Source organism: Rhodococcus sp. NPDC003322 (assembly GCF_053589555.1).
Genome location: NZ_JBSFSC010000006.1, coordinates 343,201 through 527,978, shown reverse-complemented (window position 1 = coordinate 527,978; position 184,778 = coordinate 343,201). Strand labels below are relative to the sequence as shown.

Annotated in this window: 169 protein-coding genes and 4 tRNA genes (1 of these 173 running past the window's edge); 49 read left to right on the top strand and 124 right to left on the bottom strand. The window is 68.8% G+C overall.

The window, feature by feature from the left end; genetic code table 11:
* The 4 genes from ACWDUM_RS24905 to ACWDUM_RS24890 all read right to left on the bottom strand — a co-directional run.
* Nucleotides 1-7,925, bottom strand: a 7,925-nt coding sequence (locus ACWDUM_RS24905; RefSeq protein ID WP_450136020.1) for an amino acid adenylation domain-containing protein, incomplete at its 3' end; no start/stop codon positions are given.
* Between the two features lie 713 nt (nucleotides 7,926-8,638).
* Nucleotides 8,639-9,379: an SDR family NAD(P)-dependent oxidoreductase gene (locus ACWDUM_RS24900; protein WP_450136019.1), complete on the bottom strand. Its 741-nt coding sequence runs from the start codon at nucleotides 9,377-9,379 to the stop codon at nucleotides 8,639-8,641.
* Nucleotides 9,376-10,383, bottom strand: coding sequence for a phosphotransferase family protein (locus tag ACWDUM_RS24895; protein WP_450136044.1), 1,008 nt, complete (start codon nucleotides 10,381-10,383; stop codon nucleotides 9,376-9,378). Before ACWDUM_RS24895 ends, ACWDUM_RS24900 begins: the two co-directional genes overlap by 4 nt.
* Before the next feature lie 14 nt (nucleotides 10,384-10,397).
* On the bottom strand, nucleotides 10,398-11,603 hold the full coding sequence (locus ACWDUM_RS24890) for an acyl-CoA dehydrogenase family protein (RefSeq protein WP_450136018.1): 1,206 nt from the start codon (nucleotides 11,601-11,603) through the stop codon (nucleotides 10,398-10,400).
* Nucleotides 11,604-11,785: 182 nt separating this feature from the next.
* Here ACWDUM_RS24890 and ACWDUM_RS24885 point away from each other — a divergent pair, with 182 nt between their 5' ends.
* A complete protein-coding gene (locus ACWDUM_RS24885) occupies nucleotides 11,786-12,667 on the top strand; it encodes a TetR family transcriptional regulator (protein ID WP_450136017.1) in 882 nt (293 codons plus the stop codon).
* Between the two features lie 79 nt (nucleotides 12,668-12,746).
* Here the strand turns inward: ACWDUM_RS24885 and ACWDUM_RS24880 are convergent, their stop codons facing one another.
* Entirely contained in the window at nucleotides 12,747-13,640 is an 894-nt protein-coding gene (locus tag ACWDUM_RS24880; protein WP_450114512.1) for an SDR family oxidoreductase, read from the bottom strand.
* A 196-nt stretch (nucleotides 13,641-13,836) separates the two neighbouring features.
* Between ACWDUM_RS24880 and ACWDUM_RS24875 the strand changes: the two genes are divergently transcribed.
* Nucleotides 13,837-14,121, top strand: a complete 285-nt coding sequence (locus ACWDUM_RS24875; protein ID WP_450136016.1) for a DUF1496 domain-containing protein — start codon at nucleotides 13,837-13,839, stop codon at nucleotides 14,119-14,121.
* Nucleotides 14,122-14,264: 143 nt separating this feature from the next.
* On the opposite strand, the gene ACWDUM_RS24870 is transcribed toward ACWDUM_RS24875, so the two are convergent.
* The gene (locus tag ACWDUM_RS24870) at nucleotides 14,265-14,735 is read right to left on the bottom strand and encodes a MarR family winged helix-turn-helix transcriptional regulator (RefSeq protein WP_450136015.1); all 471 of its coding nucleotides are present in this window, start codon (nucleotides 14,733-14,735) and stop codon (nucleotides 14,265-14,267) included.
* 72 nt (nucleotides 14,736-14,807) lie between these two features.
* Here ACWDUM_RS24870 and ACWDUM_RS24865 point away from each other — a divergent pair, with 72 nt between their 5' ends.
* Complete coding sequence (locus tag ACWDUM_RS24865) at nucleotides 14,808-16,310, top strand: MFS transporter (protein ID WP_450136014.1); 1,503 nt, start codon at nucleotides 14,808-14,810, stop codon at nucleotides 16,308-16,310.
* 29 nt (nucleotides 16,311-16,339) lie between these two features.
* Here the strand turns inward: ACWDUM_RS24865 and ACWDUM_RS24860 are convergent, their stop codons facing one another.
* Nucleotides 16,340-17,089: an enoyl-CoA hydratase-related protein gene (locus ACWDUM_RS24860; protein ID WP_450136043.1), complete on the bottom strand. Its 750-nt coding sequence runs from the start codon at nucleotides 17,087-17,089 to the stop codon at nucleotides 16,340-16,342.
* 156 nt (nucleotides 17,090-17,245) lie between these two features.
* Here ACWDUM_RS24860 and ACWDUM_RS24855 point away from each other — a divergent pair, with 156 nt between their 5' ends.
* A complete protein-coding gene (locus ACWDUM_RS24855) occupies nucleotides 17,246-18,298 on the top strand; it encodes a DUF6777 domain-containing protein (RefSeq protein WP_450136013.1) in 1,053 nt (350 codons plus the stop codon).
* Between the two features lie 4 nt (nucleotides 18,299-18,302).
* Here ACWDUM_RS24855 and ACWDUM_RS24850 read toward each other — a convergent pair whose 3' ends face one another.
* From ACWDUM_RS24850 to ACWDUM_RS24830, 5 genes are all read right to left on the bottom strand, one after another.
* Nucleotides 18,303-19,058, bottom strand: a complete 756-nt coding sequence (locus ACWDUM_RS24850; RefSeq protein ID WP_450136012.1) for a FadR/GntR family transcriptional regulator — start codon at nucleotides 19,056-19,058, stop codon at nucleotides 18,303-18,305.
* Between the two features lie 85 nt (nucleotides 19,059-19,143).
* Nucleotides 19,144-19,962 (bottom strand): ABC transporter ATP-binding protein, encoded by an 819-nt coding sequence (locus ACWDUM_RS24845; RefSeq protein ID WP_450136011.1) that lies wholly within the window; start codon nucleotides 19,960-19,962, stop codon nucleotides 19,144-19,146.
* Nucleotides 19,959-22,700: an ABC transporter permease subunit gene (locus tag ACWDUM_RS24840; RefSeq protein WP_450136010.1), complete on the bottom strand. Its 2,742-nt coding sequence runs from the start codon at nucleotides 22,698-22,700 to the stop codon at nucleotides 19,959-19,961. Before ACWDUM_RS24840 ends, ACWDUM_RS24845 begins: the two co-directional genes overlap by 4 nt.
* A gap of 48 nt (nucleotides 22,701-22,748) precedes the next feature.
* Nucleotides 22,749-23,978: an ABC transporter substrate-binding protein gene (locus tag ACWDUM_RS24835; protein ID WP_450114520.1), complete on the bottom strand. Its 1,230-nt coding sequence runs from the start codon at nucleotides 23,976-23,978 to the stop codon at nucleotides 22,749-22,751.
* 201 nt (nucleotides 23,979-24,179) lie between these two features.
* Entirely contained in the window at nucleotides 24,180-24,311 is a 132-nt protein-coding gene (locus tag ACWDUM_RS24830; RefSeq protein ID WP_450136009.1) for a hypothetical protein, read from the bottom strand.
* Nucleotides 24,312-24,696: 385 nt separating this feature from the next.
* Between ACWDUM_RS24830 and ACWDUM_RS24825 the strand changes: the two genes are divergently transcribed.
* Nucleotides 24,697-24,954 carry a hypothetical protein gene (locus tag ACWDUM_RS24825; RefSeq protein ID WP_450136008.1) on the top strand — a complete coding sequence of 86 codons (258 nt, stop codon included), beginning with the start codon at nucleotides 24,697-24,699 and terminating at the stop codon, nucleotides 24,952-24,954.
* 93 nt (nucleotides 24,955-25,047) lie between these two features.
* Here ACWDUM_RS24825 and ACWDUM_RS24820 read toward each other — a convergent pair whose 3' ends face one another.
* The 6 genes from ACWDUM_RS24820 to ACWDUM_RS24795 are packed head-to-tail and all read right to left on the bottom strand — an operon-like array spanning nucleotide 25,048 to nucleotide 33,156.
* Nucleotides 25,048-27,039, bottom strand: coding sequence for an acetoacetate--CoA ligase (locus tag ACWDUM_RS24820; RefSeq protein ID WP_450136007.1), 1,992 nt, complete (start codon nucleotides 27,037-27,039; stop codon nucleotides 25,048-25,050).
* 2 nt (nucleotides 27,040-27,041) lie between these two features.
* Nucleotides 27,042-27,905 (bottom strand): HpcH/HpaI aldolase/citrate lyase family protein, encoded by an 864-nt coding sequence (locus ACWDUM_RS24815; protein ID WP_450136006.1) that lies wholly within the window; start codon nucleotides 27,903-27,905, stop codon nucleotides 27,042-27,044.
* Nucleotides 27,880-28,407 (bottom strand): MaoC family dehydratase, encoded by a 528-nt coding sequence (locus ACWDUM_RS24810; RefSeq protein ID WP_450136005.1) that lies wholly within the window; start codon nucleotides 28,405-28,407, stop codon nucleotides 27,880-27,882. Before ACWDUM_RS24810 ends, ACWDUM_RS24815 begins: the two co-directional genes overlap by 26 nt.
* A complete protein-coding gene (locus ACWDUM_RS24805; protein ID WP_450114526.1) occupies nucleotides 28,404-29,567 on the bottom strand; it encodes an acyl-CoA dehydrogenase family protein in 1,164 nt (387 codons plus the stop codon). The genes ACWDUM_RS24810 and ACWDUM_RS24805 overlap by 4 nt, the downstream gene beginning before the upstream one ends.
* A complete protein-coding gene (locus tag ACWDUM_RS24800) occupies nucleotides 29,564-31,603 on the bottom strand; it encodes an acetyl/propionyl/methylcrotonyl-CoA carboxylase subunit alpha (RefSeq protein ID WP_450136004.1) in 2,040 nt (679 codons plus the stop codon). Before ACWDUM_RS24800 ends, ACWDUM_RS24805 begins: the two co-directional genes overlap by 4 nt.
* A 20-nt stretch (nucleotides 31,604-31,623) precedes the next feature.
* Nucleotides 31,624-33,156: a carboxyl transferase domain-containing protein gene (locus tag ACWDUM_RS24795; RefSeq protein ID WP_450136003.1), complete on the bottom strand. Its 1,533-nt coding sequence runs from the start codon at nucleotides 33,154-33,156 to the stop codon at nucleotides 31,624-31,626.
* Nucleotides 33,157-33,301: 145 nt separating this feature from the next.
* Here ACWDUM_RS24795 and ACWDUM_RS24790 point away from each other — a divergent pair, with 145 nt between their 5' ends.
* Both ACWDUM_RS24790 and ACWDUM_RS24785 read left to right on the top strand, forming a co-directional pair.
* A complete protein-coding gene (locus ACWDUM_RS24790; RefSeq protein ID WP_450114529.1) occupies nucleotides 33,302-33,913 on the top strand; it encodes an SACE_7040 family transcriptional regulator in 612 nt (203 codons plus the stop codon).
* A 117-nt stretch (nucleotides 33,914-34,030) separates the two neighbouring features.
* A complete protein-coding gene (locus ACWDUM_RS24785; RefSeq protein WP_450136002.1) occupies nucleotides 34,031-34,360 on the top strand; it encodes a YnfA family protein in 330 nt (109 codons plus the stop codon).
* Between the two features lie 27 nt (nucleotides 34,361-34,387).
* Here ACWDUM_RS24785 and ACWDUM_RS24780 read toward each other — a convergent pair whose 3' ends face one another.
* From ACWDUM_RS24780 to ACWDUM_RS24740, 9 genes are all read right to left on the bottom strand, one after another.
* Nucleotides 34,388-35,032, bottom strand: coding sequence for a YoaK family protein (locus tag ACWDUM_RS24780; protein WP_450136001.1), 645 nt, complete (start codon nucleotides 35,030-35,032; stop codon nucleotides 34,388-34,390).
* A gap of 81 nt (nucleotides 35,033-35,113) precedes the next feature.
* The gene (locus ACWDUM_RS24775; protein ID WP_450136000.1) at nucleotides 35,114-35,377 is read right to left on the bottom strand and encodes a GlsB/YeaQ/YmgE family stress response membrane protein; all 264 of its coding nucleotides are present in this window, start codon (nucleotides 35,375-35,377) and stop codon (nucleotides 35,114-35,116) included.
* A gap of 150 nt (nucleotides 35,378-35,527) precedes the next feature.
* Complete coding sequence (locus tag ACWDUM_RS24770; RefSeq protein ID WP_450135999.1) at nucleotides 35,528-36,640, bottom strand: NDMA-dependent alcohol dehydrogenase; 1,113 nt, start codon at nucleotides 36,638-36,640, stop codon at nucleotides 35,528-35,530.
* 55 nt (nucleotides 36,641-36,695) lie between these two features.
* Nucleotides 36,696-38,198, bottom strand: coding sequence for an aldehyde dehydrogenase family protein (locus tag ACWDUM_RS24765; protein WP_450135998.1), 1,503 nt, complete (start codon nucleotides 38,196-38,198; stop codon nucleotides 36,696-36,698).
* Between the two features lie 122 nt (nucleotides 38,199-38,320).
* The gene (locus ACWDUM_RS24760) at nucleotides 38,321-39,979 is read right to left on the bottom strand and encodes a sigma-54-dependent Fis family transcriptional regulator (protein ID WP_450135997.1); all 1,659 of its coding nucleotides are present in this window, start codon (nucleotides 39,977-39,979) and stop codon (nucleotides 38,321-38,323) included.
* A gap of 12 nt (nucleotides 39,980-39,991) precedes the next feature.
* Nucleotides 39,992-41,581, bottom strand: coding sequence for an AMP-binding protein (locus ACWDUM_RS24755; RefSeq protein WP_450114568.1), 1,590 nt, complete (start codon nucleotides 41,579-41,581; stop codon nucleotides 39,992-39,994).
* 203 nt (nucleotides 41,582-41,784) lie between these two features.
* Nucleotides 41,785-43,101: an MFS transporter gene (locus ACWDUM_RS24750; protein WP_450114535.1), complete on the bottom strand. Its 1,317-nt coding sequence runs from the start codon at nucleotides 43,099-43,101 to the stop codon at nucleotides 41,785-41,787.
* Nucleotides 43,102-43,237: 136 nt separating this feature from the next.
* Nucleotides 43,238-44,140: a biphenyl-2,3-diol 1,2-dioxygenase gene (gene bphC, locus ACWDUM_RS24745; RefSeq protein ID WP_450135996.1), complete on the bottom strand. Its 903-nt coding sequence runs from the start codon at nucleotides 44,138-44,140 to the stop codon at nucleotides 43,238-43,240.
* A 54-nt stretch (nucleotides 44,141-44,194) separates the two neighbouring features.
* Nucleotides 44,195-45,367: a hydroxylase gene (locus tag ACWDUM_RS24740; RefSeq protein WP_450135995.1), complete on the bottom strand. Its 1,173-nt coding sequence runs from the start codon at nucleotides 45,365-45,367 to the stop codon at nucleotides 44,195-44,197.
* Nucleotides 45,368-45,736: 369 nt separating this feature from the next.
* Between ACWDUM_RS24740 and ACWDUM_RS24735 the strand changes: the two genes are divergently transcribed.
* Together ACWDUM_RS24735 and ACWDUM_RS24730 are read left to right on the top strand one after the other, a co-directional pair.
* Entirely contained in the window at nucleotides 45,737-46,309 is a 573-nt protein-coding gene (locus ACWDUM_RS24735; RefSeq protein WP_450135994.1) for a nuclear transport factor 2 family protein, read from the top strand.
* Between the two features lie 116 nt (nucleotides 46,310-46,425).
* Nucleotides 46,426-47,190: an IclR family transcriptional regulator gene (locus ACWDUM_RS24730; protein ID WP_450114539.1), complete on the top strand. Its 765-nt coding sequence runs from the start codon at nucleotides 46,426-46,428 to the stop codon at nucleotides 47,188-47,190.
* A 115-nt stretch (nucleotides 47,191-47,305) separates the two neighbouring features.
* Here ACWDUM_RS24730 and ACWDUM_RS24725 read toward each other — a convergent pair whose 3' ends face one another.
* The 3 genes from ACWDUM_RS24725 to ACWDUM_RS24715 all read right to left on the bottom strand — a co-directional run bounded on the left by ACWDUM_RS24725 (nucleotide 47,306) and on the right by ACWDUM_RS24715 (nucleotide 49,888).
* Nucleotides 47,306-48,451, bottom strand: a complete 1,146-nt coding sequence (locus tag ACWDUM_RS24725) for a Rieske 2Fe-2S domain-containing protein (protein WP_450135993.1) — start codon at nucleotides 48,449-48,451, stop codon at nucleotides 47,306-47,308.
* 136 nt (nucleotides 48,452-48,587) lie between these two features.
* Nucleotides 48,588-48,842, bottom strand: a complete 255-nt coding sequence (locus ACWDUM_RS24720) for a hypothetical protein (RefSeq protein ID WP_450136042.1) — start codon at nucleotides 48,840-48,842, stop codon at nucleotides 48,588-48,590.
* A gap of 290 nt (nucleotides 48,843-49,132) precedes the next feature.
* On the bottom strand, nucleotides 49,133-49,888 hold the full coding sequence (locus ACWDUM_RS24715) for an SDR family NAD(P)-dependent oxidoreductase (RefSeq protein ID WP_450135992.1): 756 nt from the start codon (nucleotides 49,886-49,888) through the stop codon (nucleotides 49,133-49,135).
* Nucleotides 49,889-50,007: 119 nt separating this feature from the next.
* Here ACWDUM_RS24715 and ACWDUM_RS24710 point away from each other — a divergent pair, with 119 nt between their 5' ends.
* Nucleotides 50,008-50,592, top strand: a complete 585-nt coding sequence (locus ACWDUM_RS24710) for a TetR/AcrR family transcriptional regulator (protein ID WP_450114542.1) — start codon at nucleotides 50,008-50,010, stop codon at nucleotides 50,590-50,592.
* Between the two features lie 68 nt (nucleotides 50,593-50,660).
* On the opposite strand, the gene ACWDUM_RS24705 is transcribed toward ACWDUM_RS24710, so the two are convergent.
* The 3 genes from ACWDUM_RS24705 to ACWDUM_RS24695 all read right to left on the bottom strand — a co-directional run bounded on the left by ACWDUM_RS24705 (nucleotide 50,661) and on the right by ACWDUM_RS24695 (nucleotide 53,223).
* A complete protein-coding gene (locus ACWDUM_RS24705; protein WP_450135991.1) occupies nucleotides 50,661-51,155 on the bottom strand; it encodes a hypothetical protein in 495 nt (164 codons plus the stop codon).
* Nucleotides 51,156-51,244: 89 nt separating this feature from the next.
* Nucleotides 51,245-52,123, bottom strand: coding sequence for an alpha/beta fold hydrolase (locus ACWDUM_RS24700; protein WP_450135990.1), 879 nt, complete (start codon nucleotides 52,121-52,123; stop codon nucleotides 51,245-51,247).
* 41 nt (nucleotides 52,124-52,164) lie between these two features.
* Entirely contained in the window at nucleotides 52,165-53,223 is a 1,059-nt protein-coding gene (locus tag ACWDUM_RS24695) for a YeiH family protein (RefSeq protein ID WP_450135989.1), read from the bottom strand.
* Nucleotides 53,224-53,325: 102 nt separating this feature from the next.
* Here ACWDUM_RS24695 and ACWDUM_RS24690 point away from each other — a divergent pair, with 102 nt between their 5' ends.
* Nucleotides 53,326-54,225 carry a LysR family transcriptional regulator gene (locus ACWDUM_RS24690; protein ID WP_450114546.1) on the top strand — a complete coding sequence of 300 codons (900 nt, stop codon included), beginning with the start codon at nucleotides 53,326-53,328 and terminating at the stop codon, nucleotides 54,223-54,225.
* Here ACWDUM_RS24690 and ACWDUM_RS24685 read toward each other — a convergent pair.
* The 7 genes from ACWDUM_RS24685 to ACWDUM_RS24655 all read right to left on the bottom strand — a co-directional run bounded on the left by ACWDUM_RS24685 (nucleotide 54,197) and on the right by ACWDUM_RS24655 (nucleotide 60,969).
* Entirely contained in the window at nucleotides 54,197-55,801 is a 1,605-nt protein-coding gene (locus ACWDUM_RS24685) for a long-chain-fatty-acid--CoA ligase (RefSeq protein WP_450135988.1), read from the bottom strand. The two genes, ACWDUM_RS24690 and ACWDUM_RS24685, sit on opposite strands and share 29 nt — an antisense overlap.
* 7 nt (nucleotides 55,802-55,808) lie before the next feature.
* Nucleotides 55,809-56,498 carry a 3-oxoacid CoA-transferase subunit B gene (locus ACWDUM_RS24680; RefSeq protein ID WP_450135987.1) on the bottom strand — a complete coding sequence of 230 codons (690 nt, stop codon included), beginning with the start codon at nucleotides 56,496-56,498 and terminating at the stop codon, nucleotides 55,809-55,811.
* Nucleotides 56,495-57,256, bottom strand: a complete 762-nt coding sequence (locus tag ACWDUM_RS24675; protein WP_450135986.1) for a CoA transferase subunit A — start codon at nucleotides 57,254-57,256, stop codon at nucleotides 56,495-56,497. The genes ACWDUM_RS24680 and ACWDUM_RS24675 overlap by 4 nt, the downstream gene beginning before the upstream one ends.
* A complete protein-coding gene (locus ACWDUM_RS24670) occupies nucleotides 57,253-57,837 on the bottom strand; it encodes an RBBP9/YdeN family alpha/beta hydrolase (RefSeq protein ID WP_450135985.1) in 585 nt (194 codons plus the stop codon). Before ACWDUM_RS24670 ends, ACWDUM_RS24675 begins: the two co-directional genes overlap by 4 nt.
* A 131-nt stretch (nucleotides 57,838-57,968) precedes the next feature.
* Complete coding sequence (locus tag ACWDUM_RS24665; protein WP_450135984.1) at nucleotides 57,969-59,021, bottom strand: 3-keto-5-aminohexanoate cleavage protein; 1,053 nt, start codon at nucleotides 59,019-59,021, stop codon at nucleotides 57,969-57,971.
* 44 nt (nucleotides 59,022-59,065) lie between these two features.
* On the bottom strand, nucleotides 59,066-59,914 hold the full coding sequence (locus tag ACWDUM_RS24660) for a TauD/TfdA dioxygenase family protein (RefSeq protein WP_450136041.1): 849 nt from the start codon (nucleotides 59,912-59,914) through the stop codon (nucleotides 59,066-59,068).
* 80 nt (nucleotides 59,915-59,994) lie between these two features.
* The gene (locus ACWDUM_RS24655; RefSeq protein ID WP_450135983.1) at nucleotides 59,995-60,969 is read right to left on the bottom strand and encodes a quinone oxidoreductase family protein; all 975 of its coding nucleotides are present in this window, start codon (nucleotides 60,967-60,969) and stop codon (nucleotides 59,995-59,997) included.
* A gap of 193 nt (nucleotides 60,970-61,162) precedes the next feature.
* Between ACWDUM_RS24655 and ACWDUM_RS24650 the strand changes: the two genes are divergently transcribed.
* From ACWDUM_RS24650 to ACWDUM_RS24640, 3 genes are all read left to right on the top strand, one after another.
* Nucleotides 61,163-62,209 (top strand): AraC family transcriptional regulator ligand-binding domain-containing protein, encoded by a 1,047-nt coding sequence (locus tag ACWDUM_RS24650; protein ID WP_450135982.1) that lies wholly within the window; start codon nucleotides 61,163-61,165, stop codon nucleotides 62,207-62,209.
* A 98-nt stretch (nucleotides 62,210-62,307) separates the two neighbouring features.
* Nucleotides 62,308-62,700 (top strand): carboxymuconolactone decarboxylase family protein, encoded by a 393-nt coding sequence (locus ACWDUM_RS24645; RefSeq protein ID WP_450114554.1) that lies wholly within the window; start codon nucleotides 62,308-62,310, stop codon nucleotides 62,698-62,700.
* 59 nt (nucleotides 62,701-62,759) lie between these two features.
* Nucleotides 62,760-64,115 (top strand): MFS transporter, encoded by a 1,356-nt coding sequence (locus ACWDUM_RS24640; protein ID WP_450135981.1) that lies wholly within the window; start codon nucleotides 62,760-62,762, stop codon nucleotides 64,113-64,115.
* A 166-nt stretch (nucleotides 64,116-64,281) separates the two neighbouring features.
* Here ACWDUM_RS24640 and ACWDUM_RS24635 read toward each other — a convergent pair whose 3' ends face one another.
* The 10 genes from ACWDUM_RS24635 to ACWDUM_RS24590 all read right to left on the bottom strand — a co-directional run bounded on the left by ACWDUM_RS24635 (nucleotide 64,282) and on the right by ACWDUM_RS24590 (nucleotide 75,229).
* On the bottom strand, nucleotides 64,282-65,751 hold the full coding sequence (locus tag ACWDUM_RS24635; RefSeq protein WP_450135980.1) for a glycoside hydrolase family 5 protein: 1,470 nt from the start codon (nucleotides 65,749-65,751) through the stop codon (nucleotides 64,282-64,284).
* 149 nt (nucleotides 65,752-65,900) lie between these two features.
* Complete coding sequence (locus tag ACWDUM_RS24630; RefSeq protein ID WP_450135979.1) at nucleotides 65,901-66,440, bottom strand: DUF779 domain-containing protein; 540 nt, start codon at nucleotides 66,438-66,440, stop codon at nucleotides 65,901-65,903.
* Nucleotides 66,441-66,470: 30 nt separating this feature from the next.
* Entirely contained in the window at nucleotides 66,471-67,496 is a 1,026-nt protein-coding gene (gene adhP, locus ACWDUM_RS24625; RefSeq protein WP_450114558.1) for an alcohol dehydrogenase AdhP, read from the bottom strand.
* Nucleotides 67,497-67,632: 136 nt separating this feature from the next.
* Nucleotides 67,633-69,156 carry an aldehyde dehydrogenase gene (adh, locus tag ACWDUM_RS24620; protein ID WP_450114559.1) on the bottom strand — a complete coding sequence of 508 codons (1,524 nt, stop codon included), beginning with the start codon at nucleotides 69,154-69,156 and terminating at the stop codon, nucleotides 67,633-67,635.
* A gap of 98 nt (nucleotides 69,157-69,254) precedes the next feature.
* Nucleotides 69,255-70,562, bottom strand: a complete 1,308-nt coding sequence (locus ACWDUM_RS24615; protein ID WP_450135978.1) for a transcriptional regulator — start codon at nucleotides 70,560-70,562, stop codon at nucleotides 69,255-69,257.
* A 96-nt stretch (nucleotides 70,563-70,658) separates the two neighbouring features.
* A complete protein-coding gene (mftG, locus tag ACWDUM_RS24610; protein ID WP_450135977.1) occupies nucleotides 70,659-72,131 on the bottom strand; it encodes a mycofactocin dehydrogenase MftG in 1,473 nt (490 codons plus the stop codon).
* Nucleotides 72,128-73,522: a mycofactocin biosynthesis glycosyltransferase MftF gene (gene mftF / locus ACWDUM_RS24605; RefSeq protein ID WP_450114562.1), complete on the bottom strand. Its 1,395-nt coding sequence runs from the start codon at nucleotides 73,520-73,522 to the stop codon at nucleotides 72,128-72,130. Before mftF ends, mftG begins: the two co-directional genes overlap by 4 nt.
* 25 nt (nucleotides 73,523-73,547) lie before the next feature.
* Nucleotides 73,548-74,249, bottom strand: coding sequence for a mycofactocin biosynthesis peptidyl-dipeptidase MftE (mftE, locus tag ACWDUM_RS24600; protein ID WP_450135976.1), 702 nt, complete (start codon nucleotides 74,247-74,249; stop codon nucleotides 73,548-73,550).
* A 190-nt stretch (nucleotides 74,250-74,439) separates the two neighbouring features.
* Nucleotides 74,440-74,571 carry a hypothetical protein gene (locus ACWDUM_RS24595; RefSeq protein WP_450135975.1) on the bottom strand — a complete coding sequence of 44 codons (132 nt, stop codon included), beginning with the start codon at nucleotides 74,569-74,571 and terminating at the stop codon, nucleotides 74,440-74,442.
* Between the two features lie 280 nt (nucleotides 74,572-74,851).
* Nucleotides 74,852-75,229 carry a transposase gene (locus ACWDUM_RS24590; RefSeq protein WP_450136040.1) on the bottom strand — a complete coding sequence of 126 codons (378 nt, stop codon included), beginning with the start codon at nucleotides 75,227-75,229 and terminating at the stop codon, nucleotides 74,852-74,854.
* A gap of 576 nt (nucleotides 75,230-75,805) precedes the next feature.
* Between ACWDUM_RS24590 and ACWDUM_RS24585 the strand changes: the two genes are divergently transcribed.
* From ACWDUM_RS24585 to ACWDUM_RS24575, 3 genes are all read left to right on the top strand, one after another.
* Nucleotides 75,806-77,368 (top strand): DUF222 domain-containing protein, encoded by a 1,563-nt coding sequence (locus ACWDUM_RS24585; RefSeq protein ID WP_450135974.1) that lies wholly within the window; start codon nucleotides 75,806-75,808, stop codon nucleotides 77,366-77,368.
* A gap of 275 nt (nucleotides 77,369-77,643) precedes the next feature.
* Nucleotides 77,644-78,231: a hypothetical protein gene (locus ACWDUM_RS24580; protein ID WP_450135973.1), complete on the top strand. Its 588-nt coding sequence runs from the start codon at nucleotides 77,644-77,646 to the stop codon at nucleotides 78,229-78,231.
* 43 nt (nucleotides 78,232-78,274) lie between these two features.
* The gene (locus ACWDUM_RS24575; RefSeq protein WP_450135972.1) at nucleotides 78,275-78,841 is read left to right on the top strand and encodes a hypothetical protein; all 567 of its coding nucleotides are present in this window, start codon (nucleotides 78,275-78,277) and stop codon (nucleotides 78,839-78,841) included.
* 32 nt (nucleotides 78,842-78,873) lie between these two features.
* Here the strand turns inward: ACWDUM_RS24575 and ACWDUM_RS24570 are convergent, their stop codons facing one another.
* From ACWDUM_RS24570 to mftA, 6 genes are all read right to left on the bottom strand, one after another.
* A complete protein-coding gene (locus ACWDUM_RS24570) occupies nucleotides 78,874-80,823 on the bottom strand; it encodes a mycofactocin system FadH/OYE family oxidoreductase 2 (protein WP_450135971.1) in 1,950 nt (649 codons plus the stop codon).
* Nucleotides 80,820-82,802, bottom strand: a complete 1,983-nt coding sequence (locus ACWDUM_RS24565; protein WP_450136039.1) for a mycofactocin system FadH/OYE family oxidoreductase 1 — start codon at nucleotides 82,800-82,802, stop codon at nucleotides 80,820-80,822. The genes ACWDUM_RS24570 and ACWDUM_RS24565 overlap by 4 nt, the downstream gene beginning before the upstream one ends.
* Nucleotides 82,803-83,015: 213 nt before the next feature.
* A complete protein-coding gene (gene mftD / locus ACWDUM_RS24560; RefSeq protein ID WP_450114496.1) occupies nucleotides 83,016-84,194 on the bottom strand; it encodes a pre-mycofactocin synthase MftD in 1,179 nt (392 codons plus the stop codon).
* 34 nt (nucleotides 84,195-84,228) lie between these two features.
* Complete coding sequence (gene mftC, locus ACWDUM_RS24555) at nucleotides 84,229-85,506, bottom strand: mycofactocin radical SAM maturase (protein ID WP_450135970.1); 1,278 nt, start codon at nucleotides 85,504-85,506, stop codon at nucleotides 84,229-84,231.
* 82 nt (nucleotides 85,507-85,588) lie between these two features.
* Entirely contained in the window at nucleotides 85,589-85,846 is a 258-nt protein-coding gene (gene mftB, locus ACWDUM_RS24550) for a mycofactocin biosynthesis chaperone MftB (protein ID WP_450136038.1), read from the bottom strand.
* A gap of 23 nt (nucleotides 85,847-85,869) precedes the next feature.
* Nucleotides 85,870-85,968 carry a mycofactocin precursor MftA gene (mftA, locus tag ACWDUM_RS24545; protein ID WP_450114493.1) on the bottom strand — a complete coding sequence of 33 codons (99 nt, stop codon included), beginning with the start codon at nucleotides 85,966-85,968 and terminating at the stop codon, nucleotides 85,870-85,872.
* Between the two features lie 106 nt (nucleotides 85,969-86,074).
* Here mftA and mftR point away from each other — a divergent pair, with 106 nt between their 5' ends.
* The 3 genes from mftR to ACWDUM_RS24530 all read left to right on the top strand — a co-directional run bounded on the left by mftR (nucleotide 86,075) and on the right by ACWDUM_RS24530 (nucleotide 88,709).
* Nucleotides 86,075-86,731 carry a mycofactocin system transcriptional regulator gene (mftR, locus tag ACWDUM_RS24540; protein ID WP_450135969.1) on the top strand — a complete coding sequence of 219 codons (657 nt, stop codon included), beginning with the start codon at nucleotides 86,075-86,077 and terminating at the stop codon, nucleotides 86,729-86,731.
* Between the two features lie 52 nt (nucleotides 86,732-86,783).
* Nucleotides 86,784-87,461 carry a mycofactocin system transcriptional regulator MftR2 gene (mftR2, locus tag ACWDUM_RS24535; protein WP_450114491.1) on the top strand — a complete coding sequence of 226 codons (678 nt, stop codon included), beginning with the start codon at nucleotides 86,784-86,786 and terminating at the stop codon, nucleotides 87,459-87,461.
* A 192-nt stretch (nucleotides 87,462-87,653) separates the two neighbouring features.
* Nucleotides 87,654-88,709 (top strand): 2Fe-2S iron-sulfur cluster-binding protein, encoded by a 1,056-nt coding sequence (locus ACWDUM_RS24530; protein WP_450135968.1) that lies wholly within the window; start codon nucleotides 87,654-87,656, stop codon nucleotides 88,707-88,709.
* Here ACWDUM_RS24530 and ACWDUM_RS24525 read toward each other — a convergent pair.
* Nucleotides 88,681-89,427, bottom strand: coding sequence for a DNA alkylation repair protein (locus ACWDUM_RS24525; protein ID WP_450135967.1), 747 nt, complete (start codon nucleotides 89,425-89,427; stop codon nucleotides 88,681-88,683). The genes ACWDUM_RS24530 and ACWDUM_RS24525 overlap by 29 nt on opposite strands.
* A gap of 122 nt (nucleotides 89,428-89,549) precedes the next feature.
* Here ACWDUM_RS24525 and ACWDUM_RS24520 point away from each other — a divergent pair, with 122 nt between their 5' ends.
* Both ACWDUM_RS24520 and ACWDUM_RS24515 read left to right on the top strand, forming a co-directional pair.
* Nucleotides 89,550-89,921, top strand: coding sequence for an SPW repeat protein (locus ACWDUM_RS24520; protein ID WP_450114488.1), 372 nt, complete (start codon nucleotides 89,550-89,552; stop codon nucleotides 89,919-89,921).
* A gap of 48 nt (nucleotides 89,922-89,969) precedes the next feature.
* Complete coding sequence (locus tag ACWDUM_RS24515) at nucleotides 89,970-90,575, top strand: TetR/AcrR family transcriptional regulator (RefSeq protein WP_450135966.1); 606 nt, start codon at nucleotides 89,970-89,972, stop codon at nucleotides 90,573-90,575.
* On the opposite strand, the gene ACWDUM_RS24510 is transcribed toward ACWDUM_RS24515, so the two are convergent.
* The 6 genes from ACWDUM_RS24510 to ACWDUM_RS24485 form a co-directional block, all read right to left on the bottom strand.
* Entirely contained in the window at nucleotides 90,552-91,376 is an 825-nt protein-coding gene (locus ACWDUM_RS24510) for a glutamate racemase (protein WP_450135965.1), read from the bottom strand. The genes ACWDUM_RS24515 and ACWDUM_RS24510 overlap by 24 nt on opposite strands.
* A 62-nt stretch (nucleotides 91,377-91,438) precedes the next feature.
* Complete coding sequence (locus ACWDUM_RS24505) at nucleotides 91,439-92,545, bottom strand: thiolase family protein (RefSeq protein ID WP_450135964.1); 1,107 nt, start codon at nucleotides 92,543-92,545, stop codon at nucleotides 91,439-91,441.
* 52 nt (nucleotides 92,546-92,597) lie between these two features.
* Nucleotides 92,598-93,038, bottom strand: a complete 441-nt coding sequence (locus tag ACWDUM_RS24500) for a Zn-ribbon domain-containing OB-fold protein (protein WP_450114484.1) — start codon at nucleotides 93,036-93,038, stop codon at nucleotides 92,598-92,600.
* Between the two features lie 47 nt (nucleotides 93,039-93,085).
* A complete protein-coding gene (locus tag ACWDUM_RS24495; RefSeq protein ID WP_450135963.1) occupies nucleotides 93,086-94,288 on the bottom strand; it encodes an NAD(P)/FAD-dependent oxidoreductase in 1,203 nt (400 codons plus the stop codon).
* 93 nt (nucleotides 94,289-94,381) lie between these two features.
* Nucleotides 94,382-94,873: a twin-arginine translocation pathway signal gene (locus ACWDUM_RS24490; protein ID WP_450114482.1), complete on the bottom strand. Its 492-nt coding sequence runs from the start codon at nucleotides 94,871-94,873 to the stop codon at nucleotides 94,382-94,384.
* Nucleotides 94,870-95,391: a hypothetical protein gene (locus ACWDUM_RS24485; protein WP_450114481.1), complete on the bottom strand. Its 522-nt coding sequence runs from the start codon at nucleotides 95,389-95,391 to the stop codon at nucleotides 94,870-94,872. Before ACWDUM_RS24485 ends, ACWDUM_RS24490 begins: the two co-directional genes overlap by 4 nt.
* A 160-nt stretch (nucleotides 95,392-95,551) precedes the next feature.
* Between ACWDUM_RS24485 and ACWDUM_RS24480 the strand changes: the two genes are divergently transcribed.
* Genes ACWDUM_RS24480 through ACWDUM_RS24460 form a run of 5 tightly spaced genes read left to right on the top strand, consistent with a single transcriptional unit; the run spans nucleotide 95,552 to nucleotide 98,096 of the window.
* Entirely contained in the window at nucleotides 95,552-96,064 is a 513-nt protein-coding gene (locus ACWDUM_RS24480) for an Asp23/Gls24 family envelope stress response protein (RefSeq protein WP_450135962.1), read from the top strand.
* The gene (locus tag ACWDUM_RS24475) at nucleotides 96,061-96,399 is read left to right on the top strand and encodes a hypothetical protein (protein WP_450135961.1); all 339 of its coding nucleotides are present in this window, start codon (nucleotides 96,061-96,063) and stop codon (nucleotides 96,397-96,399) included. The genes ACWDUM_RS24480 and ACWDUM_RS24475 overlap by 4 nt, the downstream gene beginning before the upstream one ends.
* Complete coding sequence (locus tag ACWDUM_RS24470) at nucleotides 96,396-96,575, top strand: DUF2273 domain-containing protein (RefSeq protein ID WP_450135960.1); 180 nt, start codon at nucleotides 96,396-96,398, stop codon at nucleotides 96,573-96,575. The genes ACWDUM_RS24475 and ACWDUM_RS24470 overlap by 4 nt, the downstream gene beginning before the upstream one ends.
* Nucleotides 96,568-97,539: an Asp23/Gls24 family envelope stress response protein gene (locus tag ACWDUM_RS24465; protein ID WP_450135959.1), complete on the top strand. Its 972-nt coding sequence runs from the start codon at nucleotides 96,568-96,570 to the stop codon at nucleotides 97,537-97,539. The genes ACWDUM_RS24470 and ACWDUM_RS24465 overlap by 8 nt, the downstream gene beginning before the upstream one ends.
* A complete protein-coding gene (locus ACWDUM_RS24460; protein ID WP_450114476.1) occupies nucleotides 97,536-98,096 on the top strand; it encodes a hypothetical protein in 561 nt (186 codons plus the stop codon). The genes ACWDUM_RS24465 and ACWDUM_RS24460 overlap by 4 nt, the downstream gene beginning before the upstream one ends.
* A 153-nt stretch (nucleotides 98,097-98,249) precedes the next feature.
* Here ACWDUM_RS24460 and tuf read toward each other — a convergent pair whose 3' ends face one another.
* The 5 genes from tuf to ACWDUM_RS24435 all read right to left on the bottom strand — a co-directional run bounded on the left by tuf (nucleotide 98,250) and on the right by ACWDUM_RS24435 (nucleotide 104,317).
* A complete protein-coding gene (gene tuf, locus ACWDUM_RS24455) occupies nucleotides 98,250-99,440 on the bottom strand; it encodes an elongation factor Tu (protein WP_450114475.1) in 1,191 nt (396 codons plus the stop codon).
* An 88-nt stretch (nucleotides 99,441-99,528) separates the two neighbouring features.
* Complete coding sequence (gene fusA, locus ACWDUM_RS24450) at nucleotides 99,529-101,631, bottom strand: elongation factor G (RefSeq protein ID WP_450114474.1); 2,103 nt, start codon at nucleotides 101,629-101,631, stop codon at nucleotides 99,529-99,531.
* A 144-nt stretch (nucleotides 101,632-101,775) separates the two neighbouring features.
* Complete coding sequence (gene rpsG, locus ACWDUM_RS24445; protein WP_345349758.1) at nucleotides 101,776-102,246, bottom strand: 30S ribosomal protein S7; 471 nt, start codon at nucleotides 102,244-102,246, stop codon at nucleotides 101,776-101,778.
* On the bottom strand, nucleotides 102,246-102,620 hold the full coding sequence (gene rpsL / locus ACWDUM_RS24440) for a 30S ribosomal protein S12 (protein ID WP_345349761.1): 375 nt from the start codon (nucleotides 102,618-102,620) through the stop codon (nucleotides 102,246-102,248). The genes rpsG and rpsL overlap by 1 nt, the downstream gene beginning before the upstream one ends.
* Nucleotides 102,621-102,892: 272 nt before the next feature.
* Nucleotides 102,893-104,317 (bottom strand): wax ester/triacylglycerol synthase domain-containing protein, encoded by a 1,425-nt coding sequence (locus tag ACWDUM_RS24435; RefSeq protein WP_450135958.1) that lies wholly within the window; start codon nucleotides 104,315-104,317, stop codon nucleotides 102,893-102,895.
* A 268-nt stretch (nucleotides 104,318-104,585) separates the two neighbouring features.
* Here ACWDUM_RS24435 and ACWDUM_RS24430 point away from each other — a divergent pair, with 268 nt between their 5' ends.
* Nucleotides 104,586-104,843 (top strand): hypothetical protein, encoded by a 258-nt coding sequence (locus tag ACWDUM_RS24430; RefSeq protein ID WP_450114472.1) that lies wholly within the window; start codon nucleotides 104,586-104,588, stop codon nucleotides 104,841-104,843.
* A gap of 204 nt (nucleotides 104,844-105,047) precedes the next feature.
* Complete coding sequence (locus ACWDUM_RS24425) at nucleotides 105,048-106,751, top strand: DUF5615 family PIN-like protein (RefSeq protein ID WP_450135957.1); 1,704 nt, start codon at nucleotides 105,048-105,050, stop codon at nucleotides 106,749-106,751.
* Nucleotides 106,752-106,784: 33 nt separating this feature from the next.
* Here the strand turns inward: ACWDUM_RS24425 and ACWDUM_RS24420 are convergent, their stop codons facing one another.
* The gene (locus ACWDUM_RS24420) at nucleotides 106,785-107,444 is read right to left on the bottom strand and encodes a TetR/AcrR family transcriptional regulator (RefSeq protein WP_450135956.1); all 660 of its coding nucleotides are present in this window, start codon (nucleotides 107,442-107,444) and stop codon (nucleotides 106,785-106,787) included.
* 167 nt (nucleotides 107,445-107,611) lie between these two features.
* On the opposite strand from ACWDUM_RS24420, the gene ACWDUM_RS24415 reads away from it, so the two are divergent.
* Nucleotides 107,612-107,746, top strand: coding sequence for a hypothetical protein (locus ACWDUM_RS24415; protein WP_450135955.1), 135 nt, complete (start codon nucleotides 107,612-107,614; stop codon nucleotides 107,744-107,746).
* An 82-nt stretch (nucleotides 107,747-107,828) separates the two neighbouring features.
* On the opposite strand, the gene ACWDUM_RS24410 is transcribed toward ACWDUM_RS24415, so the two are convergent.
* The 7 genes from ACWDUM_RS24410 to ACWDUM_RS24380 are packed head-to-tail and all read right to left on the bottom strand — an operon-like array spanning nucleotide 107,829 to nucleotide 117,203.
* On the bottom strand, nucleotides 107,829-108,632 hold the full coding sequence (locus ACWDUM_RS24410; RefSeq protein WP_450135954.1) for an enoyl-CoA hydratase family protein: 804 nt from the start codon (nucleotides 108,630-108,632) through the stop codon (nucleotides 107,829-107,831).
* Nucleotides 108,633-108,634: 2 nt separating this feature from the next.
* Entirely contained in the window at nucleotides 108,635-109,795 is a 1,161-nt protein-coding gene (locus ACWDUM_RS24405) for an acyl-CoA dehydrogenase family protein (protein ID WP_450135953.1), read from the bottom strand.
* A gap of 4 nt (nucleotides 109,796-109,799) precedes the next feature.
* On the bottom strand, nucleotides 109,800-111,863 hold the full coding sequence (locus ACWDUM_RS24400) for an acetyl/propionyl/methylcrotonyl-CoA carboxylase subunit alpha (protein WP_450135952.1): 2,064 nt from the start codon (nucleotides 111,861-111,863) through the stop codon (nucleotides 109,800-109,802).
* A gap of 7 nt (nucleotides 111,864-111,870) precedes the next feature.
* The gene (locus ACWDUM_RS24395) at nucleotides 111,871-113,469 is read right to left on the bottom strand and encodes an acyl-CoA carboxylase subunit beta (RefSeq protein WP_450135951.1); all 1,599 of its coding nucleotides are present in this window, start codon (nucleotides 113,467-113,469) and stop codon (nucleotides 111,871-111,873) included.
* 34 nt (nucleotides 113,470-113,503) lie between these two features.
* On the bottom strand, nucleotides 113,504-114,655 hold the full coding sequence (locus ACWDUM_RS24390) for an acyl-CoA dehydrogenase family protein (protein ID WP_450135950.1): 1,152 nt from the start codon (nucleotides 114,653-114,655) through the stop codon (nucleotides 113,504-113,506).
* A complete protein-coding gene (locus ACWDUM_RS24385; RefSeq protein WP_450135949.1) occupies nucleotides 114,652-116,415 on the bottom strand; it encodes an acyclic terpene utilization AtuA family protein in 1,764 nt (587 codons plus the stop codon). Before ACWDUM_RS24385 ends, ACWDUM_RS24390 begins: the two co-directional genes overlap by 4 nt.
* Nucleotides 116,412-117,203: a TIGR03084 family metal-binding protein gene (locus ACWDUM_RS24380; RefSeq protein ID WP_450135948.1), complete on the bottom strand. Its 792-nt coding sequence runs from the start codon at nucleotides 117,201-117,203 to the stop codon at nucleotides 116,412-116,414. The genes ACWDUM_RS24385 and ACWDUM_RS24380 overlap by 4 nt, the downstream gene beginning before the upstream one ends.
* A gap of 417 nt (nucleotides 117,204-117,620) precedes the next feature.
* Between ACWDUM_RS24380 and ACWDUM_RS24375 the strand changes: the two genes are divergently transcribed.
* Both ACWDUM_RS24375 and ACWDUM_RS24370 read left to right on the top strand, forming a co-directional pair.
* Entirely contained in the window at nucleotides 117,621-117,758 is a 138-nt protein-coding gene (locus tag ACWDUM_RS24375) for a hypothetical protein (protein WP_450114461.1), read from the top strand.
* Nucleotides 117,759-118,262: 504 nt separating this feature from the next.
* Nucleotides 118,263-118,403, top strand: coding sequence for a hypothetical protein (locus ACWDUM_RS24370; protein ID WP_450114460.1), 141 nt, complete (start codon nucleotides 118,263-118,265; stop codon nucleotides 118,401-118,403).
* Between the two features lie 129 nt (nucleotides 118,404-118,532).
* Here the strand turns inward: ACWDUM_RS24370 and ACWDUM_RS24365 are convergent, their stop codons facing one another.
* Nucleotides 118,533-119,003 carry a DUF309 domain-containing protein gene (locus tag ACWDUM_RS24365; RefSeq protein WP_450135947.1) on the bottom strand — a complete coding sequence of 157 codons (471 nt, stop codon included), beginning with the start codon at nucleotides 119,001-119,003 and terminating at the stop codon, nucleotides 118,533-118,535.
* A gap of 108 nt (nucleotides 119,004-119,111) precedes the next feature.
* On the opposite strand from ACWDUM_RS24365, the gene ACWDUM_RS24360 reads away from it, so the two are divergent.
* Together ACWDUM_RS24360 and ACWDUM_RS24355 are read left to right on the top strand one after the other, a co-directional pair.
* Nucleotides 119,112-119,573: an SRPBCC family protein gene (locus ACWDUM_RS24360; RefSeq protein WP_450135946.1), complete on the top strand. Its 462-nt coding sequence runs from the start codon at nucleotides 119,112-119,114 to the stop codon at nucleotides 119,571-119,573.
* Between the two features lie 75 nt (nucleotides 119,574-119,648).
* Nucleotides 119,649-120,719 carry a methyltransferase domain-containing protein gene (locus tag ACWDUM_RS24355; protein ID WP_450135945.1) on the top strand — a complete coding sequence of 357 codons (1,071 nt, stop codon included), beginning with the start codon at nucleotides 119,649-119,651 and terminating at the stop codon, nucleotides 120,717-120,719.
* 22 nt (nucleotides 120,720-120,741) lie between these two features.
* Here ACWDUM_RS24355 and ACWDUM_RS24350 read toward each other — a convergent pair whose 3' ends face one another.
* Nucleotides 120,742-121,983 carry an acyl-CoA dehydrogenase family protein gene (locus tag ACWDUM_RS24350; RefSeq protein ID WP_450114456.1) on the bottom strand — a complete coding sequence of 414 codons (1,242 nt, stop codon included), beginning with the start codon at nucleotides 121,981-121,983 and terminating at the stop codon, nucleotides 120,742-120,744.
* A gap of 163 nt (nucleotides 121,984-122,146) precedes the next feature.
* On the opposite strand from ACWDUM_RS24350, the gene ACWDUM_RS24345 reads away from it, so the two are divergent.
* The gene (locus tag ACWDUM_RS24345) at nucleotides 122,147-122,752 is read left to right on the top strand and encodes a class I SAM-dependent methyltransferase (RefSeq protein WP_450135944.1); all 606 of its coding nucleotides are present in this window, start codon (nucleotides 122,147-122,149) and stop codon (nucleotides 122,750-122,752) included.
* 83 nt (nucleotides 122,753-122,835) lie between these two features.
* On the top strand, nucleotides 122,836-123,045 hold the full coding sequence (locus tag ACWDUM_RS24340; RefSeq protein WP_450135943.1) for a PLDc N-terminal domain-containing protein: 210 nt from the start codon (nucleotides 122,836-122,838) through the stop codon (nucleotides 123,043-123,045).
* Between the two features lie 11 nt (nucleotides 123,046-123,056).
* Here the strand turns inward: ACWDUM_RS24340 and ACWDUM_RS24335 are convergent, their stop codons facing one another.
* Nucleotides 123,057-123,431 (bottom strand): hypothetical protein, encoded by a 375-nt coding sequence (locus ACWDUM_RS24335; protein WP_450114453.1) that lies wholly within the window; start codon nucleotides 123,429-123,431, stop codon nucleotides 123,057-123,059.
* A gap of 125 nt (nucleotides 123,432-123,556) precedes the next feature.
* Here ACWDUM_RS24335 and ACWDUM_RS24330 point away from each other — a divergent pair, with 125 nt between their 5' ends.
* A complete protein-coding gene (locus ACWDUM_RS24330) occupies nucleotides 123,557-124,003 on the top strand; it encodes a PaaI family thioesterase (RefSeq protein ID WP_450135942.1) in 447 nt (148 codons plus the stop codon).
* 93 nt (nucleotides 124,004-124,096) lie between these two features.
* Here ACWDUM_RS24330 and ACWDUM_RS24325 read toward each other — a convergent pair whose 3' ends face one another.
* Nucleotides 124,097-125,629: a DHA2 family efflux MFS transporter permease subunit gene (locus tag ACWDUM_RS24325; RefSeq protein ID WP_450114451.1), complete on the bottom strand. Its 1,533-nt coding sequence runs from the start codon at nucleotides 125,627-125,629 to the stop codon at nucleotides 124,097-124,099.
* A 283-nt stretch (nucleotides 125,630-125,912) separates the two neighbouring features.
* Between ACWDUM_RS24325 and ACWDUM_RS24320 the strand changes: the two genes are divergently transcribed.
* Together ACWDUM_RS24320 and ACWDUM_RS24315 are read left to right on the top strand one after the other, a co-directional pair.
* Entirely contained in the window at nucleotides 125,913-126,407 is a 495-nt protein-coding gene (locus ACWDUM_RS24320; protein WP_450135941.1) for a SixA phosphatase family protein, read from the top strand.
* A 155-nt stretch (nucleotides 126,408-126,562) separates the two neighbouring features.
* The gene (locus ACWDUM_RS24315) at nucleotides 126,563-127,333 is read left to right on the top strand and encodes an acyl-[acyl-carrier-protein] thioesterase (protein WP_450135940.1); all 771 of its coding nucleotides are present in this window, start codon (nucleotides 126,563-126,565) and stop codon (nucleotides 127,331-127,333) included.
* A gap of 3 nt (nucleotides 127,334-127,336) precedes the next feature.
* Here the strand turns inward: ACWDUM_RS24315 and ACWDUM_RS24310 are convergent, their stop codons facing one another.
* Nucleotides 127,337-129,007: a 4Fe-4S binding protein gene (locus tag ACWDUM_RS24310; RefSeq protein WP_450135939.1), complete on the bottom strand. Its 1,671-nt coding sequence runs from the start codon at nucleotides 129,005-129,007 to the stop codon at nucleotides 127,337-127,339.
* A 329-nt stretch (nucleotides 129,008-129,336) separates the two neighbouring features.
* Here ACWDUM_RS24310 and ACWDUM_RS24305 point away from each other — a divergent pair, with 329 nt between their 5' ends.
* Nucleotides 129,337-130,500: a lipid II:glycine glycyltransferase FemX gene (locus ACWDUM_RS24305; protein ID WP_450135938.1), complete on the top strand. Its 1,164-nt coding sequence runs from the start codon at nucleotides 129,337-129,339 to the stop codon at nucleotides 130,498-130,500.
* A gap of 52 nt (nucleotides 130,501-130,552) precedes the next feature.
* Here the strand turns inward: ACWDUM_RS24305 and ACWDUM_RS24300 are convergent, their stop codons facing one another.
* Both ACWDUM_RS24300 and ACWDUM_RS24295 read right to left on the bottom strand, forming a co-directional pair.
* Nucleotides 130,553-130,756, bottom strand: coding sequence for a hypothetical protein (locus ACWDUM_RS24300; protein ID WP_450114446.1), 204 nt, complete (start codon nucleotides 130,754-130,756; stop codon nucleotides 130,553-130,555).
* 121 nt (nucleotides 130,757-130,877) lie between these two features.
* A complete protein-coding gene (locus ACWDUM_RS24295; RefSeq protein ID WP_450135937.1) occupies nucleotides 130,878-132,044 on the bottom strand; it encodes a helix-turn-helix transcriptional regulator in 1,167 nt (388 codons plus the stop codon).
* A 147-nt stretch (nucleotides 132,045-132,191) separates the two neighbouring features.
* Here ACWDUM_RS24295 and ACWDUM_RS24290 point away from each other — a divergent pair, with 147 nt between their 5' ends.
* Nucleotides 132,192-136,187, top strand: a complete 3,996-nt coding sequence (locus ACWDUM_RS24290) for a beta-propeller fold lactonase family protein (RefSeq protein ID WP_450135936.1) — start codon at nucleotides 132,192-132,194, stop codon at nucleotides 136,185-136,187.
* Nucleotides 136,188-136,246: 59 nt separating this feature from the next.
* Entirely contained in the window at nucleotides 136,247-136,465 is a 219-nt protein-coding gene (locus ACWDUM_RS24285) for a hypothetical protein (protein WP_450135935.1), read from the top strand.
* A 68-nt stretch (nucleotides 136,466-136,533) separates the two neighbouring features.
* On the opposite strand, the gene ACWDUM_RS24280 is transcribed toward ACWDUM_RS24285, so the two are convergent.
* From ACWDUM_RS24280 to ACWDUM_RS24155, 26 genes are all read right to left on the bottom strand, one after another.
* Nucleotides 136,534-140,496 (bottom strand): DNA-directed RNA polymerase subunit beta', encoded by a 3,963-nt coding sequence (locus ACWDUM_RS24280; protein ID WP_450135934.1) that lies wholly within the window; start codon nucleotides 140,494-140,496, stop codon nucleotides 136,534-136,536.
* A gap of 96 nt (nucleotides 140,497-140,592) precedes the next feature.
* Nucleotides 140,593-144,093 (bottom strand): DNA-directed RNA polymerase subunit beta, encoded by a 3,501-nt coding sequence (gene rpoB / locus ACWDUM_RS24275; protein ID WP_450114441.1) that lies wholly within the window; start codon nucleotides 144,091-144,093, stop codon nucleotides 140,593-140,595.
* A 458-nt stretch (nucleotides 144,094-144,551) separates the two neighbouring features.
* Nucleotides 144,552-145,352: a hypothetical protein gene (locus ACWDUM_RS24270; RefSeq protein WP_450135933.1), complete on the bottom strand. Its 801-nt coding sequence runs from the start codon at nucleotides 145,350-145,352 to the stop codon at nucleotides 144,552-144,554.
* A gap of 180 nt (nucleotides 145,353-145,532) precedes the next feature.
* Nucleotides 145,533-146,144 carry a hypothetical protein gene (locus tag ACWDUM_RS24265; RefSeq protein ID WP_450135932.1) on the bottom strand — a complete coding sequence of 204 codons (612 nt, stop codon included), beginning with the start codon at nucleotides 146,142-146,144 and terminating at the stop codon, nucleotides 145,533-145,535.
* A gap of 74 nt (nucleotides 146,145-146,218) precedes the next feature.
* Entirely contained in the window at nucleotides 146,219-147,466 is a 1,248-nt protein-coding gene (locus ACWDUM_RS24260) for an MCE family protein (RefSeq protein ID WP_450135931.1), read from the bottom strand.
* A complete protein-coding gene (locus tag ACWDUM_RS24255) occupies nucleotides 147,463-148,746 on the bottom strand; it encodes an MCE family protein (protein WP_450135930.1) in 1,284 nt (427 codons plus the stop codon). The genes ACWDUM_RS24260 and ACWDUM_RS24255 overlap by 4 nt, the downstream gene beginning before the upstream one ends.
* Before the next feature lie 53 nt (nucleotides 148,747-148,799).
* Nucleotides 148,800-150,086 (bottom strand): MCE family protein, encoded by a 1,287-nt coding sequence (locus ACWDUM_RS24250; RefSeq protein ID WP_450114436.1) that lies wholly within the window; start codon nucleotides 150,084-150,086, stop codon nucleotides 148,800-148,802.
* Nucleotides 150,086-151,084, bottom strand: a complete 999-nt coding sequence (locus ACWDUM_RS24245) for an MCE family protein (RefSeq protein WP_450135929.1) — start codon at nucleotides 151,082-151,084, stop codon at nucleotides 150,086-150,088. The genes ACWDUM_RS24250 and ACWDUM_RS24245 overlap by 1 nt, the downstream gene beginning before the upstream one ends.
* Nucleotides 151,081-152,148, bottom strand: a complete 1,068-nt coding sequence (locus tag ACWDUM_RS24240; protein WP_450136037.1) for an MCE family protein — start codon at nucleotides 152,146-152,148, stop codon at nucleotides 151,081-151,083. Before ACWDUM_RS24240 ends, ACWDUM_RS24245 begins: the two co-directional genes overlap by 4 nt.
* Nucleotides 152,149-152,156: 8 nt before the next feature.
* A complete protein-coding gene (locus ACWDUM_RS24235; RefSeq protein ID WP_450135928.1) occupies nucleotides 152,157-153,536 on the bottom strand; it encodes an MCE family protein in 1,380 nt (459 codons plus the stop codon).
* Nucleotides 153,533-154,393: an MlaE family ABC transporter permease gene (locus tag ACWDUM_RS24230; RefSeq protein ID WP_450114433.1), complete on the bottom strand. Its 861-nt coding sequence runs from the start codon at nucleotides 154,391-154,393 to the stop codon at nucleotides 153,533-153,535. The genes ACWDUM_RS24235 and ACWDUM_RS24230 overlap by 4 nt, the downstream gene beginning before the upstream one ends.
* 4 nt (nucleotides 154,394-154,397) lie before the next feature.
* The gene (locus ACWDUM_RS24225; RefSeq protein WP_450135927.1) at nucleotides 154,398-155,192 is read right to left on the bottom strand and encodes an MlaE family ABC transporter permease; all 795 of its coding nucleotides are present in this window, start codon (nucleotides 155,190-155,192) and stop codon (nucleotides 154,398-154,400) included.
* Nucleotides 155,193-155,199: 7 nt separating this feature from the next.
* Nucleotides 155,200-156,273 (bottom strand): ABC transporter ATP-binding protein, encoded by a 1,074-nt coding sequence (locus tag ACWDUM_RS24220; RefSeq protein WP_450114431.1) that lies wholly within the window; start codon nucleotides 156,271-156,273, stop codon nucleotides 155,200-155,202.
* 284 nt (nucleotides 156,274-156,557) lie between these two features.
* Nucleotides 156,558-156,944, bottom strand: coding sequence for a 50S ribosomal protein L7/L12 (gene rplL / locus ACWDUM_RS24215; RefSeq protein ID WP_450135926.1), 387 nt, complete (start codon nucleotides 156,942-156,944; stop codon nucleotides 156,558-156,560).
* Between the two features lie 123 nt (nucleotides 156,945-157,067).
* Nucleotides 157,068-157,604, bottom strand: coding sequence for a 50S ribosomal protein L10 (gene rplJ / locus ACWDUM_RS24210; RefSeq protein WP_450114429.1), 537 nt, complete (start codon nucleotides 157,602-157,604; stop codon nucleotides 157,068-157,070).
* 427 nt (nucleotides 157,605-158,031) lie between these two features.
* Entirely contained in the window at nucleotides 158,032-158,748 is a 717-nt protein-coding gene (gene rplA / locus ACWDUM_RS24205; protein ID WP_450114428.1) for a 50S ribosomal protein L1, read from the bottom strand.
* 126 nt (nucleotides 158,749-158,874) lie between these two features.
* Nucleotides 158,875-159,309, bottom strand: a complete 435-nt coding sequence (gene rplK, locus ACWDUM_RS24200; protein WP_450114427.1) for a 50S ribosomal protein L11 — start codon at nucleotides 159,307-159,309, stop codon at nucleotides 158,875-158,877.
* Between the two features lie 80 nt (nucleotides 159,310-159,389).
* A complete protein-coding gene (gene nusG / locus ACWDUM_RS24195; RefSeq protein WP_450135925.1) occupies nucleotides 159,390-160,193 on the bottom strand; it encodes a transcription termination/antitermination protein NusG in 804 nt (267 codons plus the stop codon).
* Between the two features lie 41 nt (nucleotides 160,194-160,234).
* Nucleotides 160,235-160,663: a preprotein translocase subunit SecE gene (secE, locus tag ACWDUM_RS24190; RefSeq protein ID WP_450114425.1), complete on the bottom strand. Its 429-nt coding sequence runs from the start codon at nucleotides 160,661-160,663 to the stop codon at nucleotides 160,235-160,237.
* A 31-nt stretch (nucleotides 160,664-160,694) separates the two neighbouring features.
* Nucleotides 160,695-160,767 (bottom strand) — tRNA-Trp (locus ACWDUM_RS24185).
* A gap of 199 nt (nucleotides 160,768-160,966) precedes the next feature.
* Nucleotides 160,967-161,395 (bottom strand): (3R)-hydroxyacyl-ACP dehydratase subunit HadB, encoded by a 429-nt coding sequence (hadB, locus tag ACWDUM_RS24180; protein ID WP_450135924.1) that lies wholly within the window; start codon nucleotides 161,393-161,395, stop codon nucleotides 160,967-160,969.
* Nucleotides 161,395-161,850 carry a (3R)-hydroxyacyl-ACP dehydratase subunit HadA gene (gene hadA, locus ACWDUM_RS24175; RefSeq protein ID WP_450114423.1) on the bottom strand — a complete coding sequence of 152 codons (456 nt, stop codon included), beginning with the start codon at nucleotides 161,848-161,850 and terminating at the stop codon, nucleotides 161,395-161,397. Before hadA ends, hadB begins: the two co-directional genes overlap by 1 nt.
* A gap of 141 nt (nucleotides 161,851-161,991) precedes the next feature.
* On the bottom strand, nucleotides 161,992-162,159 hold the full coding sequence (gene rpmG / locus ACWDUM_RS24170; RefSeq protein WP_031937658.1) for a 50S ribosomal protein L33: 168 nt from the start codon (nucleotides 162,157-162,159) through the stop codon (nucleotides 161,992-161,994).
* Between the two features lie 65 nt (nucleotides 162,160-162,224).
* Nucleotides 162,225-162,297, bottom strand: a tRNA-Met gene (locus ACWDUM_RS24165).
* Nucleotides 162,298-162,344: 47 nt separating this feature from the next.
* A tRNA-Thr gene (locus tag ACWDUM_RS24160) sits at nucleotides 162,345-162,417 on the bottom strand.
* Nucleotides 162,418-162,563: 146 nt separating this feature from the next.
* Nucleotides 162,564-162,646: transfer RNA gene (locus ACWDUM_RS24155), tRNA-Tyr, on the bottom strand.
* Nucleotides 162,647-162,812: 166 nt separating this feature from the next.
* Here ACWDUM_RS24155 and ACWDUM_RS24150 point away from each other — a divergent pair.
* A complete protein-coding gene (locus tag ACWDUM_RS24150) occupies nucleotides 162,813-163,304 on the top strand; it encodes a YajQ family cyclic di-GMP-binding protein (RefSeq protein ID WP_450114422.1) in 492 nt (163 codons plus the stop codon).
* A gap of 87 nt (nucleotides 163,305-163,391) precedes the next feature.
* Here the strand turns inward: ACWDUM_RS24150 and ACWDUM_RS24145 are convergent, their stop codons facing one another.
* On the bottom strand, nucleotides 163,392-164,867 hold the full coding sequence (locus tag ACWDUM_RS24145; protein ID WP_450135923.1) for an MDR family MFS transporter: 1,476 nt from the start codon (nucleotides 164,865-164,867) through the stop codon (nucleotides 163,392-163,394).
* A gap of 91 nt (nucleotides 164,868-164,958) precedes the next feature.
* Between ACWDUM_RS24145 and ACWDUM_RS24140 the strand changes: the two genes are divergently transcribed.
* Nucleotides 164,959-165,588 (top strand): TetR family transcriptional regulator, encoded by a 630-nt coding sequence (locus ACWDUM_RS24140; RefSeq protein WP_450114420.1) that lies wholly within the window; start codon nucleotides 164,959-164,961, stop codon nucleotides 165,586-165,588.
* 29 nt (nucleotides 165,589-165,617) lie between these two features.
* Here the strand turns inward: ACWDUM_RS24140 and htpX are convergent, their stop codons facing one another.
* A complete protein-coding gene (gene htpX / locus ACWDUM_RS24135) occupies nucleotides 165,618-166,490 on the bottom strand; it encodes a zinc metalloprotease HtpX (RefSeq protein WP_450114419.1) in 873 nt (290 codons plus the stop codon).
* Nucleotides 166,491-166,594: 104 nt separating this feature from the next.
* A complete protein-coding gene (locus ACWDUM_RS24130) occupies nucleotides 166,595-167,626 on the bottom strand; it encodes a polyprenyl synthetase family protein (RefSeq protein WP_450114418.1) in 1,032 nt (343 codons plus the stop codon).
* A gap of 195 nt (nucleotides 167,627-167,821) precedes the next feature.
* Between ACWDUM_RS24130 and ACWDUM_RS24125 the strand changes: the two genes are divergently transcribed.
* Complete coding sequence (locus ACWDUM_RS24125) at nucleotides 167,822-169,060, top strand: geranylgeranyl reductase family protein (protein ID WP_450136036.1); 1,239 nt, start codon at nucleotides 167,822-167,824, stop codon at nucleotides 169,058-169,060.
* Here ACWDUM_RS24125 and ACWDUM_RS24120 read toward each other — a convergent pair.
* From ACWDUM_RS24120 to ACWDUM_RS24075, 10 genes are all read right to left on the bottom strand, one after another.
* The gene (locus tag ACWDUM_RS24120) at nucleotides 169,053-169,439 is read right to left on the bottom strand and encodes a Zn-ribbon domain-containing OB-fold protein (RefSeq protein WP_450135922.1); all 387 of its coding nucleotides are present in this window, start codon (nucleotides 169,437-169,439) and stop codon (nucleotides 169,053-169,055) included. The genes ACWDUM_RS24125 and ACWDUM_RS24120 overlap by 8 nt on opposite strands.
* The gene (locus ACWDUM_RS24115; protein ID WP_450114416.1) at nucleotides 169,436-170,296 is read right to left on the bottom strand and encodes an alpha/beta fold hydrolase; all 861 of its coding nucleotides are present in this window, start codon (nucleotides 170,294-170,296) and stop codon (nucleotides 169,436-169,438) included. Before ACWDUM_RS24115 ends, ACWDUM_RS24120 begins: the two co-directional genes overlap by 4 nt.
* A gap of 160 nt (nucleotides 170,297-170,456) precedes the next feature.
* Nucleotides 170,457-172,805: an ATP-binding protein gene (locus ACWDUM_RS24110; RefSeq protein ID WP_450135921.1), complete on the bottom strand. Its 2,349-nt coding sequence runs from the start codon at nucleotides 172,803-172,805 to the stop codon at nucleotides 170,457-170,459.
* A gap of 52 nt (nucleotides 172,806-172,857) precedes the next feature.
* Entirely contained in the window at nucleotides 172,858-173,556 is a 699-nt protein-coding gene (locus ACWDUM_RS24105; protein ID WP_450135920.1) for a demethylmenaquinone methyltransferase, read from the bottom strand.
* Nucleotides 173,557-173,582: 26 nt separating this feature from the next.
* Nucleotides 173,583-173,993 carry a DUF3592 domain-containing protein gene (locus ACWDUM_RS24100; RefSeq protein ID WP_450114413.1) on the bottom strand — a complete coding sequence of 137 codons (411 nt, stop codon included), beginning with the start codon at nucleotides 173,991-173,993 and terminating at the stop codon, nucleotides 173,583-173,585.
* Complete coding sequence (gene menD, locus ACWDUM_RS24095; protein WP_450135919.1) at nucleotides 173,990-175,693, bottom strand: 2-succinyl-5-enolpyruvyl-6-hydroxy-3-cyclohexene-1-carboxylate synthase; 1,704 nt, start codon at nucleotides 175,691-175,693, stop codon at nucleotides 173,990-173,992. Before menD ends, ACWDUM_RS24100 begins: the two co-directional genes overlap by 4 nt.
* A 95-nt stretch (nucleotides 175,694-175,788) precedes the next feature.
* Nucleotides 175,789-176,235: a DUF6918 family protein gene (locus tag ACWDUM_RS24090; protein ID WP_450114411.1), complete on the bottom strand. Its 447-nt coding sequence runs from the start codon at nucleotides 176,233-176,235 to the stop codon at nucleotides 175,789-175,791.
* A 143-nt stretch (nucleotides 176,236-176,378) separates the two neighbouring features.
* A complete protein-coding gene (locus ACWDUM_RS24085; RefSeq protein WP_450136035.1) occupies nucleotides 176,379-177,359 on the bottom strand; it encodes an o-succinylbenzoate synthase in 981 nt (326 codons plus the stop codon).
* Nucleotides 177,360-177,427: 68 nt separating this feature from the next.
* Nucleotides 177,428-178,213 carry a 2-phosphosulfolactate phosphatase gene (locus ACWDUM_RS24080; protein WP_450136034.1) on the bottom strand — a complete coding sequence of 262 codons (786 nt, stop codon included), beginning with the start codon at nucleotides 178,211-178,213 and terminating at the stop codon, nucleotides 177,428-177,430.
* A 32-nt stretch (nucleotides 178,214-178,245) separates the two neighbouring features.
* The gene (locus ACWDUM_RS24075; RefSeq protein WP_450135918.1) at nucleotides 178,246-178,884 is read right to left on the bottom strand and encodes a PaaI family thioesterase; all 639 of its coding nucleotides are present in this window, start codon (nucleotides 178,882-178,884) and stop codon (nucleotides 178,246-178,248) included.
* A gap of 97 nt (nucleotides 178,885-178,981) precedes the next feature.
* Here ACWDUM_RS24075 and ACWDUM_RS24070 point away from each other — a divergent pair, with 97 nt between their 5' ends.
* Entirely contained in the window at nucleotides 178,982-179,875 is an 894-nt protein-coding gene (locus ACWDUM_RS24070) for a 1,4-dihydroxy-2-naphthoyl-CoA synthase (protein ID WP_450135917.1), read from the top strand.
* Between the two features lie 58 nt (nucleotides 179,876-179,933).
* Here ACWDUM_RS24070 and ACWDUM_RS24065 read toward each other — a convergent pair whose 3' ends face one another.
* A complete protein-coding gene (locus ACWDUM_RS24065; protein WP_450114408.1) occupies nucleotides 179,934-180,749 on the bottom strand; it encodes an IclR family transcriptional regulator in 816 nt (271 codons plus the stop codon).
* A 184-nt stretch (nucleotides 180,750-180,933) separates the two neighbouring features.
* Between ACWDUM_RS24065 and ACWDUM_RS24060 the strand changes: the two genes are divergently transcribed.
* Both ACWDUM_RS24060 and ACWDUM_RS24055 read left to right on the top strand, forming a co-directional pair.
* Nucleotides 180,934-181,407 carry a hypothetical protein gene (locus tag ACWDUM_RS24060; protein WP_450114407.1) on the top strand — a complete coding sequence of 158 codons (474 nt, stop codon included), beginning with the start codon at nucleotides 180,934-180,936 and terminating at the stop codon, nucleotides 181,405-181,407.
* Nucleotide 181,408: 1 nt separating this feature from the next.
* Nucleotides 181,409-181,789: a VOC family protein gene (locus ACWDUM_RS24055; RefSeq protein ID WP_450135916.1), complete on the top strand. Its 381-nt coding sequence runs from the start codon at nucleotides 181,409-181,411 to the stop codon at nucleotides 181,787-181,789.
* A gap of 46 nt (nucleotides 181,790-181,835) precedes the next feature.
* Here ACWDUM_RS24055 and ACWDUM_RS24050 read toward each other — a convergent pair whose 3' ends face one another.
* Entirely contained in the window at nucleotides 181,836-183,269 is a 1,434-nt protein-coding gene (locus ACWDUM_RS24050; RefSeq protein ID WP_450135915.1) for a hypothetical protein, read from the bottom strand.
* A 199-nt stretch (nucleotides 183,270-183,468) separates the two neighbouring features.
* Between ACWDUM_RS24050 and ACWDUM_RS24045 the strand changes: the two genes are divergently transcribed.
* Nucleotides 183,469-184,778, top strand: partial view of an MFS transporter gene (locus tag ACWDUM_RS24045; RefSeq protein ID WP_450135914.1) — the 5' portion only. The gene runs 301 nt beyond the window's last position; only the first 1,310 of its 1,611 coding nucleotides appear in the window; the start codon lies at nucleotides 183,469-183,471; the stop codon falls past the right edge of the window.

The window sequence follows — 184,778 nt, the reverse complement described above, 5'->3', positions numbered from 1 at the left end:
GCGAACTCCCCGTACGTCAACGACTCACCCTCGAACGACACCGCCACCGCATCCGGCGACGTCGCCGCCTGCTTCTCGAACAACGACACCAACGTCGCCTCCACGAACGGATGCGCTGTCGCGTTCCAGCCCTCGACCACCAACCCGCGCTCGTCATCGGTCATCAGATCGATGTCACCGACAGCCGTCGCCGGGGCGGCCACAACCGCACGAAGGACCCGCACGAACCGCTGCGCGATCTCCTCGACCGTGGACCGGTCGAACAGATCGGTGGCGTAGATGAGGTCGGCGTGGATTCCGGTGAGCTCTCCTCCCGGACCGACCTGGTCGTCGAGGTCCAGGTGCAGATCGAACTTCGACACCTTCTCGTCGTAGTCGAGCGCCCTGATGCTCAGGTTCGGGAGTTCCAGTTCGGCCTGCGCCTGGTTCTGCAGCGAGAGCATCACCTGGAACAGCGGATGCCGCGCCTGCGAGCGGGCGGGGCTCAGCACCTCCACGAGCCGCTCGAACGGCGCGTCCGCGTGTGCGAACGCGCCGAGGTCGACCTCACGGGCGTGCGAGAGGACGTCCGCGAAGGACTGCGCCGGATCCACCTGCATCCGCAACACCAGGGTGTTGACGAACATGCCCACCAGGTCGTCGAGCGCGGCCTCGCCACGACCGGCCACCGGCGCGCCCACAGCAATGTCGGTCGTGTCCGACAACCGCGCGAGCAACACCGCGAGCGCCGCGTGCAGCACCATGAACAGCGACGCACCCTGCTGTCGCGCCAGCGCGTTCAGCCCCTGATGGAGCTCGGCGTCCATCGAGAACGAGTACGTCGCACCATGATTCGACGCCACGACCGGACGCGGCTGATCGTGCGGCAGGTCCAACTGGTCGGGCAGCCCGGCGAGAGCCTGCTGCCAGTAGCCGAGCTGGGAGGAGATCACCGACTCCGGGTCGGCCTCCGAACCCAGCACCTCGCGCTGCCACAGCGCGTAGTCCGCGTACTGCACCGGCAACGGCGCCCACTCCGGCTCCGCACCCGCACATCGCGACACGTACGCGGTCATCACGTCGCGCACCAGCGGACCCGTCGAGAAGCCGTCTGCCGCGATGTGATGCACGACCATCACCAGCACGAAGTCACGCTCGGCCGTCTGGAGCAGTCGGACCCGCAGCGGTCGCTGGGTGGTGACGTCGAACCCGACGGTGAAGAATTCGACCAGTTCGGTCGGCAGCGCCGAGACGTCGACCGGCACGGGGGTCAGCGCCGGCGCGGATTCGTCGGCGGGCAGCACCAACTGGCATGCCTCACCGTCGATCTCGGGGTACACCGTCCGCAGCGCCTCGTGACGGCCGATCACGTCGGAAACCGCGCCCTCGAGCGCCGCGAGGTCGAGATCGCCGGTCAGTGCGATCGCGAGCGGCAGGTTGTAGATCACCGATTCCGGTTCGAACCGGTTGAGGAACCACATCCGCTGCTGTGCGACCGACAGCGGAATGCGGTCCGGACGGGTCCGCGCCACCAACGGCGGACGGGCGCCACTACCGGAGAGTCCCTCCACCGCCGACGCCAGCGCCACGACCGTCGACGCCTCGAACAGCAGGCGCACGGGCACGGTCGCGTCGAGCACAGCCCCGATCCGGGCGACGACCTGCGTCGCGATCAACGAGTTGCCACCCAGTTCGAAGAAGTCGTCGTCGGCACCGACCTGATCCACACCGAGTACCTCGGCGAACACACCGGCCACCGTCTCCTCGGTCGGTGTCGCCGGTGCCCGGAACGGCCGCGACTCGAACACCGGCTCCGGCAACGCCTTGCGGTCCAGCTTGCCGACCGGCGTCCGCGGGATCCGGTCGAGCAGCATGACCGCCGCGGGCACCATGTGCCCGGGCAGCGACTCCGCCAACGCCGCCTTCAACGTGGCCGGCTCGAGCACGACGCCGTCCGCGGCGAGCACGTACGACACCAGCGATGTGGTCCCCCCCGCGTCCTGGTGCCCGACCGTGACCGAGAACGCCACGCCGGGCTGGGCCGACAGCATCGTGTCGATCTCACCGAGCTCGACCCGGAAGCCCCGCACCTTCACCTGGAAGTCCCCGCGCCCCAGGTAGTCGAGCTCCCCGTCCGCGGTCCACCGCACCAGATCCCCCGTGCGGTACATCCGATCGCCGGGCTCGCCGAACGGGTCGGCGACGAACCGATCGGCCGTCAGGTCCGGACGCCCCCGGTAACCGCGCGCCAACGCCGGACCCGATAGGTACAACTCGCCGGTGACACCCACCGGAACCGCCCCGAGCCGGTTGTCGAGCACCATCGCCCGCACCCCGCACACCGGCGCGCCGACGGTGACCGGCCGCCCCGGCACCAACGGGTCGGTGGTCGTGACGACAATCGTGGTCTCGGTCGGCCCATAGGCGTTGACGAACACCCGGTCCCCGGCCCAGCGCGCCACCAGTTCCGGCGGGCACGCCTCGCCGCCGACGGCGACGACCCGCAGGTCCGGCAGGTCACTCGACTCCACCGACGCCAACGCGGCCGGAGTGATCAGGACATGAGTCACCCGCTGCCGACGCAACAGCTCGCCGAGTTCGACGCCACCGAAGACCGTGGCCGGAGCAACCACCATCGTCGCGCCGGCGGCCCCGGCCAGCAGCATCTCGTTGACGGAGATGTCGAAGCTCGGCGATGCGATGTGCAGGGTCCGGTCCGCAGCGGTGATCCGGTAGTCCGTCCGCTGGTAGTCGGCGAAGTTGGCCAGACCGGTGTGGGTGATCACGACGCCCTTCGGCACACCCGTCGAACCCGACGTGTAGATGACGTAGGCCGGATTCTCGAGCCGCACCGGACGGATCCGGTCGGCATCGGTGACGGGCGCAGACGACTCGGCCGCACAGCGGGATTCGACCTCGGCCGAGTCGAGCACGAGCCATGGCACCACCGACGGCAACCGGTCCACGTGCTCACCGACCGTGACACCGATCACCGCGCCGCAATCGGTCACCATGTGCGTGACGCGGTCCGCGGGATAGTTCGGGTCCACCGGAACGAACGCGGCACCGGACTTGGCGACTGCCCACACCGCGAGAACGGAATCGACCGATCGCGCGATCGCGACCGCCACCGCCGTCTCGGGCCCGGCGCCGGATCCGATCAGCGCCCGCGCGAGCCGAGAGGAACGCTCGTCGAGTTCCCGGTACGTCATTTCCGCCCCGTCGGCACCGACGACGGCGACCCGGTCCGGATCGGACCGGGAACCGACCTCGAGAAGCTCGGCGAGGGTCCGCGGCGCCGGCATCGCGGCCCGCACACCAGGAAGCCCCCGTCCCCACCGCTCGGTCAGGTCGGCACGCTCGGCCGGGTCGAGGATCTCGACGTCTCCGACTGCAACCCCCGGATTCTCGAGCACCGCGTCGAGGATGCGAAGGAATCTGGTCGCGAACCCGGCGACGGTGGTCTCGTCGAACAGGTCCCGTGCGTAGACGAACTCGGCAGCCACGTCCTCCGTCGCGGCGGCACCACGCGGCCGGTCCGCGACGGTCAGCTGCAGATCGAACTTCGACAGGTCGACACGAACCTCGTCCGCCGTGACGGTGAGCTCCGGCAGCTCGACGCGTGCCCGCTCCATGTTTTCGAAGGACAGGCCCACCTGGAACAGCGGATGCCGTGACGTGGACCGCGCCGGGCGCAGCACCTGCACCAACTGTTCGAACGGCACGTCGGCGTGCGCGAAGGCGGCGAGATCGCGATCACGTACCTGGGTCAACAGGTCGGCGAACGACCCGCCACCGTCCACCTCGGTCCGCAGCACCAGCGTGTTGACGAACATGCCGACCAGGTCGTCGAGGGCCGGCTCACCACGGCCCGCCACCACGGTGCCCACCGCGATGTCCGACGTCCCGCTCAGACGGGACAACAGCACCGCCAACGCGGCGTGGGTGACCATGAACGGTGTGACGCCCTGTGCGCGCGCGAAACTCACCAGCGACTGGTAGGTCTGCGCCGGGATCCCGAATCGCAACCGCCCGCCGTCGAAGGACTGGGCCAACGGCCGGGGGCGATCCGACGGGAGGTCCAACTGGTCGGGCACACCGGCCAGCTCCGCCCGCCAGAATTCGATCTGCTTGGCGGACAACGACTCCTGATCGTCCTCCACCCCGAGGCGCTCACGCTGCCAGAGCGTGTAGTCGCCGTACTGGATCGCCAACGGATTCCACGTCGGCGCCTCGCCGCTGTGCCGGGCGGTGTAGGCCGCCACCACGTCCCGGGCCAGTACCGCCAGTGAGACGCCGTCCGCCGCGATGTGATGAACGACGATGCCGACCGCGAACTCATCGCGTTCGGCAGCATCGGCGCCCGGTTCCGTGACCTCGAACAGCCGGATCCTGATGGGGATCTCCGTGGCGACGTCGAAACCACCGCTTGCGAACTCGGCGAGCCGTCCCGCGAGTTCCTCCTCGGTGACTCGCTCGACGGGACCGAGCAGTGCCACGTCACCGGCCGGGACGACGACCTGATGCGGCCCGCCCTGCGAGTCCGGAAACACCGTGCGCAGGGTCTCGTGCCGCTCCAGGACGTCGGTTAGGGCCGCCACCAGTGCAGCACCGTCCACGTGTCCCGACAGACGCACCACGAACGGCAGGTTGTACGCACCGACCGAGGGGTCGAACTGGTTGAGGAACCACATTCGCTGCTGGGCCGGCGACAGCGGAACGACCTCCGGACGCGTGCGCGCGACCAGTTCGAGCCGGTCCTCCGCGGTTCCGGACTGCCCATCGATTCGAGCTGCGAGACCGGACACCGTCGGGGCCTCGAACAGTGCCCGCACACCCAGCCGAATACCGAAAGCCACACCGATCCGGGACACGACCTGGTTGGCGACGAGCGAATCGCCGCCGAGGTCGAAGAAGCCTGCATCCGCACTCACCCGCTCGAGGCCGAGAACGTCGGCGAAGATGCCGGCGACCATCTCCTCGGACAGGGTTCGGGGACCCCGGTAGTCGGTGGCACCGGCGATCACCGGAACCGGCAGAGCCTTGCGATCGAGCTTGCCGGAAGCATTCAGCGGGAAGGCGTCGAGCACCGTCACCGCCGACGGCACCATGTAGGCCGGCAACACCGCACCCAGTGCGGACCGCAACGCCTCGCCTTCGACGACCACACCGGAAGCCGGCACCACGTACGCGACGAGATGGTCGCCTGCGCCCGCATCGGACCGCACCATCGCCGCCGACTGAACCACCCGCGCATCGGCGACCAGCGCCGCCTCGATCTCACCGAGCTCGATGCGCTGACCACGCAGCTTGACCTGGAAGTCCGTGCGCCCCAGATACTCCAACTCACCCGCGGCCGTCCACACCACCAGGTCGCCGGTCCGGTACATCCGCTCACCCGACCGGAACGGATTCGCTACGAACCGATCGGCCGTCAGATCGGTCCGCCCGTGGTATCCGCGCGCCAGCTGCACACCCGACAGGTACAACTCACCCGCGACACCCACCGGCACCGGACGCAGGCGTGCGTCGAGCACGAACGTCTGCGTGTTCCACACCGGCGCACCCATCGGCACACTCGCCACGTCCGCATCGGTGACCTCGTGGAAGGTCACCTCCACCGCCGCCTCCGTGGGTCCGTACAGGTTGTGCACCCGAACGCCGGGCCACAGCCGAGTCAACGCCAGTGCGGTCGACGCAGGCAGACCCTCACCCGAGCAGAACACCCGCGTCACGGTCGAGCACGATGCAGCGGACGGCTCGGTCACGAAAACCGACAGCATCGACGGCACGAAGTGCACCGACGTCACCGCCTCGTCGGCGATCACCCGCGCCAGGTACTGGGGGTCCCGATGCCCGTCCGGCGCCGCCACCACCAACCGTGCACCGACCTGCAAGGGAGCGAACAACTCCCACACCGACACGTCGAACGTGACCGGAGTCTTCTGCAGCACCACGTCCGCGGGCGTGAAGCCGTACTGCGCCTGTGCCCACAACAGGCGATTCACCACCGAACGATGCGACACCGACACGCCCTTCGGACGTCCCGTCGACCCCGACGTGAAGATCACGTACGCAGCATTCTCCGGACGCAGCGGACGGGTCCGCTCGCCGTCGGAAACCGGGGCATCCGAGCATCCCGCCAGGTCCAGCCCGTCCACGCACAGGACAGACCTCTCACCGGGCACCTCGACACCGTCACGCGCCGTGGTCAACACACAGACCGGATCCGCGGAATCCAGAATGTGCCCCACCCGCTCCACCGGCTGATCCGGATCCACCGGCACGTACGCACCACCGGCCGCCTGCACCGCGTAGATCCCGACCATCATCTCCAGCGACCGCCGCATCGCAACGGCAACCAGGGAGTCCGGCCCCACACCGATCGAAACCAGGTACCGGGCAAGGCGATTCACCCGAGAGGCGAACTCACCGTACGTCAGCGACTCGCCCTCGAACACCAAGGCCACCGCATCCGGTGTCCGCGCCGCCTGCTCCTCGAACAACGACACCAGCGTGCCTTCGGGCACCTCCTGCGCGGTGTCGTTCCAGGTGTCGACGACGAGTTCGCGCTCGGTGTCGGTGAGTAGCGCCAGGTCCCACACCGGAGTGTCCGGCTGCGCGGCGAGAAACGCGCCGAAGAATGCAAGGAACCTCGAATGGTGTTCGCGTGCTTCGGATTCGGTGTAGAGGTTGGGGTTCGTCTCGAAGTCGATGTGGGTCCGCGTACCGGCAACGCTCTGGTAGAAGTTGACCGCGAGATCCTCGACGACACCGGTCGACAGGATGTGGAACTCGCCGACCACCGGACCGAGTGCGACCTCCTCATGGAAGAGCATGATGTTGACGAGCGGACCGAGCAGGTCGCGCTGCATGTTCGCCGTCGAGGCGTCCCGGCGGATGTCCTCGTGGCGGTAGCGCTGGTGCCGCAGGGCGCCGGTGACCGCGGTCTGGACCTGGCCGAGGAGTCCGGACACCGTGGTGTCCGCGGCCACCCGCAATCGCAGCGGAACGACGTTCGACAGCATGCCACCGGAGTTGCGCATGATCGCGGTCGTCCTGGCGGTCACCGGGAGGCTGAGGACGACGTCCTCCCTGCCGCTCGCCTGCGCGAGATAGGCGGCAAACGCCGCGATCAACATGCCGGAAGGGGACGAGCCGTGACGGGCGACCGCGGCTGCGAGGGCGGCTTCCGAGTCGGACGACAATGCTGCAGTGGCGATGCCCCCGTTGAAGGCCGGCGCGGCGGTCCGCCCGACGAGGCTGGTCGCCTCGTCCATGCCGTCCATCTGACCCGACCAGTACTCGCGATCGGTCGCGAAGCGTGTGCTCTCGCGGTATGCCAGTTCGGATTCGTACAGGTTGCGCAGGGTCCACACCTTGCCCGGGCGGATGTCCTGGTCCTCGAGCAACGCGGTGTAGACCTCGGCGGTGCGGTTCATGTAGGTCATCGCGCCGTAGCCGTCGAGCGCGATGTGGTGCACGCGGGAGTACCAGAAGTACCGGTCGTCCTCGATCCGAATGGTGGCACCGGCGATGAGCCGATCGGTGAGCAGGTCCACGGGGGCGGCCAGATCGGCACGCATCCATGCCATCGCCGCCGCGACGGGGTCGGCTTCGCCGCGCAGATCGAGGATCTGCACGTGGTCGACGATGGTGCGGTCGACAACCTGATGTGGGACACCGTCGTGCTCGGTCAGCCGCAGGTATCCCGTCTCCATCTCCTGGGACGCGATGATGCAGGCCTGTTCGAGTACCGCAGTGTTGAGGGGACCACGGAGGTCGACGTACTGACCGATGTTGATCGGGATCTCGGGGTCGACGTGCTGGGCATACCACATGCCGAGCTGCGCGGGCGACAGCGGGAAGACGTCCACCTGCAGGGCGCCCTCTGCCTGGATCGTGCTGTCGAAATCCGTGCTGTCGAATCCGTCGATGGCAGTCAACTGATACCCCTGTTTCCGGAACACTTCAGAAGTTCCCACAGCCATCTCGGCAGGCGGCCCCGGTGCAGCAGGCATGGCGCGCTGAACGGCAGACATGGCTAGCCGAAATGGATTTCGTCAATGAGGAAGCCGATTAGCGGCTGAATGTGCGCGCGCCAAGGGCGCGAATAGCGGTCAGCTGACCTAACGCCCGCAAGTCCGGTGCGTCGGAGCCGACATCGATCTCAACGTCGACCGTCGACGAACACCGACTCCGGCCGCACCAGCGTGCTCCCGACGAAACAACGCGCGATGGTGGTGGAACACAGCACATGGTGTCCGACGCTCCGTTGTGTGCTCACAGATCGCCCTCCCGAAAGACAATCATCCCGCCGCATTCGGCGGCTCTACCGACCACGACGGGAGCGGTTGCCACCCTTCGCACGAGGCAACTTACCGCGTTCACCACGTCCGGCGAGGCGGTTTGGCGAGTTCTTCCGACAAGCGTCCAACTTCGAACGGCCCGAACGCTCGACAGGGGCCCGGAACGGCGTCCGAAAGCTGACCTCACCCCCGTTTCTGCTGGTCATGCCGTTAGCCAGAAGTACGCCCGGCATCCCAGAAGACGTCACATAACAGTTGTGGCCAGGTCACAGGTCGTGACCTGGCCACATCAGATGGATGTTGTCCAGATATTTGCTATCTGCTCGGCGCGCGACGGCGCACCACAGAACTCAGGCCCGGTGCCCGTCGGTGCCGGCGCGGGTCATCACCACGTTCGGCACCACCGCGCGCGACGACAGCCGCAGCAGGGAATCGACCATCTCCACGACGTCGTCGACCTCGAGCATCTCCTCGGCCGGAATCCGGTCCCGGATCCAGGCACTCATGTCGGTGTCCACATAGGCGGGCGAGATGGCAGTCGCACTGACCCCGTTTCCCGACTCCTCGGAGTTGAGCGTGGCCACCAGCGAGATCAGAGCCGCCTTGGTGGCGCCGTAGACGGCCAGGCCCGATTCGGCGTAGACCCCGGTGATGGAGGACAGCGCGATCACCTTCGCACCACGCCCGGGATCCGCGGCCGCTCCCGCCCGCAGCATCGGCAGGCACTGTTGCAAGAGCAGGAACGGCGCCCGGAGATTGACGTCGAGAGTCTTGTCGAACCGGCGCATCGGGAAGTCCGCGACGGTACCCGCCGTCCCCACGCCGGCGTTGACGATCAGCGCCTTCATCGGACCGAGGTCCTCGGCGTGCCGGGCGGTCAGCCGCTCGATCGCCTCGGGGTCGGCCAGGTCGCCGGCGACAGCGACGACGCGTGGCGCACCCGCTGCCCGAAGCGAGTCCGCGACCTCCGCCAGACGCTGCTCGTCCCGCGCGCTGATGGTGAGCGAATACCCCTGGGCGGCAAGCCGGTTCGCGATACCGAGACCGATCCCCCGGGATGCGCCCGTGACGAGCGCAGTCCGGCCGCTCACGCGGATGCTCCCGCGAGGGCACGCAGGCCGGCCGCCATGAACTCGCCGGTCGCCTCCGCGGCGCGGGCGGCACCGCTGCCGGCGTCCGAACCCTGCAACGCCCGGTGCGTGATGCCCTCCCCGATGATGCCGAGCTTGAAGTTGGCGAGGGCAAGGTAGAAGTTCCAGTCCCCGAGGTCGCGCCCCGATGCGGTCGCGTAGGTCTGCGCGAGGTCGTCCGCCGACGGCAGCCGTGGGCTCGTCCAGGCCGCCCGCGAGCCGAGCACCAGATCGAACACCGGCGCGCGGTACACACACATCAGGGCCGCGTCGGTCAGCGGGTCACCGAGGGTGGACATCTCCCAGTCCACGACGGCCCGGACCGTCGTCGGATCCTCCGCATCGAGGATGGTGTTGTCGATCCGGAAGTCGCCGTGCACGATCGACGCCTCCGAAGCCTGCGGGATCGCGTCGGCGAGCCTGCTGTGCAGCGTCGCGACGTCGGGCAGGTCGCGGGTCTTGACCCGCTCCCACTGCCCGGCCCAGAGCTTGACCTGCCTGGCCACGAACCCGTCGGGTCGGCCGAACTCACCGAGCCCGACGGCCCGATAGTCCACCGAGTGCAGGTCCGCGAGCACCCCCACGAGCGCGTGCGCGGAGTCGCGGACCTCGGCGTCGGTCAGCGCGGCGAGGTCGTCCTGGTCCCGGACCACGCGGCCGTCGACGAACTCGACGACCGTCATCTGGGCACCGAGCACGGTTCCCGCCTCGTCGAACGCGACCGTGCGCGCCACCGGCACCGGCGAGTCCTGCAGTGCGCTGGTCACCCGGAACTCGCGCGCCATGTCGTGCGCCGAGGGCGTCAGGCCGCTGATCGGGGGCCTGCGCACGATCCAGGTGCCGCGGCCGTCGGATGCCGTGAAGGTCAGGTTCGAGCGGCCACCGCTGAGCAGCTCGACGTCGAGGTTCCCTGCGACCTCGACGCCGCTGTCGATCAGAAACCGCCGCAGCGCGGCGACATCCATGCCGGGCAGGCTCATCAGGACTCCTTCAGGGCGCGCTTGGCGGCACCGACGACCCGCTTGGCCAGTGCCCACCGGTGCACCTCGGACGGGCCGTCGTACACGCGGAACGGACGTACCTCTCGGGAGAGTCGGGCAAGCGGAAGATCGCCGGAAACGCCCATGCCACCGCACATCTGGACGCTGCGGTCGACGATCCGGAAGATCGCCTCCGCCGCGTAGGTCTTGGCGATCGCGGTCGCGTCCGACGCCTTGTCACCCTGGTCGAGTTCCCAGCAGGCGCGGGTGAGCAGTGCGCGGGTGGCGGCGATGTCGATCTCGTTGTCCGCGACCATCTGCTGCACCATGCCGAGATCACCGAGTCTGGCGCCGAACGCTTCTCGCTTCGCCACGTACTCGACCGCGATGTCGTGGCCGCGCCGAGCGGCGCCGAGCCAGCGCATCACGTGCGTCATCCGCGCCGGGCCGAGCCGCACCTGCGCGTACTCGAAGCCGCGGTCCACCTCGCCGAGCACAGCGGAGTCGGGGACCAGCACGTCCTCGAAGAACACCTCGCAGTGTCCGCCGAGCATCGACTTGTCGAGGGTGTCGATGTGCCGACCGACCCGGATCCCCGGGGTGTCCGCGGGCGCGAGGAACATCGTGGCGCCACCGCGATCGCCGGGCTCGCCGGCGGTACGGGCGAAGATGATGAAGAAGCCGGCGCCGTCGGCTCCCGTGATGAACCACTTGTGCCCGTTGATTCGCCAGCCGCCGTCGGCCCTGACCGCCCGCGTGGTCAGCGCCGAGGGATCGGAACCCGCGCCGGGCGCGGGCTCGGTCATCGCGAAGGCGGATCGGACGTCACCCTGCGCGAGCGGCGCGAGGTACTGCTCGCGCTGTTCCGGATTGGCGATGTGGGCGAGCATGTGCACGTTGCCCTCGTCCGGCGCGGCGATGTTCAGTGCCGTGGGACCGAACAGCGAGTACCCGGCCTCCTCGAACACCGGCGCCCGATCGGACATGTTCAGGCCGTGGCCGCCGAACTCGACGGGTGCATGCGGGGCGAACACTCCGGCGTCCTTGGCGGCCTTCTGCAGCTGCACCCGCATCTCGTCACCCCCCGCGACCGCGATGTCCCCACCGTGTTCGTCCTCGATGGGCAGCACGTGGTCACGGGTGAAGGCGCGGGTGCGCTCGATCAGCGCCTCCACCTCGGACGAGTGGGTCAGGTCGATCGCCACGATCAGCTCTCCTCAGTCACACGATGCCGAGCGATCGCTCGGGATTCCCCCTCAGGGTGACATACCGACAAATCAGGGGTCAATACTGCTAATGCGCGACTTGCACCGATATTCGTGCGTTCAGCTCTGCTGATACCATTTCCCATGTTCAGTAATTCTGAACATCACTATCAGGGGGCCTCATGAGCGATCACACGACCACCACCGCGGCGGCCATCAGGTCCGTCCGGAACGAACGCGGAATGTCCGTGCGCGAGCTGGCGAGACGCCTCGACGTCAGCCCCGCGACGATCAGCGCCATCGAGAACGGCAGGACCGGCGTGAGCGTCGAGCGGATCCGCGACATCGCCGTCATCCTGGGCACCACCGTGGCGAGACTGGTCGGCGAGCGGACGGACTCCCCCGGCGTCCCCACACCACGTCCGCCTGTGCCCGAGCACCGGACGACAGCACGATCCGAATCCGATTGGCGCGCCTTCCCCCCGCTGCGGATCGATCCGGTGCTCGCCGCAGCCATCGAAGCGTTCGTCGAGACGGGATACCACGGCGCCACCGTGCGAGCCCTCGCGCAGCGCGCCGGAATGAGCGTGCCCGGCGTCTACCACCACTACAGGGACAAACAAGCCCTCCTGGTGCGTGCGCTCGACCTCACCATGGACGAACTGCACTGGCGGGTACGGGCGGCACGCGACGAGGGCGGAACGGCGGTCGAACGGGTCGCCCTGGTCGTGGAGGCCCTCGCGCTCTTCCACACCCACCGCCGGGCACTCGCCTTCATCGGAGCCAGCGAGATGCGCAGCCTCGAGGAGCCCGACCGATCACGGATCACCGACTCCCGCAACCAGATCCAGTACCTGCTCGACGAGCAGATCGATACGGCCGTCCGCGACGGCGCACTGACCACCACCCATCCGCGCGACGCGGGCCGGGCCATCGCGACGATGTGCACCTCGCTGCCGCAGTGGTTCCGCGCCGACGGGCCGTCGACGCCGGAGCAGATCGCCTCCGAGTACGCGGGGTTCGCACTCGGCCTGCTCGGCCGAGCAGACCCCCGGAATCACTGAACGGAGTACCGAAACACCGCACGGGAGTTCAGCGGCGGCTTCGGAGGAGCCCGCCACCGAACTCCCGTTCATTCGGCGGTCAGGAGCGGGGGTTGCCCGCCATGTTCGAGTTCGGCCGAGCCTGCGCGACGAGCGCCGGGATGACCTCGCCGAGTTCCGCCGGATCCCACCGCTCGTTCTTCGAGACACCGGGACCGGCCACCCAGGTCTCGGCGACGCTGATCGAGCCACCGTGCACGTTGAAGACCCGACCGGTGACACCGTCGGACTCGGGCGAACCGAGCCAGACCACGGTCGGGGAGATGTTCCCGGGCGCTGAGGCATCGAACCCGGTGCGCTCCTTCTCCGCCTCGGCGGCCGCAACGAAGCCCTCCAGACCCGCAGTCATCTGGGTGAGCGCGGTCGGGGCGATCGCATTGACCGTGACGCCGAGCCGTGCCAGCTCGTCGGCGAGGATCACCGTGAACGCCGCGATACCGGCCTTCGCCGCGCCGTAGTTCGTCTGACCGAGGTTGCCATACAGGCCCGACGGCGACGAGGTGTTGATGATCCGAGGGTGCGCGACCGGCGTCCCCGCCTTGCTCTGCTCCCGCCAGTACGAGGCGGCGTGCTGCGACGGGGCGAACGTACCGCGCAGGTGCACGCGCATGATGTCGTCCCACTGGTCGACGGTCATGTTGACGAACATCTTGTCGCGCAGGATGCCCGCGTTGTTCACGAGCACGTGCAGCGTGCCGAACTCCTCGATCGCGGTCCGCACCAGCCGGCCTGCGCCCTCGAAGTCGGAGATGTCGTCCTTGTTCGCGACGGCCTCGCCGCCGAGCGCCTTGATCTCCTCGACCACGGCCTCCGCGGGTCCGAGGTCGTTGACGACGACCTTGGCTCCCTGCCTGGCGAATTCGAGCGCATGCTCTCGGCCGATGCCGCCCGCAGCACCGGTCACGATGACCACGCGTCCGTCGTTGATGCCCATCCCTGCCACTCCCCTGCTCGCTCGTTCTGTGACCGAGGTCTCGGCCGGGAGCCACGGTACAAGAGCGCGACCGCGTGAACCGGAGTGCAGGGTGGAGCGGTTCGCCACCCAGGGTGTCTGTCAGCCCTGCCGCCGCGCCCGAATAGTTGGTGACACCCCGACCCCGGGGCAACACATCCACACAAGGAGGACAGACATGATCTCGCGCACCACCAAGACCCTCGCCGCGTCCGCACTCGTCGCCGTCGGCCTGATCGGCGCGTCGGCGGCGACCGCGGCCGCCGACACGGTCTTCGACCCCGACGACTCCACGACCACGGTGTGCGTCTACAACGGCCGGGACTACAGCGTCGGCGCGAGGATCTATTACGAGGACGGCACATATCAGCGCTGCCGGGCGGACGGTACGTGGCTGCGAACCACGTCGCAGAACGATGTGCGTCCCGAACCGGCTCCGATGATGCCGTTGTTCCAGAGCTGAAGACCCGTTGCGGTGTCGACGGCCTGATCCGGAGCCGACGAACCGGGGCGCGACCACGGCCGGCCCGCCGCGCACCGGCGGGCCACCGCCGTGTTCCGGTCCCGGGGTGGTTCGGTCCAGGGGTGGTTCGGTCCAGGGGTGGTTCAGTCTCGGGGCCAGTGCACGCCCTGACGGCGTTCGATCTCCTCGTTCAGTCGCCGCAGCAACGCGACCAGCGTGTGGCGGTCGTCGTCGGTCCAGGTTCCGGTCAGGTCGTCGATACCCGCGACGTTCCGGCCCCGGTCGCGCCGGAGGGCGGCGAGCCCCGTGTCGGTCGGCTGCAGCCTGCGCGCCGTGCCACCGCCCGGGTCGGCGATCTTCTCCGCGAGTCCGGCCCGGATCAGCGCGGCCGTCTGCCTGTTGACGGTGGAGATGTCGAGGCCGAACGAGTCGGCGAGTTCCTTCAGCGTCATCGGATCGCTGATCTCGAGCCGACTGAGCAGCAGGTAGGCCGAGCGATCGAGTTCCTGCGAGACGGTCCGAACCTTGGTCACCAGCGCGGTGTGCCGGGCCAGGAGTGCAATCTCGCGTTCGAGGTCCAGCCCTGCGCTGCGCCCGTTGTCGTCACTGTTCATCGCGGACATTGTGGCATCACGAAGCACCCAAGCCGCAGTGCACCATACACATTGTGTGTATGGTGCACATTCATGTGCCGCGACGCCCGTCCCCGGCCGGAGCAGGAGGCCACGTTGACCGCCGTCGATCATTCCGCCGGACGGAGCACCGGAGCCGCTGCTCTGATGCTGCCGACACTCGCGTTCGCGGGCATCGTGGTCTCGCTGATGCAGACCCTGGTGGTCCCCCTGATCCACGTGCTGCCCGACCTTCTCCACACGTCTCCGTCGACCGCCTCGTGGGCGGTGACCTCGACGCTGCTCGCCGCGGCGGTCGTCACACCCATCGCCGGACGCCTCGGCGACATGGTGGGCAAACGACGAATGATCCTGATCTCCATGGCATTTCTCGTGGCCGGCTCGGTCATCTGTGCGGTCAGCTCGAGCGTGGCACCGGTGATCATCGGCCGTGCCCTGCAGGGCGCGGCCACCGGCACCATCGCGCTCGGCATCAGCATCATGCGTGACGAGCTGCCCCGAGAGAAGATGGCCGCCGCGGTGTCGCTGATGAGCTCGACCATGGGGATCGGCGGCGCAATCGGGCTGCCGCTGGCCGCGTGGACCGCACAGAACTACAGCTGGCACGCCCTGTTCTGGGCCGCGGCGATCCTCGGCGTCGCAGTCGCGGCCGCGGTTGCGGCCTTCGTGCCCGAGTCCCCGATCCGCAAACCGGGCCGCTTCGACTACGTGGGTGCTGCCGGGCTCGCCGCCGGCCTGGTCACGCTGTTGCTGGCCCTGACGAAAGGCGGACAGTGGGGCTGGACCAGCCCGCTCACCCTCGGCCTGATCGCAGCCTCGGCAGTGGTCTTCCTGCTCTGGGGCGCGTTCGAACTCCGTACCGCCGAACCACTGGTCGACCTCCGGGTGTCCTCGTCCCGACCCGTGCTGCTGACGAACGTGGCGTCGGTGCTGGCGGGCTTCGCGATGTACGCGACGGCATTGACGGTGCCCCAACTTCTGCAGTCGCCGCCCGAGACCGGTTACGGGCTGGGGCAGTCGATGGTCGTGGCCGGCCTGTGCATGGCCCCGGGCGGCATCGTGATGATGCTGCTGTCCCCGGTCTCGGCGCGGATCACCGGCAGGCACGGGCCCCGGATCACGCTGATGGTCGGCACGGTCGTGATCGCGGCGGGCTATCTGATCGGCGCCGTGGCGATGAACGCGCTCTGGCAGATCGCGATGGTGAACATCGTGATCACGGCGGGCATCGCCATCGCCTACGCGGCGATGCCCGCCCTGATCATGGGCTCGGTCCCGCTGCACGAAACCGGCGCGGCGAACGGACTCAACTCCCTGATGCGACTGGTCGGCACGTCGTTCGCTGCCGCGGTGATGACGGCCGTGCTCGCCACCATGACGAAGCCGTTCGGATCAGCAGAGGTGCCCACCCACGAGGCCTTCGTGACGACCTTCCTGATCGGAGCCGGAGCCGCCCTGCTCGCCCTGTTGGTGGCCGCCTTCATCCCGCGCTCGTCCACCGCGCCGGAGCCCGTCACCGTCGACGAGACGGACCGGGAACCCACCGCGGCACACTGACCGGTCGGCACTTCACCGGTGCCGGCCCCTCAGCGCCCGGTCCAGCGGGGTTCGCGTCGCTCGAAGAACGCGCCGATGCCCTCGCGCATGTCGGCGGACGAGGTGACGACATCCTTGGCCCGCGACGTGACCTCCCAGCCCAGGGCGTCGTCGTCGGCCGTGAGTTCCCTTACCGCGCGCAGACTTTCGCGCACAGACGTCGGCGAGGAGGCACAGATCTTCGCCGCCGTCGCGAGTGCACCCTCGAGCGCGCCGCCCGTCGCGGTGACCTCGTTGACCACGCCGAGGTCGTAGGCGCGGCGGGCGGTGAGGGTGTTGCCCGTGATGAGCAGTTCGCGGGCGACGTTGACGGGCAGGGCCCGGGGCGCGCGGAACAGCGCGCCGGACGTGGCGACCAGTCCGCGTAGCGACTCCGGCAGCCCGAACACAGCCGACTCGGCGGCCACGATCAGGTCGCAGGCGAGGGCGATCTCGAAGCCACCACCGAGCGCCTGCCCCTCCACAGCCGCGATCAGCGGTGTCTCGCGCTGCCGCCGGATGATGCCGTACTCGCCGCCTCTCGGCGTGAGGTCACCCGAGCCCTCCTTGATGTCGGTGCCGGCGCAGAACACGACGGGCGTCCCGGTGAGCACCCCCACCCACAGGTCGGGGTCGTCGTCGAGCCGGTTGAGTGCGGCGTCGATACCCTGTGCCATCGCTCCGTTGATCGCGTTGCGCTTGTCCTCCCGCTCGAGGTGGATCACCAGCACCCTGTCCCGAATTTCCTGCCGTACCTGCACCACGTGATTCCCTTCCCTGCCAGGAACAACCCTGCCGACGGGTCACCATGGTGACACGGGCGGGTACGACCGCTCCGTCACCGCACCCCCGGCGAGCGCCGACCACCACGCCGCGATCACCGAGCACGGGGCGGGCGACGCGCTTACGATGGCCGGGTGGCCCCCGACAACGGCGGGCGGTCCGCACATCGGGACCGACGCCGCGCCGTCGCAACCACCGGCCCTCCCCACGGGTGGCCGGTCGGCTTGCTCGTGGTCACGTGCGTCGCGCTCGCGACGGTCTCGGCCGGATGCGCCCAGCGTGGACCGGCCACCCACCCGGTCGCCATGCTCGCGACGACGCAGGACGGCGATCAGCCCTGGACGGACCGGCTGCTGCCGCCGCAGACCCCGACCGTCGTTCCGCCCGGCCCGCCGGGCAGCGACCTGTCGGTCGAGGCGACACCGGTGGTCAACGGTGACCGTGGCGGCCTGTACGGCGGCAGCCCCAACCGTCCGCTGTGCGACAGCGCTCGCCTCGTCGACGAACTCGAACGTGATCCGACGAAACTGACCGCGTGGGCGAAGGTTCAGGGCGTGTCCGACGTCCGCGGCTTCGTGAGCACGCTGACCCCGGTGCTGCTCCGCGCGGACACCCGGGTCACGAACTACGGCTACGACGAGGGCCGCGCGGTCCCGCGGGAGTCGGTGCTCGAGTCGGGGACGATCGTCCTGATCGACGAGCACGGCGCGCCGAAGGTGCGGTGCGCACACGGTGCGCCGTTGGACACCCCGACGACGACCGTCGACCCCGATCCCCGTGCGGTGCCCTGGCCCGGATTCGACGCCGGTCGTGTCCTGACGATTCGGCCGGCCCTCGATGCGATGGGCGCCGTGTCGGTGGTGGACCTGGCAACCGGCACCCTGACCGCGGTTCCGGTCGGGTCGGGCCCGGCCGAGCCGGCGCCGACCACGACGAGAGTGACCACCCCGGCACCGGCTCCGGTGGTGTCCGCGCCGGCGGATCAGGCTCCGCGCCGCGCTCTGGCGGAGGCACCTGCGCCGCCGCCCGCACCGGAACCACCGCCCCCACCACCCGCACCGGAACCACCGCCCGCACCGGAGCCTGCCCCCGTGGTGGTCCCGCAGCCCCCACCCGTGGCACCGCCGCCGGAGATCCGGGTGGAGGTGCCCGGCTTGCCGCCGCTGGTGATCCCGATCCCGAGGTGACGGGTCAGGACAGCACCTCGACGAGGGTGGTCTCGGAGTTGTCGATCATGTACCGCTCGATCGCGTCGAGGTGTTTCCCCCAGAACTCCTGCGCCGCAAGGGAGTCGCCGTCCCGCATCAGTCCGAGCAGCCGCAGGTAGGACCGGTGCGCGGCGCGCGAGGCCGGCCGCTCGTTCTCCCCGCCGTGCGCGGCGATGAAGAGAGCGTGGTGCGCGTCGATGATGTGGACGATCATTCCCGCGAGCACCGCGACCGTCTGGTTGCCCGCCAGGTCGATGAGGGCCTGATGGACGTCCACGTCGTGCCGGGCGAACGCCTCCGCGTCGTCCAGGAGATCCGCGCCCGCCTCGAGCAGGGCTTCGAAGGTGTCCAGTTCGTCGCCGTGGGTACCGTCCGCGAGTTGCCCGACCGCCGCCACCTCGAACGAGGCCCGGGCCCGGTACACGTCGACGAGGGGGACGCCCTGGTACTGCAGGAGCAACCCGGTGTACCGCGCGGCCGCCGACGAATCGGGCGCGAGCACCCGCGCGCCGCCGTGCGCGCCGCGCAGCACGGTGATGATCGATTCGGATTCGAGGATGCGGAATGCCTCCCGCAGCGTCGGCCGGGACACCCCGAACTGCTCCATCAACGCCGCCTCGTTCGGCAGTGGGTCGCCGACCTTCAGTTCGCCGGTGATGATTCGCCGGCGGAGGCTGGCCGCGACCAGCTCACCCGCCTTCGGCACCCGGACGACAGGTGACTTCGCTCCCACTCCCACGACACCCCTCACTGATCCGCGGTCCGCACCCTCGCAGCAAAAAACGACGCCACAACCGTACAAGGGACCGACCGAGCGACCGTGATCAGCTCACCGGGGGTGTCTCGGCGACGGCCGGGGGTGTCTCGGCAACGGCCGGGGGTGTCTCGGCGACCGCCGGGGCTGTCTCCGCGACCTCGTCGACGGCCGAGGCGGACAGGTAGGCCCGCTGGACGGCGTCGAGGTCCGCGGCGATCTCCGCTGCGGTCCCCTCCACGATCACCCGGCCGCGCCGCATCACGTACACCCGGTCCGCGACGCGCAGCACCTGCTGCACGTGCTGCTCGACGAGGAGGACGCCGACCCCACGCTCGTCCGCGGCCGCCCGCACCACTGCGAGCAGCCGCGCGACGATCTGCGGTGCGAGCCCCAGGGACAGTTCGTCCGCCAACAGCAGCCGCGGGTTCCGGGCGAGCGCCCGCGCGAGGGTGAGCATCTGCTGTTCGCCACCCGAGAGCAGTCCGGCGGGCCGGCCGAGCAATGCCCGGAGTTCCGGAAAGATCGCGCAGGCGGCGTCGGCTCCGACCCCTGCCAGTTTGAGGTTCTCGGCCGCGGTCAGGCCCATGATCACGGACCGTTCCTCGGTGACGTAGCTCAAGCCGCGCCGAGCGCGGGTGGCCAGCGAGGCGCGGGCGTCGGATCCGAGCACGGTGACCTGTCCGCCGAGCGGTGCCAGCTCACCGGCGACGGTGAGCATCGTGGTGGACTTGCCCGCGCCGTTGGCACCGATCAGCGCGACGACCTCACCGGACCGGACCCGGATGTTCAGATCGCGGCACACCGTCGCGCCGCCGTACCCCGCAGCCAGTCCGGCGCAGTCGAGCACCATCTCCCCGGCGGACTGTTCGCGCTTCGTGGTGGTCATGACACGGCACCCGTCATTTCGTCGTCGGTTCCCAGATAGGCGGTGCGGACGCGGTCGTCGGACGCGATCTCCTCCGGCGTTCCCTCGGCGATCACCCGGCCCGCTTCCAACACGACGATCCGGTCGCAGGTGGACATCACCATTCCCATGTCGTGTTCGACGAGCAAGACCCCGGCGCCCCGTTCGTCGGCGAGGCGTCGGATGCAGTGTGCCAGTTCACGACTCTCGGCCTCGTCGAGACCGGCGGCGGGTTCGTCGAGCAGGATCACCGACGGCCCGGACGCCACCGCGCGGGCGATGCCGACGAGCCGGCGTCGCCCGTAGGGTAACTGGTCCGGCATGGCGGACAGGTCTGCTTCGAGCTCGAAGTCCCGGACCGCGGTGGACGCGGTCGGCGACAGCGGCCCGCGCACCGGCCAGAACAGGTCGGTGAGCCAACTGCCACGGGTCGCCTCGTCGGCACCCGCGTGAATGTTGTCGCACACGCTGATGTCCTCGAACAGTTCCAGCGACTGGAAGGACCTGCGCAGCCCGGCCCGGGATCGGCGTGCGGTGGACCAACCGGTGATGTCGTGGTCACCGAGATCGACCCGGCCCGCGCTGGGAGTGACGAATCCGGTGATCGCGTCGATCACCGTGGTCTTCCCGGCACCGTTGGGTCCGATCAGTCCGACGATCTGGCCGGGCAGCACGGTCAGGTCCACCGAGTCGACGGCGGTCACGCCTCCGAACCGCACCCCGAGCCCGCGCACTGCGAGCGGGGTGGCCGGCACCGTCGCATCGTCGGCTCCCGACGAGAGTTGTTGCGACGTGGAAGCTCTCGACCTGCCCGGCAGGGCGGTCCGCGCCGGTAGCCGGCGGAGGGCCGCCCTCACCCGGGCCAGCATGTCGGCGATGCCGTTCTGGTTGGTGAGCAGAATGACGATCAGGACGATGCCGCCGATCAGGCTGGCGACGGCGCCGCTGCTGGAGCCGTCGGACAGGGCGCGGCTGACGAGGGCACCCGGAGCGAGCAGGGCGCCGACGACGGCGCCGATCACGTAGCCGAGACCACCGGTGACCGACTGCACCACCGCGTTGATCGACGCGAAGGCATTGAACTCGACGTAGGTGACGGCGGAGTTGCGAAGTCCCAACAGGATTCCGGCGACCGCGGCGATTCCGGCAGCGACGGCGAACGCGTAGATCTTGACCGTGAAGACGCTGATACCGAGTGAGGCCGCGGCGCGTTCGTTGGTGCGGACCGCGATCAGGCGGCGGCCGGTCCGCGACCGCCGGAGGTTCGCGACCATGATTCCGGCGAGAGCGAGGACCGCGAGACACACCAGCGCCCAGCGCTCCGGATACTTCGAGGCGGTCACGTCGAGGCCGAACAGTGTCAGCTTCGGAATCCGCACCGAGTTGTCGAGCTTGTCACCGGTCAGTGCCGGGTTGCCGAAGATCATCTCCTGCACGGTGAATCCGAGGCCGAGGGTCACGACCGCGAGGTTGACACCACGGGTGCGCAGCGCCGGTAGTGCGAACAGCACACCGACGGCGATGACCGCCGCGACGGACACGATCGCGGCCGGGATCAGTGACCAACCGGCCTGGCCGACGAGACGCGCGGCGATCAACGCGCCGAGCCCGCCGACGGTGTACTGGGCCAGCGACAGCTGTCCCGCGTAGCCGGTGAGCACGACGATGGACAACAGGAACACCGCAGCGGCGAGGGTCAGGGTGAGCGCGCGGAGCCAGTCGTCGCTCATCGCGATCGCCACGATCGCGATCACGAGGGCGACGACGAGCCCCGGCCAGCTGACAGCGCCGGAGCCGAGGCGTGGGAGCCGTTCGGAGACGTGGCTGCGCAGCGGCAGGCCCTTACCCCGCACGACCAGCACCACGAGGATGACGAGGAACGGCACGGCCCGGTTGACGCCGGTGAGGGTCTCCATGTGCAGGAACTCGCGGATCGAGTCCTGGTACAGGGTGACGAGACTCTCGCCGACGCCGAGCACCAGGCCGCCGAGCAGGGTCAGCGGGAACGACTTGAAGCCACCGAGCAGTGCCGCGGCGAGCGCGGACACCGTGACGATGACGACGAACGCTGTGGGCGTCAGACCGGTGAGCGGGGCGACGAGGATGCCGGCGATGCCGGCGAGTGCGCCGCCGACCGTCCACGTCAGCGCGGCCAGCCGCTGCGGTGACCACCCGAGCGCGGCCGCGGCCCGCTCGTTCTCGGCGGCGGCGGTGATCGCGAGTCCGACCCGCGTGAACCGGGTCGCGGCCCACAGCACGACCGTCATTCCGATCGCGATCGCGAGCAGGATCAGCCGATCCTGCTGCACGACCACATCGCCCCAGTGATAGGCGTCGTTGGGCAGGAACGACCGAACCCGAATCGATTTCAGGCCGTAGAACTGCTGCACCGCCGACTGCAGGATCACCAGCAGACCCAGCGTGGCAGCCAACCGCACGATGGGGGCGGCGTTCGCGAGCCACCTGAGCACGGTCAGCTGAAACACCAGTCCGATCAGACCCGCGACCACGACTCCCGCGGAGAACGCGAGCCAAAGCGGCCAGTCATGTTCTCGCTGAAGGGTTTCCAGACACAGGTAGGCCGCAACCATCGCGATCGCACCCTGCGCGAAATTCACCACCCCGGATCCGCGGTAGACCAGCACCACGCCCTGCGCGAGCAGGGCGTAGGCCGATCCGGCCCCGAGCCCGAGGATGGCGAACTGCACGAACTCCGTCATTGCCGCTCCCCGATCGATAGTCCGGTGCTACTGCGTACGACGTCCGCGCTACTTCGTGCGCAGGTCGTACTGGTTGGGATCGGTGACGACGACGTCCCCGTCGAAGGACTGCTTGTACATCATCGAGTTCGACACCCGCTGGAAGATCCCGAAGAACGGCTCGGTGTCGTTCGGCGTCCAGGCCGGGACGAGTCCGGCCATGTCGAGGTCCTTGGCGTTCATGAAGCCCTGCGACACGGTGTTCGCGGAGATGTTGTCGAGCCCCTTCGCCACCTCACCGAATGCGCGCACCGAGAGCCAGGAGAAGATCTCCGTGCCGTTCATCTCCGAACGCTCGAGGTCACTGTCGCCGGACTTCTCCATGTCGGCCAGGAACTCCTCGAGGCCGGGGAAGTCCTCGGTGCTCGACGACGGCGCAGGCACCGGGCTGGTGTAGACGGAGCTGGTGGCGAAGCTGCCGAGGTGCTGCAGGTCGGTCTGGGTGAATCCGGTGGCGGCCAGCGCGAAGCTGAGCTTCGAGCCGAGCTGGTTGAACGCCTCCGCGATCTGGTTCGACTCGGTCGCGGTCAAGGCCATGATGACGCCCTGCGCGTCGTTGCGCTCGGCGGCGGCGACGAACTGGGTGTAGTCGGTGGCGCCGGCGCCGACCGCGACCTCGTTGACGATCTCGGCGCCCCGCGACTTCACGTACGGACCGAGGAACTGGTTGAGCATCGCGGCAACCGGCAGGTCGGGGCGCATCACCGTCAGCTTCGTCTTGCCGTTGGCGACCAGGGTGTCGACGGTGCCGAACAGCGTGAGCAGCGAACCCGCGAACGGGGTGTACACGTTGAGGGCCGCGAACTCCGCGTAGTTCATCGGGTTGATGCCGATTCGCGGGATCCCCGCGCTAGCGAGCTTCTCCGAGGTCGCCTCCGGGGAGGCCGGCGTGAAGTCGGCGAGCGTGGCGACGACGCCCTCGGAGATCATCTTGTCGGCGCAGTCGAGTTCCTTGTTGGGGTCGCCGAGCGAATCACACTGGATCAGTTCGAGCGGACGGCCGTTGACGCCACCCCGCTCGTTGAACACCTCGACCGACGCGGTCAGGCCCTTGGCCTGGCTGGCCAGCGAGATGCCCGGCGCCTCGACGGGAATGATCTGGCCGACCTTGATCGGCTCACCGGTGGCGGCGGAGGCGCCGGACTCGGCGTCGCTGCTGCCACATCCGCTGAGCACCAGGCCGGCGGCGACGAGCGAGGCCACGGCAGGAACCAGGCGCTTCGAAACAGTGCGTGTCAAGACGGACCATCCTTAGGACGACGGACGTGGGCGCCCACCTGGCCTCGATCACCCCGGGGCAGGTGACTCACTCCCCGTGGGCCCCGGGAACCCCGGCACTACGCCCAGCAATTCGCAGCATCGTATGAAGCCCCGACCGGCCGCGGAGGCGAATCGGCGAAATCCGTGTTTCCGTGCCACGAAATTGCCACCCGTGCGGCATCACGGCCGCGGGGTCGACTCCACCGCCGACGACTCAACCGCTCGCTGCATGTCCACGAGGAATTTGCCGACGGTGTCCAGCTCCGCCTCGGTGTACGCGTCGATGGCGGCGGTGGCGTTCGCGATGCCCACGCCATCGATCTCCGATTTCGCCGCCACCGAGGGGGGCTGCCTTCTACCGTGCGTACGACCGCGTCCTCGACAAGTGGCCGGTCGACGTCACCACCCGCGACCTGGAATCGGAGCACGGCACCACCCGGGTCAATTCGTGCGGACCGCCCGACGCCCCACCGGTGCTCCTGCTGCCCGGCGGCGGGGCAACCGCCACGGTGTGGTTCGCGAACGCTTCGCAGGCATGCGCGCCCGGTACCTACTTCACGCACTGCCGATTCTCTTGTTCCCCAACGAGAAACGCGAACGTGATTTCATCCGGTGGGAGACGGAGGGGCGAACCCTGGACGAGGACTGGATCGACCTCCTCGCTCGAGGTGCCGCGCACTTTCCGAGGACGAGAACGGTGGTCCCCAGGCGACCGAAACCCGACGCGCTGGCCCGTTTGAAGGCCGACGCGACCGTGATCCTCGCAGCGGGGAGCAAGGTGCACGACAGTCGTGGGATCGCGGCAACGCTCTCGACGTCGATGCCGGACGTGCGCGTGGCCGTGATCGAGGGGGCCACCCACCACACGCTGCCGCTGACACCAGCAGACGCCGTCAACGACTCGCTGCTGGCAGCACTCGACGGAACCGGCCGCGCCGACCGGACCTCACGCTGACGCCGATGGGCCCCGCACGCGGTTCGATCGGCGAGCGCCCCGCGCCCGAGGCGACTCCGAGCCCCGGCAACCCGCTCGTGGCACCCTTCCCGGTCAGCGCTTCTGCGCGGTGTACCAGTCGATCAGGTCCGGGGCGTCGACGGCGTTGCGGTCGACGATCCGGTCCGCGTCGGCGCCCTGCAGCAGCCGCTTGATCGGCACCTCGAGCTTCTTTCCGGTGCGGGTGTGCGGCACACCGGGTGCCACGATGATGTCGTCGGGGACGTGCCGCGGCGACACCTGCTCCCGGAGGGCGGACCTGATCCGCTCCTCGAGGGCGTCGTCGAGGTCCACTCCGTCCGCAAGCACGACGAACAGCGGCATCCAGTATCCGCCGTCGGCCTGCTCCACGCCGAGCACCAGAGCCTCCGCAACCTCGGGCAGCTCCTCGATCACCTGATAGATGTCTGCACTGCCCATCCGAATACCGTTGCGGTTCAATGTCGAGTCGGATCGTCCATGGACGACGACGCTGCCGTGGTCGGTGATCGTGACCCAGTCACCGTGCCGCCACACGCCGGGATACACCGCGAAGTACGAGTCCCGGTAACGCCTCCCCTCCGGGTCGTTCCAGAAGAACACCGGCATCGACGGCATCGGGCGGGTCACCACCAACTCCCCCACCTCGCCGCGCACGGACCGCCCGTCGGAATCGAACGCGTCCAGCGCGACTCCCAGATACGGCACCGACAGCTCTCCGGGCCACACCGGGACCGTCCGCGCCCCGCCGGCGAACGCCGTCACCACATCGGTGCCGCCGCTGATCGAGAACACCGGAACCTGCGAACCGACGTTCTCGGACAGCCACAGCGACGAGGAGGGCGGCAGCGAGGAGCCGGTGATCCCGACGGCCCGCAACGCGCCCAGATCGTGATTCTCGCGCGGCACCACACCGGCCTTCGCGCAGGCGAGCACGTACCCGGGGCTGGTGCCAAGCATCGTGGCCCGATGCCGGGACGTCAGCTCCCACAACGCGTCCGGCGCCGGGTACGACGGGCTGCCGTCGTAGCAGACGATCGTCGCGCCGACGAGCAGCGCGCCGACCTGGTAGTTCCACATCATCCAGCTCGGGCTGGTGTACCAGAACAGGGTGTCGGCAGGTCCGATGTCATTCTGCAGGGCAAGGGCTTTCAGGTGCTCGAGCATCACACCACCGTGCCCGTGCACGATGCCCTTCGGCAGACCGGTGGTGCCGCTGGAGAACACCACCCACAACGGATGGTCGAACGGGACGTCCACCGGGTCGAGGGGCGCATCACCGGCGGACGCCTCCGCCCAGCACATCACCGTGCCCGGCTCCGCGAGGCCGGTCGAGGGTTCCTCGGCGGGCACGTCGGGCAGATCGCCGAGATGTTCCACCCGCACCGTAAGGCGCAGGTTCGGCAACCCGGCCCGCAACCGCGCGACCTCGGCGTCCCGCCGATGGACCTTGCCCCCGAAGCGATACCCGTCGGCGGCGATCAGGACGGTCGGGTCGAGCTGACCGAGCCGGTTCAGTGCGGCGGGCGCGGAGTAGTCCTGCCCGCACGCCGCCCAGATCGCGCCGAGGCTCGCGGTCGCGAGGAACGCGATCACCGCCTCCGGAATGTTCGGCAGGTAGCCCACCACCCGGTCACCGGATCCGACTCCGTGCGCTTTCAACGTCGCGGCCAGCGCGCCGACCTGCCTGCGCAACTCCGCCCAGGACATCTCGACGTCGCCGGTGCCCTCACCGGAGTACCGGATCGCGGGACGGCGCCGGGTCTCGTGCCGCAGCGCCTGACGGACGTAGTTCGAGCGGACATCGGGGAACCAACGGGCGCCCGGCATCGACTCGTCCACCAGTGCCGCGCCGACGGGGGTCGACGACTGAACCTCGAAGTACTCCCACACCGCGAGCCAGAAGTCGTCCAGGTCGTCGACCGACCACTGCCACAGTGCCCGATAGTCGGGCAGGCTCACGCCGCAGCGGCCCTCCGCCCAGGACGCGAAATCGGTGATCCGCGCCCCCTCGACATCCTCGTCGGACGGAACCCACTGCGGCCCCTTCGACTGTGGCCCCGCCATCGTCAATCGACCTCCTGATCACCTGCCCTGCGCACGATCTGCTCCGCGTGCCGGAACACCGGGGCATCCACCATCTTGCCCTCGAAGGTGAACACTCCGCGCTCCTCGCCCGCAGCGGCGAGCAACCGCCGGGCCCAGTCGACGTCCTCGGCGGACGGCGCGTACGCCTCGCGCACGACCGTGACCTGGCTCGGGTGGATCGAGACCTTCGCATCGAAGCCGACCGCGACCGCGTCGTCCGCCTCCTCCCGCAGACCCGCCAGGTCCTTGATGTCGAGGTACACCGAGTCCAACGCGAGCCGCCCGTGCGCCTTCGCGGCGAGCAGCGATGCCGACCGCACGTGCCGGGCCACGTCCCGGTAGGTGCCGTCGGCACGGCGACTTCCGGTGCCGCCGAGCGAGGCGACGAGATCCTCGGCGCCCCACATCACCCCGACCGCGTTGGCGACCTGCGCGGACTCCGCGACGGTCAGCGCGCCGAGCGGCGACTCGATCAGTGCGATCACCTCCCGCGGCGCCAGGGAGCGCACCTGTTCGGCGGACTCGCACTTGGGCAACATCACCCGCGGATAGCCGGTTTCGAGCAACGCCTCCAGGTCGAGCCGCTGGTCCTCGGTGCCGTGCGCGTTGATGCGAACCACGGTGCGCTGCGGGTCGAGCGGGGTGTCGATCAGTGCGCGGCGGGCCGCCGGACGGTCCGCGGCCGCGACTCCGTCCTCGAGGTCGAGGATCACGACGTCCGCGGTGGCCGCGGCCTTGGCGAATCGTTCCGGCCGGTCCGCCGGGCAGAACAGCCACGAGGGGCCTGGAGGAGTCCAGGTTGCATCCGTCCCGGCCACGTCACTCACCGTCCGTTCGGGAATCATCGATTGGACGCTTCCGCACCATCGTCTTGCGGACGGCGGTCGCGACCACGTCACCGTGCTGGTTGCGCGCGGTGTGCGCGAAGGTGACGATGCCCTCGCCGGGCCGGCTCTTCGACTCCCGCTTCTCGACGATGACAGTCTCCGCGTACATCGTGTCGCCGTGGAACAGCGGCTTCGGGAACGCGATCTCGGAGAATCCGAGGTTTCCGACGATCGTGCCCTGCGTCAGCTGTGCCACCGACAGCCCGACCAGGGTGGACAGCGTGAACATCGAATTCACCAGCCGGGCGTTGAAGGGCGGCAACGCATCCGAGAACGCTGCGTCCAGGTGCAGCGCCTGCGTGTTCATCGTCAGCGTCGTGAACAGGACGTTGTCGGTCTCGGTGACCGTGCGACCGGGACGGTGCTCGTAGACGACACCGGTCTCGAACTCCTCGAACCACAGGCCGCGCTGCACGACCCTGCGCGGCTCGACCCCGGCACTCACTGAATCCTCGCTCACAGACCCGCCTCCCGCGCGATCAGCATCAACTGCACCTCGGTCGTGCCCTCACCGATCTCGAGGATCTTCGAGTCCCGGTAGTGCCGTGCGACGGCGTACTCGTTCATGAAGCCGTAGCCACCGAAGATCTGCGTGGCGTCACGGGCATTGTCCATCGCCGCCTCGCTGGCGACCAGCTTGGCGATCGACGCCTGCTTCTTGAACGGCTTGCCCGCCAGCATGAGCGCGGCGGCGTCGTAGTAGGCGGTGCGGGCGGTGTGTGCCCGCGCCTCCATCCGCGCGATCTTGAACGCGATCGCCTGGTTGGACCCGATCGTGCGCCCGAACGCCTCGCGTTCCTTGGCGTACTTGACCGACTCGTCGACGCAGCCCTGCGCGGCACCGACGGACAGCGCCGCGATCGCGATCCGACCCTCGTCCAGGATCCGCAGGAAGTTCGCGTACCCGCGGCCCCGCTCGCCGAGCAGGTTCTCCCGCGGCACCCGCACGTCCTGGAAGGTCAGCGGATGGGTGTCGGAGGCGTTCCAGCCGACCTTGTTGTACGCGGGCTCCGCGGTGAACCCGGGGGTCGAGGCAGGCACCAGGATCGTGGAGATCTCCTTCTTCCCGTTCGCCGCGGTCCCGGTGACCGCGGTGACGGTGACCAGCTTGGTGATGTCGGTGCCGGAGTTCGTGATGAACTGCTTGTTGCCGTTGATCACCCAGTCCTCGCCGTCCTCACGGGCGGTGGTCCGGGTGCCGCCGGCGTCACTGCCGGCTCCCGGCTCGGTCAGGCCGAAGGCGGCGAGGGACTTTCCGCTCGTCAGCTGCGGCAGCCACTCCTGCTTCTGGGCGTCGTTGCCGAACCGGTACACCGGCATTGCGCCGAGGGAGACACCGGCCTCGAGGGTGATGGCCACGGACTGGTCGACCTTGCCGAGCTCCTCGAGCGCGAGGCACAGGGCGAAGTAGTCGCCGCCCTGACCGCCGTACTCCTCGGGGAACGGCAGGCCGAACAGGCCGAGGTCGGCCATCCCGTCGATCACCTCGTACGGGAAGGTGTGGTTGGCGTCGTGCTCGGCAGCGACCGGTGCGACCACCGTCTGCGCGAAGTCTCGGACGGTCTTGGCCAGCTGCTCGTACTCGTCGGGCAGCGACCCGGTGGAAAGGTAGTCGGTCATGCCTGGTCACCCTTTTCGGTCTTGTCGTCAGTGCTGTCGGGAATCACGCGTGCGAGCAGTTGGTCGACCTTGACCTGGTCACCGGCGGCGACGAAGACCTCGACGGTGCCGTCGATCGGGGCGGTCAGCGCGTGCTCCATCTTCATCGCCTCCACCACCACGATCGTGGTGCCCGCGGTGACCGTGGCACCGGACTCGACGCCGACGGCGATCACCGCGCCCGGCATCGGGCTGGTCAGCTCCGCCTCGCCGGCGTGCGCGTCGCCGGTCCGGACGTTGACCTCCGCGACCTCCCGGACCAGCGCGATGCCCGACGGGGACGCCAGCCACAGGTGCCCGTCCTGTTCGGCGACCCGGTAGGTCTCGCTGCGCCCTTCCAACACGACCCGCAGCCGGTCGCCGTCCAACGAGGCTGCCAGGGAGCGGGATTCGCCGTCCTCCAGCTGGGCAGTCGCGGCGCCGGGGCGTCCGGTGATGCGGACGTGTTCGGCGCGGGTCGCGGTCGCGAGCCGGATGCCGGTCGGCGCCGGACCACCGACCCGCCAGCCGGTCGGGATGTCCCACGGGTCCGCCGAACCGGACGGCCAGCGGGCCAGCCACCGGTACACCCCGGCGGCGACGATCTGGTCGTCGCTCGGCTCGGCGGCGACGAAGTGCTCGAGCCTGCGGTCCAGCAGCCCGGTGTCCAGGTTGCCCGCCACCACGTCCGGGTCGGCGAGCAGGAACCGCGCGAAGTCGATGTTGGTGACCACACCGAGCACCGCCGTCTCGGCGAGCGCCCGGTCCAGGCCACGCAGGGCCGCCGCGCGGTCGGCGGCGTGCACGATCACCTTCGACAGCATCGGGTCGTAGTCACTGCCGACGACGGTGCCGACCCGCAACCCCGAATCCACCCGCACCCCAGGACCACTCGCCTCGGCGAGGTCCACGACGGTGCCACCGGTCGGCAGGAAGCCGCGCGCCGGATCCTCCGCGTAGACCCGGGCCTCGATCGCATGACCGGTGAGGGTGATGTCGTCCTGACTCAGGGCCAGCTTCTCCCCCGCCGCCACCCGCACCTGCCACTCGACCAGGTCCAGGCCCGTCACCATCTCGGTGACCGGGTGCTCGACCTGCAGCCGGGTGTTCATCTCCATGAAGAAGAACTCGTCGGGCCGATCCGCGGAGACGATGAACTCCACCGTCCCGGCGCCCGCGTAGTCCACGCTGCGGGCGGTGTTGCAGGCCGCCTCACCGATCCGCGCGCGGGTCGCCTCGTCCAGCAGCGGCGACGGCGCCTCCTCGATCACCTTCTGGTGCCGACGCTGCAGGCTGCACTCACGCTCCCCCAGATGGATCACGTTGCCGTGCGTGTCGGCGAGGATCTGCACCTCGATGTGCCGGGGCCGCAACACGAACCGCTCGATGAACAGAGTGTCGTCACCGAACGCCGACGCCGCCTCCCGACGGGCACTCGCCAACGCCGCAGGCAGCGCCGCCGGATCCTCGACCATCCGCATACCCTTGCCGCCGCCGCCCGCGGACGGCTTGACCAGCACCGGGTAACCGACCTCGTCGGCGGCGGCGATCAGTTCGGCGTCGGTCAGGCCCGGCTTCGCGATGCCCGGCACCACCGGCACGTCGAACGCGGCGACCGCGTTCTTCGCGGTGATCTTGTCGCCCATCACCTCGATGGCGCGCGCCGACGGGCCCAGGAACGCGATCCCCGCCGCCTCCAACGCGGCCGCGAAGGCCGCGTTCTCGGAAAGGAACCCGTACCCGGGATGCACGGCCTGCGCACCCGTGCGGCGGGCGGCCTCGACCACCCTGTCGATGTCGAGATAGCTCTCCCGCGCCGCGGCGGGGCCGAGACGCACCGCGGTGTCCGCCTCGTGGACGTGCCGGGCGTCCACGTCCGCGTCGCTGTAGACGGCGACGGACCGGATCCCCATCGCGCGCAGGGTGCGGATCACGCGGACTGCGATCTCACCCCGGTTCGCGACCAGCACGGTCCCGAACAATCCGGTGGTGTCGGAAGGTGTTGAGGTAGTCATCATCTCGCTCACAGTCATGTCACTCACATCCGGAAGACGCCGTAGGACACCGGCTCGATCGGCGCGTTCGCGCACACCGACAGGGCCAGTCCCAGAACATCTCTGGTGTCGGCCGGGTCGATGATGCCGTCGTCCCACAGCCGGGCGGTCGAGTAGTACGGGTTGCCCTGGGCCTCGTACTGGGCGCGGATCTCGTCGGGGTCGCTGCCCGAGCCGACGGTGCCGAGCACCGACGCGGCCTGCTCGCCGCCCATCACGGAGATCCGGGCGTTGGGCCACATCCACAGGAACCGCGGCGAGTACGCGCGCCCGCACATCGAGTAGTTGCCCGCACCGTAGGAGCCGCCGATAACGACGGTCAGCTTCGGCACCCGTGCACAAGCGACCGCGGTGACCATCTTGGCACCGTGCTTGGCGATGCCGCCTGCCTCGTAGTCGCGGCCGACCATGAACCCGGCGATGTTCTGCAGGAACAGCAGCGGGACCGACCGCTTGTCGCACAGTTCGATGAAGTGCGCGCCCTTCATCGCGGACTCGGCGAACAGCACACCGTTGTTGGCGACGATCCCGACCGGGTGCCCGTGGATCCGCGCGAAACCGGTGACCAGCGTCTTGCCGTACTCCGCCTTGAACTCCTGGAACTCCCCGCCGTCGACGACCCGGGTGATGACCTCGTGCACGTCGTACGGGGTGCGCGGGTCGGTCGGGACCACGTCGTAGAGCTCGGTCTGATCGGCGACCGCGTCGACGGTCTCGGCCACGTCCCACGGCCGCGGACTGCGCGGGCCCAGGGTGGAGACGATGTTCCGCACGATCCGCAGCGCGTCCTGATCGTCCGCGGCGAGATGGTCGGTGACACCGGAGACCTTCGAGTGCAGGTCACCGCCGCCGAGCTCCTCCGCCGTGACGACCTCACCGGTCGCGGCCTTCACCAGCGGCGGGCCGCCGAGGAAGATGGTGCCCTGGTTGCGGACGATGACGGCCTCGTCGCTCATCGCCGGCACGTACGCGCCACCGGCGGTGCACGAGCCCATCACCGACGCGATCTGCGCGATCCCCTTCGCGCTCATCGTCGCCTGGTTGAAGAAGATCCGGCCGAAGTGCTCGCGGTCCGGGAACACCTCGTCCTGCCGCGGCAGGAACGCGCCACCGGAGTCGACGAGGTAGATGCACGGCAGGTTGTTCTGCAGCGCGATCTCCTGCGCCCGCAGGTGCTTCTTCACCGTCATCGGGTAGTAGGTGCCGCCCTTGACCGTGGCGTCGTTTGCGACGATCACGCACTCGCGGCCGGAGACCCGGCCGATCCCGGCGATCATGCCCGCGCCGGGGCACTCGTCGCCGTAGAGGCCGTTCGCCGCCAACGGCGAGAACTCCAGGAACGGGCTGCCCGCGTCCAGCAGCGTGTTCACCCGGTCGCGCGGGAGCAGCTTGCCGCGGTCGACGTGCCGCTGCCGCGACTTCTCACTGCCGCCGAGGGCCGCGGTCGCGAGCCGCTCGCGCAGCTCCTTCACCAACCGCTCGTGATCGTCCCTGTTGCCTGCTCGGTCGAAGCCCATCTCGCCGCCTGTCCGGTCCGTGCCACTCGTGGCTCCGGCACCAACGTTGCCGTCGACACCATTTCGGTTAACTATCAATAACCGAATTTAAGATAACTGTGCTTAACTGAGTTGTCCAGACCCCCATCCGGAGAGGAGAACCCGCGTGTCGGACCCGAACACCGCGGAAGCTCCGGCACCCACCCGTCGCAGCCAGGCCAAGGCCGACCGGCGCCGTCAGCTGTTGCAGGCCGCCTCCCGGTTGATCGCCGAGCGCGGATACGCCGGGGTGCGCCTCGAGGACCTCGGCTCCGCGGTGGGCATCAGCGGCCCCGCCGTCTACCGGCACTTCTCCAACAAGGAGGCGTTGCTGGTCGAACTGCTGGTGGACATCAGTGCGCGCCTGTTCGACGGCGGCACCGACGTGGTCGAATCCGCACGGGACGCGCACTCCGCGCTCGCCGGTCTGATCGAGTTCCATCTGGACTTCGCACTCGGCGAGTCCGACCTGATCCGGGTCCAGGACCGCGATCTCGGGTCGCTGCCCGAGGCCGCGCGCCGGCAGGTGCGCCAGTTCCAGCGCCGGTACGTCGAGCTGTGGGTGCAGGTGCTGCGGGAAACGGACCCGGCACTGTCGGAGACCGAGGCCCGAACCAAGGCGCACGCAACCTTCGGCCTGATCAACTCGACACCGCACAGCGCGGCGCGGACCACCCCCACGCACACTCGCGACGTGCTGCGGCGAATGACCGTCGCGGCACTGGCGCCGGGAGTGTGACGCGAGGCGGTGGCCGTCGGCCGCTCGCCGCGCCTGCACACCGTCCACGGTAGGCCCACCGGCCTCGTTGCGAGGTCCGCCCCGACCCGAATCCGGGTCGCGGATATCGTCGCGCCCATGACCGTCGCGAAGTCCGTCGCCCTGTTCGCCGTCGCCGCCGTGTTCGAGATCGGCGGGGCCTGGCTGGTGTGGCAGGGCGTCCGCGAGCATCGCGGCTGGCTGTGGGCCGGGCTCGGCGTGCTCGCGCTCGGCGTCTACGGATTCGTCGCGACGCTGCAGCCGGACGCGAACTTCGGGCGCATCCTCGCCGCGTACGGCGGCGTGTTCGTCGCCGGCTCACTGGTGTGGGCGATGGCCCTCGACGGCTTCCGCCCCGACCGCTGGGACCTGATCGGCGCGTTGATCTGCCTGGCCGGGGTCGCCGTCATCATGTACCCGCCGCGGTGAGGCCGCGGCCGGATTCCCGAGCAGGGTTCAGGCCGAGCGGGACCGGTTCGCGAAGGCCACCGCGAGCGCCAGAGCCGTAACGACGGCGACCCACAGCCCCGCCAACCCGACACCGTGGTGGACGGCGGTCCCGGCGGCGACGCCCGTCAGCAGGCCACCCCAATGACCCGCGAACCGGGTCCACTCCCAGCGCGGACCACCCGTCATTGCGGCGGCGATGCTGCGCCCCAGTCTCACCAGCGTCCCGGTCATGTAGGTCAGGCTGATCGACGCCCCGTCACCGCGGTCGAACACCGTGTTCTCGGCACCCATCGCCAGTGCCAGTGCCGCGATGACAACCTGCTCCGGACCGAAGCCGGACACCACTGCCGCGATCGAGACCAGGACGGCCACCACGATCATGATCACCGAGCCGCGCCGGGTCCCGGCCCGTTCACCGACGAGCGCGCCGAGGACGACTCCGAGCACGAACAGGCCGATGACCCCTGCACCGACGAGCGCCGGGTGCCAGTTCCCGTCGACGGCGGCGACACCCATCCTGGTGGTGTTGCCGCTCATGAACGAGACGAAGAATCCGCCGAGCGTGATGAACCCCATCGCGTCGACGTAGCCGGCCAGGGCGGCGAGAACCACCGCGACCGCATAGGTCCTGCGACCGGCGTCCACCACCACGGCTGGTTCCCCTCTGATCGGCGCTCCGTTCCGGACAACACTGTCACAGAACACGCGGTCAGAGGAAAACGCGCTTGCCGACTAAGACTTTCGGGTCAGCGAGGTGTAGCCGAGGGTCAGCACCGCGGCCGCCGCGATACTGATGATCCACCGCCACCAGTCGATGCCCGCGGTGTCACCGGTGTCGCTGATCATCCCCCACACCCAGTAGCCGATCAGTGCGCCCGCGATGCCGAGCAGGACCGTCACGATCCACCCCATCGCCTGCTTTCCCGGGATCACCAGCCGGGCGAGCACCCCGATGACGGCACCGAAAATGATGGTTCCGATGATGTCTCCGACCATGGCGGACTCCTCTTCTGCCATTTCGGTCCCGGGATCACGTGGATCTCGGGCTCATCCGATCGTGGCACGGCGCGGCGCCGATGGGAACACCCCGGGAACGCGGACATCCCCCGGCCCGTCGTCCGGGCCGGGGGAGGTCCGCTGCGAGACCTACGATCCGTGCACGATCACGCCACGAATGTTCTTGCCGTCGCGCAGGTCCTGGTAGCCCTGGTTGACGTCTTCGAGGCGGTACTGCGTGGTGACCAACTCGTCGAGTTTCAGCTGGCCCGCATCGTATAGACGCAGCAGCTTGACGATGTCGTACTGCGGGTTCATCGACCCGAACAGCGACCCCTTGATGGTCTTCTGGTTCAGGGTCAGGTCGCAGCCCGAGACGTGCACGGTCAGCTTCGTGGGGTCGGCGAGTCCGGTGATGACGACGGTGCCGCCCTTGCCGATCACGGCGGTCGCGGCGGAGACGACCTCTTCGTCGACGGTGCCGACCAGGATGAGGGCCGCATCCGCGCCCTGTCCCCAGGTCAGCTCCGCCACCTTCTCGGCCGCGCTCGCCGCATCGGGGAAGGCGTGTGTGGCACCGAATTTCAGCGCGGTCTCCCGCTTGAGCGGAACCGGGTCCACCGCCACGACGTACTTGCAGCCCGCGCTCACCGCACCCTGGATCGCGTTGATGCCGAGCCCTCCGACGCCGTAGACGACGGCGGTGTCCCCGGCACGCAGATTGCCCGCGTTGACGGCGGTGCCCCACCCGGACGGCACGCCACACCCGACGAGAACCGCGGTCTCGAGCGGCAGCCAGTCGTCCACCTTGACGACCGAGTGCTGGGAGATGGTGGCCCGCTCGGCGAAGGTGCCGAGCATGCACATCGCACCGAAATCCGTTCCCTTGGAATGGAACCGGAACGTACCGTCCGGCATCGACCCCTCGAGGATGGTGGCGCCCATGTCGCACAGGTTCTGCCGACCCGTCGAGCAGTAGCGACAGGTGCCGCAGTTCGGGATGAAGCTGCACACGACGTGGTCGCCCGGCTTGACCTTGGTGACGCCGGGGCCGACCTCTTCGATGATCCCGGAGCCCTCGTGGCCGCCGACGATCGGGTACCGCGGCGGCAGGTCGCCGTCCGTCAGGTGCAGGTCCGAGTGGCACAGGCCGGCGGCGGTGTACTTGATCAGCACCTCGCCCGGGCCCGGCCCGTCCAGGTCGAGCTCCATGATCTCGAAGGGCTTGCCGGCCTCGAGCAGGACTGCTGCTGTGGTCTTCATGTGTTTCTCCTTCTTCGAACGAACCGGTCGGGGGTGGGAGGGTCGGGTCGTACTGTCACAGCGCGACGTTGACGGACTTGGTGATGGTGTAGGCGTCGAGGCCGGCGGCACCCAGTTCGCGACCCCAGCCGGACTGCTTGTAGCCGCCGAACGGCATCGCGGTGTCGAAGCCGTTGTACTGGTTGATCCACACCGACCCGGCCTTGATCTGCCGGGCGGTGCGGTGCGCCTTGGAGATGTCCTTGGTCCAGATTCCCGCGGCCAGGCCGTAGATCGAGTCGTTGGCCGCGGCGGCCACGCCGGCCTCCGCGTTGAACGGCAGCGCCGCGACGACGGGACCGAAGATCTCCTCGCGGACGATCGAGAATTCGGGCTTGACGTCGACGAACACGGTCGGTTCGACGAAGTAGCCGGTCTCGCCCCAGCGCTTGCCGCCCGTCAGCGCCCGCGCGCCGTCCGCGAGCCCGGCGGCGAGGTAACCGGTGACCTTGTCGAACTGTTCCTGCGACACGAGCGGCCCGAGCTGGGTGGCGGGATCGAGGCCGGGTCCGATCTTCACCTGACTGGCGGCGGTTGCGACGGCCTGAGTGAACTCGTCGAAGATCTTGTCCTCCACGAAAAGTCGAGTCCCCGCGACACAGCACTGCCCGTGGTTGAACAGCCAGGCGTTCAGCGACCCCTCCACGGCGGCGTCGAAGTCCGCGTCCGCGAACACGATGTTCGGGCTCTTGCCGCCGAGTTCGAGGGTGACCTTCTTCAGGTTGCCCTTCGCCGCGTCGACGATCTTCTTGCCCACCTCGGTCGATCCGGTGAACGCGATCTTGTCGACACTCTCGTGGGCCGAGAGCGCGGCGCCGGCGTCACCGAAGCCGCTGACGATGTTGACCACGCCGGGCGGGAATCCGGCTTCCTGGAACACCTCTCCGAGCAGCAGTGCCGTCAGGGGTGTCTGCTCGGCAGGCTTGAGGATGACGGTGTTGCCCGCGGCGAGGGCGGGAGCCAGCTTCCACGCCGCCATCAGCAGCGGGAAGTTCCACGGCACGATCAGCCCGCACACCCCGACCGGTTCGCGCAGCGTGTAGGCGTGGAACTGGGCGTCCGGAGCGAACGGCATCGACACGTTGACGGTGCTGCCCTCGATCTTGGTGGCCCAGCCCGCGTAGTAGCGGAACACGTCCGCGGCCCAGGCCACGTCGACGGCGGACGCGATGCCCGCGGACTTGCCGTTGTCGAGAGCCTCCAACTGTCCGAACTCCTCGGCTCGCTCACTGAGGATGTCCCCGACACGCCAGATCAGCCGTTCCCGCTGATTCGGCTTCATCGACGCCCACGACCCCTCGTCGAACGCCCGCCGTGCGGCCCGCACCGCCCGGTCGACGTCCTCGGCCTGGCCGTGCGCGACCTCGGTGAGCACGTTGCCGGTGGCCGGGTCGTACGTCGGGAAGGTGCGACCGGAGGCCGCCTCCACCCACTCGCCCCCGATCAAGAGCTTCTTCGGGCCTCCGGCCAGGAAACCCTGGACCCGGGCGGCCAGCGGGAAGTCGGCGATCGCTGTCATCGGAACTCCTTCGAACTGACGATGTGACGTACGCCATAGTTCTCGAAGTTCCGGGCTGCCAACTGTCCAAGGTTCGGACACCTGTGCATCTGCGCCGGCCGTGAGTGACCGGGGAAATCAACTCACGGACGCGAAGCGCTCACGTCGAGTGCGCGCATGCGGGTGTACAGGGTGCTGCGACTGATCCCCAGTTGCGCGGCCGCGTGCACCTTGTTCCCGGCGCAGTCCGCGAGCGCGTCGACGATCGCCTGACGCTCGGCCCGCTCACGGCCCCCGAGCCTGCTCACCCGATCGGAGGTCCGATACCGCGGTGGCAGGTCGTCGACCGTGATCACGGCGCGATGGGCGGCCGCCACCTGCGTCATCACCACTCTCAGCTCGGCGAGGTTCCCTGGCCACCGGGCCGCCGCCACGGCCTCGCGCGCCGAGCCAGTGAGGCGGGTTCCCGGCGCGCACTCGTCGAGCATCGCCTGGGCGAGGTCGGCCACCTCGTCGCGACGCTCGCGCAGCGCGGGCAGCGTCACCCGCTCGGGACACCGCGCCATCAGTGACGCGACCGGCCGGGGCAGGTCGACCTCGGGGCAAGCGGTGAGCACGATGCGCGGTTCCTCGCCGGCGAGCGCCGCGGCCAGCAGTGGTAGCACCGCCTCCGGCAGCAACTGCGCCTCCTCAACGACGACGACGCCACGTCCGACCAGACACGGAGCGAGATCGCCGATCCAGGAATCGAGACCACGCAGCACGATGTCCGACGCATCGAACCACCGCGCCGGATCGTCACCAGCGACATCCCGGGCGGCGACGGTGCGCCCCGACCCGGGTTCACCGAGCACCGCCACGGATCCGGACACGGTCCGAAGCCGCTCGAGTTCACGCCGGACCCGCTGCCCCGGTTCGACTCTCGCGCTCCCCCTCGGCACCGGGGTTGCCTGACGGTCGACGGGCTGCACGAGAAACAACGCCCCGCCGTCCGCACCCGCGACCCGGTCGGCCCGCACGGTGACCGCCTCCCCGGACGCGAGTTCGAGGTGCACGGTTCTGGACTGGTCGGGTTTCAGATCCGCGGCCAGTCCGCGCAGCACCGCGTGATCGGTGCCATCGAGCATCTCCTGGGCCGCGCGGTTGGACAGCAGGAGATCCTCCCCGATCGCGGCGACGGCGGTCTGCCGCTGGGGTGAGACCCGGTGGAACGCATCGACGAGTCGCTGCTCGGATGCGCGTGCCCCGGCCAGCAGCCGTCCCTCGATGTCGGCGGCGGCTCGCTGGAGGAACGGCGCGAACAGCGAGTTCACCTGCGGACCGATGCAGGTCATGTCGAGGATGCCTTCGACTCGGCGGGTCACCGGGTGGATGATCGGGTGCCCGTAGCAGCTCAGGTCCTTGAACTGCTCGAGGTAGTGCTCGGCACCGTTGACCACGACGCCGCGGCGCACCTCCAGCGGGGTCCCGAGCGCGTTGGTCCCAGCCCGGTCCTCCCCGAAACGTGATCCGACGACGACGCCGAGGCGTTCCATCCGCCGTTCCACCGCCGGGTTGTCGAACACCCGGGCCACGATGCGGCAATCCGGGTCGGCCAGCAGCAGACACAGTTCGGTGCCCGCGATCTGCAGGCCGACCTCGTCGAGCACCGGCCGGGCCGCGCGAAGCAGCCGGCTGGTGAAGTCCAGGTCGTCGGTCGGGGTGCCCTCGAACGCACGGCCCGGGTCGACCCCGCTGAGCGCGGATCGCTTCCAGGACAGCGCGATCTCGGGCCGGACCGTCAGTGCACCGTCCGCTGTCATGGGTCCGCTGCCCTAGCCCCGGCCGATCAGCTCGAGCGACTTCTCGCGCATCTCGATCTTGCGGACCTTGCCGGTGACCGTCATCGGGAACTCGTCGACGACGTGGACATAGCGGGGGATCTTGTAGTGGGCGAGTTTGCCGGCGCAGTAGTCGCGCAGCGCATCGGCGTCGAGCGGTGCGGCGCCCTCGCGCATCCGCACCCACACCATCAATTCCTCGCCGTACCTGTCGTCGGGCACACCGATCACCTGCGCGTCGAGAATGTCGGGGTGGGTGTAGAGGAACTCCTCGATCTCGCGCGGGTAGATGTTCTCGCCGCCGCGGATCACCATGTCCTTGATACGTCCGGTGATCGCGACGTACCCGTCCGCGTCCATCACCCCGATGTCGCCGGTGTGCATCCACCTCGCCGCATCGATGGCCTCGGCGGTCTTCTCCGGGTTGTTCCAGTAGCCGAGCATCACCGAGTAGCCGCGAGTGCACAACTCCCCCGGCTCACCGCGCGGCACAGTCAATCCCGTTGCCGGATCGACGATCTTGACCTCCAGGTGCGGGCCGACCCGGCCGACGGTGGACACGCGCTGGTCGATGGTGTCGTCGGAGCGGGTCTGCAGCGAGACCGGCGAGGTCTCGGTCATGCCGTAGCAGATGGAGACCTCGCTCATGCCCATCTGTTCGATGACCTGCTTCATCACCTCGACCGGGCAGGGCGATCCCGCCATGATGCCGGTCCGCAGGCTCGACAGGTCGTAGCTCGCGAAGTCCGGGTCGGCGAGCTCGGCGATGAACATCGTCGGCACCCCGTACAGGGAGGTGCAGCGCTCTGCCTGCACGGCAGCGAGGGTGGCCTTCGGGTCGAACGCCGGCGCCGGGATGATCATGGCGGCACCGTGGCTGGTGCAGGCGAGGTTCCCCATGACCATGCCGAAGCAGTGATAGAACGGCACCGGGATACACACGCGGTCGAGCTCGGTGTAGTGGCACAACTCGCCGACGAAGTAGCCGTTGTTGAGAATGTTGTGGTGACTGAGCGTGGCACCCTTCGGGAATCCCGTTGTGCCCGAGGTGTACTGGATGTTGATCGGATCGTCCGCGGACAGCGCGGCCTGGGCCTGCGCCACCGCGGTCGGGTCGGCGGTGTGCGCGGCGCGCCCGTCGGCGACGAGCCTATGCCACGCGTCACTTCCGAGCAGGATCACCGAGTCCAGGTCCGGACAGTTCGGCCGTACCAGCTCGATCATCGCGGCGTAGTCGGAGGTCTTGAAACTCGCCGCGGAGATCAGCATCGCGATGCCGGCCTGCTCGAGCACGTACTGCAGCTCGTGTGACCGGTAGGCGGGGTTGATGTTGACCAGGATGGCGCCGATCTTCGCGGTCGCGTACTGCACGATCGTCCATTCCGGGCAGTTCGGGGACCAGATGCCGACCCGGTCCCCCTTGCGCACTCCGCGCCCCAGGAGTCCGGCAGCGAGGGCGTCGACCTCGGCGCCGAACTCGGCATATGTCCAGCGCCTGCCACCGGCGTGGTCGACGAGGGCGTCACGGTCGCCGTACGCGGCCACCGTCCGGTCCAGGTTGCCGCCGATGGTGTCCCCCAGCATCGGGGCGTCCCACACACCCGACCCGTAGCTGGGCAGTGCACTCGGCGCGGCGGGCGCGGTCCCGGTCATCGTCAGTCCTCCCTCGCACCCGGCGGCCGGATGCCTCTGAAATCGAAGCTACTCACACAATTGTGACCCACGACATACTCCTGCGGGCGAGGTGCCGGTAACTGTCCGGGAACCGAACACCCCGCCCGTCCGAGCTAGAGCGACAGGTCCTTCGTCTCGACCAGGGCCCGGGTGCAGAAGAAGCTGAGCACTGCGAGCGCGGCCAGCATCACGCCGATGGCGATGCCCCCGAAGGAGGACGCGAGTGGCGCCGCGATCAGCGGCGGGATCGCGCCGCCGAGCACGCCGGCGAGGTTGTATCCGAGCCCGGCGCCGGTGTACCGGTAGCGGGTGTGGAACATCTCCGGCAGCAGTGCGCCGCAGGGGCCGTACGCGACGCCGAAGATCGTCAGCGTGCCGAACATGCCGATCGCGAACGCGGCCGGCGAACCGGTGTCGAGGAGCGGGAACAGTGCCAGCGCCCAGACCAGTGCCGCGACGCAGGACGCCATGATCACCTTGCGGCGACCGATCCGGTCCGAGTACAGCGCGGAGACGATGATCGCGGCCCCGAACACGAACGCGGAGGCGATGCCGACGGAGAGCACGAAGGGTCGCGAGAAGCCGAGCGTCTTGGTGCCGTAGCTGGTCAGGAACGCGGTGCCCATGTAGAAGAACGCGAACAGGGTGGCCAGGGCTCCGGCGGAGAGCATGATCTCCTTGCTCTGGTGACGCCAGGCGTCCGCGAAGGGCAGCCGCCGCACCTCCTGCGGCGCAGCCTGATTCGCCCGGAAGACGGGAGTCTCCTCGATCGCCAGGCGCATGTAGAGGCCGATCGCCACGAGCACGATGGAGAACAGGAACGGCACCCGCCAGCCCCAGGCGAGGAAGGTGTCGTTGGTGTCGCCGAGGATCGAACCGGTGACCAGGAAGGTTCCCGAGGAGAGGATGAAGGCGATGGCCGGACCGAGCTGCGGGAACATCGCGTAGAGGCCGCGTTTGCCGGGGGGTGCGTATTCGGCGGTGAGCAGAGTCGCGCCGGCCCATTCGCCGCCGACCGCGAAGCCCTGCGCGAACCGCAGCAGCACCAGGATCAGGGGGGCCGCGACGCCGATCGTGTCGGCGCTGGGCAGCAGGCCGATGAGCAGCGTCGAGATGCCCATCAGGAGCAGGGTGGAGACCAGGGTCTTCTTCCGCCCGATCCGGTCACCGTAGTGCCCGAAGAGCATCGCCCCGACCGGGCGGGCGATGAACGCGACCGCGAACGTGGCGAACGAGGCCACAGTGCCCGCGGTGGAACCGAGGGCGGGGAAGAACACGGTCGGGAAGACCAGCGCGGCGGCCGTCCCGTAGATGAAGAAGTCGTAGAACTCGATGGTGGTGCCGATGCAACTGGCGACGGCCACTCGGCGCACGCTCGTCCGAGTCGCGGGCGCTGCCGCGGTCTCCGACGCTGGCGACACTGTCGTCATGGGTCCCTCTTCTCAGAGCAGATGGGGCCCGGCGTGCTCGCCGGGACTGCGAGAAAAGGTAGTGACGCGGCTCACGTCCGAACCACCCCCGAAAGGGGGTGAGGTGACCTGAGTCACCCCACCCCGGGTCGGCGCGTCAGGGAATGAAGGCGGCGAGGGGCTCGGCCGCCGACTGGTCGTGACCCCAGTAGGCGTCGGCGGTGATCTCCTCCGACGTGTAGTGCCGCTCGTCGACGAGCATGCCCTCGGTACCGAACTCGAGATCCCACCCGCCGGGGGCGCGGACGTAGAACGAGATCATCTTGTCGTTGGTGTGCCGGCCCAACGTCGACGAGATCGAGAAGTCGTTGCGGTTGACCCGGTCCAGCGCCTGGCCGACCGCGTCGAGGGTGTCGACCTCGGTCATCAGGTGGACGAGGCCCGGCTCCTCGTTCGGCGGAGCGGGGCACAGCGCGAGGCTGTGGTGGCGCTCGTTGATGCCGAGGAAGCGCACCCGGGCCAGGCCTTCCTCGTCGAGCCGGATCGAGCCGCGCGGCAGGAAGCCGAGGACCTGGGTGTAGAACTCGTACGTCTCGTCGAAGTTCGCCGCCGGCAGCACCACGTGACCGAGACCGAGCCCGCCGGTCACCCAGCGTCCGGCGAAGGGCGTCACCACGGGGGTGTGGTCGAGAACCGGGCCGTGGAACACCTCGAGGCGGGTGCCCGCCGGGTCGTCGAACGCGATCGCCTGCTCGGCGTCGAGGTACGTGCTGTCCTTCCGCGACAACACCTCGACGGTCCTTCCGGACTTCTCGACGCCCTCACGCACCCGCTCGAGCGCGAACTCGTCACGCACCTCCCAGCCGACGGCCAGGGCCCGGTCGGAATCACCGGGAAGCACCGCGATGCGGGCGCGACGTTCGTCGACGCGGGCGTATAAGCCCTCGGGCTCGGGGCCGGAACCTTCGGCCATGCCGAGACCGTCCAGGAGCAGCTCGCGCCAGCGCGGCACGTCCCGCGTCTGGATGCGGAGGTACCCGAGAGCTTTCAGTTCTGTCATGTCTGTCGTCCTCGAACAGTGAAGGGGGATGGTCTCATTGCGCGGTACGCGCGGTCAGATCATTGCGCGGTACGCGCCCTGCGGGTCGCCACCGAGCTGGGTGAGGGCCGCGGAGTGGTAGATCATGCCGGGCACGTGAATGGCGTGGGTGAGACCGACGTGCGCGTCGCGCCAGAACCGCTGCATCGGCGTCTTCAGGTGCACCGCGCCGCCGCCGGCACGAGCGAAGACCTCGTCCATCGCCCGGACCGCACGCCACGCGGAGGAGATCTGGGTGCGCCGGCCGATCGCCCGCTCCTCGAAGCCGATCTCCTCGCCGCGATCGGTCTTGTCCCAGAAGCGGTCGACCGTCTCCAGCAACGTGATTCGCGCGGCGGAGATCTCCGATGCGGCCTCGCTGATCGCGAAGAGGACGTACGGGTCCTCCTTGATCGGGACACCGGTGACCTGGACGCGCTCCTTCTGCGCGGCGATGTAGCAGGCCAGCGCGCCCTCGGTCATGCCGATCAGCGACGAGGTGATGCCCAGCGGGAAGATGTACGAGAACGGGAACTTGTACAGCGTCTCGTCCCGCCCGGCGTGCTTGGCACCGTTGCCGCTGAGGACGATGTCGGCGTCGATCGTGCGATGGGCCGGGAGGAACGCATCCTTGACGATCAGGTCCTTCGAGCCGGTCCCGCGCAGGCCGATCACATTCCAACTGTCCTGGTCGATCTCGTAGTCGCTGCGCGGGAGCAGCACGTGCAGCACCTGGTCGGTTCGGTTGCCGTCCTTGTCGCCGACCGCGGCACCGATCATGACCCATCCGCAGTGGTCGGTGCCGGACGAGAACGACCATCGGCCGTTGAGAATGTAGCCGCCGTCCACGGGGACCGCGACGCCCATCGGCGCGTACGGCGAGGCCATCCACATGTCGTGGTCGGCGCCCCAGACCTCGTCCTGCGCCTTCGGGTCGAAGAAGGCGAGCTCCCACGGGTGGACACCGACGATGCCGGAGACCCATCCGGTGGCGCCGTCGATCGCGCCGATCGCCATCGCGGTCTCCGCGAACTCGCGCGGGTGCGCCTCGAAGCCGCCGTACTCCTTCGGCTGCAGCATCCGGATCACACCGGATTCCCGCAGTGTCTTGGCCGTGGTGTCCGGCAGGCGCATCAGCCTGTCCCCTTCGGGGGCCTGAGCACGAATCTCGTCCGCGTGCGCCATGATCCGGTCGAGCACCTGTCCCATTGCATCCTCACATTCGATGTAATTCAAACCGCGGTGGCCGGACGGTGTCCCCCCACCGAAGACCGGAACGGCCGGTACCACGAAGATCCGGGGCGGCCCGGTGGCCCCGCGAGGGCCCGGTCCGTCACCGGGATCACATTTCGCCCTGTCCGCGAACCGTAGTCAGCGCCGCTGCGAGCCGACAGCGGTGTTCCGATGAACGGAACGGTCTCGGTTCGCGCCGGGAGAAGCCACGAAAGCGCGCGAGCCCGAACCGAATCCGCATTCGGCTGGACGGAAACCCGGCGGCGGACCCGAACACCCTCGGCTAGGAAGGGCGACGGCTTCCCCGGTCCGCACCCCGCGCCCGGGCCCATCGAAAGGACCGCGATGACCACGAACGAAAACGTCGAGAACGTCGAAAGGGCGGACGCCGACGACACGGAGCGGCGCCTGCGGACGCTCGAGGAACGGGTCCGTCTCCTCCAGGACCATCTCGACATCACCACGCTCATCTACTCGTACGGCCCGGCCGTCGACACCCGCGCCGAGCGGGTCGTGGCGGAGATCTGGACCGAGGACGGGGTGTACGACGTCGACACCGGGCGCCTCGAGGGTCGCGCGGAGATCGCGGCAATGGTGTCCTCGGACATGCACGTGGGGTTCGTCGACGGCGGATGCGGGCACGTCGCAGGCCCCGCCCACGTCACCGTCACCGGCGACACCGCGGTGGCCACGCTCTACACGCAACTGGTCACCAAACACCCCACCGACGAGGGCTTCCGGGTCACCCGGCTGAGCGCGAACCGGTGGGAACTGGCCCGGACCGCCCACGGCTGGCGGGTGACGACGCGGACGAACCGTCTGCTGGACGGCGGCGACGAGGGCCGTGCCGTACTCGCCGCCGGGGTCACGAAGGCGCGCGACCCGCAGCGGGCGGGCCGGCCCAACCCGGCAACGTGACGGCCGTCACGACCGCTGCTATAGTCCCTCTCATATTGATTGATCGCTTGCTCAATGACGACCGTGGTGCGTCCCCGGCTCGTCGACGTATCGATTACGGAGGTCCGCGAAACACCATGTCGAGCGAAGAAAACTCCCCGGTCGCAGTGCTCGACCGCGTCTCGATCCTGCTCGATGCCTTCAACGACAGCGAGCGCCTCACCCTCTCGGAGCTGTCCCGGCGCACCGGCTTCCCGCGGTCGTCCACGCACCGAATGCTCGTGCAACTCCTTCGCCTGCAGTGGATCCGGCGCCGTGGACACGCCTACGAACTCGGCATGAAGATGTTCGAGCTCGGGTCGCTCGCCCGGCACCACGACAGCGTGCACCGCGCCGCGCTGCCGGTCATGCACCAACTGCACGCCACCACCGGCCTGACGATCCATCTCGCGGTGCTCGACGGACCCGATGTGCTCTACCTCGAGCGAATCGGCAACGGCTTCTCCATGACGCTTCCGTCCCGGGTCGGAGGGCGCCGGGCGGCGGTCCACACCGCCCTCGGCAAGGCGATGCTCGCGGCGACCGGTGCGGATCCGGAACTCGCGATGGCCGACCGGGCCGCCGCCACCCCGCACAGCATTGCGGACCCGTCGGAACTGCGCCGCGAGTTCGCAGGCATCCGTGAGCGGTCGGTCGCATTCGATCGGAACGAAGCGGTGGTCGGCGCGTCCTGCGTGGCCGCGGCGATCGGCGACGGACGGACCACGGTCGGCGCGATCTCCGCCTGCGGACCGAGCGACCGGATCAATGCCTGGGCCCTGGTCGCGCCGGTGCGCATGGCGGCGCTGACGGCATGGCGCCGGATCGACGAGCCACGCTCGATGCACGGTGTCCCCGCCTGAGGCTCGCCACCTCGGTCCGACGACACCGTTCGGAACCAACCGTCGCGTCCGATCGACGAAAACAGCTGTGCCCCCTGCGTGTTCACACAGGGGGCACAGTTCGCGATCGGACCGACTACTGCTCGACCGCCATCTTGGCGAGATTCTCCTTGACCTCGGTGGCCCAGTTCTGCCGGGCCCGGGTGGTGTCGACCTCGAACTCGAACCGCTTGGTCATGTCCTCGGTGACGTCTTCGACGTCCACGTAGAACTGCTGGTACCAGCGCCGCAGCTGGTACACCGGACCGTCCTCCTCGGTCAGCAGCGGGTTCTCGATCCGGGACTTGTGCTTCCAGATCTCGATGTCCTGCTTGAACTGGGTCTCGACACCCTCGGTGAACATCGTCGCCATCGCCGTGGCCTCCTCGTCGGAGACGCCCTCCATCCGCTTGACCGTGGTGCCGAACTGGAGCACGAACGAGTCCTGGGTGACCGGGTAGTGACAGTTGATCAGCTTGGTCTCGACCTTGTTCCCGCCCGCGATCGTGTAAACGGTGTCGAGCATGAAGGACGGACCGTAATACGACGCGTCCGACACCGTCTCGGCGTCGGGCATGTCCAACTGCACACCGGTCTGGATGTCGTCGCGCCCGTACGAGCGCATGTGCTGCGACGCGACGTGACCCTCGAAGACGTTCTTGAAGAACTCCGGCATCTGGAAGTGCACGTAGAAGAAGTGCGCCATGTCGACGACGTTGTCGACGATCTCACGGCAGTTCGAGCCCTCGACGAGGAAGGACGTGTAGGTCCATTCGCTCCACTCGTCGGTGCCCCACCCCTCGATCTCGGGGATGGTGACCTCGGGCGGGGGCGGGTTGCCCTGCGGATCGTTCCAGACGAAAAACAATCCGTTGCGCTCCAGGCTGATCCAGCTCCGCGTCTTCGCGAGCGGAGGTACCCGGCGCGCGTAGGGAATGGACGTGCAGCGACCCTTTCCGCCCCACCGCCAGTCGTGGAACGGGCAGGCGATGTCGTCGCCCTTGATCTCACCCATCGCCAGGTTGCCGCCCATGTGCCGGCAGAATGCGTCCAGCACGTTGAGCTTTCCGGCGGTGTCCGCCCACACCACCAGATCGGTGCCGAAGATCTTCACCTGATGTGGCTTGCCGTCGCGGAACGAGTCCGCCAGACCGATGCAGTGCCAGCCGCGTGCATAGCGGGTGGGGTTGCTCCCGGTCTCGATGTTCCTGACTTCGGGCTCGGTGGCCGAGTCGACGGTCATGTCTCCTCCAATTGATCCTGTGGTCACCGGTCGGGCGGGCTGTCCCGACCGGTCGAACGGTCGTCGTGCCGGAAGTCCCTGGTTGGTTGACGGCACCGGGGCACGACAGGGTCCTACGGCGCGAGATACAGCGCGTTCAACGCAGACGGCCGGGAACGGGGTAGGTGCGCCCCGACTCCACGAGGCGGCCGCTGCGGACCGCCTCGTCCACCGTGGCCTTGAGCGCGGTGCAGGAGGGCAGGCTCGCGGTGTTCACACCCTGCTGTGCGAGTGCGCGAAACTCGGTGCACCGCACCGACGCATCCTCGAGCCACTGGACGCTGGTGTGGGTGGGGCTGTACGTCTCCACCAGCACCGGATTCCCACATGTCCGGCAGTCGAGCTCCTGCATTGCCACGGTCCTTCCCTTCGGTGTATTCGAGGCGGCCCAGCCGCCGTGCAGTCGAGGCGGCCCAGCCGCCGTGTAGTCGAGGCGGCCCAGCCGCCGTGTAGTCGAGGCGGCCCAGCCGCCGTGTAGTCGAGGCGGCCCAGCCGCCGTGTCGCCGAACCGGGCCGGCCGTCCTGTCTCGAACGGCCCGCCGTTGCGTCGGTTTCGAGCGACACTACGAGGGATGCGGCGGCCGAAGAATCGTTGTTCCGTTGAGCTGTACTCTTTTCCGCCGGTTCGGTGAGTTCGCTGGTTCAGCGCATCAGCGCCTGTCCACCGTCGACCGTCAGCGAGTGCCCGGTCACGTATCGGGCGGCCGGACTGCACAGGAACACCACCGCGGGCCCGATGTCGTGTTCCGCGTCGCCCAACCGACCCAACGGCACCGTCTCGAGATACGCCCGGTACTCCTGCGGAGCCAGTTCACTCCACTCGCGCATCATCGGGGTGTCCGCGAGTGGCAGCACCGCATTGACCCGGATGTCGTCACCGCCCCATTCGCACGCCGCGGTGCGGGTGAAGACTCGGATCGACTCCTTGGCCGCCGCGTACCCACCGAATCCCGAAGGGTCCCATCGGACACCCGCCGACGACGCCAGGTTCACCACCGACCCTCCGCCGCGCAGGTGTGGATGACATTCGCGCATCAGCCGAAGCGTCGCCAACGGACCGGAGGCCGCCGCCTCGTCGTAGACCCCCTCGTCCAGATCCAGCAGCCGGCCGTGCGCCGCCGTCTGTGCGTTGTTGACCAGAATCGTCAGGCCGCCGAATCTGTCGACGACCCCGGCGACCGTGCGCCGGATGGCGTCCAGATCGGTGACATCACAACGGAAGACCTCCGCGTCGCCACCGCGCCGCCTGATCTCGGCGGCCGTGTCCTCCAGGCGCGCCGGGGTCCGCCCGACCACCGCGACCGCCGCACCCTCGGACGCCAGGGCCAGCGCGATCCCGCGCCCGATCCCCTGTCCGGCACCGGTCACCAGTGCCACCCGCCCCGTCAACACACCCATACATGCCTCCTCGTCCGCGGATCCGGTCGGTTCCGGATCGCGGCGGCAAGTGTGGGGCCGGTCACGAATGTTGATCAAGCGTTCGATCAGCTCAGCGGACACCCGATACTGTGCAGCTCATGGACCCGCAGGAACGCAAACGCCAGATACTCGACCGCGCGGCGGAGGTCTTCGCCGCGAAGGGCGTTGCCTCCACCACGGTCCGGCAGATCGCGGACGCGGTCGGCGTGTACTCGGGGACGCTCTATCACTACTTCCCGTCGAAGGAAGCGATCGTCGTCGAGATCATCCGCGAGTACTTCCAGGATCTCGAACAGCGCTTCGGCGCGGTCCAGGCGGGCGACCCGGATCCCCTGACCCGGCTGCGCATGCTGGTCCTCGCCGCGCTCGAGGCCGGCCGGAACCACCCGCACGCCACCCGGATCTGGCAGAACGAGCCGGACTACATGCAGGAGCGGATGGTCGAGTCCGGCCTTGGCGACGAGGGCGCCGAGATAGAGGGCATCTGGTCCGAGACGATCGTCGCCGGCGTGGAGGCGGGCACCTTCCGCGACGACATCGATCCCGAGGTCTTTCGGATGCTCATCCGCAACGCAGTGTGGATGACCTCGCAATGGTACGTCCCGTCCGACGCGGTGCCCCTGGAGAAGATGGCCGCGGACATCACGACCGTGTTCGTCGACGGGTTCCACCGGCCGGCCTGATCCCTCTCGGCACCGAACGGCCGCGGCCCCCACACCGGACGGTGCGGGGGCCGCGGCCGTCGCGTGGGTCAGCGACCGGCAGCGCTGAGGATCTCCTGCCGCAGCTCGGACCACACCACCGCGTAGGCGTCGGGGTCGGCGACGGTGTCGGCGAGCAGTTCCTGGTAGCGCGCGAGCCGGGGCACGTACGCCGAGACGTCGTCGAAGACATCGGCCGCGCGGCGGTCCAGATCGGCCAGCTTGTCCGCGTCCCCACCGACACCCGCGAACTCGGCGTCCAGGGGCTCGAACCGCTCGACGACCTCGGCGAAGAGAAACTCGTCGATGGAGACCCGCTCGGCGTCCAGCTGATCGTCGAGCTCGGCGATGCCCGCCGCGGTGAGCGAAACGGATCCGCTCTCGTCGGCGACGGCGCGGCCCATCTCCACCAGTGCGGTGAGCGCGGCCTGCGCGGAGGACTCCGCGACCCCCAGCTGCGGGGCGAGCACCGGGGGCGTCACCGCGCCCTTGAGCCGCACCGACTGCAGCAGAGCCAGCTCGTCCACATTGCCTGCGAAGGCCATCTGTGTTTCTCCTCTTCGTGTCCGTCGCGATCCGCGCTCGCGGCCGCATGGGTGTCCATCATCTCGCGGCGGGACGACGAGGGCAGCAGCTACCCGACGTGACGGTCCGCGTGGAGGGCGTCGAGGAAGCCGCCCGCCTCGGCGACGAACACGGCGTTGTCGTCACCGGCGACCATGTGCCCGGCCTCCGACACGTTGACCGCCGTCGCGTGCGGGATCAGTTCCAGCAGCTCGGCGACGCCGTCCTCGCTCACGATGTCGGACCGGCCGCCGTGCACGAGCAGGGTCGGCACCGTGACGGCCCGCGCCGCCGCGACCATGCGGGCGTGACTGCCGACCGGGGTCTCGCCGTCGGCGCGCTGGGCGGTGAACGCCGGGTCCCAGTGCCAGTGGAGCCGCCCGTCCTCACGTTCACGGAGGTTGCGGCGCAGCCCCTCGACGTTGGCCGGCCGGGTGCGGTGCGGCTGGTAGGCGGCGACGGCGTCGGCAACCTCGTCGAGGTCGGCGAAGCCGTCGGGACGGCTGGTCATGAAGGCGGTGATCCGCTTGACACCCTCCGGCTCGACCTTGGGGGTGATGTCGACGAGGACGAGCGCGCGGACGGTGCCCGGGTGCTCGCCCTCGGTGATCAGGCCGGTCATTCCGCCGAGGGACGCCCCGAACACGACGGGCCGCTCCCCCAGTTGATCGACCACTCCGCGCAGATCGGCGACCAGACCGCCGATCCGGTAGTCCCCGTCCGGTGCCCAGTCGCTCTCGCCGTGACCACGGGCGTCGAGGGTGTGGACGGTCCAGCCGTCGGCGGCGATCCCTGCCGCGGCCCGGTCCCACGAGTGCCGGGTCTGGCCGCCTCCGTGCAGCATCACCACCGCTCCCCGCTCGGTGGTTCCGGTGGCAGGGGTCCAGCGGTCGGCGGCGATCACGCCTGCGCCACCCCGCAGTTCGACGGTTTCGCGGTTCACGTTCACGCCCGTCACCCTAGATGCGGTTCCGGCGACCACGCCGGGATTCAGGCCACCAGCCAGGTACCCACCAGTGCGATGGCGGCCACCCACACCGTGGACAGGGCGGCCAGCACGAACGGCCGGGGGCCGACCGAACGGAGCAGGCTCACCCGGACACCGAGACCGAGGGCGAACATCGCGGTGGTCAGCAGCGCGGTCTGCGCCAGCTTGGCCTGGTCGACGAGAACCTGCGGCAACAGACCACTCGAGCGCAGTGCCACACATGCGAGGAAGCCGATGACGAAGACGGGGACCAGCGGGGGCTGCTTGCATTCCGCAACGCCATTCTTGGCCAGCCGCCTCTGCCGGGCGCCGAGGTAGGCCATCACGGGGGCCAGCATCAGCACCCGGGCGAGCTTGACCACCGTCGCCACCGCGAGCGCCCCTCCACCGATCACGCCACCGGCCGCCACCACCTGCGCGACCTCGTGGATCGAGCCGCCGGCCCACATGCCCGCCTGCCGGTCGGTCAGTCCGAGGATGTGGGCGAGGAGCGGGACGGCCGGGATCATCAACGTCCCGAAGACGACGACCAACGCCACAGCGGTGAGCAGCTCCTCCTCCTTGGCATCGACGACACCGTCTGCGGCGGCGACGGCGGCCGCCCCGCAGATCGAGAATCCGCACGCGATGAGGATGCGCTGCGTCCACGTCAGGCCGAGCAGCTTGCCCGCGTACATAGTTCCCACGATGCCGAGCACGACAATCGCCACCACGACGGCGATCACCCCCCAGCCGAGACCGACGACGTCGCTGAACATCAGCTGCAGTCCGAGCAGCGCGACGCCGACCCGCAGGAGCCGTTTGGCCGAGAAGTCCAGGCCCGGCCGGATCCAGCCGGGCACCGTGACGAGGTTCGCCACCATGGCGCCCGTCACGATCGCGATCAGCATCGGGTTGACCGCCGGGACCAGGCCGCCGATCCCCATCGCGAACGCGGCCCCCACCGCGCACAGCGCGACGCCCGCTGCGACGCCCGCCGCCCGCGTCCGGACCGGACCACCGGACGAATTCGACCGGGAATCGGCACTCGACTGCGCAACTTCTCGAACATCACTGGGCATACCGAAAACACTGCTGCACCACGCTCCTCCGCGGTAGCCGCCATCTTGCCATTGCCACATATCGAACTGATATGCCTGGACACGATGACATATGCTGTTCGCATGTTCAGTGGCTGGCCGGATCTCGGCGTCCTCGAATTGATCGTCGGCGTGGACGACCACGGAAGCCTCAGCGCCGCAGCCCGAATCGCCGGAATCGCCCAGCCGAACGCGAGCCGGTCGATCAAACGTCTCGAAGCACAGGTCGGAACACCGCTGTTGCAGCGAAAGCCCACGGGCTCGACGCTGACACCCGAGGGCACGGTGATCGCCCACTGGTCCAGAAAGGTGCTCGACGATGCCCGGCAACTGCTCGACGTCGCCGCGGGCATGCGGGAGAAGCGCGCCGCGGAACTGACCGTCAGCGCGAGCATGACGGTGGCCGAGCACCTGATGCCCGCCTGGCTCGGTCAGTTCCGGCGGATGGATCCGAACGTCACGATCCACCTGCAGGTGCGCAATTCGACGCAGGTCTTCGACGACGTCTCCACGGGCGCGTGCGATGTGGGGTTCGTCGAGTCCCCGACGGTACCCCGCGCACTGCACAGCGTGGCCGTCGCGCGCGACCGCCTGGTGGTCGTGGTCGACCCGCGTCACCCGTGGACCCGCCGCAGGCGCCCGCTGTCGGTTGCCGAGCTCGCGGCGACCCCACTCGTCGTCCGTGAGCCCGGATCCGGAACCCGAACCACCCTCGACCTCGCACTGCACGAATACGACAGGGCAGCACCGCTTCTCGAACTCGGAAGCGCCGCTGCCATCAGAACCAGTGTGCTCAGCGGGGTCGGGCCTGCGGTGATGAGCACCCTCGCGGTGTCCGCCCAGGTCGAGTCCGGCGAGCTGAAGGTGGTCGAGGTGGAGGACCTCCACCTCGACCGCACCCTCCGCGCCGTGTGGCGGCCACCGCGCCAACTCGAGGGCCCCGCGGGCGACCTGGTCAGACTTGTGCGACGAGTTCGCGTTTGAGGATCTTGCCGGTTGCCGTCATCGGAAGGACGGTGGTGAACTCGATGGATCGGGGGTACTTGTATCCCGCCATCCGGTCCCGGCACCACGCGATCAGCTCGGCCTCGCCGATCCGGGCCGTCGGCTCGAGGATGACGTACGCCTTCACCTCCTCGCCGTGGCTCTCGTGCGGAACGCCGATCACCGCCGCGAGGGAGACCGCCTCGTGGGTCATCAGGACTTCCTCGACCTCCCGCGGATAGACGTTGAATCCACCGCGAACGATGAGGTCCTTCGCGCGATCGACGATGTAGTAGAAGCCGTCGTCGTCGCAGCGGGCGAGGTCACCGGTGCGGAACCAGCCGTCCCGCATCACCTCGGCGGTCGCGTCGGGCCGACCCAGATACCCCTTCATGACGTTGTGCCCGCGCAGGGCGATCTCCCCGACCCGGCCCGACTCCGCAATCGTGTTCCACTCGTCGTCCACCAGGCGGGCCTCGACACCCCACACCGGCACCCCGATGGATCCCGGACGCTGATCCCGCTCGGGGTCGCTGAAGAGGGCCAGGGGCGAGGTCTCGGAGAGGCCGTAGCCCTCCAGGATCTGCACCCCGAAACGCTCGGAGAACCGGTTGAGGATCTCCACTGGCATCGCCGCCCCGCCCGAGATCGCCCGACGGATGGTGCGGGCGATCCGGGCGACGTCAACCCCCGACGTACCGGTCGTGTTCGCCCCGGCGGTGCCGGTCGTGTCGATCGTGTCGAGGGCGCCGAGCAACGCCCAGTACATGGTGGGTACCCCCGCGAACACGGTGATGCCCTCGTCCACCATGAGCCGCAGGGCTGCCGTCGCCTCGAACCTGGGCAGCAGCACCAGGGTGGCCCCGACCGACAGGCCCGCGTTCATGACGACGGTCTGTCCGAAGGAGTGGAACAGCGGCAGCGTGACGAGGGACGTGTCGCGGCGGATCGGGTTGCTGTCGAACAGCCTGTTCGCGGTCACGGCGTTCATCACCATGTTGGCGTGGGTCAGCTCGGCTCCCTTGGGCTTTCCGGTCGTACCGCTGGTGTAGAGGATCACCGCGGTGTCGTCCGGCCCGCGCACCGCCGAGCCGAACTCCTCGGACCGGTCCGCAAGCGCGGCACGAAGGGATGTGACGCCGTGACCCGACGCCACGGCACCCGGGTCGGTGGTGGCGAGGAACAGCTCACTGCACTGCGGCGCGTCCTCGAATCCGGCGCGGCCGAACTCCCCGATCGGCAGGTCGGCGGTGCCCTCGGAGCAGAAGTAGGCCCGGGCACCGGAGTCCTCCAGGTGGTAGGCGATCTCGCGTCCTTTGAGCATGATGTTCAGCGGGACGACGACGGCCCCGGCCTTGAGGATCCCGTAGTAGACGATCGGGAACTCGGGTACGTTCGGGAACGACATCGCCACGCGGTCACCGGGCTCCACGCCCCTCGAGATCAACAGGTTGGCAACCTGATTCGAGCGGGCGTCGAGCTCTGCGTAGGTCATACGCAGGTCCCCGAGGACGAGGGCGTCCCGGTCCGGGTAGCGGCGGGCGGAGTCCTCCAGCAGGAGGGAGAGATTCAGCACGGGGAGCTCACTTCCAGGTGTCTCGGGCGGCTGCGGTGTCGAGGGATGTGGCCAGCGGGGCAGCGGTGGCGGCGCGCACGTCCTCCTCGGACACCCCGGGCGCGCACTCGCGCAGCACCAGGCCGGACGCGGTGACGTCGACGACCGCGAGGTTGGTGATGATCCGCTGCACGACGCCCTGCCCGGTGAGAGGGAGGGTGCACGTCCGCACGATCTTGGGCGCACCGGACCTGTCCGTGTGCTCCATCAGCACGATGACCTTCCGGGCGCCGTGGACGAGGTCCATCGCCCCGCCCATGCCCTTGACCATCATTCCGGGCACCATCCAGTTCGCCAGATCACCCGACTCGGAGACCTGCATGCCACCGAGGACCGCGACGTCGATGTGCCCGCCCCGGATCATCCCGAACGAGAGCGAGGAGTCGAAGAACGAGGCGCCGGGGTTGACCGTGACGGTCTCCTTGCCGGCGTTGATCAGGTCCGCGTCGACACCGTCCTCGTCCGGGTACGGTCCGGTGCCGAGGATCCCGTTCTCGCTGTGCAGGGTCACGTCGAGGCCGACCGGAAGGTGGTTGGGAATCAGCGTCGGCAGGCCGATTCCGAGGTTGACGTAGTCCCCGTCCGACAGTTCGGCGGCGGCCCGGGCCGCCATCTCCGCGCGGGTCCACCCCGCCACCTCGGTGAGTGTCGCAGTCATGCGGGAGCTCCCTTCGCTGCCACGGTTCGCTTCTCTATCTGCTTGTCCTGCTTGCCCGTGCACACGACGCGGTCGACGAAGATCCCCGGCAGCTGCACCAGTCCCGGCTCCAGAACGCCGGGTTCCACCAATGTCTCGACCTGCGCGATGCACACCCGTCCGGCCATCGCGGCGAGAGGGTTGAAGTTCCGTGCGGCCGCATGGAACACCAGATTCCCGTCGGTGTCTCCGATCGCCGCGTGCACCAGCGCGTAGTCCGTGGTGACCGCCTCCTCGAGCACGTACCGCCTGCCGGCGTACTCGCGGGTCTCCTTCGGAGGGGAGGCCACCGCGACCGAGCCGTCGGGTGCGTACCGCCACGGCAGACCGCCCTCCGCCACCATGGTGCCGACGCCGGCGGGCGTGAAGAAGGCCGGGATCCCGGCGCCGCCCGCGCGGAGCCGCTCGGCGAGGGTGCCCTGGGGGGACAACTCCACCTCGAGTTCCCCGGCGAGGTACTGGCGCGCGAACTCCTTGTTCTCGCCGACGTACGAGGCGATCACCCGCGCGATCCGCTTGTCGCCGAGCAGGATCCCCAGCCCGTGCGAGTCGGTGCCACAGTTGTTGGAGACCACCTCGAGATCGGTCGCCGAGCCTGCTGCGATCCCCGCGATCAGCGCGTCCGGGATGCCACACAATCCGAATCCGCCGACCGCGAGCGAGGCCCCACTGGGAATGTCGGCGACCGCGTCGGCCGCGGAGACGAACACCCGGGTCACGGCGCGACCTCCTCCGGCAGCCCGGCCAGCTCCCGGACGAGTTCCTCGGCCAACGGCCAGTACCCGTATCCGGAGGCGGGATTGAGGTGCCCGACGGCCCCGAGGTCGGCGAGGCGACTCCCCCAGGTCTCCGCCATGCCCGCGACCCGTCGATGGTTCGCGAGCGGGTCGTTGTCGCTGGCCGCGACGATGCTCGGGAACGGCAGGCGGCGCCGGGGAATGGGCAGCCACCCGTTCGCTTCGAGTTCCGCAGTCGTGGGATAGCCCGCAGGCAGCGGCTGCTCCAGGTCCGCCGGGGTGGCGAGCAGGGCACCGCGGATCGGCCGGGGCGTCCGTTGGGCCCAGTGCACGGTGATCATGACCCCGGCGCTGTGGGCCACGAGGACGACGGGGCCGTCGATCTCGGCGAGCACCGCGTCGAGCGCCGCCACCCGTGCCTTCAGGCTCAGCCTGTCGTGTTCGAGCGGCGGTACCGTGCGCACCCGGTCGAGCCTCTCGGCGAGCCGGGTCTGCCAGTGGTCTTCGACGTGGTCGCGCAGGCCGGGCACGATCACCACGGTCGGGTCGGCGGTGCTGTTCATCGTTCTCCAAAGCTGTTGTGGTACAGAGTCTGCGAAGCACTGCTGCGGCGCTTCCGAGACGGCGGAACTTCCGACACGGGCGGGGGCCCGGCGCACCGAGCGCCGCACCCCCGCACCGGTCGCCCCTCGAATCAGGCGTGGTGGGTGAAGCCGACCTGGCCGGCCCTGCGGTTCGGCGCGTACCCGAGCCGGGCCAGGGTCTCGTCGGCGTCGGCGTAGGTGGTGCCGATCCGGTAGATGTCGCGGGCCTCCTTGCCGGTCGCGACCTCGCGGCCGAGCTCGTTCGCCACCCGCACCAACTGCTGGACCTGCTGTACCGAGGTGAACTTCTCCCCCTTGCGGCCCCAGATGGTGTCCTCGTTGCCGCACCGGGTGTGCAGGCCCATCGCGATCGCCATCGCGTTGACCGGCAGCACCGACCGCATCAGGGTCTCGAGGGTCAGGCAGGCCCCGTCCGGCACCCGCTGAATGAAGTTCATGATGTTGTACGGGTTCGGGCCGTCGAAGCCACCACCGATACCCACCCAGGTCAGGTTCAGCGGGCCGGTGTAGACACCGCGGCGAATCAACCGCTCGACCGTCTCGAGCTGCGGAATCGACGAGAGCTGGAAGTGCGGCTGGATCCCAGCCGCCTGCAGCCGCCGCAGGTGCTCCTCGACCCATTCGGGGCCGGCCGGCACCGTCATCTCCCGGTACGCCGCTGCCAGTTCCGGACGCTCCATCGACGTGCCCGCGATGTCGTCCGCGGTCATCAGCTCCATGATGTTCATCTGGCTGGTGTTGATCGCGATCGTCACCTGATCCGGCTTCGGGTCCAGCTCGGCCAGCATGTGCCGCGTGTCGTCCGACAGCCACTTCGCATCCGCGCCCTCACCCTCCGGCGCGAACGAGATCGACCCACCGACCTGCAGGATCATGTCCGGCACCGCCTCCCGCAGCCCGGCGAGCAACTCGTTGAACTTCGACAGCCGCTTCGAGCCCTTGCCGTCCAGCTCCCGCACGTGGATGTGCAGCACCGTCGCGCCCGCCTCGTAGCAGTCCACCGCCTTCTGGACGTGCTCCTCCATCGTCAGCGGCAGATCCTCGCGGAAGTCGTCCGGCTCCCACTCCGGGCCGTACGGCGCACACGTGATGACCAGCTTCTCCTGATTCTCCGGGAACAGCGCATCGTCGTGGAAATGCATTGGGTGACTCCGTTTCTCGACAAGGATGGGGTGAAGGTTGTTGTTCAGAAGGGTCGGTCGCCGACGATGCCTGCGCGTTCCATCTTTCGGACCGCGGGCCAGTAGTCCTGGACGGCGTAGTGCTGCGTGGACCGGTTGTCCCAGATCGCCACGCTGTTCTTCGTCCAGCGCCACCGCACCTGGTACTCCGGGATGGTCGCCTGGCTCTGCAGGTAGCGCAGTAGCTCGCCGGCGCCGGGGGCGTAGTCGATGCCGCAGCGGACGTTCTCCGCGGTGTGGAAGTTCGTCAGGTGGGTGGTGAAACTGTTGACGAAGAGGATCTTCTCGCCGGTGTCCGGGTGCGTACGGACCACAGGGTGCTCCGCGTCGGGGAATCGTTCCTTGAGTTCGAGGCGTTTCTCGAGCGGAAGACGCGCACCGAACGACGCCTCGATGCTGTGCCGGGCCCGCAGGCCCGCGATCCGCTCCTTGACGCGTTCGGGAAGCCGCTCGTAGGCCAGCGCCATGTTCACCCAGATGGTGTCGCCGCCGACTTCCGGGCCCTCGACGCACCGGAGCACGCACCCCATCGGAGGGTTCTCGCGCCACGTCGCGTCGCAGTGGTAGGCGTTCTCGAACGCCTCGCGCGGGCTGTCGAGATCCTTGTAGATCCGGACCAGACCGGGGTACTCGGGGTCGCTGCCGACCACCGGGTGGTCCTCGAGCGCCCCGAAGCGCTCCGCCAACGCGACGTGCTCGGCGCGGCTCATGTCCTGATCCCGGAGGAACAGCACCTTGTGCTCGAGCAGCAACGACTTCAGTTCCCCGAAGAGCGCGTCGTCGCGCGCGACCTCGGCGAGATCGACGTCGCGGAGCTCGGCGCCGATGCTGCAGGTCAGAGGCCGGACATCCATCGGGGCTCGTGCACCCGCACCGCTACGGGCGGCCCCGAGGTCGACGGTTGTGGTCATGACTGTCTCCTGTGGTGGGGTGGTCAGAGCGCGAAGACGGACGATCCGACGCTGATGCCCGATTCCAGGTCTCGATGGGCCTGCTCGGCCTCCTCGAGCGCGTACCGCTGGTTGATCTCGATCGCGATGCGCCCCGCCGCGACGTGGTCGAACAGTTCGCCGGCGAGCTCGGCGCGCTCGGCCGGGTCGGCGATGTAGTCGGCCAGCGCCGGCCGGGTCACGAACAGCGATCCCTTCACCGCGAGCTGCATGGCGTCGATCGGCGGGATCGGGCCGGATGCGGTCCCGAAGGCGACCAGCAGACCCCGGCGGGCGAGCGAGTCCAGCGACGACTGGAACGTCGACGCGCCGATGCTGTCGTAGACCACCGGCACTCCCTTCCCGCCGGTCAGCTCGCGGACCCGCTCCGCCACGTTCTCCCGTGTGTAGACGATGACCTCGCTGCATCCGTGGGCGCGTGCCACGGCGGCCTTCTCGTCGGTCGACACCGTTCCGATCACGTTGACGCCCAGAAGTTTCGCCCACTGGCAGAAGATCAGGCCCACCCCGCCCGCCGCGGCGTGCAGCAGTACCGTGTCCCCGGCCTTCAGCGGGTGGATCCGGCGCAGCAGGTAGGACGTGGTCAGACCCCGCATGGTCATGGCCGCTGCGGTCTCGAGTGCAATTCCGGTGGGAAGCGCGATGAGATGCTCGGCCGGCATCACGCGCTCGGTGCTGTACGCGCCCAGCGGGCTGCCGGTGTAGGTGACACGATCTCCCTCCCGGAACCCGGTGACACCGGCACCGACCGCCTCGACGACGCCGGCTGCCTCGACACCCATTCCCGCGGGCAGTGGCGCCGGGTACAGGCCCGTCCGGAAGTAGGTGTCGGCGAAGTTCAGTCCGACCGCCTCGTGCCGGACTCGAACCTCGCCGCGTCCCGGGTCGCCGACCTCCACCGACTCCCACTTCAGGACTTCCGGACCACCGGTTTCGTGGAAACGGATCGCGTGCGCCATTGGGTTCTCCTGGTCTCTCGGTCGTCCGTCGCGGGCCCGCCCACCGATAGGGGCGGTTCTTCCGCTGAGCCACAACATGTTTCGAGTTACCGATGGTTGGTTGTGACCCCGATGACACGACACTAGCCAAGCGATCCCCATCACACTTATCCTCAGGGGACATATTTGTTGTCGTTTCGGGACAGGTGATGTCGTGACCAAACCTCTCGCGCGATACGCGTCGCTGACCGGATACATCGAGCTGGCCCGCTCACTGTCGCTCGACCCGGGCCGACTGCTGCGCAGCGTCAACCTCGACCCCGCCGGGCTCGACCTGCAGGATCGGTGGGTGCCGGCGTCGGCGGTGGTGCGACTGCTCGAACTGTCGGCCGCGGAGTCCGGCCGCCAGGACTTCGCCCTGAAACTTGCGGAGCGCCGGCGGCTGTCCACCCTCGGCCCCCTCAGCGTCAGCCTGCGCGAGGAACCGGATGCCCGCAGCGCGGTCCGCCTGCTGATCAGGTACCAGCACATGTACAACGAGTCGCTGCACATCCGTCTTTCGGAACGCGACGGACTGGCAACGATCCGGATCAACGTCGATCCCGGCGAGCCGATCGCGGTGCGGCAGTCCGTCGAACTGGCGGTCACCGCGATGCACCAGTTGCTCGCACACCTGCTGGGTGAGCGATGGCACCCGGTGTCCGTGCGTTTCGAACACCCCCGACCTGCGGACGACACCACTCATCGCCAGGTGTTCGGAGCCCCGCTGGTCTTCGACGCCGCCTACTCCGGAATCGTCACCTACACCGCAGATCTGGACGAACCGAACAGGCTGTCCGATCCACTGCTGCGTTCCTACGCCCGACAGTTCCTCGACACCCTGTCCGTTCCCGAGGAGCCCACGATCACCTCCCGCGTGCGCGAACTCGTCGAGCTCCTGCTCCCGACGGGCCGGTGCTCGATCGACCAGGTGGCGCGCAGTCTCGGCGTCGACCGCCGCACCGTCCATCGGCACCTGACCAAGTCCGGCCTGACGTTCACCGCGGTCCTCGACTCGACCCGGGCCGAACTCGCGAACCGCATGGTCACCGGCAGCCGCTACTCGTTCACCGAGATCTCCGAGATGCTCGCCTTCTCGACGCCGAGCAGCTTCTCCCGGTGGTTCCACCAGCAGTTCGGCATGAGCCCGCGCGAGTGGCGCAAGCGGGCGGCGGGACAGGGCGTGTCCCGAAATGCACAGAATGACGTCCCGGAGGGGTAACTATCCGGTTCACGGCCGGGATAACGTGATGCACGCCACTTTCGGCGGGGCCGCTGTCAGCGTCGCCCCATTCACCCCCTGCGTGAAACGAGTGCTGCATGACCACGAATCCCGAACCGGCCCGAACGCCGACCATCGACCTGATGCGACGAAACGGTAGCTGGAATCCACTGTGGGACACCCTGTCCCGCTGGGACCCGGAATGGACCGAGCAGTTCATGGCGATGAACGCCACCCCGGTACGACGCGGGGTCTTCACACCCGAGTTCGTCGAACTCCTCAGCATCGCGATCGATGCCGCCGCCACCCACCTGTACGCCCCCGGCGTCCGGCGGCACATCCGGGCCGCACTCGAACTCGGAGTGTCCCGCGAGGAGATTCTCACGGTTCTGGAAATGGTGAGCGTCCTGGGAATCCACGCCTGCAATCTCGGCGTGCCGATTCTCGAGGAGGAACTCGAGGCGTTCGAGTCGCGCCGCGCGGCGTCCTGACCCGCCTCCGGAGACACCCCACCAGCACCTCCCGTCCAGTCGCCCTCCAAGGAGCATCCATGGGACTGCCGCCCACCACGATCGATCAACCGTCCGGACAGACCACCGGGACCACCACCACAGGGACGGAAGTCACCGCGCGCGGGCCCCGGCGCCGGTCGACGCTCTACCCCTGGCTCGTGTTCGCTCTCGCGTTCGGACTGCTGCTGTCCGACTACATGTCCCGCCAGGTTCTCAGTGCGGTCTTCCCGTTCCTGAAAACGGAATGGGCACTGACCGATTCCCAGCTCGCATCGCTGACCAGTGTGGTCGCGCTGATGGTCGGCCTGCTCACGTTCCCGCTGTCCCTGCTGGCCGACCGGTGGGGGCGAGTGAAGTCCCTGGTGCTGATGGCCACGTTGTGGAGCATCGCGACGTTGCTGTGCGCAATCGCATCCAACTACGAGCAGATGCTCGCCGCCCGCTTCCTGGTGGGTGTCGGCGAGGCCGCTTACGGAAGCGTCGGGATCGCGGTTGTCCTCTCCGTCTTCGCGCCCCGCGTCCACGCCTCACTCAGCGGCGCGTTCATGGCGGGCGGCTCCTTCGGTTCGGTCGTCGGGGTCTCACTCGGTGGTGTCATCGCCGTGCACCTGGGCTGGCGCTGGTCGTTCGCCGCGATGGCGGTCCTCGGACTCATCCTGGTCGCGGCGTTCCGGGCGGTGGTCACCGAAAAGCGACTCGCCGAGCACGCCGCCGACGAGACTCCGGGGACGACCGCACCCGGGGGCGTTACCATCCGGGTTCCGGTGTCGAGCCTGTTCACGAACTCCGCCGTGTGGTGCGCCTACCTGGGTGGCGGGCTGCAGATGTTCACCGCCGCGGTCATGCTCGCCTGGGCGCCCAGCTTCTTCAACCGGTACTACGACATGGCCCCCGACAAGGCGGGCGCGATCGCCTCGGTGTTCGTGTTGCTGATCGCGATCGGCATGATCGTGTGCGGGATGATCACCGACCGCGTCGGCCGGAGCGACCCGGCGCGGCGCTGGAGCAGCGCCATCGCCTTCTGCGCGATCTCGCTGGTCGCACTCGGGATCGGGTTCCGCATGGGACCCGGTGCGCCGCAACTGGTTCTGATCGGAATCGGTTGCTTCTTCTCGGCCGGTAGCTCGGGCCCCACCGCTGCGATGGTCGCCGGACTCACCCACCCGTCGGTTCGGTCGTCCGCGCTCGGCACGTTGACCGTCGCCAACAACGTTCTGGGACTGGCGTTGGGCCCCTTCGTGATCGGTATCCTTGCCGACCGGCTCGGACTGCTCGAGGCGCTGCAGCTCGCGCCGCTCTGCTACCTGGCCGCGATCGTGGCGCTGTTCGCAGGCAGGCGTCTCTACCCGGCGGGACTGCGCAAGCTGACCGCGCTGAGCGCCCGAACAACCTGAGCGCCCGACCCCCCGCGTGGTCGCAAACCCCTCGCCCGTCGAGTCGACGGGCGAGGGGTTTGCGTCGTCGGCACGAACGCCCAACCGCCCCAGGGCGCGGGTGGTGCCGGTGCGCGCGTTCGAATACGACCCCGACAGCTGACAGGGTCGTACCGGTCGACATGCCCTAGTCGAGCGTCGCCGAGTAGTCACCCTCCGCGTGCGCCGTCAGCCGCCATCCCCCGTCCATCCGATCGAGGGCGACATCGGACAGGTTCACGGTGCGCAGGTCCGGCCGCTCCACGCCCGGGTACCAGGCCTCGAGGCGACCGGACCCCGTGCCGGCGAAGCCGCCCCGCGTCACCTCGGTCAACTCACCGGGAGCCGCACGCGGGTACGAACGCGACAGTGCGGTCGCGACATCCTCGATCGGCCCGAGCGGGGTCCCGGAGGGACAGTCGACACGATTGAGGTTCTCCTGCGGCGTGCCGGTGTTGCCGTCCCGCACGGCATGCGGATCGCCGCACGCCTGCGTCCACGACCACCACGCACCACCGATCCGGAAACGGTCCATCGCATCCAGGAAACGGTCGGTGTCGGCCGCCGCGTCGTCGCCCCACCAGCCCCACTCGCCCGTCCACAGCGGCGCGTCGTAGTTGGCGGCCGCGTCCGACGCGATTCTGAATCCCTCTTCGACGGTGGGGAAATCGCTGCTGACGGTGATCGACTGGCTGTACAGGTGCGGCGAGAACACGACGAGCGGATCCGTCAGGTACTGCCGGGGCGGCAGCGCGTCGAGTCCGAATCCGGACCAAACGGCGCTGGGTTCGAAGATGACCAGGTGCGCGAATCCTCCGGCCTCCGCCCGCCGGATGGCGTCGATCGCACGCTGGTAGAAGCGTCCGATCTGGTCGGCAGCGGTGACGGGGTCACGCAGACCGGGATTGGGCTCGTTCAGCAGGTCGTACCCGACGACGGCGGGCTCGCTCCTGAACTCCGCCGCAAGGCGGGCCCAGGTCGCGACGAGGTGGCTCTGCACGCCTTGCTCGTCGTCGTAGAACGCCTGGAACGCCCGGGCGACCGCAGGCGAGACCTCACGGACCCCACCGACCGTGCACGTGGTCCACCCGTCCGTGAGGGTCGCCCACGCGGGGGCGCCGTCCCACCCGATCCCGGGCTTCGTCAGTGGCGGGCACTGCTCGGTTGCCGGCGTGCCGACCGACTTGCCCCACGCATCCTGATGCATGTCGAGCACCGTGTAGAGGCCGTGATCCTTCGCGTCCCGCACCGCCGTGCGGATCCGATCCACGTACGCCTCGTCGAACGCCCCCGGCGTGGGTTCGAGCGCCGACCACGCAACATTGAGCCGGACCACGTTGAATCCCATCGCGGCCATTCGCGCGAAATCGTTTCGCTCCAGCGGCATCACGGTGGGCAGCCCGGTGCCGTTGTCGGCGTAGTCGTTGAGCTGGTTGACGTTCACCCCGCGGAGCAGCACCGTCCGCCCCTCGACGTCCTTGATCACTCGCCCCTCGACCGTCAGTTGCGGCAGCGTCCAGCCGTTCACCGCCGGCGCCGCGTCGGCGAGCGGGACGCCGCCCAGCGGCGCCGCACCGAGAGTCAATGCCGTGAGTGCAGCGATCAGTAGCGCGCGCACGAAGATCCTTCCTGTACAACCGTCCAGTTCATCGGACTGTACAGGTCGGACTCGTGACCCAGGCCACTGTCCCGAAAAGGCGAGAGAGAATCCCGCCGGGTCGTGTCGTTCGGTGCCCTGAGGCGGGTTCGGTCACCCCCCGGACGCTGCTAGCGCCGAGGGACTGGACAGGCGTCCGCCGCCTCCGCAACGATCTGCGGCACCGACGGCGGGAGCGGCCGCCGACCGGCCTCCCACTGCTCGCCGGTGATCGGCTCGTCGGTTTCCAGCACGACGACCTCGTCGTCGGCGAATGCTCTACCGCGGCTGAGAAACCGCAGGCCCTCGGGCGATTCGAGACTGAAGCCGGAACCGCGACCGGGAACGGCGTCGATCACCAGCTGGGTGTGCTTCCACAGCTCGAACTGAGGCCCCGAGATCCACACCGGCACCGCATCGACACCGGAGGGAAGATCGGTGGGGAGCTGCCCGACACCCAGACGCAGGTCCAGCACCCCGACCAGGACGTCGCGGTCACCGACGATGAACTCCCCTCCGGGGTAGCACATCGGGGCGGAGCCGTCGCAGCATCCGCCGGACTGGTGCATCATCAGCGCACCGTGGATCGGCGCGAGCCTGCGCAGCAGGTCGGCCGCCGCCACCGTCGCGACGATCCGCGGCACCGCTCCCACCGACAACCCATCGCTCACCGACGGTCCCCTCTCACCCGTTGTTCCCGTTCACCTGAAGTCGAGGACGACGCGGCCGTCGACGGTGCCGGCCCGCAGTTCGTCGAAGACGTCGTTGATCTCGTCGAGCCGTCGAGTGTGCACCGTCGGGCGGATCTTGCCCCGGGAGTAGAAGTCCAGCGCCTCGACCATGTCCTGCCGGGTACCCACGATCGACCCGCGAATCGTCAGCCCCTTGAGCACGGTGTCGAAGATCGGGGCCGGGAAGTCACCCGGCGGCAGGCCGTTGAACGCGATGGTGCCGCCGCGGCGGGCCATGCCGATGGCCTGACCGAACGCCTTCGGGTGCACGGCGGTCACCAGCACACCGTCGGTGCCACCGGTGGCCTCCTGGATCTTCGCGACCGGATCATCCTTCGCCGCGTTGACCAACACCTCCGCGCCGAAGCTGCGCGCGAGGTCGAGTTTGTCGTCGGAGACGTCGACCGCGGCGACGCGGAGTCCCATTGCCGTCGCGTACTGGACGGCGACGTGACCGAGGCCGCCGATGCCGGAGATCGTGATCCACTCCCCCGGCACCACGTCGGCGACCTTGATGCCCTTGTAGACGGTGACCCCGGCGCACAGCACGGGCGCCACCTCGACCAGATCCGCCCCGTCCGGGATGCGGGCCGCGAAGCGAGAGTCGACCAGCATGTACTCGGCGAAGGAGCCGTTCACCGAGTAGCCGCCGTTGACCTGCTTCTCGCACAACGTCTCCCAGCCGGTGCGGCAGTACCGGCACTCCATGCACGCCGACCACAGCCAGGCGTTGCCGACCCGCTGCCCGACCGCAAGTTCGGTGACCCCGTCACCAAGCTCGACGACGGTTCCCACGCCCTCGTGTCCCGGCACGAACGGGGGGCTCGGCTTGACCGGCCAATCCCCTTCTGCCGCGTGCAGATCGGTGTGACACACCCCGCTGGTCTCGACTTTGACCAGCGCCTGGTTCGGTCCGGGTCGCGGTATCGGAAGCTCTTCGACGACCAGGGGCTTGCCGAACTCGTGAACAACCGCTGCCTTCATCGTGTCGACCATCGTGGTCTCCGTCCGGAACGTGTGACTGGGTTCGATGACTGGGGATTCAACCGAATTCGTGGAGGTGTGGAAAACGCGGCGCCCGCCGACGAGGGGGTGGATCGGCGGGCGCCGCGCACTCTTCTGACCGAGGGGATCAGAAGAAGCCCTGCGCCTTGGGGGCGTAGCTCACCAGCAGGTTCTTGGTCTGCTGGTAGTGATCGAGCATCATGTGGTGGTTCTCGCGGCCGATGCCGGACTGCTTGTAGCCACCGAACGCGGCGTGCGCCGGGTACTGGTGATACGTGTTCGTCCACACCCGGCCCGCCTGGATGTCACGGCCCGCGCGGTAGGCGACTCCGCCGTCCCGGGACCACACACCGGCACCGAGACCGTAGAGGGTGTCGTTGGCGATCGAGATGGCCTCGTCGTAGTCCTTGAAGGAGGTCACCGACACCACCGGTCCGAAGATCTCCTCCTGGAAGATCCGCATCTTGTTGTTGCCGGTGAAGACCGTCGGCTGGATGTAGTAGCCACCGGCCAGGTCGCCGCCGAGGTCGGCACGCTCACCGCCGGTGATCAGCTTCGCACCCTCCGACTTGCCGATCTCGATGTACGACAGGATCTTCTCGAACTGGTCGTTGGACGCCTGCGCGCCGATCATCGTGTCGGTGTCGAGCGGGTCGCCCTGCCGGACCGCCTTGGTGCGGATCGCGGCCATCGCCAGGAACTCGTCGAAGATGTCCTCCTGGATCAGCGACCGGGACGGGCAGGTGCACACCTCGCCCTGGTTCAGCGCGAACATCGTGAACCCCTCGAGGGCCTTGTCCTGGTAGTCGTCGTTCGCGGCGAGGACGTCCGAGAAGAAGATGTTCGGGCTCTTGCCGCCGAGTTCGAGGGTGACCGGGATCAGGTTCTGCGACGCGTACTGCATGATCAGCCGGCCGGTGGTCGTCTCACCGGTGAAGGCGATCTTCTTGATCCGCGGGCTGGACGCGAGCGGCTTGCCCGCCTCGGTGCCGAAGCCGTTGACGATGTTGACCACACCCGGCGGCAGCAGGTCGCCGATGATGCTGAACAGGTACAGGATCGACGCCGGGGTCTGCTCGGCCGGCTTGAGGACCACCGCGTTGCCTGCAGCCAGCGCGGGGGCGAGCTTCCACACGGCCATCAGGATCGGGAAGTTCCACGGGATGATCTGTCCGACGACGCCGAGCGGCTCGTGGAAGTGGTAGGCGACGGTGTCGGAGTTGATCTCCGACAGCGAACCCTCCTGCGCGCGAATGGCTCCCGCGAAGTAGCGGAAGTGGTCGACGGCGAGCGGGATGTCCGCGTTGAGGGTCTCGCGGATCGGCTTGCCGTTGTCCCAGGACTCGGCGAGGGCGATCGACTCGAGGTTCTCCTCGATGCGGTCGGCGATCTTGTTGAGGATCACCGCGCGCTCGGCAACGGAGGTCTTGCCCCAGGCCGGGGCGGCGGCGTGGGCGGCGTCGAGCGCGAGCTCGATGTCCTCGGCGGTGCCGCGCGCGATCTCACAGAACGGCTGGCCGGTGACCGGCGTGGTGTTCTCGAAGTACTGCCCCTTGACCGGAGGAACCCACTGCCCGCCGATGTAGTTCTCGTAGCGGGACTGGAAGGACATGAGCGCGTCGGGCGAACCCGGGCGGGCGTACACGGTCATCGAAACTCCTCTGGTATCCGTCACTGCTGCGTGAGGTCGTTGCTGTGATCCAGGACACTACGAGGGTGGGGGTTGCAACTACGTTGCGCACACAGCCGTCATCGGCCCAACTGCTCGTCGAGGATCGCGATACGCGCTCTGACCTGGTCGTACATCGGAGACTTCGGGTCGATGGACGAGAGATACGCCGCCCACGCCGTCGAATCCTCGCGACCGTCGGCCGTGGCGGTCCAGCGTGCGAGGAGGGACTGGTCGCCGGCCCGAAGCAGCGCCGCCTGCATGCGGACCCGCAGCTGTTCGCGAATCTCGTCGACCCCCGGCGCAACCGACCCGGGGAGCACCGGGCCGCGGTAGGCCGCCAGTGCCGCGGCCGCGTCTCCGCGTTCGAGCGCGCGCCGCACGTCACCGACATCGGTACCCAGGTCTGCCAGCAGCCGGTACGGCCGCGACCCGAGGCCATCCGCGCCGAACACCTTGCGAAGCCGGGACATCTCGGCGCGGATGGTGACGGCGTCGAGTTCGGACTCGTCGAGCAGGATCGCCAGCTGATCGCCCGACAGACCCTCGGGGCGGTCGGCGAGCAGCAGCAGGATCTCGGCGTGCCGACGCGAGAGCGGGATCCGCTCGCCGTCCCGGACCAGGGTGGGCCGCTCCGACCCGAGTACCGCCAGCCGAGGCACCGCGGTGCCGAGCAACCGCGGCGAGTTCAGCAGGTGCAACCGCAACTCGGCCTCCGCGGCCGCGACCGTCGCCCGCACCAACGCGAGCACCTGCGGCTCGGCGACCCGGTGACCGCCCGTGATGTCGATGGCCCCGAGGATCTGCCCGCTCATCGGGTCGTGCACGGGGGCCGCCGAACAACTCCAGTCGTGCACGGCGGCGCTGAAATGCTCGGCCCCGAAGATCTGCACGCACTGGTCGACTGCGAGCGCGGTGCCCGGGGCGTTGGTGCCGACGCGGTCCTCACTCCAGTCGGCGCCCTCCACGAAGTGCATCGCGACAGCGCGGTCCTTCGCCGCCGAGTCCCCCTCGACCCACAGCAGCCGGCCGTCGGCGTCGCTGATCGCCACGAGCAGTCCGGTGTCGGCCGCGTCGTCGACCAGCAGCCTGCGCACGACCGGCCGAACCAGTGCCATCGGGTGGGCGGCACGGTAACTCTCGAGTTCGACTCCGTCGAGATCGCCGCCCTCGCCGACGGTCTCGGGGTTCACACCACGATTGCGGCTGCGCAGCCAGGAATCGAACACCACCGGCCGCACCAGCGGTTCGTCCTCGGGATCGTCCGTCTGCGGGGCCGCACCCGCCATGAACGAGCGGTGCGCGGAGGACACGGTGCGGGCGAGTTGCGCGACGTCGTCGCCCGGTCGAACGGCCACCCAGGGGTTGCTGCGCGCGGTGGTGCTCAAGGAAGTCCCTCCGTCGAGGCTGGTACCCCCACTGTAACGCCAGTCACACGAACCCGGTCGCGTGTCGGCCCCGACCGGCGACGACAGAAGTACTGGTCAGCCGTCCAGGACGGCGGCGACGAACTCCGCGACCCGCTCCCCGATCATGACGGTGGTCGCGTGCGGCCCCCGTGACGGCAGCGACGGCATCACCGAGCCGTCGCCCAGCCACAGCCCCTCCACCCCGATCACCCGGCATCGCTCGTCCACGACCGCGTGGGGATCGTCCGGGGAGCCCATCGCACAGCTGCCCGACAGGTGCATCGACGTGCCGAGGTCCTCGAGCGTGAGGGCTCCGCGCGCGGGCGGAGCCGTCAGCTCGGCGAAGGGCGGACCGGCCACCAGGTCCCGGGCCAGGTCCAGCCCGGCACGCAGCGCGCGGCGATCGGCGCCGTCGCTCAGGTAGCGGTACCGCACGAGCGGCGGGTCCGCGGGCTCGGCGGACCGCAGCACGATCTCTCCGCGGCTGCGCGGCCGCATCAGCGCCACCCCGATCCGGCCGAGCGGGTCGTCCACGCCGGGAATCGAGCGGCCGAACGGCGCGGTGTAGGGACGAAGCTCGACGTCCTCCGCTTCGAGAACCACCTCCAGGATCGCCCGGTCGGGGCGGTGCGGCAGTGCCGTCACCGGCCGGTAGCCGACCGTCACCTCCGGATGGTCCTCGAACCCCTGACCGACACCCGGCCGGTCGACGGACACTCGCACCCCGATGTCCGAAAGATGCTGCGCGGGGCCGATTCCGGAGTGCATCAACAGGTGTGGTGTACCGACGGCACCCGCGCACACCACCACGGTGTCGCCCCGCAGCACCTCCAGGCGACCCGCCGCTTCGACCTCGACGCCCGCCGCCCGCACGCCCGACAGCAGCACCCTGCGGGCCGACGCCCCGGTGAGCACCCGCAGGTTCGGCCGGCCCAGGTGCGGCGACAGATAGGCCGTTGCAGTGCTCACCCGCCGGCCGTCGCGCGCGTTCAACGGCACCGGCCCGACGCCTGCGGCGTCCGGTTCGTTGAGGTCCGCGCGGTACCCGAAGCCGGCCCGGGTGGCACCCTCGAGGAACGCCGCGCTGACCGGATGCAGATCGCCGGGAGCGGTGCGGACGACGGGGATCGGGCCGTGGTCACCGTGCCAGCGGCGGTCCCCGAACGGGTCCGACTCGAGTCTGCGAAAGTAGGGCAGCACCCGCTCGTACGACCACGACGACGGCCAGCGATCGAAGTCTGCGGCGGTGCCGCGGAGGAAGTAGCCGCCGTTGACGGCGCCGGACCCGCCCAGCACCCGACCCCGCGCGAGGGTGGTGAGCGGTTCGCCGATCCGGTCGCGCAGCTGCGCCGGGTACCGCCAGACGACATCGCTGTCCGGCCCGACCGGCAGCACCCCGAGCGGCCCGGGCGGGCCGGCGACCGCCCCCGCCTCGACCAGCGTCACGGTCCGGTCGGGATTCTCGCTCAACCGGGCGGCCACGACGCAGCCGGCGGAACCGGCTCCGACCACGATCACATCGGCGCCCGGAACCGGCCCCGGTGTCACCGGGTCAGGCGTGGAGTCAGGGCGGCGAGGCTGCGGTGCGTGATCGCGCCCCGCCACAGGCCCGCCCCGTAGGCGAGGTCGTCGAGCCGCTTGTAGACGACGTGCCGCACCGGACCGAGTCCGCCCGGTTCGCGGTGGGTCCACCAGTCCGCCACGCCCTCGGCCACCGCGATCGCAACCACCGCCCTGCGCACACGCCGTGAGCAGATCGCGGCGAGCACCGTCACCGGCCAGTAGTGCCGGCACACCGCGGACGCGAGTTGCCAGGCCCCGCCGGCCATGCCCTGAATCGCGAGAACGGTGGCGATCCGGGTCGGCTGGTCGAGTTCACCGAACGTACGGCGCAGCCGACGCACCGTCACCACCTGGGTGGCGAGGGCCCCGACCACCCCGATGCGGGTTCCGGTGGCGGCGAGCAGCCAGGCGGCGAGCGTCCACCACGACATGGCCAGGGGCGGCACCAGCCCGCGATGCCGGGACGCCAGCGGCGCCGCACCCGTTCCGTAGAACATCTTGCGGCCGAACCATTTCCGGAACGACACCCGATGGTCGTGCGCGACGTGCGAGATGGGCTCGTACCGCAACCGCCAGCCCGCCTCGTGCAGCCGCCAGCACAGGTCGACGTCCTCGGCGACATGCATGGCCTCGTCGAAGCCACCGCACTCGTCGAGAGCCCGCCGCCGCACCAGCATCGCCGCACTCGGCACGTACGACACCGCACTGCCCGCCCGCACCGGCGCCTCCTTGCGACCGAGGTCCAGCGAGGACCGGGCGTGCTCGTATCGGGCGAGCGCTCCCCCGTTCGGTTCGAGGGCGACGATCCGTGGCGCGACCATCGCGACGGCGGGGTCGCTGAAGTGCCCGAGCATCGCATCGAGCCAGCCGGTCCGCGGCACGACGTCCGAATCGAGGAACGCGACGAACTCGGTTGTCGCGGCCTCCATCCCGGTGTTGCGGGCGGCGGCAGGTCCACGCGATTCCGGGTGCCGGAGCACCCGGACCTCGCCGCGGCCCCGGACGGGAGGCGGGGTGATCGGCTCGGCCGACCCGTCGTCGACGACGATGACGGTCAGGCCGTGCAGCGCCGGGAGCAGCCGGTTGAGCCCGACCATGTTGTCCTTGACCGGGACGACGACGGTGACGTCGTGACTGGGCGGCGAGCTCATCGGGCGCGGGTTCGCCACACCGGAGTCGAGCAGGTGCCGGGCGACCGCAGCGGACTGCTGGTCGACCACCTTCAGGTAGCCGTCCCCGATCATCGCGGCGGCGGTCGGCGCGAGTTTGAGCATCCGGGTCGGCGATCCCCCGATCAGAACTCGTCCGTCGGAGAAGGCGCGCACCGTCGGATCGAGTCGCACCCCGAATCCGTCGGGCAGTCGAGCTTGACGCATCAGGCGATCGTATTCGGATCTGGCCTCACCGCAACATCCCGCGGACATCCGGCTGCCACCGACTCACCGCCGCAGTCGCGAGCTCGCACATCCGGTCGAACAGTCGGGCCCCCTCCTCCGCGTCGGCGGCGGTCGGGTCGCCGAGCACCCCGTTCGCGCTGACCGCCGCGACACCCCCGGCCCGGAGGTCGGGCATCAGTTCCGCGATCGGCCGCAGATCGCCTGCCTCGATCCTGTCCGTGCGCACCACGTCCGGCGAAAGGTGCAGCAACAGCGCTGTTTCGGTGTGCCCGGCATGGGCGTCGGCGCTCGGTACGGCACACGGCAGCCAGGCCACGTCCCGGCCTTCGTACCGCAGAAGGGCCACTGCGTCCGCGAGGGCGGGCGCGTTCCCTCCGTGCCCGTTGACGAACAGCAGGCGCGGGGTCCAGCGACACGCCGAACGGCCGTACTCGACGACCAGATTCCGCAACGCCTCACTACCGAGGGACACGGTTCCGGCGAATCCCTCGTGCTCTCCGCTGGCGCCGTACGCGATCGCGGGCGCGAGGTCGAATCCCGGCAGCGCCGCGGCCACCGCGGTCGCGATCCGCGTGTCGGTGTCGAGAGGCAGGTGTGGGCCGTGCTGCTCGAGCGACCCGACAGGCACCGCGATGGACGCCGGACGAGCGGCGACATCCGGCCACGTTGCCACGGCGAGGGAGGTGGACGGAGGGACGGCAGTCATGCCCGAAATCGTAGAACCTGCCTCCATCGACACCGGCACGGCAGCGGGCCCGGCAACCAACCCGAATCCGGGCACCCAAAGGTTCCTGTGCATGTCCTGTCAACCCCAGGAGCATTCGAACACCGGCCCGTAGTCTCGGTGCGGGTCGACGAGGGAAGCGTCGACCCGCACCGTTCCTGGCCTTCACCTTCTAGACTGCGGCGCGGCGCGAGCGGAACCAAACCAGCGCTGAGATGGCCATGACGAAGAGCCCTGCTAGTGCCACCAGGTTGGCCGGCCAGTCGATCAGGAACGCCGAGGCTTCATGCTCATCCACGTACACCAGTCGGCAGTTTGCGCTCACGACAGGTGACCAGGCTCGCGTGAAGTCGGTGGTGTAACCGTAGGCGGTCCAACCGAACTCCGGCCACGGAGGAAACCGATGGCCGGAACAGAGCGGAGATGGCGCAGTCACGAAGAAGGCCGCGACGTATAGGGCCAGGCCAACTGCCACTCCGAGGACGGCCAAAGGTCGACGCATCGTTCGAAAGTAGTCGATACCTGTGCAGTCGCTGACGGGCGGCTGGACACCACGACATTCAAGATCGGATGGCGGCCGCCGCTTACGCGGATGCGGACATCCCGGCGACTCGATTGCCAACATGGTCGTCGCGCATGGTTCGCCACAGCCGTTTTGCCACTTGCCGTTTGAGGCAGCGCATCGCCTCACGTGAGGTTTTGCCTTCGGCCATCTTGCGTTGGTGGTAGACGTATCCGTCGCTGCTTGGTGTTCTGGCCTGGGTGACGGCGACGATGTGGATCGCCGATTTCAGGGTGCGATCCCCGTACCGGGAGAGACGGTGGCGTTGCTTGTCGGCGCTGGCGACCTCGATGGGTGCGGTGCCGCTGTAGTTCGCGAATGCGGCCTCGTTCGCGAACCGGGTGGGATTTCCGGTGCGGGCGAGGATCCGGGCCGCGGTGACGGTGCCGACGCCGGGGATCTTCAGGAGTGTGGTGCCGCTGGCGGCGAGTTCGGTCTTGATTCGGGTGGTTGTGCGGGTCGATACCGATCACGATCACCGTGGCGTGTGCCTTCCGTGCAGTGGACGGGGTATCCGCTGTCGGCATTCCGACCTCCGGCCGCCAGGGAAGGGTGGCGTTCCTGTGTTGAGCCAGGCAGCGAACGGAGACCGTGGAGAGGCAGAACCCTCTTAAAGCCACCCCCCGGCCGGATGGGTGGCAGGAAGCTGCCGAGCCATCCCCACGGTCTCCTACGGCACGCTGGGACCCGTCGGTTCGAACACGACGCCGCTCCACCATGTAGGGAAGCCAGATTCGCGTCGACATGCCGCGGCCCTATCGGCAAGTCGCAAAACAGTTGTGGCGCAACCCCACGACCGTCCTTGAACAGATATGCCGCGGCGAGAGGGACGCCCGCCCAACGATCCCAAGGACACCCGACGTCCACGAACACCACGTCACCCCCAACCGCCCTCGCTTCACGGAAAGCCTGGTGCGGAGCGCCGCTTTCCACTATTGTTAGAACATCAGTTCGAATCACGGGGGGTGACGAGCAGATGGACGAACACCTGACAGCGCTCGCCGTCGCCATCGACGGCCTGCTTGCCGACCCGCTGACCGGACTCACCGACAGTGAGGTCATCGACACGCTGCAGCGGATGGAAGTGACGCTGAGGAAGGCATCCGCGGTCGGACACCGGTTGATCGTCGAGACGGTGGAGCGGTCGATCCCTGGAAACCGGCACTGCCGATCCGTGAGCGAATTCCTCACCCAGACCCTGCGGATCTCCGGCGCCGACGCCGCCCGACGAGTCAAGGGCGCGAACAAGGTCGGGACCTGGCACACGATCGGCGGCGACCCGATGGATGCGGTTCTACCGGTCACCGCGCACGCCGTGCGGGAGGGTGTCGTCGGCCCGGATCATGTCGCAGCGATCGCGAAAACCATGCGCAAGGTCCCCCACGGCACCGGCGCCGACGAGATCGCGGTGGCGGAGAAGATCCTGGCCGACGCCGCCCGAACCATGCCACCCGAAGACGTCACGAAGGTCGGAATCCACCTGCTCGCGTACCTGAACCCAGATGGTGACGGTCCGGACGAGAAGGACCGCCGACGCCGTCGGGGTCTGCGCATCGGGAAGCAGGGCACCGATTTCATGACACCGATCTCGGGGCTGTTGGATCCGGAGACGAAGGCGTTGTTGGATCCGGTCCTCGCGAAACTCGCCCGCCCCGGCATGAACAATCCCGACGATCCCGAATCGCCCTGCGGTGACATCGAATCCGACACCCTCGATCGAACAGCGCTGGCGAACGCCGCCGCCCGCGACACCCGCACCGCCGTGCAACGCAACCACGACGCACTGAAAGTCGCCCTACGGCACCTGCTCTCGTCCGGGGTGTTGGGTAGTCATCGGGGACTGCCCGTCACGGCGATCCTGACGATGTCTGTGCGGCAGGTCGAGGAAGCATCCGGGGTGGCCACCACCGCCACCGGCGGCCTGGGCCCGATCCGTGATGCGCTCCGAATGGCCGAGAAGGCACATCCGGTGCTCGCGCTCTTCGATCACAACGGCCGGCCGCTGCACCTCGGTCGGTCGAAGCGTCTGGCATCGGCTGATCAGCGGTTGGCGCTGATCGCCGCCTCGCGTGGCTGCACGCGGCCGGGCTGCGACGCACCGGCGTCGATGACCGCCGTGCATCACCTGACCGAATGGAACAAGGGCGGCCGCACCGACATCGACGCTCTCGATCTCGCGTGCGATCACTGCCACGCCCTCGTCCACGACGGCCCCGGCGGCTGGCAGACCTGCACCGCGGCGGCAACCCTCGACCGCACCGGCGACGCCGGCAGGACCGACATCACCGGCCACACGATGACAGAACCCACCCACCGAACCACAAGTGCAGCCACCAGCAATGCCGGCCGTACCGAGTGGATCCCACCACCGCACATCGACCCCACCCGCACACCGCGGGTCAATCAACGCCACCACCTCGACGACATCCTCGCTGCAGCGCTGGCGCACCACCGCGCCCGCCGCGACGCCGAGGTGCGTGAGCATCGACGGCGATGGGAGCGCGACGTGGATGGGGCCGGCGACGGCGACGTGCCGTAGCCACAGTGGACACAACCACCCGGACACACTCCCAGCGATGCCGGCGGACCCCGAGCGCGACGCCCCACGGGTCGGCCACCTCGGCCTCGGTCATTCCGTGGTCAACCCAGGTGACGAAGGTCCAGCTCATTCCATCCAAAAGTCGGATCTGCCAATCCGGTTCATTGTCTGGCCGACCGGCACCCGCCGCCTGCAGAGGAACTGGCCACTAACGGGGATCACACGTCCGGGATTGCTACTGTCGGTCTCACCCCGGTCGACCCCGAGGAGGACCGATGACTCTGGACCGAATGCCGCTCAAGGGATTTGGCGTGGTCAACTTCGAGCTGATGCTGCTTCGCCGAATGGACGACCACCAACCGTCGCTGGTCGACGCGGCCCTGAAGACCCTCGGCAAGAGCGGGACCGATGCCAGAGCCGCCCACGCCCAGTGGCAGCGCGGCCTCCGCAGCAACTTCCCCGACGGCATCAGCCGATACCGGCTGGCCCTCGGCCGACCCGACACGACCAGCGAGCGCCCCACTTCCCTCGGCACGACCCTGGCCGTCGAATGCTGGGACACGCCGCTGTGGCCGGGCCTGCAATTCCAGGTCACCTTCGGTCCCGGAGGCGAGGTGATCGACGAGCGACTGGCCCGCGCCGCCGACGCCGACGCGCCCGCGATCACCGGCCTCGCCGACCTGCGCCCCTGGATGGTGACCATCGACGACCTGGAACGTGCTGCGGCGCCCGTCCGGTTCCGGACGGCGGCCGGTCAGGTGCCCAGCCACGCCACCGCCGAGTTCACCGTGGCGGACGGCACCGCATGCGAGGCGCAGTTCAGTTGGGGTCTGCTGCAGCGAAGCTCGGCCACGCCGCGGTGACCGGTTACGGCACGTCGATGACCAGCAGCGCGAGAATGGGCCCATGGCCGAGAATGCGGAGACCGTCACCACGGTGATCATGCTCATCCGGCACGCCGAACGCCCACCCGAGAGCGGACCTCCGTACGGCGTCGACGACGACGGCGACCGTTGCGACGAGTCACTGACCGAGGCCGGCTGGCGCCGCGCCACCGCGCTGGCCGGGCTGTTCGCGCCGGACCATGGCGAACCGGCGGGCCCGCTCGCCCGGCCGCGCGCGCTGTTCGCCTCCACCCCGAGCCGCAAGGGCGGCAGCAGACGCTCACTACAAACCCTGACGCCACTCGCCGCCCGCCTCGGTCTCGACGTCGACACCGAGCACCGCCGCGCCGACGTCAAGGCACTGGCCAAGAGACTTCGCCGCACCCCGGGACCGGTACTGGTGTCGTGGCAACGCGAGTACCTTCCCGACATCGTCGCCGCACTCGGCGACGTCGACGCCGACATTCCCGACCCGTGGCCGGAGGACCGCTACGACCTGGTGTGGGTGCTCACCCGCACCGACGACGCCTGGACGTTCACGCAGGCGCCGCAGCTCCTGCTGCCCGGCGACCTCGAAACCGGTATCTGACACCTGCCGGCGGTTCCCGAACGGCGCGGCGGTCACAGGGAGGAGGCGACACGATGCCCCTCGATCACCGCCGAGTTCGCACGCCGGGGCGACAGCGCATCGCCGATTCGGTGTATTTCGAATGCACTGCCGGACAGTTCCTTCCACAATCCGTCCACAGACCGTTGATGCACCGAGCAGACGACGGCATCGAACTCGCGCTCCTCGACTGCCCCCGTGGGATGGTGCAGTAGGTGTACCAGCACAGCGGATCCCGTGTCGGTGACCGCTGTCGGCACCACATCGGTCCATTCGGTGATGCCGGACGCGTGTGCGCGCCGCTGCCAGCCCTCCATGTCGAGGGTGAGCCCCAGGTCCTGTCCGACGACCATCGCGGGGGTCGCGATCGTGACCGCAGCGCCCTTGGCGGCGAGAGTCTCCGCGACGGAGGTGCCCTGATGAAATCCCAACTCGTCGAACACCAGAACCCGCCCCATCGGGGAGGCGTCCCCCTCGAGGACGTCGCGCACGTCGACCACGCGGACGCTGTCGCCCGCCCACGCCGGACGCGACGGCCGCGCCCCGGTCGCGACGATCACCGCGTCGGGCCGCAGCCGGCGAACGAGGTCCGCGTCGACGTCGACACCCGTGTGCACCGAGACGCCGGACCGCCTGCACTCACGCTCGAGATTCGCGGCCAACTCCCCGAACTCACCGCGGCCCGCGGCCAGGGCGGCGGTGCACACCTGACCCCCGAGCTGCTCGGACCGTTCGTACAGGGTCACCGTGTGGCCCCGCTGCGCGGCGGTCGCCGCGGCCTGCAGTCCGGCCGGGCCCCCGCCGACGACCACGACATCCCGGCCGCGCCGTCGCGGCATCGGGAGCGGCACCGATTCCCGCCCCGCGGCAGGATTTTCGACGCACCCGAGCCACCGGTTCAGTCCGACCCGCCCTATGCACTCCTGGTTGCAGCCCAGGCAGGCGCGAATGTCGTCGGCGTGACCGGCGGCGGCCTTGGCGGCGAAGTCGGGGTCCGCGATCTGCCCGCGGACCACCCCGACCAGATCGCAGTGCCCCTCGGCGAGTGCCTCCTCCGCCTGTCCGGGTCCGGTGAACCGCCCGACGCCGACCACCGGGAGGGACACCGCCCCGCGAATCGCGTTGGGAATGAACAGTGCGTAGCCCCGGGGCACGGCCATCGAGCCCTCGATCAGGTGCAGTGTCTCGGTGGCCATCCCGATCGAGGTGTTGAGGTAGTCGACGTGGCCGGTCGCCTCGATCATGCGGGCGACCGCGACCGCCTCGTCGAGGTGGATCCCGTTGGAGATCGACTCCTCTCCGGTCAGGCGGACCCCCAGCATCAGGTCGGGCCCGAGCGCGGACCGCACGGCGGCGATCACCTCGAGCAGCAGCCTGGCCCGGCCGGCGAGGGCCCCGCCGTAGTCGTCGGTGCGCCGGTTCGCCTGTGGCGACAGGAATGCCCGCAGGATCGACGACTGCGACGCCTGGATCTCGACCCCGTCGAATCCCCCGGCGCGGCAGTGCGTTGCCACGCGCGCGAAGCTCGCGACGAGTTCTGCGATGTCGGCGGCGTCCACGGCCCGCGGCACCTCCCGGAACAGCGCATCGGGGATCGGGCTCGGCGCCCACAGCGGCCGACGGGAGTACATGCCGGAACCCTGGCCGCCGTTGTGGTTGAGCTGCGCGAGGATCACCGAGCCGTGCGCATGTACCGCGTCGGTGATTCTCCGGTACCCCGGCACCACCTCGGGCCGGTGGCCGTGGATCACCTTTTCGTACGGCCAGTCCGTCGGGTGGACGCAGTGTTCCTCGGTGACGATCAGCCCCGCACCGCCCTGCGCACGGGCCGCGTAGTAGGCGGCGTGCTGCTCGGTGGGCAGTCCGTCGACGGCGGCGTTCGTCAGGTGCGCGGTGAACACGACACGGTTCCGCACCGTCCGAGGCCCGATCGTGAGCGGCGACAGCAGCGTCGGATACGTCACGGCGCCCACCGAGCGACGAGATCAAGGGCCGCTGCCCGCCCCTCGCGGACGGCCTCGGCGACGGTGCGGGGCGCCACGCAGTCTCCGGCGGCCACCCACCCGGCACCCGGCGTCCCGCCGCCCGCCACGCGGGACTCGGCGCTCCGCACCAGCGCATCGTCCGGGAGTCGGTGACCGCAGTCGACCACGGCGACGGCAGCGATCGTCGTCCGCTCCCCCGTGTGTGCGTGTTCGAGTTCGACCCGGCCACCGTCGATCCCGACGATCCGGGAACGCAGGTGCCGGTGGACGCCGGCACGCTGGAGACGTCCGTTGGCTTCGGCGAGGTCGCCGGTGCGCCCCAACTCGGTACCCACCACCGGATCCGGGGTCACCACGCCGACCCTCCCGCCCCGTGCCGCCAGCAGTTCGGCCACCGCCACTCCGACCGGTCCGCCGATCGGGTCCCAGACCAGGACTCCGTCCGTGACATCGGGGATCGGCCGCGTCCCCTCCAGCACGTCGGGGGCGGTGCAGACGGGCACGCTCCCGTCCCCGGGCACCGGCCACGGCGCGGCGACACTGCCGGTCGCGAGTACCACCGCACCCGCGGCCGCGATCTCCGGCGCAGTCACTTCCCGACCCACGTCGAAACGGACGCCGAGGCGCCGGCACTCGTCTGCGAGCCAGTCGGTCAACACCGACAGCCGTTTCCGCTCGCCCACCGCGATGCGAGCGACCATGCCGCCGAGCCGGGGCGCGCGCTCGGCGAGCCGGACCCGATGTCCGGCGGCGGCGAGGACCCGCGCCGCCTCGAGGCCCGCCGGACCCCCACCGACCACCAGCACGTCCCGCAGCGCGACATTCGCGTCCGCCGCAACGCCCGGGCGAAGGACACCTTCGTCCGGTCCAGCAGCGTGAAGGTGCACTTCGGCCAGGTTCGGGTTGCCGATGCAGGTGACGACCGGATTGCGCGGATCGCACACCAGGCAGGTCTGGTTGCACAGCACACACGGACGGGGTGTGCGACCGGCGCGCACCGTGGAGACGAGATCCGGGTCGGCGATCTGCGCACGGGTCATCTCGACCAGGTCGGCGACGCCGTCGTCGAGAGCGCGCTGCGCGGCCGGGGCGTCGATCACGCTGCCCTGCAGGACGACCGGCACCGCAGTGACCTCGCGGATGCGGCGCGCCAGTTCCACGTTGAACATCGGCGGGGTGTGTATGTCCGGCCGGTGGCGGGTGGCGGTTGTCGGCCCACCCCGGACCACGGTGATCAGGTCGATCGAATCTGCCAGCGCGTGAACGTGTTCGGCCGCGGCGTCGGGGGTGATGCCGCCCCATGGCGCGAGTTCGTCGCAGCTGAGTCGCAGGGCGAGGATCCGGTCCGGGCCGAGCACCGCGCGGACGGCGGCGAGCGCCTCACGCAGCAGTCGGGCACGGTCGGTGCCGTATGCGTCGGCGCGGAAGTTGGTCAGCGGGGACAGGAACTGGCGCAGCAGTGCGGTCGGTCCCGCATCGAGCTCGACGCCGTCCAGGTCGGCGGCCACCGCGAGCGCGGCGGCGTCGGCGAAACCCGTCACGACCGAGTCGATCTCACGACTGCTCATCTCCGCGGGCAGCTCCCGGGTCACGACGTCCGCGACCGGAGACGGTCCCCACAGCACCGACTGCGAGTACGCGCTCGATCCCTGCATCCCACGGTGCCCGAGGCCGGCGAGCACGAGCGTCCCGTAAGGGCGGCACGCCGCCACGACCTCCCGCCATCCCGGCAGGCACTCGGACGCCAGCGGTGCCCGCTCGTACGGCCAGTCGTCGGCGACCACCGAGGCGCACTCGGTGACGATCACCCCGCAGCCCCCTCGAGCGCGGGCCGCGTAGTAGTCGGTGTGCCGGGCCGAGAACGACCTGCCGACAGCGAGATTCGTCTCGTGAGACCCGAAGACCACCCGGGACGGGGCGGTGCGCCCGGCCAGGGTGGTCTTCGAGGTGATCGCGATCGTGTCGATCTCGGGCCCGGGGGGTGTCTGCCCATCCCACTCGGATGCACCTGGCGAAACAATCGTCGTCCGGCAAGACGTAGGAGTCGCTCCGCGGGCTCCGCTCCTGTGCGGAGGAGAAGCCGATACCGGGGTTGTATCGGCGCCGACGACAACGCAGCTGGATGGCGATTGTGCGCCAGGAGCGCCGATCAGTGGATGGGCAGACACACCCTAGATCCCGAGGTCGCGGCGGAATCCGTCGGGGATGACCAGATCGGCCGGGGACAGGTCCGCGATGTTCGAGTGCCCCAGGCCGAGAACGGCGGAGTCGACGCCGCCGCGCAGGATGTCGAGAACATTCTCGACGCCGGCCTGACCGTTGGCGGCCAGGCCCCACAGGTACGCGCGGCCGATCATGACGGCGCGGGCGCCGAGGGCGAGAGCCTTGACGACGTCGGAGCCGCGGCGGATGCCGCCGTCGAGGACGACCTCGAGCTGCTCGCCGACGGCCTCGGCGATCGCGGGCAGCGCCCGGATCGGGGCGGGGGTGCCGTCGAGGTTGTTGCCGCCGTGGTTGGAGACGGAGATGGCGGTGCAGCCTGCGTCGACGGCGCGCTTGGCGTCGTCGACCCGCATGACGCCCTTGAGCATGAACGGGCCGTCCCACTGCTCACGCAGCCATGCGACGTCCTCCCAGGTGGGCAGCGGGGTGCCCATCCACTGGCCGTACGCACCGAAGAACGTCGGCGCAGGGCCACCATCGGCGGGGGCGAGGTTCGGGGTGGTCAGGTCGGGGATCGCGCCCGAACGGACGAACTGCGAGAGCCACTTCGGGTGCAGCAGGCCCTGCAGGGCGTTCGCCTTCATGGCGGCGAAGTCCATCTTCTCCGGGATCGCCGGGGAGCCCCAGTCGCGGCCCATCGAGAACGACCAGTCGAGTGTCATGATCAGCCCGGTCGCGCCCGCCTTCTTCGCGCGTTCCATCCGGTGCAGCAGCTCGTCGCGGGTGCCGACCCAGTACATCTGGAAGAAGGTCTGCGGGTTCGCCGCCACGACCTCCTCCACGGACTTGCTCGCGAACGAGCTCAGTCCCATCGCGATGCCGCGGGCGGCGGCCGCGCGGGCGACGGCGACCTCACCGTCGGGGTGCACAGCCTGCACACCGGTCGGGGAGATCATCACCGGGAAGGACAGCGGCTGCCCCATCACGGTGGTGGCGAGCTCACGCTTGTCCGACAGCCCCGCAACGTGCGGCGCGAACCCGAGCTCGGCGAACGCGTCGATGTTGTCGGAGGTGGTCACGCCCTTCTCGGAGCCGGCGACCAGCGCCATGTACACCGGCTTCGGCAGTTGCTTCTTCGCCCGGCGCTGCGCCTCGGCAACGGTCTCGAACCACGCATTCTTTGCCATTGAAATCCTCTATTCACACCCGCTGTGCGGGTAGTCAGTTCAAGCCCGCGAGGGGGTTTTCGTCACAGATCTTGGCCGGCGGCCGCGTCAGCAGGGTCAGCGGCACCGGCGCGGCCGGGGTGCGACGCTCGGCGCGCTTGCCGGTCCGCGAGTGGTCCTGGCTGGACTGGGGGACGCTCCGGTCACCCTCCAGCGCGGACTGCCCATAGCCCTGCACGCATTCGGGATCCGGGCCATCCATCGGCAGGCCGGTGAAGAACTTCGCGGCCATGCAGCCGCCGCGGCACGAATCGAAGAAGTTGCACGAGGTGCACGCCCCCGCGGTCTGCGGGGAGCGCAGCTCCGCGAACAGGTCCGAGTGCTGCCACACCTGCTGAAAGCCGCCGTCCGCCACGATGTTTCCGGCGAGGAACTGATCGTGGATCGCAAACGGGCACGCGTAGACGTCGCCGATCGGGTCGATCAGGCACACCACCCGTCCCGCACCGCACAGGTTCAGCCCGGGCAGCGCGCCGGCGCCGTCGGCACCGCCGAACGCGGACAGGTGGAAGAACGAATCACCGGTCAGCACGCCCTCACCGTTGGCGACCAGCCAGTCGTAGAGCTCGCGCTGCTGCTCGTGCGTCGGGTGCAGGTCATCCCAGACGTCCACGGCGCGTCCGGACGGGCGCAGCCGGGTGATGCGCAGCGTCGCACCGTACTTGTCGGCGAGGGCCTTGAACTCGTCGAGCTGGCTCACGTTCTGACGGGTGACGACGACGGAGATCTTCGCGTCCTTGAACCCGGCCTCGGCCAGGTTCTCCAGTGCCCGCACCGCCATCGCGAACGAGCCGGGGCCGCGGACCGCGTCGTTGACCTCCGCGGTCGCGCCGTCGAGGGAGATCTGCACGTCGACGTAGTCGGAGGCGGCCAGGCGCGCGGCGACCTTCTTGTCTATCTTCACGCCGTTGGTGGAGAACTTGACGCCCACCTGGTGGTCGGTGGCGTAGTCGACGAGTTCCCAGAAGTCGGAGCGGACCGTCGGTTCGCCGCCGCCGATGTTGACGTAGAAGACCTGCATCTTCTGCAGCTCGTCGATGATCGCCTTGCACTGCTCGGTCGACAGCTCACGCGGGTCGCGCTTGCCTGACGAGGACAGGCAGTGCACGCACGACAGGTTGCACGCGTACGTCAGCTCCCAGGTCAGGCAGATCGGGGCGTCGAGGCCGAGCTCGAACTGGTCGACGAGACGACCGACAGCGGGAGGCGTCGACGTCGGGGCGAGCGCTGCGGGGGGCGTCACCGTGGTGGGTGGTTCCAGAACCGATGTCATGGGCGGTGTCCTCGTCAGACGAAAGAAGTGTGGGGTGTGCGGGCGTCGCGATGTCGCGCACGGGCCTGCACTGTGGGGAGGGTCAGGCCGCTGAGCTCGCGGCCGCCGGCACGATCATCTTCGACTCGGCCAGGGTGGCCAGGGCGCGTGCGTAGATGTCGATGCCGGAGTCCTCGACACCCGCCGCCCGGATCGCGCTGCGGGCGTCGGGGTGGTCGGTCAACGACTTGACGATGCCGACGATGGTCACGTTCTTCAGGAACGACAGCTTCCTGGTGCCGAAGTGGTAGAGCAACGCCCCGAAAGGTTCGGGGCGAAGCGCCACCTGCGGGTGCAGCATCCACCCGGAGTCGAGATCCACGATCAGTACACGCCGCACATGCCGTCGATCGAGACCTCTTCCACGAGGGACTCCTGAACGAGCTCGGTCTCGTTGACTGCGGACTCGCGAGTATCGGACATCGACTTGCCTCCTGTGTCAGGGTTGTTCCGGTCCAGCACTTGTTCGCTGTGACTCGGCTCACCACAATAATGGCATCGAGTGCAGAATGAAAGACCGGAGGAGAAATTGACGCGCACCCGCAGGTCAGGGACGGGTCGGCTCGGTCGCAAGCCGTCGACCACCCAGGACCGCATCAGCAACATCGCACTCGCACTGTTCGCCGAGCACGGCTACGAAGAGACCAGCGTCGACCAGATCGCGGAGGCCGCGGGCATCGCACGGCGCACGTTCTTCCGCTACTTCCCGTCCAAGAACGCGGTGCCGTGGGGCAACTTCGACACCCACCTGTCGGACATGCGCGACCACCTCGCGACGCTCCCCGGCGACATCCCACTCGCCGAGGGCCTGACGCGAGCGCTGCTCGAGTTCAACAACTTCCCGGCCGACGTGGCGCCGATGCACCGCAAGCGGATGGAGGTCATCCTCAACGCGCCCGCCCTGCAGGCGTACTCGATGGTCATGTACACAGGCTGGCGGGAGGTGATCGCCGAGTACGTGGCCGCCCGCACCGGACTTCGGACGACCGACCACCTGCCCCGCACCGTCGGCTGGATGGTCCTCGGGGTCGCGCTGGCCGCCTACGAGCAGTGGCTCACCGACGAGAGCCTCGAACTGACCGACCTGCTGCGATCGGGCAGCGCCACCCTCGCCGACGGCCTCGCCGCACTGCCGATCCACACCCAATTCACCCGACCTGGTCCTATCCCTGCCGAATCGACCTAGACTTGGGTTCGGGATCGACACCATTCGCCCGCCGAGCGTCATGAGGCACACGATGACGGACAAGTCCGTGATCTTGGGTCGGCCGTCCGGCCGCAATGCCGGCACCGATTCGCGGACATCAGGCTCGACACACGGCAACCTGTCCGAGCAGGAGATCGTGGAGGCGGCCCTGCGCGTGATCCACCAGGACGGGCTCGAGAAGCTCTCCATGCGCCGGCTGTCCCGCGAGCTCGGGGTCTCGGCGATGGCGCCCTACTACTACGTGTCCGACAAGGACGAGCTGCTCGACCTGGTTGCCTCCGCCGCGCTCGACGGCATCGCAGCCCCCGACCCGGGTCCGGACTGGACCGAGCGACTGCGGGCACTGATCGACCAGATCGACGAGCGCCTGTCCACGTACCCCGGCCTGGGCGAGGTGCTGCTCGAGCAGATGCTGCGGTCGCAGCGTCACCTGGTCGCGCTGGTGATGGAGATCCTGTACGACGCAGGCTTCACCGACCGCAACGTCTTCTGCGCGTACGCGACCATCCACACGTACCTCTACGGCCGCAGCGGGGTGTCGACGCAGGACCCCAAGATCCCGGACCGGGCAGGCCTGCCCGAGGTCGTCGCCCGCGCAACCACGAACCTCGATCAGCTCCACGGCCGGGACATCTACCGGTTCGGCGTCTCCACCCTGATCTCCGGACTTCAGGTCCAGCTCGAACGCCAACACCGGACATCGGCCTGATCCGGGGCATCCCGTCCAGCGGGATCACCAGGGTGTCCCGGTTATCGGGAACCGAGGGGCGCGATTTACGATCCAGCTGCTTCGATGGTGTCTGCTAGCCTTAAAACTAGAACACGTTCCAGAACGTGTCCCCACCGAAGTACCCTGTACATGCACCCTGCACCCCGCAGAGCCCCGAGAGGATCGACCACGATGACCACAGTTGACATGCCGCACAGCTCCAGGTCGGTTGTGCTCACCGTGTCGGGCGTCGTGGAAGAGACGTCGGACGCGCGCTCGCTGGTGTTCGCGGTCCCGGAGGAGCTGCGCAGCCGGTTCGAGTACAAGCCCGGCCAGTTCCTCACGCTGCGCATCCCCAGCGACCGGACCGGCTCCGTCGCGCGCTGCTACTCGCTGGCGAGCTCGCCCTTCGTCGACGGGGACCCGAAGGTCACCGTGAAGCGGACGGTCGACGGCTACGGCTCCAACTGGCTGTGCGACAACGTCAAGGTCGGCGACACCATCGAGGTGCTGCCCCCGACAGGCGTCTTCACCCCGAAGTCGCTCGACCACGACTTCCTGCTCTGGGGCGCGGGCAGCGGCATCACCCCGGTGATCTCGATCCTCAAGTCGGCGCTGAGCCAGGGCAGCGGCAAGGTCGTCCTGATCTACGCCAACCGGGACGAGTCCTCGGTGATCTTCCGCGACGAACTGCGCGACCTCGCCGCCCAGTACCCGACCCGGCTGACCGTGGTGCACTGGCTCGAGTCGCTGCAGGGGCTGCCGACGCCGGACCAGTTCGCCACCCTCGCCGCACCGTTCGGCGGGTTCGAATCGTTCATGTGCGGGCCCGGCCCGTTCATGGACACCGTGCACAAGGCGCTCGCCGAGGCCGGGGTGCCGCGCAACCAGGTCCACGCCGAGGTGTTCAACTCGCTGGCCGGCGACCCGTTCCAGGACGTCGAACTCGAGGAGGTCACCGAGGAGGAGGCCGCCGACGCGGCGACCGTCTCCGTCACCCTCGACGGCGAGACCCACGAGATGAGCTGGCCGCGCAAGCAGACCCTCGTCGACATCATGCTGGCCAAGGGACTGGACGTGCCCTACTCCTGCCAGGAGGGCGAGTGCGGCTCCTGCGCCTGCACCGTGCTCAAGGGCGAGGTCGAGATGGAGCACAGCGACATCCTCGACCCCGAGGACATCGCCGCCGGCTACATCCTCGGCTGCCAGGCCCGCCCGGTCACCGACCGGCTCGAGATCGAGTTCTGATCGCCCGGTAACGGGCCCGGTCAGCGCCGTCGAGGTGCTCGGTGGCGTACGCCAGCGCGGTGGCGCCCATCTCGGCGGCATTGGCGTCCAGAAAGTCCGTCAGCAGTCCCCGGTCGACCCGCTTGCCGACCTCACGCAGCATCCAGCCCAGCGCCTTCTGCGTGAGGTCGCGGCGGTCGCCGAGCAGCCGCGGCGCCAGCTCGAGCGTCGTGGACGCGTCGCCCCGCCGGATGAACCCGAACGTGGTCAGCAGCGCCACCCGCCGCCGCCACAGGTCCTCGTCCGCGCCGAGCTCGAACACCAGGTCGCGCGGGCGGTCGTACAACCATCCGCCGAGGATCCGCTCCGCGGAGGCGTCGACGAGATCCCAGTTGTTCACGCGGCCCCTGAGTACCGCATCCAGGTAGAAGTCCGCGATCCGCTCACGCTGTCCGTCGTCGCGGGTTCGCACCGCACTCGCCCGTTCGAACCGTCCGGTGGCGATCAGCAGGCCGGCCAGCCGGTGCTCGTGTACCGGACTGTCGAGCAGCGCGTTCACCTCTGACAGCGGGAGGTCGGCGAACCTCTTCACCACGGCCCTGGTCGCGGGCACGCGCACCCCGAGAAACACGTCGCCCTCGCCGTACTCCCCCGGCCCGGTCTTGAAGAACCGCCGCGACTGTGCGGCCTGGTCTGCATCGGCGACCTCGGCCAGAGCTCGCATCACGTCCTCGTGCATGTCGGAAGACCCTACGGTGTTCACCTGCGCAGACACTCTTGATCGGCCGGTCAATCAGGTCTATACCTACAGATGTGCGGTAACTCCGACATACGCGACAACTCCGGCAGAGGAGGCTGGAAATGAACGCAGCTATGACTCGATGGCAGGACTGGGCCGCCGTGGTGATCGGCGCCGTGGTCGCGCTCTCACCGATCTGGGTCGACACGAACAGCGCCGCCCGGTGGTCGATGATCGTCCTCGGTGTCCTCGTCGCCGTCGCCGGCCTCGTCAACATGATGGCCCCCACCAACGAGATGGTCGTCTGGGCGATGGGCGTGCTCGGCGTCCTGATGTTCATCGCACCGTGGGTCACCGGGTACGCCGACATGACAGGCGCCGCGTGGACCTCCTGGGTCGGCGGGGTCCTCACCGTGCTGACCGCCGTCGCAGCGCTCCCCGAAGGGTCCCGCATGCACATCGGTCACGGCGGCGGCCTGGCGCCGCATCACTGACCACGACAGCCGAACCGGGGAGGTCCACGAGCCTCCCCGGCGGAGGAGGTGTTCGAATTGTCCGGCCCGCGCCGAACGGCGGGCGTGGACGGTGACACCCGGAAGCGGATCCTCGATGCCGCCGAAGAACTCATCGCCGCACGGGGCTTCGACGCCACCCCGACCGCCGCGATCGCGGTCCGGGCCGGCGTCCCGAAAGGCCTGATCTTCTACTACTTCCCCACCAAGGAATCGATTCTCACCACACTGATCTCCGAGCGCCTGCCCACGGACCCCATCGACGACGTGACCGGCCTGGCGGTGACAGGTGAACCGGCGGCCGCACTCGTCAACCTCGACACCGCGCTCAACCTGCGCGACCGGCGCACGATCCGCGAGATCGTCTGGAGGGAGGCGGGCACCCACCCCGCCGTACGCGACCATCTCCGGGCGCTGCGCGCCTACCTGCAGGACATCACCGTCGAGGTGCTTCGGTTGAGTGCACCGCTCACCGCACCCGCCCGCGTCCTGGATTCCTGCGCGACGGCGTGGGTGGCCGCGATGTTCTCGTCCAACCACATCGACCGGTTCCGCGGACAGGGCGAGCGCGCCGAGGACCTGCGCGCCGTGGCCCGGGTCCTCACCGCCGGCCTAGGTGCGCTGTCGACTCCGTGACCGGTTCCGGTCCAGGTCGGTGCCACGAGGACTCACCGGCGCCGGAGGCGCGAGCAGCTCCCGACCGGCCAGGTACGAGTGCGCACTCACGGGCAATTGGCCGGGCCGCCCGCTGAGCAGCACCGACACGGCGCCGCCGCCGCCGATGTCGCGTCCGAGGCCGTCGATACGGCGCAACGTCTGCGCGGCGACCGCCGGGGCGCTGTCGAACAGCGTGACCCCGTCCGGCAGCCGGGCGGTGATCTCGTCGGCGACCAGCGGATAGTGCGTGCACCCGAGGACCACCGCGTCACAGGCGGCCGGGGTGTTCGCCACAGCCGCGTCGATGGCGGCGGAGATCCGGTCGGGGTCTCCCGCGTCGATCGCGTCGGCCAGACCGTGGCAGGCGACCCCGACGACGTCGCTGCCGTTCGCGAACCGGGCGATCAGGCCGGCCTGGTAGCTGCTCGCCGTCGTCGCGGCGGTCGCCCAGATGGCCACCGACCGCGAGGCCGCCGCTGCGGGCTTGATCGCCGGAACAGTCCCGATCACCGGGACAGACGCCCCCAAGTGGGCGCGCACCTCGTCCAGTGCGGTGACACTCGCGGTGTTGCAGGGCAGCACCACGACCTGGGCACCCAGATCGACCGCACGGTCCGCGGCGGCGAGCACCCGGTCGATCACCCACTGCGACGGCTTCGGACCCCACGGCGCCCCGTCGGGATCCAACGAGAGCAGCAGGTCCAGCTCGGGCCGGAGCCGACGCAGCCACGCAGACGTGGGGAGCAGCCCCAGCCCGGAATCGATCAGCGCGACGGTCACCGAACCAACGTAGTCCCGATCTCGGCGAGGGTGTCATCCAGACCCTCCTCGCCGCGCCCGCGTCACCGCCGGAGCAGGAGACATCCCGCCGCGGTGAGCCCCCCGAGCCCGACCACCGCGACGGTCGGAGTCCCGGGGACCTGGGCGGCCCCCGCGTCGCCGCGCAACTGGGTGACGGCCTCGACGACGAGATCGAGGTCGGGACGCCGTCCCACCCCGAGATGGCCACCGTGCGGATTCACCGGAAACACCCCGTCCCGGGCGATCGCGGCACCGGTGGCGACGAAACCTCCCGCCGCGCCCTGGTCACAGCAGCCGAGCGCTTCGAGCCACGACAGCACCGGGAACGAGAATTCGTCCCCGAGCAGGAGAAGGTCCACGTCCGCGAGGGTGGCACGGGTCCCCGACCACAGCTCCTCACCGGCGCGGGCCGCCACCCCGGCCGAGCGGGTGGCGTCCTGCTCCGGGAGTGGGCTGGCCGCGTAGGCGGCGCCGACCCCGCCCACCGCGATCGGCGCCGACGCCCGCTCCTCCGCCGACCCGGCCTGATCGGACCCGGTCAGCACGACCGCCGCCGCGCCCCCGACCGAGCGGGCCCGGTCGTGCACGCACAGCGGGTCCGCGAGCATCGGAGCGGTCAGGTAGTCACGCAGCCGCAGTCCGCCGCCGGAGTTGGCGGACGCGACGAGCGCGACCTGCGCCAGCTCGGTGCGGGTCAGCCCGTACCGCTCGATGTAGGCGCGGGCCGCGAGCGCGACCCCGACCAGGGCGCCGTCCGCACCGTACGGCGCGTGCCAGCTCGCCCACCCCGCGACGGGAGCCCCTGGTCCGAACCATTCCGCCCTCGCCAGCCGGGTGGGCTCCGCGGCGGACGCCTCGACGCAGACGAGGTTCCGGATGCGCCCTGCGGTCACCGCCTCGACCGCCTGCACCAGCGAGGCCCCGACCGAGAATCGATCGGATTCCTGTGCACGCCAAGACAGTTCGATGTCCAGCACGTCGGCGACCTCGGCCGCGTCCGGGCCGGACGTGAACAGCCCCGCGATGTCGGATCCGGGCAGCCCGGCGTCGGAGAGAGCGGAGCGGACCGCCGTGACAGCCGCGGCGAGCACCCCGGGCCGTCCCACCCGCGCACGCCCGACGCCGGTCACGGCGACCCCGGTCACCACGTTCCCCGCCTCGACGCATCCCTCACGACGGTGCAACTCACGACGGTGCACCTCATGACACGGCCTCGATGCGGTCCTCGAACAGGTCCGCTTCCTCGATCTCGGCGAGCGGCAACCAGATCCGGTCGTCGAGCTGCTCGAAAACCAGGTGCACCGGGGCGTCGACCCGCAGCGCATCGGGGCCCGCACCGATCACGCCGAGGACCAGCCGCACCCCCTCCACCAGATCGACGACACCGACCAGGTAGGGCGGGGTGGGCGCGGGCCGGACCGGCTCGACGACCCGCGCCCACGAGACCAGCACACCCTTTCCCGCCACCGGCTCGAACAGCAGGTCGGTGCCCCAGCAGTGCCGGCAACTGGGCGCCGGCGGGAAGGACCAACGGCGGCAGCGCAGGCAGCGTTGCACCGACAGGCGTCCGGACGCACCCGAGGTCCAGTGCGTCGCGGTCAGCTCCGTCAGCTCCGGCAGGGCACGCCGACCGTGCACCATGGATTCACGGTAGCCGTCCGAGCCCCTCCGGTCGGGTGAATGCCGGATCAGACGGCGGCGGCCTCGAGCACCTCCGCGATCGGCACCCGGCCCGAGATCTTGGCCCGCATCTTCATCACCGCACCGGGCAGTCCACCGCCGACGACCGCGACCAGTTGGCCATCCCGCTCGTAGTACGCGAGGAACTTGCGGCCGTCATCGCGGACGATGTGCACGGTGTCGGTTCCCGACGGCTCGCCGAGGGCCTGGATCTTGATGTTGTACTGGTCGCTCCAGAAGTACGGCACCTGCGGCGCAGCCTCCGGCGCGGCACCGGTCACCAGCGTGTGGGCCAGCACTTTCGCCTGCTCACCGACGTTGTTCCAGTGCTCGACCCGACGCTGATCTCCTTCCGGCTGCCGCCACGAGGCGACGTCACCGACGACCCACACGTTCGGGTCGCTGGTACGTCCGGTCTCATCGGCGAGAACACCGCCCCCGGCAGCGCGGTCGGCGAGCTCGACCCCGGAGTCGTCGAGCCAACCGGTGACCGGGTTCGAGCCGATCCCGACCACCACCACGTCCGCGGCCACCTCGGTACCGTCCCCCAGCACCGCGCCGGTCACCCGTGAGTCCCCGTGCAGCGACTCCAGTCCGACCCCGGTGCGCACGTCCACACCCTCATCGGTGTGCAGCCGGGCCACCAGGGCACCGACCTGCTCCCCGAGCACCGACGCCAGCGGGGTCGGCTGCGGTTCGACCAGCACGACGTCGAGTCCCCGGGCGCGCATGCTGGCGGCGACCTCACAACCGATGAAGCCGGCGCCGACGACGAGACCGGTGCGACCGGCGACCAGATCGGCCCGCAGGGCCCGCGAGTCGTCCAGCGTCCGCAGCACATGGACGCCGTCCAGCTCCGGGAGGCCGGGAATGCGACGCGGCGTCAGCCCCGTCGCGATCACCAGGTGGTCGTAGTCGAGCGATGTGCCGTCCTCGAAAGACACCGACCGCGCGGCAGGATTCACCGACCGCGCGCGTGCGCCGAGCCGCAGTTCGACGTTCAGCTCGTCGTAGTACTCGGCGGGCTTGAGGGTGACGTCGTCGTTCTCCCCCCGAACCACGTCCTTGGACAGCGGCGGGCGGTCGTACGGCAGGTGCGTCTCCTCCCCGACCAGGGTGATGTCACCGGTGTGACCGGCCCTGCGCAGCTCTTCCGCAGTCCGCAGACCTGCCAGTCCGGCCCCGACGATCACGATTCGTCCGACACCCATGTGCGACCTCACCCTTCAACACGTTGTCCGTGGCCGTCTCCGGCCGTCCACCAGTCATACCAAACAGACACAGGTTCCAGAAGTGTCACGATCTCAGGAGACCTCCATGTCCGAGATCAGCCATACCCCGTCGACCTTGGTCAATTCGACCCGGGCACCGACCGTCGCGCTCACCGGATCCGGTGCGGCCGCGGTCGTGGTGACCTGTTTCAGGAACACCAGCGCGTCCGCGTGATCGTCGGTGAGCGTCCCGACCCCGGTTCCCGTGACCGTCGCGCTGGTGCTGATCCCCTGCTCGCGCGCGGCGGGGGCGATCACGGCGTCCGTCATCTGCCCGAACCGGTCCCGGAACTCACCGGTCAGCCTCTGCGCCGCCGCATACAGGTTCGCCGCGACAGTGTCCGGGGTGTAGGTCAGCAGGGCCGCGGCTCCCTCGGCGGCGGTCTGCGCGACGTCGGCGCGGGCACCGTCGGCGCCGCGTTCGTCCGCACGGTACAGCCGAATGCCGAGCAGGACCGCGACCGTCGCGAGCACCACCGCCAGCACCGCGAGCAGCCACACGATCCGATACCCGGGCCCCCTCACGCGACGTACTCCAGCGTCGCCGTCCGGTACCCGTCACCGACGCGATCCATCGTCATCCGCAGCCGCCACACCCGCGACTGCGGCTGCGCAGCAGACAGGTTGGTCACCGTCGAGGAGACCTGAACGAGGACAGTGCCGTGGTCGCCGTCCCACGACTCGACCGCCGCGTCGGCGCGCTCGCCCACCGTCGTGACCCGAGTGTCCTCCACCACCGACACCAACGAGTCCGCGCTGTCGGCGAACTGGTCCCGGAAGTCACCGGTCGCGCCGGCGAGCACCCGGTCGACGTCCTGCCGGGCATGCTCGTGATCGATGGTCGCGAGGTTCATCGCGGTCTGCCTCGCCGCCTCCAGCGCCTGCTGCCGGGAGGTCTCCTCGGCCGCCCCGGCTCGGTACTGCCACAGCAGGACGGCGCACCCGCCGGCCAGCACCAGGCACACCGCCGCGAGCACCGCGACGATCCCGCGCCGCGGCCGCGGTGGCTCCGGGCGCTCGGCCGCCTCGCCTGTGTCCCCCATGTGCACCCGTCCTCCGTCCGATCCGCGGTGCGCTCCACCGTAGGTGATCACTCTCACAGCCGCGGCCGCGGCCTCCCTCCGTCACTTCCGTCCGGCGGGCGAGGCGGATTCGCCGGGCGCATCCACGCGGACAGGGGACGCACGACCTAGTGTTGACGGTGTGACCACCGAATCCGGGCGGGGCGAGCCCCCGGCGCAGCAACCCACCCACGGCACCGTGCAATTCGGAAGCGCGGTGGGACCGCACTTCGCAACCTCCGCGTCGACCGAACTGGTCGGATCCCAGGGCCGCACGATCATCGCCGACGCGGTGGTGGCGAAGATCGCAGGCATCGCCACCCGGGAGATCAGCGGCGTGTTCGACGTCGGCGGCGGCACCGCCCGCGTGGTCGGGGCGCTACGGGACCGGATCCCCGGGGCCCGCGTCAACCACGGCCAGGGCGTCGCCGTCGAGGTCGGCGAGAAGCAGGCCGCCATCGACATCGGCATCGTCGCCGAGTACGGCGTCGCCCTGCACGAGCTCGCGGCGGGAATCCGCCGCAATGTGATCGCCGCCGTCGAAAGGATGACGGGACTCGAGGTCACCGAGGTCAACATCACCGTGTACGACGTCGTGCTGTTCGAGGAGAACCCGACGTCCGCCGACCCGGACACCAGGCCGAGGGTGCAGTGAACGAGACCACCGATGCCGAAGTCGTTGCCGCGCAGGCACTGACGGTACCGGGAGTGTGCGAACTGCACGGCGGCATGTTCGGTGAGGTCGCCACCTACCTGCCCGGACGCCGACTCCTCGGAGTTCGCGTCACCGACACCGAGTGCGCGGTCCACGTGGTGGTCGCGTACCCGCACAACGTCGTCGAGGTCGCGCAGGCCGTGCATCGTGTGGTCGAACCGCTCGTCGCCGTACCCGTCACCGTCACCGTCGAGGACGTCGCACTGTCGCCCGTGAGCACCGGGACCGCGCGTACCCGTTCGGCCATCACCCCACCCGAAAGGACCCCGCGATGAACAACACGGTCGTCGGACTGATCGCGGGACTGTTGCTCGCGCTGGCCGCAATCCTGGGCGGTTTCGCCGGTTTCGTGTTCGCGGTCATGCTCGGTGCCGTCGGAATGGCCATCGGCGCCCACCGGGACGGTCACTTCGACCTCGGTGCGCTGCTGCGGAGCCGGGGCCGTGGCTGAACACCTCTCGACAGAGACCCCCGACACCGAACACACCGACCTCGAACTCGAACGGGGCGCCCGCGGACGTCTGACCGTCAAGGACCGTGCGGTCTCGAAGATCGCGGTCGCGGCCGCGCTGTCGGTACCCGGTGTGGTCCGGCAGTCCGGCGGTCTGCTCAAGCTGCCCGGCCGGGACCTGCCTCGCGCCGAGGTCACGGCCGGACCGGATTCGGTCGCGGTGACGTTGTACGTGGCGGTGACATGGCCGTGTCCGGTGGCGGTGCTGTCCCGGGAGGTGCACCTCGCAGTCGCCGAGCGCGTCGAAACCCTGACCGGACTGCCGGTCGACCACCTGCACGTCGTCGTGGCCGCGGCCGTCCTGCGCGGTGACGGCGCCGACAGCGAAGTCGACACCCGTCAGCTGACCGACGCCTCCCCGGTGGCCGTTGCCGTGCCTGCCCGGCCGCCGCTGGCGCGCCCGGACGCCGCGGTGATCGCGGTGATCGCCGCGGTGGCGCTACTCGCGGTCGCGTTCGTCGCCGGCCGCGAGTTCCTGATCGCCAAGGAAGTGATCGCCCCGGCGGCGTGGGTGCGCAACTCCGTCCGCTGGGTCGCGGACCTGCACTGGCAGACGTGGATGGCGCCTGTGGCGGCTGCCGCGGCGGTCGTGGGCGCTCTGCTCGTCTTCCTGTCGCTGACACCGCGCACCCGGACCCACCTACCGGTCGGCACGGGAGGAACGGTGTGGCTGCGGCCCACCGACGTCGCGAGGATGTGCAGCGCCCGCGCCGGCGCGGTGGGCGGTGTCGCGACCGTTCGCACGATGGTGGACCGTCGCCGCGCCACCCTGCATGTCACCCCGAACGGGGAAGTACCCGACGCCGACCTGGAGCGGACCGTGCGTGAGGCGGTGGCGCCGTCGCTGGACACCCTCGCCTCGCCCCGCGAACTCCGGGTCCGGATCGGCCGGGTGAAGCCGTGAGACGCAGGACATCGGTCGTCGACCGTCTGGTGGCGCTCGCCGCCGGTTGCGCGCTCCTCGCGGTCGGCGGCATCACCCTGGCATGGTGTCTGGGCGTCGACTGGGCACGGACATTGGTGCAGCGCTTCGACCGGGCACGGCTCACAGCCGTCCCCGACGAGTCGTGGTGGCCGACCATGCTCGGTGTCACGGCCGTGGTCGCCTTCCTCGCCGGCCTCGTCCTGCTGGTGATCAACGTTCGTCGCGGACGCCCGGAGACCATGCCGGTGTTCCCCGGCGCCACGGTCGGGGCCGACCTGTCCGTGGATCTCGGCCCGCTGGCGATGGGATTGGCCGACGAGTTGTCCGCACTCGACGGAGTGCGCACCGTCCGCTCGGCCGCCGTCGACGACCGCGGACTCGCCACGCTCCGGGTGACCGTCGTCGCCGAACCCGGCATCGACGTCGTCGATTTCACCCGCAGCGCCGAGGCGCTGGCCCGGTCGATGGCGGCCGCCCTCCCCGGCGCTCCCGTCGCCACCCAGGTGCTGCTGCACCTCGACCCCGCCGATTCCTAGGCCCGCCTCCGCGGCTCGTGCGTGGTTCGCGAGTGCCCTGACCGAAAACCACGCACGAGCACCGCAGGCGCCTGCGGAAACGCCGAACGGCGCCCACCCCGAGGGGTGGACGCCGTCCTGCTTGGTACTGCTAGATCAACTGGTGATCAATGATCACTTGATGATCTTGGTGACGCGACCGGCGCCGACGGTGCGACCACCCTCACGGATGGCGAACCGCAGGCCCTCGTCCATGGCGACCGGCTGGATCAGCACGACGGACATCTCGGTGTTGTCACCGGGCATGACCATCTCGGTGCCCTCGGGCAGGGTCACGACGCCCGTAACGTCCGTGGTACGGAAGTAGAACTGCGGGCGGTAGTTGTTGAAGAACGGGGTGTGGCGGCCGCCCTCGTCCTTCGACAGGATGTACGCCTGGCCCTCGAACTCCGTGTGCGGGGTGGTGGTGCCCGGCTTGATGACGACCTGGCCGCGCTCGACGTCCTCGCGCTTGATGCCACGGACGAGCAGGCCGACGTTGTCGCCCGCCTGGCCCTGGTCGAGCAGCTTGCGGAACATCTCGATGCCGGTGACCGTGGTCTTGGTGGTCTCCGGGCGGATGCCGACGATCTCGACTTCCTCGTTCACGTTGACGACGCCACGCTCGATACGACCGGTGACGACGGTGCCACGACCGGTGATCGTGAAGACGTCCTCGACCGGCATCAGGAACGGCTTGTCGGTCTCACGAACCGGGTCCGGGATGGACTCGTCGACGGCAGCCATCAGGTCCTCGATGGACTTGACCCACTTGGCGTCGCCCTCGAGCGCCTTGAGCGCCGAGATCGGGATGACCGGGGCGTTCTCGTCGAACTCCTGGCCGGCCAGCAGCTCGCGGACCTCCATCTCGACGAGCTCGAGGATTTCCTCGTCGTCGACCATGTCGGCCTTGTTCAGGGCGACGAGGATGTAGGGCACGCCGACCTGGCGGGCGAGCAGCACGTGCTCACGGGTCTGCGGCATCGGGCCGTCGGTGGCGGCCACGACCAGGATCGCGCCGTCCATCTGGGCGGCACCGGTGATCATGTTCTTGATGTAGTCCGCGTGACCCGGAGCGTCGACGTGCGCGTAGTGGCGCTTCTCCGTCTGGTACTCGACGTGGGAGATGTTGATCGTGATACCACGAGCCTTCTCCTCCGGCGCCTTGTCGATCTGATCGAAAGCGAAGCTCTCGTTCAGATCCGGGTACTTGTCGGCCAGCACCTTGGTGATCGCAGCCGTGGTGGTGGTCTTGCCGTGGTCGACGTGACCGATGGTGCCGATGTTCACGTGCGGCTTGGTCCGCTCGAACTTCGCCTTCGCCACTGGATGTCCTCCTGGACTGATTGTGCTTGCGGTATGCAGCAGTGCGGTTGTTATTACTTTGGTCGTACTGCGGTCGACGAGACCGAGGTTACTCGCCGGTCGCCTTGGCGATGATTTCCTTCGAGACGTTCGCGGGAACCTCTGCGTAGGAATCGAACACCATGGAGAAGTTCGCGCGACCCTGGGTCTTCGACCGCAGGTCACCGATGTAACCGAACATCTCCGAGAGCGGAACCAGCGCCTTGACGACACGGGCACCACTGCGTTCCTCCATGGCCTGGATCTGGCCACGGCGGGAGTTGAGGTCGCCGATCACGTCGCCCATGTAGTCCTCGGGCGTGGTGACCTCGACAGCCATGATGGGCTCGAGAATGACCGGGCCGGCCTTGCGGGCGGCTTCCTTCAGCGCCTGCGAACCGGCAACCTTGAAGGCCATTTCCGAGGAGTCGACGTCGTGGTACGCACCGTCGAGCAGCGTCAGCTTCAGGTTCACCAGCGGGTAGCCGGCGAGCACGCCGTACTGCATCGCGTCCTGCGCACCGTGATCGACGGAGGGGATGTACTCGCGCGGAACGCGGCCACCGGTGACCTTGTTCTCGAACGCGTAGGACTCGCCGTCCTCGCCGACGTACGGCTCGAGCGCGATGATCACCTTCGCGAACTGGCCGGAACCACCGGTCTGCTTCTTGTGGGTGAACTCGTGCTTGTCGACCACCTTGGTGATGGTCTCGCGGTACGCGACCTGCGGCTTGCCGACGTTGGCCTCGACCTTGAACTCGCGACGCATACGGTCGACGAGGATGTCGAGGTGCAGCTCGCCCATGCCGCCGATGACGGTCTGGCCGGTCTCCTCGTCCAGCTCGACCGAGAAGGTCGGGTCCTCTTCGGCGAGCTTCTGGATCGCGGTGCCCAGCTTCTCCTGGTCGGACTTGGTCTTCGGCTCGATCGAGACCTGGATGACCGGGTCCGGGAACGTCATCGACTCGAGGACGATCGGGTTCGCCTGGTCGCACAGGGTGTCACCGGTCGTGGTGTCCTTCAGGCCGATCATCGCGTAGATGTGGCCCGCGACGGCCTCGTCGACCGGGTTCTCCTTGTTGGCGTGCATCTGGAAGAGCTTGCCGATGCGCTCCTTCTTGCCCTTGGTCGCGTTGAGGACCTGGGCACCCGGCTCGATACGACCCGAGTAGACGCGCACGAAGGTGAGCTTGCCGAAGAACGGGTGCGCCGCAATCTTGAAGGCCAGAGCCGAGAACGGCTCGTCCTTGCTGGGCTTGCGGACCAGTTCCTCTTCCTCGTTGTTCACGGCATGGCCGTGAACCTCGCCGATGTCGAGGGGGTTCGGCAGGTAGTCGATGACCGCGTCGAGCATGGGCTGAACGCCCTTGTTCTTGAACGCGGAGCCACAGAGCACCGGGTACAGCTCGGAGGCGACCGTCATCTTGCGGATGGCGCCCTTGATCTCCTCGACCGTGAGCTCCTCGCCGCCGAAGTACTTCTCCATGAGAGCTTCGTCGGACTCGGCGACGGTCTCGAGCAGCTTCTCGCGGTACTCGGCGGCCTTGTCGGCCAGATCCGCGGGGATCTCCTCGATGGTCGGCTCGGCGCCGGTCGGCACCACGCCGCGCCAGGTGATGGCGCGCATCTCGACGAGGTCGACGACGCCGTCGAAGTCGTCCTCGGCGCCGATCGGCAGCTGCAGGACCAGCGGCTTCGCGCCGAGGCGGTCGATGATGGTCTGCACGGTGAAGTAGAAGTCCGCGCCCATCTTGTCCATCTTGTTGACGAAGCAGATGCGCGGAACGTCGTACTTGGCAGCCTGGCGCCAGACCTGCTCGGACTGGGGCTCGACGCCTTCCTTGCCGTCGAACACCGCGACCGCGCCGTCGAGGACGCGCAGCGAACGCTCGACCTCGACCGTGAAGTCGACGTGGCCGGGGGTGTCGATGATGTTGATCTGGTTCTTGTTCCAGAAACAGGTGACAGCAGCGGAGGTGATGGTGATACCACGCTCCTTCTCCTGCTCCATCCAGTCCGTCGTCGACGCACCGTCGTGGGTCTCACCGATCTTGTAGTTCACACCGGTGTAGAAGAGGATGCGCTCGGTGGTGGTGGTCTTGCCGGCGTCGATGTGCGCCATGATGCCGATGTTGCGGACCTTGTTCAGGTCGGTCAGCACTTCCTGTGCCACAGGATTCTTCCCCGCTCGTAGCTCGTGTCGGCCCTACCCGGACCACATTCTTCTTGTGTTGGCAGCCGGTCCGTTGAAGGACCCGACACTGCAGTGACGACGTCCGGGCGACACCTCGATTGCAAGGTGCCGCCCGGCGTCGAATCACCAGCGGTAGTGCGCGAACGCCTTGTTGGCCTCGGCCATCTTGTGCGTGTCCTCGCGACGCTTGACCGACGCGCCCAGGCCGTTGCTGGCGTCCAGCAACTCGTTGGCCAGACGCTCGACCATGGTCTTCTCACGACGCTGCCGCGAGAAGGTCACCAGCCAGCGCAGCGCCAGCGTGGTGGAGCGACCCGGACGAACCTCGACCGGAACCTGGTAGGTGGCGCCACCGACGCGACGGCTGCGGACCTCGAGGGCGGGCTTGACGTTGTCAAGCGCACGCTTGAGGGTGACGACCGGATCGGTGCCGGTCTTCTCCCGCGCCTGCTCGAGGGCACCGTAGACGATGCGCTCGGCCGTGGACTTCTTGCCGTCCAGCAGGATCTTGTTGACGAGCTGGGTGACCAGCGGCGAACCGTAGACCGGATCCGCGACGAGCGGCCGCTTGGGAGCGGGACCCTTACGAGGCATCAGCCCTTCTCCTTCTTCGCGCCGTAGCGGCTACGCGCCTGCTTGCGGTTCTTGACACCCTGGGTGTCGAGCGAGCCGCGGATGATCTTGTAGCGAACACCCGGGAGGTCCTTCACACGACCGCCACGGACGAGCACCATCGAGTGCTCCTGGAGGTTGTGACCCTCACCGGGGATGTACGCGGTGACCTCGACAGAGCTGGTCAGGCGCACACGGGCGACCTTACGCAGCGCGGAGTTCGGCTTCTTCGGGGTCGTGGTGTACACGCGGGTGCACACGCCACGACGCTGCGGGCTGCCCTTCAGTGCAGCGGTCTTCTGCTTCGACGGCTTGTCGCGCCGCCCCTTGCGGACCAGCTGGTTGATGGTTGGCATATACCGGCTTTCTTCTTCTTCGCCGCTTGCCCGGAGGCAAACCTGGCGTTGTGTTTTCAGGGATCTAGCAGTTGGAGCAAGAAAACGCTGCTCCTCACCCGTTCCTCGACCACGAGGTCGGGCGTGTCGCATACCCCCACACAGGCAGCCGAATGCTCACAATTCACATCCGAGACGACGTGATTGCGCGCGCGACTACCTCGCTAGGCACACAAATCGGCCCGGGAAGTCCGGACACGACCGTCAACGATACCCGTCAGCGAGCGCGGAGGTCAAAGCGGAGGGTCTGCCGGACGGGTCTGCGGGACCGGCCCGAGGCAGGCTCGAGCCAGATCATCGAACGCCTCCCGCAACAGGGTCAAGTACCGGCCGGTGTCGGGCATTCGCGCCGGATCGACGCCGAAGGTCACGGTCACCCGCGTGCCGACGGTCACAATGTAGTGGTTCAGGCACGATCCGTCGCCGATCCCGAGAACACCGAAGCCGCCGATCAGCCGACTCCCGAGAAATCGCATGTCGTCGGACTGCCGCGGCACGTTCGAGATCATGGTGTTTCCGAGCGCCACCGTCTCGCCCTCGCCGATCGGGAGCTGCGAGCGCCTCCACACCAGCCAGTTGACGTATGGCGCGGGCGCGCACTCGAGCGCCGAGGACAACTCGGCGACCGCCGGATGCCGGAATCTGCGTTTCTCCGAATCCATCGAGTCGTGGATCGCGTGCAGTTGTTCGATCGGATCCGCGATGTCCGTGTGCAGGTCGACCGAGAGGACGACGAAGTTGTTGCGGGATTTCGACTCGGCCGTCCCCCGGGTCGAGTAGGACACCTTTCCGCCCAGCGACTCCGGTGGTTCCTCGCCGTGCTCCCGCAGGTAGGACACCATGGCGTTCGCGATCACCTCGATGACCACGTCGGTGACCGTGATCCCGGGAAACCGGGACCGCGCCGCGCCGATCTCGGCGAGGTCGAAGGTGACCGCATCGAAGGTGAAGCCCGGACCCTGTCGGCGGTTGAACCTGGTCGAGGGCCATCGCCACCGCGGGGCGAGCACCTCCCCCCGCGCGCTCGCCTTCGCTGCGGCACGGGTGAGCACCTGCGCCCGGGCGGACCCCCACGCCAGCCGGGCGGCGCCCACCGGCGCGCGCGCGATCGCGCGCAGCAGCGCGGCGGCAGGGGTGACCGCAGGTGTGGGCCGGCCCGGCGATAGCGGCTGCTGCGCGAACAGTCCCCGGGCGAGCTCGACGGTCTCCATCCCGTCGCCCACCGCGTGATGGACCTTCAGCACCACCACACACGAACCGTCGGGAATGTCGTCGACCTCCGTGATGCCGGTGATGACGAGCAACTCCCAGGGCGGCCGGCCCGGTGGCAGCCGTTCCCCGCAGAGGACGGCGATCCGATCGCGGACCGCGGGCCATCCCGGGCCGCGCGCGGCCTCGACGGTGACGTGGTTGCGCAGGTCGAAGTCCGGGTCCGGCACCCAGTACGGGAAGTCCACATCGCGGGGATAACGCTGAATCCGGCTGCGGAACACCGCGGAATGTTCGATCCGCGGCCTCACCCACTCGAGTACGTCCTCGAGATCGATGCTCCCGGGGAGTCCATCGGCATCGAAGATGTAGCCGTCGACGATCCGGGGGATGTGGGTCCCGGATTCCATGAGGACATGAGTCGAATCGGTTGGTGTCAATTGGTCCATCAAGTTCCGCCTCGTCGGAGTCGATGCCGCACATACCGGACAGTCCCCTCGAAGTCGTCATCGTAGTTCGACTCCACCGAACAGGAGTGTCCGACACCACGTGCCGGGAAAGTTGTGACGCACTCACGAGCGGACGACCACGGGCGCCTGTTCGATATGCACCCCGAATTCTCGACACGCCGAAAGGCGCGCTGCCGATTTGAAAGACCGTCCATATCGTACGGTCTGCTCAGAAATGTCCAGTTATTCCCTAGGTAAGGAGTTTTCAATGGAATGGCTTCTCGGCCTTCTCGGCGGGGCTATTGGCGGCGGAATCGGCGGCGCCAAGAATCCACTCGGCCCACTGGGCAACGGCGCCGCAGGCGCTGTCGGCGGCGGCATCACCGGTGCCATCATCCAGGCCGTGACCAGCAGTGGGCTCGACTTTTCCCAGATTCTCGGCCAGGTCGGAATCGGTGGCGTCGTGGGCGCGGCGATCTCCGCCATCCTCAACGTCACCACCAAGTCCAAGGCCGCCACGCGCTGATCCGCGCCGGGTGACGAAATTCCTCGGCGCGCCGCGGCACCAAATTCACGGCATATCGGCTCACCGATCCGACCGGCTCGCAACTGTATGGCAAATCACTGTTCGCGAGCGAGAAGATTCGCACCCGACGCTCCAGCGACAAACATCCCTTGCCGGCCATCACCACCGGCGCACCCGGCCCAGTGCCACGTCTCAAGGAGCCCAATGAACACATCCCCCACGAACTCGTCGCCGAACAGGAAGGCACCCGTTGTGCGCCTCGCCGGCCTCGGCTTCGCCGCCGCGATCGGTGGCGCGGTGCTGCTCAGTGGTCCCGCGTTCGCCCAGTCCGGAAACACCGCCGCCGACGCGGCCATTGCCGCGCACCACCAGGAGGTGGGCGGTGCGTCCAACCCCCTGGGCCAGCCGGTCGGCGAGCCGTACAAGTTCGGAACGGACGGTGTCGCGCAGGACTTCCAGGGCGGCAAGATCGTCTGGTCACCCGAGACGGGCGCGCAGGTGATGTACGGCGTGATCCTCGACAAGTACCTGGTCCTCGGTGGCGGCGCCGGCGACATCGGCTTTCCCACCAATGACGAGTCCGACTCCGACGAGCCGGGTGCGGCCCGCTTCAGTGAGTTCTCGGCGCCCGACGGCGCGACCATCTACTGGAGCCCGGAGAAGGGCGCCTGGCTGGTGCGCGGCCCGATCCGTACCGCCTGGTCCCACCTGGGTGCCACCAACGGTGTGCTCGGCAGCCCGCTCAGCGACACCACTGTGGTCGGCGACGTCTACACCCAGACCTTCAGTGGTCGTGACGGCAACCCGGTCGAGGTCCGCTGGAGCAAGGCGAACGGATTCGTCACCGTGCCGCCCGCGATCGGTGCCGAACTCGCCGGTCTCGACGTCTCGGTTCCCGGCCTCGCTCCCGGAGCCGTGGTGAACCCGCCGACCGGTGTCGCCGCGCCCACCGGTGTGAACGTTCCGGACGTCGACCTCGAAGCCACCGACGTGGAAGTTGCCGACGTCGATTCCGACTCCGACTCGAACTCCAAGTGGTGGGCGCTGATTCCGGGTCTGGCCATCGCGGGCGCTGCGGGCGGCCTGGCCGGCCTGGTCGGCCGCCGCCGGGGCGGTTCGGTCAACGCACCGCGTGGCGCCGCACCGGATCTGAAGACGCCTGCCGTCGACGTCGACGCCACCCGACCCAAGACGCCGGACGTCGACGCCACCCGGCTGAAGACCCCGGACGTCGACGTGAAGTCGCCGAACCTCGGCGGCGCGCGCCATCTCGCCACCACGGGCGCCGACGTCAAGGCGCCGAACCTCGGCTCGGTGTCGGGCAACGGCGGCGGAATCGGCTCGGTCGCAGGCAAGGCCGCCGGGCTCGGCGCGGCCGGTGCCGCGGGCCTGGCCGGGTTGGCCTGGCTGAATGCCAAGTCGACCGGACCGGACACCCAGCTCGACACCGCCCTGGGACGGTTCGGCGGCGTCGACAGCCAGAACGTCACCTACGCCGACGCCATCACCTCCGCCTCCACCGGCGCGGTCGACGGCCTGCGGTTCCTGATCGACGAGAACCTCAGCCCCCAGGTCGCCGAGGGTCTGCGTGCCGAAGGGTACGACGCCGTGCATCTGCGCGACGTCGGTGCCGATGCCGGTCACAACGGTCAGGCGCTCGACGCGGCCAACCGTGAGAACCGCATCCTGGTGACCAACGAGCTGAGCTACCTCGACGACCTGGCCGACTCCGGTGCCGTCGCTCCGAGCCTGCTCGTGCTGCGCCGACCGGGCGCGAAGATCGCGGAGCAGACCTCGGTGATCGCGACCTGCGCGCCGGTGATCCTGAACGCACTGCACACCGGTTCGCTGGTCACGCTCGACAGCGAGCGGATCCGGGCCCGGGAACTGCCGCTGCGGCGGGCCTGACCCATCCCGTCGACGCCCCGGTGAACCCCGTGTTCACCGGGGCGTCGGCGTGTTCGCCTCGCTCGTCCGGCCGGAATCCGTCAGGTCCCATCGGCCCGAGGCTTCGCCCGAGAGTGCGGCGTCGAGTTGCTGCGACCAGCTCCGGACGATCTCTCGGCGGCGCCGCGAGTCGTCGGCCAGTACGTCGGCGAGTCCCAGACCACGGGCGAGGTCGAGGGTCGCCTGGACGAGCGAGCGAATCCGGGGGTCGGTGCCGTCCACACCGAGCCGGTCCACCGCGACCCGGTGCGCGGTGCGACCGAAGCGCTCTTCGAGCGGCAGCACGCGCTCGCGAAGGGCCGGATCCGACGCGGCGGCCGTCCACACCTGGAGTGCCGCCTTGAACAGGGTGCCGGTGTAGTAGTCGACGAGGCGTTCGACGACCGCGGTCGTCCGCTCGAGGCCGATCGGGAGATCGACCGCCTCCTCGCGGGCCTGCTGCATTCTCGAATCGAACATGAACTCCAGCGCGCCGGTGATCAGGTCCTCACGGGTCGGGAAGTGGTGCTGTGCGGCGCCGCGCGAAACGCCCGCCCGGCTCGCGACCACTCCGACCGTGGTCGCGGCCCAGCCCTGTTCTGCGAGGCAGTCGATGGTTGCCTCGAGCAGCCGCTGCCTGGTCATCCTGCTGCGGTCCTGCTGCGGTTCACGCATCGGTTACCTCGGTCCTCCCAGCGCGCCCCTGTGTAACACACAGGGAAACTCCACGTTTCAGGTTGCAGATCACATTGAAATCACAAATCGGGCACGGTACGAATGAGATGGCTCCTAGAGGGGGGCCACTCGTTGTACGACCGTTACAGAGACACTAGGAGCACCTCATGGGTTCTGCTGAGATCATCCCCTTCCTCGACTTCGCCGCCGACTTCACCGGCGCGATCAGCGACTTCGCCGGCGCCCTGAGCTTCTTCGCCGGTTCTTCCGAGGCTGTCGCGGGTCTGTTCCCGGAGGCGTAATCCCCTCGCTGTACCACGAAGGAACCCGCGCACGAACTCCGTGCGCGGGTTCCTTCGTTTCCTGGTCACGATCGTTTTCCGGTCAGGACCGGTCGGGTGCCCACGCAGGCGGCCGACGTTGCAGGAAAGCGGTCATACCCTCGATCGCCTCGGGGGTGCCGAACAGCCGGGCGGACTGCGCCGCCAGGCCCTCGCCGTACCTGTCGAAGTCCGTGAGCAACCGGGCGGTGGTCAACTGCTTCGACTCCGCCAGCCCCTGCGGCGACGCGAGCGTCAACTCCCGCAGCCACGCCGTCACGGTGGCATCGACGTCGTCGGCCGCGGCCGTGATCAACCCGATCGCCTCGGCCTCGACGGACCCGAACTTCTCCCCGGTCAGGAAGTAGCGGCCCGCCGCGCGCGACGAGATCCGCGGCAGCACGGTCAGCGAGATGATCGACGCCGCCAGCCCGAGGCGCGACTCCGTCAGTGCGAAGGTGCTCGACGGCCCCGCCGCCACCAGATCGCACGCTCCGACCAGACCCATCCCGCCGGCCCGGACGTGTCCGTCGACGCGGGCGACGATCGGCTTGGGCAGTTCCAGGAAGGCCCGCAGCAACTCGGTCATCTGCCTCGTGCGCTGCGCCGCCAGCTCCGCCGGATCGGCGTCCGGAACCGCCGCGGCCTCCGACAGGTCGGCCCCCGCGCAGAACGTGCCGCCGGTGTGCGTCAGGACCACGGCGCGGACCCCCTCGTCTGCCGCCGCATCCGTCAGGCCCTGCCGGAGCTCACCCACCAACCGCGTCGAGATCGCGTTGCGGTTGTGCGGGGAGTCCAGGGTCAGCGTCGCGAAACCTCCCGCCACCTCGTAGCGGACGACGGGGCCGGCGCTCTGCTCGGTCCCCATCGTCAGTACGACCTCGGCAGTCCGAGCGAGTGCTGGGAGACGAAGTTCAGGATCATCTCCCGGCTCACCGGCGCGATGCGGGCGATCCGGGCGGCGCCGAGCATCGCGGCCAGTCCGTACTCCTTGGTCAGTCCACCCCCGCCGTGCGTCTGGATTGCCTGGTCGAGCGCCTTGATGGCGGCCTCGGCGGCAGCGTACTTGGCCATGTTCGCCGCCTCCGCGGCACCGAAGTCGTCGCCACCGTCGTAGAGGGTCGCGGCCTTCTGCATCATCAGCTTCGCGAGCTCGAGCTCGATCTTGCACTGGGCAAGCGGATGCGCAATGCCCTGGTGTGCGCCGATCGGGGTCTTCCAGACCGCGCGCTCGCGCGCGTACTTCACGGCGGCGTCGATCGCGTACCGGCCCATACCGACCGCCATGGCCGCGCCGAGGATGCGTTCCGGATTCAGGCCCGCGAACAGCTGCATCAGCGCCGCGTCCTCGGAGCCGACCAGGGCGTCGGACGGCAGCCGGACGTCATCGAGGAACAGGGTGAACTGGTGGTCGGGCTCGACGATGTCCATCTCCATCGGGGTCCGCACGAAGTTCTCGGCGTCGGTGGGGACGATGAACAGCGCGGGCTTGAGCCGGCCCGACCGGTGATCCTCGGTGCGCGCGACGATCAGGACGGCGTCGGCCTGGTCCACACCGGAGATGAAGATCTTGTTCCCGCGCAGGATCCAGTCCTCCCCGTCCCTGTGGGCGGTGGTGGTGATCTGGTGCGAGTTCGATCCCGCGTCCGGTTCGGTGATGCCGAACGCCATGATCTTGCTGCCGTCGGCGAGCGCCGGGAGCCAGGTCCGCTTCTGCTCGTCGGTGCCGTACTTGCCGATGATGGTCCCGCAGATCGCCGGGGACACCACCACGAGCAGCAGTCCTGCACCCTGCGCGGCCAGCTCCTCCTGCACCAGTGCCAGCTCGTAGATCCCCGCGCCGCCTCCCCCGTACTCCTCGGGCAGGTTCACTCCGAGGAAGCCGAGCTTGCCCGCCTCGTTCCACAGTTCGGTCAACGGTTCGCCCTTGCGCGCACGCGGCAGCACGTAGTCGACGTAGTTGTAGCGTTCGCCGAGCTTGGCAACCGCGGCCCGCAATTCCTTCTGCTCGTCGGTCTCGATGAAACTCATCGACTCACTCCCCTTTTCCGGTGCTGTCGGGTGTCACTGTGCTTTCAGGTGTCGCGGTGCCCTCGGGCGCGGTGTCGTCGACGATCGCGAGGACCGCGCCGACGTCGACCTGCTGGCCGACGGCGACATTCAGTTCGGTGAGCACACCGTCGGATGGCGCGGCGATGGTGTGCTCCATCTTCATGGCTTCGAGCCACAGGATCGGGGTACCCGCCGTGACCCGGTCACCGACCACGGCAGCGACCCGGACGACCGCGCCCGGCATCGGGGCCAGCAGCGAGCCGGCCGCCACCACAGTCGACGGATCGACGAACCTCGGCAGCGCCCGGAATGCGCACGCGCCCAGAGACGAATCGACGCACACCAGGTCGCCGTAGCGGGCCACCGCGAAGCGACGGGTGAGTCCTCCGACTGCGAGCACAACCGTCTCGGCGGTGGCGGACACGAGCTGCACGCCCGCGACGAAGTCGGTGTCCAGTTCGCCACGGCGCCCGATGCGGTAGTCGACCTCGTGGGTGCCGGTGCCCTCGAGGACCTTGCGCTGACGTTGCGACGGCACATTGCGCCATCCGCTCGGCAGCCCGCCGTTCACCCGCGCCGCGTCGCGGTTGCCCGCGGCCAGGGCCAGCGCCGCGGCCAGGGCCGAGACCCGCTCGGCCTCCGGTGACGCGACCGGCGTGGAGAGCGCGTCCAGACCGTGCCGGTCGAAGAAGGCGGTGTCGGTGTCCCCGCCCAGGAAGGCCGGGTGGCGCAGCACGTTCACCAGCAGGTCCCGGTTGGTGACCAGTCCGTGGATCTTCGCCTTCGCCAGTGCTGCGGCGAGCAGGCCGGCCGCATCCTGCCGGCCCGGCGCCCAGGCGATCACCTTCGCCAGCATCGGGTCGTAGTGGACGCCGACCGTCGAACCGTCCACGATGCCGGAGTCCAGTCGCAACCCGCGCCGGGAATCCGGAACCCCGAATTCGACATCCACACCGGGGATCTCGAAGGTGTGGACGACGCCCGACTGGGGCTGCCAATTCTGCGCGGGATCCTCCGCGTACAGCCTGACCTCGATCGCGTGGCCGGACGCGGCAGGCGGCCGTTCACCGAGCGCATCGCCCCGGGCGACCTGCATCTGGAGGTCCACCAGGTCGAGTCCGGTGGTGAGCTCGGTGACCGGGTGCTCGACCTGGAGGCGGGTGTTCATCTCCAGGAAGTAGAAGCCACCGTCTTCGTCGGCGAGGAACTCGACGGTGCCCGCGCCCTCGTAGCCGATCGCGGCGGCCGCATCGACGGCGGCCTGGAACAGCTTGGCGCGCATGCCTGTACCGGCGTTCTCGAGGCGGTCGACGAGGGGCGACGGCGCCTCCTCCACGACCTTCTGGTGGCGGCGCTGGATCGAGCACTCCCGCTCCCCCACCGCCCAGACCGTGCCGTGCGCATCGGCCATGACCTGTACCTCGATGTGCCTGCCGGTCTCGAGGTACCGCTCGCAGAAGACGGTGGGGTCACCGAACGCGGACCGCGCCTCCGCGCGGGCGCCCTCGATCTGCCCCGCCAGGTCGCCGAGCGCGCGTACGACCCGCATCCCCCGGCCGCCACCACCGGCGGACGCCTTGATCAGCACCGGAAGATCGGACTCGGTGACGTGTGCCGGGTCGAGTTCGGCCAGCACCGGAACGCCGGCGGCGGCCATCATCTTCTTCGACTCGACCTTCGAGCCCATCAGCTCGATCGCCTTGACGGGCGGTCCGATCCACGTCAGGCCGGCGTCCAGTACAGCCTTGGCGAATTCGGCGTTCTCGGAAAGGAATCCGTAGCCCGGATGGACGGCATCGGCACCGGCGGCCAGGGCGGCCTCGACGATTCTCTCGCCCCGCAGGTACGTCTCGGAGGGGGTGTTTCCGGGCAGGCGCACCGCGACGTCGGCCTCCCGGACATGGGGAGATTCCGCGTCCGCGTCGGAGTGCACCGCGACAGTGGCGACGCCGGCCGAACGCGCGCTCGCGAAGACCCGGCGGGCGATCTCGCCGCGGTTCGCGACGAGTACGGAGGTGATCGCGTTCCGGGAAGTGGGGACAGTCACGAAGGGCTCACATTCTGAAGACACCGAAGTTCGCGGTGCCTTCGATCGGGGCGGTGGCGATGGCGGACAGGCACATTCCCAGCACGGTGCGGGTGTCGCGCGGGTCGATGATGCCGTCGTCGTAGACCCGGCCGGACAGGAACAACGGCAGCGACTCGGCCTCGATCTGGGCCTCGATCATCGCGCGCATGCCCTTGTCGGCCTCCTCGTCGAACGGCACCCCCTTCGCCTCGGCGCTGCCGCGCATCACCATGGACACGACACCGGCGAGCTGGGCCGGCCCCATCACCGCGGACTTCGCACTGGGCCAGGCGAACAGGAAGCGCGGATCGTAGGCCCGGCCGCACATGCCGTAGTGCCCGGCACCGTAGGAGGCGCCCATCAGGATCGACAGGTGCGGCACCGTCGAATTGGACACCGCGTTGATCATCATCGCGCCGTGCTTGATGATGCCGCCCTGCTCGTACTCCTTGCCGACCATGTAGCCGGTGGTGTTGTGCAGGAAGATCAGCGGGGTGTTCGCGCGGTTGGCCAGCTGGATGAACTGGGTGGCCTTCTGCGCTTCCTCCGAGAACAGCACACCGCGCGCGTTGGCGAGGATGCCGACCGGATACCCGTGCAGCTCCGCCCATCCCGTGACCAGAGAGCTGCCGTACATCGGTTTGAACTCGTCGAAATCGGAGCCGTCGACGATCCGGGCGATGACCTCGCGAGGATCGAAAGGGATCTTCAGGTCGGTGGGCACGATGCCGAGCAGGTCCTCGGCGTCGTGCAGCGGCTCGATCACCTCCGCCCGGGGCGCGGGCCCCTGCTTGCGCCAGTTCAACCGCTTGACGATGTTCCGGCCGATCCGGATCGCGTCGTACTCGTCCTGGGCGTAGTAGTCGGCGAGCCCGGACTTGCGGGCGTGCATCTCGGCACCGCCGAGGGACTCGTCGTCGGACTCCTCGCCGGTCGCCATCTTCACCAGCGGCGGTCCGCCGAGGAAGACCTTCGACTGTTCCTTGATCATCACCACGTGGTCGGACATGCCGGGAATGTAGGCACCGCCGGCGGTCGAGTTTCCGAACACCAGTGACACGGTGGGGATTCCGGCGGCCGAGGCCCGGGTCAGGTCCCGGAACATCCGACCGCCCGGGATGAAGACCTCCTTCTGGGTGGGCAGGTCCGCACCACCGGACTCGACCAGGGAGATCACGGGCAGCCGATTCTGCTCGATGATCTCGTTGATCCGGAAGCTCTTCTTGATCGTCCACGGGTTGCTGGCACCGCCGCGCGAGGTCGGATCGTTGGCGACGATCATGCACTCGACACCCTCGATCACCCCGATACCGGTGACCACGTTGGCGCCCACCGGGAACTCGCTGCCCCACGCGGCCAGCGTGCAGAGTTCGAGGAACGGTGAGTCCTCGTCGATCAGCAGCTCGATCCGTTCCCGGGCGAGCAGCTTCCCCCGCTTGTGGTGCCGGGCAACGGCCTTCTCGCCACCTCCGGCGAGCGCCTTGTCGAACTCGCCCTGAACCTCGGCGAGTTTGGCCTGCATCGACTCCGCGGCGGCGACGAATCCCTCACCCGCGGTGTCCAATGTCGATCCGATCAGTGTCATCGTCTGCTACCCCACTTGTCAGGCTGGAAGCCGGTCACGCTTGGAAACCCAGAAGTTTTGCGGCCAGAGAGGTCAGGATCTCGTTGGTGCCGCCACCGATGCCGAGGATCCGCATGTCGCGGTACTGCCGCTCGACCTCCGACTCGCGCATGTAACCGAGCCCACCGAACAGTTGCACCGCCTGGTGCGCCACCCACTCGCCCGCCTCGACCGCCGTGTTCTTTGCGAAACACACCTCGGCGAGGACGTTCTCGTCACCCGCGGTGTACCGGTCGACGACGGTGCGGGTGTAGACCCTGGCCACGTCGACCTTGCGCGCCATCTCCGAGAGGGTGTTCTGCACGGATTGCCTGCTGATCAGCGGCCGGCCGAACGTCTCGCGGTCGCGGCACCACTCGAGTGTCAGGTCCAGGCAACGCTGCGCACTCGAGTACGCCTGCGCGGCGAGCGCGACCCGTTCGGTGACGAACGCCTGGGCGATCTGGGCGAAGCCCGTGTTCTCGGCACCGACCAGGTTCGCGGCCGGAACCCGGCAGTCGGCGAACGACAGTTCCGCGGTGTCCGAGGCGAGCCAGCCCATCTTCTCCAGTTTGCGCGAGACGGTGAATCCCGGTGTGCCCTTCTCGATCACGAGCAGCGACACCCCACCCGCGCCCTCGCCACCGGTGCGGACCGCTGTGACCACGAAGTCGGCGCGGCAGCCGGACGTGATGAACGTCTTGGCGCCGTTGACGATGAAGTCCTCGCCGTCCCGCACCGCGCGAGTGATCAGGTGCCCGACGTCTGAGCCGCCACCGGGTTCGGTGATGGCGAGCGAGCCGATCAGATCCCCGGCGAGGGTCGGTCGCACCCACTTCTCGATCTGCTCGGGATCACCGGCCGCGATCAGGTGCGGCAGCGCGATCCCGCAGGTGAACAGGGAGGCGAAGAGGCCGCCCGAGCACCCCGCGTAGTGCATCTCCTCGCAGACCACGATCGCGTCGATCGGATCGCCGCCACCGCCGCCGACGGATTCCGGGAAGGCGACACCGAGCAGTCCCAGTTCGCCTGCGCGGCGGTGCAGGTCGCGCGGCAGTTCGCCACCCCGCTCCCAGTCGTCCTGGTGCGGCAGGACGTCCTTGTCCATGAAGCGGCGCACGGTTTCCCGTAGTTCGCGGCGCTCCGGGGTGTTCCAGTCGTCGGTCACGAGGTGGCCTCCTGCAGTGGATCTCGAGCCCGGCCCGGGCGTGCCGGGGCGGATGTCGTGGTCTGGTCGAGCAACGCGGTCGGGATGGGCAGGTGCCGCGAGCGCAGCCACTCCGCCAGTCCCTTGGCCTGCGGGTCGAATCGGGCCTGGTAGGCGACGCCCTTGCCGAGGATCCCCTCGATCACGAAGTTCACCGCCCGCAGCTCCGGCAGCAGTGTGCGGGTGATCGGCAGCTCCGCCGTCTCGGGCAGCAGCCTGCGCACCTCGTCGACGGTGAGCGCGTGCGCGAGCCAGCGCCACTGCTCGTCGGTGCGGACCCAGATGCCGATGTTCGCGTTGCCGCCCTTGTCGCCGCTGCGCGCGGCGGCCACGGTGCCCAACGGCAGGTCCCGGGTCTCACCGTCCGGCAGCGGCTGCGGCAGCGCGGGAGCGGCCACCGCGGCGAGGGGCCGGGTCTCGGAGGCGGGTGCGATGTCGACCCGGGAACCGTCCGGCAACACCGCCACGTGCGGAACCTGCCCCGCGTCGACATATCCCGGCGTGTACACGCCGTATGCCGAGCCGTTGCCCGGCATCGACAGGAAGGTGCAGCCTGGGTAGCTGGCCAGGGCTAGCTCGACGGCCACATTGGAGAACGCGCGGCCGACCTTGTTCGGGTCGGGGTCGCGGACGACGCAGCGCAGGATCGCGCTGGCCTGTTCCTCCGTCTCGGCGTCGGGCCGGTCCAGACGCGCCAGGTCCCAGGTCAGCTCCGCCGGGCGCACCGTCAGCCACGACTCGAGCTGGGTGCGGGCGAGGTCGGCCTTGGCCTCTATGTCGAGTCCGGTGAGCACGAACGCCATCTCGTTGCGGAATCCGCCGAGGGTGTTGAGCGAGACCTTCAGCTGTGGCGGTGGTGCCTCGCCGCGCACCCCCGAGATCTCGACGCGGTCCGGGGCCTCCTGCGTCAGTGCGACGGTGTCGATCCGCGCGGTCACGTCCGGTCCGGCGTATCGCGCGTCCTGGATCTCGTACATCAACTGCGCGGTGACGGTGTCCACGGTGACGGCGCCACCGGTGCCGGCGTGCTTGGTGATGACCGACGATCCGTCCTCGCGGATCTCGGCGATCGGGAACCCGGGGCGGGTGAGGTCGGCGATCTCGGTGAAGAACGCGAAGTTGCCGCCGGTCGCCTGGGTACCGCACTCGATGACGTGCCCGGCCACCACCGCACCGGCCAGCCTGTCGTAATCGGTTCGCTGCCAGCCGAAGTGGTGCGTCGCCGGACCCACCACGACCGACGCGTCGGTGACGCGGCCGGTGACGACCACGTCGGCACCGCCCGCGAGGCACTCGGCGATACCCCAGGCGCCGAGGTACGCGTTGGCGGTCAGCGGCTGCCCCAGCCCGAGTTCGCCGGCGCGGGACGTCAGGTCGTCGCCCTCGACGTGCCCGATCCGTGCCGGCACGCCGAGCCGGTCGGCCAGCTCGCGCAGCTTCGCGGTCAGACCGGCGGGGTTGAGCCCGCCCGCGTTGACGACGATCTTGACGCCCCTGTCCATCGCCAGGCCGAGGCCGTCCTCCATCTGACGAAGGAAGGTCTTGGCGTAGCCGAGGCCCGGGTCCTTCATCCGGTCCTTGCCGAGGATCAGCATGGTCAGCTCGGCCAGGTAGTCGCCGGTGAGGTAGTCCAGCTCACCGCCGGTGAGCATCTCCGTCATCGCGGAGATCCGATCGCCGTAGAAGCCGGAGCAGTTTCCGATCCGGATCGTCCTGCTCACTCGCCCGCCTTTCGTTCGCGCCCGGCGCCGGGCAGCCCCGCGAACGCCTGGGCGATGCCCAACCAGGTGTCGGCGTCGTCGCCGGTCGCCGTCAACGCGAGATCGTCGCGGTGCGCCCGCTGTGTCACCAGCAGGCAGAAGTCGTGGGCAGGTCCGGTGACCCGCTGGGCCGCGTCCTCCGGTCCCCACACCCACAGCTCACCGCTCGGCGCGACGAGCTCGACCCGGAACTCCGTGTCCGGCGGCGGCAGTTCGTGCACGGCGTACGCGAAGTCGCGGGTACGCACCCCCAGGTGCGCGATCGACCGCAGCCGGTCGGTGCGCTCGGGCACGACTCCCAGCGCGGCGGCGACGTCCTGTCCGTGCGCCCAGGTCTCCATCAGCCGCGCGGTCGCCATGGACATCGCGCTCATCGGCGGGCCGTACCACGGCAGTTTGCTTCCGGCGGGCACCTCGGCCAATGCCTTCGCGAGGGCGTCACGGCCGGTCCTCCAGTCCGCGAGCAGTTCGGCCGGCGGCCGCCGGGCCTCCGCCTCAGCGCCCTCGTCGACGAATCCCGTGGGGTTCGCCCATGCCGCTGTCAACGACTCTGCGAAGGCGTCCGGGTCGGTCACCGACAGCAGGGCGGCGCGGTCGGTCCAGGCGAGATGCCCGATCTGGTGCGCGATCGTCCACCCCGGAGCAGGCGTGGCTGTGCGCCACCCGCTCACCTCGAGGTCGGCGACCAGTGCGTCCAGCCCGGCGCCTTCGGCAAGCAGGTCCGCGACCACCGTTTCCAGCTCGGCCATGCATCTCCCTCCACGATGATGTGTCCAGGATCACCCCGCGCCGACAAAAAAGCAAGCACGCATGCTTGTTATCTGAACGGACGGACCCCCGCCCCCTTGCCGGAGGCACGAACACCGTTGCGCCGCATTAGCGTTCAACGCAACTGTCGTGACGACAAAACGACTCCGAGTGCCGCGGATTTGCTGTACAACAGACCGGCGCCACCCCGGGCGCAGACACACACCACCGAACCCCAGGAGTGAGCCATGCTCGATCCGATCACCGCACTCTCCAGCCTGCTCACCGACGGCGACATCGCCGCCGCCACCAACACCGGAAGCAGCGTGGGTCTTCCGTTCTTCACCCTCAACTTCGGCAGCTGACGGTACTGTCCGCGCCGACACGAATACTTCCCGCCGACACACAGAGGAGACGGTGTGATTGTCATCCCAGCCCTACCGGGCCTGACCTCGCTCATTGCGTCATTACTGGAGTCCGACGCCAACACCGAGGTCGACGTCGACACCACCCCCAGCTACGTCCTGAATCTCGGTTCGGCCAGCTTCTTCAGCTGAGCCACAGCAGCGCCGCGACGAAAAACGCAGCGAATGTCGGCCGAACGGTGGACATCAGCCAGGATTCCGCCGGAAAGCATGGTCACGATGAGGTCTCGTCGTGTACAAATAGCCGAACGCTTGTCCAGGCGTCCACCAAGTAGGCACCAGCAAACCAGGAGTAACTATGCTCTCGTCTGATCTCGCGGACCTGTTCGGCGGTCTGGCCATCGTGTTCGACGCGCTCGACAGCATCTCCAGCGGCTCCGGCGACGGCGGCTCGACCAGCGGCCTGTCGTCCGAGTAACGCAAGCGAAGCACTCCGAAAGGCCACCGGCTGACGCCGGTGGCCTTTCGCATTCCCCGAGTCGATCCAATCGAATAGTGTTGAACACCAAGAATTTTCATCGAGTCGAACCAGAACACCCCCTACCGGAAATCCGATCCGCCGGGCTGCAGGGTGCGGTAGAACTGGTGCGCCCCTCACCCGGGGCGTCACATCGGACCTCGACCTCAGGAGCAAACATGGGATCGCTCGAGAACATCGTCCACGACCTGATGGGCGTGCAGCCCATCAACTCCCAGGCAATCGGAAGCAGCTTCAGCCCGACCGGATTCGAGCTCAACTTCGGCAGCCTCGGCAGCTTCGGTGTCAGCCTGAGCTAGGGCTCCCGCAATCATTTCGTGATCGAGTGGCGGAATCCGATCCCGGCAGGTGAACCTGTTCGGGATCGGATCCGCCGCCCACGCCGCGCCCCTCCGAGCCCTCGCCGTCCGGCGTCGCGCCGACCGGGTTCAGCCGGCCAGGCGCGGGCCGGAAACGGCATCGCCGGACCCGGTGGAATCCAGCACGAGCAGCACGTCGTTCGACCACTCGAGCAGTCCACGCACGTCGAGTCCGTGGGGCGGATCGGCCGCGAACGGCCTGATTCGATTGCTCCCGCGCGCGAGCAGGGTCCGCGCCCCCTTCTGATTGCCCCGACGCAAGTGGGTGAGCGCGACCGCGAGCTGCGCGAGCCCCTGCCACAACGAACGCTCGGCCTCCGGCGCCGACCGCCAGGCATCCTCGAGGACCTCGTGCGCGTGAAACGGCATCCCGGCGTCGAACAGGCGCTGCGCCTCGGCCACCGTGTCGGACGGGGTCCGGATCAGACCCTCGGGCGCGCGTGGGACGCCAACCGCCCCACGGGGCAGCGGGCGACCCAGTCCGTCCCGGGGCCTTTCGTTACGGGGCCTGCCCTTCTCGTCCCGTTCGCGCTGCTCCACCGTTCCACCCTATGCGCACATCGCCCGGTCCAACCTGCACCCAACTCGAGCATGTATCCGTTACTGTCGGTAACAGGTCCCTGGAGACCTGGCCACTCGAGGAGAATCATGGGTCACATTCACCGCACCGCCGTCGCCAAGGCCCCCGTCGGCACCGGATTCGCGTACGTCGACGACTACCGCAACGTCCCCCGCTGGATGTTCGGGGTGACGCGCTTCGAGCCCGTCGGCGTGGAGAACCAGGGCCTCGGCGCCACCTTCGACGCGACGATGCAACTCGGCCCGAAGGCACTGCACTCACGGGTCCGGATCACCGAGTGGGAGCAGGACCGGCTGATCCGCCTCGAATCCGTGGACGGCATCAGCAACGGGTCGACGTGGCGCTTCTCCCCCACCGACGACGGTCACACCGAACTGGCCGTCGACTTCGACTACACGCTGCCCGGCGGCCTGCTCGGCAGGGCCCTCGCGAAGATCGTCGAGCCGATCGTCGGCACCGCCGTCGCCCATACCGAGTCCACGCTCCGGGCCCTGGTGGAGGAACTCGACAGGGGTGCACGCCGGTCCTGAGACGGTGACACCGCCGCCGCGGGGGACCACGATGGAGACACCGATCCCGCTCTCGTGATCGAAGGAGGGCCACCCGTGTCCACCACCGTGTCTCCCACCGACCTACTCGCGCAGCGCCTGCTGGACGCGTCTCTCGGGACCATCGATCTGCTCGCGATCTACCTCGGCGACCGGCTCGGCTGGTACCGCAGCCTGGCCGCGGACGGCCCGGCAACGGCGGACGACCTCGCCGCCCGGACCGGCACCGACCCCCGTTACACCCGCGAGTGGCTCGAACAACAGGCCGTGACCGGGCTTCTCGAGGCCGAGGTGAGCGAAGCCGGCCCGCGCCGGTTCACGCTGCCTGCCGCGGCCGCGGAAGTGCTGACCGACACCACCAGCCTCACCTACCTGGCTCCACTCGCCCGGATGTTCGCCGGCGCGGCCGGCCAGCTTCCCGCCCTGCTCGACGCGTACCGCAACGGGGGCGGCGTGAGCTGGGCGCAGTTCGGCGGCGATGCCCGCGAATCCCAGGCCGACATGAACCGGCCCTGGTACGAGCGGGAGCTGCCGGGCGCGCTCGAAGCCGTCCCCGACCTCGACTCACAGCTGCGCCGGGCCGGAACCCGGATCGCCGACATCGGCTGCGGCGGCGGCTGGTCCACGATCACGCTGGCCCGCACCTACCCCGACGCGCGCGTCGACGGATACGACGTCGACGAACCCTCGGTGCGGATGGCGACCGGCAACGTCCCGGCCGAGGTCGCCGGCCGGATCGCCTTCCACACCGGGGACGCCGCGCAGCTGCCGGGCGCGGCCTTCGACACGGTGTTCGCGTTCGAGTGCATCCACGACATGCCGGACCCGGCCGCCGTCCTCACCGCTGCGCGGCGGTCACTGCGGCCCGGCGGGTGCGTGGTCGTCATGGACGAGGCCGTCGCGGAGGAGTTCACCGCTCCCGGCGACGAGACCGAACGCCTGATGTACGGCTTCAGCCTGTTCGTCTGCCTTCCCGACGGCATGAGTCATCCGCCGAGCGCGGGCACCGGAACCGTGATGCGGCCGAACACGCTGCGCGACTACGCTTCCGCGGCCGGGTTCACCGGCTTCGAGGTCCTCCCGATCGAGAACTTCGGGTTCTGGCGCTTCTACCGGCTGACCGACTGAAGGCGACCGGCCGGAGGCACCCTCAGGCCAGAAGCCCCTTGGCGATGTGCGTCACCTGGATCTCGTTGCTGCCCGCATAGATCATCAGCGACTTGGCGTCCCGCGCGAGCTGCTCCACCTTGTACTCGGCCATGTAACCGTTGCCGCCGAACAGCTGCACCGCCTCCATCGCGACCTCGGTGGCCGCGCGCGAGGAATACAGCTTCATCGCCGACGCCTCCGCGAGCGTCACCTTGTTGCCTGCCGCGGTGCGTTCGATCGCGTTGAACACCATGTTCTGCACGTTGAGGCGCGCAACCTCCATCTCGGCCAGCTTGAGCTGGATGAGCTGGAACTGTGCGATCTCCCTGCCCCACAGCTTGCGGTTCTTGGCGTAGTCGATGCACAGCCGCTGGCACTCGTTGATGATGCCCAGTGCGAGCGACGCGATGCCGATGCGCTCGGCCGCGAACGACTCCTTCGCGCTCTCCTTGCCGTCACCCTTCGCAGGGTTCTCGGTCTCGCCGAGCAGCCTGTCCTTGGTGATCCGGACGTTGTCGAAGAACAGCTCGCCGGTGGGCGAAGAGTTCATGCCCATCTTCTTGAACGGAGCGCTCTGCGTGAAGCCCTCCATGCCCTTGTCCAGCACGAAGCCGAGGACCTTGCGGTCCCGGCGATCGACCGAGGCGTCCCCCTCGTCCAGCTTCGCGTACACGATGGTCACGTCCGCGTACGGCCCGTTCGTGATGAAGGTCTTCTGGCCGTTGAGGATGTAGTCCTCGCCGTCGCGGCGGACGTAGGACTTCATGCCGCCGAACGCATCCGAGCCGGAGTCGGGCTCGGTGATCGCCCACGCGCCCACCTTCTCCATGGTGACGAGCTCGGGCAGCCAGCGCTTCTTCTGCGCCAGGGTGCCGCGGCTGCGCAGCGTGCCGACGGTGAGGCCGAGACTCACACCCATCGACGCGACGAGGCCGAGACTCACACCCGCGAGTTCGCTGTTGAGGATCACGCCCATGCTGCCGGCGCCGCTGAACCCGCCGCCCTTCTCCCCCGACTCGGCAACGGTCTCGCCGCGCTCGCGCGCCTCCTCCTTCGCGAAGGCCTTGTCGAGCGCCTCCCGCGCCATCTCGTCCATGCCGAAGGTGGCGTACATCTTCCGGATGATCCCGAACGGAGGCAGTTCACCGCTCTCGAGCTTGTCGACGTGTGGCTTGATCTCCTTGTCGATGAAGCCACGCAGCGCGTCGCGGAACATCAGGTCGGTGTCGGACCACTCGTACATGTCGTGAACTCCAAGTGTTTTCGGGTAAAGAACGCAGACGTTGCAAATATAGAACACGTTCTCATTCCGTGTCGCCGAGATCGCCCTGGACAGCGGCGCAGCCGCCGGCGCACACTGCACTCGGGCGACGGCCACATCGGCGCCCGTGCGGTCGGGAGCCACAATGAACCATCTGGGATACACGCTCGCATACCTACTCCGGATCACACCGTGGGAACACCCGCGAGCCGGATTTCGCCGCGAACTCGGCGATCACCTGGACCACGAGGAACGGTCGGGCAAGCCCGGTCGGGCCCTCGACATCGGATGCGGCACCGGTGACCACTCGATCGAACTCGCCGGCCGTGGCTGGCACGTGACCGGCGTGGACGCGGTCTATGCGGCTGTCGAACGGGCCCGCCGCAAGGCCGCCGCCGAAAAGGTGGACGTCACGTTCCTCGTCGGCGATGCCACCCGACTGGGCCCCTTCGCCGGTAGCGCATTCGACCTCGTACTCGACGTCGGATGCTTCCACGGGCTGACCCACTCGCAGCGCCTCGACTACGCGCGGGAGGTCACCGCCGTCACCGACCCCGGCGCGCACCTGCTGATGTTCGCGTTCAGTCCGGGCCGGCGCGGTCCGGTCCCCGCGGGCGTCAGTCACGCGGAAGTGGCGCGGACCTTCACCCACTGGACACTCGACAAGGACGAGGCGTCGGACCCGACCGAGCTTCCCCGCCCACTGCGCAGCGCCGCACCCCGGTGGTACCACCTGACCCGCACCGAGTGACCGACCGGGATACCGGGTCGGATTCGGAAAGCGGTCGCGTGTTGCGCTCGGCGACCGCGCCGGCGAACGACGATACTGAGGCCATGAGCCGCAAGCCCCTCGATCCCCGCCTCCGCGTCCCGATCGCGGTCGCCGCCGCCATCCAGATCGCACTGACCGGTGCCGCCCTGCTCGACATCCGCCGTCGCGACCCGAACGCGATCCGCGGGTCGAAGAAGGCGTGGACGGCTGCGTCGTTCGTCAACTTCCTCGGCCCGATCGCATACTTCGTCTACGGGCGTCGCCGCGCCTGACGGCCGCGAACTCAGGCGGCCCGACGCCGTCGCTGGTGCCGACCGCCCGTCAGCCCCCACGTCATGTCGGGTTCGGCACTGCCGGGACGACGCCGCTCGATGCTGAAGTCGGTGATGGGCAGCCGTTCCAGCAGGCGCGGGTCGGCACAGGGGTCGCCGGGAACGCCCTGTTCGAGCATCGAGTAGGCGGTGTGGTTGACCGACTGCACCGCCAACCGCAGCGCACCGAGAGCAGTCCGTTCCGGGCCGAAGCGCGCCAGGGTGTGACCACCCTGGACCGAGGTGCCGACGACGGCGTAAAAGGCCCAGTCACTGCCCTCCGTCGCGGATGCAGTCGAGGTGCCGGCAGCGAGTCGGGCTTCGGTCGGCGTGGGTACGGTCGCCATGGTGCGCCTTCTTCCGTGTGTGCTTCCCACATCGGTTCCGCTGCGTTAGACGTTAACGCCGGGCACCGACAGGATTGCGGCGCCACGCCCAACCTCGACCGCGCCGTGGTGGCATCATCGCGACCGTGAACAGTCGCAACGACGTCCCACCCCCTGTTCTCACCGACGCGGCCGCGATCCTGGCGGCGCAGCCGTTCAGCGTCCTCCTCGGCACCCGGGTCACCGAGTACGCCGAAGGCACCGCCACCCTCGAGATCCCGATCCGACCCGAGCTGCTGCAGCAGCACGGTTTCGTGCACGGCGGGGTGCTGTCGTACGCCGCGGACAACGCGCTGACCTTCGCGGCGGGCACGGTGCTCGGACCGAGCATCGTCACCTCCGGGTTCACGATCAGCTACCTGCGTCCCGCCGTCGGCACGCTGCTGCGAGCCGAGGCGAGCGTCGTCACCGGCACCGGCAGGCAGGCGCTGTGCAGATGCGAGGTGTACGTCGAGGGCCCGAACGGCACCACGCTGTGCGCCGCCGCGCAGGGATCCGCCGCGTTGATCGACCGGAGCCGGCCGGCGAAGTGACCCCCGAACGCACAGTTCCCCGCTGTCACATCGGGCCACTCGAGGTGACCGAATGCGACAGCGGGGAACGGGCGCGGCGCGGCGCGGGCTACGTCAGTGCATCATCATCGGCGCCGACTCGCCCTCGACGGGCGCGGCCGGCTTGCGGCGCGGCAGGAAGAACGCCGGAATCAGCGTCAGCAGCAGTAGCACCAGCGCGACCATGAAGGTGTTGCCGAACGCGTCCGCGGCCTGACCGAGAATCTGCTCCGCCATGCCCGGAGGCTGCGCGGCGGCAACTTCCGGCACATGCTGCATGGCAACGGTCTTGGTGTCGAGACCCCGATCGAGCATCTGGTTGGTCAGCACCACCGACATCGTCGCGGTGCCGATCGAACCGGCCACCTGCTGGACGATGTTCATCAAGGTCGAACCGCGGGCCACCGTCTGATCGGTGAGCGTCTGCATCGCAGCGGTCATGATCGGCATCATCGTGCAGCCCATGCCGAGACCCATCACGAAGAGCGCCCCGAGCAGCAGCGGATACGGGGTGTCGGCACCGAGCTGGGTGAAGACACCCATGCCGACCGACATCAACGCGACACCGAACATGACGATCTTGCCGGGGCCGATCTTGTCGACCAGGTTGCCCGCGATCGGCATCGTGACCATCGCTCCGATACCCTGCGGGGCCAGCAGCAGGCCCGCCGCGAGGGTGGTCTCACCGCGCACCTGCAGGAAGTAGCTCGGGAACAGCAGGCCGGCGCCCATGAACGCGATCGCGAACAGGCTCGAGGTGCACACTGCGATGGTCAGGTTGCGGTTCTTGAACAGGTGCAGGTCGATCAGCGGGTGATCGGCGCGATGCAGCGAATGGAACACGAACGCGATCACCAGCACCAGGCCGACGACTGCCGAGACGAGAACGCGAGCGGACGCGACGGTCCCGGTCTCGGGGATCGAGGACACACCGAAAAGGAACAGCGCCAGACCGGGCGAGAGCAGCAGCATGCCGAGGAAGTCGAACGACTCCGACGGCTGCGGGTTGTCGGAGGGCAGCAGCACGAACGCCGCGATCAGCGCGATGATGCCGATCGGCAGGTTGATCAGGAAGATCCAGTGCCAGGTCGCGGCCTCGATCAGCCAGCCGCCGAGGATCGGTCCACAGATGGGACCGAGGAGCATCGGGATGCCGAGCACGGCCATCACCCGGCCGACCCGCTGCGGGCCGGCGGCTCGCGTCATGATCGTCATGCCGAGCGGCATCAGCATGCCGCCGCCGAGACCCTGAACCACGCGGAACGCGATCAGGGACTCGATGTTCCACGCCATGGAGCACAGCACCGAACCCGCCACGAACAGCACCAGCGCCGTCATGTAGAGCCGTTTGGTGCCGAACCGGTCGGCCGCCCACCCGGTGACCGGGATGACCGTCGCCAGCGCCAGCGTGTACGCGGTCATCGTCCAGGCGACGGTCGCGTAGGTGGCGTCGAATTCCTGCATGAAGGTCGGCAGCGCGACCGACACGACGGTGACGTCGAGGATGGACATGATGGCACCGAGCACCACCACGCTGGCGATCTTGAGAACTGCGCCGTCGATCTTGTCCGAGGCCGCCGGGGCTCCCGGAGGTGTCGGCGTCGTCATGAGGTCTCCTGACAATTGCGATTGGCTCGGCGGACTTCGCCCGCGAGTGGTACTGGCAGAACTGGCGTGCCGGAACGGGTGGGTGCTGATCGACCGAGACCCGGTGAATCCACGCACCTCGTGACACAAGGCAAGTGTCAACGATGACGCACACCGCCACCCAAACGCGAACACTTGTGAGGGCAATCACCCAGCCCGTCGATCCGATCACGATGCCGGCCCGTCGGGCAACCGAATATTCCCGTACACCCGGGCGTTCCCCTGCGCGGCTACGCTGCAGTTCATGGCCGACGCCGTCCGCACCCTGATCCTCATGCGCCACGGCAAGTCCGCGTATCCCGACGGCATCGGGGACCAGGATCGACCACTCGCTCGGCGGGGTCGACGCGAGGCCGCCCTCGCCGGCGACTGGATCCGGCGCACCCAACCGCCCGTCGACGCGGTGCTGTGCTCGACCGCCACCCGCACCCGTCTCACCCTCGCCGCGACCGGTATCGACGCACCGACCCGGTACAGCGACCTGCTCTACGGCGCGACACCGGCGCAGGTGCTGCACGAGATCGCCTGCGCCGACACCGATGTCCGCACCCTGCTTGTCGTCGGTCACGACCCCGGCATTCCCGGCGCGGCGATGGCACTCGACCCGAGGTCGCGATACGCCGACCGGATCTCGGACAAGTTCCCCACCTCGGCGCTTGCGACCCTCTCCGTCACCGACGCCTGGTCTGGGATCCACGCCGCCGGGGCGACCCTGACGGCATTTCACGTCCCCCGCTGAGGCGGCGCCTCACAGGGTCACGAGGCGGCGCCTCACAAGGTCACGAGGCGGCGCCTCACAAGGTCACGAGGCGGCGCCTCACCACGCCACCGGGGTGGGCGATGGTTCGGCGATACTGGGGCGCGCCCGGTGCCCACCCCAGGAGAGGACCCGCCTTGCCGTTCGATCAGCCGCTCGCCCCTCCGCCCGCCCGCGGCGAGCTGTTCGCCACGTCCCGTCCGGTTCGGACCGGCGACGTCGCCCCGGACAACCGGCTCCGCTTCGACGGGATCGCCCGGTACCTGCAGGACATCGCCTCCGACAATGTCGACGCCGGCGGATTCGGAGACTCCGATCCCGTCTGGATCCTGCGCCGCACGGTGATCGACGTGCTCACCCCCGCGTTGTGGCCGGACCGGATGCACCTGCGCCGGTGGTGCTCGGCCTACTCCACGCGCTGGTCGAACATGCGTGTGCAGTTCCGCAGCGAGGGCGGTGCCCGGATCGAGACCGAGGGATTCTGGATCAACATCAACCCGGACACGGGGATGCCGACCCGGATCAGTGACGGCACCCTCGCCCTGCTCGGCAGCCACACGGACGAGAACCGGCTCAAGTGGAAGTCCTGGCTCGACGAGCCGATGCCGGACGACGACGGCACCGACACCCCGTTCCCGCTGCGGTCGACGGACCTCGACCCCCTCGAGCACGTCAACAACGCCGCGTACCTGCATGCCGTCGAGGACCACGCGATCACGCGCCCCGATCTGCTGGCCGGGCCGCACCGGTTGGTGATCGAGTACCGATCCCCGATCACCTCCGGCGAGCATCTGGTCGTCCGGCGGCGCGAGGACGCGGACTCGATGACGCTGTGGTTCCTCGTCGATGGCGTCGGCCGGGCCACCGCGCGGATGGCCCGGCTCGACGTCTCCGTCACATGCCCGTGAGGGTCACCCCTTTGCGATCGACACCATCTCGCCGACGTCGAGCAGCTTGACTCGGGGCCGGCCCGCGGCCTTGCCGAGCTCGCGTTCGCGGGCGTCGATCAGCTTCCAGCCCGCCCAGTCGACCTCGTCGGGCTGCCGGTCCGCGAGCAGCGCCACCAGCGCGTCGCGGTCCCCCTTCGGCGGGTTCAACCGGTCTGCAGCAAGGTCTTCGAGGATCAGTGCGACGGTGTCGTGCGAGCACTGCCGGTTGGTGCCGATGACACCCGAAGGCCCCCGCTTGATCCAGCCCGCCGTGTAGGTACCGGCGACCGGCACGTCGGTGCCGACCTCGGTGACGCGACCGCCGACGTTCGAGATGGTGCCCCGCGCCTCGTCGAACGGCATGTCCGGGACGGGGACCCCGCGGTAGCCGACGGATCTGAGCACCAGGCCGGTCTCGAGGAGCTCGGTGTCGCCGGTGCTGCGGGCGCGCATCGTGCCGGACTCGTCCGCGACCATTTCGTTGCGGGCGACGAGCAGCCCGGTCACGTGGTCGGCGCCCTGCACCTCGACCGGGGAAGCCAGGAACCGCAACACGATTCGCTTGGGGTGACCGGCCAGGGGGCGGGCTGCGTACTCGCGCAGGATGTCGAGCTTGAGCTTCTTCGCCGGGTTGCCCTCGACCTCGGCGGCGCTGACGTCGTCGAGTTCGAGTTCCGCTGGATCGATCACGATGTCGACTCCCGGCAGGTACCCGAGCGCGAGCAGTTCCGGGTTCGTGAACGCCGCCTGCGCGGGCCCGCGGCGGCCGAGCAACACGACCTCCTCGATCGAGCTCGCCCGCAGTGCCTCGACGGCGTGCTGCGCCATGTCGGTCTTGGCGAGGGTGTCGGGATCGACGACCAGCAACCGCGCCACGTCGAGCGCGACGTTGCCGTTGCCGACGATGACGGCTCGCGTACCGGTCAGATCGAATTCCCGTCCGGCATAGTCGGGATGGCCGTTGTACCAGGCCACGAACTCGGTCGCGGCGAGGCTGCCGGGCAGGTCCTCCCCCGGGATGCCGAGGTGCCGGTCGCTGGGCGCGCCAACCGCATAGATCACCGCGTGGTGGTGTTCGAGCAGTTCGGCGTGGGTGATGTGCTTGCCGACCTCGACGTTGAGGTGCATGCGGAACCCCGGCCTGCGGGACACCTCGGCGAAGAGGTCGGTGACGGCCTTCGTCTCCGGATGGTCGGGCGCGACACCGGCGCGCACGAGCCCCCACGGGGTCGGCAGTCGGTCGAACATGTCGACCTCGATCCCGGACCGCTTGAGCGCCAGCAACTCCCGCGCCGCGTAGAAGCCGGAAGGACCGGAGCCGACGATCGCGACCCGGAACGGGTCCTGGTCGGTCTTGGGGAACTTCAGCGACGGTCCGGGGGCCGCGTCCTCGATGTCACCGGCAGCGAAGTAGTCGGCGTTGATCGACGCGTACCGCTCCATCCCCGGGGGCAGGTCGTCGTCGCGGAAGATGGCGTTCACCGGGCAGGCGTCCACACAGAGACCGCAGTCGATGCAGGTCTCGGGGTCGATGTATAGCATTTCGGTGGTCTTGAACGCCCGCTCGTCCGGCGTCGGATGGATGCAGTCCACCGGGCACACCTCGGTGCAACTGGCATCGTTGCAGCAAGGCTGAGTGATCACGAACGCCACTGTCGATCTCCTCCAAACTAGAACCTGTTCTCGCAACAATACCCGGGCAACGCAAGCAGAGTCACCGAGAATCCACGGTTGACCGGCCGAGTTTTTCGCCAACGCCACCGACGATCCGCGACGGCCCGCGACGCCGGACGGCTCACCATGGGTACCACCGGGCGCGCGTGCACCAAAGCGCCCGAAAAGTGAAATTGCGACACATTTGCCGGTTCGCCGGGCGGCGGACCGCTCCGCGCCATACGATGTCCCCGTTTTCTGGCCCATCTGCCATGGACGCACGACCGAGGCTGCCCAGGTGGGTCGAACGAGACTGGGGGAGTTCGACGGTGACGAGGAACGAAAGTTCGCAGCACGAACTATATAAGCACTCGGCACCCACATCGGGGAACCCTCGGGCGCGATTCGCCACTCCCGAGGAGATCGAACTCTGGGACGAGTTCGTCGTCCGCAATCCCGACGAGGGCTCCGTCTTTCGCAGTCACGCGTTTGCCGAGTCATTGCGGCTTCAAGGCCACACACCGGTCTACCTGTTCGTGGACGACCTCGCGGTGACCGCGGCCCAGGTGCGGGTTCCACGCCTCGGCTCCTTCTGGCAGATTCCCGGGCCGGGCGTGAGCGACGTCGACGACCTGCTGCTTGTCACCGACGCCCTGGTCGCACTCGCAGCGGAGAACGGGATCTTCACCGTTCGCGTCGACCCGCAGATCAGGGAGGACGACACGGTCCGGCGCCACCTCGAGAGCCGGGGACTCCGGCGCACGATCTCCTGGACCACCGATCACACGGTGTTGGTCGACATCAGCGGCACCGACGAGGAGGTGCTCGGGAGGTTCAGCACGCGCGCGCGGCGGTGGATCAAGCGTGCGGCCCGCGACGGCGTTGTCGTCGAGCGGGTCGAGGCCACCGACGAGAACTGCCGACTCAAATACGAACTCCTGCAGGCCACCGCGGATCAGCGGTTCTCGATCATGAATCTCGCTGCGACCACCGGCTCCTACCAGCAGCTCCAGGCGGCGGGTAACGGGCAATTGTTCTTCGCCCGTCACGAGGGAAGGATCGTCGCCGGCGCCTACGCGATGAGGCTCGGGGAAAGCGCGCTGTACCTGACCGGCGCGTCCGTCCGGAAGGATCCGGGAAGCTCGGAGGGTAACGGCCTGGGCGCCCACGGTGTCGGGCACGCGGTGCAGTGGGAAATCATGCGCTGGGCCCGGGAGGGCGGGTGCACCCGCTACGACATGTACGGCTCGCCGTCGTCGGCGACGATCGACGACACGGAGCACCCGCTGTACGGCGTGGGACAGTTCAAGCTGAGTTTCAACAAGGAGGTCACGGACTACATCGGGTGCTACGACGTGCCGGTCCGCCGAATTCCGGCGTGGCTCATGTACCGATCGGAGCGCCTGGCAGTCAGACTCCACCGGTCGAAGCTGTTCGCGCGGATCACCGGGCGGACCGTACGGACCAACCCCGACCTCGCCTGGTTCCGCTGACGGAACCGGCGCCGGTTCCGGGTCGGACGGGCGACCGACCCGGAACCACCGATCACCCGAGGAACTTGCGAAGCCCCACGACCACGGCCGCGACCACGATCACCGCGAGGAGCGCGGGCCAGAATCCGATCGCCCACCACAGCACACCGAAACCGATCACCACCGGCGCGGCGACGATCGCGGCGATTGCCGGGCTTTCCTTGACCGTCTCCAGTGCCGCCTGTGTCTTGTTCCGGTCGATTCCCTTGCCCGCCATCACACCGCTCCCTCAGGTTCGCTCTCGCTGCGCCGGAGCCGAATGTCCGGTTCGTCCCCAACGATAGACGTGAAACGCCCCCACTCCCCCATGCGCAACCTTCACCGCATCGGCGTGGAACTCACTCACGGGCCGCCCGATGGACCGGGTTGTGGACCGGGTTGAGGCCCAGCACGCGCAGGCCGGGCGGTTCGGGCGTCGGCGCCTCCCACCGAGTGCAGTAGTGATCCAGGAAGATCCGGCCGACCAGTTCGCCTCGGCTGTGGACGCCGGTCTTCGCGAAGATCGACTTGAGGTGATCCTGAACGGTGAACGGCGACAGGGCGAGCGTGTGGGCGATACCTCGGGTGTCTCGGCCCTGAACGCAGTGCATCGCCACCTGGCTCTCACGATCGGTCAGGCCGTAGGACAGCGCGATCACCGGCGCGACATCTTGCGGAGTGGCAGGGTGGATTATCACCGCCGTTCGTGCCGACCCAGGGTTGCCGGTCAGCCGGGTGCCGTAGACCAGCAGCCACACCCCGCTGCGGGTACGGACGCGGACGCGGGCCGCGCGCTCGACCGGGTCGGCGCCCACCGGAATCGCGCGTGCTCGGGCGGCGATCGCCTGTACCACCTTGGCTTCGGACGGTTGCACGGGCGTGGGCTCCTCGACGAATTCGGCGATCCAGCGCTCGGCCGCCGGCGAGATCGACTCCATTCGGCCGTGCTCGTCGAGCACGACGACTCCCGGCCCGAGGTCGAGGTCCGTCGTCGCGAACGATGCAGGCTCGCCCAGAATCGCCCGCCGCATTCCGGCGGCGAGGGAAGGCGCCAGCGCCTTCAGCTTCCCGACGTCGGCCTCGGTGAACGCGGGCCGGTCCGAGTGGCGCAGGAATGCTGCGGCACCCCAGTAGATTCCGTCGGCGACCAGCGCCACGCGGAGCTCGTCGCCGAAGCCGTACGCCTCGAGCGTGCAGTACCGAGTCGCCCGGGACAGGTCCCCGCCGGTGTCGATACTCGTCGAGCCGGCGATCTTTCCGCTGCGGGCCAGGTATCTCCACTGGTTGACGTCGTCGATGGCGTACTCGTGGTGCGCGAGCCAGGATCCCGAGCACTGGACGCCACGGTTGATGCTGCTGGTGAACAGGATCGTTCCCGGGTCGACGGTGTGGACGCAGAACGCGTCGAATCGGAGACCGCCGGAGAGCGTTTCAGCGGCGGCCGCACCGAAATCCACCCAGGTCAGGCGACGGTGACGCAGCCGTTCGATGCCGTCGCTGACGTGCGACCACGCATCTCCGGTCACCTCTGAAGCGTACGCCCGTCCCTTCCGGTCACAATCCCAGATTCGCGGGATGGTCTCGTGGCCGCTGCGCCGACCACGCTTGTTCTTGTGACGGCGACACAGTGACCCTCGAACGGGACTGCGGCGCCGACGAGGATTGGACCTATCGTGAGCAACGAAAAGCACCTCGCGTACATCGGCGAGTTGGCGGTCACGCTGGGCATCGGACTTGCCGTGGCCGCGCCGGTCGGCGTGGCGGCTGCCGCCCCCGCCGACAACGACTCGGGCACGTCGTCGAGCGTCGGCTCCTCGGACGGTGCGTCGGCGAACAGCAGGCATTCCGACGGTACGTCGAGCCGCGACTCGGACCGCGGAGCGTCGAACGGCAGCGCCTCGCACGGCAGCAACAACAACTCGGACAACGGCAACTCGGACTCGGATGGTCCCCGATCGTCTGGTCCCCGATCGTCGAGAACGGACCCCACGCCCCCAACGGATGAATCCACCACGAACGACACCCCGAGCGAGGCCACATCGGGCGACGACGCCGGAGAGACCCGCGCGCCGGACCCCGCCACAACCACCGACGGCACCGAGTCCACGGGGGCGGATTCGACCGCCACCGAACCGGCCGCCGTCGACGACTCCGGTACCGAGACCGCGCCGACCGGCCGGCCTGCCGTGCCCGAGGGCACATCCGGCGAGAACTCGTCCGCACCGACTGCGACCGCAGGGCCGACAATTCCCGACGGTGCAGACACGGGTGACCGGGTGGTCACGGGCAACACGGTCACGGACAACAACACGGTCACGGACTACGCAGATACGGACAACGCGGATACGGACAACGCGGGCGGGCCAACCCCGGTAACGGCTCCGCGGCCGGACAGCACGACCCCCGACCCCGCCGCCACGACGGCGGACGCTGCCACCCACGGCCCCGGCCCGGACACATCCTCAGTTGTCCCGGGGCCGGCACTTCCCGGGACGGCAGCTCCTGGGTCGGCAACTCCTGGGTCCGCAGAGGCAAAGGCCCTACCGGGGTTGCCGGGGGTACCCGGGGTCGCCAGCGCGACGCTCGACCCGGCGACGCGAACCGCCGCCCTGCTGCAGCGGGCACACGAAGACGTCGCGGCCGGCACGCAGGCGCTCGCCGCGGCACTCCCGGATCTCCCGACACCGGCGGAAGCCGCATCCCGTGTCGTATCGGGCGTCCTGGGAGCCATCGGTCTGCGCCCGTACCTCTCCGACGATCCGTCCACGCCGATCGAGTCGCCGGCGTTCTGGGCGCTGGCCGCAGGGTGGTGCCGTCGACAGGAAATGACCGCGACCGCCGACGCGACCCGAGGCCTGGCCTCCGGCGGCGGCGTGACGACCGGCCAGCCGATCGAGCCTGCCGACGACCTCGCCGCAAGCACTGTCGCCGAAACCTCCACCTTGACCGGGCCTGCCGTCGGCACCGCCACGGCCCGAACCCTGGCCTCGAGCGAGTTCACGACCAGCCAGGCAACCGGGTCGTCTGCCGACCTCGCTGTCAGCACGTTGGCGGCGACCTCCACCGCGACCGGGCTCGTGGTCGGAGCCCCCGACCGCGGCACAGGGAAGGTGCTCGGTTCGATCAACGCCTCCGGAAGCGGACTCGTCTACACGGTCACCGATCAGCCCGACCGCGGGTCGGTCAAGGTCGACTCCGCGACCGGAAGTTTCACCTACACCCCGACCAACGCCGCGCGGCAGACCGCGGCACTGGACCCGGCCGGCGACTACGACTCGTTCACCGTCACCGCGACCTCGGGTCAGACCAGCACCCCGGTCATCGTGCAGGTGCCGGTGTCGGCGGCAAGAATGCAGGTCGCGCAGTCGATCACCGTCGGGTCCAACCCGTCCGGTGCCGCGATCGCCGGCACCAAGACATACGTGGCCAACAAGGGATCCAAGAGCGTGTCAGTGATCAGCGCCAACAATGCCGTCGGCGGGCCGATTACCGTCGGCACCTCGCCGACCGGGGTCGCAGCGGATCCGGGCGGCACCCGCGTGTACGTCACCAACAGCGGCAGCAACAACGTGTCGGTCATCAACACCGGCACCGACAAGGTCGTCGCCACCGTCACCGTTCGCACCACACCCACCGCGGTCGCCGTCAACCCCGTGGCCGTCACCAAGGGCACAAACCGGGTGTACGTCGTCAACAGCGGCAGCAACAACGTCTCGGTCATCAACAGCAGCACCAGTACCAGCACGAACACGGTGGTCACCACCATCAACGTCGGGACCACCCCGAATGCCGTCGCCGTCAACCCGAGCGGCACCCGCGCCTATGTCACCAACGCCGGCAGCCTGCTGGTCCCCGGCTCTGTGTCGGTGATCGACACGACCAGCAACACCGTCGTCGCCACCGTGCGAACCGGTATCGGCACGACCCCCAACGCAGTCGCTGTCAGCCCCGACGGGACCCGCGTCTACGTGGCCAACCGCGGAAGCAACGACATCTCGGTCATCGACACCAACAACAACACCGTCGTCGGAAGGATCAGCGTCTCGTCGCAGCCGACCTCCGTGGTCGTAACGTCCGACGGCAGCGCCGTGTACGCCGTGTCGGATTCGGACAAGCTGACCGTGATCGACCCCAAGACCAACACCGTGGTCTCCAGCGTCGGTATCGATTCGCCCGCCGAATCCGGCGCCCACAGCATCGCCCTGAGTTCCGACGGTTCCCGGATGCTCGTCACCGACGCCGCCGACGGACGAGTGCGTGCACTGTCGCTAACCCAGGTGAACTCCGCACCCACTGCGACATTGACGGTCGCTGACCCGCGTCTGTCCGACGGCGCAGTCTTCGTGACCCTGACACCCACCGACCCGGACGGCGACCCGGTGACCTTCACCTACACGGCGCCGAATTCCGGCGCGGTCGCCTCCGACGGCGTCGCGGCCCTCACCTACACCCCGACCGCCGCAGCCCGCGACCTCGCGCTGCAGTCGCAGGGAGCGGACGCCGACCAGTTCACCCTCACCTTCAGTGACGGCCAGGCCGCTACGAATCTCGTTGTCACCGTTCCCGTCTCGGAGACCCCATCCGCGGTGTCCTTCGATGCCGACTCGGTCGACTCGACGGCGATCCGAGTGGGCAGTGGCCCGTATGACGCGGCCATCGTCGGCGGCCGACTGTACGTCGTGAGCGATGACGACTCGGTCCGGGTGTTCGACCGGACCACCGGCACGGTCGTCGGGGATCCGATCGCGGTCGACTGGTACTCGACGACGATCGCGGCCGCCCCGCGCATCGACCGGGTGTACGTCAACAGCCCGATGTCGGGCACCGTTCAGGTGATCGACACGGCAACCGGCACCGTGGCCGCCACGATCCAGCTTCCCGTCTCCGAGGACTTCCAGGGATACTCCCTGTCGCAGGCGATGGTCACCAGCCTCGACGGCACACACCTCTACACCAGTGGGCAGGACGGCACCGTGTCGGTGATCGACACCGCCACGAACAAGGTCGTCGCCTCGCAGCCGCTCGGCTCCTTCAGCAGCCTGGAGATCAGCGCCGATGGCCGGTATCTGTACGGCACGAGCGGGCCGGCTGTCAGCGTCATCGACTCCCGGTCCCTGACCACGATCGCCACCACCACGGTCGGGCCCGAATGGAATCTCAATGCAACGAGCAGCGAATTCGGCGACACCGTCTACAGCATGGCGGTCGACCCGAGTGGGACCAGGCTGTACGCCACTTACCGCGTCACCACCGTGGCGACCGGCACCGGCGGGCACACCAACGGAGAGTTCATCAGCGACACCACCGGCAGAAGCTGGCTCGTCACGGGCCGCTACGACGTCGTCACGGTGATCGACATCGATCCGGCGAGCGCCTCGTACGGCGAGGAGATCGCGACGGTCCGGCTGACCGACGGGGCACGGGACGTCGCGCTCAGCTCCGACGGCCGCGTGGCATACGTCACCGCTGGGGACGGGCGCACGGTCACCGTGATCGACACCGTGACGAACACCCTCGTCGGAACCTTCGTCACCGACCCGACCGGCTCGGCGTCGACCCGGTCCGTGCTGATCTCGGGCGACACGCTGTACGTGACCGACTACTACGACGGGGCCGTGTACGCCGTCACCGGCCTGCCGACCGGCACGCCCGCGGCGCTGGCGGTCTGACCGCCGCAACCCACCACTCACCGATGTGACGCACCCGAACCCCAGAAGGGGTGATTCCAATGACCGTGCTCTTCGTCGCCGCGGCCGTGCTGTGCGTCGTCCTCGTACTCGGCCTGAACGGCGAAGGTTCGATGGACTTCTACGCGGCGGCGGTGTCCGGGACCACCCGCGAACGCGACCGGGCCGCGGCCGGTGTCACGCGAGCGAAGGCGAAGGCGGCTCGGCGCCGACACGCCCGCCCGGCGTACGGGACGGCTCCCGACCCGCACGTCACATAGCGCCGGAACGCCAAACGGCCCCGCACTCGCGATCGAGTGCGGGGCCGTTCGGCTGTTGCGCGAAACGCTTACCGGTAGTCGCTACCGAAGCCGTAGTCGTCCAGCGGAACCGCAGCGCCGGTCGCCTGGCCGAAGCCTTCCGGGCTGTAGTACTGGTCGTCGTACGACGGCACGGCGTAGGCCGCGGCGCGCGCCTCCTCGGTCGGCTGAACCTGGATGTTCCGGTACCGGTTGATGCCGGTGCCGGCCGGGATCAGCTTGCCGATGATGACGTTCTCCTTGAGACCGATCAGCTTGTCCGAGCGGCAGTTGATCGCCGCGTCGGTCAGCACGCGAGTGGTCTCCTGGAAGGACGCCGCCGACAGCCACGAGTCGGTCGCCAGCGAGGCCTTCGTGATGCCCATGAGCACCGGACGACCCGACGCCGGCTCGCCGCCCTCGGCGACGACGCGACGGTTGCTGTTCTCGAACTCGGCACGCTCGACCAGCGAACCGGGCAGGAACTCCGTCGCACCCGAATCGATGATCGTCACGCGGCGCAGCATCTGGCGCACGATGACCTCGATGTGCTTGTCGTGGATCGACACACCCTGGCTCCGGTACACCTCCTGCACCTCGTTGACCAGGTGGATCTGCACCTGGCGCGGGCCCATCACGCGCAGCACCTCGTGCGGATCGGCAGCACCCTCCATGAGCTGCTGGCCGACCTCGACGTGGTCACCGTCCGCCAGCAGGCGCTCGGAACCGTCGTCGTGCTTGAACACGCGTAGACGCTGACGCTTGGACAGCTTGTCGTACACGACCTCTTCGCCACCGTCGTCCGGGACGATGGTGATCTTGTAGAAGCGGTCGCCGTCCTCGAGCTGCACCCGGCCGGTGACGTCGGCGATCGGAGCCTTGCCCTTCGGGACGCGGGCCTCGAACAGCTCCTGGACACGCGGCAGACCACCGGTGATGTCGGCCGCGCCGGCCGCACCACCCTGGTGGAACGTACGCATGGTCAGCTGGGTACCGGGCTCACCGATCGACTGGGCGGCGACGATACCGACGGCCTCGCCGATGTCGACGAGCTTGCCGGTCGCCATCGAGCGGCCGTAGCAGGTCGCGCAGACGCCGGTGCCGGTGGTGCAGGTGAGCACGGAGCGCACCTTCACCTCGGTGACGCCGGCGGCGAGCAGCGCGTCGATCGCCGGGTCGCCCAGGTCGTGGCCACGCTCGACGATCACGTTGCCGTTCTCGTCGACCGCGTCGGCGGCCAGGGTGCGGGCGTACGTCGAGGTCTCGACGTGCGCGTCGCGGATGACCGAGCCGTCCGGCTGCTTCTCCGAGATCGTGGTGATGATGCCGCGCTCGGTGCCACAGTCGACCTCGCGGACGATGACGTCCTGCGAGACGTCCACCAGACGACGGGTCAGGTAACCCGAGTCGGCGGTGCGGAGAGCGGTATCGGCCAGACCCTTACGAGCACCGTGCGTGTTGATGAAGTACTCGAGAACCGTCAGGCCCTCCTTGAAGGAGGACTTGATCGGACGCGGGATGAACTCACCCTTCGGGTTCGTCACCAGGCCCTTCATACCGGCCAGCGACCGAACCTGCGTCATGTTGCCGGCCGCGCCGGACTTCACGATCATCGGGATCGGGTTGTTGTCCGGGAAGTGGGCCTCCATGGCCTTGCCGACCTCGTCGGTGGCCTCGGACCAGATCTTGACGAGTGCACTGTTGCGCTCGGCGTGGTTGAGCGCGCCGCGCTGGTACTTCTTCTCGATCTGATCGGCCTGCGCCTCGAAGGACTCCATGATCTGGGCCTTCTCCGGCGGCACCAGAACGTCCGAGATGGACACGGTGACGCCCGAGCGGGTGGCCCAGTAGAAGCCGGTGTCCTTCATCTTGTCGACGGTCTGCGCGACCACGATCATCGGGTACCGCTCGGCGAGATCGTTGATGATCGTCGCCTGCCGCTTCTTCGGCATCTGCTCGTTGACGAACGGGTAGTCCGCCGGGAGCAGCTCGTTGAACAGCACGCGGCCGAGGGTGGTCTCGGCGACCCAGGCGTCACCGTAGTTCCAGCCCTCGTCGCCGAACAGCGCGTCCTCGATCTCCTTGGACGGACGCTGCGTGGTCAGGCGCACCTTGATCTTGGACTGCACCTTCAGCGCACCCCGGTCGACGGCCATCTGCGCCTCGGCGGGCGAGGAGTAGACGCCCTGCTCGGGACCTTCCGAAGTGGCGGAGGTCAGCTCGCCGGTCGCACCCTCGTCCAGACGGGTCAGGTGGAACAGACCGGTGACCATGTCCAGACGCGGCATGGCCAGCGGGCGACCCGACGCCGGCGACAGGATGTTGTTCGACGACAGCATCAGGATGCGGGCCTCGGCCTGCGCCTCCGCGGACAGCGGCAGGTGCACGGCCATCTGGTCACCGTCGAAGTCGGCGTTGAACGCCTCACACACGAGCGGGTGCAGCTGGATGGCCTTGCCCTCGACGAGCTGCGGCTCGAAGGCCTGGATGCCGAGGCGGTGCAGCGTGGGGGCGCGGTTGAGCAGCACGGGATGCTCGGCGATGACCTCTTCGAGGACGTCCCACACCTGGGCGCGCTGACGCTCGACCATCCGCTTGGCGGACTTGATGTTCTGCGCGTGGTTCAGGTCGACCAGACGCTTCATCACGAACGGCTTGAACAGCTCGAGCGCCATCAGCTTCGGCAGACCGCACTGGTGCAGCTTGAGCTGCGGGCCGACGACGATGACCGAACGACCCGAGTAGTCGACGCGCTTGCCGAGGAGGTTCTGACGGAACCGGCCCTGCTTGCCCTTGAGCAGATCGGACAGCGACTTCAGCGGACGGTTGCCCGGACCGGTGACCGGCCGGCCACGACGACCGTTGTCGAACAGCGCGTCCACGGACTCCTGCAGCATCCGCTTCTCGTTGTTGACGATGATCTCGGGGGCGCCGAGGTCGATCAGTCGCTTGAGGCGGTTGTTGCGGTTGATGACGCGGCGGTACAGGTCGTTGAGGTCGGAGGTCGCGAAGCGGCCACCGTCGAGCTGCACCATCGGACGCAGCTCCGGCGGGATCACCGGGACGGCGTCGAGAACCATGCCCATGGGCGAGTTGCCGGACTGCTGGAACGCAGCGACCACCTTGAGCCGCTTGAGCGCGCGCAGCTTCTTCTGACCCTTGCCGCTGCGGATCGTCTCGCGAAGGTTCTCGGCCTCCGCATCGATGTCGAAGTTCTCCATCAGCTTCTGGATGGACTCCGCGCCCATCGCGCCGGTGAAGTACTCGCCGTAGCGGTCGACGAGCTCGCGGTAGATGCTCTCGTCGATGATCAGCTGCTTGACGGCCAGCTTGGTGAAGGTGGTCCAGATCTCCTCGAGCCGGTCCAGCTCACGCTGGGCGCGATCGCGGAGCTGACGCATCTCACGCTCGCCGCCGTCCTTGACCTTGCGGCGGACGTCGGACTTTGCGCCCTCGGCCTCGAGCTCGGCGATGTCGGCCTCGAGCTTCTGGGCGCGGGCCTCGAGATCGGCGTCGCGCTGGTCGGCGATGGTCTTCTTCTCGACCTCCATCTCCGCCTCGAGCGTGGACAGCTCGTTGTGGCGGAGCTCGTCGTCGACACCGACGATCACGTACGCGGCGAAGTAGATGATCTTCTCGAGATCCTTCGGCGCCAGGTCCAGCAGGTAGCCGAGGCGGCTCGGCACACCCTTGAAGTACCAGATGTGGGTGACGGGGGCGGCGAGCTCGATGTGGCCCATCCGCTCACGACGCACCTTCGCACGGGTCACCTCGACGCCGCAGCGCTCACAGATGATGCCCTTGAAGCGGACGCGCTTGTACTTGCCGCAGTAGCACTCCCAGTCCCGGGTGGGGCCGAAGATCTTCTCGCAGAAGAGGCCGTCCTTCTCGGGCTTGAGCGTGCGGTAGTTGATGGTCTCCGGCTTCTTGACCTCGCCGTAGGACCACTGCCGGATGTCCTCCGCGGTGGCGAGACCGATACGGAGTTCATCGAAGAAGTTGACGTCGAGCACGTAACTTCCTTTCCCCTGTTCGGGTTGAAATTGCTGCTAGTTCGCTATTGCTGCCGGGCCCCGGCGGGGAGCTCACGCTCCCCACCGGGTCGGCTCCTAGTTGGCGAGGTCGTCGACCGTCGCAGCCTCGTTCCGGGACAGGTTGATGCCCAGGTTCGCGGCCGCGCGCTCCAGATCCTCGTCATCGCCGTCACGCATCTCGATGGCGGCACCGTCGCTGGAGAGCACCTCCACGTTCAGGCACAGCGACTGGAGCTCCTTGAGGAGAACCTTGAACGACTCGGGGATGCCGGGCTCGGGGATGTTCTCACCCTTGACGATCGCCTCGTACACCTTCACGCGACCCACCACGTCGTCCGACTTGATGGTCAGCAGCTCCTGCAGCGTGTACGCCGCGCCGTAGGCCTGCATGGCCCAGCACTCCATCTCACCGAAGCGCTGGCCACCGAACTGGGCCTTACCGCCGAGCGGCTGCTGCGTGATCATCGAGTACGGACCGGTCGAACGGGCGTGGATCTTGTCGTCGACCAGGTGGTGCAGCTTGATGATGTACATGTAGCCGACCGAGACCGGGTACGGGAACGGCTCGCCGGAGCGGCCGTCGAACAGCGTCGCCTTGCCGTCGGACCCGACCATCTGCTCACCGTCACGGTTCGGCAGCGTCGCGCCGAGCAGACCCGTCAGCTCGTCCTCCTTGGCACCGTCGAACACCGGGGTGGCGATGTTCGAGTCGGCGGGAGCCGAGAGCATCTCCTCGGGCAGGCTCGCCGCCCAGTCCGGGCGGGTGCCGTCGCCGGCGACCTGCACGTTCCAGCCGGTCTTGCCGATCCAGCCGAGGTGGGTCTCGAGGACCTGACCGATGTTCATACGACGCGGGACGCCGTGGGTGTTCAGGATGATGTCGACCGGGGTGCCGTCGGGCAGGAACGGCATGTCCTCCTGCGGGAGGATCTTGCCGATGACGCCCTTGTTGCCGTGCCGGCCGGCGAGCTTGTCGCCGTCCTGGATCTTGCGCTTCTGCGCCACGTACACCCGGACCAGCTCGTTGACACCCGGGGGCAGGTCGTCGTCGTCCTCGCGCGAGAACACGCGGACGCCGATCACCTTGCCGGTCTCACCGTGCGGCACCTTCAGCGAGGTGTCGCGGACCTCGCGGGCCTTCTCACCGAAGATCGCGCGCAGCAGGCGCTCCTCCGGGGTCAGCTCGGTCTCGCCCTTCGGGGTGACCTTGCCGACGAGGATGTCACCGTCGCGGACCTCGGCACCGATCCGGACGATGCCGCGCTCGTCGAGGTCGGCGAGGACCTCGTCGGAGACGTTCGGGATGTCCCGGGTGATCTCCTCGGCACCGAGCTTGGTGTCGCGGGCGTCGATCTCGTGCTCCTCGATGTGGATCGAGGTGAGCACGTCCTCCTCCACGAGGCGCTGCGACAGGATGATCGCGTCCTCGTAGTTGTGGCCCTCCCACGGCATGATCGCCACGAGAAGGTTCTTGCCGAGCGCCATCTCGCCGTTCTCGGTGCAGGGACCGTCGGCCAGCACCTGGCCGGACTCGACCCGCTGGCCCTCGTCGACGATCGGACGCTGGTTGCTGCAGGTGCCCTGGTTGGAGCGGGCGAACTTGTTGAGGCGGTAGGTCTTGCGGCTGCCGTCGTCGGCCATCACCGTGACGTAGTCCGCGGACACCTCCTCGATGACACCGGTCTTCTCGGTGACGATGACGTCGCCGGCGTCGACCGCGGCACGCAGCTCCATACCGGTGCCGACGAGCGGCGACTCGGAGCGGACCAGCGGCACGGCCTGACGCTGCATGTTCGCGCCCATCAGTGCGCGGTTGGCGTCGTCGTGCTCGAGGAACGGAATCATCGCGGTCGCGACCGAGACCATCTGCCGCGGCGAGACGTCCATGTAGTCGACGTCCGAGGACGCGACGTACTCGACCTCGCCACCCTTACGGCGGACGAGGACGCGGTCCTCGCTGAAGCGACCGGACGAGTCGACCGGCGAGTTCGCCTGGGCGACGACGTGGCGGTCCTCCTCGTCGGCGGTCAGGTAGTGCACCTCGTCGGTGACCTGACCGTCCTCGACCTTGCGGTACGGGGTCTCGATGAAGCCGAACGGGTTGACCCGCGCGTACACCGACAGCGAACCGATCAGACCGATGTTCGGACCCTCAGGGGTCTCGATCGGGCACATGCGGCCGTAGTGCGAGTGGTGGACGTCGCGGACCTCGAGGCCGGCGCGCTCACGGGACAGACCGCCGGGGCCCAGCGCCGACAGGCGGCGCTTGTGGGTCAGGCCCGACAGCGGGTTGTTCTGGTCCATGAACTGCGACAGCTGGGACGTTCCGAAGAACTCCTTGATCGCGGCGACGACCGGGCGGATGTTGATCAGGGTCTGCGGCGTGATTGCCTCGACGTCCTGGGTCGTCATCCGCTCACGCACGACGCGCTCCATGCGGGACAGGCCCACGCGGATCTGGTTCTGGATCAGCTCGCCGACGGTACGCAGGCGACGGTTGCCGAAGTGGTCGATGTCGTCGACCTCGACGGGCACCTCGACGCCACCGGGCACGGTCATCGACTGGTCACCGGCGTGCAGACGCACCAGGTACTCGATGGTCGCGACGATGTCTTCCTCGGTGAGGGTCGACGCGGTGATCGGCTGGCCGGTGTTGACGCCCAGCTTCTTGTTGATCTTGTAGCGACCCACGCGCGCCAGGTCGTAGCGCTTCTCCTTGAAGAACAGGTTCTCCAGCAGGGTCTGCGCGGACTCCTTGGTCGGCGGCTCGCCCGGACGCAGCTTGCGGTAGATGTCGAGCAGCGCCTCGTCGGTACCGGCGGTGTTGTCCTTCTCCAGCGTGGACATCATGATCTCGGAGAAACCGAAGCGCTCCGCGATCTGCTCGGTGGTCCAGCCGAGGGCCTTGAGCAGCACCGTGACCGGCTGACGCCGCTTGCGGTCGATACGCACGCCGACGGTGTCGCGCTTGTCCACGTCGAACTCGAGCCAGGCGCCGCGACCCGGGATCACCTTGACGCTGTGCAGCGTCTTCTCGGTGCCCTTGTCGATGGACTCGTCGAAGTACACGCCCGGGGACCGGACGAGCTGCGAAACCACGACACGCTCGGTGCCGTTGATGATGAAGGTGCCCTTGTCGGTCATCATCGGGAAGTCACCCATGAAGACCGTCTGGCTCTTGATCTCACCGGTGTTGTTGTTGATGAACTCGGCAGTGACGAACAGCGGCGCCGCGTACGTCATGTCCTTGTCCTTGCACTCCTCGACGGAGGCCTTGACCTCGTCGAAGCGCGGGTCGGAGAAGGAGAGGGACATCGAACCCGAGAAGTCCTCGATCGGGGACAGTTCGGCCAGGATGTCCTCCAGGCCGCCGGTCGCACCCTCGTCGCCGCGAGCCTTGGCCCGCTCTCGGGATGCCGGCGAGCCGATCAACCATTCGAAGGAATCGGTCTGAAGATCAAGTAGACCCGGAACTTCGAGGGGTTCGCGAATTTTCGCGAACGAGACCCTCTTCGGGGCTCCGGGGATTCCGGCCTTGGTCTGGCTAGAGACTGCCAAGATGCGTCCTTCCAGCACCTCACGCGGGCCGCTCGCTGGAGTGCGACCGCCGCTGTATCTGCTTCTTCTGTGGGGCGAATTCGCTGGTCACAACCCGAACGAAACTCGTCGACACCACGCAGGAAGCAAAAACTTCGATGCGGCAAGGGCGAGAGATGGACAGGAGGCAGCCAGCGCAACGTCCAAAGGTACCGGAAACCGGCGCAGAATACAACCGGGCAGTGCCGAGCACCCGATTTCGTCTCGTCGACAACAGTCAATCGACGGCAGCGGGCGCCACCGTAGCGGCGCCGCGTGAGGGATCAGTTCGAAGTTCACGAAACCCGGCGGTCTATGACTATCCGCGCCCGATGCCTCCATTTGCGCCGGCGCGTCACCACCCGGACCCGCGATTTCTCGCATGTCTCGACCAATAGAGTGACGCCTCAGGCGCCTTCCGTCAAGACCGACCCGGGGTTTTGTGGACGAACCGGCGGTCAGCGGTCGCGGATGTCGGACAGCAGCCAGGTGTCGCCGACCTTCGACATCGTCACCGACAGCGGCCCCGCGGCGCTCCCCTGCGCCACGCCGTCGTTGCTCGCGCTGACGTTCATGCTCGCCACCAGCTCCGCGCGATCGTCGCTCAACAGCTTCACGCCGATGTCGGTGACCTGCGCTTCCGTCGCCGTCTTCGTCTGAATCACCGCGTCGCGCGTGACCTGGGCGGTCTGGTCGAATTCCGCCCGCATGCTGTCCGTGAGCACTGCGCGCGCGTTGTCGAAGTCCTGGTCGACCGTGTCGAACTTGTACGTGTACAGGGTCTGGATCGCACCGCGGGCGGCAGCGGCCACCTGCGTCGTCGCGCTCGTGTCCACCCACGCGCGGTTGGACACGTCGGCCCCGGGCCGGAAGGCTGCGAGCAGCGCGAAAGCCGCCAATGCCAGCGCGGCGACGCCGATCACCGCCACCCGCCGCCACCCCCGGCGCTCGGCCGCGGGATCTCCGGCGTCCTCCACCTCGACGTCCTCCGCCGAACGCTGCCGCGGGCGCAGCGCGCTGGTCCGGTTGACCGGCCGGCCCGGGGCCGCCGTCTCCGGAACCGACGCGGCGACCGCGGTCCCGCCCGTCGTCGAGTCGACCGACCCCGCCTCGTCGACCGGCACCGTGCCGGCGTCCGCCGTGCCGGGCGACGACTCCCCCGTTCCCGTCCCGTCGACGGCGGGCGCCACCTCGTCGACCGCCCCGGCGGCGGCATTCGGGGCCTCGCCCACCGCGTCGGTCTCCGTCGGTTCGATCACCGGGGGCTCGGTCGCCGCCCGGCCCGCCGACCCCGCGTCCTCCGACGGGACGCGGCGGGATGGTTGCTGACCTGCAATCTTGGGACGTCGGCCCTTCGGTTGCGGGGTGCTGTTGCTGCGACGAGTGGGGGGCACCGTTGATACTCCTGTCAAGCGCGGGAAAGCTCGTGGCGCGAGGGACTACTGTCCGTCGCCGCTCGCGTCGTCGGGGGCGGGGGCAGGCGCCTCGGGGGCGGGCGCCACCGGGGCGGGCTCGGCGGTGCCCGCATCCATGGCCAGAGGGGCTCCGACGTTCTCGACTCGAGACGCCTTCCACACCCCGTCCACCTCGGTCAACCCGATGCGCATCGTCACCTTCACCTTCTTCGGCGGCTGGTCCGGCCACGTCGTGGTGGTCGTCAGCACCACCAGCGATGTCGCCGTCCCCTCGTCACGACCGAAGTCGGTGAGTGCGGCGTCGACGACCTGGGCCTCGCTCTTCGCGCCGGTCTGCCGGACCTGCTCGGCCATCTGGTCCTTCGTCTCGTTCAGCGCGCCCACCATCTCGTCACCGGTGATCGAGGACTCCATGTTCGCGAACGTCTGATCCAGGTTCGCCGAGTCGACGGTGTTGAGATTGATCGCGGCCTGCCGCGCACCGGTGAGCGCGTCGTCCCGGGCCTCGGCCGCGGGCTTGTCGCTCAGCAGGGCGTGCGCCCAGCCGTAGCCGAACCAGGCGGCGAACCCCAACGCCACCAGGGCGAGGACGCTCACCACCACGAGGGCGGGTTTGAGCAGTGTCGTGCTACGCATCACATTTCCACCCTACTTGAAAGTAACTTCTGCGCCGCGGCCGCTCCGGCCGACCGCGGCGCCCCGCCCCGGCCCTACTTCGGCGTGATCCCCATCAGAGTCGCGAGCTGCGTCGCGATCGGATTGAGATTCAGCGCATCCGGCGCCACCTTCGGCTTGTCGTCCCACGGCTGCGGCGTGTTCGGATCGGCGTACACGATCCGGTTCGCCGACCTCACACCGGTGACACTGCCGAGCGGTGTCGTGCAGTTGGCCTGCGTGTTCAGTGGGAAGTCGTCGCGGGTCGGGTCGAAGTCGGGGTTCTCCCGCTTCATCCGATCGATGATCTCGTGCGTGCCCTCGTAGCCCTGGGTGCACGGCGGCGGATTGTTCGTCTCCAGCAGCAGACCCTGATGCAGGGTGCCGTCCCCCGGTGCCGCCGTGCTCGCGCCCGCCGCCAGCGCGGGCAGGAACGTGAGCAGGATGTTCAGCGCGATCGATCGCGGCCCGAGCGCCGCCGACACCAACGCGAGGTTGTGCAGGTCGCTCGACAACGCCGGCCCCGCGGTGTCGACCAGCGACCCCACCTCCGTACTGGCCGCGGTCCCGGTGTCGATCAGCCGGCGCAGGTCCGGATCGCTGTCGCGCAGCTGCGCGGAGATCCGGTTCAGATCCGCACTGAACTGGCGGATCGCCGACGACTGCACCGACTGCGTGTCGAGCACCGTCCTGCTGTCCCGGATCAGCGTCAACGTCTGCGGCAGATTCTCGATCCCCGCCTGGGACAACGAGTTCAGCGAGTCCACCAACACCTGGAGGTCGTCGCCGCGACCGTCGAAGGCCCTACCCAACTCGGTGACCGTGGTGTTCAGCGCCTCCAACGGAACCGACCGAACCAGCGAGTTCACGCTCGACAGAACCTGCTCGACCGGAACCGGAATCGACGTGTCCGGCCGGGTGATGGTCGAACCGTCCACGAGGTACGGCGCGCCCTCGCTGGTCGGCTGGAGGTCCACGTACTGCTCACCGATCGCCGACCGGTTCGCGACCACCGCCCGCGCCGAGGCGGGCACGTCGGGCGCCCCCGCGTCGAGCTCGAGGTCCACCCGCACACCGTCCTCGGTCAGGTGCAGGTCACCGACCCGTCCCACCGGCACGCCGCGGTACGTGACCTCGGCGTTGGTGAAGATGCCGCCGGAGTCGGCGAAGTCGGCCGTGACCGTGTACTGCCCGAAGCCGAGCAGGTTGTCCAGCCGCACGTACTTGGCACCCACATACAGCAGACCCACCGCCGCGACCAGGATGAACGCGATCAACTGGAACCGAACCAACCGGGACCTCATCGGCCACCCACCCCCAGCTTCTCGAGAATTCCGCTGAGCGGGTTCTGCGGCGCCGCAGCCGCGTTCCCGGACACCGGCTCGGTCCCCGGAGCGACCGGCTGACCCGGCGGCGGCGCGGGAGCAGGAACGATCGGCGGCAACGGCAGCAGCGACACCGTCGGCCACCCCGGCCGCGGTCCGTTGCCGTTGTAGTAGGGATTCGACGGATCGACCGTCGGCACGTGCCCGTTGTAGCCCGGCGGCGGCGGGACGTACACCGGATCCGGCATACCGACGCCGAGAGCCTCCAACTGCTGCCCCAGACGCATGTCGACCGTCAGGATCAGGTTCATCGAGTTGCCGTGGATGACCTTCTCCGCCCCGTCCGGGAACGGGAACGTCGGGACCAGCGGCAAAACCGTGACCAAGTCGTCACCGGAGTCCGCGAGCGCCTGCAACGTCGGCCGCAGCGCCCGCAGATCCGCGATCAGGTTGTCCCGCGACCTGACCAACACGTCACTGCCCACCTGTCCGAGGCGGTCCAGCTGCCCGAGCAGCTGCACGAACTGCGGCCGCTGCTCGTTCAGGACCTGCACCGCGGGCGGGATCTCGGCGAGGATCTTGTCGATCTGCCCCGTCTGCTCCACCACCCGACCGTTGAGAGCATCGAGACCGTCCAGCGCGCGGACGATGTCGTCACGCTGCCGGTTCAGCCCGCCGATCAGGGTGTTGGCCTGATCCAGCAACGACCGCACCCGGTCCTCACGACCGTCGAAGGCGGCCGACAGCTCTTGGATGATCGGCTGCAGCTGCGCCACACCACCACCGTTGAGCAGCAACGACAACGCACCGAGCACCTGCTCGATGTCGGTGGCGTGCCGGGTCCGGTCCACCGGGATCGTCGCACCGTCGGACAGGCGGGCGGTCGCCGGATCCACCTCGGGCGCGGTCAGTTCGATGAACTTCTCACCCAGCAGACTGGTCTGCTGCACACTCGCCACCGCGTTCGCCGGCAGATCGACCGCAGAATCCATCACGACACCCACCGCGGCGATCCAGCCGTCGTCCGGTACCTCGATCGTCTCCACCCGACCGACGGGAACGCCGTCGACCTTCACCGTCGACTGCGGAACCAGGTCGAGCACGTCGTCGAACTGCACCGTCAGGTGCATCGGGTTCGCACCGATGTCGGCGCCACCCGGAAGCGGGATGCCGTAGATGCCACCCGAACCACAGGCCGACACCGTCACGGCCACCGCGCAGACACCCGCACCGATCGTCACCGCCCGGCCGACCGCCATCCCCCTCCTCACAGCCCACCTCGACGCCTGCTCCGGCGTCCTTCCCACCCGCTTCACTGCCCACCCCGCGGAATGTTCTGGTCACTGAGTCCGGGCGCCTGCGAGTTGCCCAGCCGCGGGGAGATCGTGCCCGGCACGGTGCCCGGCTGAGAGGGGCGCTGCAGGTTGTCGCCGCTGAGGATGCCGAAGGGCAGGTTCAGCGTCGGCGTCTTCACCCCGGCCGTGACCTGGTCCATGATCACCCCGCAGTTGTCGATGACCGGCCGCATCTGACGGCTGAGCGCGTCGAACCTCGGGTCGCCGGGCATGAGCTTGCCCAGATCCATCAGCTTGCACAGCGCGCCGAACGGGTCCTGCGTCTCGGGCAGGTTGACCCGCGACGCGAGGGTGCCGGACTCGGCGTCGTACGAGTTGACGACGTTGCTGATCGCGAGCGGCAACGTGGTCAGCGCGTCCACCAGGTCCTGACGGTTGTCGGCGAGAGTCTGCGTCACCTGCACCAGGCCCTCCGCATTGCTCGCGACCAGATCCTCGTTGTCCCGGACGAAGACCGCGACGTCGCCCAGGGTGATCGACAACTGGTTCAGCGCCGCGCCCAGATTCGCCCGCTCCCCGTCGAGGAACCCGGTCAGGTCGGCGAGCTGGCCGTTGAACTGACGAACCTGCTCGTCGTTCGCGGCGAGCGCGCTGACGAACGTCTGCAGGTTCCTGATCGTCTCGAACAGGTCCCCGCGGTAGTAGTTCAGGGTCGCGGCCGCCTTCGACAGTTCGGTGATCGTGGTGCCCAGCGCCTCGCCGTTGCCGTCGAGGTTCTGCGACGCCGTGTCCACCAGGTTCGACAGGGCGCCGTCCTTGTTCGCGCCGTTCGGTCCCAGCGCCTCGGACAGTTCCTCGATGCTCGAGTACAGCTGGTCCACCTCCACCGGGGTCGCCGTCCGCTCACGCGGAATCGTGGCGCCGGACTCCATCACGTCGCCACCCGAGTAGGCGGGCGCCAGCTGGATGTACCGGTCCGACACCACCGACGGGGTGACCTGCGCGGCCTTCGCGTCCGCGGGAATCTCCACGCCGCGGTCGACTCGCATCACGACCCGGACCTGATCGCCGAGCGGCGTCACCTCGTTGACCTCGCCGACCTTGACTCCGAGCACCCGTACATCCGACCCGGTGTAGATGCCGACGGACTTGTCGAAGTACGCGGTGATCTTCGTGGTGCCGGCGCGGGCGAACAGCCACCAGCCGCCGACCGCGACCGCGAGAACTGCGAGGACGACCGCGATCGTCGTCAGGATCTGGGCACGGCTGAATCTCGGCATGCGGCCCGACGTGATGCCCGTCATCAGTTGTCCCCCAGGGTGCGCACCGGGTCGCGGTAGCCCGGAATCAGCGGCAGCGCCGGCGGCGTCAGATTGACCACCACCTGGTCGAACCAGCGACCGTTGCCCACGATGTTCGAGTACAGGCGGGTGAACGGCGCGTACAGCTTGATCGCCCGGTCCAGGTTGTCGTTGTTGTCCTGCAGGATCTGTACGACCCCCCGCAGCTGTTCGAGCGCCGGCCCGATCTGCTCCTCGTTCTCGCGCACCAGCCCGGTGAGCTGCTGCGACAGCCGCTGCGTGCCGGTCAGCAACTGTGCGATCGACTGCTGGCGGGCGTTGAGTTCCCCGAGCAGCAGACCCGCACTGGAGATCAGCTGGGTGAACTCCGCGTTGCGGTCCGCGAGCACCTTCGACGTCTTCGCGGTCGCGGCGAACAGTTTCGTCAGTTCCGCGTCACGGGTCTCGATCGTCGCCGACAGCCGCGCCACCCCGTCGAGGGACGCACGCACATCCGCCGGGGTGCCCTCGAACGCCTCCGAGAGGACCTGCATGCTCTGCGCCAACTGCGGGGTGTCGATCTGCTCGAGCGTGGTCGCCGCGCTGGAGAAGGCGTCGATCACGTCGTAGGGCGAGGTGGTCCGGTCGAGCGGAATCGGGTTCGACGGCCGCAGCGTCGACGATCCGCGCGGATCGAGAGCCAGGTATTTCTGCCCCAGGATCGTCTTGATCTGAATCGACGCGGTGGTCTGGTCACCGACCCAGGCGTCCTTGACCTTGAACGCGACGTCGACCTTGTCCCCGTTCAGGGTGACGTCGGTGACCTTGCCGACCTTCACACCGGCGATGCGGACCTCGTTGTCCGGCTTCAGACCGGCGGCCTCGCTGAACTCGGCGCGGTACGTCGCACCGGCGCCGATGATCGGCAGGTCGTCGAGGAAGAAGGCCGAAATCGTCGCCAGCAGCACGATGACGATGCCGAGCGCGCCGATCGTGGCGGGACTGCGCCGTTTCCTGCTCATTGGCCGGCCCCGTTCGCCGAGCACCGCGGTGCGGAGTTGGTGTACAGCGGCTGGTTGATCGTCGGCAGCCCCGTCGGCAGGTTCAGGTACTTCGACTCACCCGGCCCGGCGACCACGTCGATGCCGCACAGATAGAACTGGAACCACGAACCGTAGCTGGCGATCCGGCTCAGCTTCTCCAACTTCACCGGCAGGTTCGCGAGGGTCTTGTTCACCGCCGCTTCCTGCTCGTTCAGCGTGCCGGCGAGCGTGTTCAACGCCGACACCGATCCCTGGATCGACGGCCGGGTCGGTTCGAGCACATCCGACGCCGTGTCGGTGAGGGTGGCGAGCGAGGTGACGGCGTCACCGACGACGCCGCGGTCGTTGGCGAGGCCCGTCACCAACTGCTCGGTGTTGACGATCAACGAGCCGAGTTCCTCGTCGTGCTTGTTGACGGTGTCGAGGACACCGTTGAGGTTGTTGATGACGTCCCCGATCACCCGATCCTTGTCGGCGATCGTGTTCGTCAGCGAGGCGGTGTTGCGCACGAGCTCCGAGATGGTGCCGCCCTCCCCCTGGAACACCTGGATGATCTGGTACGACAGCGTGTTCACGTCGTCGGCGCTGAGCGTCTGGAACAACGGGCGGAACCCGTTGAACAGGGTCGTCAGGTTCACCGCCGGCTTGGTGTGGTCGAGCGCGATGGTCTGCCCCGCGGTCAGCTTCACGCCCTGCGGACCCTCCCCCTGTTCGAGCGCGATGTAGCGCTGCCCGACCAGGTTCCGGTACCGGATGGTGGCCCTGGAACCGGCGGGCAGCCAGTCCCGATCGGACAGCGAGAACTGGACCTTCGCCTCCCGTTCGTTGACGATCGAGATCTCGTCCACCTGCCCGACCCGGACCCCCGCGATGCGCACCTCGTCACCCCTGTTCAGGGAGGTGACGTCGGAGAAGACGGCATTGAATTTGGTGCCGCCACCACCGCCGGTGTTCGCAATCGTGAACGCCAGCAGCGCGGTCGCCACCACGGTCACGACGGCGAAGATGATGAGCTTGGTCAGCGGAGCCGCGAGCCCCCTCAGCTGCGCCTTCATCTGACACTCACCTCCGTCCCCCTCAGTGCCGGGGCCCCCAGCAGCGTTGTCCAACCCGGCACGTTCTCGGGCAGTGTGCCCGTGCCCTCCCCGTAGATCACCGCGAGCGTGTCCTGCTCGAACGTCGACCCCGAATAGCTCGCCGGTGCGTCCGCCGCACCCGCCACCTGCACACCTGCGGTGCTCGGCAGGGGTGCGTACTGCGGCCGTTCCGGCGACGGCACGTACGACGGGCCCGGATTGCGCGACGGCACCTGGTAGGCACCGTCGTTGTAGGAGCCGCCCGGGTACTGCGGGAACTTGTCACCCGGAGGGGCCGGGGTGTAGCACTTGGCCCCGCGGTTGTCGAAGAGCCGCGGCTCGTCCTGGTTGGGCAGGTACCGGCCCTTCGGGTTGACGAACACCGTCGCGGCCCGGGCACCGGGGTGGTCCTGCAGGCTTCCGTCCGGGTTGAGGCCGAGGATCGCACTCGCGTTGTAGACGATCGGCACGAACTGCGCGAACGTGCATCCGAATGTCGGCGAGGCCGCGGCGAGCACCTCGAGAGAATCCCGCGAGTCCGCTGCGATCGAGATCAGCGAGTCCCGGTTCGCCGCCAGGAAATCGGCGGTGCTGCCCGCGGTGGACGTCGCCGCCGACATCAGGGTGCGGATCTGGTTCTGCTGCTGCACCACGGTCGCGCCGGTCGTCCGCAGGTTGTCCAGGGCATTGACCAGCTCGGGTGCCGCGTCCGTGTAGGTCTGCGAGAAGTCGGCCAGACCCTTCAGCCCCTGTTCCAGGTTCGGCAGCTCGGTGTTGACGCCCGCGAAGATGGTTTCGAGCCGCTCCAGGCTCACGCCGATGTCGTTGCCGCGGCCGGTCAGTGCCTGGTTGAGAGCGCCGAGGGTGTTGGCGAGGTCCTGCGGCGGCACCGCCTCCAGCAACGGCAGCAGTCCGTCGAGCAGCTCACCGATCTCGATGGCGTTGCCGCTCTTGTCCTGGTGCAGGGTGTCACCGTCCGTGATCGGGGCCGCCGTGTCCCCGGCGGGCACGATCAGCGCCACGTACCGCTCCCCGAACAGCGTCTTGGGCAACAGCCTGGCGGTGGTGTTCGCCGGGATCAGCTCCGCCTTGTCCGGATCGATCGCGAGAACCGACGTCACCTCGCCCTTCTCCGACGACGACGAGCGGACCTCGCCGACGATCAGCCCGCGAACCTTCACGTCGGCATGATCGGGCAGCGAGTTGCCGACCGTGTCGGTCACCAGGTTGACGGTGACGACGTCCTTGAACGACTTGTTGTACATCCCGATGGTGAAGGCCAGGAACAGGGCCAGCACCAGGAAGAACACCAGACCGAGAATCCGCCGGCGCAAGGCCGACCCGTCGCTGCTCATCCGGCCACCCGCACCGTGGTCGTCGTGCCCCAGATCGCGAGGCTGAGGAAGAAGTCCAGTACCGCGATCGTCACGATCGCCGTCCGCACCGCGCGTCCCACCGCCACACCGACGCCGGCCGGACCGCCGGACGCGGTGTAGCCGTAGTAGCAGTGGATCATGATCAGCACGAACGCGAAGACCAGTACCTTGCCGAACGACCACAGCACGTCGGCGGGCGGCAGGAACAGGTTGAAGTAGTGGTCGTAGGAGCCACTCGACTGACCGTTGAACAGCGTGCTGATCAGCCGAGACGCGAAGTACGACGCCAGCAGGCCGACGATGTACAGCGGGATGACCGCGACGAATCCGGCGACCATTCGGGTCGTCACCAGGAACGGCACCGACGGCACGGCCATGACCTCGAGCGCGTCGATCTCCTCCGAGATCCGCATCGCACCGAGCTGGGCGGTGAAGCCGCATCCGACAGTCGCGGACAGCGCGAGGGCCGCCACGATCGGCGCGATCTCGCGTGTGTTGACGTACGCGGACAGGAAGCCGGTGAGCACCGAACTGCCGAGCTGGTCGAGTGCTGCGTATCCCTGCAGTCCGACGACGACACCGGTGAAGCCCGACATCATCACGATGACGCCGATGGTGCCGCCGATCACGGCCAGCGCGCCGCTGCCGAAGGTGACCTCGGCGAGCAGGCGCAGCACCTCCCGGCCGTAGTGGGTGATCGTCCGTGGGATCCAGGCGATCGCGCGGGCGTAGAACGACATCTGGTCGCCCGCGCGGTCGAGCACGTTCAGCGGGGCTCGTCCGGCTCGACGCGCATGGATCAGCGCGCGATCACCGCGCCCCCTCGCGATGGTCATCTACTCAAGCCCCCTTGGCCGGCACGACCTGCAGATACACCATGGTCAGGATCAGGTTGGCGAAGAACAGCAGAAGGAACGTGATGACGACCGTCTGGTTCACCGCCTCGCCGACGCCCTTCGGGCCCGGGTTCGGGTGCAGGCCCTTGTACGCGGCGACGACACCGGCGATGACACCGAAGATTGCCGCCTTCGCCTCCGCGATGTAGAGGTCCGGCAACTGCGCGAGTGCCGAGAACGACGCCAGGTAGGCGCCCGGGGTACCCCCCTGGAGGATCACGTTGAAGAAGTAGCCGCCCGCGATCCCGACAACCGAGACGAGTCCGTTGAGCAGCACCGCGACGAGCACCATCGCGAGGACACGGGGCACGACGAGACGCTGGATCGGATTGATGCCCAGCACCTCCATCGCGTCGATCTCCTCACGAATCGTGCGGGAACCCAGGTCCGCGGTGACCGCCGAACCGGCCGCGCCTGCGATCAGCAGAGCGGTGACGATCGGGCTGCCCTGCTGAATCACGGCCAGCACGCTGGCCGCACCGGTGAACGCCTCTGCACCGAGCTGTTTGATCAGCGACCCCGTCTGCAACGACACCACCGCACCGAACGGAATCGCGACGAGCGCGGTCGGCAGGATGGTGACGCTCGCGATGAACCATGCCTGTTCGATGAACTCGCGGAACTGGAACGGCTTACGGAACAGGTTGCGGACGACGTCGACGAACAGCTGGACGATCAGGCCGGCCTGGGTCAACGCTGCCGATATCGGACTCAGCAGCGTGCTCTTCGAACCCCCCACGCGCGCTCTACCCGTTGGTCCAGGACGAGGACTCCGTGATGTCTCCCGTCGCTCCGCTCGTCGCGGCCGACTCGCTGTACACGGGGATCACCTGGGTGGCGGCGTCGCCGTCGCCCAGGCTCTCGAGGATGCTGCGCTGCGCTTCCGGGGGCAGGGTGTGCAGGATCGACCGGACGCGGTCCTGCCTGCGGTGAACGGCCTGACGGACCGGCATGCCGGGCGTCGCCTGCATCTGAGGGATCACACCGGAAACTTCCTGGGAGCCGTCGTGGTGACCGGCCTCCTTCATCGCCAGCTCCGCAGCCATCTGCGACTCGTCCTTCTCCTCGGACATGCCGATCGGGCCGATCTTGCTGCCGTTGAGGAACTGCTTGACGACCGGCTCCTCGCTGGTCAGCAGCACCTCGCGCGGTCCGAACATGACGAGCTGCTTGCGGAACAGCATGCCGAGATTGTCCGGCACGGTGCGAGCGAGGTTGATGTTGTGCGTCACGATCAGGATCGTCGCGTCGATCTGCGCATTGATGTCGATCAGCAGCTGGCTGAGATAGGTGGTGCGCACCGGGTCGAGGCCGGAGTCCGGCTCGTCGACGAGGATGATCTCGGGATCGAGCACCAGAGCGCGGGCCAGACCGGCGCGCTTGCGCATACCGCCGGAGATCTCGCCGGGCAGCTTGTTCTCCGCGCCGAGCAGACCGTTGAGCTCGAGCTTCTCCATCACGATCTTGCGGATGTCGGACTCGGACTTCTTGGTGTGCTCACGCAACGGGAACGCGACGTTGTCGTAGAGGTTCATCGACCCGAACAGCGCGCCGTCCTGGAACAGCACACCGAACATCTGCCGGACCTCGTACAGCTCCTTCGACGAGCACTGGAGGATGTCGGTGCCGTCGATCACGATCGATCCCTGCTCGGGTCGCAGCAGGCCGATCAGCGACTTGAGGAACACCGACTTGCCGGTGCCGGACGGCCCGAGCAGCGCGCTGACCTCACCGGCAGGCAACGTCAGGGAGACGTCCTGCCAAATCTTCTGGGAGCCGAACGACTTCGTGAGTCCCTCGACCTTTACCTCTACTCCCACCACTTACCTCCACGCTGTTCGATAGGTCGCCCCCACTGTGGGTTGGGTCACTCTATCGCATCGATGTGGTACCCGTGACCGCCAATCCTACTCACGAGTAAGTACGGTGCGCAATACCGAGGTTTCGACCGCTCCACACCACCCCCGACCTGCGACAACAGGGAAGAACCGAGCTGGACCGACGTCCAGTGACACCGCTCTCGGGCACGAAAAAAGGGCCGCTCCCCGATGGGGAACGGCCCTTCTTCTCGAACCTGACGCGTCAGCGTGACGCGAGGAGCGTCCTACTTGACGGAAACCGTCGCGCCCGCAGCCTCGAGCTTCTCCTTGGCGGCGTCGGCAGCGTCCTTGGCAACCTTCTCCAGGATCGGCTTCGGCGCGCCCTCGACGAGGTCCTTGGCCTCCTTCAGGCCCAGGCCGGAGACAACCTCACGGACGACCTTGATGACCTGGATCTTCTTGTCGCCGGCACCCTCGAGGATGACGTCGAACTCGTCCTGCTCGGACTCGGCCTCAGCGGCGGCGGCCGGGGCACCGGCAGCGGCAACGGCGACCGGAGCAGCGGCGGTGACCTCGAAGGTCTCCTCGAAGGCCTTCACGAACTCCGAGAGCTCGAGGAGGGTGAGCTCCTTGAACTGGTCCAGCAACTCTTCGGTGGTGAGCTTCGCCATGATGGCGTCCTTCCTGTAAGTCCCATGTCGCTGATCCGCGACGAGGTGGGATGGGTGGTGGTACGTGATACGCAAGACCCGGAACCGCGAGCAGGACGCCCGCGACCCGACGTCTCGTGCGGATCAGCTCTCGGCTGCGGAACCTTCCGCGGCCTTCTTCTCCTGCAGCGCGGCGGCCAGACGGGCCACCTGCGACGCGGGGGCATTGAACAGGCCTGCGGCCTTTGCCAAGTTGCCCTTCATCGCGCCGGCCATCTTGGCCAGCAAGACCTCGCGGGACTCGAGGTCCGCGATCTTGTTGACCTCGTCCACGGACAGCGCAGCGCCGTCCATGTAGCCGCCCTTGATGATGAGCGCCTTGTTGTCCTTCGCGAAGTTCTTCAGCGCCTTCGCGGCGTCGACCGGCTCGCCCTTGATGAATGCAATGGCGGTCGGTCCGACGAACAGGTCGTCAAGGCCCTCGACGCCCGCCTCAGCGGCGGCACGCTTGACCAGGGTGTTCTTGGCGACGGAGTAGGTAGCGCCTTCTCCGAGCGCGCGACGCAGCTGCGTCAGACTGGTCACCGACAGACCACGGAACTCCGTGACCACGGCGGCAGTCGAACCCTTGAACTGCTCAGCGATCTCCGCAACCGCGGTGACCTTCTCGGGCTTTGCCATACTTCGCCTCCTCTCGTGACATCGTGTTGGTGTGTCCTGCCGGACGGTGTGAAACATCCGGCGGAAGGAGCCGCAACACGACAAACGCCCCGGTGCAGGGCACACGGGGCGTACACGAGGAGCGATCGACCCGGCTCACGCCGGACGGACTCTCCCCTACCTCGTCCTCCTGCGTGGGCCGCCGGACCTGCTCCGGACCTTCAACCGATCTCGCTGCAACAGCTTTGACACTGCCGACAGCGCACACCGGTGACCAACGGTCTTGGGTAGAACTTCTTGGGGTGAACTCGAAATAGGTTCGAACTCTCGAGCCACACTACCGGACACCCCTGGCGAACTCCAAAACGGGCCCCGACCTGCGCGCATCCGGACACGAAAGAGGCCGGCCCGGAGCGAACTCCGGACCGGCCTCTCGTCGAGCGTGTGACTACGCCTCGGCATCCTCGAGGAGGTTGCGGGTGCGGTTCGGGTCCACCGGGATGCCCGGTCCGGTGGTGGTCGAAACCGTGACCTTCTTGACGTAGCGGCCCTTGGCCGACGACGGCTTCGCACGCAGGATCTCGTCCAGGGCAGCGCCGTAGTTCTCCACCAGCTTGGCATCGTCGAACGACGCCTTGCCGATCACGAAGTGCAGGTTGGCCTGCTTGTCGACGCGGAAGTTGATCTTGCCGCCCTTGATGTCCGCAACGGCCTTCGCCACATCGGTGGTGACGGTGCCCGTCTTCGGGTTCGGCATCAGGCCACGCGGTCCGAGGACGCGGGCAATGCGGCCGACCTTGGCCATCTGGTCCGGGGTGGCGATCGCGGCGTCGAAGTCCAGCCAGCCGCCCTGGATGCGCTCGATCAGGTCCTCGGCACCGACTGCGTCCGCACCGGCGGCCTCGGCCTCGGCGGCCTTCTCGCCGGCGGCGAACACGATCACACGGGCGGTCTTACCGGTGCCGTGCGGGAGGTTGACGGTGCCACGGACCATCTGATCCGCCTTGCGGGGATCGACGCCGAGGCGGACGGCGACCTCGACGGTCGCGTCCATCTTCGAGGAGGAGGTCTCCTTCGCGAGCTTCGCAGCCTGCAGCGGGCTGTAGAGCTTGCTCGGGTCGATCTTCTCAGCGGCGGCGAGGTATGCCTTGCTGCGCTTTGCCATGTGTTCTGTCCTTACTTCTCACCGGCGGGTTTCACACCCGGGTGAATGGTTCAGTTGTGGTTGCGGGCCTGGCCGGCCCTCCCACGCGTTCGGTACTGCTCAGCTCGAAAGCTGACGAGGCTTCGCTCAGCCCTCGACGAGGATGCCCATGGAACGGGCGGTGCCGGCGATGATCTTCGCGGCGGCGTCGATGTCGTTGGCGTTGAGGTCTTCCTGCTTGGTCTTCGCGATCTCGCGCACCTGATCCATGGTCACGGTCGCGACCTTGGTCTTGTGCGGCTCGCCGGAGCCCTTCTGCACACCAGCGGCCTTGAGCAGCAGCTTGGCGGCGGGCGGGGTCTTCAGCTTGAAGTCGAAGGTCCGGTCCTCGTAGACCGAGATCTCCACGGGGATCACGTTGCCGCGCTGCGACTCGGTGGCCGCGTTGTAGGCCTTGCAGAACTCCATGATGTTCACGCCGTGCTGACCGAGCGCGGGACCCACCGGCGGGGCAGGGTTCGCCTGACCGGCCTGGATCTGAAGCTTGATCAGCCCTGCGAGCTTCTTCTTCTTGGGGGGCATCTTCGTTCCTAATTCTTGCGGTTGTGTTTCTTGCTGCAGTGCAAGTGTGGGGGCCGCGCGGACCTGCGAACCGTGCGGGCCTAGATCTTCGAGACCTGGTTGAACGACAGCTCGACCGGGGTCTCACGACCGAAGATCGAGACCAGGACCTTGAGCTTCTGCTGTTCGGCGTTGACCTCGCTGATGCTCGCAGGCAACGTCGCGAACGGGCCGTCCATGACGGTGACCGACTCGCCGACCTCGAAGTCGACCTCGACCAGCGGCTTCGCAACCGCCTCGGAGACGGCCTCGCCTGCGGCGGCGGCAGCGGCGGCGGGCTTCTTGGCGCCCTGCTGCGGCATGAGGAACTTGACGACCTCGTTGATCGTCAGCGGCGACGGGCGGGAGGTCGCACCGACGAACCCGGTGACGCCGGGGGTGTTGCGCACCGCGCCCCACGACTCGTCGTTGAGCTCCATGCGCACCAGGATGTAGCCCGGCAGCACCTTTCGGTTGACCTGCTTGCGCTGGCCGTTCTTGATCTCGGTGACCTCTTCGGTCGGGACCTCGACCTGGAAGATGTAGTCGCCGACATCGAGGTTCTGCACTCGGGTCTCGAGGTTGGCCTTCACCTTGTTCTCGTACCCGGCGTAGGAGTGGATGACGTACCAGTCACCGGGGGCGCGGCGGAGCGCGGCCTTCATCTCGGCAACCGGGTCGACGGCCTCCTCGACAGCGGCTTCCTCGGTGGGAGCCTCGCCCTCGCCGGACTCGCCGTCGACGGCGGACTCGTCGGTCACGGCCTCGTCGGCGATCACGCCGTCAGCGGACTCCGCAGCGACCGCGTCATCGGCAACAGGCTCTCCGGCCAGGGCCTCATTTGCGTCGTTATCGGGGGTGCTCACTGGCGCGCTCGCTTCCTCTCATTGCATGTCGGTGTCCGGGATCAGCCGAACAACCAGGTGACGCCCTTGATGAACGCCAAGTCCAATCCACTGATGTACGCCACCATGAACGCCACGAAGGCAAGCACGACCGTGGTGTAGGTGACCATCTGCTTGCGGTTCGGCCAGATCACCTTGCGGAGTTCGGCGATCACCTCACGCAGGAACCGACGCAGGCGCTTGAAGAGATTCTCCTTGCGCGGCTTGTCCGCCTTCGACTTCGCGGCACTCTTGGCGGGCTCGCCTGCGGCGGACTTGGCCGGCGAACCGGCGGCGACGGTGGTAGTCGCGGAAACGTCCGTGGCCGCGCTGGAACGGCGGCCCGGACGCTTGCCAGTCGGTCGAGAGGACGATGCGGCGGCATTCGCGGCGGCATCGTCGGTGCCCGAGGACCCCGCCGAGTTCTCGGCCTTTCCGCGATCCTCGCTCACCGTCGTTCCTCTCAGTTGCTGACATCCGGGGCAGGGGCGACAGGACTTGAACCTGCAACCTGCGGTTTTGGAGACCGCTGCTCTGCCAGTTGAGCTACGCCCCTTTGGTCGATCTGTGCTGCTCACAAACAGTGCACTCTCGCGAGTGCGCTCTCACGAGCCGATCAACCAACTCTGTGACCACACAACACGCGCGCCACCCCAGTCGGCACAACAAGTACCGAAGGGCAGCGCGCAGCGCTGAACAATCCCAGAAATCTCAGTGTACTGCACGGTGGTCTAACAAACCCAATCGGCTGGAAATCAGCCGAGTCGGACGGTTGCGGTGGCCCGACCGAAGATCTTCTTGCCGTCCACCTTGGCCACGATGGCGATCACCGCTGTGCGGTTCTCGTCGTCGACCGAGCGTACCTTACCGGTCAGCTCGATCTCGGCACCCCTGCCATCGTTGGGCACGTAGACAGGGCTGGTGAAACGGACGTTGTACTCCAGCACCGCGCCCGGGTCCCCGAGCCAGGACGTGATGTACCCGGCTCCGATACCCATCGTCAGCATGCCGTGTGCGACCGCCATTGGCAAACCCACTGATTGAGCGACCGCATCGTCCCAGTGGATCGGGTTCGGATCGCCGGCGACGCCCGCGTACTGAACCAGGTCGGACCGGGTCAGCGGAACGGTCTTCTCGGGCAGCTCCTGCCCGGCGACGACGTCCCCGAAACTCCGCAACGCCATCACTCGCCCTCCTCGACGTGCCGGCCCATCAGCGTGGTGTAGGTCGTGAGCACCAGCTCGCCGTCCTGATCGGTGATCTCGTTGCGGGTGACGATGATGTCGCTGCCGCCCATCACCCTCAGGGAGTCGACGTACACGTCGCAGTAGAGCCTGTCGCCGACCTTCATCGGCCTGCTGAAGACGAGCCGCTGATCGGTGTGCAGGATGTTGCTCAGGTCCAGCTCGAGGCCGAGGGTGTCGAAGAACTCCTCCTGCGCCATGAACCCGAACACCGAGATGAACGTCAGGGGCGTGACGAGGCCGTCGTAGCCGAGCTCACGCGCGGCGTTCTCGTCGCGAAAGGCCGGGTCGTCGTTCTTGACCGCCCGCGCGTACTCGCGCACCTTCTCGCGGCCGACCTCGTAGTAGTCGCTGAACCTGTGATGCAGGCCAACGAGATCAGCATTCAGTTTCACCGAAGCAGGACCCTTATCTGCACTGGACGCGGCTGCACTGGAACACAGCGATGGGCCGACCACGGGTTCACCCCGTCCCGGCCCCTGCGTCATAACCAAAAAAAATCGCGTGCCCCGCATCTGCGGAGCACGCGATTGATATTACTTGGATTCCCGATGCGCCTGATGCGTTCCGCAGTTCGGGCAGAACTTCTTCAGCTCGAGCCGATCAGGATCGTTGCGCCGGTTCTTCTTCGTGATGTAGTTCCGGTGCTTGCATACCTCGCATGCCAAGGTGATCTTGGGGCGAACGTCAGTGGAGGAGGCCACGGTATGCCTTCTTTCGGGTGAATCTGATCGGGATCAATCAGGGTGTGTTGCCATGTCGTCTTGTGTAGCGATGGCCGGACTTGAACCGGCGACACAACGATTATGAGTCGTTTGCTCTACCAACTGAGCTACACCGCCTCGGTGCATCGATGCCAGTCTAAGTCGAGTAGGCACCCAATCCAGCGAGCCCCCTAACGGAATCGAACCGTTGACCTTTTCCTTACCATGGAAACGCTCTGCCGACTGAGCTAAGGGGGCATGCTCCGCTGCGCGTTGCCGCGCTTTGAAGCCTTCCGAAGGTTACACAGTCTGTGTCCGGAGTTCCAAACCGCCTGGTCAGGACCCTTTTTCAAACTGTCTAACCACCAGGTCCCAGCGAGCTCGCACTCGCCGGGACCCAGGTGTGGCAGGTGTAGGATTCGAACCTACGTAGGCGTAAGCCGACGGATTTACAGTCCGCTCCCATTGGCCGCTCGGGCAACCTGCCTGGTGTCATCCAGGATTCCGCGTTCGACCCTCTCGGGCTTCCCGGTTCTCCCTGGCGCGATGAGAAGAATACAACTACCGGGGCGGGTTAATGCAAACCGTGTGGTTATCGTGGGTTCTCGAGCCCCCGGAGACCGGGTGGCGACCGACGAAGTAGGGAGAAAGACGTGGCGGATTCGTCCTTCGATGTGGTGAGCAAGGTCGACCGGCAGGAAGTGGACAACGCACTGCACCAGGCCGAGAAGGAGCTGAACACTCGCTTCGACTTCCGCAACACCGGCGCGACCATCGAATGGTCGGGCGAGGAGACCATCACCCTGACCGCGGACACCGAGGAGCGTCTGAAGGCGGCTCTGGAGGTCTTCAAGGAGAAGCTGATCCGCCGGGACATCTCACTCAAGGCGTTCGACGCGGGCGAGCCGGCCCAGTCCGGCAAGGTCTACAAGCTCAGCGGCTCGCTGGTGCAGGGCATCTCCTCCGAGAACGCGAAGAAGATCTCGAAGAAGATCCGCGAGGAGGGACCCAAGGGCGTCAAGGCGCAGATTCAGGGCGAAGAACTCCGGGTGAGCAGCAAGAAGCGCGACGACCTGCAGGCGATCATCGCACTGCTCAAGGGCGAGGACTTCGGCATCGCGCTGCAGTTCGTCAACTACCGCTAGGCACGCCCCGGTACCGATCCGACGAGAACGGCGCCGGTCACCCCGAGTGGGGCGACCGGCGCCGTTCTCGTCGGCGGGCACCCAGGATCAGCTCACGATCTCCTCGCTCCGGACGTCACGCACGAAGAGCGAGGCCACGACTGCCAGCAGCGAGATCACCGCCCCGCACAGGAACGCGGCGTGGATTCCGGACATCGCGGCGTCCAGCGCATCGGCACCCGCGGTCAACTCCGACGTGGTGCGGGTGGTCATCATCGTGATGAACAGCGCGGTACCCGCCGCTCCCGCGACCTGCTGCATCGTGCTCACGATCGCGCTGCCGTGCGAGTAGAGCCGCTGCGGGAGCGAGCCCAGCGACGAGGTCAGCAGCGGGGTGAACACGAAGGCGAGCCCCGCGTTGAGCAGCACGTGGATCCCGATGATCATGCCGGTGGCACTGCCTGCGTCGAGCAGCGTCATCAGCCACAGCGCGGCACTGACCGCCATGGTGCCCGGGAGCACCAGACGCCGGGCCCCGACTCGGTCGTAGAGCCGGCCGACCACCGGCGAGAGCACACCCATGACCAGCCCGCCGGGCAGCATCATCAGGCCTGTGGCGAGGGTGTCCCGACCGAGGACGTTCTGCAGGTACAGCGGCAGCACGATCAGCGAGCCGAACAACGCCATCATGCTCACCACCAGCACCGCGACCGCGATCGAGAACGGGGTGCTGGCGAAAGTGCGCAGGTCGAGCAGTGCGCGGTCGGTGCGCTGCAGCGAGAACTGCCGGGCCACGAACGCGGCCAGCGCGACGACACCGATGACGATCGGGATCCACGGCGCGACCGGAGTGTGCCCGGCGGCCGACTCCCCAATGCTGCTGAGGCCGTAGATCAGGCCACCGAACGCCACCGCCGACAGCAGCAGCGACAGCAGGTCGAACGGGGCCCGCCGGGTCTCGGTGACGTTCTTGATCAGCACCGCGCCGATCACCAGCGCCAGGATCGCGATCGGCAGCACGATCCCGAACATCCACCGCCAGCTCAGCGCCCGCAGGATCAGGCCCGACACGGTCGGGCCGATCGCCGGGGCCACGGCGATCACGATGGAGATCGTGCCCATCGTCCGGCCGCGGGACTGCGGCGGAACCAGGTTCAGGACGGTGGTGGTCAGCAGCGGCATCATCATCGCGGTGCCGCCCGCCTGCACCACCCGGCCCGCGAGCAGCAGTTCGAATCCGGGGGCCACCGCGGCGAGCAGGGTGCCGAGGCTGAACAGCGACATCGCGGTGATGAAGATCGCTCGCGTCGAGAACCGTTGCAGCAGATAGCCGGTCGCCGGGATCACCACGGCCATCGTGAGCAGGAACGCGGTGGTGAGCCACTGCGCGGTGCCTGCGGTGATCGACAGGTCCTCCATCAGCCGAGGCAGTGCGACACCCATGATCGTCTCGTTGAGGATCACCACGAACGCGGCCACCACCAGCAGCCCGATCACGAGCCGATCGGAGGAGGACAGGCCGGCCGGCGCCTCGTGCGATTTCGATGGTGGGTGGGTATCGACGGCGTCGACCTGAACATTCATAACTGTCAGTTTCACGCAATATGGCAGAGACTGTCAATTAGCCGTCGTCTGTAGTCTTGTCAGCTCCATGCCAGGAGAAAGCGAGCGGTCGATGCCACCCACACTCCGTGAACGACGGCGCCGCGAGACCCGCCACGAGATCAGCGACGCCGCCCTCGAACTGTTCGAGGAACGCGGATATGCCGGCACCACCGTCGACGACATCGCCGCACGCGCCGGCGTGTCACAGCGCACGTTCTTCCGGTACTTCCCCACCAAGGAGGACACGGTCCTCACCGGGGTCGAAGACCTGAGCACGGCGTTGGCCGCCGCCCTGACCGACGGCATGCCCGAGGACCTGGTGCTCGAGCACGTCGAAGCCGCTCACCTGAGACTTCTCGACGACCTCATCAGCGGGGACCCCGACGCCGTCCTACGGATCCTGCGCGTTCGGCGGCTGGTGATGAACGACCCCGACCTGCGCGGGGCCGCGGCGTTGATGGACTTCGAGAACGTCCGGAAACTGACCGAGCAGATCGCGGCCACCCTCTCCCCCGACGCGGATCCGGTGCTGCCGCGGCTGATCGTCGAGACGAGCTCCGCCACGCTGCGCGTCGCATTCGACATCTGGGTCGAGCACGCCGAGGCCGGGGAGGTGGCCGACCTCGCGGTGATCTACCGCGACTGCCGGGCGAAACTGCACGGGATCCTGGGCGCCCCACCGAGCGAACGGGAGCGCTGAGCGCTCCCCTTCGGTCCGCGCTGATGGCGCTACTCCGGCAGCCTTCTGCCGGCAAGATCCTCGAGGCGCTCGATCCGGTCGGCCATCGGCGGGTGGGTGGAGAACATCCGGCTCATCTTGTCGCCGGCACGGAACGGGTTGGCGATCATCATGTGCGACTGCGCGGCGATCTTCGGCTCGGGCGGCAGCGGCGCCGCCTGGGTACCGCGCTCGAGCTTGCGCAGCGCCGACGCCAATGCCAGCGGATCCCCGGTCAGCTCGGCGCCGGACTGGTCCGCCTGGTACTCCCGGGACCGCGAGACCGCCAGCTTGACCACGGTGGCGGCGATCGGCCCGAGCAGCGACACCAGCAGCAGTGCCAGTGGGTTCGGGCGGTCGTCGCCGCGGCCACCGAACATGCCGGCGAACATCGCCATGTTCGCCAGTCCGGAGATCACCGCCGCCATCGCCCCCGCCACCGAGGAGATCAGGATGTCCCGGTTGTAGACGTGTGAGAGCTCGTGCCCGAGCACCGCACGCAGCTCTCGTTCGTCGAGGATCTGCAGGATCCCGCTGGTGCAGCAGACGGCGGCGTTGCGAGGGTTGCGGCCGGTCGCGAACGCGTTCGGGGCCGCGGTCGGGCTGATGTACAGCCGCGGCATCGGCTGGTGTGCAGCGGTCGCCAGTTCGCGAACGATCTTGTAGATGATCGGCGCCTCGACCTCGGTGATCGGCTGCGCGTGCATCGCGCGCAGCGCCAGCTTATCGCTGTTGAAGTAGGCCCACGCGTTGGTGGCGACGGCCAGCACGATCGAGAAGATCAGGATGGTCCGGTTGTTGAACAGCGAGCCGATGAAGACGATCAGCGCGGACATGACCACGAGCAGGCCGAAGGTCTTCATCCCGTTCGAATACCGATGCACTGCCGCCTCTTCCCCGAGTCGATCACGACCGGCCGGCCGAACCGACCCGTCACCAAGTCAACGAGGGACCCCGAAGCTGGGTTCCCTCATCGGGGAACGTTACTTCAGCCGACCCGGGCAATCGTGTATTCGACCAGGCGTTTCAGCGCGTCGTTTGCCGGCCCTTGGGGAAGCTCTGCGAGCTGGGCGCGGGCCAGGTCCACGTACTCCCCGAGCTTCGCCTTCGCCGCGACCATGCCGGGCGACCGTTCGAGCAGCACCAGCGCCTCGGCGACCTCGTCGTCGTCGGTGACCGGTCCGTCCAGCAGCACCCGCAGTCGATCCGCGTCGGGTCCCTCTTCCCGCAGTGCGTAGAGCACCGGCAGTGTGTGGACACCCTCGCGCAGGTCGGTGCCCGGCGTTTTGCCGGACTGAGCCGACTCCGAGGAGATGTCGATGATGTCGTCGACGATCTGGAATGCGGTGCCGACGGCGTCACCGAGCCGTTCGAGCCGCTCGACGTCCTCGGCCGACGCTCCGGAGAAGGTTCCGCCGAACCGGCCGCAGGCGGCGATCAAGGAACCGGTCTTCTCCCACACCACCTTGAGGTAGTGCTCGATCGGATCCTGGCTCTGCTTCGCGCCGATGGTCTCCCGCATCTGCCCGGTGACGAGTGCGGCGAACGTCTCGGCGATGATCCGCACCGCGTCCGGCCCGAGCGTCGACACCAGCCGGGACGCGTGCGCGAACAGGTAGTCGCCGGCGAGGATCGCGATGCTGTTGTCCCAACGGGAGTTCGCGCTCGGGGCGCCGCGGCGCATCGACGCCTCGTCCATCACGTCGTCGTGGTACAGCGTCGCCAGGTGCACCAGCTCGACCACGGTGGCCGCGGTGACCACGGACGGGTCGGCGCCCCGCGGCCCCAACTGCGCGGTCAGCAGGGTGAACAGCGGACGGAACCGCTTGCCTCCGGCCTTGGCGAGGTGCAGTGCGGCCTCGGTGAGGAAGTCCTCCCCGTCGGACAGTTCGCTGACCAGCAGCGTCTCCACATCGGTCAGACCCGTCCGCACCGCCTCGGCCAGTGCCTGGTCGCCCAGATCCACACCGGCGACGACGGTGCTCGTCGCTTCGCTCGTGCTCACGATCTCAGTACCCATCCTGTTCTGACGAGGCGCCCGCAAACCGGACCCCACGGTCACCAGCCGACAACCGCCGGGTGCCACGGTAGTGAATCCATCGTCCACGTTCGGTACCCGGGCTGTCACGAGTCGCAACGACCGGCCTGACAAGATACTGCCGTGGTGCCTCCGCCTGCCGAAACCGATCAGCCCGAGCATGCCCGTCCCGAACCGGTGAGTGCCCCCGAACGGACCGAGGTACTGGTCGTCGGCGCAGGCCCGGCGGGGTCGGCCGCCGCGGCCTGGGCAGCGCGGTCGGGGCGCGAGGTCGTGCTTGCCGATGCCGCGACGTTCCCCCGCGACAAGACCTGCGGCGACGGACTGACGCCACGCGCGATCGCGGAACTCGAGCATCTCGGACTCGGTGACTGGATCTCGGAGCACCCGGTCAACCGCGGGCTGCGGCTCACCGGCTTCGGACACGAACTGCAGCTCCCGTGGCCGGACGGGTCGTTCCCGTCGACGGGCAGCGCGGTGCCACGGACCGAACTCGACGACCGGATCCGCCGGGTCGCCGTCGACTCGGGCGCGACGATGCTGCAGGGCGCGAAGGCGGTGGGCGTCGAGCGCGCTCCCGACGGCACCGCCGTCACTGCGGTGACCTTCACGACCCCGGACGGCCCGCGCACCGTTCGGTGCCGGTACCTGGTGGTCGCCGACGGGGTGCGATCTCCCCTGGGCAGGCTGCTGGGCCGCGAGTGGCACCGCGACACCGCCTACGGGGTCGCGGCCCGCGCGTATGTCGACTCCGGTCGCGCCGACGACGAGTGGATCACCTCGCATCTGGAGCTGCGTGACACGGCCGGGACCGTTCAGTCGGGATACGGCTGGGTCTTCCCACTCGGCGAGGGACGCGTGAACATCGGTGTCGGGACGCTGGCGACCGCCGCCCGCCCCGCGCCGGGCGCACTGCGGCCGCTGATCGAGTTGTACGCGAGCCGGCGCCGCGACGAGTGGCAACTGGACGGCCCGATCCGGTCGGTCGCGTCGGCGCTGCTGCCGATGGGCGGGGCGGTGTCGGGGGTCGCGGGCCCGAACTGGGCATTGATCGGTGATGCCGCCGCCTGCGTGAACCCGCTCAACGGCGAGGGCATCGACTACGGCCTCGAGACGGGCCGGATGGTGGCGGACGTGCTCGGCGCCGGCGACCTCACCGATCTGTGGCCGGCGGTGCTGCGGCGACGCTACGGCCGGTCCTTCTCGATCGCCCGCAGGCTGGCCGGACTGCTGACGGTGCCCGGAGTGCTGCCCGCGGGTGGCCCGGTGGCGATGCGGTCGCGGACGCTGATGACCGTCGCGGTCCGGGTGATGGGCAACCTCGTCACCGACGCGGACGCGGACCTCACCGCCCGCGCGTGGCGCGTCGCCGGCGCGTCGTCGCTGCGGCTGGACGGACGGCCCCCGTTCAGCTGAGCTCGGACCGGCTGAGGACGAAGGCCGGGAACCGGCCGACGACGGGCTCGCTGCCGAAAACCACCCGGGCATGCCCCGGATCCGAGTTGGGCTGACCGTCCTCGATCGCCGCGTAGATCCACGGCCCCTCGTCGAGTTCGACGATCGCGATGGTCAGCGGCTCGAGTCCCCGAGCACCCACCCCCGACGAGGCCGCGGAGGGGTCGAGCCGCGTCCAGGACACCACGGTTCCGCGACCCGTCGACGGCACCCATTCCAGATCCCCGTCGCAGGCCTTGCACACCCAGGTCTCGGGCGCGAACAGGGTCGCGCAGTGGACACAGGACCTGAGCATGAACGCCTCGGTCTCGAAGGGCCGGGTCACCGCGTCCACGCTCATGCCGGCACCTGCTCCCGCGACGGAGCCAGGACCCGGCCCACGGCGTCCCCGAATCGGGTGGGGTCGCCGATCGGCCAGCAGTGGTTGCCGGACACCATCACGACCTTCGGGTCACCGAGAGCCGCCCGCATCGACTCGAAGCTCGCCTCCGGGATCACGGCGTCCGCGGTCCCCCAGAGCAGCGTGACCGGAAGGCCCCGCTCGGCGAGCCGGGCGAGTTCGGGTCGCAGGTCGGCGGTGCGGGCGAGGTGCCCGGTCCGCCAGATCGCCCCCGGGCCGCGCAGCACGTTCGGCACCGCCGCACCGGCGATCGCCCCGACGACCTGGCCCACCGAGCGGGAACCGAGTGCGTCGGCCTGCAACCGCAGCGCCCAGTCCCAGAGCGGCCGTTCGTGGATGGGCCGGGCGGGCGACCACTGCGCCCCGCCGACGGAGTTGACGAGCACCAGTTCCCCGATGTGATCGGGTAGATCGTGCGCGGCGCGGGCGGCGACGCCGCCGCCGAACGAGTGCCCGATCGCGGTGACGGGGCCGCGGATACCGATGGCGTCGACGAACCGGCCGACCCAGCGCGCGTACCCGTCGAGGTCGCGCTCACCGGCGGGCAGTTCCGGGGTGCCACCGAAGCCGGGCAGCGCGGGGGCGTACACCCGTACCCCGCGGTGGGCGAGTTCGCGCAGGGCGGGCCGGTAGGCGGCGGGTCCGAGTCCCCATCCGTGCAGGAAGACGACCGGCCGGCCGTGACCGCCGACCGCGTAGTCCACCGTGGTCCCGTCGACGGGGACGCGGCGCCAGCGGACGTCCTGCGTGGGCCGCTGGAAGGCGGCCGAGGGAGATCTGAGTGTGGACTCGCGCATTTCGGGGTACCTCGACTTCGCGGCACTGTCGCAGAACGACTCGGGTAGTTGAGACGTTCATCACAGTGCCGTGAGTGCGCGGATCGCACGACGGTGGAATGACGGGGATGGGTACCTGTTTTTCCGTATTCGGGTACCTGAAATCAGGCGAAACCCCAGGTCACTGCTCGGCGCCGGCGTTGCTCGCCGACGCGGCCCGATGAGCCTGCTGCTCCACGTACCAGGCAGCGATCTGTGTGCGCGAGTTGAACCCGAGCTTCGCGAGCACGTGCTCGACGTGGCCCTGCGCGGTGCGCTGCGAGATCACCAGCTTCGAGGCGATCGCCTTGTTCGTCAGTCCCTGTGCGACGAGCTCGGCGACCTGCTTCTCGCGCCGGGTCAGGGTGACGGATTCCGGTTCCGGTGTCGCGGTGGCCTGCTGCACACCGAGCACGTACCCCAGTACCTCGTCGCACGTCATGTTTCGACCCTGCCGCCACGCCGACTCGAACACCGATTCGGCGAGTGCGTCACGGGCGCGCTTCTCCGCCTCCTCGTGGTAGACCAGCACGTTCGGCAGCAGCACGGTGGGACTGCCCACGGCCTGCGAACGGGCCTGCGCGGCACCCATGAGGACCGCCGACCGCCGATACCGTCCGCCGGCGGCGGCGATCCACGAGAGCACCTCGATGCACGAGCTGCATCCGAGTGGGTCGTCGACGACCCGTCCCAGGCGCAGGCCCTGTTCGAGCAGGTCGCTCGCGCTGTCGGGGTCGTCGATCCACCGGCTCAGCGCGAGCGCCAGCAGCGAGTACTCGCGGATCGCGGACTCGCCGTGTTCGGTGGTGATGTCGAGCACTTCCTCGTGGGCCGCGATCGCCCGGTCCTCGTCTCCGGTGACCGCGGTGGCGACCGCCACACCGACCAGCGACGTGGTCAGCCTCAGCAGGTCCCCCGAGGCCCGGAACCGGACGATGACCGACTCGAACGGGGCGATGGATTCGGTCAGCCGGCCCGCGAACAGCGCCTCCGACGCGACCGCCAGGTTGGTCAGCAGGTCGGCTTCGGGATCTCCCAGCTCGGCGGCCAGCCGCTGTGCCCGCGCCACCAGCTCGGCGGCCGGGACCAGGTCGCCCTGCGTGCCGGCGAGCACGCTGTTCACGTACAGCGCCTTGATCCGGTCGAAGCTCGGGGTGTCGGGATCGCGGTCGAGCGCACGATCGAGCCAGTGCCTGCCCTCACCGGACATACCGCGGCACAGCCAGTACGGGTAGAGGGCGGTGCAGATCCGCAGCGCGCCGTCCACCTCTCCCGGCTCGGTGACGCCGAAGGTGATCGCCTCGCGGAGGTTGGGCTGTTCGCGCTCGAGGCGGCGGATCCAGTCGACCTGCCGCGGGCCGATCCAGTCGGACTCGGCGGCGGCCGTCATCGACTCGTACCAGTCGCGGTGCCTGCGCTGCATCGCGGTGAACTCGCCGGCCTCGCGCAGTTTCTCCCGGCCGTACTCGCGCAGCGTTTCGAGCATCCGGTACCGGACACCTGCCCCGACCTCGTCTCGGATCAGGATCGACTTGTCCACCAGCGACGCGACCCCGTCGAGCGGGACGAGATCGGCCCCGTATTCCCCGCACACGCCCTCGGCGGCGTCGAGCTCGAAGCTGCCCGCGAACACCGACAGCCGCCGCCACATCACCTGTTCGGTCTCGGTGCACAGCTCGTGGCTCCAGTCGATGCTCATTCGGAGCGACTGCTGACGGGTCGGGGCGCCACGGCTGCCCTTCGTGAGCAGCTGGTAACGGTCTGTGAGCCGGTGCAGGATCTGCTCGGCGGACATCGCGCGCAGCCGGACCGCGGCGAGCTCGATCGCCAGCGGCAGTCCGTCGAGCTGCTGGCAGATCTGGGCGACCGCGACCCGGTTCTCGTCGGTCAGCGCGAAACCCGGGACCGCGGCGGCGGCGCGTTCCACGAACAGGGAGACCGCCTCGTACTGCGGCAGTCCCTCCAACTGGGTGGATCGCTGCGGATCCGGCACCGTCAGCGACGGCACCCGGAGCACCGCCTCGCCCCCGATCGCGAGGGGTTCCCGGCTGGTCGCCAGGATCCGCAGGTCGGGACACGTCCGCAGCAGGGCCTCGGCGAGCGCGGCGATCGAGTCGATCAGGTGCTCGCAGTTGTCGAGGACGAGCAGCAGGTTGCGGGACACGAGGTGGTCGGAGAGCAGCGCCAGCGGCGGGTACAGGGGCTGCTCCCGCAGCCCGAGTCCGCTGGCGACGGTGTCCGCGACCAGGTCGGGGTCGTGCAGTTCGCCGAGTTCGACGAGCCACACGCCGTCGGGGAACGCGCGGCGCGAGTCCTCGGCGACCCGCAGCGCGAGGCGGGTCTTCCCGACGCCGCCGATGCCGGTGAGCGTGACCAGGCGAGATGTCGAGAGCAGCCGCTTGGCGTCGGTGAGTTCGCGCCGCCGACCGACGAAACTCGTCAGCTCCTGGGGCAGGTTGCCCTGTGCACCGCGACCGCCGAACTGGTTCATAACCGCGTCACTCCCGTCCTAGTCTCGGGGCGCCCCGACAACGCTCCGAGAGTTACCGGCGGGCTCGGTGCAGTGCCACGATCCCACCGGTCAGGTTGCGCCACTGTACGTCCCGCCAGCCCGCCGCCTCAATCGTTCGCGCCAACTCGTCCTGCCGCGGCCACGCCCGGATCGATTCGGCCAGGTAGACGTAGGCGTCCGGGTTGGAACTGACGGCCCGCGCCACCTGGGGCAGCGCCCGCATCAGGTAGTTCATGTAGACGGTACGGAACGGACCGAAGGTCGGGGTGGAGAATTCGCTGACCACCAGCCGGCCACCGGGCTTGGTCACGCGGGCGATCTCCCTCAACCCGGCCTCGAAATCGGACACGTTGCGCAGGCCGAACGAGATGGTCGCCGCGTCGAAGACGGCATCCGCGTACGGCAGCGCCATCGCGTCGCCGGCGACCATCGGCACCCGCCGGGACGCCCCGGCGTGGAGCATGCCCTTGGAGAAGTCGGTGGCCACCACCCAGGCGCCGGATCGGCCCAGTTCCACGGTCGACACGCCGGTGCCTGCCGCCAGGTCGAGCACCCGCTCCCCCGGCTTCAGGTCGAGCGCGGCACGGGTCGCCTTCCGCCACTGCCGGTCCTGCCCGAACGACAGGACGGTGTTGGTCAGGTCGTAGCGCTTCGCGACCCCGTCGAACATCGACGCGACCTCGTGCGGTTGCTTCTCGAGCGAGGCCCGCGAGCCTTTCGTTGCTGCCACACCGCCAACCGTACAGGCGCGCCGGGTCACGCCGTCCGCCGCCGGACCAACCACAGGATCGGCGCCGCGACCAGCCACGTCACCACGATCACGGACCCGGCGGGCAGCAACGCGACCCGCACGTCGCGGCCCGACACCCGCACCAGGTCGGGATCCGAGCGCGCGTACTCGACGTCGATGCGCTGGCCGGCGGTCAGGTTGGTCGGGTACAGCACGCCCAGCCGCGGTGTGTGCGTCACGCCGTCCGGGGTGACGAAGCTGACCGCCGAACGCAGGGCGCCTGCGGAGAGCACCTCCGCCGTCGCGACACCCTTGTCGGAGTCGATGGTGTGGTCGTTGCGCCAGGCCGCGAGCACCAGCAGCACCGCGAGCACCGAGATGGCGACGGCGGCCACCAGCACCCCGCGGGTGACGCGTCGCGCGGTCGTGGCGGTCACAGCTGGGCCCGGACGGCTGCGTGCAGGTCACGCAGACCGGACCGGTCGGTGGCGACCTCGAGGACCCGGATGCCACGGCCGAACGGCTGCGCCAACTCGGTGGCGAGCTGGTCGCAGGTCACGGCGTGATGTTCAATCCGATAGGCGGCGCACAGTGCGGACAGGTCCATGCCGTGCGGGGTGCCGAAGATCCGCTCGAAGACGCCCGCGTACTGCGGGTCACCCTGCTCGAGCAGTTCGAAGATCCCGCCGCCGTCGTCGTTGGCGACGACGATGGTCAGGTCCGTCGGCCGCGGTTCCCCGGTGCCGATCAGAAGCCCGGACGCATCGTGCAGGAAGGTCAGGTCGCCCATCAGTGCGATTGTCCGGCCACCGCCGGCGGCGTCGGCGGCCAGTGCCGCGCCGACCGCGGTCGAGACGGTGCCGTCGATGCCTGCGACGCCGCGGTTCGACAACACCTTGACGCCGGGTCGCGGGTAGCAGACGAGGGCGGCGTCCCGGACCGGGTTGGACGCGCCGAGGAGCAACTGGTCGCCGGCGCTGCCGGAGGCGGCCGATCCTCCGCTGAGGGCGTCGGTGACGACCGCGGCGACGTGCAGTCCGGTGGCCCGCGGGTGCGCGGACAGTTGTTGACGAACGGCCTTGTCCGCGTGTTCGGTCAGGTGCCGGCAACGATCCAGCCACGACTGCGCGGGCGCCCCGCTCACGATGGCCCGGGTGCCGGTGGCCAGGACGTTGCCGGAGACGTCGGGCCAGCGCGGCCCGGTGGTCAGCGCGAACACCGACACCCGCGGGTCGGCGAGCAGCTTCGACACCGGGCGGTGCAGGGTGGGCCTGCCCGTGATGATCGCCTGTCGCGGGTTCAGTTGCGAGAGCGCAAGGGGGTGCACCGGCAGCCCGTGCATGGGTGCGGTCGGCTCGGCGACCGTCGGCAGCCCGGCGAGTTCGGGGCGGTGCGCCGAGCCGTGGCCGGAGATCACCACCGTGTCCGGTGTGAGGTCGATCTCGAGCGGCACGTCGAGGGTGGCGTGCGCCGTCGTGGTCCAGGCGGCACCGTCGGGCCTGCCCTCCGGGACCGGCCCCTGCGGATGTACGTCGGGCACCAGCGGCTCGCGCAGCGGGATGTCGAAGTGCACGGGTCCGGCGTTGCCGGAGCGGGTGCCGCGGGCGGCGGCGAGTACCCGGCACACCGCGCTGCGCCACTGGCTGTTCTGGTCGGCCCCCGAACGGAGCCCGCGGAACGACCCGTCGCCTCCCGCGCGGAGCCCCTCGCCGGTGGCCTCGGCGAGACCGAGACTGATCGTGGCCCGCACCTGGGAGCCGAAAAGCCCGAGCTGTTCGACGGTCTGGTTGGCGCCGGTGCCGAGCATTTCGTACGGCCGGTTCGCGGAGAGCACGACGAGCGGCACCCTGGCGTAATTGGCCTCCAGCACGGCAGGCCCGAGATTGGCGACAGCGGTGCCCGAGGTCATCACGATCGGCACCGGAAGACCGGAGCCGACCGAGAGTCCGAGAGCGAGGAAGCCGGCGGTGCGCTCGTCGATCCGCAGGTGCAGTCGGATCCGTCCGGCGGCGTCGGCGGCCTGCAGCGCGAAGGCAAGGGGCGCGTTGCGCGAACCCGGGCACAGCACGACGTCACGAACCCCACCGCGGATCAGTTCGTCGACGACTGCGGTGGCCTGGGCGGTGGACGGATTCACGGTTCCAGGGTGTCAGACGCCGCAAACGCGCTGCGCGCCTGTGCGCGCTTTTGGTGACTCCGGCCACCAAAAACGCGCACAGGCAGCGAAGCTGCCTAGCCGGCGTGCTTCTGGACGAGCGCGCCGAGCCGGGGCAGGGCCTCGACGACGTTCTTCTTCGCGGACGGACGCAGGGTCGAGTAGACCTTCTTGACCGCGCCCTTGCTGGTGCCCTCGATTTTCTCGTCGGTCACCCCGAGCAGGGCGTCCGCGACCTCGTCGCCGCGGGCGGTGAGGAAGTCACCGAAGCCCGCTCCACCGGCGGAACCGTAGTCCTGCCAGAACGGCTCGAGGCGGGAGACGAAGCTCGGCAGCAGACCCTCGACCGCGTCCGGAACGATCGACGGGCCGACCTTCTTGACGGCGCCGTAGCCGGTCTTGAGGGCCAGACCCGAGGCGCCGGACTTGTCCGAAACCTCGGCGTCGATGAGCTCCTGCACGTCCGCGACGACTGCGGGCAGCCGCGCCGGGTCGAGCAGGGTTTCGTTCAGTGCTGCAACCACTTTCAATGCCTCCGATAGTGCGTGAATGTAGAGCGCCGACCCTATACGACGACCCGACCCCACCATCAACTCCAGTCACCCAGACCACAGCAGCCACGAGAATCACGGAGCCGGTCGAACCGGACAGCAATCTCCCAGCGCACTCACAGCAGCGCGTGACAGCGGGCCATCCGATCCAACCACCACGCCGTGCGCTCGGACGATGCGGCCAGTGCGGCGAGTCGATCCTCGTCCGGCGTCACGGCGGCGACCGCGAGTTCTCCGCCGGACAACGGGAGCGGCGGAGCGACGTCGGCCTCGAAGAGGCCACCGGTGCCCAGCCCGCACGCGAGGTCCAGGGACGGCAGCGCCGCCGCGGCGGCCAGCCCGGTTGCGATCCCCACGGCGGAATCGAGGGCGCTGGAGACCACCACGCGCGCGCCGTACCCGGCCAGTTCGTCCGCCAGTCCCAGCAGGGCCCGGGTCCCCCCGAGCGGCGCCACCTTCACGACCGCGACGTCGGCGGCACCGGCACGGACGACGCGCAGGGGGTCGTCCGCGCGGCGGATGCTCTCGTCCGCGGCGATCGGGACGCGGAGTCCCCGCTCGGCGAGGCGCCGGCGCAGCTCGACGAGTTCGGGCACGGTGGCGCAGGGCTGTTCGGCGTACTGCAGGGCGCCGCCGTCGGTCAGTGCCGACAACGCCGCCATCGCCTCGTCGACGGTCCAGCCGCCGTTGGCGTCGACGCGGACGTGGTGGACGCGCTCGCGGACCACGGCGACGCGGGCGACGTCGTCGGCGAGGGTCTGGCCCCGTTCCGCGACCTTCACCTTCGCGGTGCGGGCACCGGGAAACCGGGCGAGGATCTGCGGGACCTGCTCGGCGGGGACGGCGGGCACGGTCGCGTTGACCTCGATCGACGCGCGGCGCGGCGGCGGCGGCCCGACCCACGCGCTCTCGATCGCCGAGCGCAGCCAGGCGGCGGACTCGGCGTCGTCGTACTCGGGGAAGGGCGCGAACTCGCCCCACCCGGCGGGTCCGCGCACGAGCAGCACCTCCCGCACGGTGATGCCGCGGAAACGAACCCGCATCGGCAGGGCGACCACCCTGGCGGTGGAGCGAAGTTCGTCGAGGGTGGGGCGGATCTGCTCGGGCGAAGCCTCGGCGGGGGTTCGGTTCTGCTCGGGCGAAGCCTCGGCGGGGGTTCGGTCGGTCACCGGGCGGCTCCTTCGGTCGAGGCGTCGACGAACGCGGCGTCACGCAGCAGCGGCACCACGCCGCTGGTGTCGATCTCGGCGGCGACGCCCACGTCCCCGGCAAAGCCCTTCGCCGTCAGCTCCCGGCCGCTCGCACAGTCGTCGAGCAGCGCGCCGATCGACGGGCGCGCGTCGACGAAGGCCGCTGCGGCCGCGAGCGCTTCGGGGGACATTCCGCGACCGCCGAGGTCGGCCAGCGCCTGCAGGACGGCCCCGGCGCCCCACAGGTCCTCGACGGCGGGGCGCAACGTGCCGTCGGGCCACCGCTCCCCCGCGGCGAGCACCGCGACGGATCCGGCGCCGCGGCCGGCGATCCAGCGGGCGACGGCGGACGCGTTGCGCAGGCACGCCCCGACGACGAGCGGCGAGGCGCCGACCGCGGTATCGGTGTCGGCGAGGGCGAACGCCAGCGCCGAACCGTTCGGCGACGGCAGCACCAGTCGCCGCGGCACGGCGCCGGCACGCAGGGACAGCGGCGACAGGCTGGGCTGTCCCGGCGCGGCGACGGAACGGCCGACCGCGACCACCGCGTCCCGCTCGGCCGCGTAGGAGGCGGCGCCGGCCGGGTCCCACGGGTACGGGTAGACGGCGGCGCCGGCGTCGAGCGCGACGGTCAGGGTCGTGGTGAACGACAGCACGTCGACCACGACCGTGACCTCGCAGCCGTCGGCGACGGCGGCCGCCCCCTCCCGGCCCCAGTCGAACCGGATCCGGTGCCCGTACTGGCGGTGCTCCGGGAGCACCGCCTTCGGACTGTCGAACGCGGACACGGGACTCAGGGCTGCCCGGGCAGGAGCACGATCATCAGCGCCTCGGCGTCGGCGAGCAGCGTGCCGTCGGGTTCGGTGAGCCGGGCGGTGACGAAGGTCTTGCGGCCCTCCACCCGGTCGACGACGCCCTCGACGACCAGTGGGGTCTCCAACGGGGTGATCTTGCGATAGTTCACGTGCAGGTAGCCGGTGCGGCTGATCGGGCGCCCGTAGGCGTGGGTGACCATGCCGAACAGGTCGTCGAACAGCAGCGGCAGCACTCCGCCGTGCGCGGCGCCGTTGCCTCCCACGTGGTAGCGCCGGAACACCCCGGTCGAGCGCACGCCGGTGGTGTCGAACTTCTCGATCGTCCACGGCAGCATCAGCAGGCTGCCGCGGCCGGGCAGTCCGACCGACCGGCCGGCGGGGTAGTGCCCCTCCGGTGCCCGATGCGGGGCCAGGAGCGCGGCGAGGGCCTCCGCCTGCTCGGCGGCCTGCTCGATCACGTCCTGCGGCGGCGCGGTGGACACGGCCAGGTCCTGCACGGTGCGCAGCGCCTCGACGAGCCGACCGAAATGTGGGCCGCCGTTGTCGGCGTCGGCCGCGTACACCGGGAATCCGCCGTGATGCTCGTAGTCGCCGTCACGCTCGGCCTTCTCGCTCATGACGTGCACGGTAATCCCCCACTCGGGTGCGGTCGCGCAGGCGGCGCCAACGCCGCCGCGCAGGCGACGACTCGCCCTCGGCCTATCCTTGCTCTCCGTGACCTTCAATCCGCAGCTGTGGCGTCCCGTCCCCGGGTTCGAGAACCTCACCGACATCACCTATCACCGGCACGTCACGCAGGGCACCGTCCGCGTCGCGTTCGACCGGCCGGAGGTGCGCAACGCGTTCCGCCCGCACACCGTCGACGAGCTCTACCAGGCCCTCGACCATGCGCGGATGACGTCGGACGTCGGCTGCGTGCTGCTGACCGGCAACGGCCCGAGCCCGAAGGACGGCGGCTGGGCGTTCTGCTCGGGCGGCGACCAGCGGATCCGCGGCCGCAACGGCTACCAGTACGCCTCGGGCGAGACGGCGGACACCGTCGACAAGGCGCGCGCGGGCCGGCTGCACATCCTCGAGGTGCAGCGTCTGATCCGGTTCATGCCGAAGGTGGTCATCGCGCTGGTGAACGGCTGGGCGGCAGGCGGCGGGCACAGCCTGCACGTCACCTGTGACCTGACCCTGGCCTCCCGCGAGCACGCCCGCTTCAAGCAGACCGACGCCGACGTGGGCAGCTTCGACGGCGGCTACGGCAGCGCGTACCTGGCGAAGATGGTGGGCCAGAAGTTCGCTCGCGAGATCTTCTTCCTCGGCGACACCTACACCGCCGAGGACATGCACCACATGGGCGCGGTGAACAGGGTCGTCGACCATGCCGAGCTCGAGGACGTCGCGCTGGAGTGGGCGGCGAAGATCAACGGCAAGTCGCCGCAGGCGCAGCGGATGCTCAAGTACGCCTTCAACCTGCAGGACGACGGCCTGGTCGGCCAGCAGCTGTTCGCCGGTGAGGCCACCCGCATGGCGTACATGACCGACGAGGCGGTCGAGGGCCGCGACTCGTTCCTGGAGAAGCGCGACCCCGACTGGTCGCCGTACCCGTGGTACTTCTGATCGACTCGCGCGGATGACGGTGCGGCCCGGACGCTTTCGGCGTCGGGGCCGCACGCCGTCACAGTGCGACCGCGAGCCGGTTCGTCGCGTCCTTGACGAGCGGTGCCACCTGGTCGAGGCGGACCTTGTGGGCCTGACCGGCTGCGCAGAGCGAAACGACGGTCCCGTCGCCGGCCCGCACCGCGGACGCAACCGACGCGATGCCGCCGTCGGCGATTCCGGAATTCGTTTCGGTGCGCTGCACGGCGATACCCGCCGCGCCGCGAATCCTGTTCAGTTCCCGGTGCAGACTCGGCAACGTCCAGCCGTCGAGCCGCTCCCCCGCATCGATCTCGGCGCGCACCAGGCGGTCGACCTTTTCCGGTGCGAGGGTGGCGAGCATGGCACGGCCGCCGGTGCCGCGGTGTGCGGCGAGCGACGACCCGACGCGGCTGCGGATCGCGAGCGCGAACGGGCCGCCGACCTTGTCGAGGAAGTGTTCTCGACCGCCCTCGAGCACCCCGAGGTGGACGACGAGCCCGGTACGCAGGTACAGCTCCTGCACGATGTTGCCCGCTGCCATGCGGATTCGGGCGTGGGTCGCCTGCGGGCCGACGGCGCCGAGTGCACGCGCACCGAGCCGGTACTCGCGGCCGTCGCGGCCGATCCAACCGAGGTCGAGGAGTTCGACCATGATCCGGTGCACGGTGGAGCGCGGCAGTCCGGTGCGGGTGGTGACGTCCTCGAGGCCGAGCCCCTCGTTCGGGTCGTCGAAGGCGTCGATGATCCGCGTCATCCGCTCGAGCATCGATTCCCGCCGGCCCTCCCGCGCCGCCGCGGATGTTCGGTCGCGGGGAGCGTCCGCCTGCCACTGTCCGATGTCGACAACCGTCACGGTGTCCGCCTCCCGTTCCCGAACTGAAATCAATTTCTTTCTACAGTGACCGGGGCCACAGCTCAAGTCCGGTCACGTCGCGGCCGCGACGGTCACCCGGCAGACGAAACACGTGCCCTTCCTTCAACGGTTCACCGGACGACGGGACGCCGCACACCGGGCGAAACTCGGGCAGACTGACCCCATGACCGAAGCCGTCGCCCCGGACGACCCGAGAGAGCGCCCCGAGAGCAGGCACACCCGACCGGACGGCGTCACCGACGCCGAGGTCGCCGCCGTGGGGAAGCTGTCCGAGGCCCTCGAGACGGTCGAACGAGCACGCGGCCAGCTGTACACCTTCCACCAGCTGATCGGGCACGCGGACAACCAGGTCGGCGAGGCCGTGGCCGCGTTGCGCGCCGCCGGCCATCCGGAGCTGGCCGGGGACATCGACACCGATCTGCTCGGCCGCAACGTGCTTCCGGGGAGGTGGACGTTCCAGGTGGTCGAGGAGTTCGACGACGGCTACTGGACGACGTTCCGGCGGTGGGACGCCGCCGCCCGGGAGCGCGTGCTCGGCGGACGCAGACACGTGAACGAGGCCGAGATGAAGGAAGCGCGGCGTACCCACGGCCGTCCGGGCCACGAGTCGCGGCCCGCCGATCCGGAACAGGAGTGACATGGAGATCCTGAGCAGCCGAATCATCCTGCGTCCGAAGGACTATCCGGCAACACTCGCGTTCTATCGGGACGCACTGGGCCTGGCGATCGCCCGCGAGTACCCCGGCGGGACGGTGTTCTTCGCGGGCCAGAACCTGATCGAGGTGGCCGGGCACGGCGGCGGCGACGTGGAGTCGACCTTCGAGGGCGCGATCTGGTTGCAGGTCCGCGATCTCGAGGACGCGCAGGCGGAGCTGATGTCCGCGGGGGTCACGATCGCGCGCGAGCCGAGGCAGGAGCCGTGGGGCCTGCACGAGATGTGGATCGCCGACCCGGACGGGGTGTCGATCGTGCTGGTGCAGGTCCCCGCCGATCACCCGCTGCGCCGCGACATCCGCTGACCCGATCCCGGCGAAACCCCCCGGCAGAATGCTCCGTTCAGTCGATCTACTCGACCGAACGATTCCGTTCACTCGGCTGCTCACTCGGACCGGCCGCAGCCGCTGCCTCGGCCTCCGACGCGGCGGCGGGCGCCGGGGCTCCGGCGCGGGCGAGGGCGGGGCGGGCGAGGAGTTCGACGGCGATCAGCGCGACGACCGCGATCAGGATCGTGACGATGACGACGATCCCGGACGGGTATCGCCAGAACACCAGCGCCGCAACCGCGATCGCGATGATCGCGATCCGCAGTGGCATCCGGAACCGGGCGGCGTAGGTCTCGACGGCTCGCGGCTCCCGTTCGGTGTCCGGGGAACGCAGCCGGTCCATCGACCGGCTGTACGCCCGCCGGATCGCGGTCGCGGACGGCGACGATCCGGACAGGTAGCCGACGATCCCGATCAGCACGGCGAGGACGAACACCGCCCGCACGGTCGTGCGCAGAGGCTGCGCGAGGGTGTCGAACAGGACACCGGCCGCATCGGGCGGCAGCACGTCGGTGGGCACCTGCCCGAGGTAGACGGACCGGCCGATGCTGATCGCGACGGCCAGGATCCCCATCCCGATCGCAAGGGCCGCCCCGACCAGCGCGAGCGCCCGCCGCCGCCCGCCGCGTGGGGCGGCCCAGATCGCCAGCAGCGCGGTCAGGAGGGTCAGCCAGGGCAGCACCGCCGATGCCTTGTCGAGCCAGTTCACCAGCCGCTGGGCCTTGACCAGGTCGGCCGACTGGAAGATCACGAAGGTCGCGTCGACGTCGGGCAGTTTGTCGACGAACGCGAATCCGCGCTGCACGAGCTCGGCCTTGACGGTGTTGATCATCGCGGCGAGGGAGATACTCACCTCGCCCTTGTCGTTGACCTTGAGGGCGCCCGAGTTCTCACCGGTGGCAACCGAAACCAGTTCCTGGTGCGCCTGCCGGTTCGCCTCGACCCACATGGTCTCGAACTGATCGGACGTGACGAGCCGCGACACGGTGTTGTGCACGAAGGACTGCGCCTGTCCGGCGATCACCGGGGCGAGGCCGACCACGGCCGGCGGCACGCGCGGTGCGACCTCGGTGAGTGCGCCGAGCGCGTCGGCGGTCATCTGCTCGACGTCGACCCGGGTCATGATCTGGTCGGTGACCTCGTCGGTCAGTGCCGCCTGCAGCGCGGGGTCCGACGCCAGCGGCGCCACGGTCTGTACGTAACGGTCGGTGTCGAGGATCTGACTGCGCGCGTACCGAGCCGCCACCGCACCGATTCCGAGGACCGCGACGAGCACGAGGAGCAGACCGGCGGCCGTCCACCGCAGCGCCGGATGTCCGGAGGTCGGAGGGGCGGCCGCGACCGCCGGCTGCGGCGCGGGCGGGGCCGCCCGCAGTTCCGCGACCTCACGTCGCAGCCGTTCCAGCTCGGCCCGCTCGTCCGGTGTCAGCGGTGCACCGTGCTCCGGTCCTGTCATCGCCGACCTCCCTGTTCGTCGCCCCGCGAGTATCACACCAGAACCGCCGGTCGGCCCGCCTCATCCGCCCGGGGTGATTCCCGGGCCCGACCCGCCGGAGATGCTGTGCGCGCGGTGCGCGCGGCGCACAATCGGTTTGCCCGGCCGGTCTGCGACACGGCCGGCCCGACCCGGACGGCGACAACGGCGAGGCGACCCCATGAGTGCTGGCACCCGAGAACCCGACACCACCCGGAGCGGCTCCGCACTGGTGCTCACCGTCCTCGGCGCAGGCCAGTTCCTGATGACACTGGACAGTTCGGTGATGAACGTGTCGATGGCGTCGGTGGCCGCCGACCTCGGCACCACGATCACCGGGATCCAGACGGCGATCACCCTGTACACGCTGGTGATGGCGACCCTGATGATCACCGGCGGCAAGATCGGCACCATCCTCGGCAGGCGCCGGGCATTCGGACTCGGGCTGGTCATCTACGGTCTCGGGTCGTCGACGACGGCCCTCGCACCGAACCTGGCCGTGCTGCTGATCGGCTGGTCCCTCCTCGAGGGGATCGGTGCGGCGCTGATCATGCCGGCGATCGTGGCGCTGGTGGCCGCGAACTTCCCGCCCGAGCGCCGGACGTCCGCGTACGGGCTGATCGCCGCGGCCGGCGCGATGGCCGTCGCGGCCGGACCGCTGATCGGCGGCGCCGTGACGACGTTCGCGTCCTGGCGGTACGTGTTCGCGGGTGAGGTCGTGATCGTGGTGGCGATCCTGCTGGTGCTGCGGCGCATCTCCGACGTGCCGCCGCAGCGGGTGAAGCTGGACCTGGTCGGGTCGGGATTGTCCGCTGCGGGCCTGGGCCTGGCGGTGTTCGGTGTGCTGAGGTCGAGCGAATGGGGGTGGGTGCGGGTGCGTCCCGGCGGCCCCGAGTTCTTCGGGCTGTCGCCGGTGTTCTGGCTGATCCTCGCCGGACTCCTGGTGATCCAGCTGTTCCTGCGCTGGGAGTCGCGCCTGGCCGCGCGCGGCGGGCAGCCGTTGCTGGACCTGACACTGCTGCGCAACCGTCAGCTCAACGGTGGGCTCACGATGTTCCTCGCGCAGTTCATGATTCAGGCCGGGGTGTTCTTCGCCGTCCCACTGTTCCTGTCGGTGGTGCTTCAGCTGAGCGCACTGGGCACGGGTGTGCGCCTGCTGCCGCTGTCGGTGGCGCTGCTGGTCGCGGCCGTGGGCATCCCGAAGGTGTGGCCGCAGGCGAGCCCGCGGCGGGTGGTGCGGCTCGGGCTGATCGCGATGCTCGTCGGCATCGTGATCCTCGCCGCGGGAATGGATCCCGGCGCGAACGCGGCGGTCGTCGCGTTCCCGATGCTGCTGATGGGCCTCGGCCTCGGCGCACTGTCCTCGCAGCTCGGCGCGGTGACGGTGTCGGCGGTGCCGGACGAGAAGAGCCCGGAGGTCGGGGGCCTGCAGAACACCGCCACCAACCTGGGTGCCTCGCTGGGGACGGCGCTGATCGGGTCGGTGCTGAT

What these genes read in the sequence shown, in the direction of transcription:
- ACWDUM_RS24895 (WP_450136044.1), bottom strand. Translation starts at nt 10,383, where the DNA reads ATGGATGTCGCCGCGCTGCGGCGGTTTCTGATCGACAGCGGCGTCGAG.
- ACWDUM_RS24885 (WP_450136017.1), top strand. Translation starts at nt 11,786, where the DNA reads ATGAGCGATCACACGACCACCACCGCGGCGGCCATCAGGTCCGTCCGG.
- ACWDUM_RS24880 (WP_450114512.1), bottom strand. Translation starts at nt 13,640, where the DNA reads ATGGGCATCAACGACGGACGCGTGGTCATCGTGACCGGTGCTGCGGGC.
- ACWDUM_RS24875 (WP_450136016.1), top strand. Translation starts at nt 13,837, where the DNA reads ATGATCTCGCGCACCACCAAGACCCTCGCCGCGTCCGCACTCGTCGCC.
- ACWDUM_RS24870 (WP_450136015.1), bottom strand. Translation starts at nt 14,735, where the DNA reads ATGAACAGTGACGACAACGGGCGCAGCGCAGGGCTGGACCTCGAACGC.
- ACWDUM_RS24865 (WP_450136014.1), top strand. Translation starts at nt 14,808, where the DNA reads ATGTGCCGCGACGCCCGTCCCCGGCCGGAGCAGGAGGCCACGTTGACC.
- ACWDUM_RS24845 (WP_450136011.1), bottom strand. Translation starts at nt 19,962, where the DNA reads ATGACCACCACGAAGCGCGAACAGTCCGCCGGGGAGATGGTGCTCGAC.
- ACWDUM_RS24840 (WP_450136010.1), bottom strand. Translation starts at nt 22,700, where the DNA reads ATGACGGAGTTCGTGCAGTTCGCCATCCTCGGGCTCGGGGCCGGATCG.
- ACWDUM_RS24820 (WP_450136007.1), bottom strand. Translation starts at nt 27,039, where the DNA reads ATGGCGGGGCCACAGTCGAAGGGGCCGCAGTGGGTTCCGTCCGACGAG.
- ACWDUM_RS24815 (WP_450136006.1), bottom strand. Translation starts at nt 27,905, where the DNA reads ATGATTCCCGAACGGACGGTGAGTGACGTGGCCGGGACGGATGCAACC.
- ACWDUM_RS24805 (WP_450114526.1), bottom strand. Translation starts at nt 29,567, where the DNA reads ATGACCGACTACCTTTCCACCGGGTCGCTGCCCGACGAGTACGAGCAG.
- ACWDUM_RS24800 (WP_450136004.1), bottom strand. Translation starts at nt 31,603, where the DNA reads ATGATGACTACCTCAACACCTTCCGACACCACCGGATTGTTCGGGACC.
- ACWDUM_RS24795 (WP_450136003.1), bottom strand. Translation starts at nt 33,156, where the DNA reads ATGGGCTTCGACCGAGCAGGCAACAGGGACGATCACGAGCGGTTGGTG.
- ACWDUM_RS24785 (WP_450136002.1), top strand. Translation starts at nt 34,031, where the DNA reads ATGACCGTCGCGAAGTCCGTCGCCCTGTTCGCCGTCGCCGCCGTGTTC.
- ACWDUM_RS24775 (WP_450136000.1), bottom strand. Translation starts at nt 35,377, where the DNA reads ATGGTCGGAGACATCATCGGAACCATCATTTTCGGTGCCGTCATCGGG.
- ACWDUM_RS24770 (WP_450135999.1), bottom strand. Translation starts at nt 36,640, where the DNA reads ATGAAGACCACAGCAGCAGTCCTGCTCGAGGCCGGCAAGCCCTTCGAG.
- ACWDUM_RS24765 (WP_450135998.1), bottom strand. Translation starts at nt 38,198, where the DNA reads ATGACAGCGATCGCCGACTTCCCGCTGGCCGCCCGGGTCCAGGGTTTC.
- ACWDUM_RS24760 (WP_450135997.1), bottom strand. Translation starts at nt 39,979, where the DNA reads ATGACAGCGGACGGTGCACTGACGGTCCGGCCCGAGATCGCGCTGTCC.
- ACWDUM_RS24755 (WP_450114568.1), bottom strand. Translation starts at nt 41,581, where the DNA reads ATGCTGGGGGACACCATCGGCGGCAACCTGGACCGGACGGTGGCCGCG.
- ACWDUM_RS24750 (WP_450114535.1), bottom strand. Translation starts at nt 43,101, where the DNA reads ATGACGACAGTGTCGCCAGCGTCGGAGACCGCGGCAGCGCCCGCGACT.
- bphC (WP_450135996.1), bottom strand. Translation starts at nt 44,140, where the DNA reads ATGACAGAACTGAAAGCTCTCGGGTACCTCCGCATCCAGACGCGGGAC.
- ACWDUM_RS24740 (WP_450135995.1), bottom strand. Translation starts at nt 45,367, where the DNA reads ATGGGACAGGTGCTCGACCGGATCATGGCGCACGCGGACGAGATTCGT.
- ACWDUM_RS24735 (WP_450135994.1), top strand. Translation starts at nt 45,737, where the DNA reads ATGACCACGAACGAAAACGTCGAGAACGTCGAAAGGGCGGACGCCGAC.
- ACWDUM_RS24730 (WP_450114539.1), top strand. Translation starts at nt 46,426, where the DNA reads ATGTCGAGCGAAGAAAACTCCCCGGTCGCAGTGCTCGACCGCGTCTCG.
- ACWDUM_RS24725 (WP_450135993.1), bottom strand. Translation starts at nt 48,451, where the DNA reads ATGACCGTCGACTCGGCCACCGAGCCCGAAGTCAGGAACATCGAGACC.
- ACWDUM_RS24720 (WP_450136042.1), bottom strand. Translation starts at nt 48,842, where the DNA reads ATGCAGGAGCTCGACTGCCGGACATGTGGGAATCCGGTGCTGGTGGAG.
- ACWDUM_RS24715 (WP_450135992.1), bottom strand. Translation starts at nt 49,888, where the DNA reads ATGGGTGTGTTGACGGGGCGGGTGGCACTGGTGACCGGTGCCGGACAG.
- ACWDUM_RS24710 (WP_450114542.1), top strand. Translation starts at nt 50,008, where the DNA reads ATGGACCCGCAGGAACGCAAACGCCAGATACTCGACCGCGCGGCGGAG.
- ACWDUM_RS24705 (WP_450135991.1), bottom strand. Translation starts at nt 51,155, where the DNA reads ATGGCCTTCGCAGGCAATGTGGACGAGCTGGCTCTGCTGCAGTCGGTG.
- ACWDUM_RS24695 (WP_450135989.1), bottom strand. Translation starts at nt 53,223, where the DNA reads ATGCCCAGTGATGTTCGAGAAGTTGCGCAGTCGAGTGCCGATTCCCGG.
- ACWDUM_RS24690 (WP_450114546.1), top strand. Translation starts at nt 53,326, where the DNA reads ATGTTCAGTGGCTGGCCGGATCTCGGCGTCCTCGAATTGATCGTCGGC.
- ACWDUM_RS24680 (WP_450135987.1), bottom strand. Translation starts at nt 56,498, where the DNA reads ATGACTGCGACACTCACCGAGGTGGCGGGGTGGACCCGCGCGGAGATG.
- ACWDUM_RS24670 (WP_450135985.1), bottom strand. Translation starts at nt 57,837, where the DNA reads ATGAACAGCACCGCCGACCCGACCGTGGTGATCGTGCCCGGCCTGCGC.
- ACWDUM_RS24665 (WP_450135984.1), bottom strand. Translation starts at nt 59,021, where the DNA reads ATGCATTTCCACGACGATGCGCTGTTCCCGGAGAATCAGGAGAAGCTG.
- ACWDUM_RS24660 (WP_450136041.1), bottom strand. Translation starts at nt 59,914, where the DNA reads ATGGATGTCCGGCCTCTGACCTGCAGCATCGGCGCCGAGCTCCGCGAC.
- ACWDUM_RS24655 (WP_450135983.1), bottom strand. Translation starts at nt 60,969, where the DNA reads ATGGCGCACGCGATCCGTTTCCACGAAACCGGTGGTCCGGAAGTCCTG.
- ACWDUM_RS24645 (WP_450114554.1), top strand. Translation starts at nt 62,308, where the DNA reads ATGACCACGAATCCCGAACCGGCCCGAACGCCGACCATCGACCTGATG.
- ACWDUM_RS24640 (WP_450135981.1), top strand. Translation starts at nt 62,760, where the DNA reads ATGGGACTGCCGCCCACCACGATCGATCAACCGTCCGGACAGACCACC.
- adhP (WP_450114558.1), bottom strand. Translation starts at nt 67,496, where the DNA reads ATGGTCGACACGATGAAGGCAGCGGTTGTTCACGAGTTCGGCAAGCCC.
- adh (WP_450114559.1), bottom strand. Translation starts at nt 69,156, where the DNA reads ATGACCGTGTACGCCCGCCCGGGTTCGCCCGACGCGCTCATGTCCTTC.
- mftF (WP_450114562.1), bottom strand. Translation starts at nt 73,522, where the DNA reads ATGCGTCAAGCTCGACTGCCCGACGGATTCGGGGTGCGACTCGATCCG.
- mftE (WP_450135976.1), bottom strand. Translation starts at nt 74,249, where the DNA reads ATGACTGCCGTCCCTCCGTCCACCTCCCTCGCCGTGGCAACGTGGCCG.
- ACWDUM_RS24585 (WP_450135974.1), top strand. Translation starts at nt 75,806, where the DNA reads ATGGACGAACACCTGACAGCGCTCGCCGTCGCCATCGACGGCCTGCTT.
- ACWDUM_RS24580 (WP_450135973.1), top strand. Translation starts at nt 77,644, where the DNA reads ATGACTCTGGACCGAATGCCGCTCAAGGGATTTGGCGTGGTCAACTTC.
- ACWDUM_RS24575 (WP_450135972.1), top strand. Translation starts at nt 78,275, where the DNA reads ATGGCCGAGAATGCGGAGACCGTCACCACGGTGATCATGCTCATCCGG.
- mftD (WP_450114496.1), bottom strand. Translation starts at nt 84,194, where the DNA reads ATGGCAAAGAATGCGTGGTTCGAGACCGTTGCCGAGGCGCAGCGCCGG.
- mftC (WP_450135970.1), bottom strand. Translation starts at nt 85,506, where the DNA reads ATGACATCGGTTCTGGAACCACCCACCACGGTGACGCCCCCCGCAGCG.
- mftB (WP_450136038.1), bottom strand. Translation starts at nt 85,846, where the DNA reads ATGCTGCACCCGCAGGTGGCGCTTCGCCCCGAACCTTTCGGGGCGTTG.
- mftA (WP_450114493.1), bottom strand. Translation starts at nt 85,968, where the DNA reads ATGTCCGATACTCGCGAGTCCGCAGTCAACGAGACCGAGCTCGTTCAG.
- mftR2 (WP_450114491.1), top strand. Translation starts at nt 86,784, where the DNA reads ATGACGGACAAGTCCGTGATCTTGGGTCGGCCGTCCGGCCGCAATGCC.
- ACWDUM_RS24530 (WP_450135968.1), top strand. Translation starts at nt 87,654, where the DNA reads ATGACCACAGTTGACATGCCGCACAGCTCCAGGTCGGTTGTGCTCACC.
- ACWDUM_RS24525 (WP_450135967.1), bottom strand. Translation starts at nt 89,427, where the DNA reads ATGCACGAGGACGTGATGCGAGCTCTGGCCGAGGTCGCCGATGCAGAC.
- ACWDUM_RS24520 (WP_450114488.1), top strand. Translation starts at nt 89,550, where the DNA reads ATGAACGCAGCTATGACTCGATGGCAGGACTGGGCCGCCGTGGTGATC.
- ACWDUM_RS24500 (WP_450114484.1), bottom strand. Translation starts at nt 93,038, where the DNA reads ATGGTGCACGGTCGGCGTGCCCTGCCGGAGCTGACGGAGCTGACCGCG.
- ACWDUM_RS24495 (WP_450135963.1), bottom strand. Translation starts at nt 94,288, where the DNA reads ATGGGTGTCGGACGAATCGTGATCGTCGGGGCCGGACTGGCAGGTCTG.
- ACWDUM_RS24485 (WP_450114481.1), bottom strand. Translation starts at nt 95,391, where the DNA reads ATGGGGGACACAGGCGAGGCGGCCGAGCGCCCGGAGCCACCGCGGCCG.
- ACWDUM_RS24470 (WP_450135960.1), top strand. Translation starts at nt 96,396, where the DNA reads ATGAACAACACGGTCGTCGGACTGATCGCGGGACTGTTGCTCGCGCTG.
- rpsG (WP_345349758.1), bottom strand. Translation starts at nt 102,246, where the DNA reads ATGCCTCGTAAGGGTCCCGCTCCCAAGCGGCCGCTCGTCGCGGATCCG.
- rpsL (WP_345349761.1), bottom strand. Translation starts at nt 102,620, where the DNA reads ATGCCAACCATCAACCAGCTGGTCCGCAAGGGGCGGCGCGACAAGCCG.
- ACWDUM_RS24435 (WP_450135958.1), bottom strand. Translation starts at nt 104,317, where the DNA reads ATGGACCAATTGACACCAACCGATTCGACTCATGTCCTCATGGAATCC.
- ACWDUM_RS24430 (WP_450114472.1), top strand. Translation starts at nt 104,586, where the DNA reads ATGGAATGGCTTCTCGGCCTTCTCGGCGGGGCTATTGGCGGCGGAATC.
- ACWDUM_RS24425 (WP_450135957.1), top strand. Translation starts at nt 105,048, where the DNA reads ATGAACACATCCCCCACGAACTCGTCGCCGAACAGGAAGGCACCCGTT.
- ACWDUM_RS24420 (WP_450135956.1), bottom strand. Translation starts at nt 107,444, where the DNA reads ATGCGTGAACCGCAGCAGGACCGCAGCAGGATGACCAGGCAGCGGCTG.
- ACWDUM_RS24415 (WP_450135955.1), top strand. Translation starts at nt 107,612, where the DNA reads ATGGGTTCTGCTGAGATCATCCCCTTCCTCGACTTCGCCGCCGACTTC.
- ACWDUM_RS24410 (WP_450135954.1), bottom strand. Translation starts at nt 108,632, where the DNA reads ATGGGGACCGAGCAGAGCGCCGGCCCCGTCGTCCGCTACGAGGTGGCG.
- ACWDUM_RS24405 (WP_450135953.1), bottom strand. Translation starts at nt 109,795, where the DNA reads ATGAGTTTCATCGAGACCGACGAGCAGAAGGAATTGCGGGCCGCGGTT.
- ACWDUM_RS24395 (WP_450135951.1), bottom strand. Translation starts at nt 113,469, where the DNA reads ATGACACTGATCGGATCGACATTGGACACCGCGGGTGAGGGATTCGTC.
- ACWDUM_RS24380 (WP_450135948.1), bottom strand. Translation starts at nt 117,203, where the DNA reads ATGGCCGAGCTGGAAACGGTGGTCGCGGACCTGCTTGCCGAAGGCGCC.
- ACWDUM_RS24370 (WP_450114460.1), top strand. Translation starts at nt 118,263, where the DNA reads ATGGGATCGCTCGAGAACATCGTCCACGACCTGATGGGCGTGCAGCCC.
- ACWDUM_RS24360 (WP_450135946.1), top strand. Translation starts at nt 119,112, where the DNA reads ATGGGTCACATTCACCGCACCGCCGTCGCCAAGGCCCCCGTCGGCACC.
- ACWDUM_RS24350 (WP_450114456.1), bottom strand. Translation starts at nt 121,983, where the DNA reads ATGTACGAGTGGTCCGACACCGACCTGATGTTCCGCGACGCGCTGCGT.
- ACWDUM_RS24345 (WP_450135944.1), top strand. Translation starts at nt 122,147, where the DNA reads ATGAACCATCTGGGATACACGCTCGCATACCTACTCCGGATCACACCG.
- ACWDUM_RS24340 (WP_450135943.1), top strand. Translation starts at nt 122,836, where the DNA reads ATGAGCCGCAAGCCCCTCGATCCCCGCCTCCGCGTCCCGATCGCGGTC.
- ACWDUM_RS24335 (WP_450114453.1), bottom strand. Translation starts at nt 123,431, where the DNA reads ATGGCGACCGTACCCACGCCGACCGAAGCCCGACTCGCTGCCGGCACC.
- ACWDUM_RS24325 (WP_450114451.1), bottom strand. Translation starts at nt 125,629, where the DNA reads ATGACGACGCCGACACCTCCGGGAGCCCCGGCGGCCTCGGACAAGATC.
- ACWDUM_RS24320 (WP_450135941.1), top strand. Translation starts at nt 125,913, where the DNA reads ATGGCCGACGCCGTCCGCACCCTGATCCTCATGCGCCACGGCAAGTCC.
- ACWDUM_RS24300 (WP_450114446.1), bottom strand. Translation starts at nt 130,756, where the DNA reads ATGGCGGGCAAGGGAATCGACCGGAACAAGACACAGGCGGCACTGGAG.
- ACWDUM_RS24285 (WP_450135935.1), top strand. Translation starts at nt 136,247, where the DNA reads ATGACCGTGCTCTTCGTCGCCGCGGCCGTGCTGTGCGTCGTCCTCGTA.
- ACWDUM_RS24265 (WP_450135932.1), bottom strand. Translation starts at nt 146,144, where the DNA reads ATGCGTAGCACGACACTGCTCAAACCCGCCCTCGTGGTGGTGAGCGTC.
- ACWDUM_RS24260 (WP_450135931.1), bottom strand. Translation starts at nt 147,466, where the DNA reads ATGAGGTCCCGGTTGGTTCGGTTCCAGTTGATCGCGTTCATCCTGGTC.
- ACWDUM_RS24255 (WP_450135930.1), bottom strand. Translation starts at nt 148,746, where the DNA reads ATGGCGGTCGGCCGGGCGGTGACGATCGGTGCGGGTGTCTGCGCGGTG.
- ACWDUM_RS24250 (WP_450114436.1), bottom strand. Translation starts at nt 150,086, where the DNA reads ATGACGGGCATCACGTCGGGCCGCATGCCGAGATTCAGCCGTGCCCAG.
- ACWDUM_RS24245 (WP_450135929.1), bottom strand. Translation starts at nt 151,084, where the DNA reads ATGAGCAGGAAACGGCGCAGTCCCGCCACGATCGGCGCGCTCGGCATC.
- ACWDUM_RS24235 (WP_450135928.1), bottom strand. Translation starts at nt 153,536, where the DNA reads ATGAGCAGCGACGGGTCGGCCTTGCGCCGGCGGATTCTCGGTCTGGTG.
- ACWDUM_RS24230 (WP_450114433.1), bottom strand. Translation starts at nt 154,393, where the DNA reads ATGACCATCGCGAGGGGGCGCGGTGATCGCGCGCTGATCCATGCGCGT.
- rplL (WP_450135926.1), bottom strand. Translation starts at nt 156,944, where the DNA reads ATGGCGAAGCTCACCACCGAAGAGTTGCTGGACCAGTTCAAGGAGCTC.
- rplJ (WP_450114429.1), bottom strand. Translation starts at nt 157,604, where the DNA reads ATGGCAAAGCCCGAGAAGGTCACCGCGGTTGCGGAGATCGCTGAGCAG.
- rplA (WP_450114428.1), bottom strand. Translation starts at nt 158,748, where the DNA reads ATGGCAAAGCGCAGCAAGGCATACCTCGCCGCCGCTGAGAAGATCGAC.
- rplK (WP_450114427.1), bottom strand. Translation starts at nt 159,309, where the DNA reads ATGCCCCCCAAGAAGAAGAAGCTCGCAGGGCTGATCAAGCTTCAGATC.
- hadB (WP_450135924.1), bottom strand. Translation starts at nt 161,395, where the DNA reads ATGGCGTTGCGGAGTTTCGGGGACGTCGTCGCCGGGCAGGAGCTGCCC.
- ACWDUM_RS24145 (WP_450135923.1), bottom strand. Translation starts at nt 164,867, where the DNA reads ATGAATGTTCAGGTCGACGCCGTCGATACCCACCCACCATCGAAATCG.
- ACWDUM_RS24140 (WP_450114420.1), top strand. Translation starts at nt 164,959, where the DNA reads ATGCCACCCACACTCCGTGAACGACGGCGCCGCGAGACCCGCCACGAG.
- ACWDUM_RS24130 (WP_450114418.1), bottom strand. Translation starts at nt 167,626, where the DNA reads ATGGGTACTGAGATCGTGAGCACGAGCGAAGCGACGAGCACCGTCGTC.
- ACWDUM_RS24120 (WP_450135922.1), bottom strand. Translation starts at nt 169,439, where the DNA reads ATGAGCGTGGACGCGGTGACCCGGCCCTTCGAGACCGAGGCGTTCATG.
- ACWDUM_RS24115 (WP_450114416.1), bottom strand. Translation starts at nt 170,296, where the DNA reads ATGCGCGAGTCCACACTCAGATCTCCCTCGGCCGCCTTCCAGCGGCCC.
- ACWDUM_RS24110 (WP_450135921.1), bottom strand. Translation starts at nt 172,805, where the DNA reads ATGAACCAGTTCGGCGGTCGCGGTGCACAGGGCAACCTGCCCCAGGAG.
- ACWDUM_RS24075 (WP_450135918.1), bottom strand. Translation starts at nt 178,884, where the DNA reads ATGAGCGAGAAGGCCGAGCGTGACGGCGACTACGAGCATCACGGCGGA.
- ACWDUM_RS24060 (WP_450114407.1), top strand. Translation starts at nt 180,934, where the DNA reads ATGACCGAAGCCGTCGCCCCGGACGACCCGAGAGAGCGCCCCGAGAGC.
- ACWDUM_RS24055 (WP_450135916.1), top strand. Translation starts at nt 181,409, where the DNA reads ATGGAGATCCTGAGCAGCCGAATCATCCTGCGTCCGAAGGACTATCCG.
- ACWDUM_RS24050 (WP_450135915.1), bottom strand. Translation starts at nt 183,269, where the DNA reads ATGACAGGACCGGAGCACGGTGCACCGCTGACACCGGACGAGCGGGCC.